The 221220-nt window shown below is 66.1% G+C and carries 225 protein-coding genes, 5 tRNA genes, 2 other RNA genes, 1 pseudogene and 1 riboswitch (2 of these 234 cut by a window edge); of the genes and pseudogenes, 97 read left to right on the top strand and 136 right to left on the bottom strand.

Annotated features, from left to right (window positions below; all coding sequences use genetic code 11):
• A protein-coding gene (locus AC1RT8_RS02645) for a DUF924 family protein (protein WP_493074044.1) crosses the window boundary here: on the bottom strand, positions 1-506 show its 5' portion. The gene continues 76 nt to the left of window position 1, outside the view; 506 of the gene's 582 nt are visible here — the first part of the coding sequence; the start codon lies at positions 504-506; its stop codon lies beyond the left edge, outside the window.
• 23 nt (positions 507-529) lie between these two features.
• Here AC1RT8_RS02645 and mtaB point away from each other — a divergent pair, with 23 nt between their 5' ends.
• The 3 genes from mtaB to AC1RT8_RS02660 are packed head-to-tail and all read left to right on the top strand — an operon-like array spanning position 530 to position 3307.
• Positions 530-1762 (top strand): tRNA (N(6)-L-threonylcarbamoyladenosine(37)-C(2))-methylthiotransferase MtaB, encoded by a 1233-nt coding sequence (mtaB, locus tag AC1RT8_RS02650; RefSeq protein ID WP_493074045.1) that lies wholly within the window; start codon positions 530-532, stop codon positions 1760-1762.
• Positions 1759-2700, top strand: coding sequence for a signal recognition particle-docking protein FtsY (ftsY, locus tag AC1RT8_RS02655; RefSeq protein ID WP_493074046.1), 942 nt, complete (start codon positions 1759-1761; stop codon positions 2698-2700). Before mtaB ends, ftsY begins: the two co-directional genes overlap by 4 nt.
• The gene (locus AC1RT8_RS02660) at positions 2690-3307 is read left to right on the top strand and encodes a septation protein A (RefSeq protein WP_493074047.1); all 618 of its coding nucleotides are present in this window, start codon (positions 2690-2692) and stop codon (positions 3305-3307) included. Before ftsY ends, AC1RT8_RS02660 begins: the two co-directional genes overlap by 11 nt.
• A 40-nt stretch (positions 3308-3347) precedes the next feature.
• Here the strand turns inward: AC1RT8_RS02660 and AC1RT8_RS02665 are convergent, their stop codons facing one another.
• Positions 3348-3956 (bottom strand): superoxide dismutase, encoded by a 609-nt coding sequence (locus AC1RT8_RS02665; protein ID WP_493074048.1) that lies wholly within the window; start codon positions 3954-3956, stop codon positions 3348-3350.
• A 179-nt stretch (positions 3957-4135) separates the two neighbouring features.
• Here AC1RT8_RS02665 and AC1RT8_RS02670 point away from each other — a divergent pair, with 179 nt between their 5' ends.
• Positions 4136-4696, top strand: coding sequence for a urate hydroxylase PuuD (locus AC1RT8_RS02670; RefSeq protein ID WP_493074049.1), 561 nt, complete (start codon positions 4136-4138; stop codon positions 4694-4696).
• A 6-nt stretch (positions 4697-4702) separates the two neighbouring features.
• On the opposite strand, the gene pspF is transcribed toward AC1RT8_RS02670, so the two are convergent.
• Positions 4703-5743 carry a phage shock protein operon transcriptional activator gene (pspF, locus tag AC1RT8_RS02675; RefSeq protein WP_493074050.1) on the bottom strand — a complete coding sequence of 347 codons (1041 nt, stop codon included), beginning with the start codon at positions 5741-5743 and terminating at the stop codon, positions 4703-4705.
• 175 nt (positions 5744-5918) lie between these two features.
• Between pspF and AC1RT8_RS02680 the strand changes: the two genes are divergently transcribed.
• The 10 genes from AC1RT8_RS02680 (at position 5919) to AC1RT8_RS02725 (ending at position 9824) form a co-directional block, all read left to right on the top strand.
• Positions 5919-6065, top strand: coding sequence for a hypothetical protein (locus AC1RT8_RS02680; RefSeq protein WP_493074051.1), 147 nt, complete (start codon positions 5919-5921; stop codon positions 6063-6065).
• Between the two features lie 101 nt (positions 6066-6166).
• On the top strand, positions 6167-6838 hold the full coding sequence (gene pspA / locus AC1RT8_RS02685) for a phage shock protein PspA (protein WP_493074052.1): 672 nt from the start codon (positions 6167-6169) through the stop codon (positions 6836-6838).
• A gap of 1 nt (position 6839) precedes the next feature.
• Positions 6840-7109 carry an envelope stress response membrane protein PspB gene (gene pspB / locus AC1RT8_RS02690; protein WP_493074053.1) on the top strand — a complete coding sequence of 90 codons (270 nt, stop codon included), beginning with the start codon at positions 6840-6842 and terminating at the stop codon, positions 7107-7109.
• A gap of 1 nt (position 7110) precedes the next feature.
• A complete protein-coding gene (pspC, locus tag AC1RT8_RS02695) occupies positions 7111-7491 on the top strand; it encodes an envelope stress response membrane protein PspC (protein WP_493074054.1) in 381 nt (126 codons plus the stop codon).
• A gap of 28 nt (positions 7492-7519) precedes the next feature.
• Positions 7520-7810, top strand: a complete 291-nt coding sequence (locus AC1RT8_RS02700) for a hypothetical protein (protein WP_372854774.1) — start codon at positions 7520-7522, stop codon at positions 7808-7810.
• A gap of 26 nt (positions 7811-7836) precedes the next feature.
• Positions 7837-8145, top strand: coding sequence for a hypothetical protein (locus AC1RT8_RS02705; RefSeq protein WP_493074055.1), 309 nt, complete (start codon positions 7837-7839; stop codon positions 8143-8145).
• Positions 8146-8156: 11 nt separating this feature from the next.
• Complete coding sequence (locus tag AC1RT8_RS02710; protein WP_493074056.1) at positions 8157-8432, top strand: hypothetical protein; 276 nt, start codon at positions 8157-8159, stop codon at positions 8430-8432.
• A gap of 168 nt (positions 8433-8600) precedes the next feature.
• Positions 8601-8870: a hypothetical protein gene (locus AC1RT8_RS02715; RefSeq protein ID WP_493074057.1), complete on the top strand. Its 270-nt coding sequence runs from the start codon at positions 8601-8603 to the stop codon at positions 8868-8870.
• 17 nt (positions 8871-8887) lie between these two features.
• Complete coding sequence (locus AC1RT8_RS02720; protein ID WP_493074058.1) at positions 8888-9130, top strand: hypothetical protein; 243 nt, start codon at positions 8888-8890, stop codon at positions 9128-9130.
• 286 nt (positions 9131-9416) lie between these two features.
• Entirely contained in the window at positions 9417-9824 is a 408-nt protein-coding gene (locus AC1RT8_RS02725) for a SufE family protein (RefSeq protein WP_493074059.1), read from the top strand.
• 5 nt (positions 9825-9829) lie between these two features.
• On the opposite strand, the gene AC1RT8_RS02730 is transcribed toward AC1RT8_RS02725, so the two are convergent.
• The 13 genes from AC1RT8_RS02730 to AC1RT8_RS02790 all read right to left on the bottom strand — a co-directional run bounded on the left by AC1RT8_RS02730 (position 9830) and on the right by AC1RT8_RS02790 (position 21994).
• A complete protein-coding gene (locus AC1RT8_RS02730) occupies positions 9830-11083 on the bottom strand; it encodes an aminotransferase class V-fold PLP-dependent enzyme (protein ID WP_493074060.1) in 1254 nt (417 codons plus the stop codon).
• A gap of 47 nt (positions 11084-11130) precedes the next feature.
• Positions 11131-11439: a hypothetical protein gene (locus tag AC1RT8_RS02735; protein WP_493074061.1), complete on the bottom strand. Its 309-nt coding sequence runs from the start codon at positions 11437-11439 to the stop codon at positions 11131-11133.
• Entirely contained in the window at positions 11436-11978 is a 543-nt protein-coding gene (locus AC1RT8_RS02740; RefSeq protein ID WP_493074062.1) for a J domain-containing protein, read from the bottom strand. Before AC1RT8_RS02740 ends, AC1RT8_RS02735 begins: the two co-directional genes overlap by 4 nt.
• An 83-nt stretch (positions 11979-12061) precedes the next feature.
• On the bottom strand, positions 12062-14038 hold the full coding sequence (locus AC1RT8_RS02745) for a hypothetical protein (protein WP_493074063.1): 1977 nt from the start codon (positions 14036-14038) through the stop codon (positions 12062-12064).
• A gap of 63 nt (positions 14039-14101) precedes the next feature.
• An RNA gene (gene rnpB, locus AC1RT8_RS02750) (RNase P RNA component class A) lies at positions 14102-14466 on the bottom strand.
• A gap of 10 nt (positions 14467-14476) precedes the next feature.
• On the bottom strand, positions 14477-15166 hold the full coding sequence (locus AC1RT8_RS02755; RefSeq protein ID WP_493074064.1) for an N-acetylmuramoyl-L-alanine amidase: 690 nt from the start codon (positions 15164-15166) through the stop codon (positions 14477-14479).
• Positions 15163-16068 (bottom strand): DMT family transporter, encoded by a 906-nt coding sequence (locus AC1RT8_RS02760; protein WP_493074065.1) that lies wholly within the window; start codon positions 16066-16068, stop codon positions 15163-15165. The genes AC1RT8_RS02755 and AC1RT8_RS02760 overlap by 4 nt, the downstream gene beginning before the upstream one ends.
• Positions 16069-16111: 43 nt before the next feature.
• Positions 16112-16969, bottom strand: coding sequence for a CheR family methyltransferase (locus tag AC1RT8_RS02765; RefSeq protein WP_493074066.1), 858 nt, complete (start codon positions 16967-16969; stop codon positions 16112-16114).
• Positions 16966-18027, bottom strand: coding sequence for a chemotaxis protein CheB (locus tag AC1RT8_RS02770; protein WP_493074664.1), 1062 nt, complete (start codon positions 18025-18027; stop codon positions 16966-16968). The genes AC1RT8_RS02765 and AC1RT8_RS02770 overlap by 4 nt, the downstream gene beginning before the upstream one ends.
• 20 nt (positions 18028-18047) lie before the next feature.
• Positions 18048-18413 carry a response regulator gene (locus tag AC1RT8_RS02775; RefSeq protein WP_493074067.1) on the bottom strand — a complete coding sequence of 122 codons (366 nt, stop codon included), beginning with the start codon at positions 18411-18413 and terminating at the stop codon, positions 18048-18050.
• Positions 18414-18486: 73 nt separating this feature from the next.
• The gene (locus AC1RT8_RS02780) at positions 18487-18918 is read right to left on the bottom strand and encodes a chemotaxis protein CheW (protein ID WP_493074068.1); all 432 of its coding nucleotides are present in this window, start codon (positions 18916-18918) and stop codon (positions 18487-18489) included.
• Positions 18918-21221, bottom strand: a complete 2304-nt coding sequence (locus tag AC1RT8_RS02785) for a chemotaxis protein CheA (protein ID WP_493074069.1) — start codon at positions 21219-21221, stop codon at positions 18918-18920. The genes AC1RT8_RS02780 and AC1RT8_RS02785 overlap by 1 nt, the downstream gene beginning before the upstream one ends.
• Positions 21222-21349: 128 nt before the next feature.
• Positions 21350-21994, bottom strand: coding sequence for a histidine phosphotransferase family protein (locus AC1RT8_RS02790; protein WP_493074070.1), 645 nt, complete (start codon positions 21992-21994; stop codon positions 21350-21352).
• A gap of 335 nt (positions 21995-22329) precedes the next feature.
• Here AC1RT8_RS02790 and AC1RT8_RS02795 point away from each other — a divergent pair, with 335 nt between their 5' ends.
• The 4 genes from AC1RT8_RS02795 to AC1RT8_RS02810 all read left to right on the top strand — a co-directional run bounded on the left by AC1RT8_RS02795 (position 22330) and on the right by AC1RT8_RS02810 (position 25518).
• Positions 22330-22764: a CBS domain-containing protein gene (locus AC1RT8_RS02795; protein WP_493074071.1), complete on the top strand. Its 435-nt coding sequence runs from the start codon at positions 22330-22332 to the stop codon at positions 22762-22764.
• Between the two features lie 36 nt (positions 22765-22800).
• Entirely contained in the window at positions 22801-23277 is a 477-nt protein-coding gene (locus AC1RT8_RS02800) for an aminoacyl-tRNA deacylase (protein WP_493074072.1), read from the top strand.
• Positions 23278-23282: 5 nt separating this feature from the next.
• A complete protein-coding gene (locus AC1RT8_RS02805; protein ID WP_493074073.1) occupies positions 23283-23414 on the top strand; it encodes a hypothetical protein in 132 nt (43 codons plus the stop codon).
• Positions 23415-23493: 79 nt separating this feature from the next.
• Positions 23494-25518, top strand: coding sequence for an acyltransferase family protein (locus tag AC1RT8_RS02810; protein WP_493074074.1), 2025 nt, complete (start codon positions 23494-23496; stop codon positions 25516-25518).
• Between the two features lie 12 nt (positions 25519-25530).
• Here the strand turns inward: AC1RT8_RS02810 and AC1RT8_RS02815 are convergent, their stop codons facing one another.
• A complete protein-coding gene (locus tag AC1RT8_RS02815) occupies positions 25531-26313 on the bottom strand; it encodes a bestrophin-like domain (protein ID WP_493074075.1) in 783 nt (260 codons plus the stop codon).
• A 62-nt stretch (positions 26314-26375) separates the two neighbouring features.
• On the opposite strand from AC1RT8_RS02815, the gene AC1RT8_RS02820 reads away from it, so the two are divergent.
• Both AC1RT8_RS02820 and AC1RT8_RS02825 read left to right on the top strand, forming a co-directional pair.
• A complete protein-coding gene (locus AC1RT8_RS02820) occupies positions 26376-26843 on the top strand; it encodes an MEKHLA domain-containing protein (protein WP_493074076.1) in 468 nt (155 codons plus the stop codon).
• 71 nt (positions 26844-26914) lie between these two features.
• Positions 26915-27316: a helix-turn-helix domain-containing protein gene (locus AC1RT8_RS02825; protein ID WP_493074077.1), complete on the top strand. Its 402-nt coding sequence runs from the start codon at positions 26915-26917 to the stop codon at positions 27314-27316.
• 340 nt (positions 27317-27656) lie between these two features.
• Here the strand turns inward: AC1RT8_RS02825 and AC1RT8_RS02830 are convergent, their stop codons facing one another.
• Positions 27657-28055: a M67 family metallopeptidase gene (locus AC1RT8_RS02830; protein ID WP_493074078.1), complete on the bottom strand. Its 399-nt coding sequence runs from the start codon at positions 28053-28055 to the stop codon at positions 27657-27659.
• 17 nt (positions 28056-28072) lie between these two features.
• Here AC1RT8_RS02830 and AC1RT8_RS02835 point away from each other — a divergent pair, with 17 nt between their 5' ends.
• The 4 genes from AC1RT8_RS02835 (at position 28073) to mtgA (ending at position 32124) form a co-directional block, all read left to right on the top strand.
• Complete coding sequence (locus AC1RT8_RS02835) at positions 28073-29023, top strand: RluA family pseudouridine synthase (protein WP_493074079.1); 951 nt, start codon at positions 28073-28075, stop codon at positions 29021-29023.
• A 57-nt stretch (positions 29024-29080) separates the two neighbouring features.
• Positions 29081-29986 carry an RNA polymerase sigma factor RpoH gene (gene rpoH, locus AC1RT8_RS02840; protein ID WP_493074080.1) on the top strand — a complete coding sequence of 302 codons (906 nt, stop codon included), beginning with the start codon at positions 29081-29083 and terminating at the stop codon, positions 29984-29986.
• Between the two features lie 3 nt (positions 29987-29989).
• A complete protein-coding gene (locus AC1RT8_RS02845; protein WP_493074081.1) occupies positions 29990-31276 on the top strand; it encodes a flavin monoamine oxidase family protein in 1287 nt (428 codons plus the stop codon).
• Between the two features lie 152 nt (positions 31277-31428).
• Positions 31429-32124, top strand: a complete 696-nt coding sequence (gene mtgA, locus AC1RT8_RS02850; protein WP_493074082.1) for a monofunctional biosynthetic peptidoglycan transglycosylase — start codon at positions 31429-31431, stop codon at positions 32122-32124.
• 122 nt (positions 32125-32246) lie between these two features.
• On the opposite strand, the gene AC1RT8_RS02855 is transcribed toward mtgA, so the two are convergent.
• The 8 genes from AC1RT8_RS02855 to AC1RT8_RS02890 form a co-directional block, all read right to left on the bottom strand.
• Positions 32247-32486, bottom strand: a complete 240-nt coding sequence (locus AC1RT8_RS02855) for a hypothetical protein (RefSeq protein WP_493074083.1) — start codon at positions 32484-32486, stop codon at positions 32247-32249.
• A 54-nt stretch (positions 32487-32540) separates the two neighbouring features.
• A complete protein-coding gene (locus AC1RT8_RS02860; RefSeq protein WP_493074084.1) occupies positions 32541-32864 on the bottom strand; it encodes a YbaB/EbfC family nucleoid-associated protein in 324 nt (107 codons plus the stop codon).
• Positions 32861-34510, bottom strand: coding sequence for a DNA polymerase III subunit gamma/tau (locus AC1RT8_RS02865; protein ID WP_493074085.1), 1650 nt, complete (start codon positions 34508-34510; stop codon positions 32861-32863). The genes AC1RT8_RS02860 and AC1RT8_RS02865 overlap by 4 nt, the downstream gene beginning before the upstream one ends.
• A 63-nt stretch (positions 34511-34573) precedes the next feature.
• Positions 34574-34671, bottom strand: an RNA gene (gene ffs, locus AC1RT8_RS02870) — signal recognition particle sRNA small type.
• A gap of 39 nt (positions 34672-34710) precedes the next feature.
• Positions 34711-34881 (bottom strand): hypothetical protein, encoded by a 171-nt coding sequence (locus tag AC1RT8_RS02875; protein WP_493074086.1) that lies wholly within the window; start codon positions 34879-34881, stop codon positions 34711-34713.
• A 311-nt stretch (positions 34882-35192) separates the two neighbouring features.
• Positions 35193-35525 carry a 2Fe-2S iron-sulfur cluster-binding protein gene (locus AC1RT8_RS02880; protein ID WP_493074665.1) on the bottom strand — a complete coding sequence of 111 codons (333 nt, stop codon included), beginning with the start codon at positions 35523-35525 and terminating at the stop codon, positions 35193-35195.
• A complete protein-coding gene (locus tag AC1RT8_RS02885; protein WP_493074666.1) occupies positions 35522-36616 on the bottom strand; it encodes a cysteine desulfurase family protein in 1095 nt (364 codons plus the stop codon). The genes AC1RT8_RS02880 and AC1RT8_RS02885 overlap by 4 nt, the downstream gene beginning before the upstream one ends.
• Positions 36613-37683 (bottom strand): cysteine desulfurase family protein, encoded by a 1071-nt coding sequence (locus AC1RT8_RS02890; RefSeq protein WP_493074087.1) that lies wholly within the window; start codon positions 37681-37683, stop codon positions 36613-36615. The genes AC1RT8_RS02885 and AC1RT8_RS02890 overlap by 4 nt, the downstream gene beginning before the upstream one ends.
• Positions 37684-37792: 109 nt before the next feature.
• Between AC1RT8_RS02890 and AC1RT8_RS02895 the strand changes: the two genes are divergently transcribed.
• Positions 37793-38449, top strand: coding sequence for an alpha/beta hydrolase (locus AC1RT8_RS02895; protein ID WP_272628148.1), 657 nt, complete (start codon positions 37793-37795; stop codon positions 38447-38449).
• 120 nt (positions 38450-38569) lie between these two features.
• Here AC1RT8_RS02895 and AC1RT8_RS02900 read toward each other — a convergent pair whose 3' ends face one another.
• Together AC1RT8_RS02900 and AC1RT8_RS02905 are read right to left on the bottom strand one after the other, a co-directional pair.
• On the bottom strand, positions 38570-38770 hold the full coding sequence (locus tag AC1RT8_RS02900; protein WP_493074088.1) for a hypothetical protein: 201 nt from the start codon (positions 38768-38770) through the stop codon (positions 38570-38572).
• The gene (locus AC1RT8_RS02905) at positions 38763-39740 is read right to left on the bottom strand and encodes a threonine ammonia-lyase (protein ID WP_493074089.1); all 978 of its coding nucleotides are present in this window, start codon (positions 39738-39740) and stop codon (positions 38763-38765) included. Before AC1RT8_RS02905 ends, AC1RT8_RS02900 begins: the two co-directional genes overlap by 8 nt.
• A 134-nt stretch (positions 39741-39874) precedes the next feature.
• Between AC1RT8_RS02905 and AC1RT8_RS02910 the strand changes: the two genes are divergently transcribed.
• From AC1RT8_RS02910 to AC1RT8_RS02920, 3 genes are all read left to right on the top strand, one after another.
• Entirely contained in the window at positions 39875-41095 is a 1221-nt protein-coding gene (locus AC1RT8_RS02910) for a type III PLP-dependent enzyme (protein WP_493074090.1), read from the top strand.
• Between the two features lie 122 nt (positions 41096-41217).
• Positions 41218-42270 carry a 1,9-bis(guanidino)-5-aza-nonane synthase gene (locus AC1RT8_RS02915; protein WP_493074091.1) on the top strand — a complete coding sequence of 351 codons (1053 nt, stop codon included), beginning with the start codon at positions 41218-41220 and terminating at the stop codon, positions 42268-42270.
• A 254-nt stretch (positions 42271-42524) separates the two neighbouring features.
• Complete coding sequence (locus AC1RT8_RS02920; protein ID WP_493074092.1) at positions 42525-42956, top strand: MAPEG family protein; 432 nt, start codon at positions 42525-42527, stop codon at positions 42954-42956.
• Positions 42957-42965: 9 nt separating this feature from the next.
• Here the strand turns inward: AC1RT8_RS02920 and AC1RT8_RS02925 are convergent, their stop codons facing one another.
• The 12 genes from AC1RT8_RS02925 to AC1RT8_RS02980 all read right to left on the bottom strand — a co-directional run bounded on the left by AC1RT8_RS02925 (position 42966) and on the right by AC1RT8_RS02980 (position 58334).
• Complete coding sequence (locus AC1RT8_RS02925) at positions 42966-44858, bottom strand: XrtA/PEP-CTERM system amidotransferase (RefSeq protein WP_493074093.1); 1893 nt, start codon at positions 44856-44858, stop codon at positions 42966-42968.
• Positions 44859-44948: 90 nt separating this feature from the next.
• Positions 44949-46487, bottom strand: a complete 1539-nt coding sequence (gene xrtA / locus AC1RT8_RS02930; RefSeq protein WP_493074094.1) for an exosortase A — start codon at positions 46485-46487, stop codon at positions 44949-44951.
• Entirely contained in the window at positions 46484-47695 is a 1212-nt protein-coding gene (locus AC1RT8_RS02935; protein WP_493074095.1) for a TIGR03087 family PEP-CTERM/XrtA system glycosyltransferase, read from the bottom strand. The genes xrtA and AC1RT8_RS02935 overlap by 4 nt, the downstream gene beginning before the upstream one ends.
• On the bottom strand, positions 47695-48762 hold the full coding sequence (locus AC1RT8_RS02940) for a FemAB family XrtA/PEP-CTERM system-associated protein (RefSeq protein WP_493074667.1): 1068 nt from the start codon (positions 48760-48762) through the stop codon (positions 47695-47697). Before AC1RT8_RS02940 ends, AC1RT8_RS02935 begins: the two co-directional genes overlap by 1 nt.
• A gap of 2 nt (positions 48763-48764) precedes the next feature.
• A complete protein-coding gene (locus AC1RT8_RS02945) occupies positions 48765-49604 on the bottom strand; it encodes an XrtA system polysaccharide deacetylase (protein ID WP_493074096.1) in 840 nt (279 codons plus the stop codon).
• Between the two features lie 6 nt (positions 49605-49610).
• Positions 49611-50687: an XrtA/PEP-CTERM system-associated ATPase gene (locus AC1RT8_RS02950; RefSeq protein ID WP_493074097.1), complete on the bottom strand. Its 1077-nt coding sequence runs from the start codon at positions 50685-50687 to the stop codon at positions 49611-49613.
• A gap of 40 nt (positions 50688-50727) precedes the next feature.
• The gene (locus AC1RT8_RS02955) at positions 50728-52332 is read right to left on the bottom strand and encodes a hypothetical protein (protein WP_493074098.1); all 1605 of its coding nucleotides are present in this window, start codon (positions 52330-52332) and stop codon (positions 50728-50730) included.
• Positions 52329-53324, bottom strand: coding sequence for an AAA family ATPase (locus AC1RT8_RS02960; protein ID WP_493074099.1), 996 nt, complete (start codon positions 53322-53324; stop codon positions 52329-52331). The genes AC1RT8_RS02955 and AC1RT8_RS02960 overlap by 4 nt, the downstream gene beginning before the upstream one ends.
• Entirely contained in the window at positions 53321-54826 is a 1506-nt protein-coding gene (locus tag AC1RT8_RS02965) for an XrtA system polysaccharide chain length determinant (protein ID WP_493074100.1), read from the bottom strand. The genes AC1RT8_RS02960 and AC1RT8_RS02965 overlap by 4 nt, the downstream gene beginning before the upstream one ends.
• 13 nt (positions 54827-54839) lie before the next feature.
• Positions 54840-55457: an XrtA/PEP-CTERM system exopolysaccharide export protein gene (locus tag AC1RT8_RS02970; RefSeq protein ID WP_493074101.1), complete on the bottom strand. Its 618-nt coding sequence runs from the start codon at positions 55455-55457 to the stop codon at positions 54840-54842.
• Positions 55458-55605: 148 nt separating this feature from the next.
• Positions 55606-56829 carry a pyridoxal-dependent decarboxylase, exosortase A system-associated gene (locus AC1RT8_RS02975; RefSeq protein ID WP_493074102.1) on the bottom strand — a complete coding sequence of 408 codons (1224 nt, stop codon included), beginning with the start codon at positions 56827-56829 and terminating at the stop codon, positions 55606-55608.
• On the bottom strand, positions 56826-58334 hold the full coding sequence (locus AC1RT8_RS02980) for an AMP-binding protein (RefSeq protein WP_493074103.1): 1509 nt from the start codon (positions 58332-58334) through the stop codon (positions 56826-56828). Before AC1RT8_RS02980 ends, AC1RT8_RS02975 begins: the two co-directional genes overlap by 4 nt.
• Positions 58335-58441: 107 nt before the next feature.
• On the opposite strand from AC1RT8_RS02980, the gene AC1RT8_RS02985 reads away from it, so the two are divergent.
• The 3 genes from AC1RT8_RS02985 to AC1RT8_RS02995 are packed head-to-tail and all read left to right on the top strand — an operon-like array spanning position 58442 to position 60184.
• Entirely contained in the window at positions 58442-58714 is a 273-nt protein-coding gene (locus AC1RT8_RS02985) for an acyl carrier protein (RefSeq protein ID WP_372854882.1), read from the top strand.
• A gap of 10 nt (positions 58715-58724) precedes the next feature.
• Complete coding sequence (locus AC1RT8_RS02990; RefSeq protein ID WP_493074104.1) at positions 58725-59414, top strand: alpha/beta hydrolase family protein; 690 nt, start codon at positions 58725-58727, stop codon at positions 59412-59414.
• Entirely contained in the window at positions 59402-60184 is a 783-nt protein-coding gene (locus AC1RT8_RS02995) for a hydrolase 1, exosortase A system-associated (RefSeq protein WP_493074105.1), read from the top strand. The genes AC1RT8_RS02990 and AC1RT8_RS02995 overlap by 13 nt, the downstream gene beginning before the upstream one ends.
• 437 nt (positions 60185-60621) lie before the next feature.
• Here AC1RT8_RS02995 and trxB read toward each other — a convergent pair whose 3' ends face one another.
• From trxB to AC1RT8_RS03010, 3 genes are all read right to left on the bottom strand, one after another.
• Positions 60622-61587 carry a thioredoxin-disulfide reductase gene (trxB, locus tag AC1RT8_RS03000; protein ID WP_493074106.1) on the bottom strand — a complete coding sequence of 322 codons (966 nt, stop codon included), beginning with the start codon at positions 61585-61587 and terminating at the stop codon, positions 60622-60624.
• A 106-nt stretch (positions 61588-61693) separates the two neighbouring features.
• The gene (gene fghA, locus AC1RT8_RS03005; RefSeq protein ID WP_493074107.1) at positions 61694-62530 is read right to left on the bottom strand and encodes an S-formylglutathione hydrolase; all 837 of its coding nucleotides are present in this window, start codon (positions 62528-62530) and stop codon (positions 61694-61696) included.
• Positions 62530-63636 (bottom strand): S-(hydroxymethyl)glutathione dehydrogenase/class III alcohol dehydrogenase, encoded by a 1107-nt coding sequence (locus AC1RT8_RS03010; protein ID WP_493074108.1) that lies wholly within the window; start codon positions 63634-63636, stop codon positions 62530-62532. The genes fghA and AC1RT8_RS03010 overlap by 1 nt, the downstream gene beginning before the upstream one ends.
• A gap of 103 nt (positions 63637-63739) precedes the next feature.
• Between AC1RT8_RS03010 and AC1RT8_RS03015 the strand changes: the two genes are divergently transcribed.
• On the top strand, positions 63740-64207 hold the full coding sequence (locus AC1RT8_RS03015; protein ID WP_493074109.1) for an NUDIX domain-containing protein: 468 nt from the start codon (positions 63740-63742) through the stop codon (positions 64205-64207).
• A 33-nt stretch (positions 64208-64240) separates the two neighbouring features.
• Here the strand turns inward: AC1RT8_RS03015 and AC1RT8_RS03020 are convergent.
• The 4 genes from AC1RT8_RS03020 to AC1RT8_RS03035 all read right to left on the bottom strand — a co-directional run bounded on the left by AC1RT8_RS03020 (position 64241) and on the right by AC1RT8_RS03035 (position 67377).
• Positions 64241-64317 (bottom strand) — tRNA-Met (locus tag AC1RT8_RS03020).
• A gap of 46 nt (positions 64318-64363) precedes the next feature.
• Complete coding sequence (locus AC1RT8_RS03025; protein ID WP_493074110.1) at positions 64364-64873, bottom strand: 2'-5' RNA ligase family protein; 510 nt, start codon at positions 64871-64873, stop codon at positions 64364-64366.
• Positions 64870-66798, bottom strand: coding sequence for a potassium transporter Kup (locus AC1RT8_RS03030; RefSeq protein ID WP_493074111.1), 1929 nt, complete (start codon positions 66796-66798; stop codon positions 64870-64872). The genes AC1RT8_RS03025 and AC1RT8_RS03030 overlap by 4 nt, the downstream gene beginning before the upstream one ends.
• A 138-nt stretch (positions 66799-66936) precedes the next feature.
• Complete coding sequence (locus tag AC1RT8_RS03035; RefSeq protein WP_493074112.1) at positions 66937-67377, bottom strand: Lrp/AsnC family transcriptional regulator; 441 nt, start codon at positions 67375-67377, stop codon at positions 66937-66939.
• Between the two features lie 129 nt (positions 67378-67506).
• Here AC1RT8_RS03035 and ald point away from each other — a divergent pair, with 129 nt between their 5' ends.
• Positions 67507-68613, top strand: coding sequence for an alanine dehydrogenase (gene ald, locus AC1RT8_RS03040; RefSeq protein WP_493074113.1), 1107 nt, complete (start codon positions 67507-67509; stop codon positions 68611-68613).
• Positions 68614-68655: 42 nt separating this feature from the next.
• Here the strand turns inward: ald and AC1RT8_RS03045 are convergent, their stop codons facing one another.
• The 8 genes from AC1RT8_RS03045 to AC1RT8_RS03080 all read right to left on the bottom strand — a co-directional run bounded on the left by AC1RT8_RS03045 (position 68656) and on the right by AC1RT8_RS03080 (position 75009).
• Positions 68656-69303, bottom strand: coding sequence for a tetratricopeptide repeat protein (locus tag AC1RT8_RS03045; protein ID WP_493074114.1), 648 nt, complete (start codon positions 69301-69303; stop codon positions 68656-68658).
• Positions 69303-69707, bottom strand: coding sequence for a cytochrome c-type biogenesis protein (locus AC1RT8_RS03050; protein WP_493074115.1), 405 nt, complete (start codon positions 69705-69707; stop codon positions 69303-69305). The genes AC1RT8_RS03045 and AC1RT8_RS03050 overlap by 1 nt, the downstream gene beginning before the upstream one ends.
• The gene (locus AC1RT8_RS03055; protein WP_493074116.1) at positions 69704-70231 is read right to left on the bottom strand and encodes a redoxin family protein; all 528 of its coding nucleotides are present in this window, start codon (positions 70229-70231) and stop codon (positions 69704-69706) included. The genes AC1RT8_RS03050 and AC1RT8_RS03055 overlap by 4 nt, the downstream gene beginning before the upstream one ends.
• Positions 70228-72195, bottom strand: coding sequence for a heme lyase CcmF/NrfE family subunit (locus AC1RT8_RS03060; RefSeq protein WP_493074117.1), 1968 nt, complete (start codon positions 72193-72195; stop codon positions 70228-70230). The genes AC1RT8_RS03055 and AC1RT8_RS03060 overlap by 4 nt, the downstream gene beginning before the upstream one ends.
• Complete coding sequence (gene ccmE, locus AC1RT8_RS03065) at positions 72192-72626, bottom strand: cytochrome c maturation protein CcmE (protein ID WP_465173594.1); 435 nt, start codon at positions 72624-72626, stop codon at positions 72192-72194. The genes AC1RT8_RS03060 and ccmE overlap by 4 nt, the downstream gene beginning before the upstream one ends.
• Positions 72623-72730 carry a heme exporter protein CcmD gene (ccmD, locus tag AC1RT8_RS03070; RefSeq protein WP_372854912.1) on the bottom strand — a complete coding sequence of 36 codons (108 nt, stop codon included), beginning with the start codon at positions 72728-72730 and terminating at the stop codon, positions 72623-72625. Before ccmD ends, ccmE begins: the two co-directional genes overlap by 4 nt.
• Positions 72727-73449, bottom strand: coding sequence for a heme ABC transporter permease CcmC (gene ccmC, locus AC1RT8_RS03075; protein WP_493074118.1), 723 nt, complete (start codon positions 73447-73449; stop codon positions 72727-72729). Before ccmC ends, ccmD begins: the two co-directional genes overlap by 4 nt.
• Positions 73450-73884: 435 nt before the next feature.
• A complete protein-coding gene (locus AC1RT8_RS03080; protein WP_493074119.1) occupies positions 73885-75009 on the bottom strand; it encodes an FAD-dependent oxidoreductase in 1125 nt (374 codons plus the stop codon).
• A gap of 79 nt (positions 75010-75088) precedes the next feature.
• Here AC1RT8_RS03080 and AC1RT8_RS03085 point away from each other — a divergent pair, with 79 nt between their 5' ends.
• Positions 75089-75511: a MarR family winged helix-turn-helix transcriptional regulator gene (locus AC1RT8_RS03085; RefSeq protein ID WP_493074120.1), complete on the top strand. Its 423-nt coding sequence runs from the start codon at positions 75089-75091 to the stop codon at positions 75509-75511.
• Positions 75512-75663: 152 nt separating this feature from the next.
• On the top strand, positions 75664-76617 hold the full coding sequence (locus tag AC1RT8_RS03090; protein WP_493074121.1) for an amidohydrolase family protein: 954 nt from the start codon (positions 75664-75666) through the stop codon (positions 76615-76617).
• Positions 76618-76759: 142 nt separating this feature from the next.
• Here AC1RT8_RS03090 and AC1RT8_RS03095 read toward each other — a convergent pair whose 3' ends face one another.
• The 14 genes from AC1RT8_RS03095 to AC1RT8_RS03160 all read right to left on the bottom strand — a co-directional run bounded on the left by AC1RT8_RS03095 (position 76760) and on the right by AC1RT8_RS03160 (position 89376).
• Entirely contained in the window at positions 76760-77812 is a 1053-nt protein-coding gene (locus AC1RT8_RS03095) for a Leu/Phe/Val dehydrogenase (protein WP_493074122.1), read from the bottom strand.
• Positions 77813-77837: 25 nt separating this feature from the next.
• Positions 77838-77914, bottom strand: a tRNA-His gene (locus tag AC1RT8_RS03100).
• A 96-nt stretch (positions 77915-78010) separates the two neighbouring features.
• Positions 78011-78736 carry a type II secretion system protein N gene (locus AC1RT8_RS03105; RefSeq protein ID WP_493074123.1) on the bottom strand — a complete coding sequence of 242 codons (726 nt, stop codon included), beginning with the start codon at positions 78734-78736 and terminating at the stop codon, positions 78011-78013.
• A complete protein-coding gene (gspM, locus tag AC1RT8_RS03110) occupies positions 78733-79212 on the bottom strand; it encodes a type II secretion system protein GspM (protein ID WP_493074124.1) in 480 nt (159 codons plus the stop codon). The genes AC1RT8_RS03105 and gspM overlap by 4 nt, the downstream gene beginning before the upstream one ends.
• Positions 79209-80303: a type II secretion system protein GspL gene (gene gspL, locus AC1RT8_RS03115; protein WP_493074125.1), complete on the bottom strand. Its 1095-nt coding sequence runs from the start codon at positions 80301-80303 to the stop codon at positions 79209-79211. Before gspL ends, gspM begins: the two co-directional genes overlap by 4 nt.
• Positions 80300-81286, bottom strand: coding sequence for a type II secretion system minor pseudopilin GspK (gene gspK / locus AC1RT8_RS03120; protein ID WP_493074126.1), 987 nt, complete (start codon positions 81284-81286; stop codon positions 80300-80302). The genes gspL and gspK overlap by 4 nt, the downstream gene beginning before the upstream one ends.
• Positions 81276-81965, bottom strand: coding sequence for a type II secretion system minor pseudopilin GspJ (gene gspJ / locus AC1RT8_RS03125; RefSeq protein ID WP_493074127.1), 690 nt, complete (start codon positions 81963-81965; stop codon positions 81276-81278). Before gspJ ends, gspK begins: the two co-directional genes overlap by 11 nt.
• The gene (gene gspI / locus AC1RT8_RS03130; protein WP_493074128.1) at positions 81962-82369 is read right to left on the bottom strand and encodes a type II secretion system minor pseudopilin GspI; all 408 of its coding nucleotides are present in this window, start codon (positions 82367-82369) and stop codon (positions 81962-81964) included. The genes gspJ and gspI overlap by 4 nt, the downstream gene beginning before the upstream one ends.
• A complete protein-coding gene (locus AC1RT8_RS03135; RefSeq protein ID WP_493074129.1) occupies positions 82369-82779 on the bottom strand; it encodes a GspH/FimT family pseudopilin in 411 nt (136 codons plus the stop codon). Before AC1RT8_RS03135 ends, gspI begins: the two co-directional genes overlap by 1 nt.
• 168 nt (positions 82780-82947) lie before the next feature.
• Positions 82948-83496 (bottom strand): type II secretion system major pseudopilin GspG, encoded by a 549-nt coding sequence (gene gspG, locus AC1RT8_RS03140; RefSeq protein ID WP_493074130.1) that lies wholly within the window; start codon positions 83494-83496, stop codon positions 82948-82950.
• A gap of 19 nt (positions 83497-83515) precedes the next feature.
• A complete protein-coding gene (gspF, locus tag AC1RT8_RS03145) occupies positions 83516-84742 on the bottom strand; it encodes a type II secretion system inner membrane protein GspF (protein ID WP_493074131.1) in 1227 nt (408 codons plus the stop codon).
• Positions 84735-86321, bottom strand: a complete 1587-nt coding sequence (locus AC1RT8_RS03150; protein ID WP_493074132.1) for a GspE/PulE family protein — start codon at positions 86319-86321, stop codon at positions 84735-84737. Before AC1RT8_RS03150 ends, gspF begins: the two co-directional genes overlap by 8 nt.
• Positions 86321-88516 (bottom strand): type II secretion system secretin GspD, encoded by a 2196-nt coding sequence (gene gspD, locus AC1RT8_RS03155; protein ID WP_493074133.1) that lies wholly within the window; start codon positions 88514-88516, stop codon positions 86321-86323. Before gspD ends, AC1RT8_RS03150 begins: the two co-directional genes overlap by 1 nt.
• A complete protein-coding gene (locus tag AC1RT8_RS03160) occupies positions 88513-89376 on the bottom strand; it encodes a type II secretion system protein N (RefSeq protein ID WP_493074134.1) in 864 nt (287 codons plus the stop codon). The genes gspD and AC1RT8_RS03160 overlap by 4 nt, the downstream gene beginning before the upstream one ends.
• Before the next feature lie 137 nt (positions 89377-89513).
• On the opposite strand from AC1RT8_RS03160, the gene AC1RT8_RS03165 reads away from it, so the two are divergent.
• From AC1RT8_RS03165 to AC1RT8_RS03175, 3 genes are read left to right on the top strand one after another with little or no spacing between them, the layout of a single operon-like run.
• Entirely contained in the window at positions 89514-90197 is a 684-nt protein-coding gene (locus AC1RT8_RS03165; protein ID WP_493074135.1) for a prolyl hydroxylase family protein, read from the top strand.
• Between the two features lie 60 nt (positions 90198-90257).
• Positions 90258-91388, top strand: coding sequence for a hypothetical protein (locus AC1RT8_RS03170; protein WP_493074136.1), 1131 nt, complete (start codon positions 90258-90260; stop codon positions 91386-91388).
• Positions 91388-92278: a hypothetical protein gene (locus AC1RT8_RS03175; RefSeq protein ID WP_493074137.1), complete on the top strand. Its 891-nt coding sequence runs from the start codon at positions 91388-91390 to the stop codon at positions 92276-92278. The genes AC1RT8_RS03170 and AC1RT8_RS03175 overlap by 1 nt, the downstream gene beginning before the upstream one ends.
• A 2-nt stretch (positions 92279-92280) precedes the next feature.
• Here AC1RT8_RS03175 and AC1RT8_RS03180 read toward each other — a convergent pair whose 3' ends face one another.
• Both AC1RT8_RS03180 and AC1RT8_RS03185 read right to left on the bottom strand, forming a co-directional pair.
• On the bottom strand, positions 92281-92910 hold the full coding sequence (locus tag AC1RT8_RS03180) for a Vgb family protein (protein WP_493074138.1): 630 nt from the start codon (positions 92908-92910) through the stop codon (positions 92281-92283).
• Positions 92911-92939: 29 nt separating this feature from the next.
• Positions 92940-94160, bottom strand: coding sequence for a helix-turn-helix domain-containing protein (locus AC1RT8_RS03185; protein ID WP_493074139.1), 1221 nt, complete (start codon positions 94158-94160; stop codon positions 92940-92942).
• 96 nt (positions 94161-94256) lie between these two features.
• Between AC1RT8_RS03185 and AC1RT8_RS03190 the strand changes: the two genes are divergently transcribed.
• Together AC1RT8_RS03190 and AC1RT8_RS03195 are read left to right on the top strand one after the other, a co-directional pair.
• The gene (locus AC1RT8_RS03190) at positions 94257-94706 is read left to right on the top strand and encodes an SRPBCC family protein (protein ID WP_493074140.1); all 450 of its coding nucleotides are present in this window, start codon (positions 94257-94259) and stop codon (positions 94704-94706) included.
• A gap of 60 nt (positions 94707-94766) precedes the next feature.
• Positions 94767-95258 (top strand): SRPBCC family protein, encoded by a 492-nt coding sequence (locus AC1RT8_RS03195; protein ID WP_493074141.1) that lies wholly within the window; start codon positions 94767-94769, stop codon positions 95256-95258.
• 74 nt (positions 95259-95332) lie between these two features.
• Here the strand turns inward: AC1RT8_RS03195 and AC1RT8_RS03200 are convergent, their stop codons facing one another.
• The 5 genes from AC1RT8_RS03200 to lon all read right to left on the bottom strand — a co-directional run bounded on the left by AC1RT8_RS03200 (position 95333) and on the right by lon (position 102987).
• The gene (locus tag AC1RT8_RS03200) at positions 95333-98050 is read right to left on the bottom strand and encodes a TonB-dependent receptor domain-containing protein (protein WP_493074142.1); all 2718 of its coding nucleotides are present in this window, start codon (positions 98048-98050) and stop codon (positions 95333-95335) included.
• Between the two features lie 76 nt (positions 98051-98126).
• Entirely contained in the window at positions 98127-99695 is a 1569-nt protein-coding gene (locus tag AC1RT8_RS03205) for a beta-helix domain-containing protein (RefSeq protein ID WP_493074143.1), read from the bottom strand.
• Positions 99696-99942: 247 nt separating this feature from the next.
• Positions 99943-100017: transfer RNA gene (locus AC1RT8_RS03210), tRNA-Val, on the bottom strand.
• Positions 100018-100158: 141 nt separating this feature from the next.
• Positions 100159-100431: an HU family DNA-binding protein gene (locus tag AC1RT8_RS03215; RefSeq protein ID WP_272627303.1), complete on the bottom strand. Its 273-nt coding sequence runs from the start codon at positions 100429-100431 to the stop codon at positions 100159-100161.
• A 159-nt stretch (positions 100432-100590) separates the two neighbouring features.
• Positions 100591-102987 carry an endopeptidase La gene (lon, locus tag AC1RT8_RS03220; RefSeq protein ID WP_493074144.1) on the bottom strand — a complete coding sequence of 799 codons (2397 nt, stop codon included), beginning with the start codon at positions 102985-102987 and terminating at the stop codon, positions 100591-100593.
• 85 nt (positions 102988-103072) lie between these two features.
• Between lon and AC1RT8_RS03225 the strand changes: the two genes are divergently transcribed.
• The 9 genes from AC1RT8_RS03225 to AC1RT8_RS03265 all read left to right on the top strand — a co-directional run bounded on the left by AC1RT8_RS03225 (position 103073) and on the right by AC1RT8_RS03265 (position 112045).
• Positions 103073-103729 (top strand): hypothetical protein, encoded by a 657-nt coding sequence (locus AC1RT8_RS03225; protein WP_493074145.1) that lies wholly within the window; start codon positions 103073-103075, stop codon positions 103727-103729.
• Between the two features lie 7 nt (positions 103730-103736).
• A complete protein-coding gene (locus AC1RT8_RS03230; RefSeq protein WP_493074146.1) occupies positions 103737-105461 on the top strand; it encodes a M1 family metallopeptidase in 1725 nt (574 codons plus the stop codon).
• A gap of 10 nt (positions 105462-105471) precedes the next feature.
• Positions 105472-106074, top strand: a complete 603-nt coding sequence (locus AC1RT8_RS03235) for a methyltransferase family protein (protein ID WP_493074147.1) — start codon at positions 105472-105474, stop codon at positions 106072-106074.
• A 255-nt stretch (positions 106075-106329) separates the two neighbouring features.
• On the top strand, positions 106330-106812 hold the full coding sequence (locus tag AC1RT8_RS03240; protein WP_493074148.1) for a DUF5681 domain-containing protein: 483 nt from the start codon (positions 106330-106332) through the stop codon (positions 106810-106812).
• Between the two features lie 25 nt (positions 106813-106837).
• Positions 106838-107509: a phytanoyl-CoA dioxygenase family protein gene (locus AC1RT8_RS03245; protein ID WP_493074149.1), complete on the top strand. Its 672-nt coding sequence runs from the start codon at positions 106838-106840 to the stop codon at positions 107507-107509.
• Positions 107510-107623: 114 nt separating this feature from the next.
• Complete coding sequence (locus AC1RT8_RS03250; RefSeq protein ID WP_493074150.1) at positions 107624-109654, top strand: elongation factor G; 2031 nt, start codon at positions 107624-107626, stop codon at positions 109652-109654.
• Between the two features lie 63 nt (positions 109655-109717).
• Positions 109718-111184, top strand: a complete 1467-nt coding sequence (locus tag AC1RT8_RS03255; protein ID WP_493074151.1) for an NCS1 family nucleobase:cation symporter-1 — start codon at positions 109718-109720, stop codon at positions 111182-111184.
• A gap of 58 nt (positions 111185-111242) precedes the next feature.
• Positions 111243-111710, top strand: a complete 468-nt coding sequence (locus AC1RT8_RS03260) for an SRPBCC family protein (RefSeq protein ID WP_493074152.1) — start codon at positions 111243-111245, stop codon at positions 111708-111710.
• Complete coding sequence (locus AC1RT8_RS03265; RefSeq protein WP_478037475.1) at positions 111707-112045, top strand: ArsR/SmtB family transcription factor; 339 nt, start codon at positions 111707-111709, stop codon at positions 112043-112045. Before AC1RT8_RS03260 ends, AC1RT8_RS03265 begins: the two co-directional genes overlap by 4 nt.
• Positions 112046-112318: 273 nt before the next feature.
• Here the strand turns inward: AC1RT8_RS03265 and AC1RT8_RS03270 are convergent, their stop codons facing one another.
• From AC1RT8_RS03270 to AC1RT8_RS03300, 7 genes are all read right to left on the bottom strand, one after another.
• Positions 112319-112936, bottom strand: coding sequence for a DUF4240 domain-containing protein (locus AC1RT8_RS03270; protein ID WP_493074153.1), 618 nt, complete (start codon positions 112934-112936; stop codon positions 112319-112321).
• 19 nt (positions 112937-112955) lie between these two features.
• The gene (locus AC1RT8_RS03275; RefSeq protein WP_493074154.1) at positions 112956-113555 is read right to left on the bottom strand and encodes a GNAT family N-acetyltransferase; all 600 of its coding nucleotides are present in this window, start codon (positions 113553-113555) and stop codon (positions 112956-112958) included.
• 240 nt (positions 113556-113795) lie between these two features.
• Positions 113796-115064 (bottom strand): ATP-dependent Clp protease ATP-binding subunit ClpX, encoded by a 1269-nt coding sequence (gene clpX, locus AC1RT8_RS03280; protein WP_493074155.1) that lies wholly within the window; start codon positions 115062-115064, stop codon positions 113796-113798.
• Positions 115065-115179: 115 nt separating this feature from the next.
• Positions 115180-115881 carry an ATP-dependent Clp protease proteolytic subunit gene (locus AC1RT8_RS03285; protein ID WP_372854987.1) on the bottom strand — a complete coding sequence of 234 codons (702 nt, stop codon included), beginning with the start codon at positions 115879-115881 and terminating at the stop codon, positions 115180-115182.
• 90 nt (positions 115882-115971) lie between these two features.
• Positions 115972-116898 carry a glycosyltransferase family 2 protein gene (locus tag AC1RT8_RS03290; RefSeq protein WP_493074668.1) on the bottom strand — a complete coding sequence of 309 codons (927 nt, stop codon included), beginning with the start codon at positions 116896-116898 and terminating at the stop codon, positions 115972-115974.
• 60 nt (positions 116899-116958) lie between these two features.
• Positions 116959-118596, bottom strand: a complete 1638-nt coding sequence (tig, locus tag AC1RT8_RS03295; protein WP_493074156.1) for a trigger factor — start codon at positions 118594-118596, stop codon at positions 116959-116961.
• 78 nt (positions 118597-118674) lie between these two features.
• Positions 118675-118759: transfer RNA gene (locus tag AC1RT8_RS03300), tRNA-Leu, on the bottom strand.
• Positions 118760-118854: 95 nt separating this feature from the next.
• On the opposite strand from AC1RT8_RS03300, the gene AC1RT8_RS03305 reads away from it, so the two are divergent.
• Positions 118855-119040, top strand: a complete 186-nt coding sequence (locus tag AC1RT8_RS03305) for a hypothetical protein (protein WP_493074157.1) — start codon at positions 118855-118857, stop codon at positions 119038-119040.
• Positions 119041-119051: 11 nt separating this feature from the next.
• Positions 119052-119261 (top strand): hypothetical protein, encoded by a 210-nt coding sequence (locus tag AC1RT8_RS03310; protein ID WP_493074158.1) that lies wholly within the window; start codon positions 119052-119054, stop codon positions 119259-119261.
• Between the two features lie 32 nt (positions 119262-119293).
• Here the strand turns inward: AC1RT8_RS03310 and AC1RT8_RS03315 are convergent, their stop codons facing one another.
• The 7 genes from AC1RT8_RS03315 to AC1RT8_RS03345 form a co-directional block, all read right to left on the bottom strand.
• Complete coding sequence (locus AC1RT8_RS03315; protein WP_493074159.1) at positions 119294-120190, bottom strand: hypothetical protein; 897 nt, start codon at positions 120188-120190, stop codon at positions 119294-119296.
• Positions 120191-120261: 71 nt separating this feature from the next.
• Entirely contained in the window at positions 120262-120990 is a 729-nt protein-coding gene (locus AC1RT8_RS03320; protein ID WP_493074160.1) for a hypothetical protein, read from the bottom strand.
• Positions 120962-121489, bottom strand: coding sequence for a hypothetical protein (locus AC1RT8_RS03325; protein ID WP_493074161.1), 528 nt, complete (start codon positions 121487-121489; stop codon positions 120962-120964). Before AC1RT8_RS03325 ends, AC1RT8_RS03320 begins: the two co-directional genes overlap by 29 nt.
• Before the next feature lie 369 nt (positions 121490-121858).
• Positions 121859-123331, bottom strand: a complete 1473-nt coding sequence (gene gatB / locus AC1RT8_RS03330) for an Asp-tRNA(Asn)/Glu-tRNA(Gln) amidotransferase subunit GatB (protein ID WP_493074162.1) — start codon at positions 123329-123331, stop codon at positions 121859-121861.
• Positions 123332-123459: 128 nt separating this feature from the next.
• On the bottom strand, positions 123460-124944 hold the full coding sequence (gene gatA / locus AC1RT8_RS03335) for an Asp-tRNA(Asn)/Glu-tRNA(Gln) amidotransferase subunit GatA (RefSeq protein WP_493074163.1): 1485 nt from the start codon (positions 124942-124944) through the stop codon (positions 123460-123462).
• 58 nt (positions 124945-125002) lie between these two features.
• The gene (gatC, locus tag AC1RT8_RS03340; RefSeq protein ID WP_493074164.1) at positions 125003-125290 is read right to left on the bottom strand and encodes an Asp-tRNA(Asn)/Glu-tRNA(Gln) amidotransferase subunit GatC; all 288 of its coding nucleotides are present in this window, start codon (positions 125288-125290) and stop codon (positions 125003-125005) included.
• 61 nt (positions 125291-125351) lie between these two features.
• Positions 125352-127145 carry a DUF4153 domain-containing protein gene (locus AC1RT8_RS03345; RefSeq protein WP_493074165.1) on the bottom strand — a complete coding sequence of 598 codons (1794 nt, stop codon included), beginning with the start codon at positions 127143-127145 and terminating at the stop codon, positions 125352-125354.
• A 128-nt stretch (positions 127146-127273) separates the two neighbouring features.
• Between AC1RT8_RS03345 and AC1RT8_RS03350 the strand changes: the two genes are divergently transcribed.
• Both AC1RT8_RS03350 and ruvX read left to right on the top strand, forming a co-directional pair.
• Positions 127274-128398: a DUF3089 domain-containing protein gene (locus AC1RT8_RS03350; RefSeq protein ID WP_493074166.1), complete on the top strand. Its 1125-nt coding sequence runs from the start codon at positions 127274-127276 to the stop codon at positions 128396-128398.
• Entirely contained in the window at positions 128395-128859 is a 465-nt protein-coding gene (ruvX, locus tag AC1RT8_RS03355; RefSeq protein ID WP_478014710.1) for a Holliday junction resolvase RuvX, read from the top strand. Before AC1RT8_RS03350 ends, ruvX begins: the two co-directional genes overlap by 4 nt.
• On the opposite strand, the gene AC1RT8_RS03360 is transcribed toward ruvX, so the two are convergent.
• Entirely contained in the window at positions 128856-129740 is an 885-nt protein-coding gene (locus AC1RT8_RS03360) for a helix-turn-helix domain-containing protein (RefSeq protein ID WP_493074167.1), read from the bottom strand. The genes ruvX and AC1RT8_RS03360 overlap by 4 nt on opposite strands.
• Positions 129741-129951: 211 nt before the next feature.
• Between AC1RT8_RS03360 and AC1RT8_RS03365 the strand changes: the two genes are divergently transcribed.
• From AC1RT8_RS03365 to AC1RT8_RS03375, 3 genes are all read left to right on the top strand, one after another.
• Positions 129952-130545, top strand: coding sequence for a hypothetical protein (locus AC1RT8_RS03365; RefSeq protein WP_493074168.1), 594 nt, complete (start codon positions 129952-129954; stop codon positions 130543-130545).
• 288 nt (positions 130546-130833) lie between these two features.
• Positions 130834-131823 (top strand): aspartate carbamoyltransferase catalytic subunit, encoded by a 990-nt coding sequence (locus AC1RT8_RS03370; protein ID WP_493074169.1) that lies wholly within the window; start codon positions 130834-130836, stop codon positions 131821-131823.
• Between the two features lie 56 nt (positions 131824-131879).
• Complete coding sequence (locus AC1RT8_RS03375) at positions 131880-133049, top strand: dihydroorotase (RefSeq protein WP_493074669.1); 1170 nt, start codon at positions 131880-131882, stop codon at positions 133047-133049.
• Positions 133050-133110: 61 nt separating this feature from the next.
• Here the strand turns inward: AC1RT8_RS03375 and AC1RT8_RS03380 are convergent, their stop codons facing one another.
• From AC1RT8_RS03380 to AC1RT8_RS03390, 3 genes are read right to left on the bottom strand one after another with little or no spacing between them, the layout of a single operon-like run.
• Positions 133111-134478 carry an SPOR domain-containing protein gene (locus AC1RT8_RS03380; RefSeq protein WP_493074170.1) on the bottom strand — a complete coding sequence of 456 codons (1368 nt, stop codon included), beginning with the start codon at positions 134476-134478 and terminating at the stop codon, positions 133111-133113.
• 19 nt (positions 134479-134497) lie between these two features.
• Complete coding sequence (locus AC1RT8_RS03385; RefSeq protein WP_493074171.1) at positions 134498-135286, bottom strand: hypothetical protein; 789 nt, start codon at positions 135284-135286, stop codon at positions 134498-134500.
• Between the two features lie 4 nt (positions 135287-135290).
• On the bottom strand, positions 135291-136007 hold the full coding sequence (locus tag AC1RT8_RS03390) for an AAA family ATPase (protein WP_493074172.1): 717 nt from the start codon (positions 136005-136007) through the stop codon (positions 135291-135293).
• Between the two features lie 183 nt (positions 136008-136190).
• Here AC1RT8_RS03390 and AC1RT8_RS03395 point away from each other — a divergent pair, with 183 nt between their 5' ends.
• Together AC1RT8_RS03395 and AC1RT8_RS03400 are read left to right on the top strand one after the other, a co-directional pair.
• Positions 136191-137234 (top strand): SPOR domain-containing protein, encoded by a 1044-nt coding sequence (locus tag AC1RT8_RS03395; protein ID WP_493074173.1) that lies wholly within the window; start codon positions 136191-136193, stop codon positions 137232-137234.
• Between the two features lie 75 nt (positions 137235-137309).
• Positions 137310-138686, top strand: a complete 1377-nt coding sequence (locus AC1RT8_RS03400; protein WP_493074174.1) for a hypothetical protein — start codon at positions 137310-137312, stop codon at positions 138684-138686.
• A 77-nt stretch (positions 138687-138763) separates the two neighbouring features.
• On the opposite strand, the gene serB is transcribed toward AC1RT8_RS03400, so the two are convergent.
• Positions 138764-139642 carry a phosphoserine phosphatase SerB gene (serB, locus tag AC1RT8_RS03405; protein ID WP_493074175.1) on the bottom strand — a complete coding sequence of 293 codons (879 nt, stop codon included), beginning with the start codon at positions 139640-139642 and terminating at the stop codon, positions 138764-138766.
• Here serB and miaA point away from each other — a divergent pair.
• The 8 genes from miaA (at position 139641) to AC1RT8_RS03445 (ending at position 147747) form a co-directional block, all read left to right on the top strand.
• Positions 139641-140585 carry a tRNA (adenosine(37)-N6)-dimethylallyltransferase MiaA gene (miaA, locus tag AC1RT8_RS03410; protein WP_493074176.1) on the top strand — a complete coding sequence of 315 codons (945 nt, stop codon included), beginning with the start codon at positions 139641-139643 and terminating at the stop codon, positions 140583-140585. The two genes, serB and miaA, sit on opposite strands and share 2 nt — an antisense overlap.
• Positions 140586-140664: 79 nt before the next feature.
• Positions 140665-142413, top strand: a complete 1749-nt coding sequence (locus tag AC1RT8_RS03415) for an acetolactate synthase 3 large subunit (RefSeq protein WP_493074177.1) — start codon at positions 140665-140667, stop codon at positions 142411-142413.
• Positions 142413-142928, top strand: coding sequence for an acetolactate synthase small subunit (ilvN, locus tag AC1RT8_RS03420; protein WP_272627349.1), 516 nt, complete (start codon positions 142413-142415; stop codon positions 142926-142928). Before AC1RT8_RS03415 ends, ilvN begins: the two co-directional genes overlap by 1 nt.
• A gap of 174 nt (positions 142929-143102) precedes the next feature.
• Positions 143103-144122: a ketol-acid reductoisomerase gene (gene ilvC / locus AC1RT8_RS03425; protein WP_493074178.1), complete on the top strand. Its 1020-nt coding sequence runs from the start codon at positions 143103-143105 to the stop codon at positions 144120-144122.
• 133 nt (positions 144123-144255) lie between these two features.
• Positions 144256-144867: a YceI family protein gene (locus AC1RT8_RS03430; protein ID WP_493074179.1), complete on the top strand. Its 612-nt coding sequence runs from the start codon at positions 144256-144258 to the stop codon at positions 144865-144867.
• Entirely contained in the window at positions 144864-145499 is a 636-nt protein-coding gene (locus AC1RT8_RS03435; RefSeq protein ID WP_493074180.1) for a TMEM175 family protein, read from the top strand. Before AC1RT8_RS03430 ends, AC1RT8_RS03435 begins: the two co-directional genes overlap by 4 nt.
• Positions 145500-145657: 158 nt before the next feature.
• A complete protein-coding gene (gene leuA, locus AC1RT8_RS03440; protein ID WP_493074181.1) occupies positions 145658-147316 on the top strand; it encodes a 2-isopropylmalate synthase in 1659 nt (552 codons plus the stop codon).
• Positions 147317-147408: 92 nt separating this feature from the next.
• On the top strand, positions 147409-147747 hold the full coding sequence (locus AC1RT8_RS03445) for a hypothetical protein (RefSeq protein ID WP_493074182.1): 339 nt from the start codon (positions 147409-147411) through the stop codon (positions 147745-147747).
• A gap of 94 nt (positions 147748-147841) precedes the next feature.
• Here AC1RT8_RS03445 and AC1RT8_RS03450 read toward each other — a convergent pair whose 3' ends face one another.
• The 4 genes and pseudogenes from AC1RT8_RS03450 to AC1RT8_RS03465 form a co-directional block, all read right to left on the bottom strand.
• Positions 147842-148552 (bottom strand): hypothetical protein, encoded by a 711-nt coding sequence (locus tag AC1RT8_RS03450; RefSeq protein WP_493074183.1) that lies wholly within the window; start codon positions 148550-148552, stop codon positions 147842-147844.
• Positions 148549-149064, bottom strand: coding sequence for a hypothetical protein (locus tag AC1RT8_RS03455; RefSeq protein WP_493074184.1), 516 nt, complete (start codon positions 149062-149064; stop codon positions 148549-148551). The genes AC1RT8_RS03450 and AC1RT8_RS03455 overlap by 4 nt, the downstream gene beginning before the upstream one ends.
• A gap of 90 nt (positions 149065-149154) precedes the next feature.
• Positions 149155-149379 (bottom strand): annotated as a pseudogene (locus tag AC1RT8_RS03460) (DUF3237 domain-containing protein); the annotation flags it as partial.
• A 76-nt stretch (positions 149380-149455) separates the two neighbouring features.
• A complete protein-coding gene (locus tag AC1RT8_RS03465) occupies positions 149456-151102 on the bottom strand; it encodes a tetratricopeptide repeat protein (protein WP_493074185.1) in 1647 nt (548 codons plus the stop codon).
• Positions 151103-151492: 390 nt separating this feature from the next.
• Here AC1RT8_RS03465 and AC1RT8_RS03470 point away from each other — a divergent pair, with 390 nt between their 5' ends.
• The 5 genes from AC1RT8_RS03470 to AC1RT8_RS03490 all read left to right on the top strand — a co-directional run bounded on the left by AC1RT8_RS03470 (position 151493) and on the right by AC1RT8_RS03490 (position 154672).
• Positions 151493-151837: an alpha/beta hydrolase gene (locus tag AC1RT8_RS03470; RefSeq protein WP_493074670.1), complete on the top strand. Its 345-nt coding sequence runs from the start codon at positions 151493-151495 to the stop codon at positions 151835-151837.
• 163 nt (positions 151838-152000) lie between these two features.
• Positions 152001-152153: a hypothetical protein gene (locus AC1RT8_RS03475; protein ID WP_493074186.1), complete on the top strand. Its 153-nt coding sequence runs from the start codon at positions 152001-152003 to the stop codon at positions 152151-152153.
• Positions 152154-152375: 222 nt separating this feature from the next.
• Positions 152376-153854: a ComEC/Rec2 family competence protein gene (locus tag AC1RT8_RS03480; protein WP_493074187.1), complete on the top strand. Its 1479-nt coding sequence runs from the start codon at positions 152376-152378 to the stop codon at positions 153852-153854.
• A gap of 152 nt (positions 153855-154006) precedes the next feature.
• Positions 154007-154258: a type II toxin-antitoxin system RelE family toxin gene (locus AC1RT8_RS03485; RefSeq protein ID WP_493074188.1), complete on the top strand. Its 252-nt coding sequence runs from the start codon at positions 154007-154009 to the stop codon at positions 154256-154258.
• 66 nt (positions 154259-154324) lie between these two features.
• Complete coding sequence (locus tag AC1RT8_RS03490; protein WP_493074189.1) at positions 154325-154672, top strand: helix-turn-helix transcriptional regulator; 348 nt, start codon at positions 154325-154327, stop codon at positions 154670-154672.
• Between the two features lie 367 nt (positions 154673-155039).
• Here AC1RT8_RS03490 and AC1RT8_RS03495 read toward each other — a convergent pair whose 3' ends face one another.
• Together AC1RT8_RS03495 and AC1RT8_RS03500 are read right to left on the bottom strand one after the other, a co-directional pair.
• Complete coding sequence (locus AC1RT8_RS03495; protein WP_493074190.1) at positions 155040-155837, bottom strand: phytanoyl-CoA dioxygenase family protein; 798 nt, start codon at positions 155835-155837, stop codon at positions 155040-155042.
• An 83-nt stretch (positions 155838-155920) separates the two neighbouring features.
• Positions 155921-156091 (bottom strand): hypothetical protein, encoded by a 171-nt coding sequence (locus AC1RT8_RS03500; protein ID WP_493074191.1) that lies wholly within the window; start codon positions 156089-156091, stop codon positions 155921-155923.
• A 25-nt stretch (positions 156092-156116) separates the two neighbouring features.
• Here AC1RT8_RS03500 and AC1RT8_RS03505 point away from each other — a divergent pair, with 25 nt between their 5' ends.
• Positions 156117-156539, top strand: a complete 423-nt coding sequence (locus tag AC1RT8_RS03505; protein ID WP_493074192.1) for a VOC family protein — start codon at positions 156117-156119, stop codon at positions 156537-156539.
• A gap of 407 nt (positions 156540-156946) precedes the next feature.
• On the opposite strand, the gene AC1RT8_RS03510 is transcribed toward AC1RT8_RS03505, so the two are convergent.
• From AC1RT8_RS03510 to folE, 3 genes are read right to left on the bottom strand one after another with little or no spacing between them, the layout of a single operon-like run.
• On the bottom strand, positions 156947-157324 hold the full coding sequence (locus AC1RT8_RS03510) for a dihydroneopterin aldolase (protein WP_493074193.1): 378 nt from the start codon (positions 157322-157324) through the stop codon (positions 156947-156949).
• Complete coding sequence (locus tag AC1RT8_RS03515) at positions 157317-158078, bottom strand: SDR family oxidoreductase (protein WP_493074194.1); 762 nt, start codon at positions 158076-158078, stop codon at positions 157317-157319. The genes AC1RT8_RS03510 and AC1RT8_RS03515 overlap by 8 nt, the downstream gene beginning before the upstream one ends.
• A 6-nt stretch (positions 158079-158084) precedes the next feature.
• Positions 158085-158705 (bottom strand): GTP cyclohydrolase I FolE, encoded by a 621-nt coding sequence (gene folE / locus AC1RT8_RS03520; RefSeq protein ID WP_493074672.1) that lies wholly within the window; start codon positions 158703-158705, stop codon positions 158085-158087.
• A gap of 231 nt (positions 158706-158936) precedes the next feature.
• On the opposite strand from folE, the gene AC1RT8_RS03525 reads away from it, so the two are divergent.
• A complete protein-coding gene (locus AC1RT8_RS03525) occupies positions 158937-161552 on the top strand; it encodes a TonB-dependent receptor (protein WP_493074195.1) in 2616 nt (871 codons plus the stop codon).
• A gap of 246 nt (positions 161553-161798) precedes the next feature.
• Positions 161799-162071, top strand: coding sequence for an SWIB/MDM2 domain-containing protein (locus AC1RT8_RS03530; RefSeq protein WP_493074196.1), 273 nt, complete (start codon positions 161799-161801; stop codon positions 162069-162071).
• A gap of 45 nt (positions 162072-162116) precedes the next feature.
• Here AC1RT8_RS03530 and AC1RT8_RS03535 read toward each other — a convergent pair.
• The 5 genes from AC1RT8_RS03535 to AC1RT8_RS03555 all read right to left on the bottom strand — a co-directional run bounded on the left by AC1RT8_RS03535 (position 162117) and on the right by AC1RT8_RS03555 (position 164742).
• A tRNA-Arg gene (locus AC1RT8_RS03535) sits at positions 162117-162193 on the bottom strand.
• A gap of 243 nt (positions 162194-162436) precedes the next feature.
• Positions 162437-162886 carry a DUF1178 family protein gene (locus AC1RT8_RS03540; RefSeq protein WP_493074197.1) on the bottom strand — a complete coding sequence of 150 codons (450 nt, stop codon included), beginning with the start codon at positions 162884-162886 and terminating at the stop codon, positions 162437-162439.
• Entirely contained in the window at positions 162883-163707 is an 825-nt protein-coding gene (locus AC1RT8_RS03545; protein WP_493074198.1) for a carbon-nitrogen hydrolase family protein, read from the bottom strand. The genes AC1RT8_RS03540 and AC1RT8_RS03545 overlap by 4 nt, the downstream gene beginning before the upstream one ends.
• Entirely contained in the window at positions 163704-163961 is a 258-nt protein-coding gene (grxC, locus tag AC1RT8_RS03550; protein ID WP_493074199.1) for a glutaredoxin 3, read from the bottom strand. Before grxC ends, AC1RT8_RS03545 begins: the two co-directional genes overlap by 4 nt.
• A gap of 46 nt (positions 163962-164007) precedes the next feature.
• Positions 164008-164742, bottom strand: a complete 735-nt coding sequence (locus AC1RT8_RS03555; RefSeq protein ID WP_493074200.1) for a ComFC family protein — start codon at positions 164740-164742, stop codon at positions 164008-164010.
• A gap of 43 nt (positions 164743-164785) precedes the next feature.
• Here AC1RT8_RS03555 and AC1RT8_RS03560 point away from each other — a divergent pair, with 43 nt between their 5' ends.
• Positions 164786-165625 (top strand): class I SAM-dependent methyltransferase, encoded by an 840-nt coding sequence (locus tag AC1RT8_RS03560; RefSeq protein ID WP_493074201.1) that lies wholly within the window; start codon positions 164786-164788, stop codon positions 165623-165625.
• Here AC1RT8_RS03560 and AC1RT8_RS03565 read toward each other — a convergent pair whose 3' ends face one another.
• The 6 genes from AC1RT8_RS03565 to AC1RT8_RS03590 form a co-directional block, all read right to left on the bottom strand.
• Entirely contained in the window at positions 165626-166015 is a 390-nt protein-coding gene (locus AC1RT8_RS03565) for a response regulator (protein WP_493074202.1), read from the bottom strand.
• Positions 166016-166081: 66 nt separating this feature from the next.
• A complete protein-coding gene (locus AC1RT8_RS03570) occupies positions 166082-168559 on the bottom strand; it encodes an ATP-binding protein (protein WP_493074203.1) in 2478 nt (825 codons plus the stop codon).
• Positions 168560-168621: 62 nt separating this feature from the next.
• A complete protein-coding gene (locus tag AC1RT8_RS03575) occupies positions 168622-170037 on the bottom strand; it encodes an EAL domain-containing protein (protein WP_493074204.1) in 1416 nt (471 codons plus the stop codon).
• A gap of 518 nt (positions 170038-170555) precedes the next feature.
• Positions 170556-172052: a flavin-containing monooxygenase gene (locus AC1RT8_RS03580; RefSeq protein ID WP_493074205.1), complete on the bottom strand. Its 1497-nt coding sequence runs from the start codon at positions 172050-172052 to the stop codon at positions 170556-170558.
• A gap of 84 nt (positions 172053-172136) precedes the next feature.
• Positions 172137-174221: a malate synthase G gene (locus AC1RT8_RS03585; RefSeq protein ID WP_493074206.1), complete on the bottom strand. Its 2085-nt coding sequence runs from the start codon at positions 174219-174221 to the stop codon at positions 172137-172139.
• A gap of 71 nt (positions 174222-174292) precedes the next feature.
• Positions 174293-174745, bottom strand: coding sequence for a MarR family winged helix-turn-helix transcriptional regulator (locus AC1RT8_RS03590; protein WP_493074207.1), 453 nt, complete (start codon positions 174743-174745; stop codon positions 174293-174295).
• 82 nt (positions 174746-174827) lie between these two features.
• On the opposite strand from AC1RT8_RS03590, the gene AC1RT8_RS03595 reads away from it, so the two are divergent.
• Positions 174828-175406, top strand: a complete 579-nt coding sequence (locus AC1RT8_RS03595) for a TetR/AcrR family transcriptional regulator (RefSeq protein WP_493074208.1) — start codon at positions 174828-174830, stop codon at positions 175404-175406.
• A gap of 158 nt (positions 175407-175564) precedes the next feature.
• A complete protein-coding gene (locus AC1RT8_RS03600) occupies positions 175565-176314 on the top strand; it encodes an SDR family NAD(P)-dependent oxidoreductase (protein WP_493074209.1) in 750 nt (249 codons plus the stop codon).
• A gap of 43 nt (positions 176315-176357) precedes the next feature.
• On the opposite strand, the gene AC1RT8_RS03605 is transcribed toward AC1RT8_RS03600, so the two are convergent.
• From AC1RT8_RS03605 to AC1RT8_RS03615, 3 genes are read right to left on the bottom strand one after another with little or no spacing between them, the layout of a single operon-like run.
• On the bottom strand, positions 176358-176795 hold the full coding sequence (locus AC1RT8_RS03605; protein WP_493074210.1) for a hypothetical protein: 438 nt from the start codon (positions 176793-176795) through the stop codon (positions 176358-176360).
• A gap of 46 nt (positions 176796-176841) precedes the next feature.
• Entirely contained in the window at positions 176842-178497 is a 1656-nt protein-coding gene (locus AC1RT8_RS03610) for a TadG family pilus assembly protein (protein ID WP_493074211.1), read from the bottom strand.
• Position 178498: 1 nt separating this feature from the next.
• On the bottom strand, positions 178499-178858 hold the full coding sequence (locus tag AC1RT8_RS03615) for a TadE family protein (protein WP_493074212.1): 360 nt from the start codon (positions 178856-178858) through the stop codon (positions 178499-178501).
• Between the two features lie 249 nt (positions 178859-179107).
• On the opposite strand from AC1RT8_RS03615, the gene AC1RT8_RS03620 reads away from it, so the two are divergent.
• Positions 179108-180073 (top strand): PAS domain-containing protein, encoded by a 966-nt coding sequence (locus AC1RT8_RS03620; protein WP_493074213.1) that lies wholly within the window; start codon positions 179108-179110, stop codon positions 180071-180073.
• A gap of 32 nt (positions 180074-180105) precedes the next feature.
• Here the strand turns inward: AC1RT8_RS03620 and AC1RT8_RS03625 are convergent, their stop codons facing one another.
• On the bottom strand, positions 180106-180930 hold the full coding sequence (locus AC1RT8_RS03625) for a hypothetical protein (protein ID WP_493074214.1): 825 nt from the start codon (positions 180928-180930) through the stop codon (positions 180106-180108).
• 22 nt (positions 180931-180952) lie between these two features.
• Between AC1RT8_RS03625 and hppD the strand changes: the two genes are divergently transcribed.
• From hppD to AC1RT8_RS03650, 5 genes are all read left to right on the top strand, one after another.
• The gene (gene hppD / locus AC1RT8_RS03630) at positions 180953-182026 is read left to right on the top strand and encodes a 4-hydroxyphenylpyruvate dioxygenase (RefSeq protein WP_493074215.1); all 1074 of its coding nucleotides are present in this window, start codon (positions 180953-180955) and stop codon (positions 182024-182026) included.
• A gap of 217 nt (positions 182027-182243) precedes the next feature.
• A complete protein-coding gene (gene hmgA, locus AC1RT8_RS03635; protein ID WP_493074216.1) occupies positions 182244-183527 on the top strand; it encodes a homogentisate 1,2-dioxygenase in 1284 nt (427 codons plus the stop codon).
• A 211-nt stretch (positions 183528-183738) separates the two neighbouring features.
• On the top strand, positions 183739-183903 hold the full coding sequence (locus AC1RT8_RS03640) for a hypothetical protein (protein ID WP_493074217.1): 165 nt from the start codon (positions 183739-183741) through the stop codon (positions 183901-183903).
• Between the two features lie 8 nt (positions 183904-183911).
• The gene (locus AC1RT8_RS03645) at positions 183912-185012 is read left to right on the top strand and encodes a hypothetical protein (protein ID WP_493074218.1); all 1101 of its coding nucleotides are present in this window, start codon (positions 183912-183914) and stop codon (positions 185010-185012) included.
• 154 nt (positions 185013-185166) lie between these two features.
• Complete coding sequence (locus AC1RT8_RS03650; RefSeq protein WP_493074219.1) at positions 185167-186114, top strand: hypothetical protein; 948 nt, start codon at positions 185167-185169, stop codon at positions 186112-186114.
• A gap of 17 nt (positions 186115-186131) precedes the next feature.
• On the opposite strand, the gene AC1RT8_RS03655 is transcribed toward AC1RT8_RS03650, so the two are convergent.
• Entirely contained in the window at positions 186132-187757 is a 1626-nt protein-coding gene (locus AC1RT8_RS03655) for a hypothetical protein (RefSeq protein WP_493074220.1), read from the bottom strand.
• A 919-nt stretch (positions 187758-188676) separates the two neighbouring features.
• Positions 188677-190212 (bottom strand): aminoacyl--tRNA ligase-related protein, encoded by a 1536-nt coding sequence (locus tag AC1RT8_RS03660; RefSeq protein ID WP_493074221.1) that lies wholly within the window; start codon positions 190210-190212, stop codon positions 188677-188679.
• Between the two features lie 83 nt (positions 190213-190295).
• On the opposite strand from AC1RT8_RS03660, the gene AC1RT8_RS03665 reads away from it, so the two are divergent.
• On the top strand, positions 190296-191189 hold the full coding sequence (locus AC1RT8_RS03665) for a DMT family transporter (protein ID WP_493074222.1): 894 nt from the start codon (positions 190296-190298) through the stop codon (positions 191187-191189).
• A gap of 54 nt (positions 191190-191243) precedes the next feature.
• Positions 191244-191711, top strand: a complete 468-nt coding sequence (locus AC1RT8_RS03670; RefSeq protein WP_493074223.1) for a methyltransferase family protein — start codon at positions 191244-191246, stop codon at positions 191709-191711.
• On the opposite strand, the gene AC1RT8_RS03675 is transcribed toward AC1RT8_RS03670, so the two are convergent.
• The 7 genes from AC1RT8_RS03675 to AC1RT8_RS03705 form a co-directional block, all read right to left on the bottom strand.
• A complete protein-coding gene (locus AC1RT8_RS03675; RefSeq protein ID WP_493074224.1) occupies positions 191708-192223 on the bottom strand; it encodes a CcdC protein domain-containing protein in 516 nt (171 codons plus the stop codon). The genes AC1RT8_RS03670 and AC1RT8_RS03675 overlap by 4 nt on opposite strands.
• Before the next feature lie 86 nt (positions 192224-192309).
• Positions 192310-193878 carry an aminomethyl-transferring glycine dehydrogenase subunit GcvPB gene (gene gcvPB, locus AC1RT8_RS03680; protein ID WP_493074225.1) on the bottom strand — a complete coding sequence of 523 codons (1569 nt, stop codon included), beginning with the start codon at positions 193876-193878 and terminating at the stop codon, positions 192310-192312.
• A complete protein-coding gene (gene gcvPA / locus AC1RT8_RS03685) occupies positions 193875-195233 on the bottom strand; it encodes an aminomethyl-transferring glycine dehydrogenase subunit GcvPA (protein ID WP_493074226.1) in 1359 nt (452 codons plus the stop codon). The genes gcvPB and gcvPA overlap by 4 nt, the downstream gene beginning before the upstream one ends.
• 45 nt (positions 195234-195278) lie before the next feature.
• Positions 195279-195650: a glycine cleavage system protein GcvH gene (gcvH, locus tag AC1RT8_RS03690; RefSeq protein WP_493074227.1), complete on the bottom strand. Its 372-nt coding sequence runs from the start codon at positions 195648-195650 to the stop codon at positions 195279-195281.
• Between the two features lies 1 nt (position 195651).
• Positions 195652-196779, bottom strand: coding sequence for a glycine cleavage system aminomethyltransferase GcvT (gcvT, locus tag AC1RT8_RS03695; protein ID WP_493074228.1), 1128 nt, complete (start codon positions 196777-196779; stop codon positions 195652-195654).
• A gap of 170 nt (positions 196780-196949) precedes the next feature.
• Positions 196950-197082: riboswitch (glycine riboswitch) on the bottom strand.
• A gap of 77 nt (positions 197083-197159) precedes the next feature.
• Entirely contained in the window at positions 197160-197807 is a 648-nt protein-coding gene (locus AC1RT8_RS03700; protein WP_493074229.1) for an MOSC domain-containing protein, read from the bottom strand.
• Positions 197804-198409 (bottom strand): hypothetical protein, encoded by a 606-nt coding sequence (locus tag AC1RT8_RS03705; RefSeq protein WP_493074673.1) that lies wholly within the window; start codon positions 198407-198409, stop codon positions 197804-197806. Before AC1RT8_RS03705 ends, AC1RT8_RS03700 begins: the two co-directional genes overlap by 4 nt.
• Before the next feature lie 156 nt (positions 198410-198565).
• Between AC1RT8_RS03705 and ispH the strand changes: the two genes are divergently transcribed.
• From ispH to rnhA, 3 genes are read left to right on the top strand one after another with little or no spacing between them, the layout of a single operon-like run.
• Complete coding sequence (gene ispH, locus AC1RT8_RS03710; RefSeq protein WP_493074230.1) at positions 198566-199525, top strand: 4-hydroxy-3-methylbut-2-enyl diphosphate reductase; 960 nt, start codon at positions 198566-198568, stop codon at positions 199523-199525.
• 5 nt (positions 199526-199530) lie between these two features.
• Entirely contained in the window at positions 199531-200490 is a 960-nt protein-coding gene (gene thrB / locus AC1RT8_RS03715) for a homoserine kinase (protein ID WP_493074231.1), read from the top strand.
• Entirely contained in the window at positions 200487-200936 is a 450-nt protein-coding gene (rnhA, locus tag AC1RT8_RS03720) for a ribonuclease HI (RefSeq protein ID WP_493074232.1), read from the top strand. The genes thrB and rnhA overlap by 4 nt, the downstream gene beginning before the upstream one ends.
• Before the next feature lie 478 nt (positions 200937-201414).
• Here the strand turns inward: rnhA and AC1RT8_RS03725 are convergent, their stop codons facing one another.
• From AC1RT8_RS03725 to AC1RT8_RS03735, 3 genes are read right to left on the bottom strand one after another with little or no spacing between them, the layout of a single operon-like run.
• A complete protein-coding gene (locus AC1RT8_RS03725; protein WP_465173707.1) occupies positions 201415-201588 on the bottom strand; it encodes a YegP family protein in 174 nt (57 codons plus the stop codon).
• A gap of 50 nt (positions 201589-201638) precedes the next feature.
• Positions 201639-202733: an NAD(P)/FAD-dependent oxidoreductase gene (locus AC1RT8_RS03730; protein WP_493074233.1), complete on the bottom strand. Its 1095-nt coding sequence runs from the start codon at positions 202731-202733 to the stop codon at positions 201639-201641.
• A 19-nt stretch (positions 202734-202752) separates the two neighbouring features.
• Positions 202753-203694 (bottom strand): alpha/beta fold hydrolase, encoded by a 942-nt coding sequence (locus AC1RT8_RS03735; RefSeq protein WP_493074234.1) that lies wholly within the window; start codon positions 203692-203694, stop codon positions 202753-202755.
• 48 nt (positions 203695-203742) lie between these two features.
• Between AC1RT8_RS03735 and AC1RT8_RS03740 the strand changes: the two genes are divergently transcribed.
• The 8 genes from AC1RT8_RS03740 to AC1RT8_RS03775 all read left to right on the top strand — a co-directional run bounded on the left by AC1RT8_RS03740 (position 203743) and on the right by AC1RT8_RS03775 (position 212128).
• Positions 203743-204216 carry an A24 family peptidase gene (locus tag AC1RT8_RS03740; RefSeq protein WP_493074235.1) on the top strand — a complete coding sequence of 158 codons (474 nt, stop codon included), beginning with the start codon at positions 203743-203745 and terminating at the stop codon, positions 204214-204216.
• 49 nt (positions 204217-204265) lie between these two features.
• Positions 204266-205291: a Flp pilus assembly protein CpaB gene (gene cpaB / locus AC1RT8_RS03745; protein ID WP_493074236.1), complete on the top strand. Its 1026-nt coding sequence runs from the start codon at positions 204266-204268 to the stop codon at positions 205289-205291.
• 1 nt (position 205292) lies between these two features.
• Positions 205293-206972, top strand: a complete 1680-nt coding sequence (locus AC1RT8_RS03750) for a type II and III secretion system protein family protein (RefSeq protein ID WP_493074237.1) — start codon at positions 205293-205295, stop codon at positions 206970-206972.
• A gap of 22 nt (positions 206973-206994) precedes the next feature.
• Complete coding sequence (locus tag AC1RT8_RS03755) at positions 206995-207624, top strand: CpaD family pilus assembly protein (RefSeq protein WP_493074238.1); 630 nt, start codon at positions 206995-206997, stop codon at positions 207622-207624.
• Between the two features lies 1 nt (position 207625).
• Positions 207626-208918 (top strand): pilus assembly protein CpaE, encoded by a 1293-nt coding sequence (locus AC1RT8_RS03760; RefSeq protein WP_493074239.1) that lies wholly within the window; start codon positions 207626-207628, stop codon positions 208916-208918.
• Between the two features lie 75 nt (positions 208919-208993).
• Positions 208994-209968, top strand: coding sequence for a type II secretion system F family protein (locus tag AC1RT8_RS03765; RefSeq protein WP_493074240.1), 975 nt, complete (start codon positions 208994-208996; stop codon positions 209966-209968).
• 22 nt (positions 209969-209990) lie between these two features.
• Entirely contained in the window at positions 209991-210986 is a 996-nt protein-coding gene (locus tag AC1RT8_RS03770; RefSeq protein ID WP_493074241.1) for a type II secretion system F family protein, read from the top strand.
• A 98-nt stretch (positions 210987-211084) separates the two neighbouring features.
• Positions 211085-212128, top strand: a complete 1044-nt coding sequence (locus AC1RT8_RS03775; protein WP_493074242.1) for a helix-hairpin-helix domain-containing protein — start codon at positions 211085-211087, stop codon at positions 212126-212128.
• A gap of 352 nt (positions 212129-212480) precedes the next feature.
• Here the strand turns inward: AC1RT8_RS03775 and AC1RT8_RS03780 are convergent, their stop codons facing one another.
• The 5 genes from AC1RT8_RS03780 to AC1RT8_RS03800 form a co-directional block, all read right to left on the bottom strand.
• Positions 212481-213005: a DUF1254 domain-containing protein gene (locus AC1RT8_RS03780; RefSeq protein ID WP_493074243.1), complete on the bottom strand. Its 525-nt coding sequence runs from the start codon at positions 213003-213005 to the stop codon at positions 212481-212483.
• Entirely contained in the window at positions 213002-213577 is a 576-nt protein-coding gene (locus AC1RT8_RS03785) for a DUF1214 domain-containing protein (RefSeq protein ID WP_493074244.1), read from the bottom strand. Before AC1RT8_RS03785 ends, AC1RT8_RS03780 begins: the two co-directional genes overlap by 4 nt.
• A 228-nt stretch (positions 213578-213805) precedes the next feature.
• Complete coding sequence (gene ppdK, locus AC1RT8_RS03790) at positions 213806-216472, bottom strand: pyruvate, phosphate dikinase (RefSeq protein ID WP_493074245.1); 2667 nt, start codon at positions 216470-216472, stop codon at positions 213806-213808.
• Between the two features lie 79 nt (positions 216473-216551).
• On the bottom strand, positions 216552-218933 hold the full coding sequence (gene glyS, locus AC1RT8_RS03795) for a glycine--tRNA ligase subunit beta (RefSeq protein WP_493074246.1): 2382 nt from the start codon (positions 218931-218933) through the stop codon (positions 216552-216554).
• Between the two features lie 199 nt (positions 218934-219132).
• Positions 219133-219972, bottom strand: coding sequence for a glycine--tRNA ligase subunit alpha (locus AC1RT8_RS03800; protein WP_493074674.1), 840 nt, complete (start codon positions 219970-219972; stop codon positions 219133-219135).
• Positions 219973-220117: 145 nt separating this feature from the next.
• On the opposite strand from AC1RT8_RS03800, the gene AC1RT8_RS03805 reads away from it, so the two are divergent.
• Positions 220118-221220: the 5' portion of a TraB/GumN family protein gene (locus tag AC1RT8_RS03805; protein WP_493074247.1), read on the top strand. The gene runs 43 nt beyond the window's last position; only the first 1103 of its 1146 coding nucleotides appear in the window; it begins with the start codon at positions 220118-220120; its stop codon lies off the right edge, out of view.

Consider the following 221220-nt stretch of genomic DNA (forward strand, 5'->3'; position numbering starts at 1 on the left):
GACGGGAACCGCCCGAAGCGGGCGATCACATCGGCATGATCGAGGGCGTAGAAGAGGTTCTCCTCGTTGCCGAGCTGCTCGAAGCAGCCGACCGACAGGGTCTGTGCCTCCCGGCTTTCGGCATGCATCAACGGCATATAGAGGAATGGCCGCCGCTCGTCGGGGTCGAGCCGCTCGTCCCACCCCTGCTCGATCCCCTCGCGCGCCAGGTCGAGCGCCAGCGCGTCGCCGGCGAACGCCTCCGCCTGGTTGCGGTGGATGTTGCGGGAGAATTGGTCGAGCAGGATGATCGCCGCGAGCAAGGTCTCCGGATCGTCCCGCCAGCCGCGCGCATCGTTCGCCAGCACCGCGTCGCGCAGCGCACCGAACCGTTCCGTGATCTCCCGGTCGAGCGCCGCGTCCCGAACGAAACGCTTCTTTGCCGGCACCTCATCGAACCAGAAGCATAGCACCGCACGGGCCTTTTCATGGACTTCGTCCGAACCCGCCCCTAGATCACCGCGCATGTACCACCGTTCCGGCCTCCCTGATGGCTGAGCCCGATATTATCAGCCTGGGCTGCCGCCTCAACATCGCTGAAAGCGAGACGATCCGTACGCTCGTCGGCGGGCGCGACATGGTCGTCGTCAACAGCTGCGCGGTGACCAACAGCGCCGTGCGCGAGACGCGCAGCGTGATCCGCCGCGCCCGCCGCGACCGGCCGGGCGCGCAGATCGTTGTGACGGGCTGTGCCGCGCAGATCGATCCGCAGGGCTTTGCCGCCATGCCCGAGGTCGACCGGGTGATCGGCAATGCCGAGAAGCTTCTGCCCGCATCCTGGGCCGCGCCCGAGGCGATGCTGGTGGGCGATATCATGCAGGTTCGCGAAACCGCGCCGCATCTCGCCGCCGCCTTCGCGTCGCATGCCCGCGCATTCGTCGAGGTACAGAATGGCTGCGACCATCGCTGCACCTTCTGCGCCATCCCGTTCGGGCGCGGCAACAGCCGCTCGGTTCCGGCGGGCGGCGTGATCGACCGGATTCGGACACTGGTCGATACCGGACACCGCGAGATCGTGCTGACCGGGGTCGACCTCACCAGCTACGGCCCGGACCTTCCCGGCACGCCCTCGCTCGGCCAGCTGGTCGAACGAATCCTCCGGCTTGTCCCGAATCTCGAGCGGCTGCGTTTGTCGTCGCTCGATTCAATCGAGATCGACGACCGCCTCTTCGAGTTGCTGACGGGCGAACCGCGCATGATGCCGCACGTCCATCTCTCGCTCCAGGCGGGCGACGACATGATCCTGAAGCGCATGAAGCGCCGCCACAGCCGCACGGAGAGCGTCCGTGTGGTCGAGCGCCTCAAGACCGCCCGCCCCGACATCGCGATCGGCGCCGATCTGATCGCCGGCTTCCCGACCGAAACCGACGCGATGTTCCGCAACAGCCTGGCGCTGATCGACGATTGCGACATCGTCCACCCGCATATCTTCCCCTATTCGCCACGCGAGGGCACCCCTGCCGCACGGATGCCGCAGGTCGAACCCGAGGTGCGCAAGCGCCGCGCCGCGCTGCTGCGCGAAGCGGGGGCGACAAGGCGGGCGGCCTGGCTGCAGAGCCTGATCGGCACCGTCCAGCCTATCCTGGTCGAGCGCCCCGGCGATCGTGGCCATGCGCCGGCCTTCGCGGAAGTGCGCTGGAACGCGACAATCGCTACAGGCGCCGTCCAACCCATCCTCATCACCGGCGCCAGCGCCGCCACCCTCACCGGAACCCCTGCATGAGCACCACTCCAAGCTGGCACGACAAACTGCTCGGCGGCTTCAAGCGTACCTCCGACCGCCTGCTCGGCAATCTCGCCGGGCTTGGCACCGCGCGGCTCGATGAGGCGACGCTCGATGAGATCGAGGAAGCGCTGATCGCCTCCGATCTCGGCCCCGAAACGGCGGCGCGCATTCGCGCCCGCCTTGCCGAGGGCAGCTTCGAGCGCAACATGGAGGAACTCGGCATCCGCCTGGTCGTCGCCGAGGAGATCGAGAAGGTGCTGGCCAAGGTCGCCAGGCCGCTCGAGATCGAGGCTTTTCCCCGTCCTCAGGTCATCCTGGTCATCGGCGTCAACGGATCCGGCAAGACCACCACCATCGCCAAGCTGGCGCATTACCTGACCGAGCAGGATTACGGCGTGATGCTCGCCGCCGGAGACACCTTCCGGGCCGCTGCAATCGGCCAGCTTGCGACCTGGGCCGGTCGGGTCGGCGTGCCGATCGTCTCAGGCAACGAAGGCGGCGACGCCGCCGGTATCGTCTATGAGGCAGTCAAGCAGGCGACCGCCACCGGCATCGATGCGCTGATCGTCGACACAGCCGGACGCCTGCAGAACAAGCGCGAGCTGATGGACGAGCTGTCCAAGATCCGCCGCGTGCTTGGCCGCATCAATCCGGAGTCGCCGCACGACATCCTGCTCGTGCTCGACGCGACCACCGGCCAGAACGCGCTCAACCAGATCGAGGTGTTCAAGGAATTCGCCGGCGTCACCGGCCTGATCATGACCAAGCTCGACGGTACCGCGCGGGGCGGCGTGCTGGTCGCCGCGGCGGAGAAATACGGCCTGCCGATCCACGCCATCGGTGTCGGCGAAGGCATGGGCGATCTTCGGCCGTTCGATGCGAACGAGGTTGCGCGGATCATCGCTGGTGTGGAAGGGGTCCGCAATGGCAAGTGAACCCAAGCGCCCTCCGGTCAGCCCCGGCCTCCGTCTCGCGATCGACATCGCGCCGCTCGCGGTGTTCTTTATCGTGAATTTCATCAGCAGCGGCCCGCAGATCGCCCGCCTGCTTGCGGCGACCGCAGCGTTCATGGTGGCAAGCGCGATCGCCATGGTCGTCTCGCGCTGGAAGACTGGGCGCATCTCGCCGATGCTATGGATGACGGGAACGCTGGTGCTCGTGTTCGGCGGCGCGACGCTCTATTTCCACAACGAGACCTTCATCAAGATCAAGCCGACCTTCGTCTATGCCAGCTTCGCGGCGATTCTGGCGTTCGGCCTGGCGACCGGAAGGCCCCTGCTCCAGCTATTGCTCGAGGCAGCCTATCCCGGCCTGACCGAGCAGGGCTGGCGCAAGCTGACGGTCAACTGGACGGTCTTCTTCGCCTGCATGGCGGTGCTGAACGAGGTAGTGTGGCGCAATACGACTACCGATTTCTGGGTGGCCTTCAAACTGTGGGGCGCGATCCCGCTGACCATGGTCTTCGCCATCGCCAATGTGCCGATGCTGATGAAGCATGGGCTGAAGACGGGCCAGGAACCGCCGATCCCACCTGAGGGGTAACTAAAAAGCCCCTTCCCGTCAGGGAAGGGGCTTTAGAAGGTCAGCCTACGACGCTGTCGTAGATACGGCCGGCTTCGTCCCAGTTCACCACGTCCCACCAGGCCTTGAGATAGCCGGGGCGGTCGTTGCGGTACGTCAGATAATAAGCGTGCTCCCACACGTCGTTGCCCAGGATCGGCGTGCCCTTCACTGCGACGTCGTCCATCAACGGATTGTCCTGGTTGGGCGTGCTGGTAACCTGCAGCTTGCCGTCGGCATCGGCGATCACCCAGGCCCAGCCTGAGCCGAACTGGCCCGCGCCCTTGGTGTTGAAATCTTCCTTGAGCTTGTCGAGCCCGCCATAGGCAGTGATCGCCTCGGCCAGCTTGCCCGATGGCGTGCCGCCGCCCGGCGTCATGATCTTCCAGAAGAAGTCGTGATTCCAGTAACCGCCGCCATTGTTGCGGACCAGCGGCGGCTGCGATGAGATGACGCCGAGGATCTCCTCGATCGTCTTGCCCGCCAGCGACGGGTCCTTCTCGACACCCTCGTTGAGCTTGTCGGTATAGGCCTTGTGATGCTTGTCGTGATGGAACTTCATCGTCTCTTCGTTGATGGTCGGTTCCAGCGCGTCATAGGCATAGGGCAGCGGCGGTAGTTCGAAAGCCATTGGGAGGAGCTCCATCGTCTGGTGTTGCAACGGTCCAACGAGCGTACGCCCTCGTTGTTCACCGTCCGACGCGCATTTATCGGTGTCGTTACGTGTGACAAACGAAATCGGACCGCCTACCATTCGCGCCGGGCAAGAAGGGGCGCTTCAGGCACCCCTAAAATGGGAGGGAAACCCTGATGGACAAGATACTCACTGATCTGCGGATCACGATTGCGGTCGGCGTGCTGCTGGCGGTCGGCTTGATGTTCGCACCCTATTATGCGCCGCCGTCCGCAGCGCTCGGCGTGTTCCAGTGGCTTCACGTGTTCTTCGGGGTCACCTGGATCGGCCTGCTCTATTATTTCAACTTCGTGCAGATCCCGACCATGCCGTCGATCCCGGCCGAGCTGAAACCCGGCGTCTCTAAATATATCGCGCCCAAGGCATTGTTCTATTTCCGCTGGGCAGCCGCCTTCACCGTGCTGACCGGTCTGATCCTCGCCTATCTCTATCATGAGCTGCACGAGGCGCTGACCCTGCAGGAGCCGGCACGGCTGATCGGCATCGGCATGTATCTGGCGCTGATCATGGCGTTCAACGTGTGGTTCATCATCTGGCCGAACCAGAAGCGCGCGCTCGGTCTGGTCGCGGCGGACGATGCGTCCAAGGCGAAGTCGGCCCGCGTCGCGATGCTGGCCTCGCGTACCAATGTGCTGCTGTCGATCCCGATGCTGCTGGCGATGACCGCGGCCCGATAAGCCGCCCTACCCCGCTGCAATCAGCCCGTGGCGCTTCAGCGCGTGGCGGAGCTGGTCGTAGCTCAATCCCAGGGCCTCGGCGGTCGCCCGCTGGTTGAACCGGTGCTCGCCGAGCGCCCGGGTGAGCAGGTCGCGCTCGAACCGGGCGGTGCGCGTCTTGAAGTCGGCCGGTTCCTCATCCGCTTCCTCGACCGGCGCCGCGATGGGCGGCGCGCTTTCGGCGACCGCCACCGGTGCCGGCGCTGAGACCAATGGCGCGCCGGCGGGCGCCGGGCGATAGGGCGAATGGAACGGATCGAACTCGATCGCGTCGATCGGCCCGGCCTGCTCCCAGCGATAGACGGCGCGCTCCACCACGTTGCGCAGCTCGCGCACATTGCCAGGCCATTGATAGTCGACCATCGCCGCCATGGCGTTCGGGCCGAAGCCCGGCCAATCGTCGAAGCCCATTTCGGAGGCCATGCGCCGTCCGAAATGCTCGGCCAGCACCAGCACGTCGCCCGGGCGGGCGCGGAGCGGCGGCAGGGTCACTACTTCGAACGACAACCGGTCGAGCAGGTCGGCGCGGAACTGGTGCCGGGCAACCTTGTCGGGCAGATTCTCGTTGGTCGCCGCCACGATGCGCACATCGACCTGCAACGGCCGCGACGACCCGATCCGGGTGATCTCGCCATATTCGACCGCGCGCAGCAGCCGCTCCTGCGCGCCCATCGACAGCGTGCCGAGTTCATCGAGGAACAAGGTGCCGCCATGCGCCTCCTCGAAGCGCCCGACCCGCGATTTGGTCGCACCGGTAAAGGCCCCTGCCTCATGCCCGAACAGCTCCGCCTCGATCAGCGTCTCGGGCAGCGCCGCACAGTTCATCACCACCAGTGGCTGGTCCCAGCGCGGCGACAGGCGGTGGAGACGCTCGGCGACCAGCTCCTTGCCGGTGCCGCGCTCGCCGATCACCAGCACCGGACGGTCGAGCGCGGCGGCACGGCTGGCGCGCTCCAGCGTCTCGAGAAAGACGTTCGACTGGCCGATGACCTGGGTAGTACGATCCATGCCCAAGCCTTGGCGTAATTTCCCAAGGCTTGGCAAGATATTTTGAATCGGTTCATATGGCGTTCAGCCGAAAATGGCGGAAAACCGCGCTTTTCGAAACTGGCACGCTCCCTGCAATGCTTCTGGCATCAGCCCCACGGGGCGCCACGAACAGCCAGTTTCAGGGAATAGAATGATGAACAGCACCTACAAAGCCGGCGACCTCCGCCACACCGTCGCAGCCATCGCTTGTGCGATCGTGCTCGGCTCCACCTTCCTGCTTGGCGCCGTCGCGCCGGCCCAGGCTGCTCCGGCAGCCCTCTACACCCAGACCGCCGCCTGATCCTCAGGCGGCGCTGCCGGGGCGGCCACCCCTTGCACCGCCCCGGCACCCCTTCAACCCTTCACCCAGTATCCTGCGTACCTAATAGGAGAGTTTTCGAGATGGGCATTTTTTCCCGAACCCGCGACATCATCGCCGCCAACTTCACCGATCTGCTCGACAAGGCGGAAGACCCCGCCAAGATGATCCGCATGATCATCCTCGAGATGGAGGAGACCCTGGTCGAGGTTCGCGCCTCCGCCGCGCGCACCATCGCGGACCAGAAGGAGATGCGCCGCCATATCTCGAAGCTCGAGAATCTGCAGGAAAGCTGGACCGAAAAGGCCGAGCTGGCCCTGTCCAAGGGCCGCGAGGACCTGGCCAAGGCCGCCCTGGTCGAGAAGCAGAAGGCAGCCGACATGGCCGTCCAGCTGACCGGCGAGATCTCGGTGCTCGACGAAGCGCTCAAGGCTTCCGAAGAGGACATCAACAAGCTGCAGACCAAGCTTCGCGAGGCCCGCACCCGCCAGAACTCGATCGTCACCCGGCTCGAGACCGCGCACAACCGCTACAAGCTGCGCGAGATGTATGCCGGCCCGAAGATCCAGGACGCCTTCTCGCGCTTCGAGATCATGGAGCGCCGAGTCGACATGGCCGAGGGCCGCGCCGAAGTCGCCGGCATGGGCGCCCCGAAGAGCCTCGAAGAGGAGATCGCGGAGCTGAAGGCAAGCGAGAAGGTCGAGGCGGAACTCGCCGCGATGAAGGCACGCGCCGCCGGCTCGAAGGACGCCTGAGATGGAAGATGTGCTTATCCCCCTCGTCGTCTGCAGCATCCTGTTCATCGGAATGCCGTGGGTGATCCTCCACTATGTCACCAAGTGGAAACAGGCCCCCAAGATCACGACCGAGGACGAGAATCTGCTCGATGAGCTGCACTATCTCGCCCGCCGGCTCGAAGACCGCCTGAATACCGTCGAGCGGATCGTCGCCGCCGACCATCCCGACTGGAGGCCCGGCATGCCGTCCGTCCAGTCCACCGACACCGACCTTTCGAGGAGCAACTGAGATGTCCGCAAGCCGCACCAAATTCTACCTCGACAAGCAGAACCGCAAATGGCTGGGCGTCTGCTCCGGGATCGCCGATTATACCGGTGTCGATGTCACCTGGGTCCGCGTCGGTGCCGTGATCCTCACCATCGCCGGCGGCTTCCCCTGGACACTGCTCGCCTACTGGCTGGTCGCCTGGATGGCCGAGAGCAAGCCCTACGGCCTGTACGACAGCCCCGAGGATGCGAAGTTCTGGCAGGGTGTCCGTTCGAACCCGAAGCGCTCGACCGCCGAGGTCCGCTCCAAGTTCCGCGACATCGACCGCCGGCTCGCCGACATCGAGATGATGTACACCAGCCGCAACAGCCGCCTCGCCGACGAGATCGACAGCCTGCGCTGAAACACCCGGCCGAACAGGGAGAAACAAGATGACTTGGGGTGGACCGGGCTTCGTGATTGCGATCATCGCAATCTCCTACGCCGGCTGGATCATCAACAACTGGGTCCGCGCCCGCCACGGCTATCCTCTCGAGGATGAGTGGTCAGGCAAGACCGCGAAGGGAGACCCCGACGCGGAGCGCAAGATCCAGCTGCTTACGACGGAAAATGAGCGCCAGGCCGGGCAGATCAGCCGGCTGGAGGAACGGATCGCAGTGCTGGAACGCATCGCAACCGATCCCGCCGAGCGCACTGCCCGCCAAATCGACGAGCTGCGCTGAAGCGCACAGGCTCAGGAGTTACAACGATGCATAACGGTCAAGTTTTCGTCCTCGCGATCATCGCTCTCGCCATGCTTGGCGGTGTCGCGAAGATGTGGATCCGGGCCCGGCACGGCCTGCCGATCGAAAGCCGCCGGAGCCGCCGGTACCGCGATCGCTACGCCGATGACGGTCCCGATGCCGAACGCAAGATCCACCTGCTCTCGACCGAAAACGAGCGGCTGGTGGGTCAGGTTTCCCGCCTCGAGGAGCGGATTGCCGTCCTCGAACGCATCGCCACCGATCCCGCCGAGCGCACCGCTCGCGAGATCGAGGCGCTCCGCACCCGCGATTAAGGAGTGACATGATGGGATTCAATTTCGTTTTCCTGATCCCGATCCTCGGCATTTCGGTCGGACTTGTGGCGGTGATCGGCGGCGTGATCGTCAAGCCGTGGCTCGCCCATCGCGAGAAGCAGATGGAACTGGAAGCCAAGATGATCGCCGAGAAGGCCGCGCAATATGCGTCCCAGACCGGCGGCCTCGAACAACGGGTGCGCGTGCTGGAACGGATCGTCACCGATCGCGGCATCGATGTCGCGGACGAGATCGAGAAGCTCCGCGATCAGCCCCCGCTCAACTGAATTTCGAATAGAAGGATTGCACGATGATTATCTTCCTGGCCGTGATGGCCGCCATTGCCGGTGTCGCCGTCTACCTCTGCGAGAGGGTCGATGCCCCCCGCCGCCGCCTCGAGCGCGAGGCCGGCAAGGCTCTCTGAAGAAGCTCTTTCGAATACAGGGAGTTAGCATATGAACCCCTTTGAAATGGTCGCCGTGATCGTTGTGGTCGTGACGATCGGCAGGGTCCTTCAGGCCCGCTACGGCGTCGGCCGCGACCGCAAGGGCAACGAGTTCAGCCTTCGCGACGATGGCGCCGCCCAGGCCGAGAATCAGCGGCTGCGCGACGAACTCCGGGCCATGAAGGAACGCCTGGCGGTCCTCGAACGGCTCGCCACCGAAAACGACACCAGCGGCGCACGCCTCGATCGCGAGATCGAAAAGCTGCGCGACCGCACTTGACCGAAGGAGCAGGGATCATGACCGATCCGAACTTCTACATCACCATTGCCATGGCGACGCTCGCCGGCCTCGGCATGCTGACCTACGCCACCCTCACCGGCTGGCGCGGCTGGCTGGCCCTGAAGCACCAGGAACTGCACGTTCAGGGCGACCTGCACGCCGCCCCGGCCATGCCCAATGCCAGCGCCCGCATCGAGATCGCCGACCTCAAGGAACGCATCCGCAAGCTCGAGGCGATCGCTGCCGGGGTGGATCTCTGACCTCACCGCGCCGCCTAAGCCCCAGGTGCGAAGCGGCGCGGTAATCTCAGAGGCAGCGTTAATTTCATACGCCCTTCCCCGGCGAAGAGTGCTGGTCGGATCGTCCCCCGGACGATCCTTGAACATGCGGGGCATGTTCAACCCTGCACTGGGCTCAGTTGGGGGACGCTTGTAGACTGACGTTGCGCTCCATCACTGGAGCCTTCCCGACTGGCCTCGGCTTTCACCGGGGGAAGGACAATCTCCCGGTTTGATTTTGATCGGCACAGGCCCTAGCGCCCACCCCATGCAAAGCCTCGCCGACCTGCAAGACGAATACAGTTTCCTCGACGCCGACGACCGCTATCGTCTGCTGATCGATCTGGGCAAGGACCTGGAGCCGATGCCCGGGGCGTTGAAGACCGATACCACCCTGGTCCGCGGCTGCTCCGCCTCGGTATGGGTCTATCCCACGGTCCGCGACGACGGCAGACTCCATTTCCTCGCCGATTCCAACGCCGCGATCACCAAGGGCATCATCGCGCTGGTGCTGCTGACGGTACAGGACCAGCCACCCGCCGCCATCCTCGCCACCGATATCGAAGCAGCGCTCGCGCCCTTCGACCTGAAGAACCAGCTCAGCTCGAACCGCACCCAGGGCATCCCCAACATGATCGCCCTGATCCGCCAGACCGCGGCGCGCTACGAGACATGACCCCCTCAGCTTTCCGCGAGAATCCGGCCTAGCGCCGCGACCAGGCGATCGGGATCTTCCGCGCGGCTCGCCAGTGACGGCGTCACCCGAATACAAGAGCCGGAGGCGACGCCATCACGGTGCACGGTGAAGATGCGGTACCGGTCGAGCAGCCGTTTCGCCAACGCCACATTCTCGTCGTGCGAGGTGCGACCGCGGAGGCGGAACGAGGTGATGCCGCAATGCAACCGCTGGTCGTCGGGCGTCAGTATCTCGATCCTGTTGTCCGCGCGCAGCGGCATCACCCAACGATCGCGCAGCGCGCGGAGCCGACGCTCCCGGTTCGCCCCACCGATCGCCTGCTGGAAATCGAGCGCCGCAGGCACCGTCAATTGCGCCGCGTAGTCGACCGTGCCGGTATGGATGCGCGCACGGATATCGTCCGGCTCGTCCGCCCGAACCGCCAGGTCACGGTCGATATCCGCCAGCCTTCCGCGCCGGACATAGAGCGCGCCGACACCGAGCGGCGCGCCCATCCATTTATGGAGGTTGAGCCCGACGAAATCGGCGCCGAGATCGGGCAAGGCGATATCGAGCTGGCCGATACCATGCGCCGCATCCACGATCGCATCGGCGCCGCGCGACCGGGCCAGCGCGGCGATCTCGCGCACCGGCAGCACCAGGCCGGTGCGGTGGCTGACATGGGTGAGCAGCACCATCCGGATTGCCGGGTTCCGGTCGAACGCGGCGGCATAGGCATCAATCAGCGACTGATGCGTGGCCGGCTCGGGCAGCGCGATCCGCACGATCTTCACACCGCGCCGCAGCGCCAGCGTCTCGCAGCAAGCCTGCATGCTGTCATAGTCGAGATCGGCGTAGAGGACCGCGTCGCCGGCGCGCAGCCGGTTATACCCGCCGATCAAGGTCTTCATCGCCTCCGTCGCGTTGCGGGTGAAGGCGATCTCGTCCGTGCCGACGCCAAGCGCCTCCGCCAACCGCTTCCGCACCGCCAGCAGGTCGCCCACCATGTCGCGCCGGGCATAGAAGCTGGTGTCGCGGTTCACCCGTTCGACCAGCGCGCGATACGTCGCGAGGACCGGCCGCGCCATCATGCCCCAATTGCCGTGCTCGAGCTGGATCACGGCGCGCGTCACGTCATATTGGCCGGCGATTTCGTTCCAATAGGTCTCGTCGGGGACAGGTGGCGCCAGCGTGGCGCCCGCTCTTGCCGCCAGCGGCAATGCCGCCGCGCCCAACACCGTCCTGCGATCGATCGTCATGCCGGGGCCCTTTCGCGTCGCCGTGTAGCAGCGCCGGCATGGGCGCGTCAGCCATGATCGTCGGTCAGGCCCAAAGCTTCGGCAATCGCATCGAGATCCGCGCCGGATTTCACCAGCATCCATTCACCCGGCGCCGCGCCATCGACGACGGTCACCGCGCCACGCGGGCAGACGCCCAGGCATTTGACCTCGATGATGCCCGCCCTGCCCTTGCGCCCCTTCTTCAGCCCGAGATGCTTGCGCAATGCCTTGGCGAGCGGCGTCCGGCCCTTCGAGCCGAAGCCGCCGTCCAGCTTCTTCGAGCATTTCTTGCAAACCAGCAGCGTGCTCGACCAGTCCGACCGGACAGTCTTCAAACGGCGGGTTTCCACTGCCGCGCGTCCTCGGCGGCGCGCAGCACGTCATACGCCGCCTGGATCGCCTGGAACCGCGTCGCGGCTTCCTTGTCGCCGGGGCGAAGATCGGGGTGATTGGATTTGGCAAGCCGCCGCCACGCCACGCGCACCGCCTCGAAATCGGCATCCGGTTCGAGTTCGAGCAGTTCGAGCGCGCGCATCTCGTCGCGCGACCGGCTGCCGTCGCCCGGCCCGGCCCAGCCATAATGCCTGGACTCGGCATAGCCGTCCGCCGTGCGGGTCTCGTCGGCCTCGCGCTGGGCCGCCTCCTCGGCGGTCAGGCCCTCGAAGTAATTCCAGCCCCGATTATATTCGGCGGCATGATCCTGGCAGAAATACCAGCGATCCGGGCTGTTGGGTGATTTCGGCGCTGGGCAGTTGCCGGGCGCGTCGCAGCCATGCCGGTCGCACAGCCGCACCGTCGTCGCCTCACGCCCGGCGCCATAGCCGCGCCAGCGGGGAAAACCCCAATCGACCGAACGGGAGGAGGAACGCGCCATTCGCCCGACATAGGGGAAGCGGACGCGAGCGCAACCGGGAGATTGGCGATTATCGCGCCCGAGCCCCGGTCACAGCCAGGATTCTAGAAACCAAGTGTGAATCGGACTCGCTGGCTGCTCGCACCGCATCCGAGCGACCCGTCGGGGCGATAGGACTTGGCATAGCGCGCTCCCGCCATGGTGCGCACGCCCGCCTTGGTGAAGACGAAGGGCGGATAGCTGAGAATGGCCCGCTCGTTCACCACCCGCCCCTCCGCCGACACGTCGAACTGGGTCTGGGTCCATCCTTCGAAGCCCCATTGCATCGCCTCCTGCGGGAAGCTGCCGCCGGCGCTGAGGAACTTGGGCGGGGAATCGACGATGCCGCACTGGTTGGCGGCGAGCCCGGAGCGCTCGAATGCAGCCCGCGCCGCCTGCGCATTGCCGGACTGTTGCTCGATCGAGGCAATGCGGACCAGAGCGCCGACACGCATCGGATCGTTCGCGGCCAGCCCGGAATCGTCCGCCACCTGGCGCAGCAACTCGCGGGTCCGCGAACCCTTGGACCGTTCGTCAGCATCGGCGATCAGCAATTTGATGACGGACCGGGCCTGCGGATCGTCGGCATAAAGCGGACGCGACAGCAGCGGCATCGCGTCACGTGCGAAGTCGCTGCCGCGCTTGCCGGCCGACTTGGCGGAACCGAGCTCGGAAAGGTCGAGCGCCAGCCGCGGCAGCGCGGGCACGCCGTTCGCATCGGCGATGGCGAGCGCGCGGTGCGCCAGCACATTGCCTTCCTCGCGTGGGAGGACGCCATTGGTCAGCAGGCGGTATTGCGCCGCCAGCAGGTCGAGCGAGTCCCTGCCCTTCGCTTCGGCCGCCGCGACCGCGGCGCGCTGCAGCGGCAGCGCCTGAGCATCCGACATCTCCCCCTTGGGCGCGATCGTCACCTGTTTCGCAACAAGCCAGGTTTCGAGGTTGGCGGTGAGGAAATCGCCGATCGAGGGCCGCTCGAACTCAGTCGAGCAGCGCATCTCCAGCCGGATATTGTAGCGGAAGAAGCGCGGCAGCGCCTTCACCTGGTCCGGCGTCCAGGACCAGCCAAGCGCGGCTCGGGCGAATTCGAGCGCAACCGCACCGCCGCCAGCCGCGTAGATCGGTGTGCTGTCGGTCACCACGCCGGTGTCGCCGATGCTGAATTCGATCACCGCCATGTCGTTGGGCTTCAGCCCACCTTCGCCGCCGCACGCGGGCGCCTTCATCTGCACCGCCGGGTCGAACGTCCCCTGCGGGATGCGCCCGGCGCCGGTATAGGCCATATACTCCCGGGCGGCGTCGTAATTGCCGGCCAGCATCGCGGCGATCGCCGTGTCTGAGCGGGCCGACACATCACGCAGGTCGAGCTTGGTGGTAAGGCCGCCCAGCAGCTTGACCGCCTCGGCGGATTTGACGCGAGCACCGGCAAAATTGCCGGTGTTGAGCAGCAACAGCCCCTCGGCCCGGTCGAACTCGGCGGTGACGACGGGATCGGCCTTGGCGGTCGCCAGGATGCCCTTGGCCTGTTGCACGGCCCCCGCCGCCACCGCTGGATCAACGAAGGTCGCGGTGCGGATCAGCCCGAGCAGCGCGACGAAGCGATCCGCCACGGCATCGCTCGCCTCAGCGACCGCACTACGATAGGCAGCGACCGCGCTGGCATAGTCGAGCGAGGCCTGGGCGATCCGCGCGAGGTTCAGATAGGCACGGTAGCGATCGCTGCTCAGCGTCTCGTCCTTCGCCGGCAGCCCGGCCAGTCCGGCGCGCGCCGCCGCCACCGCATCATCGTTGCGATAGAGCGCGAACAGCGTGGAGCTCTTGCGCACCAGTACGATGGCGTGGCTACGCGGATTGGTCGCCGTGCGTCGTTCCAGCGCTTCCCATGCGGCGAGCGCCGCCGGCTTATCGCTGGTCTGGTCCAGCGCGGTCGCCTTGTCGAAATCCTGCTGGATGGAGGCCGGCTTTTGCGCAGCGACCGGAGCAATGCCCGGCGCGACGGCCGCCGCCAATGAGAACGCCGCGATTCCCGCCTTGAATATGTGCATGATCCCTCGCCTTCGCATCATCATGCGGCGGAAACATTGCAGCGTAAAGAAGGGGTTCGGAAAAATGCCAGAGGGTCTGTAAGCCGGGTTCTGTCCACCCTTTTCAGGGATGGGCGACCATTCCTCTAGGCCCGCATTCGCATGCGGGCTCAAGCAACCAACCCGGGCGACGAGCTGAAACGAAGCCCATATGCCGCCCCTATTCGGTCTTGCTCCCGGTGGGGTTTGCCGTGCCGCTCCTGTTACCAGTCGCGCGGTGCGCTCTTGCCGCACCCTTTCACCGTGGCGGGGCCGAAGCCTTCGCCGTCTGCTCTCTGTGGCACTTTCCCTGGGGTCGCCCCCGCCGGGCGTTACCCGGCACCGTCGTTTCGCGGAGCCCGGACTTTCCTCGGCGTGCTTGCACACGACGCGGCCGCCCGACCCTCTGGCGGGATCGCCTTAGTCGTCTCCGGCGGGCTTTGGCAACAACAGCGCCAAAAGGATCGAGCGGCACTCGCCGTCGATCTCGCCGTCGATCAGCTCGGGGCGGAAGCGGCGCTGAAACGCGACGACCGCCGCCAGCTTGTCCGCGACGTCATAACCGAACCGCTCGAGCGCGATCAGGAAGCCCGCGTCGGTCCACAACGGGTCCATCAGGTTCCTGGTCGGTCGCGGCAAGGCGAGGCGCAGCCGGGCAAGACGGTTCCACGGAAACAACTCGCCCGGGTCCTGTTTGCGGGTCGGTGCGATATCCGAATGGCCGACGACATTGCCGCGCGTGATGCCGTGGCGTTCCTTGATCGTCGCGACCAGCGGGATCAGCGCGTCGATCTGCTGTTCGGGGAAGGGCGGATAGCCGAATTCGTGGCCCGGATTGACGATCTCGATGCCGATACTGGCGCTGTTGACGTCCTCGATCCCGCGCCAGCGCGCCTTGCCGGCATGCCAGGCGCGCTTGTCCTCGGCCACCATGCGCAGGACCGTGCCGTCCTCGGCCACGAGATAATGCGCGGAAACCTTGGCGGCTGGATCGCGCAGCCGGTCGATCGCGGCCTGGGCATCCTGCATGCCGGTATAATGCAGGACGATCATCGAGACCCCCAGGCTGCGTTCGTCGAAATTGGGCGAGGGCGTGTCGATGATCGTCATGGCATGTCCCCTGCGCGCGCGGTCCTGATGGTGACGATGGCGACACCCACCATCGCGATAGCACCGCCCGTCAGCATAAGCATGGTCGGCGGCGTGTCGAAATACCATCCCGTCGCAAACACGGCCACGACCGGCGCCGCGAGCGTCAGCGGCGTGACGACGCTGACCGGATGGCGCTGGAGCAGCCAGGACATCGCCCCCTGCCCCATCACGGTCGATCCTACGGCGGAGAAGACCACCCAGCCGAAAGTCCGGAGCGGGATGTGCGGGATCGCCCACATCGCCTCGGTCTCGACGACAAGCGCGATCGTGCCGAGGATGATCGAGCCCCACAGCCCGATCCAGGCATAGATGGTCAGCACCGGCACGCCGATCAGGTTGCGCTGGATGAGCGAGCAGATCGCCCAGATGAAACTCGCCAGCGCGGTCAGCGCGAGCCCCGGTATCTCGTCGACCATGGTCGGATCGAATACCAGCAGGCCGACGCCGGCGACCGACAACACGATGCCCGCGACCCGCGGCAGGCGAATCCTTTCGCGGAACACGAAGATCGCCAGCAGCAGCGAGAAGGGCACGCCGAGCTGCCCGGCAATGGCCAGCGCACCGACGTTATGGGTGATCGCGAGCGACAGGTTGGTCGCGACATAAAAGGCGCCGCCCGACAAGATGCCCAGCGCGGTCAGGGCCTTCATCCGGCCGGGCATGATCCTGAGCGAGCCGATGCAGACGAGCAGGACGAGCGCTTGCCGAAGGAAGCCGGCGGTCAGCGGGGCGATCTCGCTCACCGCCATCTTCACCGCGATGATGTTGAAGCCCCACAAGATGTTCATCGCCGCCACGACGATCAGGTCGCGCGCGCCAAAGCCCCGGGTCTGCCCCTCGCCGGATATCGCCTGCGTCATTGCAGGCCGCTTGCGGCCTGTTCCGGCGAATGTAAACCGCCGATCAGACCGCGATGGCACGCTCGCAGGGCACCGCGCCAGTGGGCTCGTACAGGCCGCGATAACGCGGGCTCGGACGGAACGCCTCGGTCTGGCCGATCACCGTCTCGCCCGCGCCAAGCACCAGCAGCGCGCCTGGCCGGGCAACCTCGGCCAGCCGGTCGAACACCCGGGTCCTGAGCGACGCCGACAGATACAGCAGCACGTTACGGCACAGGATGATGTCGAACCGGCCGATCGGCAGCGGATCGGCGACCAGGTTGAGCTTGCGGAACGAAATCTGGCGGACAAGCTCGGGCTTCGCGACCCAATCGCCGCCGACCGGATCGAACCATTGCATCATGCGGCGGATCGGCAGGCCGCGCTGGATCTCGAACTGCGAATAGCGCCCGGAACGCGCCCGGGAGAGGGCGGCTTCGGAAACGTCGGTCGCCACGATCTCGGGGGAAAGCGCGCCGCTTGCCTCGTCGCGCTCGGAGAACAGCATGGCGAGCGACAGCGGCTCCTGGCCAAGCGAGCAGCCGGCCGACCAGATCCGCACGCGACGCGTCAATCCTTCGGCGCGCATCGCATCGACCGCCTCCGCGACCATGTCGAGCACCGCGGAATCGCGGAAGAAGGAGCTTTCCTGGTTGAGCAGCGCGTCGACCACCTGGTCGCCGACCATCGGCGAGCGGAGCACTTCGCCGACCAGCTCGTCGAGCGTCTCGTGCCCGCGATCGCGCATCAGCGGCTTGAGCGCGGTTTCGATCCGCCATTCGCGATTGGCGGCGATCTGCTGCCCGGTGCGGGATTCGAGCAGGGCGGCGAGCACGTTGAGCGCGCCGGCGGGCCGGGTACGGGGTGCGGGGGTCAGCATCATCCGGGCCTCCGGCGTGACGCCACCATTTTTCCGATTTCCGTGGGCGGCATGATCGCACAGGCGGTGCCGCCCGTCGCCACCGCGCCCGGCATGCCCCACACGACTGAGCTTGCCTGGTCCTGTACCACGACGCTGCCCCCGCGATCGATGATCCGCTGCGCGCCGTCGGCGCCGTCGCGGCCCATGCCGCTCAGCACGATGCCGAGCGCTCGCGAGCCGAACACCTCGGCCAGGCTTTCGAACATCGGGTCGACCGACGGCGTACAGCCGCTTTTCGACGGCTCGGTCGAGAGGCGCAACGCCGCGCCGTCACTCGTACCCACCAGGCGGATATGCGCGGTGCCGGGGGCCACGATGACCCGGCCGGGCCGGATGCGCATCAGGTCGGTCGCGACGTCGCAGGGCCGCCCGGCAAGAACCGCCACCTGGGCGGCGAAATACACCATGAAGCTGTCCGGAAGATGCTGGGTGATCAGGATCGGCAACTGGAAGCTCGCCGGGATTTCGCGCAACAACAGGCTGAGCGCATGGATTCCGCCGGTCGAGGCGCCGATCGCCACGATGTCGAATCCGCCGCCGGCGCGGTCGGTCGCCAGCGGCATGTCGCCCATCGCGGTGTGAGTCGCCTCGAACAGGCGCGACAGCTTCTCGTCTAGCACGGCGGAGAAGCGCCCGGCGAAATCGCCGATATCGGGCTTCACCAGCGTGTCGGCCGCGCCGAGCGACAGGGCCTCGATCGTCGCCGCGGCGCCATCGCCACAGGAAGACGAGACAACCAGTATCTTGGCCCCGTCGCTCGCCGCGATCAGTTCGGGCAAGGCGGTCAGGCCGCTCATGCCGGGCATCTCGATATCGAGCAGGATGCCGTCGACCCGCTGCCCTTGCAGGAAGGCGAGCGCCGCCTTGGCGTGCGGCACCGCGCCTGCGACCGAGAATTTGCCGCTCAGGTCGATCGCACGCGCGATCACCGCCCGCGCCACCACTGAATCGTCAACGATCAGGATGCGCGGCCGGTCCCGGCTCTCGACGGTGCGGCCGGTCTTCAGGGTTGATCCCAGGGGCACTGCAAACGGGCCTTTCAGGCCATGCCGACGATCTGAAGCTTGCTCTCCAGCGTCTCGCGATCGAACGGCTTCATCACATATTCGTCGGCGCCGGCTTCGATCGCGGCGCGAATATGCGCCATGCCGTTCTCGGTGGTGCAGAAGACGACCTTGGGGCGGTGCGACAACGTGCTGTCCCGCAGCGCGCGCAGGAAATCCATGCCGCTCATCACCGGCATGTTCCAGTCGAGCAGCACGACATCGGGCGTGGAGGCCAGGCAGCTATCGAGCGCCTCGCGCCCGTCGCCGGCCTCGGAAACCTGGAAGTTCAGAGTCTCCAGGATGTGACGCGCCACCTTCCGGATCACTTTCGAATCGTCCACCACGAGACACGTCTTCATTGATTTACACCCTGTTTCCGCCCGTTGGAGCGGCTTGTTTGCCCGAAACACATGAGTTTCGGGTTAATCGGCGTCATGCGGCGATCGCCGTCAGCCCGGGCACCAGCGCGCGCAGGTCGATCGCCAGGATCGGCTCGCCCGCCCGTTCGACGATGCCGCAGCCGGTCGTGTGCCAGCCCCGGTCGAGCACGATGCCCGCCGAGAGCGGCGCCAGATCGAACGGCGCCACATCCTCGAGCGAATCGACCAGGATCGCATAGTGATGCCCCTCGACATGCGTGATGACTGCGCGCGTCGCCTCGATCTCCGGCGCCGGCAGGCCGAGCGCGGCATGGGTGTCGATCACCGTCACCACCCGGCTGCGCAGCGCGGCAAGGCCCCGCACCTGCCGGTCGGTTCCGGGAACCGGCACGATCGCCCCGATGTCCACGACCGATTCGACCTGGCGGGATTCGATGGCGACCGCGCGGCCGGCGATATGAGCGATAAGGAACAGTTCGGACATCAGCGGCCTCCCGCCGACTGGGCGAGAGCGGCGAGCAGGCCATCCCGGTCGTAACGATAGATGCTGGTGTCGGCGGGGTCGCCGACGGCACGGTCACGGCGCAGACGCACCACCGGCACACCGCCCTTCGCCGGCGCTTCCGACGCGCCCATGGTCAGCACCACGGCAGCGGTTTCACCCGCCTTCAATTTGGTCGCGACACGGTAACCCGCGCCTTCGAGCACCGGCTTGAGGAAGGTCTTCATCCAGGCGGATTCGGCGCCGTCGATCAGGCAGACCGGCGGCGCGGAAGCACCGAGCTCGGCACCATGAGTGGCGAACAGCCAATGAAGATCGAGCAGCTCGATCTGCTCGTCGTCGATCGAGACGACACCGGCCACCGGTCCCGCTTCCTTCGCCGGTACGACCGTGTCGGGCAGGACGACGATGTCGAGCGCCTCGCCGATCGCATAGCCGATCTCGGCATCGCCATCGCGCAGGCGCAGCACCGAGATCGTGGAGTGCATGTCCCATTCGCCCTGCACCGCGAGCGGGATGATCCGGCCCTCGACCGACAACCGCAGGCGCCCGCCGGAGAAGCGGATCGCCTCGACCGGCACCGGCTCGATCCGGTCGATGATGGTCAGCGGCACCAGCCGCCGCACGCCGTCCAGATCGTCGAACAGCAAGGCGGAGACGCTCGGCGCCTGCGCTTCCTCGGCCACGTCGTCGACCGCGACCTCGCTCCCGAACTGCAGCCCGGCAGCGCTCGCGATGCCTGCACAGTCGAGCAGCAGCATCGGCAGCCCGCTGTCAGGCAGGGTCTGCCCGGCATAGACGCCTGTCGCCATCACGGCGGGCGCGGCCGGCTTGATCACCAGCTCCTCATGATCGAGCACCGATTCGACGGCGAGTGCGAAGCTGCCGCCGGGCACGCCGACGATCACCAGCATGGTCGAAGCATTGTCGCCCGAAAGATCGAGCAGCCCCCCCAGGTCGACCAGCGGCATGCGGCGATCGCGCACCGTGGCGGCGGGCGTACCGCCCAGCATGTCGACGCGGATCGCATCGCCGCCCACCCGGACGATCTCCTCGATCGCCTGGCGCGAGATCGCGAAACGCTGGTTGCCGACACCCACGCCGATCGTCGCGATGATCGACAGGGTCAGTGGCACATGGATGGCAAGGCGCAGGCCCTTGCCCGGCGCGTTGGACAGCTCGATGCGGCCACCGATCTGCTCGACATTGGCGCGCACCACATCCATGCCGACACCGCGCCCGGAAATCGCGGTGACAGCCTCCTTGGTCGAAACGCCTGGCTCGAACACCAGGGCGAGCTTCGCCTTGTCGCTCAGGGCGTCGAGTTCCTTGGCGCTGCGCCCGCCAGTCCCGGCGATCTTCGCGATCAGCCGGTCGGTGTCGATGCCGCGCCCGTCATCGGCGATCTCGATGATGATCTGGTTGCCCGATTGCCGGGCGGAAACGGTCAGCCGGCCGCTCTCGCGCTTGCCCAGCGCGCGGCGCTCCAGCGGCGCCTCGAGCCCATGGTCGATCGCATTGCGCACGATATGGACGAGCGGATCGCGCATCATCTCGATCATCTCGCGATCGAGCTCGACGTCGCTGCCCTCGACATGAAGCGTCACTGACTTGCCGAGTTCGGCCGCGGTATCGCGCACCATGCGCGGCAGGGCGGAAAACAAGGCGTCGATCTTCTGCATGCGCGTGCGCGTGACGGTATCGCGCATCTCGGCGACGGTCAGCGACAGGCGTTCGAGCGCCGCCTCAACGGTCGGGTCGGCCCCGTCGTCGCGCAACCGCCGGGCCAGCTCGTTGCGGGCGAGCACCATGTCGGACATGCCGCTCATCATCCGGTCGAGCAGATCGACGTTCAGGCGAACGCTGCGGGTCGGGTTGCGAGAGGCGACCGGCGCATGCGCCTGAGTCGGGACCGACGATCCCTCCTCGAGCGCGGAAACCAGCATGTCTTCGCCCGTATCGTCGAGCGGCACACCGGCATCGATCGCCTCGACGATCTCGCCGATCCGGTCGACGATCGCGAGCACGGCATTGACCAGCTGCGTATCGGGGAGACGTTGGCCCGAGCGGACCGCGGCGAGCACGTCCTCGGCGGCGTGGCTCAATCGGGCGAGGCGCGGCAGATCGAGAAAGCCGCAGCTTCCCTTCACCGTGTGCACGAAGCGGAAAATGGCATCGAGCCGGTCGCGATCGTCGGGGGAAGCCTCCCACGCAACGATCTCGCCCGAGAGCGCCTCAAGCGTCTCGCGCGTCTCGGCGATGAATTCCTGAAGAAGATCGTCCATGGGCCCCCGGGGATGCACGGCGACCATGGCAAGGATTGGTTAAAGGGGCGTTTAACCGAGGATAGGTTTAAGCGCGTTTCGGTCGCTTCTCCACAAGCCCCTCCGTGAAAGAGAGGCTCATGGGAAACTCACCCCTTGAATGCCGCCCCGAACAACAGCACCGCCTCGTCGGGATCGGAAACCTGCACCGCGCCCCCGCCCTCGGCGACCAGCGAATGCACCAGAAACGCAGCCGCCGCGCGCGGGGTGATCAGCGTGTCGCCCTGCTGGCCGCTCTGCAGCGTGGTGCGCAATTCGTTGTCGAGCACGATGCGCGGTCCGTCCGCCCGGACCACGATCTCGACATTGCCGTCCACCGCCTCGGCCCCGACGTCGAGCTGGCCGCCGCGGATCAGCGCGTCGCCGCCGATCAGCGCCAGGTTGAGCAGCACCTTGATCGCCGCCTTGGGCAGGGTCGCGTCCTCGACCAGCCAGCCGAGATTGACCCGATGATTGTCGCCGAACAGCCCCTCGATCGCCGCGCGCGCCTCGCGCGAATCGACCGTCTCGCCGAATCCTCCCGCCGCGCCGAAGGCGAGCCGGAAGAATTTCAGCTTGTTGGCCGACGCCTTGGCGCTCTCGGCGAGCAGTTCCAGGCAGCGGGCGCGCATTTCCGGGTCATGCTCGTCGGCAAGCAATTCCAGTCCGTTGTTGAGCGCGCCCACCGGGCTGAGCAGGTCGTGGCACAGGCGGGAGCATAACAGGCTGGCGAAATCGACCGGGCTGATGGTCATGGAAAGGCTATGCTCCGGGCAAAATGACTGTCGCTTCTTCTGGCGATGCTGGCGCGACTGCGCAAGTCGCATGGACTGGACAGGGAACACCGGCCTTGCCGCCGTCCCGCGCGCGCCGGAACCTGCCCGCCGGCACCGTAATATTTCCGGGCGATATTTCCGGCGCGACGCAGCACCGCTTAACCTTGTTCGGGAGGAACTGCCGCTCGACCGGTACGTTTTTCTCCTGATCGCGCGTGCCGCCGGACGTGGCAGCCGCGGGTGGGTTCAGCACATCGGAAATGCCGGCCGCGCCGAACCGCCAGGACGATCGCGACAACGCCAAGGAGGTCGCCATGAAGATCAAGGAATGCATGACGCGCGAGGTCCGGATCGTCGATCCCGACGAGACGGTGCAGGATGCAGCGCGGGTGATGGCGGATATCGATGCCGGCGTGCTTCCGGTCGGCGAGAACGACCGGCTGGTCGGCATCGTCACCGACCGCGACATCGCGATCCGCGCCGTGGCGCTCGGCCGGAGGCCCTCCGCCAGGATCCGCGACGTGATGAGCGGCACGGTCAGCTATTGCTTCGAGGACGACGAAGCGGAGGAGGTTCTGGAAACCATGGCGAACTTCCAGATCCGCCGCATGCCGGTGCTCGATCGCACCAAGCGCCTGGTCGGCATCGTCTCGATCACGGATCTCGCGCACAATGGCGAGGCGGCACGCGCCGGCCGGACGCTGGGGGACATCGCCCGGCCCAGCGGCCTGCACTCCCAATCGCTCTGAGACACTTTCGGCCCTGACGACGAAGGAGGGATTCCCATGACCGTCGCCCCCAAATTGCAGCATTATCTCGACCGGCGCGGTGTGGTGTACGAGGTCGTGCCGCATGCGCCGACCACCACCGCGCTCCAGAATGCCCGGGCCTGCCACATCCCGGCCGAGCGGCTGGCCAAGGCGGTCCTGCTCGACACCGAAGACGATTATCTGCTCGCCGTGCTCCCGTCGGACCGGCGGGTGGAACTCGACGAGCTGGAGGAAGAGCTGGGCGCACGCCCGCGCCTCGCCGAAGAGCGGGCGCTTGCCTCGGTCTTCGACGATTGCGCCCCGGGCGCGGTGCCCGCGCTCGGCGTCGGATACGGCGTGGCGACGATCGTCGATGACAGCCTGGAGGCCCAGCCGGACGTCTATTTCGAGGGCGGCGATCACGTGACCCTGGTCCATATGGACCAGTCCGAATTCGCCCGCCTGACCGAACAGGCGCGTCACGGCCGCTTCAGCGAGCCCTTCAGGGACTGACCGTCATGAATCGTCGAATGGGCAGGATCACGCCCCGGAAGCGGCGGCGGATCGCCCCCGTCATCGGTCTTGCCGGTATGCCGACGACGATCTTCACGTTGCAGGTCGCGCCGTATCTGCTCAGCCTCGGTCGATAGCCGAAAACCGCGCCGCTGAGCCTTGCGGCGCAGCGGCCCGATCCCCTAAGGCTGCGACACGGATCGAGGGGGAAGGCGATTGGGCAAGGCGCCTTTCAGTGTAGCGGGCGGCTACCGTCCCGATATCGACGGCCTGCGCGCCGTCGCGGTGCTTTCCGTCATCGCCTTCCATACGGGATCGAGCATCGCCACCGGCGGCTTTGTCGGCGTCGACGTCTTCTTCGTCATCTCGGGCTATCTCATCACCGCGCTGATCGTGAACGCGCTGGAGGGCGACGGCTTTTCCTTCCTGCGCTTCTACGATCGCCGGGTGCGCCGCATCGTACCGGCCATGGCGCTGGTGATCCTCGCCACCCTGGCCGCCGGGCTGATCATCCTGCTTCCCTCGGATCTCGCCCGCCTCGGCAAGCATGCGGTCGCCGCCGCAGGTTTCATCGCGAACATCGTCCTCTACCGCGACGCCGGCTATTTCGGCCCGACCTCGGGCCAGCTCCCCCTGCTGCATCTCTGGTCGCTGGCGATCGAGGAGCAGCTCTATCTGCTCCATCCGCTCCTGCTCTGGGCTGCATGGCGCTGGGGCGGCATGCGCCTCGCGCGGATCGCGCTGATGTCGGTGCTGCTGCTCTCGCTGGCAATTGCGATCTGGTCGGTGCGCTTGCATCCCGTCGCCGCCTTCTATCTCCTGCCCTCACGCGCCTGGGAGTTCGAGATCGGCGCCCTGCTGGCCCTGCGCCTGATCCCGGCGCCCTCGCCGCGCATTGCCCAGGGCCTCGCAGCGGCGGGGCTCGCCGCGATCCTGGCAGCGGTCTTCCTGTACTCGTCCGCCACGCCCTTTCCCGGGCTCGCCGCTTTACTGCCCTGCCTCGGCGCGGTGGCGATCGTCCTTGCCGTGCAGCAGGAGCGCCCGACCGCTGCCTCGCGCCTCCTGTCGGCGCGTCCCATGGTGGGGATCGGGCTGATCTCCTACTCGCTCTATCTCTGGCACTGGCCGATCTTCGCGCTCTGGGCCTATTATCTCGATCGCCCGCTCGCGCCGCTGGAAACCGCCATCGCGATTGCCGCCGCGCTTGGCCTGTCGATCCTGTCATGGCGCTTCGTCGAGCAGCCTTTCCGCCGCGCGCGTATCGGCCGCCTTTCGCCCGGCCAATCGGTGCTGGCCGCGGGCGGTGTCCTTGTGGCCGTCGCGGCCGCCGGCTTCGTCGTCCACCGCCTGCACGGCCTGCCGAACCGGGTTGCCCCGATCGTGCGGGCAGCCGATGCAGCGGGCGCCGATTTCGACAATCTGGGCCGATGCGATCCGTCGAACGGCGACAATCTGTTCAAGACTCCCTGTCCCGCCGCCACCAACGTGTTCGTCTGGGGGGATTCGCACGCGGGCCATCTCGTCCCGGCGCTGCGCGAGATTTACGGCAAGCAAGCCGTCGGCCAGGTCTGGGTCGGCGGCTGCCTGCCCCTGCCCGGTGTGGCGCCACCCATCGGGACCTCGCCCGATACCGTCGTTCCGGTATTGGCGGGTCTCAGAAGCGCGAAGTGCCGGGAGCGCAACAAGAGCCTGTTGCGCGCGCTGCTCGTGCGACCCAATGTCCGCCTGGTCGTGCTCGGCGGCGCCTGGTCGCTGTTCACCGAAGAGAATGACGGCAAGATGAAGAAGGGCCGTTTCAGCGTCGATGGCGATCCCAACGCGCCCATCGAGAAATCGCGCCGCCTCATCGCCACCTCGCTCGAACGCACCGTCCGTCAATTCTCGGCCCGCGGCATCGAGGTGCTGCTGCTGGGTGACGTGCCCTCCTATCCCAAAGCGCCGTCGCGCTGTCTCGCGGTATCCGCGATGTGGGGCCGCGCCGGAAATTGCGGCGTCGAGGCCGCGATCGCGCGCAGGCACATGGCCTTTTCGGACGCTCTGCTCACACGATTGGCGACCCTGCCGCATGTCCACGCCTTCTTCCCGTCGCACAGGCTGTGCGCGGGGCCCCAATGCGCCGTGCGGCTGGGCGATATCCCGGTGTACCGCGATACCGACCATCTCACCGCCAGCGCCGCGCGGGCACTGGCGCCCGAGATGAAACGGGCGCTGTCCGGAACCGCTGCCATGCCGGCGCCCTGAGGGCGACGGTAATCACCCCATCGACTTGCGCACATCCACCAGCAGGTTGTCGAAATTGTCGACCCGCATGCTGCCCATGCGCGGATGCTCGAAATCGACGATGACATAGAGGGTGACGGTCAGGATCGCCGCGAAGATGCCGCTGTGCAGCCAGTGCCGGGCATGCGCCTCGCCCACGCCATAGCCGGCCAGCATCGCGCTCGCGAAGGCAAGGCCGAGCAGCAGCACATAGACGATCCCCGGCGGATGCATCTGGGTCGCCATCGCCCGGGTCGTGGTGATGTCGATCATGTCGTTGATCGCCGGCAGCAACTGGGTGCCGATCGCCGGCGCCGACCCCGCCTCCTGCGTGGCGGCGACCGCCCGCTTCCAGATGCGGTTCTGGAGGACGGCCGATCGCTCCAGCGCCGCCTTGAACGCCACCGGATCGGACACCTCCCGATAGGCCGCGAGCCGGGAATCGACATAGCGGCGGAAATCGTCGCGCATCGCCGGCTGGTCCGCGCCGGGCATCAGGTCGACGCGCAGATGGGCGGTGCCGATCGCATTGGCCTCCTGCACGATCAGGTCGCGCCGCGCATCGAACCGCGACGCCGCGCCGGAAAAGGTGAAGGCGATCAGCAGCCCGAACAGGGCGAACACCGCGCTGTCGAGCGCGGCCGTCCCGCCATGCGAACTGCCGTCGCGCGGCGCCCAGCGCAGGCCGAGCCGGCGGCCGGCTTCGATGCAGAGCAGGAGCGCGGCGAACAGGAGCGCGCCGAACGCCAGGGGCGAACTCAGGAATATGGAAGTCATTCCGGATGAGTAACTCTGGAGCGCTATTGGTCAAGGCGGCCGGACCGGCAATAACAGCCGACATGAATAGGGAAACACGCCATCCCGCCGATCTGTCCACGGGCCCCGCCTTCTTCGAGCTGATCGTCGGCAGCTATTCCCGGCTCGTCGGCTTGCCGTTGGTCGTCGGAGCGCGGGGCGCCGACTGGCTCTACGACCATGCGCCCTTTGTGGTGCTCGCCCACAATAGCGACCCTGATCCCCGCTTCGTCTACGCCAACCGCACCGCCCAGGCCTGTTTCGAATACTCCTGGGATGAGTTCGTCACCCTGCCCTCGCGCCTCTCGGCCGAGGCCCCCGATCGGGCGGAGCGGCAGCGATTGCTGGACGAGGTCGCGCGCAACGGCTTCGTCGCCGATTATACCGGCATACGCGTCGCGAAATCCGGCCGACGCTTCCGCATCGAGAAGGGCCTCGTCTGGCAGCTGATCGACGAGGCCGGCACCCTGCACGGCCAGGCCGCGACTTTCTCCGCGTGGCACGACATCTGAGGCGAACGGTCCCCGCCGCGTAACGCCCGGCATCGATTCAAACCTCAGCGAAACCACATCATCCTCGTCCCATGAAAAGAGGACGCCCCACCCGCTACGACCCAGCCTTCGCCCGGCAAGCGCGCCTGCTCTGCCGGCTCGGCACCGACAATGCCGGCCTGGCCAAGGTATTTTCTGTCAGTATCGCCACCCTGTATCGCTGGCTCGATCGGTATCCCGAGTTCGGCCTCGCGGTCGCGATGGGCCGCGGCGACTATGCCGGACTGGTGGAACCGAGCATGTTCAAACGCGCGATCGGCTATGCTTATCAGGCCGAGCACGTCTTCGACCGCAACAGCGACACGCCGCGCCATGCCGATTGCCGGCACCGGGTCCTCGCCGATCCCAAGGTCGCATTGCGCTGGCTGCGCAATCGCCGGCCCGAGGAATGGCGCCTCAAGCCACGGCGGCGCCCCCATCGCAAGCCCGATTGACCGGCCCTCTTCCTCATCCGCACGAGCCGGTCAGCCCGGGGGCAGGTCGAACCGCGCCGACAAGAAAACCGCTCAATTCGTGCCGGCACGCTCGCGGCATCCATGAAGACGACGAGTCCCCATGATCGGTTCTCATAAATCGGGGAATAGTCGATGAATATTGTGCCACGCTTGCAGCGAATGATGACTGGCGAATCCGGCGCACCGGATACGGTCGCACCGTTTTGTCAGCTCCATTACTCGATACATCGCAAGGCACAGCCGAAAAAACGGGGTCGACGTTGGCTGGCAAAAATCCTCTTTTACTGTCCGATTTTCACGCGCCCCGATGCGTTTTACTTCACGCGTCTTCAACCGCCAGCGGTACCGCCTCGAACGCCCCGACCCGATCCGTCCGCCACAGCCGCGCCTCGCGCGCCGTCAGGATCAGCCACAGCGCCCCGTCCCCCATCGCCTGCGCGGCATCGCGCGCCGACGGCACCGCCTCCCCGGAAGGGTGCGAATGATAATGGCCGATCGGCCGCGGCCCGCCGCCGCGCATCCGCCGATAGGCAGCGAACAGCGCCGCCGGGTCGATCTCGAACGCCCGCGCCGGCTCAGCCGCCACATTCGCGCACGCTTCAGCCGCCTCGATCCGCCCGTCCGCGCCGAACAGCAGCCCGCAAACCTCCGCGTCCGGGGAATTTTTCGCGTCGGTTAGCAGTCTACCCAGGAGAGTGCTTGAAATTCCGTACCCCATTCCCACATCGCTACGGCATGGATCGGGGGGTTACAAATATCGAAGCACGCATCTCGGACGAGGCCGGTGGCTGGCGTCTGGATCGCGCTTTGGCAGATGCCGTGCCGACCATGTCGCGCGAGCGGCTGAAAGCCCTGATCTCCTCCGGCGCGGTGATGGACGAAGGCGGCACGCTCGCCCGCGATCCTTCGCGCAAGGCCATCGCCGGCAGCCTCTTTACCGTCGCCGTCCCGCTGCCGACACCCGCGCATAACGAGGCGCAGGATATCGCGCTGAACATCGTGTTCGAGGACGATCACCTGATCGTGATCGACAAGCAGGCCGGCCTCGTCGTCCATCCAGCCGCCGGCAATTTCGACGGCACTCTGGTCAACGCGCTGCTCCATCACTGCGCCGGGCGCCTGTCCGGCATCGGCGGCGTGGCGCGGCCCGGCATCGTCCACCGCATCGACAAGGACACGTCGGGCCTGATGGTCGCGGCCAAGACCGACCGGGCCCATGAAGGCCTGGCGAAGCAGTTCCACGACCACAGCATCGATCGCCGCTACAAGGCGATCGTCACCGGCCGGCCCCTTCCCTCGGAAGGTACCGTCGATGCCCCGCTCGCCCGGTCGCCCGCGAACCGCAAGAAGATCGCGATCGTGGCGAACGGCAAGCGCGCGGTGACTCACTACAAGACACTGGCGCGGCTGAAGGAAGCCGCCCTTGTCGAGTGCCGGCTGGAGACCGGCCGCACCCACCAGGTGCGTGTTCACATGGCCTCGATCGGAAACCCCTTGCTTGGGGACCCGGTTTATGGTAGAACAAAACCAGTCCACCGGTCCATTTTGGAAACCTTGGATTTCCACCGACAGGCATTGCACGCGGCCCGGCTCGGGTTCATTCACCCCGTCGAAAGCACAGCTTTGGCATTCGATAGCGATATGCCGTCCGACATGCAGGAACTGTTCGATAGACTCTACGTATAGGTTCACGCGCGCGTCGCCTCATTATAGGGACCGTGCGACAGTAAGGGAGATTTGATCATGGCAAGCGGCAGCAACGTCCCGGCGACGATCCCCGCTCTCGGTGGAGAGGCGAGCCTCAACCGCTACCTGTCCGAGATCAAGAAGTTTCCGATCCTCGCGCCCGAGCAGGAATATATGCTCGCCAAGCGCTTCGAGGAGCATGGCGACACCGACGCGGCGGCGCAGCTCGTCACGTCGCACCTCCGCCTCGTCGCGAAAATCGCGATGGGCTATCGCGGCTATGGCCTGCCCGTGTCCGAGCTGATCTCGGAAGGGAATATCGGCCTGATGCAGGGCGTGAAGAAGTTCGAGGCCGATCGCGGCTTCCGGCTCGCGACCTATGCGATGTGGTGGATCCGCGCCTCGATTCAGGAATTCATCCTGCGCTCGTGGAGCCTGGTGAAGATGGGCACCACCGCTGCGCAGAAGAAGCTGTTCTTCAACCTGCGCCGGATGAAGTCGAAGCTCGACGCGTTCGAGGACGGCGATCTCAGCCCTGAGCATCTCGCCAAGATCGCCAAGGATCTGGGGGTGACCGAGGACGAGGTCACCAGCATGAACCGCCGCATGTCGATGGGCGGCGATACCTCGCTCAACGTGCCCATGCGTGAAGATGGGGAAGGCCAGTGGCAGGATTGGCTGCAGGATGACGCCCCGTTGCAGGATGCCGTCGTCGCCGACGCCCAGGAAGCGGACGTTCGCCACGACATGCTCGTCTCGGCGATGGATGACCTCAACGAGCGCGAGAAGCACATCCTGACCGAGCGTCGCCTGACCGACGATCCCAAGACCCTCGAGGAACTGAGCCAGGTATACGGCGTCAGCCGCGAGCGTGTCCGCCAGATCGAGGTTCGCGCCTTCGAGAAGCTGCAAAAGGCGATGATGCGCCTTGCCGGCGACAAGCGGATGCTGGTCGCAGCCTGATCCATGGCCGGCGCTGACGCGATCGTCGTCGGCGCCGGCGCCGCAGGCATCGCCGCCGCAAGGCGGCTCCACGATTCAGGTCTGGACGTTCTGCTGGTCGAGGCGGGCAAGCGCCTCGGCGGCCGGGCGCATAGCGTGCAACTTCCCTCTTCGTCGGGGAAGGTTTCTGGCACGATGGTCGTGGACCTCGGCTGCGCCTGGCTTCACTCCGCCAAACGCAATCCCTGGACCAGACTCGCCGAAACCTACGGCTTCACCATCGACCGCTCGTCGGCCAACTGGCGCGGACAGTGGCGCGACCTCGGCTTCTCCCCGGGCGAGCGCCAGGCCTATCAGCAGGCCTGGATCCGCTGGCAAAAAGCGGCCCATGCCGCGCTCGCAGGCCCCGACCAGCCGCTCTCCGCCTTCATCGTTCCGGACGATCCCTGGCGCCCGCTGATCGACGCGATCTCGGGCTATGCCAATGGCGCGCCGCTCTCCGAGGTCTCGCTGCACGACTGGGCTGCCTATGAGGATGCCGCGACCGATGACAATTGGGCCGTGCGCGAGGGCTATGGCACGCTCGTCACCCGCCACGCGGAAGGCCTTCCGGTTCAGCTCGACACGATCGTCAGCCGCATCGACCATCGCGGCCCGGCCCTGCGGATCGAGACCAATCGCGGCACCATCGAAACGCAGCGCGCGATCGTCTGCGTGCCGACGACGATGCTCGCCGAGGAACGGATCGTCTTTGATCCGCCGCTCCCCGCAAAGCACGAAGCCGCCACCGCCCTCCCGCTCGGCCTCGCCGACAAGGTCTATCTGCGTGTCGACGGCATCGAACTCCCCAATAACGGCCATCTCATCGGCAACCCGCACAGCAACTGCACCGCGAGCTACCGGCTCGGCCCGCTCGGTCTGCCGCTGATCGAATGTTTCTTCGGCGGCGACTGCGCCGAGGCGCTGGAGACCGAAGGCGACGGCGCCGCCGCCGATTTCGCCATCCGCGAACTGGTCGCATTGCTCGGCAGCGACTGGCGTGCCCGGATGACGCCCCTCGTCACCACCCGCTGGCGCGCCGAGCCGTTTATCCACGGCTCCTATTCGCACGCCCATATCGGCGGCGCCCCGCAGCGCGCCGTGCTGGCCGCGCCGGTCAACAACCGTATGTTCTTCGCCGGCGAGGCCTGCTCGCGCACCGACTTCTCGACCGCACACGGCGCCTATGAAACGGGCGTCGAGGCGGCCCAGGCCTTGATCGGGACATTGCCCGCCGCAAGCCGGTTTACCGCGCCCGCGTCCCTCGCCTAGAAAGCAGCATGAGCGACGAGCGGGGGCCGCCATCGGAATTCGGGACAGACCCGCTGCGGCCGCGCCCCGCCACGCGGGCGGCGTCGATTCAAACCATCAGCCAGAGGGCGCAGTACGATGCGCCAGTCGACGATCCGGAACCTGCCGCACCCATGAAACCCCGCCGTTCGCTTCTACGTCGCCTGATCGGCTGGTTCTTCAAGGCGATCGGCGCCTTCATTTTCCTGTCCGTGTTCATGGTAGTGCTCTACCGCTTCGTGCCGCCGCCGGTGACGCTCACCATGCTCGGCGATGCGGTCAGCGGGCACGGTATCACCAAATCCTGGATGCCGCTGTCGCGTATCGATCCGGACATGGCGCGCGCCGCCATCGCCGGCGAGGACGGGAATTTCTGCACGCATCACGGCTTCGATTTTGCCGCCTTGGCCAAGGCCTACGCCCGCAACGCGCAAGGCGGCCGGATTCGCGGCGGCTCGACGATCAGCCAGCAGACCGCGAAGAATGTCTTCCTGATCCAGGGCGGCGGCTATCCACGCAAGGCGCTGGAAGCCTATTTCACCGTCCTGATCGAGACGATCTGGGGCAAGAGGCGGATCATGGAGGTCTATCTCAACGTCGCCGAGACGGGGATCGGTACCTACGGTGTGAACGCCGGTTCGATCCGCTATTTCAACCACGACGCGTCGAACATGACGCCTGCAGAAGCCGGCCGCCTCGCAGCCGTCTTCCCGCTTCCCAAGAAGCGCGCCGTGATCGGCGCCAAGGGCTTCACCCGCCGCCACGGCAATGCCCTCACGCGCCGTGTCGGCGTGGTGCGGAATGACGGGCTCGATGGGTGTCTGCAGTAACTTCTGGCGGAAGAGGGACACCCTTTCCCGTTCGCCCTGAGCTTGTCGAAGGGCTGCTCTTCTTCTCGACCGTCGAAAGAAAGAACGGTGCTTCGACACGCTCAGCACGAACGGTGGGAGTCCTACTCCGCAGCTTTCTCGGCCGCGTCGCCGGCCTTCTTGGCGCTGTCACCGACGTCCTTCGCCGCGCTGGTGACTGCGTCGGTCTTCAGATTGTCGTTCTTGCTCTGGTTCATGAGATAGAAGCCGCCAATCGCCACGGCGATCAGCAGAATAATACCGATGAATATTCCGGCACCACCGCCCCCGCTCTTCTCGATCACGGTGGTATGCGGCGTTTCGGTCACACGATCTTCAGCCATCTCATCCTCCTGTTTAGCTAGTCACCCAACGGGAGGATGCGGCCGAATGTTCCCTTAAAAAGGCAGCTTGAATCCCGGCGGCAGCGGAATACCGCTGGTCATCTTGGACATTTCAGCGCTCGACGCCGCGTCAGCCTTCGCCTTGGCGTCGTTGAACGCCGCGACGATCAGATCCTCCAGCATCTGCTTCTCGCTCGCCGCGAGCAGCGATTCGTCGATGTCCACGCCGATGATACGGCCCTTGGCCGACGCCTTGACCTTGACCAGCCCGCCGCCGGCCGCGCCTTCGACCTCGATCGCGTCGAGACCGGCCTGCGCCTTGGTCAGTTCGGCCTGGACGTTCTGCGCCATCGCCATGATGTCTTCGATACTCTTCATGATACGCTCCGTTGGGCCGCCATCAGGCGGTCGAGTTCACTTTCGGGAAATTCGGCATCGGGAAACGCCTCGAACGCTGCTTTCACCACCGGCGTCTCGAGGATGGCTGCACGCATCTCGTCGCGCCTCGCCTCTTCCTCATCCTTGATGGTCGGCGCGCCCTGCGCATCCTCCGAGGTAACCTTCCACGGCTTGCCCGTCAGCCGCTTCAGCTCGACATTCAGATCGCGGATCAGGTCAGCCGGCAGCGGTCGGGAAGAACTCAGCACCAGTTCGGGCGCCTCGAGGCGAATGACGCTGGCACTGCGCGTCATCTTGACCGCCAGCGCATGCTCACCCTTGTCCTCGAGCAGCGCGACCAGATCGCGGATCGTGTTGGGCAAGTTCGCCTCGACCGGCTGGCTCGACGCGCGCGCCGCCGCGGCGGGCGCCGCGCCGCCCATCGGCGCACCGTTCGCGATCATCCGTGCCAGCTCGCCCGGATCGGGCAGGGTCGAGGCATGGATCAGCCGCAGCAGCGCCATCTCGCATGCCTCGATCGGCAGCGCCGCGCGTGCGACCTCGTCATGCCCCTTGAGCAGCAGCTGCCACAGCCGATGGAGCGAGGCGAAGCTAAGCTTGCCCGCCCACTCAGCCAACGCCTCGCGCTCTTCCACGGCCTGCCCTGCCTCCGGCGCAGTGCCCAGCTTCACGAGCGTGGCGGCATGAACCGTCTCCAGCATCGCGCGCAACACACCGAGCGGATCGACCCCGAAATCATATTGCCGCCTGAGCGCGGCGAGCGCACCCTGCCCGTCCCCGCTCAGCACCAGGCCGAACAGGTCGCGGATCGCGCCGCGGTCGGACAGGCCGAGCATCTCGCGCACCGCGCCGGCCTTCACACCCTCGCCCTCGATGCCGGCATGAGCGATCGCCTGGTCGAGGATCGACAGCCCGTCGCGCGCGCTACCCTCCGCAGCCCGCGCGATCAGCGCCAAAGCCTCGGGCTCGGCCTCGACGCCTTCCGCCTCGCAGACCCGCCCGAAATGATCGGCCAGCTTCTCCGCCGGAATCCGCCGCAGATCGAACCGCTGGCAGCGCGACAGCACCGTCACCGGTACCTTGTTCACCTCGGTCGTGGCGAACAGGAACTTCACATGCGCCGGCGGCTCCTCCAGCGTCTTCAGCAGCGCGTTGAACGCGTTCTTCGACAGCATGTGCACTTCGTCGACGATATAGATCTTGAACCGCGCCGACACCGCCGAATAGCGCGAGGCGTCGATGATCTCGCGCACGTCATCAACACCGGTATGGCTGGCGGCATCCATCTCGATCACGTCGATATGCCGCCCTTCGGCGATCGCGCGGCACGGCTCGCACACGCCGCACGGGTCGATCGTCGGCCCGCCATTGCCGTCTGGCCCGATGCAGTTGAGCGCCTTGGCGATCAGCCGCGCGGTCGAGGTCTTGCCCACCCCGCGCACGCCGGTCAGCAGAAAGGCATGCGCCAGCCGACTGCGCTTGATCGCATTGGCGAGCGTGGTGACCATCGCGTCCTGGCCGATCAGCTCGGCAAAGGTCTGCGGCCGGTATTTGCGCGCCAGGACGCGGTAGACCTCAGCCTTGGCAGGCTGGGGCGGTTCGCCAAGATCGAAGGAGTCGGACATTGCCATCCATCTAGGCGGTCGCGCTCCGCGACGCCAGAGATCGGCAGGTTTTTAGATAATACGCGGGGTGGGAGCCGGAACGACCCGCGGCGAAATCGTTGCGGCTGCTTCCTTCCGGATCTGACCGGGTTGGCGACGACCACGTCCGCCCGACTCCCGCCGCGCATATGGGGGAGACGGACGGAGTGATCAAGCCCGCTTTACCAGCGGGTACGGACCTTGTGGCACTCGCGCGTCTTGTGGCCGTGATGCCATGCGGTCTTGCAGACCGTCTTCCATTTCCAGCCATGATGCGGTGCGGCCGTTGCCGTCATCGGAGCCATGGCAATTGCGGCGATTGCCGCGGCGGACATGAGAGCGATCGTTTTCATGGGTCGTCCTTTCCTTGGATGATCTCCCGGAAAGTTGGTTTACCAGCGAGTGCGAACCTTTCTGCAGACCCGCGTCCGATGATGGTTGCGCCATTTGGTGCGGCACACCGTCTTCCAACGCCAGCGATTGTGGCGGTTTGTGCTGACGTGGCGGACCGTGGTCCGCTCATGCACCACCGTCTGTCCACTGCCGGCAGCGGCCGCCGGCAAGGGGGTCAGGGCAGCGGCGCCAATCAGGCCTGCAGCCATCAAAGCCAAGATCTTCATGGGTTTCTTCTCCTGCGTGCCATGAAGGCACGGAGGCGTAATGATCAACGGCCCTGCATGTTCCGAACTTCGCCCGGAATCCGTACGGTTAATCCGTCCAGCGTCTCGTCGAGCCAGATCTGGCAGGACAGCCGGCTGGTCCGCGTGGCGCCCGCCGCGAGATCGAGCATATCCTCCTCATCCTCACTCGGGCGCGGCAGCCGGTCGAAATCCGCGGCATCGAGAATGACGTGGCAGGTCGAACAGGCCATCTGGCCCTCGCAGGTGCCTTCCAGCGGCTGGCCGTCGGCCTGCGCCACCTCGAGCAGCCGGTCGCCCGCCTTCGCCTCGACATCGCTGATCGATCCGTCGATCCGGATGAAGCGCACCCGCATCAGGCGGCGATCCGCTGCGCCGCCGCGGCGGCATTGATCCGGTCGATGGCGATCGCCAGTTCCTCTTCCGTCGTATACCGCCCGAAGCCGAGCCGGACGCTCGACCGCGCCTGCGCCTCGCTCAGGCCGATCGCGCGCAATACATGGCTCGACCGCCCCGACCCGCTCGCACAGGCCGATCCTGCCGAAAAGGCGATATCGCGCAATGCCGACATGAGTCGATTCACATCGAGCCCGTCGCGGCGGATATTGAGGTTGCCATGATAGCGTTGCTCGACCGATCCGTTGATGTACCAACCATCTCCCAGCCGTTCGCGCGCCAGCGCCCAGAGTCCGGCGACATGGGCCGCATCGTCGTCGCCATAATCCGCCGCCAACCGCGCAGCGGCACCGAAGCCGGCGCACAAAGCGGGCGACAGGGTGCCCGACCGGCCAGAAGCCTCCTGCCCTCCGCCATGCAGCAACGGCTCGATCGACACCCCATCGCGGATCCAGAGCGCGCCGATACCCTTGGGTCCATGAATCTTGTGTCCCGAGATGGCGATCAGATCGCACCTGTCCGGAATCGACACCCGGCCATAACCCTGCACCGCATCGCACAGGAACAGCGCGCCAGCCTCATGTGCGATCCCTGCAAGCTCGGCGATCGGCTGAATCACCCCGATCTCGTTATTGACCAGCATCGCCGCAACCAACGCCGTCCCCGGCGCGATCGCTGCCCGGGCCGCGTCCAGATCGATGAGCCCGTCTGCGTTCACCGGCAGCACGGTCACCGCCCTGCCTGCCCGTGCCAGCGCCTCGATCGTGTCGAGCGTCGCCGCATGCTCGGTCGCGAGGGTCACAATACCGCCCGGCGCCACACCCTTGATCGCCCAGTTGATCGCCTCGGTCGCGCCGCTGGTGAAGCTCAGCGACCCACCCGCCGGCAGCAAGGCAGCGACAGACTCCCGCGCCACCTCGACTGCCGCCTTCGCCGCCCGCCCCGGCGCGTGGGCGGAGTGCGGATTGGCATGCTGGTTCTGCAGCCAGGGCAGCATCGCGGCCAGCGCCTCGGGCGCGAGCGGCGTAGTCGCCTGATAATCGAGATAGATCATGCCGCGAACGCCCGCGCCGCGCGCGAGACGCTGCGCCATTCGGCAATGAACGCATCGACATCCGCCTCGGCCGTCGACCGCCCGAAACTCACCCGCACAACTTCGCGCGATGCGTCGACGCTCCAGCCCATCGCGCCCAGCACGTGACTGGGTTTCATGCTGCCCGAGGAACAGGCACTGCCCGCCGACACCGCAATGCCCGCCATGTCGAACCGGATCAGTTGAGTCGTCGCGGCGAGCCCGCGCATGCGATAGGCGCCGATCATCGGGTGCTGGCCCCGCGCCACCACCTCGCCGCCCGATCGCGCGATGGCGTCGTCCAGCTTGAGCCGCAGCGTAGTGAGCCGCTCGACATCCTCCGCCACGCCAAGCGCCGCCGCAAAGCCCAGCGCACCGGGCAAATTCTCGGTTCCCGCACGATAACCGCGCTCCTGCCCGCCGGTCGGGATCAGGGTGGCGACATCGCGCACCAGCAGTCCGCCGACACCCGGCGGCCCGCCCCGCTTGTGCGCCGAGATCGCCACGAAATCAGCATGTACCGCCACATCGCCATCAGCCCCGGACGGCATCTGCGCCGCGTCGACCAGCAGCAAGCCGTCGGCAGCATGCACAGCCTCGGCAATCGCCGCGACCGGCTGGCGCACCCCCGTCTCGCTGTTTGCCCATTGCACCGCGACCAACGTTCGCCCGGGTCCCGCCAGCACCTCCGCCAGCGCCGCCATCTCGATCGCGCCCGCCGCATCGACCGGCAATACCGCCGCATCCAGCGCCACCCGCATCACCGAATCATGCTCCACTGCGGAGATCGCTCGCCGTGCCGCCACCGACCTGTTCAGCGCGATCCCCAGCGATTCGCTCGCCCCGCTGGTCAGGATCGTCTCGCCCGTCCAGCCATAGGCAGCGGCGATCCGCGCACGCGCCTCTTCCAGCGCGGCCCGAGCCGCGCGCCCCTCGGCATGCGGAGACGACGGATTGGCCCAGCGCGCCATGCCGTCGGCCATCGCCGCCACCGCTTCGGGCAGCATCGGCGTCGTCGCGGCATGATCGAGATAGATGCGGTCGGGCAAGCGCCAGCGGTCCTCATGGGCAGAATGATTGCGCCGGGGCGCGTCATGCCTATATAGCGCCCAATTCCGCGCGGCCCACGCGCTCACCGAATTTTTGTCAGCAGGTCATATGCCAGAAGTCATTTTCCCCGGTCCCGACGGCCGTCTCGAAGGCCGTTTCGCTCCCGCTCCGCGTCCGCGCGCGCCGGTCGCGATGATCCTGCATCCACACCCGTCCTCGGGCGGCACGATGAACAACCGCATCGTGCAGGAACTCTACAAGACCTTCCAGCGCCGCGGTTTCGCGACCCTGCGCTTCAACTTCCGCGGCGTCGGCAAGAGCCAGGGCACGTTCGATAATGGCGTCGGCGAACTCTCGGATGCGGCCAGCGCGCTCGACTGGGTGCAGAGCTTTCACCCGGAGGCTTCGACCACCTGGATCGCCGGCGTCAGCTTCGGCGCGTGGATCGGCATGCAGCTGCTGATGCGCCGCCCGGAAATCCGCGGCTTCATCTCGATCGCGCCGCCCGCGAACATGTACGACTTCACCTTCCTCGCGCCCTGCCCGGCCTCGGGCATCATCATCCAGGGCGAAGCGGACGAGGTCGTGACCCCGCTCGCGACGCAGAAGCTGGTCGACAAGCTGCGCACGCAGAAGCACATCACGATCCATCACGACACCATCCCGAAGGCGAACCACTTCTTCGAGCATGAAATGCCCGAGCTGATGGGCTCGGTGGATCATTATCTCGACATGCGCCTCGACCCCAACTCGCCGATCCGGTGACTTCTAAAGCCCCTCTCCTTCAGGGGAGGGGTCGGGGGTGGGGGATAACTTGGCGGCTAGCTGCACCGCTGGCTTTGGCTGCACTGCCCCACCCCAACCCCTCCCCTGAAGGGGAGGGGCTTACATCGTCCAGATCACGACATTGCCGAAGATCACCACCGCCAGCACCAGCATCAGCAAACCCTTTTGCCGCTCGCGCTTCTTCACCAGCAGATAGAGTCCGCCGAAGATCAGCGCGAACACCGCCAGCATGCTGATCGCCGGCGCCGTCGCCGACATGGCCTGCGCCACCCCGCCCAGCGCACCGAGATAGCTATCCAACCTGATCGCTCCCGGCCAGCACGGCGCCGTACGCCGCCAGATCGACATTGCCGCCGGACAGGATGACCAACGTCCCCTGAGTCAGTTCGACCTTGCCCGCGAGCACCGCCGCCAGCGCCACCGCGCCGCCCGGCTCGACCACCAGCCGCAATTTCTCCGCCGCCCAGCGCTGGGCATTGCGAATCTCCGCCTCGCTCACCGCCACGCCCTGCACGCCGCGCCGCGCCAACACGTCGAAGGTCAGCGATGAGACGAGCGTCGTCTGCAAGGCATCGCACGCCGTCGGTGGGGGATTCGGCCCGACCGGTTCGATCCACCCGGCCTCGAGCGACCGGCGCATATCGTCCCAGCCCTCGGGCTCGACCACCGTCACAAAGGCATCGCGCAGCCCCAGCGCGGTCCCGGCCGCCAGTCCGCCGCCGCCGCATGGTACGATCGCCTGCACCGGCTCGCCGAGCCCGCGCTCGACCATCTGGGCCGAGGCCTCGATGCCCGCGCTGCCCTGCCCTTCGATGATCCAGGGATCGTCGAAGCTCGGCACCAGTACAGCGCCGCGTGCCTCGGCGAGCTGGGCCGCGATCGATTCGCGACTCTGCGTCGCGCGGTCGTAACCGACCACTTCGGCGCCCAGCGCCAGGGTCCCCTCGCGCTTCGATTTCGGCGCATCGGCCGGCATCACGATCACCGCCGGCATGCCGAGGCGCTTCGCCGCCCAGGCGACCCCCTGAGCATGATTGCCCGACGAGAAAGCCACCACCCCTTTTCCGCGCGATTCTTCATCGATTGCGGTGAGCCGATGCCACGCGCCGCGCAATTTGAACGCGCCCACCGGCTGCAGTGCCTCGGCTTTGAAAGCGACTGGAATTCCACGAATTTCCGCAACGAACAGCGGCGATGGCGGCAGAATTGCCGCAATCTTTGCTGCAGCGTCACGCACGCCGGCACGGGTAGGCTGTCGCACAAATGTCACTTCACGTCTCCGTGGGTCCAATTCCACTTTACATTGGAGAAAGTCGACCCTATTTCGCGCTTCCCGCTGCCCCATGGGACTTCCAACCGCAAGGCAGCTTTCGTCCGCCATTAGGCACTTGGAGGTCCCTTGAGTTGCACAAGCATCATAGCGCGCTGGGGTTAGCGACCACCCTTTCGACCGCGACCCGCGGTTTCGAGATCGCTAAGCACGGACCGGTTCAGCCGGTAACGCTCATTCGCCCGCACGCCGCATCGCGTGCCGCCCGCTTCTTTGTCGAGAAGTTTCCGGGTCGCTCGATGTATGCCGTGAAGGCCAATCCCTCGCCGGACCTGCTGAAGGTTCTGTGGGAGAGCGGAATCACGCATTACGACGTCGCCTCGATTGCCGAGGTACGGCTCGTCGCCCGCACCGTTCCCGGCGCGACCCTGTGCTTCATGCACCCGGTCAAGGCCGAGGAAGCGATCGAAGAGGCGTATTTCACGCATGGCGTCCGCGTCTTCTCGCTCGATTCGATCGAGGAGCTGGACAAGATCGTCCGCGCCACCCGCGGCGCGCAGGATCTGACGCTCTGCGTCCGCCTGCGTGTGTCGTCCGAGCATTCGAAGCTCAGCCTCGCGTCGAAGTTCGGCGCGGCACCGGGCGAGACCAGGGCGCTGCTGTTCGCGGCCCGCCAGGCGGCCGATGCCCTGGGCATCTGCTTCCATGTCGGTTCGCAGGCGATGACGCCGGAAGCCTATGCCCAGGCGATGGAGCGCGTCCGCGCCGCGATCGTCGATGCGGCGGTCACGGTCGACGTCATCGACGTCGGCGGCGGCTTCCCCTCGACCTATCCGGGCATGGAGCCTCCCCCGCTCGAGCGCTATTTCGAGACGATCCACCGTGCGTTCGAAAGCCTGCCGGTCAGCTATTCGTCCGAGTTGTGGTGCGAGCCCGGCCGTGCGCTATGCGCCGAATACAGCTCGCTGATCGTTCGGGTGGAACGTCGCCGCGGCGACGAACTCTACATCAACGACGGCGCGTACGGCGCGCTGTTCGATGCGGCGCATATCGGCTGGCGTTTCCCGGTCGAGCTGCTCCGCGAGCCGGACAGCCGGGCGAAGCTGATGGAGTTCAGCTTTTACGGCCCGACGTGTGACGACATGGATCACATGGCCGGCCCGTTCCTGCTGCCTGCCGACGCGCGCGCCGGCGATTATATCGAAATCGGCATGCTCGGCGCCTATGGCTGTGCGATGCGCACGGCGTTCAACGGCTTCGGGTCGGACGAGACGGTGATCGTCGAGGACGAACCGATGGCATCGCTCTACGTCGGCGACGAGCGCGAGGTCGCTTCGAACGTCGTCACGCTGTAAGAGTTGAATGATATCGGTCTTCGGGCCGCTTAGGGACACGGAGCGCGGTGCGCACCGTGTCCTCACGGGTTTCCGCGTCCCCTATAACGACGGCGGTTCTTGTGAATGATCTGGAGTTCCCAATGAACGACGTATCCGTCAATGACACCCGCAAGGCAGAGCTGCTTTCGACTCAGGTCGAGCATATCGACATCACCAAGTTCGACGCGCGCCCGATCGTCGACGCGATGAAGAAGATGAGCTTCACCAGCCGCGACCTCGGCCGCGCGACCGACATCTACAATCAGATGCTCGCCGATCCCGATTGCTCGATCTTCCTGGTGATCGCCGGCTCGACCTCGGCCGGCGGCTGCATGGACCTGTACGCCGAGCTGCTGCGCAACAACATGATCGACGGCGTGGTCGCGACCGGCGCGTCGATCGTCGACATGGATTTCTTCGAGGGCCTCGGCCACAAGCATTATCAGGCGCTCGAAGTGCCGGACGACGACACGCTGCGCTCGCTGCTGATCGACCGCATCTACGACACCTATATCGACGAAGAGCAGCTTCAGGATTGCGACCACACGATCTACGAGATCGCCAATGGCCTCGAGCCGCGCCCCTATTCGAGCCGCGAGTTCATCCGCGCGATGGGCAAGTATCTCGTCGAGAACGGCAAGAAGGACAACAGCCTGGTCAAGCTCGCCTATGAGCATGACGTGCCGATCTTCTGCCCGGCGTTCGTCGACAGCTCCGCCGGCTTCGGCCTGGTCAAGCACCAGGTCGACCGCGCCAAGGAGGGCAAGCCCTACATGGTGCTCGATGCCATCGCCGATTTCCGCGAGCTGACCGACATCAAGATCAAGGCCGGCACCACCGGCCTGCTGATGATCGGCGGCGGCGTGCCGAAGAACTTCATCCAGGATACCGTGGTCTGTGCCGAGATTCTCGGCCATGACGACGTCCAGGTGCACAAGTACGCGGTCCAGATCACCGTCGCCGACGTGCGCGACGGCGCCTGCTCGTCCTCGACGCTGCAGGAGGCCGCGAGCTGGGGCAAGGTCAACACCGGCATCGAGCAGATGGTGTTCGCGGAAGCGGGTTCGGTCATGCCGCTGCTGGCGTCGGACGCCTATCACCGCGGCCTGTGGAAGACCCGCACCAAGCGCCGCTGGGGCGCCAGCTTCGACTGACCTTAGCTCCTTCCCGGAACGGGGAGGGCGTTCGAGCTTTGGCCTACCCCCGGCAGGCCAAGATTGTGTCCGGGGGACACAATCTCGCGCGAACGCATTTGCTTCTTCAGCAAATGGTGGAGGGGCTTGGAGCGCGGCACGCAGCCGCGCTCCAAGCCCTTTCCATTTTTGACGGCTTTGTGCCCAGCACCCAAACATTGCGCGCCCGTCACGATTGAGGCAGCCTCTCCCCAATTACAAAGGGGGATGCCAAAATGACCGAACACAGCCCGATCCTTGCGCCCATCGTCGCGCTGATCGCCTGGAGCCTCGTGATGTGGCTCTGGATGTACGCGAAACGCATTCCGGCGATGAGCGCGGCCAAGATCGACACGAAGAATCTGGTCGGCGGCAACGGCGCTGATCTCAGGGCGCGCATCCCCGCCCAGGCGCAATGGCCGGCCGACAATTACAACCATTTGATGGAACAGCCGACGCTGTTCTACGCGATCGCGCTGACCCTGGCGCTGCTCGGCGCGGGCGGCGGCGTCAACCTGACGATCGCCTGGGCCTATGTCGGCCTGCGCGTGGTCCACAGCATCGTGCAGGTGACGGTGAACCGGGTGATCGTCCGCTTCTCGATCTTCACCCTCGCCACGCTCTGCCTGATCGCCCTGACCCTGCATGCGGCGATGATGGTGTTCTGACCGGAGGAGTCAGCCGAACAGTCGTACCATCGATCGTTCGAGCATCACCAGCTGCCACAGCGTCCGGCCATACTCCGCACGGCCGGCACGGTGGTCGGCTGCAATGCGCTCGATCGCGCGCGGATCGAACCAGCCGCTGCCGATCAGCACGCGCGACTTGGCCAGCGCCGCTGCCTCATCGGCCAGCGCCCCGCGAAACCAGGCGCTGATCGGCGTGACGAAGCCCATTTTCGGCCGATAGAGGATGTCGCGCGGCAGATAGCGCTCCATCGCCTTTTTCATCAGCCACTTGCCCTGCCCGCCCCTCAGCCGCATCGATACAGGCAAGGTGGCCGCGAATTCGACCAGCCGGTAATCGAGCAGCGGCTCGCGTGCCTCAAGGCTCACCGCCATGCTGGTGCGATCCGCCTTGGTCAGGATGTCGCCGGGCAGCCAATGCTGGAAGTCGGCATATTGCGCCCGGTCGATCGCATCGCGCGCTGGCGCGTCACGCATGCTGCGCACATAACGATCCTCGGCGCGGTGCCCCGCCAGTGCCCGCTTGGCCTCGTCGGAGAAGAGCAATCCGCGCAGTGTCGGGGTCGTCACGCCGACCGATCGCGCATAGGCCTCGGCGCCATCCTCGGCGAGCGCAAGCAAGGTGGTCTTCGCCCGCAGCCGCTGCGGCGCCCAGTCTGCCTTGGGGTAGAAGCGTCCAAGCGCACCGAATGCGCCCGCACGGATCGAGGGTGGCAGCAACGCCCGCACCCGCTCTTCCGCTGCCTGGAACTTGTAGCGCCGATACCCGGCAAACGCCTCGTCCGCGCCGTCACCGGAAAGGGCGACCGTCACATTCTCCCGCGCCAGTTCGCACACGCGGTAGGTCGCCAGCGCCGACGCATCAGCAAAGGGCTCGTCGAAACTCGCGACCAGCGTGTCGATCAGCGCGAAATCGTCCGCTCCCACCACGCGCTCGCGATGTTCGGTGGCAAAGCGTTTCGCGATCTGGTCGGCATAGGCGCGTTCGTCATGCCCGGCCTCGTTGAACCCGATCGTGCAGGTCTTCACCGCGCGCTTCGACGCCTCGGCCATCAGCGCGACTACTGCCGAGCTGTCGACTCCGCCCGACAGGAACGCGCCGAGCGGCACGTCCGACACCATGCGCGAAGTGACCGCATCGCGCAGCCGCGCAACCAGTTCTTCCTCGAGCGCCTTCTGCTTGCCGGTCGCCCGCCGCGAGAAATCGACATCCCACCAGCGCGACGGCGCGGGGACTGGTCTGCCGCGTTCCAGCAACAGCGAATGGCCGGCCGGCAGCTTCTTAACGCCCGCGATCAGACACGCATCGTCCGGCACATAGCCGAACGCCATATAATCCTCGACCGAACGGATATCGGGCGAGCGCCGCAGCAACGGATGCGCGAGCAGCCCCTTCAGTTCCGAAGCGAAGGCGACACCGCCATCCGACAGTTCGACATAATGGAGCGGCTTCACCCCGAGCCGATCGCGCGCCAGGAACAGACTCTGCCGCCGCGCATCGTGCAGCGCGAAGGCGAACATGCCGTTCAGCCGGTCGAGCATCGCCGGGCCCCAGATCGCCCAGCCATGGAGCAGCACCTCGGTATCGCCCTTGGTGACGAACACCGCGCCCAGCGCCGTCAGTTCGGTGCGCAGCTCGGCGAAATTATAGATCTCGCCATTATAGGTGACGGTCAGCGATCCGTCAGCGCTCGCCATGGGCTGCGGGCTGCCCGCGACGTCGATGATCGACAGGCGGCGATGCCCCAGGCCGACCCCCGGCCCGGTCCACACGCCCGACCCGTCGGGCCCACGATGCGCCTGTGCATCCGCCATCGCGGCGATGCGCGCCGGATCGACCGGCTTGGGCGTGGCGGGATAGAAGATCCCGGCGATGCCGCACATCAGTTAAGTCCCCACCCGATCGTCAAGCCCCCCGATAGACAGGAAGCGGAGTCCTTCGACAAGCTCGACCCGGCCGAAATCACGGCGGGTTCAGCGCGTCATGCCGGCGCTGCGGTCGGCCAGCACGTCGATCGGGCCGAGCGCCGCGACGAACGCCCCGATCGCCGCGCGTGGATCGCGGCCCGGCATCGCCTCGGCCGAAACATGCACCGCGACCGCCCGCTGCGGCCCGCCGAGCATCTTCGCCTTGAGCGTCTCCAGCTTCACCGTCCGGTCGCTGTTGGTCACCACATCGCCGACCCGGTACCAGGTGGTGATCTGGCGCTCGACCGGCCCCGGCGCGGTCGCCCGGATCACCGACCCACCGGCGATATCGGGCAGATCCTGGATCCGCACCCACACATCATCCTCGCGGATCGCACCGATGCCGAACGAGACCAGTTCCTTGCCCTCGCGCTGGCTGCCATAAACCGCGACGGCCAGGTCGACCGCATCGCCCTGCCCGTTCACATAGCGACCGATCAGATAATGGTCGGCGCCAGGATAATAAGGCGACCAGGGCGCCTTGATGCTCATCGGCGCGCGGTGCCAGCCAGGCACCTCGGGCAGCGCGATCGCGTTGGGCAGCGCCTGCGCGCGGCCAGCAATCGCCGCCGACCAGGCCGGAAAGATGCCCGCGACCGTCAGCACCAGGGCAGCCGCGACCAAGGCATCAATCCGGCGCTTCGGCGCCGCCTGCAACGTCGCCGGATCGAACACCGGCGCATCGGGCGCGCGGTCGAACCAGCGCCAGCCGATCGCCAGCACTGCCGCCATCACCACGCCGAAGAACACCCAGCCATAGACGATATGGTCCATGCCGGTGGCCTGCTCGACCGAGGTCAGATGCGCGGCGTAGATGGTCCCGAACGCCCGCAGCCCGTTGGCGATCACCGGCACGACCAGCGCCACGACCATGAAGATCGCCCGCCGCGTCCAGGAGCTGAAGCAGACATTCGCGACCAGAGCGCCATAGGCGATCATCGCGATGACGAACTTCGCGCCCGAGCACGCTTCAGCGACCTCGAAATAGCCGTTGGGAATGGTGATCAGCACACCGTCGACCTGCGCCGGTACGCCGAACAGGTGAAGCAGCGGCATGGTCATCTCGACCGTGACGGTCTGGAGCGGCCCCTCCATCCCCTCGCCGAACGGCACCATGAAAAAGGCATAGCAAAGCGGGAACAGCAGCCCGCGGGCGACATTGGGCCCGAGGATCGTAACCACCGCGCCCTGCAGCATCATCACCAGCCCGAGATGCCGCGCCAGCGCCACGCTCGCCGCGTCGCCGAGCAGCCAGCCGAACCCGCCGACGGCGACCAGCGCGAGCCCGGGCCACCACGCCGTCGGCGTCAGCTGGGCCAGCTCCGCCCGCCGCTGCCAGACCAGCCAGCCGATCACCGGCGCAATGAACAGGCAATGCCCGAAGGTCGTGCTGGTCCACCAGATCCGCGCGAGATCGGCGGTGTCGGCCCGGAACAGCAGCAACAGCGCGACAGCGACCCCGGCCAGGATCGCCGCCTGCCGTCGCCAGATCGCACCGGCCTTCGTCCCGGCCGCGAAGTCAGCCGCCGGGACCGCGATGGTCACGCGGCGGATCGCCGCGGCGGCGCCTTCACCCTGATTCCCAGGATCGAGTCGAGCGGCGCGAGGCAGGCATTCCAGCTATAACGCTTCTGCACCTGCGCCCGCGCCTCGCGGCCCATCGCCGCGCCACCGGCCGCATCGTCGAGCACGGCGATCACTTCCTCGGCAATCTCGCCCACCGTCGCACCGATGCGGATCGTCCCGCCATGGTCGATGCCCTCGGCCGCCGCGGCCGAGGCCACGACCGGGCGGGCCATCGCCATCGCCTCGAGCACCTTGTTCTGCACGCCGCGCGCCAGCTTCAGTGGCGCGACGACGACCGACGCCGCCGCCAGCCAGCCGCGCACATCGGCGACTTCGCCCGTGACGATCACGCCCGGCTGCTTGGCCAGCGCCTTGACCGCTTCGGTCGGGTTGCGCCCGACGATCACGAAGCGGGCCTGGGGATGACGGATGCGGACATGCGGCAGGATCGTCTCGACGAACCAGGTCACCGCCTCGATGTTCGGGCGATAGTCCATCTGGCCGGTGAAGACGATCAACTCGCCGGTCGTATCGATCCGTTTGAACTGCGCGACGGGATCGAAGAATTCAGTGTCGATCCCGTTCTCGACGACATGCACGCGCTCGGCACCCGTCTTCGACCGGAACAGCTCCGCCTCGGCCTCGCTGACGAACAGGCTGGCATCGGCACGCTGGGCGACGGCGCGTTCATGGCTGAACAGCAGCTTTGCCTCGCGCTTCAGGAACCAGGCCATCGGGCCGGTCGCGGTCTTCGCGTAGGCGGCGAACTTCGCCGAATCCATGTCGCAGAAATCCATGATCACGCGCTGCCGTGGCCGGGCCGGCAGATACTGCGCCATCTGGCTGGAAAAGACGTAGATCGTGTCGATCGAATGCGCCGACAGGATTCGCTCGACCTGTTCGCGCAGCGGCCGGTTCTCGAAGGCGGTCAGCGACACGGGCTTGCGCGAGAAGATCGCCTCCAGCGCGGCGACGGCACGCGGCTTGGAACGCCAGATGATCGAGCGGTTGCCGGTGAATTTCGCCAGCCCGCTCTTCTGCTTCATGTCGCGCGTATCGTCGGCGAAGGCGATCAGATGGACCCGCTTCCGCTCCGACAGGAATTTCAGGATATTGAAGCCGCGAATCTTGTCGCCCCGATCCGGCGGATAGGGGACGCGGTGCGCCAGGAAGAGAATGTCGCCCATCAGCCGAGTCCCTTGGAAATATGCGGCCCAATCCGATTTGCGACCCAAAGCGGCAGTTTTTTCCACATCTCGACCTGAAGCCGATAGCGTGGGTTCAATGGATTGATTTCGCGCGGCGTCTCCCCAGCTGCCGCCCGCTTAGCATACATCAGGGGGACGCCCTGGAAACCCCAGTTCTTCTTGAACGCCGCCGGGCCGGTGCCGGCCTTGGAGCGCCCGAAATCGAAGCGGGTGCAGCCCTTCGCACGGGCATGCGCCATCAGCGCGAAATACATCCGGTCATTGGCCCGCAGCGCCCGCGCGTCATGAGTCCCGCCACCCCAATAGGGATAGACGGTGCCGTTCATGTACAGGCTCAGCACGCTCGCCACCGGCTTTCCTCCCGATCGAATCGTCAGGATATCCGCAGAGTCCCCAAATTCCCTTAAGACCGAGCGGAACAGCGCCGCCGGAAACACCGGGGTACCCAGATTGCGCACCGACTCGGCATAGACGGCGTAATGCGCGCTCAGGTCGCTATCATGACGGCCGACCGAGACCTCCAGGTCGATATCGAGGCTCTTGCGCACCTCGGCGCGCTGCTTGCGCGGGATGGCGGTCAGCTCCGCCTCGTCGGACTCGGCGAGCAGGCGGACGAAACCGAGATAGGTCGTCTCGTCGCGAATCCATTCCGGCCCCTCGACTGGTCCGCCGCGAATCTCCAGCGTTGGGCAGCCGAGCCTCTCCGCCAGCGCCCAGGCCGCCTCGCCAAGCGGCCGCACCGCATCCTGGCTCTCGGTCAGGATCCCGCCATCGACCGCAAACCCGTTCGAGACGAGCGCCTTGCCGAACAAGGGCGAGCGCACCTCGGTCAACGGCAGCATCGCCGCCAGCGACCCGTCGGCGCGCTCGGCGACCAGCGTGTGGCTGCGCTGCCCGCAACCATTGGCCACCGCAGCGCTCCACGCCGGCAGATGGAACGGCGTGCCCTCGGGATGCGCCCGCACGAACGCATCGAGCCGCGCCAGTTCCCCCGCATCGCGCAGATCGACCGCGCGAAGCCCCAGCGGCACCGAGACCAACGGCATGTTCACGCCATCCCCGCCCGCGCCTCGGCGACGACCGCATCCATCCGCCCCCAGTCGTGCCGCCGTATCAGCCCGCGCAGCTTGCCCGCCATCGCGCCCAAACGGCTATAATGCCGGATCTTCGACTTGAGCGGCGCCCCGGCCACACGCGGCTGGCCGGGATCGATCTCCCAGGGATGGAAATAGAACACTGCCGGATGCCCCTCGCCCGCGACCTGCCGGATCGCATAATGGGTCAGCGCCGCCGGAAACAGCCGGAAGAACCCGCCACCCGTCGCGAGCTTGCGCCCGCCGACATCGGCGATCGTCACTGGCACTTCGATCAGCTCTGCGCCCGCAACGGGCCGAAACGCGAATCGCGGCGCCTCGGGCCAGCCATAGTGATCGTGCCGCACCGGCGCGACGCTCGACGAATAGGCATAGCCCTCCTCGGCCAGCACCGCGTGCGCCCAGGGCGTGCGCTTGTCGATCGAGAAGCTCGGCGCTCGATAGCCCGTCACCGCGACTCCGCCGGCATCCTCCAGCGTCTTGCGCGACCGTGCGAGATCAGCCCGGAACTGCGCCGCATCCATGGTGAAGACGCGCTGATGGTCCCAGCCATGGCTCGCCAGCTCATGCCCCTGCTCGACGATCCGCCGGATCAGCGCCGGATAGCGATGCGCCACCCAGCCGAGCGTGAAGAAGGTGCCCTTCACCCCGCTCTCGCCGAACAGCGCGAGCACGGCATCGGTGTTCCGCTCGACGCGCGGCGCGAGCGAATCCCAGTCGGCCTTGTCGATCACCTTCTCGAAGGCGCCGACCTGGAACCAGTCCTCGACATCGACGGAAAGGGCGTTGCGCATGATGCGCTACCGGCTGACCGCATGCACTGACGCGACATCGGGACGCTGCTCGCCCTCGACCCAGTCGACCAGCAGGGTCAGCACCCGGCGCATCACCGCATCCTGGTCCTGCACGCGCGCTTCCAGCGCCGCGAGGCGCGCCATCAGCGCATCGTCGCGCACCGGTACCGGCTCGGGAGCGATCTCCTCGCGCACCGCCCGGATCGGCCGCGGCTCGTCGGCGACCGGCACGGGCGTCGGCTGAACAAAAGCCGCAGGCCTCGCTACCGGCGAATCGCCCGCGATATCGGCGATCACCGCCGTCACCGCGCGCCCGTCGATCGTATCGAGCTGCTCGATCGCGCCGAACAGCAGCACGCGCCCCGCAAGCTGGTTCAGCCGCCGCGGCACGCCGTCCGATCCCTTGTAGAGCGCTTCGAACGCATCGGGCGTGAAGCGCGGCCGCCCGTTCCAGCCCACCACCTTGAGCCGGTGGACCATATAGGGCTCGACCTCTTCAGGCCCCATCGGATCCAGATGATGCATCGCGATCACGCGCTGGCGCAGCTGCTCGAGCCGTTCCGACCCATGCAGCCGCTCGCGGAACTCGGGCTGGCCGAGCAGGAAGATCTGCAGCAGCGCATGGCCGCCCGCCTGGAAGTTGGAGAGCATGCGCAGCTCTTCCAGCGCCGAGACCGGCAGCGCCTGCGCTTCGTCGACGATCAGCAGGGTCCGCCGGCCGCTGCGCGCCATGGCATGCAGGCCGCGCTCGATCGCGGTCAGCAGCTGCGCCTTGGTCATGCCGGCACTGTCGAGTTCGAGCCCGCCCGCCACCATGCGCAGCAGGTCCTCGGCCTCGATCTGGGTCGAGACGATCTTGATGACATGCAGCCGCTCGCGATCCACCGTCGCCATCAGATGGCCGACCAACGTGGTCTTGCCCGCGCCGACATCGCCGGTGATGACGATGAACCCCTCGCCCTGGGCAAGTCCATAGCCGAGATAGGCCATCGCCTTGCGGTGCGTGGCCGTATCGAACCAGAAGCGCGGATCTGGCGTCAGCTGGAACGGCCGCCCGCTCAATCCGTAATGGTCGTCGTACATTCTCACCATCCCAACGCGCGGCAATAAGCCGCCACGTGTTTCAGAATTGATAGCGCATCCCGAGCTGGGCCGATCCGGAAACCTGATCGTCCTCACCCTTCTGGCTGAACTGATAGACCCCGACCGACGCGGTCGTCCCGACCCGGCCGAAATTGTGATAATAGAGCCCGGTCGCCCCGGTTCCGAGCACGCCCGGCGTGTTGCCGATCCCGCTCTGGAAATAATTGGCGAACACATTGCCCGATACGCCCGAATTGCGGTCGATCGCCGCCGAGACGAAGGCCTGGCCGTAATAGCTCTCGTCGGTCACCCCGTTGATGGTGAAGCCAGTGCCGCCCGGCGCATAGAAGCGCCGATTGGCATAGCCCGCGCCGACACCGAACTGCAGCGGGCCGCGATTGGCGGTCATCACCGCGTCCACACCACGCGCGCGATAGCTTGAGCTGGTGATCGACTGGAAGATGCCGTTCAGGCATCCGCCCGGCGCCCCGCTCGACGCGCCATAGGTGCAGCCGCTGAATTGCTGGCCGAACGCATCGCGCTGCTCGAGGAAGCTGGTCGGCAGGCTGGCGATGCCGTTGCGCAGCTGGCGCCCAAAGGTATCGACGCTGTCGTACACGCCGACCTGGAAGCCGATCGAGCGGCTCGCCGCATAGCTGAACGAGCCCGTATAGGTCATGCCGCCATAACGCTTGCCCACGCGCGCCTGAAGCGTGGTGCGCGGCGACGGCCGCCAGATCACGCCGGCGTCATAAATCAGCCCGTCGGTCTCATAAGCGATGCGGCGCGGCGAGGCAGGGTCGGTCTTGAACCGCCCTGCCCCGTCCACGACCGGCTGGCCGGTGCCGTCGAGCAGCGCGTCCTTCTGGCTGACCGTGATCTTCTCATACCCCGCACCCGCGGTCAGCGCGACCGTGGGCAGCACCGGCAAGACCACATCGCCCCGCGCGAACTTGCCTTCATAGCGCTGGTCGAGCTGGCTCGCATCGTCGCGCTCATAGGCGCCGCTGACGGTAACGCCGACCGGCAGCACGGTGCCCGCCTTCACCCCGATGCTCGCCTGCGCGACATGGCTGGTGGCGCTGTCGAACACGTCGAGCTTCTGGCTGCCCGGCGCAACGCCCGTCGCGCCCGGCGATTCCACCTTGGTATAGCCGAAGGTGTAGCTGGCATTGACGCTCGCCGGCCCGACATGAGTCGACAGGCTCGGCCCGGCATAGGCCGAATAGACCTGCGAGATATTGTCGACATTGCCGGCCAGCACGCCCGGCGCCGCCCCGCGAATGTCGGAACGCGCCCGGGTGGCGAGAGCGCCGCCCTCCAGGCTGAACCCCGGCGCAACGCTCACCGAGGCGCGCGCGAGGCCGCTATGGATATCGTCGTCACCGACCTTCTTGTTCCAGGAAATGCGCCGCTCGTACCGATAGCTCACCTGAACCTGGGTGCGCTGGGTCTGGATCGAGGCATCCACCCCGGCCGCAACGGTCGAGTAGGTCAGCACGTCGCCCGATTGCAGATCGGCGGTCAGCACCTGGCCGAGTTCGATATAGGGCGCGATCGACTTGCTGCGCTGGCGGTCCTGCGCGGCGGCGGGCGTAACGAGCACGGCGGTCAGCGCCGCGCCGAGGATGATCGGGCGCATCATTTTGCGTCCTCCTGATCGTAATAGCTGCCGAAACGGCGGCCACCGGGGACGAACGACACGGCGTTCAGCACAAGCTGGATATGCTCGCAGCCATCGAGCTGGGCGACCGCATCGCGCAAGTCGTTCTCGCTGGTGCGATCGGCCCGGACGACGAGCATCACCTGCCCGGCATGACTGGCCAGCACAGAGGCGGGCGATGCAGCGAGCGCCGGCGGCGAATCGAAGATCACCAGCCGCTTCGGGTCGGCGGCGAGCAGATCGGCGACGATCTCCGCCGTGCGCCGGCTCGCGAGCAATTCGGTATCGGTGATCGATTTGGTCCCGGCCGGCAACAGGCTGAGCTGCGGGATGTCGGTGCGGATCACGCACGCCTCGACATCGACCCGCGGGTCGGCCAGCGCATCGAGCAGGCCCGGGCCGTCCTTCAGCCCCAGCCGGTTCATCACGTCCGGCTTGGCGAAATCGGCGTCGACAAGCAGCACCTCGACATCGCGTTCGGCCGCCATCGAGATGGCGAGGTTGATCGCGCAGAAGGTCTTGCCGTCATTGGGTTTGGCCGAGCAGACCAGCATGGTCCGCGACCGGTCCCCGTCGGTCTTCTTCACGATCCGCGCGGTCTGGAGCAGCTGGCGCTTCACCTGGCGGAATTCCTCGACCAGCGCGCCGATCGGTGCGCCGGGGACCAGCAGGCCCTTCTCGGCGAGCATCACCCGGTCGATGGCCACACCCCGTCCGGGCGCGACCTGCACGGCGCGCGCGCGGGGAGCCGGTGCTTCTTCGAATATTTCCTCGCTGACCGGTGGAAGCGGCGCTTCCTCACCCAGAGTCAGGGCCGGCGCTTGCTCGGCCACGGGCGCGGGAGCCGGCTGCGGCTGAACCGCCTCGCGCGTCTCTTCCTGCTGTACCGGGCGCAGATGTGTGCCGAAGTCATAGACCTGGGCGGCACGCTCGAGCAGCGATCCGGCCGGTTTGCGGGGTGTCAGGTCGTTCATGCCGCCAGTCCCCGTTGCAACATCTCGACGCCGAGCAGCGCGACATAGGCGACCGCCAGCGCCCCGGCGCCGCCGCCGAAATAGACCAGCTTGCGCCGCCGCGACGCGATCTGCGCCCGGGTCACCATCTCGCCGATCGATCCGATCACCGGCATGCCGGTGGCACGCTCGAGCCGTCCGGCCGTGGCAAAGGTCGTCTGCAACTGCCCCATGGCGAAGGCAGCGCCGATGCCGCCGAAGATGCCGGCCAGCAGCGCGCCGGTCAGCAACAGTGGACGGTTCGGCGACGTCGGCACGCGCGGTGCGGACGGCGGGTCGATCACGCTGAACTTGATCGCGTCGGTCTGGGTCTGGGCCTGGCCACGCAGCTTGATCGACTCGCGGTCGGCCAGCAGCTTGGAATATTGGTCCTTGAGCACCTGATAATTATTCTCGATCTCGGATTGCTCGGCGGCCACCGCCGGATCGCCCGCCAGCTTCGAATTGATCTGCTCGAGATCGGACTGGAGCTGGGTCTTGCGCATGGTCAGCGCGGCGACGGTCGCCTGCTTGTCCGCCTGCATCGACTTCAGCGAGAGATAGAGCGGGTTGTTCGCCCCGCCGCCCGCACCGAGCGGTTCGTTGCGCGCGGCTGCCTGCGCCGCGGCGAGCTGATTGCGCAGCGCGACCACGTCGGGATGGTTCTCGGTATAGCCGCGCGCCCGTGCCTCGCCAAGCTGGCCCTGGATCGCGGCAAGCCGTGCCCGTGCCGGCCCGCTGGTCGGCCCCGCGCCCGCGACGGTCTGCGGCGTGCCCGCCATCTGGCCGGTCAGCGCCGCCAGGCTCGATTGTGCCGCGGCGAGGTCGCTGTCGACCTGCGCCATCTGGGTGCGCGCCGCGCCCATGCGGTCGGTCAGCGATCCGGTACCGGGCAGCGAGCCCAGATAGCGGTTCTGGAAATCGGCGCGCTTGGCTTCGGCCTCCTGGAGCTGCTTCTGGCGCTGCTCGAGCTGGGAATCGAGGAAACCCAGCGACTGGGTCGTCTCGTCGCGGTCGCCCGCGAGATTCTGCTCGACGAACAGGTCGATCAGCTTCTGGACGATCTGGCGCGCCACCTTGGGGCTCGACCCGGTCACGACGACCTCGAACAGATTATCCTGTTGCGCCGTGATCTTGATCGCCTTTTGCAGGCCCGCTGCGCGGTCGGCGACCTCGCGGTCGCTCGACACGGTGTTGGCCAGGTCGGTGCCGCGCACCACCTTTTCCAAATTCACCGCCGACGTCAGCGTCTGGCGGATCGTGTCGACATCCTTCTGCTGGTCGGCGGCCGTGATGCCGACCGCGCTCGGCAGGATACGCTGCATCTGCACGAAGACGCGGGCTCGCGATTCATAGCTGTTCGGAATCTGCGACACGAGCAGCCAGCCGACCACCGCGATCGCCCAGGCGACCGCAAGCGCCAGCCAGCGTCGCGTCCAGATCGCGTGGAGCGCGACCCTGATCTCGTCGTAAAGGCCGTTCATCCCCCCGGCCCCCTCAGAACATGCTCTCGGGGATGATGATCACGTCGCCCGGCTCCAGCCGCACGTTCGCGCTCGAATCGCCGTTCTTGAGCAGGCTCGAAAGCTTGATGTTGTATTCGACCTGCTTGCCGGTGTTGCGGTCGTAGCGGACCAGCTTGGCGCGGTTGCCCGCTGCGTACTGGCTGAGGCCGCCGACCGAGATCATCGCATCGAGCAGGGTCATGTTGGCGCGATAAGGGATCGACGCCGGCTTCTCGGTCGCACCGACGATGCGGACCTGCTGGCTGAACGTGCCCGAGAAATTCTCGACGATGACCGAGACGATCGGGTCCTTGATATATTCGCCCAGCGCGATCTTCATGTCGTCGGCGAGCATCGCCGGCGTCTTGCCGACCGCGGGCATGTCGCTGACCAGCGGCGTAGTGATCCGGCCGTCGGGGCGCACCTGCACCTTTGCTGACAGTTCGGGGTTGCGCCACACGAAGATGTTGAGCTGGTCGAGCGGGCCGATGATATATTCTTCGCCCGGCTGTTCCTGCGACGCCACGAAGCTCGCCGGCGGCAGATCGGAACGCCCGCCACCACCCATGCAGCCGTTAAGCATAAGGGCGGCGGAGGCTGCCAGAGCCATACCATTGAAACGAGACGAAAAACCCATCGCGAGAACCTCCCGCCGTCTGTCTCCACCGGTGACGTCAGTCCGGCAGAGTTCGCGGCAATGGTCCCGCTATGGGGCGGAAGAGGTGAAGATTGCGTTAGTAATGGGCCCGGACCCCGGCCTAACCGGCGAGAATCTGGGCCGGAAGCGCGTGTCCGAGGAAGGCCGCCGGGCTCGCCGACAGGCCATAGGCTCCGGCCATGAAGACGGCGATAACGTCTCCCGGATGGGCCACGGGCAGCGAGACGCGGTCGGCCAGCCGGTCGAGCGGGGTGCACAGGCATCCGACCACGCTAACCGTCTCGACGGGCGCGTCTTTCCCGGCGGTGGCGACCGAGACCGGATAATTCCGTTTCACTACCGTTCCAAAGTTTCCGGAGGCGGCGAGCTGGTGGTGAAGCCCGCCATCGACCACGAGGAACGCTTCGCCCCGGCTCTCCTTCCGGTCGATCACGCGCGTCAAATACACGCCCGCCTCGCCGACCAGCCAGCGCCCCAGCTCGATCGCGAAGCGCGCGCCTTTCAGCGAGTCCGGCAGTGACGTCATACGCTCGCTCAGGGCCGCGCCGATCGCTTCCACGTCGATCGGCTCCTCGCCCGGGAAATAGGGAATACCGAAGCCGCCGCCGAGATTGACCAGTGGCGGCGTGACGCCAACCTCGTCCGCCAGCCGGCCGGCCAGCGCCAGTGTCTCGGTCTGGGTCTCGATGATCGCCTGGGGGTCAAGTGCCTGGGATCCGGCGAAGATATGGAACCCACGCCAATCCACCCCGGCCGCGATCACCTGTTTCGCCAGTGCCGCCGCCCGCTCGGCATCGATGCCGAAGGGAGAGGCCCTGCCCCCCATGCGCATGCCCGATCCGCGCAGCTCGATCTCGGGATTGACCCGCACGGCAAGCCGCGGCGTGACGCCAAGCCGCTCCGCCGCCACCAGCGCACGCTTCGCCTCGCCCTCGGATTCCAGATTGACCGTCACCCCCGCCTCGATCGCCGCGGCGATCTCGTCGTCGCGCTTGCCCGGCCCGGCAAAGCTGATCGCGCTGGCCGGTTTCGCCGCCAGCGCCAGCGCCATTTCGCCCTTCGACGCGATATCCAGCCCGTCGACCAGCGGCGCCATGGCGGCAATCAGCGGCGCGAACGGGTTGGCCTTGATCGCGTAATGAATGTCGAGCCCCGCCGGCATCGCCGCCCGCAGCCGCGCGATGCGAGCCGAAACCATGCCGGCATCATAGACGAACAGCGGCGTGTCGCCGGCCTCCTCGATCCAGGCTTCGGCGCTCTTGCCGGCGATGACCAGCGGTTCCTCCCCGCGGAATTCCGCGGGAATCGCGCCCATCGGCTTCATGACGTCACCTCCGCCTTCAGCGCCGCACGGTCGAGCTTGCCATTGGCATTACGCGGTATCGCCCCACGCCATTCATACCGCGCGGGCTGCATGAAGCTCGGCAGCTCGCGCCGCAACCGCTCGCGAAGTCTCGCCTCCGCCTCGACCGGATCGCCGCTCGGCCGCGCCACCACGACGATCGCCTGGCCGAGCCGCGCATCGGGCACCCCGATCGCCACCGCCTCGACCGCTTCGCCGCCGGACACCACCGCCTCCTCGACTTCGGTCGGGCTGATGCGGTTGCCCGCACTCTTGATCATCTCGTCGTTACGCCCGACGAAACGGAACAGCCCGTCCTCATCCTCGATCGCGATATCGCCCGAATAGACCGCGACGCCGCCCAATTCGGAAAAGGCGGGCGCCGGGCGGAAACGCTCCGGCATCCGCGCAGGATCGCGCCAATAGCCTTTGGAGACGAGCGGCCCGGCATGGACCAGTTCTCCCGCTTCCCCCGGCGCGGCGCGCGTACCGTCGGGGCGGACGATCATCACCTCGGCAAAGGGGATCGCCTTGCCCATGGAGTCAGGATGAGCGTCGACCAGTTCCGGCAGCAGATAGGTCGACCGGAACGCCTCGGTGATGCCGTACATCGGATAGAGATCGGCCTGCCGAAAGCGCGCGCGCAGCCCACGGATCATGCCCGGCGTCAGCGCCCCGCCCGAATTGGTCAGCCTTTTCAGCCGCGTGGCCGTCTCGACCGGCCATTCCGCCTCGAGCAGCTGCACCCAGAGCGGCGGCACGCCGGCGAGCGTCGTCGCCCCGACCCGATCGACCGCCTTGATGACGTCACGCGCCGCCAGATAGTCGAGCGGCGCCACCGACGCGCCGGCTGCCCAGGTCGAGAAAAGCTGGTTCTGGCCATAGTCGAAGCTCAGCGGCAGCACGCCGAGCACGCGGTCGGCCGGCAGGAGCTTCAGATAATGCCCCACGGAGATCGCACCGAGCCACAGATTGGCATGGCTGAGCATCACGCCCTTGGGTCGCCCGGTGGAACCCGAGGTGTAGAGGATCGCCGCCAGGGTATCCGCCTCGGCCGAGGACGGCGGCATGACGTCATCGCTGACCGCCTCGTCTTCCAGTGCCATCCTGCACCCGGCCGGCACGTCTCCCATCTCAAGCGAGGAAGCGCGCGCCGCCTGGGTCACCAGCAGGTCGGCGCCGCTGTCGCCCAGGATATGCGCCACCTGCGCCCGCTTCAGCACTGGATTGATCGGCACATGGATCAGGCCGGCCCGCGGCGCGGCCATCGGCAGCACACAGGCGAGGCGTGTCTTGGGCAACCAGGAGGCGACCCGAGCGCCCGGCGCCAGCCCCTGTCCGGCAAGCCATGCCGCCACGGCGCCCGTCAACACCTCAAGCTCGGCAAAATCCAGGCTTCCCTCCCGATCGACCAGCGCGACGTTACCCGGGCTCCCACGCAACGGCAGGGCATCGATTGGCTGCGGCGCGGGATCGAGCGGGATCATGCCTCCTGATACGCACCCCGCAGGCACGCTGCCAAGGCCCGCACTTGGCATCCTTCCGCCCATTCTCTAACGGCGGAAGCCAACAGGGGATGAAACCGGGGTCCATAGTGCTTCCTGACGACAATGCCGAAATAGATGCCGCGGTCCGCGCGGTGCTTCGCGACGTGCTTGGCCTTAGCGAGGAGCGCGTCGGCGCCTTCCGCAGCGAGACGCCGCTGTTCGGCGCGCTGCCGGAGCTTGATTCCATGGCCGTGGCCGGCATGCTGACCGAGCTGGAGGAGCGTCTCGGCATCCTGATCGAGGATGACGAGGTCGATGGCGAGATGCTTGAGACCTTCGGCGCGCTGGTCCGCTTCGCCGCCGCCAAGGCAAACCAGTGAAGGTCACGCCTTGAACGACCATTACGACTGGCCCGGCGGGCGCGAGGCGATGTTGCGCTTCGGCCCCGCCACCGGCCCGGTCGTTATCGCGGCGATGCCGCTGTTCGAGGAAGCCAACCGCACCCGCGCCTTCGTCGTCACCATCCTGCGGGCGCTGGCCGAGCGCGGGATCGCCAGCGTGCTGCCGGATTTGCCGGGCACGGGCGAAAGTCTCATTGAAACTGAAAATACTACCTTAAGCGATTGGACAAGCGCTCTTTCGACACTCGTCGAGAGCATCGGAGCGGAGCGAAGTGCAGTCCATAGCGTCGCCATCCGGGGCGGTGCGCTCATCGATGCGCCCTTCGCCAGCCGCTGGCACTTCGCGCCGGTTTCGGGCGAAAGCCTGATCAGGGACCTTCTGCGCACCCGTCTCGCCACCGGCAAGGACGGGGCCGACGACGCGATCGAACTATCCGGCCCGCCCGTGGAGCTCGCCGGCAATCGCCTGTCGCGCGCCCTTCTCACCCAGCTCAAGGCCAGCGTACCGGTCGGCACCGTCCCCTTGCGCACCGTCCGCCTGGAGAGCGACACCCAGCCGGCCGATCGCCACCTGCCCGGCGCGCCTCTCTGGCGCCGCAGCGAGCCGGACAACGACCCCATCCTCGCCCGGCTGCTCGCCGACGACATCGCCGCCTGGATCGCGACATGCGGCGCCTGATCACCTTCCCCTGTGCCGGCGACCGGCTGGCGGGTACCCTTGACGAGGGCAGCGCCGTCACCGGCCTGCTGATTGTCTCCGGCGGCAACGAAATCCGCATCGGCGCGCACCGCGGCATGGCGATGCTCGCCGCACGGCTGGCCGCCTCAGGTACCCCGGTCTTGCGCTACGACCGCCGCGGCATCGGTGATTCCACCGGTCAGAACTATGGCTTCCTCGACTCCGCCCCCGACATTGCCGCCGCCGCTGCGACCTTCGTCGCCGAAACCGGCATCAGACGCCTGGTCGCCTTCGGCAATTGCGACGCCGCGACCGCGCTCGCCCTGTTCCACGGTGTCGCCGGCATCGACGCGCTGATCCTCGCCAACCCCTGGGTGATCGAGGACCAGGACGACCTCCCCCCCGCCGCAGCGATCCGCGCGCGCTACATCGAAAAGCTCCGGAGTCCGAAAGAGGTACTGCGCCTGCTGCGCGGTGGCGTGAATATCGGAAATGTTTTCGGTGGTTTACGAAAGATATCTGCCACCAAGCCTGCGGCCTCGGACAGTCTCGCTACCCGCCTGTTCGACGCGCTGGCGGCAAGCACCATCCCGGTCACGATCCTGCTCGCCCGGCGCGACAACACCGCCATTGCCTTCCGCAAGCATTGGGAAGCAGCGCCGCTCGCCAATGTCACGCTGTCGGAATACGACACCGACAGCCACAGCTTCGCCACCCAGGCCGACAAGCAATGGCTGTTCGAGCAGATAGAGGCTGCATTGGCCGGTTAGAGCTGTACTTCTCCTCCCGTCACCCCGGACTTGTTCCGGGATCCACCGTGCCGCGAACCAGTTGGCCGATGAATGCCGGGAACGGTGGATGCCGGAACAAGTCCGGTACGACGTCTTGAAAGCCCAACGCCTGCTTGATTCAATACTCGCAAGCTTACGCTAGCGTCCCCGGAAGCCGGACCGCCGACCGCGCCCGGCAACGCTCTTTGACATGACTGGAATGTTGGACGCTCGAAGCGCGCTTTTTCAGCGATAACAGCGGTATTTTCCCGCTGTTATCGACGCATTTTACCGCTGTTATGCATAACAGGGAAAAACCCGCCCAAGCCACTGAAACGGAACAGGATTTTCGACCGCAAAATCCAACATAACAGCGGAAGAAAAAATAAACCGACGAAACAGCGGTAAAGTTGGAGAATTGTGCGCGCCTTGGGACGTTACTCAGCCGCTTCGGCAACCTCGAAATCGGCCTCGGCAAGGAAGCGCTCGGCATCCAGCGCCGCCATGCACCCCGTCCCCGCTGCCGTCACTGCCTGGCGATAGACCTTGTCCATCACGTCGCCGCACGCGAACACGCCCGGCACGCTCGTCCTGGTCGAGCCGGTCTGGACCTTGATATAATGGTCGTTGTCGAGCTCCAGATGCCCGCGGAACAGCTCGGTCGCGGGATGATGCCCGATCGCGACGAAGCCGCCCTCGACATCGAGCCGCGACTTCTCGCCCGTGACGGTGTCGACTAGGTCGAGCGCGACGAGCCCGGCATTGCCGCCGCCGTCGACAAAGGTCTCGACTTCCTTGTTCCACAATACCGTGACGTTCTTGTGCGCGAACAGCCGGTCCTGGAGGATCTTCTCGGCGCGGAACGAGTCCCGGCGGTGGATCAGCGTCACATCGTCGCTGTGGTTGGTCAGGTACAGCGCTTCCTCGACTGCGGTATTGCCGCCGCCGATCACCGCGATCTTCTTGCCGCGGAAGAAAAAGCCGTCGCACGTCGCGCAGGCGCTCACGCCCTTGCCCTTCAGCGCTTCCTCGCTGTCGAGCCCGAGCCATTTGGCCTGCGCGCCCGTCGCGATGACCAGCACGTCGCCCTGATAGACATCGCCGCTGTCGCCGATCAGCCGGAACGGCCGGCGCGACAGGTCGATCTCGACGATCGTGTCCCACATCATGCGCGTGCCGACATGCTCGGCCTGGGCCTGCATCTGCTCCATCAGCCACGGCCCCTGGATCACGTCCTTGAAGCCCGGGTAATTCTCCACATCGGTCGTGGTCATCAGCTGCCCGCCGGGCTGGATGCCCTGAACGACGATCGGCGCAAGGCCGGCGCGCGCGCCGTAGATGGCGGCGGAAAGGCCGGCCGGGCCGGAGCCGAGGATGAGCATGCGGGTCGAATGGGTGGTCATGGAGTCGTCCGTGATGAGGTGAGCGCATCTAGGGGCGATGCGGGCTGGCTGGCAACATGGCGTCGGCGCCCCGCCGGCGGAATGGCCGGAGGGCGCAGTTTTGCTTTCAGGCCTTCAACCGCGCGGCATGCCAGGCGACATGATCGGCCATGAAGGTCGAGATGAAATAATAGCTGTGATCATACCCCGGCTGCATCCGCAGGGTCAGGTCGATCCCGGCCTTGGCGCACGCCTCGCGCAGCAACTCGGGCTTGAGTTGCTCTGCGAGGAAACTGTCAACATCCCCCTGATCTACAAGGATTTCTGGCACGCTAAAACCATCGGCGATCAAGGCGCAGGCGTCATAGGTTCGCCAGTCCTCGCGGTCGGCGCCGACATAGCCGGTCAGCGCCTTCTCGCCCCAGGGGCAATGCAGCGGCGACACGATCGGGGCGAAGGCGGAGACGCTCCTGAAGCGCCCCTGGTTACGCAGCGCGATGGTCAGCGCGCCGTGCCCGCCCATCGAATGGCCCGTGATCCCCTGCCGCGCCATGTCGGCCATCGGGAATTGCCCCGCGATCAGCGCGGGCAGCTCGTCCTCGATATAGCTGCGCATGCGGAAGTTCGTCGACCAGGGCTCCTCGGTCGCGTCGACATAGAAGCCGGCGCCCTTGCCGAAGTCATAGGCCTCGTCATCGGGCACTTCGTCCCCGCGCGGGGAGGTGTCGGGCGCGATGAAGATCACGCCCCGCTCCGCGCAGGCGGCGCGATACTCGCCCTTCTCGGTGACATTGGCATGGGTGCAGGTCAGCCCCGACAGATACCAGAGCACCGGCAGCCGCGCGCCGTCCGCATGCTCCGGCACGAACACCGAGAAGGTCATCGGCGTGCCGGTCACGGTCGACTGGTGCCGATAGACGCCCTGCACGCCACCATGGGTCTTGTTGGTGCTGATCGTCTCCATCAGTAGACGACGACGCTGCGGATGCTCTCGCCGGCATGCATCAGGTCGAAGCCCTTGTTGATCTCCTCCAGGCTGAGGACATGGGTGATCATCGGGTCGATCTCGATCTTGCCGTTCATGTACCAGTCGACGATCTTCGGCACATCGGTCCGGCCCCTGGCGCCGCCGAACGCGGTCCCGCGCCAGTTGCGGCCGGTGACGAGCTGGAACGGCCGCGTGCTGATCTCCTTGCCCGCTTCCGCCACGCCGATGACGATGCTGGTGCCCCAGCCGCGATGGCACGCCTCGAGCGCCTGGCGCATGACGGTCGTATTGCCGGTGCAGTCGAAGGTGAAGTCGGCCCCGCCATCGGTCAGCGCGACGAGGTGGGCGACGATGTCGTCGACCTGTTTCGGATTGACGAAGTGCGTCATGCCGAACCTCCGGCCCCATTCCTCGCGGTCCGGGTTGATGTCGACGCCGATGATCATGTTCGCACCGGCCATCTTCGCGCCCTGAAGCACATTGAGGCCGATGCCGCCCAGCCCGAACACCACGACATTGTCGCCCACCTGCACCTTGGCGGTGTTGACCACCGCGCCCACGCCGGTGGTGACGCCGCAGCCGATATAGCAGCTCGTCTTGAACGGCGCGTCCTCACGGATCTTGGCGACGGCGATCTCGGGCAGTACGGTGAAATTGGAGAAGGTCGAACAGCCCATATAATGGAAGATCGTCTGCCCCTTGTAGCTGAAGCGGCTGGTGCCGTCGGGCATCAGCCCCTTGCCTTGGGTCGCGCGGATCGCGGTGCAGAGGTTGGTCTTGCCGCTGAGGCACGACTTACACTGGCGGCATTCGGGCGTGTAGAGCGGGATGACATGATCGCCCGGCTTCACGCTGGTCACGCCCGGTCCGACCTCGCGCACGATGCCGGCGCCTTCATGGCCGAGCACGCTCGGAAACAGCCCTTCCGAATCGAGGCCGTCGAGCGTGTAGGCATCGGTATGGCAGATGCCCGTCGCCATGATCTCGACCAGCACTTCGCCCGCTTTGGGGCCTTCCAGGTCCAGCTCGACGATCTCGAGCGGCTTCTTGGCTTCGAATGCTACGGCGGCGCGGGTCTTCATGGGCATCTCCTTGTGAGGCCCCGCTAGCCGAATTGGTTGACGCGGAAAAGGCGCAGGATGAACCAAGATTGCTTCCGCTGCGCCAAGGCACCATGCCCTGCCCATGGCGATCCACACCCTCTACCGGAAGACGATGCGGATACTGATCGGCGGGTTCCAGTTCGGCAGGCACCACCTCTGGTCGCTCACCCGGCCGGACGTCGAGGGCGCCCACGCGATCGCCCTCACGCCCGTGGGGCGAATCGTCCTGGTGAAGCTCAGCTATGCGCGCGGCTGGCACCTCCCCGGCGGCGGTCGCAAGCCCGGCGAGAGCGCCGAGCAGAATGTGCTGCGCGAACTGCGGGAGGAGATCGGCATGGTCGCGCACGATGCCCCGGGGCTCGCCTTCGAGGTCGACGAGCAACTCGACAATCGCCGCGACCGCGCCTCGGTCTTCCTAGTGCGCAACGTGGTCTATCGGCCGAACCGTTGGTCGATCGAGATCGAACGGGTCATCGAGGCCGATCCGGACAATCTGCCGGCCGACATCTCCCGGCGCGCGCGGCGGTGGATCGACTCCGTCAGTCTGTGAGGATCGCGAATGGCAGGTGGGCCCACTACGATTTGGTAGCGGAGGAGGGACTTGAACCCCCGACCCCAGGATTATGATTCCCGTGCTCTAACCAGCTGAGCTACTCCGCCCCAGCCATTCGAGAGCGGCGCCTATAGGAGCGCACGCCCGCTCCGGTCAAGCGAACATGTGACGCGACAGCGGCGCCCATGGCCCGCCGCGATACCGCCAGCTCGCCAACCCGGCGATCGCGATCGGGCGCGGCCGGAAATCGGCCTCCAGCGTCCGCAGCAGCGCCTTGGCTTCCTGCGGCGGGACCTTGTTCTGAATCGTCACATGCGGCCGCCATCCCGCCCGGTCCTGCGGCATCAGCATCGGCGCGAACGCCTCGGCCAGCCGGTCCCGGATATCGGCCAGTTCCGGACTCTCGATCCGAAACGCGACTCCCGCCCCGAGCGAGATGAGGTTCGCCGCCCATGCCTGGGGCGGTTTCACCCCGCGAGTCTCGCCGACCAGCCGATGCTTCAACTCGGTCTCGAGCGAGGGTGCGAGGTGGTGGAACATTGTCAGATGCGCCTCGAGCTGGTTGCGCTCCGGCGGGAAGTGCGCCCGGCGCAGGGCATCGAACCACACCGCATCGGCCTTGCCGAGCAGCGCCGTCACGATGATCGGTGCTGCGTCGCTCAAATCTCGAGCTGGCTGCCGAGTTCGACCACGCGGTTGGTCGGCAGGCGGAAGAACTCCATCGCGCTTTCCGCGTTGCGGAGCATCCAGGCGAACAGCTTCTCGCGCCAGATCATCATGCCCGGCCGCGCCGAGGGCAACAACGTCTGCCGCGCGAGGAAGAAGCTGGTGTCCATCATGCGGAAATCAGCGCCGCATTGATGTACCCGCGAGAGCGCCACAGGCACGTCGGGTTCCTCGATGAAACCGTAGCGCAGGATCATGCGGTGGAAGCCGTCGCCCAGATTCTCCAGCATGAAACGCTCCGATTCGGGGAGATAGGGCGCATCCATGATCTTCACGGTGAGCAGGATCACGCGCTCGTGCAGCACCTTGTTGTGCTTGAGGTTGTGAAGCAGCGCGTGCGGCACACCCTCGGGCGAGGAGGTCATGAACACCGCGGTACCGGGCACCCTCGTGGCCGAGGTGGCGGCGGACGAGATGAACACCTTGATCGGCATCGCCGCCTCGCGCATCCGGTCGATCATCAGCTGCCGCCCCTTCGACCAGGTCGTCAGGAAAGTGAAAATGATCAGCCCGATCAGCAGCGGGAACCAGCCGCCCGATGGCACTTTGGTCAGGTTCGCGGCGAAATAGGCCCCGTCGACCAGGAAGAAGACCCCCAGCAGTGGGATCGCGTAATATTTCGGCCAATGCCACAGCCGGAACAGCACGACCGAGAGCAGGCAGGTGTCGATCAGCATCGCCCCCGTCACCGCGATGCCATAGGCCGAGGTGAGGTTGGACGAGGTGCGGAAGAACATCACCAGCAGCAGCACCATCACCAGCAACGCCCAGTTGACCAGCGGGATGTAGATCTGCCCCGCTGTCGCTGCGTTGGTGTGCTCGATGCGAAGGCGCGGGATGAAGCCGAGCTGGATCGCTTGTTGAGTCACCGAGAACGCACCCGAGATCACCGCCTGGCTGGCGATGACCGCGGCGGCGGTGGCCAGCACGACCAGCGGCAACTGCAGGCTCTCCGGCGCGAGCATGTAGAAGGGGCTGCGCAGCGCATGATCGCCCTCGCGGAACAGCAGGGCGCCCTGTCCCATATAGTTCAGCATCAGCGCCGGCAGCACGAAGAACAGCCAGGACACGCGGATCGGGTTGCGCCCGAAATGCCCCATGTCCGCATAGAGCGCCTCGGCACCCGTCACCGCCAGCACGACCGAACCCAGCGCGAGAAAGGCGCGGATCGGGTCGAGCATGAAGAATTCGACCGCATAATGTGGCGAGAAGGCCCAGAGAATCTCCGGCGTGTGGACGATGCTGAGCAGGCCGAGCGTCGCGATCACCGCGAAATAGGTCAGCATGATCGGGCCGAAGAACAGCCCGACGCGCGACGTGCCGCTGCGCTGGATCATGAACAGGCCGATGATGATCACTACCGCAATCGGGATGACCAGGCTGCCGAATGCGGGCGCGGCGACGGCAAGGCCTTCGACCGCCGACAGCACCGACACCGCCGGGGTGATCATGGAATCACCGTAGAACAGGGCCGTCGCGAACACGCCGAGCAGGATGATGCCGTTGGACCAGCGCCGCGTCTTGGTCTGCCCATTGATCAGCGCAAGCAGCGCCAGGCTGCCGCCCTCGCCCTTGTTGTCCGCGCGCATGATGATCGAGACATATTTGAACGTCACCACGACCATCATCGACCAGAACATCAGGCTGACGACGCCCCAGATATGCGCCGGATCGAGCGCCAGCTTGTGGTGGCCGGCAAAGGTCTCGCGAAAGGCATAGAGCGGACTGGTGCCGATATCACCGAAAACGACGCCGATCGCGCCGAGCGCGAGCTTGGCGAGACCATCCTTGTGATGATGAATGGCGGACGCCGTGGCCTCCGCGGGCGTGGACTCGTCCACGCTTGGCGAATCGCTGCTCACGGGCGGGTCAATCTTGCCCGATTTTCAAGTGCATAGGTCATGGGTGAAACGAACTGCGCCCCTGCGTTCGAAGAGGCGGCGCAGTAGCACGCGTCCAATCCCCCGGCAACGTCACCCGGATTGGGGCAGGAATGCACCCTATTCCTCCGTCGCCAGCGTGCGGATGGTGAACTGGGTGACGAGCCGGTGCACGCCCGGCAGAACCGACAGGACCTCGCGGTGGATCCTCTCATAGCTGTCGTCCTCGCGGACGAGCACCTTGAGCAGATAATCGGATTCGCCGCTCATCAGATGCGCCTCGCTCACCTGGGCGGTCGAGGCGAGCGCCTTCTCGAACGCCATCATCGTCGCCTGGCGCTGGTCGGTCAGCGTGACCGAGACGAACACGGTCGACGGATTGCCGCGGGCAGCTGGCGACAGCCGGGCCCGGTAGCCGCGGATCAGCCCCTGCTGCTCCAGCGTCTTGACCCGGCGATGGGCGGCCGAGGGCGAAAGCCCCACCCGCTCACCCAGTTCCTCGCTGGTGATGCCGGACTCATTGCCAAGCTGTGCGATGATCTTGCGATCAATACTATCCATGCGGGAATCCATTGCGCCAATCGCGATATAAGCGCAATCCGATTGCAATTCGGGCGCAGCCGACCGGCAGATTGCAAGCACTTCCCGGCCCCGCTGGTGTATATGCACGCGAAATCCAGGAGAGCTTCCATGCGCATCGGTGTCCCCAAGGAAATCAAGAATCACGAGTACCGTGTCGGCCTGACCCCACCGTCGGTCGCCGAGTTGACCGCGGCCGGACACGAGCTGTTCGTCCAGACCGGTGCTGGCCTCGGCATCGATTTCGAGGATTCGGACTATGTCGCGGCGGGCGCGAAGATCCTGCCCGACGCCGCGAGCGTTTTTGCGCAGTCCGACATGATCGTGAAGGTCAAGGAGCCCCAGCCGGGCGAGGTGGCCATGCTCGAGCCGCGTCATCTGCTCTTCACCTACCTCCACCTCGCCGCCGACAAGCCGCAGGCCGAAGGACTGATGAAGTCCGGCGCGACCTGCATCGCCTATGAAACGGTGACGGCGAACGACCGTTCCCTCCCGCTGCTCAAGCCGATGTCCGAAGTGGCCGGCCGCATGTCGATCCAGGTCGGCGCGCATTATCTCGAAAAGGAACAGGGCGGCCGCGGCGTGCTGCTCGGCGGCGTGCCCGGCGTGGCGCCGGCGCGGGTCGCGATCCTGGGCGGCGGCGTCTCGGGCGTGAACGCAGCGCAAATGGCGGTCGGCATGCGCGCCGATGTGACGATCTACGACATCTCGAACGCGCGGCTGGCCGAACTCGACATGTTCTTCGGCAGCCAGATCAAGACCGCCTATGCCTCCAAGGCGGCGATCGCCGCGGCGGTGAAGAACGCCCATCTCGTCATCGGCGCCGTCTTGGTGCCCGGCGCCGCCGCGCCGAAGCTGGTGACGCGCGAGATGCTCAAGACGATGAAGCGCGGATCGGTGCTGGTCGACATCGCGATCGACCAGGGCGGCTGCTTCGAGACGTCGCATGCGACCACGCATGAGGACCCGGTGTTCGAGGTCGACGGCGTGATCCATTATTGCGTGGCCAACATGCCCGGCGCAGTCGCCCGTACTTCCGCCTTCGCGCTCAACAACGCCACCCTGCCCTTCGTGATGAAGCTGGCCAAGCTTGGCGCAGAGCAGGCAATGAAGGCCGATCCGCATCTCGCCAACGGCCTGAACGTATCGGGCGGCAAGATCCGCCATCAGGCCGTCGCCGAAGCGCTCGATCTGCCGTTCGAGGCCTGGCAGGGCTAAGTCCATGCGGGCCGGTCTAGCGGCCGGCCCGCACGATTTGAATCAATTTGCCGCGCCGACTCCCTGCGCCTGTGCCGCCATGGCGAGGAAGGCGTCGAGCCGGGCGAGCTGCGCCGCGATGTCCTTGCGATAAGGCTGCTCGGGCGGCGACAGCTCGAGCGCCTTCGCCCAATAGGGCCTCGCGACTGCATATTCACCAGCGCGAATATAGGCCATGCCGAGGAAATAGGGCGGCGCGGGGTGCTTCGGATTGAGTTCGGCTGCATGCCTGAAGGCATAGAGCGCAGCCGGCGACACCACATTGTCATGCATCGACAGCGCGGAGCCCAGCCCCGTCCACAGCGCCAGGCTGCGGGGATATTTGTTGATCCCGCCCAGCACGGCCTGGACTGCGCTCCTGGTATCGCCCGCGCGAGTCACGCCGTCGGCGGCGATCAGATAGGCGCCCTCGGCGGTATAGCGCCCGAGCATCGAATCGCGCAGTTCGGTCAGGGCGGGATCGAGCTCGATCGGCTCGGCATTGGCGGCGACCGGATGGCCTGGCAGCACCGGATCGCCTTGCAGCGCGTAACCCGCCGCGCCCAGCATCATCGCCGCACCGACGAAGCTCCACAGCGGGCGCGCAACGCCTGCGAGCCACAGCACGGCAGCCGAGCCCAAACCGATCAGGGCAAGCATGATCCAGCCCATCAGCGCCGCTTCCTTTTGAAACTGCCGCGCGCCAGCCACGCGCCGACGATCAGCATTGCCAGCGGCGCGAGCCACAGCGCCGCCGTCGAGCCGTTGAACGGCGGGTCATAGGTCACATAGTCGCCGTACCGTTCGATCAGCCAGCGTCGCACCGCATCCGGGCTCTCGCCGGCCTGAATGCGCTGGCGCACCAGCGCGCGCATGTCGCCCGCCATATCGGCGTCGCTGTCGGCGATCGATTGGCCCTGGCAGACGAGACAGCGCAGCGTGACCATCAGCGCCTGGGCCCTGGCCTCCTTCGCCGGATCACGGAGCTGCGTGTTGGCGAGCGCAGCGGGCGGCAGGCCGCTATCGGCCTGGAGCGGGGTGGCGAGAAGCAGCAACAGGAGCGCCAGGCGCTTCATTTCGCCGCCTGCAGGGCTTCGAGAATCGCGGGAATATCCTCGGCGCGGATATCGCCGATATGCTGCTTCACGATCCGCCCCTGGCCGTCGATCACGAAGGTCTCGGGCACGCCCGACGAGCCGAGCGAGAGCTGCACCGCGCTGACCTTGTCGTCGCCGATCCGCTCATAGGGATCGCCGTTGCGCTTCAGGAAACCCTGGATCGCCGGGCCGGTATCGCGGATCGCGATCGCATCGATCGGCACGCCCATCGCTTTCAGCCGCATCAGGTTCGGCGCCTCGGCGATGCAGGGTATGCACCAGCTGGCGAAGACGTTGAGCAGCCGTGGCTTGCCCTGCCGGAAGGTCTCGGTGCCAAGGCCCGGCTTGGTCTCGATGATCGCCGGCAGCGTGAATTTCGGCAGGGGCTTGCCCACCATCGCCGATTTCACCGTGCGGTCGGCCGGCGCGATCAGCCCGCTTGCCACCACCGCGAACAACAGGGCGAACGCTCCGAATGGCGCCCAGAGCAGCATCCGTCTCATGCCTCCACCTCCCTCGCAGCGGCGCGGCGCTCGCGACGCACGCGCCCGAGTAGCGACAGCACCCCGCCAAGCGCGATCAGCGCGCCGCCCAGCCAGATCAAGGTAACGAAGGGCTTCCACCACAAGCGAAGCTGCCAGCGTCCCTGGTCGTCCTCCTGGCCCAGCACGGTATAGAGTTGGCCGTCGATCTTCGTCGCAATGGCGGATTCGCTGGTGACGGTCGGCGGCGAGGCGAAGAAGCGTGACTGGGGGCGCAGAGTAAAGGGCTTGCCGTCGCCGCGCCGCACCGTCAGCGTCGCTTCGAGCGCCGACCAGTTCGGACCGATCACCGGCCGAATATGATCGAGCGTGACCATGAACGGGCCGACGCGTTGCGGCTCGCCGATGCGCGCCGCGACCAGCGTCTGCTTGGTGAAGGCACTGTCCGAGGCCATGCCGGCGAGGCTTACCGCGATGCCGAGATGCGCGATCACCATACCCCAGGTGAACAAGGGCGTGCGGCGCAGGTCGCGCTTCCACAAGGGCGCGATGCTGGCGGTCCCGGCCCCGACCGCGATCGACAGCCCAAGCAGCGGCAGGATGCCGATCCCGCCGCCAAGCGCCGCGAACCCGGCCAGGGTGATGCCCGTGGCGGCGACCGGCACCGTCAGGCGACCGAGCACTGCATTGGCCTCATCGCGGCGCCAGCGCAGCAGCGGCCCCGCCCCCATGATCGCGACCAGGATCAGCGCGATCGGACCGGCGGTCTTGTCGAAGAAGGGCGGGCCGACCGAGAGTTGAACGCCCATGCCCGCCGCGACGATCGGATAGAGCGTGCCGATCAGTACGATGCCCAGCACAACGCTGAGCAACAGGTTGTTCGCGACCAGCGCGCCTTCACGGCTGACCGGCTCGAAGGTGTTGCCCTGGCGCACCGTGCCGACCCGCGCCGCGAACAGCAGCAACGCGCCGCCGATATAGAGCGCAAGCAGCACGAGGATGAACGCCCCCCGCTTGGGATCGACCGCAAAGGCGTGGACGCTCGTCAGGATGCCCGACCGCACCAGGAAGGTGCCGATCATCGACATCGAGAAAGCGACGACCGCGAGCATCACCGTCCAGGCGCGCAGACCGTCGCGGGTGGCCAGCACCGTCACTGAATGAAGCAACGCCGTGGCGGCGAGCCAGGGCATCAGCGAAGCATTCTCGACTGGATCCCAGAACCACCAGCCGCCCCAGCCGAGCTCGTAATAGGCCCAATAGCTGCCGGCGGTGATGCCGAGCGTCAGGAAGATCCAGGCGCCGAGCACCCAGGGCCGCATCGCGCGGGCAAAGGCCGGCCCGACGTCTCGAGTGACCAGTGCGCCGACGGCGAAGGAGAAGGCGACCGAGATGCCGACATAGCCGATGTAGAGCGTTGGCGGATGGAAGGCCAAGCCTGGGTCCTGCAGCAGCGGATTGAGCCCGTTGCCGTCGACTGGTGCCGGGTTCAGCCGTGCGAACGGATTGGAGGAAAACAGCAGAAAGGCATAAAAACCCAGCGCAATCATCGCCTGCGCGCCGAGCGTCGCGATCAGGGTCGCGCGCTGCAGCCGATGCTCCAGGATCGCCACCGCGCCACCCGCCAGCCCGAGGATGGTGACCCAGAGCAGCATCGAGCCCTCATGGTTCCCCCAGGCGCCGGCGATCTTGTAGAGCAGCGGCTTGTCCGAATGGCTGTTGGTGGCGACCAGCAGCACCGACATGTCCGAGCGGACGAACACGATGATCAACAGCAGCAGCGACAGGCCGGCGAGCAGGCCCTGCACCACTGCGACTGGCCGCACGGCCGACAGGATCTGGTCGGTCAGGGCGACATCGTCAGCGCCAGCCTTGACGGAGCCGGAGAACATCGCCCGACGGACACCCACCGCCGCCAGCGCAAGCTGCAGCGCCGCGAGAGCGGCAGCGAACCAGAGCGCGGCCAGGCCTGCTTCAGCGATCATTGTTCGAGCGACTTTGTCTCGTGCATCTTGCCCGCGATTTCCGGCGGCATGTATTTCTCATCATGCTTGGCGAGCAGGTTGGTCGCGGTGAAACTGCCGTCGGGGTTGAAGCTGCCTTCGGCCACCACGCCTGATTTCTCGCGGAACAGGTCGGGCACGATGCCCTTGAATGCGACCGGCACCTTGGCGATGCCGTCCGTGACGACGAAACGGATCGAGACGCCGTCGGGAAGTTTGGCGATCGATCCCGCCTCGACCATGCCGCCGAGCCGTACCGCGCGGCCGAGTGGCATCTCGCCCTTCTTCACATCACCCGGCGCGTAGAAAAACGCCGCCTGATCCTTCAGCGCCGACAAAGCGAGCAGCGCCGCGCCGATCACCGCCGCGACCGCGAGCAGGGCCAGGGTCAGCCGTTGATGCTTGGCCTTCATTTAGTTTCACTCCGGCGCATCGCGAGCCAGCTCCACAGGACCAGGGCCGTGATCGCGGCGAAGGTGATGCCGTAAGCACCGATGACGAAGGGCCAGGGGTTCATGCCGCCATCCGCCGCATGCGCGCCTCGGCCTTGGCCGTGGCGAGAAGGGTCCGCATGCGCATCAGCACCACCGCGCCGAAGATCAGCGAGAAACCGATCAGGGTGAAGGGCAACGGCCAAAGGATGGAATTGTCGATGGTCGATTTGGTCAGGCTGATGCTCTGGCCCTGGTGCAGCGTGTTCCACCACACGACCGAATAGCGGATGATCGGCAGCAGCACCGATCCGGCGATGCCGTAGATCGCCGGGATGCGCCCGTCCCCGCCCCGTTCCGCATCGGCACGGGTCAGCGCCATGAAGCCGAGATAGACGAAGAACAGCAGCAGCATCGAGGTCAACCGGCCATCCCATTGCCACCAGGTGCCCCAGGTGGGCCGGCCCCAGATCGATCCGGTGACGAGGCACAGGCCGCAGAACACCGCACCCGGCAGCGCGATCGCGCGCGCCGCGACCATCGCCAGCGGATGGCGCCAGACGAGATAGACGATCGACGACAGCGCGATCCCGGCCCAGGCGCCCATACCGAGCGACGCGGTCGGGATATGGATGTGCATGATCCGCACCGTCTCGCCCTGGAGATAGTCGGGCGGGATGCGGAACAGCGCGCCCCACAGGCCGATCGCCAGCAGCACCAGCCCCGGCCAGAACAGGATCGGCGTTAGCGGCCGCGCAAGCTTGAGGAAGCGGGCGGGATTGGCGAGGGCATGAAGGCTGGGCACGTCGGTTCCGCGTCTAGAGCGAGTTGGGGTGCTACTCAACCGCGCGTTATGAGATGCCACCACCTTGACCACCATCGGACGGCGCAGGATCGCCGGTAATATGTATGCGAAGTATTCGTGCCTGAACGAGGGGAAAATCGACCAGTAAAAATCGGAATGTGAGAGTCGATCAACGTATCTCTTGCATCGGACGTTATTTTCGCCTTGCGCCGGCTTAGAGGAATTCTGTTGGATAGCCAGGAAGAGCGAGCCGAACAGATTCGGAAACCCGTCTGCACGAAACCTTGCATAATGTGAGAGTCGGTTAAGTAATGCTTCCGCTGTACTGAACAATAGATGCGGTCCGTCGTGCTGTAGTGTCACGTCCAATGCTCCGGATTCGCCGGCATACACCGACGGGGAGAGCATCTTACGCCGCTGTGGCGGGCGGTTGAATCAGGCCATGGGTTGGACTCGCGATCGATAATGATCGAGCACCGTCGCGACGCCACCAGTCGAAACCGTGGCGTGCAATCCTTCCGCCGCGCCTTCCGCCGCCGGGATTGCGCGTTCCGTCATGGCCGCCTCGTATCGCTCCACCACCGGCCAGCCTTCGGTCGACAGGAGCGCGTCAGCGAGATCCAGGGCGTCGGTGAGCGCCAGATTGACTCCTTCGCCTCCGAACGGGGACATCAGATGCGCGGCGTCGCCGAGGAGGGTGAGGCCCTGTCGCGTCGCCCAGCGATGGCCGATCGGCAGCGCATGCAGCGGCCGGACCGCGAGCACATCGCCGGTCTCGATCAGGGCCAGGAGCGAGGGGGCCCAACCTGCAAAGACACGCAGCATCTCGGCCCGAACCTGCTCCACTGGCAGGGCCGCCAGGGCCAAAGCCGCGATTTCGGACATGCGCGCGCCGACATAGCCGCGAATGTGGCCGTGACCGTTGCGCTGCCCGATCAGGATCCGATCGTCGCCGACCGCGAACATCTTGCCGCTGCCGACCAGCGCATCAACCCTGGGGTGGCGCTGCGTATCGAAACCCAGTTCCACCAAGGTCACCCCTTCATATTCGGGGCGGGCCGAGGACAATAAAGATCGCACCCGCGACCAGGCACCATCCGCCCCGATGACGATGTCGAACGACTCCACGAAACCGCCGGTGTCGACCTCGTACCGGCCGTCCGCGCCTGGGCGGACCGCCTCGACGCCGCTCCCCCACCGCACGGTGCCAGGCGGCAGCGACCCGAGCAGGATTCGGCGCAGCGCCGTGCGATCGATTTCCGGCCTGTCGTCGCCGGTGCCGTCGCGATCGAACAGGAGGGTGCCATCGGCATCATAGAGCCGGTCGCCCTGATCCTCGGGCCGCGCCTCGGCGGAGAATTCGCGCTCCAGCCCCGCCGCGCGCATCGCCCGCTGCCCGGTTTCGGCGTGGAGATCGAGCGAGCCACCTTGCGGCCGTTCACCGGCATGAGCGTCGCGCTCGAACACCGTGGCGGCGACGCCGCGGATGTGGAGCAGCCGGGCCAGCATGAGCCCGCCGGGTCCTCCCCCGATGATGGCAATTCGCGGATTGGTTGTCATATCGAGTCCCTTCAGATACATAGGCACCTATATATTAAATATAGGCTCCTATGCAATGCCTGACGGCGTCTGGAATCCAATGAGAACCCCGGGTCATTATTTCAGCCGGATTGCGCGCGGCCTGGCGCGCGTGGGCGATGCAAGGCTCCGCGAGCTTGGCTTCGCGACCGCGCAATTGCCGGTGCTGACGGCGCTCAAGGACGGGGCGAGGCGATCGCAGACCGAGCTGGCCCAATGGGCGAAAGTCGAACAGCCGACCATGGCGCAGCTCCTTGCCCGAATGGAGCGCGCTGGCATTATCCATCGCGAGCCCGATCCGGGCGATCGGCGCAGCAGCCTCGTCTCGCTGACCGAGGAGGCGATCGGCAAATTGCCGGCGGGTCGTGCCATTCTCGAGCAGGGGAACAGGGACGCGACGCGCGGCCTCTCGGAAGAAGAGGTCGAGATGCTGCTCGACCTGCTGCGCCGGGTCCTCGCCAATGTGGAAGCAATGGAGTCCTGATCGTCGGCCGAGAGGCCTGGCGCGCGCCGCGATCCCAGTCGGTCCTCACGACCATGACCTCCAAGGTCATTTCCCACCGCCAAGTGCCCGGATAGGTCTCGATCGCCGGCGGCACCAGGCCACCGGTTGCTGGAATCGGGAGTGAGCTTAAAATGCAGATCGGACGCAGGGGCTTTCTGAAATTGACCGCGGCCACCGTCGCCACGGTCGCGCTACCCGATGCACTGACCGCCGCCGACGCCCCCGCGGGCCCGCCGATCATCGACGTGCATATGCACGCCTATCCGGCAGGGACACCGTTCCCCAACCCGATCGTCAATCCGATCACCGGCGCAAAGAGCCCGATCCGGAACGGGGCGGATCATCTGTCGGCCTGCATCGCCGAGATGAAGCGGCACAATGTGGTCAGGGGAATCGTCAGCGGCGGCGATGGCGACCGACTGAAGGCGGCGACCGACTGGCATGATCGCGACCCCGATCGCTTCGTCGCGGGCGCAGGTATACGCGGGTCGGCAGATACGCCGCTGCCGCCGCTCGACACGCTGCGGACAGCCTTTTCCACAGGCAAGCTGCGTGTGCTCGGCGAAGTAACATCCCAATATGCCGGGCTGCCGCTCAGCGACGCGAGTTACGAGCCCTATCTCGCGCTGGCCGAGGAGTTCGACATTCCCGTGGCGCTCCACACCGGGACGATGCCTGAAGGGACGCCCTTCGACCCCTGCTGCCGGACGGCACGCGCGCGCCTCGGCAATCCCGAACTGGTCGAGGAGGTGCTCAACAGGCATCCGAAGCTGCGGATCAACCTGATGCATGGCGGCTGGCCCTATCTCGACGATACGCTGGCGATGCTGATGCTGTATCCGAATGTGAACATCGACACCGGGGCGCTCGACTGGCTGATGCCCCGCGCGCACTTCCACGATTATCTGCACAAGTTCGTCGATGCGGGCTTCGGCAAGCGCATCATGTTCGGGTCGGACCATATGTACTGGCCCGATGCGATCGGCCTCGCCATCGAGGGAGTGGAGTCAGCCGCTTTCCTGAGCGAGGAGCAGAAGCGGGATATTTTCTACAACAACGCGGTGCGGTTTTACGGATTGACGTGAGGCGAGCCACGCCGCGATCGCCCCTTATGCTCCCGCAAAGGCATGCTCCCGCGAAGGCGGGAGCCCAGACTGGGTCCCCGCCTTCGCGGGGCACAAGCTCGGTATCAAGCCGCCTGAACGAAGAATTGCGGCGGTGGCGGATTTAGCCTCGCCCGATCAGCCGCCGGGCGATCATGTCCGCCACGTCGGACGCGGGTGCGCCGGTGCGGTCGCTTTCGTCCCACACTTCGACAAGGCGATCGGGGATGCGCGCGATCCGCGCCTCGACCTCTGCCTGGTCGCCCTGGCCGAGATATTCGAGGCCGACATTGATGATGCCGCCCGCGTTGATGACATAATCCGGCGCATAGAGGATGCCGCGTTCGGCCAGGCGAGCGCCGTCGCCTTTGGTCGCAAGCTGATTGTTCGCCCCACCAGCCACGACACTGGTGCGCAACGCCGCGATCGATTCAGCTGTGAAGATCGCGCCGAGCGCGTTGGGGCTGACCACATCCGCCTCGATCCCGAGGATGGCGTCCGCCGCCGCGGTCTCGGCGCCGAGCTCGGCCGCGAGCGCCGCTGCCTTCTCGGCATTCACGTCGGCAAGGGTCAGCCGCGCGCTGTCCCTGGCGAGCAAACGGGCAAGCCCGCCGCCGACGCTGCCGACACCCTGGATCGCGACATGCACGCCCTTCATCGAGTCGGCCGAAAGGCCGCGCTTCGCCGCCGCCTTCACGCCGAGATAGACGCCCATCGCGGTGAACGGCCCGGGGTCGCCGCCCGCGCTGCCTGCCGCGACCGGCAGGCCGGAGACGTGCCGAGTCATGGTGGCGATGGTCTTCATGCTTGCTTCGGACATGCCGACATCCTCGGCCGTAACATAGCGACCGCCGAGCGACTCGACCGCGCGGCCGAACGCCTCGAGCTGCGGCACGGTGATCGAATCACCCGGATTCGCCGCAAGGACGACGCCCTTGCCGCCGCCCATCGGCAGGCCGGCCATCGCGTTCTTGAAACTCATGCCCCGCGACAGGCGCAGCGCGTCGGTGATCGCGCCGTCGCTGTCGGCATAGTGCCAGAAGCGCACGCCGCCCGCCGCCGGGCCAAGCGCCGTGGAGTGGATCGCGATGACCGCCTGAAGGCCGGAAGCCGGATCGGTGAAGAGGTGCACGCCCTCATGGTCGTCGAAATCGGGGAAGCCCCAGCCGCTGGTCACGCGATTTTCCTGGCTGATGAAAGAATGGGGCGACCGACGGGACTTGAACCCGCAACATCCGGCATCACAAGCCGACGCTCTAACCAATTGAACTACGATCGCCGCAGAGCCAGCGCCCCTAGCGGGCGAAACATGGCAGCGTCAAGATTAGCGTTTTCCCTATCGCGGCACCACCCTCCCGCGATTGCATCAACCGCGTCAGAAGCGACCCTCGATCGAAAGCGTGTAACCGGCGGGCGTCGCCTGGAAGCCGGTGAGCACGAGCTTCTCCACCGAGGCGGGGTCGCCCGGCTGTACCGTCAGTTCGCCGCGGAACCGGCCAGTGCCCCACAACCGGAGCGCGACCGTCTCGGTCCCGGCTTGGCTGGCGAGCGGCAGCAGCAGCGCGCCCGCATCGCACCGGGCGGTACCGGTCATGCCCTGGCCGAGACTGACGCCCGCCAGATCGCCCGAGATGGTCGCGCGCACGCGCCCTTCGGCCTTCTGACAATTGCCGTCCTGGAAACGGACGCTGACATCGTCGAAGTCGAGCGCCGAGACCGGCACCGGCGCGAAGACATCGCCCGCCGGGAGAGTCGCGGTGAGATCGTCGATGCCGAAGCTGTGACGGTTGACCCCGATCGCGCCGCGGAACGGCCGTGCCGCCCCCCTGCCGGGGCCCGCCAGATCGATTCGCGCCCGCCCGACGAGTAGCTGGATCGGCGACAGCCGGGCGCGCAGATCGCCCAGCGCGACGCCACCGAAGCTCGCCTCCCGCAAGGTGCCGAACCAGAGGCTCCCGCTGACCTGGCGCGCGGTGAGCCCGGTATTGCCGAGATCGAACCAGCCCATGGCAAGGCGCAGCGGCAGGAAGGCGATCAGCGCGAGCACGAAGGCAGCGCCGAAAAAGGCCCGTGGGCCGGTCGTCAGACGGATCCGCCTCATTGTCCGCGCACCTTCAGCGACACCTGCGCCGACACCGTCTTGTCGCCATTGTCGGCGGTGGACAGCGAATCGACCAGGATGCCCGCGGCCTCGAGGCCGGCGATCCAGCCGAACAACGGCCCCGGCCGCGCGGTGGCGATGGTGATCTGCACCCGATTCGGCCCATCCGGGGTGACGCTGGCCAGGGCGAAGCCGGCCTCGTTCGCGCGGTCGCGGATGACGGTTTCCAGCGCTGCTTCGAGCGGCGCGGGGCGCTGGTGCTGGATCGCGTCGACCTCCTTCACGCGGGCCTGGGTTTCCCCGAGGCGAATCAGCGCGTCGGTGTGGCGCTCCCGAGCGGAGGACAGGCCGTCGGTCACCGGGCGGATGATGCCAACCCAGAAGATCGTCAGCGCCAGCAAGGCGAACATGACCAGCAATAACCGTCGCTCGCGCAAGGAGCGCTCGGCGAACCAGAGGCGGAAACGCTCGATCATCGCGCACTCACCGTCATCTCGCCGGTCAGCCGGCCCGCGGTGGACGCGAACACGCCAGCCTTCACAACAAAGCCATAGGATTCGATCCGCGATTTGAGGTCATTCACTTGCCCCTCATTCTCGGTCGCGACCGAGACGCGCAGATCGCCATTGGCCTCGAACGAGAGCCCGCGCAGCTCGGCGCCCGCTACCGAGCGGATAGCGGCGTAGACGGCCGCAGTGGTGCGGCTGAAACCCGCCCCGCCGCCGCGCAGCCCCGACAGGCGCGCATCGAGCTGGCGATCGGCATTGTTGATCGTCTCGCCGCGCGGCAGGCCCTGGCGCGCGACCAGATCGGCCTGGCGTTCGAGCGAGTCGGCAGCGAAGCTGTATTTCATGATCTGCGCCAGGCCGATCAGCAGCGAGACGCCGAGGATCGCGACCGACAGCCAGGCGAGCCGGCGGATCAGGCCCCAGTCGATCGCGAAACGGCGGCGCCGTGCGAACGGCCCCTGCCGGAGATCGAGCGCGGGCGAGGCCAGCGCGGTGGCGATCGCGACTTCCAGCTCGTCGCGCCCGAGCACCGTCGGCGCGACCCCGCCGGTGACCAGTTCGGTAAGCCGCGCCTCATCGGCGAAACCGCTGGTCGGGCCGCGCACCACGCCCTCCCCGCCCAGATCGGCGCGGAGATAACCCTGTTCGGGCCGGGGCAGCAGCATCGGCGACGGCACCAGCATCGCCGGATCGACGCCGTGTATGGCGAGCGTATCCAACCAGGCCCGCATCTGCGCGGCGGAGACGACCGCGATCGGGCGCTCGGCAAAATCGCCTTCGCGCCCCACCGCGACGTGCAGCTCGCCGATCGGCGCGGCGCTGGCATCACCGACCAGCATCCGGGCGGCGGTCACCGCCTGGGCAGTCGAGCGATCGGGCAGTTCGGCCCAGTGAAGCGTTACCGCTTCCGCCGGGACGATGACGATCGGTGGCTCTCCCTCGGCGCCGGAAAGATCGGGCAGCCCCTCGCCGCGCGCCGCGACCGCGCCGTCGGCGATGCGCAGCCAGCGCCAGGGCGCGGTGCCCGCAGGCAGGAAGAGGGTGAGCGAATCGGTCATGACGGCTCGCCCCAGTGCCGTGAGACGAGCCGCGCGGGAAGCTCCGTCGCGTCGATCAGCGCATGTTGTTCGAGTTCGGCGCTGCCCAGCGCCACATCGACCCGCAGCTTGAACCAGCCGGTGGTGACGGCGGTCTGCGCAAAGGCGTCGGGCGGCGGGGTGATCGCGCTGAGCGACGGCAGCTTCCAGAAAGCGGAGGGGCTTTCAAAGCCATTGGGCGGGCGGCGCAGCAGCACCTGGCGGGCCGCCTCGACGGTCATGGTGTCGGGCATCAGCATCGCGAGCAAGGGTGCCTGTTCCGGGAGCAAGGTGTTGACGTTGATCTTCGAGGGCTTGGCGAGCGGTAGCGCGCAGAGCCAAGGCTGGAGCTTCGCATAGATTTGCGGTGTGACACCTGCCACCGCGCGCAGCTCGCTCGGGTCGGTCATCAGCGTGTTGGCGGTGCGATAAGGTGTCGACTGGCCGCTATAACGCGCATCCTCGGCGCCGAGATCGATCGGGCTGGTGTCGCTGTCGATCCAGTCCGAGGCAGCGGCGGCGATCGATTCGGCCGAGGCGCTGGGTCCGCCGACCAGCCGGATCAGCCGGGCGAACTGGATGCGCGACGGGGTGTAGGACGAATAGGTGTTGGGCGTGGTCTCGACCACCAGGCTGTTGAGATTGAAGCAGTTGCCGCCATCCACAACCCTGGCCGTGGCGAGGCCGCCCGGCACTGGCAGCGGGATCGCACGGCCGCTCCAGCCGCCGGCGAGCGTCACGCGGCTGTTGTCGCGCGCGAGCAGGTCGCTGACCTTGGTCAGCGCAAGCGTCTCGGCGGCGAAGCCATAGGCTCGGGCCTGGTCCATCGCGACGGCATTGCCGCCCAGCTTGGTCGCGAGGCGCAGCTTTTCCAGCGCTGTGCCGGCCAGCACCGCGATCAGGGCGACAAGCAGCAGCACCGTGAGCAGCGCCGCGCCGCGTTCGGAGGTGCGCTCAGCTCCCATCGGGCGCCTTCCGCTTGCCGTACCCCGCGCCGACCAGGAACATCTGGCGGAACTCCACACCGTCCTCGCGCAGGACGCGCATCTCCATCGCCTGGGGCAGCGCGTAGATCGGCGTACCCTGCCAGGTGTCGCTCCAGGCGCCGTTGATGCGGTAGCGCAGCGAGACCTGGCGGACATGCGTGAGCATCACCGCCGGCGCCAGAGGCTGGGCGCCGTCGAGCATCGGATAGGCGACGCGCTCGAGCGCGCCGTTGGCAACGCGGTATTCCACCTTCTGCTCGCCGGGGCGCGGGGCAGCGTCGAGATTGCTCCAGCCCGCGCGGACAAGGCGTAACATCGGCGTGGTGCCCGAGCCGGATTCGCCGGAAAAGGCGGGCATCAGATCACCGGCTTCGTTGCGGGTCTGGCGTTCAGTCGCCTGGGCGAGATCGCCCGCCAGTGCCGAGGAGAGGCGGTTGAGCGCCTGGACGTCGTCGAGCTTCCTGTCGGTCGCTGCCTGGGCCCGCACGCTGAACGACAGCAGCGACACGCCCGCAGCCGCGAGCAGGCCGAAGATCATCAGCGAGATCATGACCTCTACCAGCGTGAAGCCGTGTTCGGCGGAACGCCGAACGGGCGTGAAGCCGTGTTCGGCGGAACGCTTCACGGGGGTAAACCCTTGTTCGGTGGCGCGCTTCATGATGCAGCCCCCCCGATCGTCGCGACGCGCACCACGGTGAGATGGCCCTGGCGGCTGCCCGCGGCATCGGCGACCTGCACGTCGATGCGCAGGATGCGCGCATCGGCGGTCGGGCGGGTTTCGCGCGTCCAGCTCCAGGTCTCGCCGCCATTCTGCTCGACGCCCTTTGCGATACCGACCGGGGGCGGCTTGGCATCGGTCATCGCCTCGATCGCCACGTTGCGGGCGACCATCTGTGCGGTCAGGGTCGAATCGAGGATCGAGGTACCGCGGATCGTCGCGCCCTCCAGCCGGATCAGGGCGAGCGCGGCCAGGCTAAACACTGCCAGCGCGACCATCATCTCGATGAGCGTGAAGCCGTGTTCGGCGGAACGCCAATGAAGAATGAAGCCCCGGGCCTTCATCAGCCGCCGACCTTCACGGAGCCGTCGGGGGCAATTCTCACCGAGACCTCTTCCGCATCGCGCTTCAGCCGCACATCGAGCGGGCGATCGGCCAAGCCGGTCGTGTCGAACATGATGCGCTGACGCCCGCCGGCATCACTCACCACAGCGCGCGTGCCCCTGCCCCAGCTCGTCACGCGGAGCGGCTTCTCGGCGATCGGCGCCCAGGCGCCGCGCAGGCGCTCGTCGAAGCCGTAACCCCCGCCGGTCACCCACACGCTGACCGGCCGCGCGCCGACGATGGCAGATTGCTGCGCCGCCCGAGTCCGCGCCGCGAAGCGCGTCGCCTCGTCGAGCAGCCGCCCGCGCGGATCGGGCAGCGCCCAGACGACCGCCGCCGAGGCCAGCCCGATGATCGTGATGACGATCATCAGCTCGACAAGCGTGAAGCCGTGTTCGGCGGAACGCCGAACGGGCGTGAAGCCGTGTTCGGCGGAACGCCGAACGGGCGTGAAGCCGTGTTCGGCGGAACGCCGAACGGGCGTGAAACCGCGATCGTTGCGGCATGGCCGCGTCTCAAGGGCGAGCGCTTGGCGCAATTACTGCCAGCTGCCGATATCGGCGTCGGCGCCCTCGCCGCCTTCCTTGTTGTCGGCGCCGAGCGTCCAGATGTCGGCGTCGCCATGCTGGCCGGGCGAGGCATAGAGATAGGGTCGGCCCCAGGGATCGTCCGGCAGGCGCTTGATATAGCCGCCGCGCTGATATTTCGACGGATCGGCGCCGGCGGGCGCGGAGACCAGCGCCTGCAGGCCCTGAGACGTCGACGGATAGACGTCGTTCTGCAGCTTGTAGGTGTCGAGCGCGCCCTCGATCGTCGAGATATCGGTCTTGGCCTTGATGACCTTGGCCTTTTCGCCGCTGGGAATGACGTTGACCGCGACGATCGTCGCGAGCAGGCCGAGAATGACGATCACGACCATCAGTTCCACGAGCGTGAAGCCGTGTTCGGCGGAACGCCGAACGGGCGTGAAGCCGTGTTCGGCGGAACGCCGATCGGGCGTGAAGCCGTATTCGGCGGAACGCCGAACGGGAGTGAAACCCTCTTCGCGGTGGCGCTTGCGGGTGGCGGGTTTGCGGGGGGTGTTCATGGCAGTCCTCATCATGGCCTCATTGGCCGGCGAGCGTGTTGAGCTGCAGGATCGGCAGCAGGATGGAGAGAACGATGGTCGCGACGATTCCGCCCATCAGCACGATGATCGCCGGCTCGAGCAGCGACAGCGCAGTGGCGGTGAAGCGGTCGAACTCGCGCTCGAGATAGTCGGCGGCGCGTTCGAGCATGTCGTCGAGCTGCCCCGCCGTCTCGCCCGAAGCGGCGAGATAGGTCAGCAAGGGCGGGAACACCCCGGCGCGGCGCATCGCGGCCGAGAGGCTGCCCCCACCGCGGATCGATTCGACGATCTCGTCCGAGGCGAGCCGGAGGCGTCGGTTGTGGATCGTGCCGGCGGTGAGTGTCAGCCCTTCGAGCAAGGGCAAGCGGCTGGCGACCATCGTCGCGAGCGTCCGCGCCATGCGGGCGGCGTGGAGATCGCGGATCAGGCGGCCGAGCAGCGGCAGCTTCAGGATCCAGCTGTCGAAGGCGAGCCTGATGCCCGGGTCCTTCAGCGCGCGCCATATGCCCAGACCGATCACCGCGAAGCCCATCAGGATCGCCCACCAATAGCCGACGAGCACCGCGGAGATGCCGATCACGATCCTGGTCAGCAGCGGCAGTTCCTGCCCGACCGTGTCGAACTGCTCGACCACCTGCGGCACGACGAACATCATCAGCGCCGTCACCACGCCCATCGCGACCACGGCGAGCACGGCGGGATAGGCGAGCGTGGTGATGATCTTGCTGTTGATCTCGGCCTGGCGCTCGAGCAGAACCGACAGGCGTTCCAGGATGATCGGGAGCGAGCCGGAGCGCTCGCCGGCCGAGACCATCGCGCGGTAGAGCGGCGGGAAGCTTTTTGGCTCGCGGCCCATTGCCTCGGCGAGGCGGCGGCCTTCGACCACACCGGCATGGACCGCCGAGACGATGGTGCGCACCGTCTCCTGCTCGGTCTGGCGGGTGATGGTGCGGAGCGATTCCTCCAGCGGCGAAACGCGGTTGAGCGTGGCGAGCTGACGAGTGAACAGGGCGAGCTGTTTCGAGCTCATCTTCTTCGAGCCGAAGCGCAGATCGGCAAGCAAGGGCTTGCCGCGCGGAGCCGGGCCCGACCCGGCCTCGACCTTCACGACATAGAGGCGTTTCCGATCCAGCAGGACGCGCGCGTCGTCGATCGACTCGGCAGCGATATGCCCCCGCGTCTCACGACCGCGCGTGTCGATTGCCAGATAGTCGAAATCAGCCATTCGTCGGCGCGTCCACCACCAGCGGCGCTTCGACATCGGCCATGTCGCGGCGCGAGACGCGCACGGCTTCCTCGGGCGTGGTCAGGCCTTCGCGCACCAGCTGGCGTGCGGCGGAGCCGAGATTGGGCGAATGCAGGAAGGCATGACGGGCGATGATCGCCTCATCGCCGCCGTCATTGATCAGGCGGCGGATCGTCTCGTCGACGCGGATCGCCTCGAACACGCCGATCCGACCCTTGAAGCCCGAGCCCTGGCACTGCTCGCACCCGACAGGCTCATAAACCACGGCGCCGACATCGAAGCCGAGCAGTGCCGAGACCGAGCCGCTGGCCTGGACCGGGCGGCGGCAATGCTCGCACAGCTTGCGGACGAGGCGCTGCGCGATCACCGCGCGGAGCGTGGATGCGAGCAGGAACGGCTCGACCTTCATGTCGCGCATGCGGGTGATCGCACCGACCGCGTCATTGGTGTGGACGGTCGAGAGCACGAGATGGCCGGTCAGCGACGCCTGGACCGCGATCTCGGCGGTCTCGCGGTCGCGGATTTCGCCGACCATCACCACATCGGGATCCTGGCGCAGGATCGCGCGCAGGCCAGCGGCGAAGGTCAGGCCGACCTTGGGGTTCACCTGGGTCTGGCCGATGCCGTCCATGGCGTATTCGACCGGATCCTCGACCGTCAGGATGTTGCGGCTGCCGTCGTTGAGCAAACGAAGTGCCGCGTAAAGCGTGGTGGTCTTACCCGAGCCGGTGGGGCCGGTGACGAGGATGATGCCATTGGGTTCGGACAGCGCACCCTTCAGCATCGTGTTGATCGCATTGGTCATGCCGAGCACATCGAGGGTGATTCCGGCATTCTCCTTGTCGAGGATACGCAACACCACGCGTTCGCCCGCGCGGCTCGGCAGAGTCGAGACACGAACGTCGAGCAGCTTGCCACCCAGGGTCAGACCGATACGACCGTCCTGCGGGATGCGCCGCTCCGCGATGTCGAGGCGCGCCATGACCTTGACGCGGCTGACCACCACGGGCGCGACATGCGGCGGCATGCGCAATGTCTCGCGCAGCACGCCGTCGATGCGCATGCGCACGACCAGGCCGGTCTCATAGGGTTCGATATGGATGTCCGACACGCCGTTGCGCGCGGCATCGGCGATGATGCCGTTGATCAGGCGGATCGCCGGCGCATCGTCCGCGGTGTCGAGCAGGTCGTCCGCAGTCGGCAGATCACCGGCGAGCAGGTCCAGCTCGTCGCCCAGCCCCAGCGTGCCGGCGGCCACCGCCGCGGCCTGGCCGTCCATCGCGTAGCGATCGGACAGGAGGCGGTCGAAATCCTCGGGGGTCACGAAGCTGACGTCGAACGGCCGGGCAAGATGGCGGCGTAGCTCGAGCAGGACCTTCGGGTCCGACCCTTCGCGCATCGCGATCGACAAATGGCTGCCCTCGCCGATCTCCAGCGCGACGCCGAAGCGCCGGGCGAAACCATAGGGGATCGCGATCATGCGATCGGGCAGTGCGCTGCCCTCAGCCAGGACCAAGGGCTCCACTGCATCCTCCGGATTGCCTGGGGCGATCTGCATCACTTGTCCCTCGGCCGTATGACTTTGGTCGAATTGCGCATCACTGGAACCGCGACACGCGGATCCTCGATCCCGCCCGGCGTCCCCGCCGCCGGCAGCGGTGCGGCGGCCCCCATATAGTCGCGCACCAGCTGATCGATGCTAGGCTCGGAATCGGGATTCTGCCCCGCCTGCTGGAGGCGCAGATAGCCATAGCGCCGCTCCGCCACCTTGCGGCTGTCCTCGGGGGTGCGCAGCACGGTCGGGCGGATGAAGATCATCAAATTGGTCTTGGTCCGCTGCTTCGCCTTGGAGCGGAATAGCTGGCCGAGGCCAGGAATATCGCCGAGCAGCGGCACCTTTTCGATCGTGCGCCGCTCGTCGTCGCTGAGCAGGCCGCCGATGATCGCGATCTGGCCGTCGTCGACGGTGAGCGTGGTCTCGACCTCGCGCTTGTTGAGGATCAGGTCGCTATTGTCGCTCGAGACCGGCCCCGCGATGCTGCTGACCTGCTGGTGCAGGAACAGCTTGATCGCGCCGGAGGAATTGACCTGCGGCCGCACCTCGAGCTGGATGCCGACATTCTCGCGCTGCACGGTGCGGAAGGCATTGTCGAAATTGGTCGAGAGCGCCTGGCCGGTGGTGATCGGGATCTCCTGGCCGACGAGGATGCGCGCCGGCTGGTTGTCGAGCGTGGTCAGCGACGGCGCCTGGAGCAGGTTCGACGTGGTGTCGGACTTCACCGCGCTGATGATCGCGCCGAAGATCGCATCCTTGCCGATGTTGAACGCGCCGCCGCCAAAGCCGCCAGATGCGCCCAGGATCGAATTGAGCGCCGATTGCGCGAGCGAGTCGCCGACGGCGCTGCCACTCGTCGTCACCGTCGTGGTGCCGTTCACCGTGGTGGTGGTGGTCGCAAGCTCGCGTGCGCCGATCGCGCCGGCGATGGTCAACAGGTTCGGCGCTGAATTGCTGTAGGAGGTGGCGAAGGTCGGCACCCCGCTGCCCGGCAGGCCGGCGAGCAGGAACTGGACGCCGAGCTTGCTCGCCGTCGCATCGGAAACCTCGGCGACGATCGCTTCGACCAGCACCTGCTCGCGCCGCGTGTCGAGCTGGCGGACCACCTCGGCAAGCTGACGCTGCACTTCGGCGGGCGCCGCGATGACGATGGCGTTGGCGCCGGTGAAGCGAGTCACCACCGCAGCGGTGCGGCCACCCTCGGCGACGATCGCCGGCTGGCCGGTGCCGCCGCTGACCGCGGCGGGCGCGGCCTGCTGCATGGGCGCGGGCGTGCTCGATGTCTGGCTGTCGTTATTGCCGGTGCCGCCGAAATTGGAGCGCGAGAGGGTGTTGCTCTGAGTCGGCTGGCTTGGCGTCTGGCCGACGAGCTGCTGCAGCACGGGCAAGAGCTGCTCGGCATCGGCATTTTCGAGGAACACGACCTTGATCTCGGTGCCGTTCTTGGCGCGCCGGTCGAGATCCTCCGCGACCGAGGCGAGACGCGCCACCGACGCCGGATCGCCGCGCAGCGCGACCGAGTTCGAGCCGACGATGGCGACGACGCTGACGCTCTGGCCGCCTCCAGGCGCAGCGCCCTGCCCGCCCGCACCGACCAGCGCCTGAAGCGCGGTCGCGATCTCGCGCGCGCCGGCATTCTTCAGCGCGATGACCCGGGTCGAATTATTGTCGGTATCGATCCGGCGCAGCACCTCGCGGACGCGCCGCACATTGTCGGCGAAATCGACGATCACGACCGAATTGCCGCCGCGATTGGCGGTGACCGACCCCTGGGCGCTGACCAGCGCCCGGACGGTGTCGACGGCGGACGCAGCATCGATCGCCCGCAGCCGGACGATTTCGGTGACCAGGCTGTTGCGTGCCGCGCCGGCCGATCCGATCCGGCTCGGCTGGGACGCGGAATTGTCGCTCGGCTGGATGCGGAACGCGCCGTTCGAGGTCGGCACCGCGACCAGGCCGTTGGCGCGCAAGGTCGACAGGAACACCTCAAAATATTCGGAGCGCGACAGCGGCCGGTCGGTGACGACGGTCACCTTGCCCTGGACCCGGGCGTCGATGATGAAGGTCCGCCCCGTGACTCGCGCGGCATCGGCGATGAAGGCGCGGATATCGGCATCGCGCACGTTCATCGTCGTCTGCGCGGAAACCGTGCCGACCAGCACGGCCGCGAGGACGGGAGCAAGAATCAGCTTTTTCATTGGCCCGCGATCGTGATGGTGAGGGAAAGGGTGTCGTTGCCGCGCTCGACCGTGACGGGGACGCTGCCGCCCCTGCCGATCTGCGCGCCGAGTTGTTCCATATCGCCCTGGCCCGTCACCGCGCGACCGTTGATCGCGGTGATGACATCGCCTTCGCGCAGGCCGGCCTGGCGGAAGGCGGCGCCCGAACCCTGCGGGCGCACGACCAGGCCGCTGATCTTGCCGCCGTCGACGCGGGGAATGAAGCCGATATCGGCGCGAAGCTGGGCCGGCGACAAGCCGGCTTTAGGGCCGGGTGCATTGGGGGGAGCGTTGGGCGGTGCCGGCAAACCCGGAATGAGCGACGGCGTGGTGCCGGATGGCGGCGGCGCGACAGGCTCGACCGCGCCGCTCTGGTCGAGGAACAAATCCTCGGCGGCGCCACCGCGATCGATCGTGACATGGTCGAACGCCACGGCCTTGAGCCGTACGCCCGGGCTGATCTCGTCGCCCACGGCAAAGCTCTGCTGGACACCGTCGGGGCCGGCGATGATCGCCGAGCCGCCGCCCATCGCCTCGTTCACCCGCGTGCCGAACAGGCTGAGCTGGAGCGAGGTCACCACGACCGTCTTGTTGTCGCCTCCGCTCAGCCGGAAGAAGGGATCGAAGCCCTGCAAGACCGCGGTCGGCGAACCGGAAAAGCCCGGCCGCACCGGCTGCCACGGGCCGAGCGCGCCGACGGGCGTGACCAGCACCCAGAACAGCCGGGCACACTGCACCGCAAGCGCCACAAGCAGCACCAGCTCGAGCGCCGTATAGACGTTGGTACGGGGCAGCCGCCGCAACAGCGCGCGTGCCCGCGCATCCAGAACCAAACGCATGCGGAAAAATCCCCGATCGCGAACCTGCTAGGCGGCGATTGTTACAGTCGTAGGTCGCTCCTGTGAACCTTCCGAGACACGACATGTATAGGTTGTCATGCTGGAAAAGCCCCGCGGTTTTTGGCATCAGCGCCGCCATGGCCGATACCCCCGAAACGACCACCCTGCCCCACCCATTCGGGTCGGGCCTTCCGTCGGAAGGACTGACCGCGCATCTCACCGGCAAGCCGGGCGTGCAGCGCGTGCCGAGCCCGAAGCTGATCCTGTTCCTGCGCCGCGCCTTCCTCGATCCCGAAACCTGCGCGGCGGTGATCGCGCGGATCGATTCGACCCGGCGGCCATCGACCATTTCCGATGACAATGGCGACGCCGCCTTCCGGACCAGCGAGACCTGCGATCTCGACCCGCTCGATGCAGTGGTGGCCGAGGTCGAGGCGAAGATCATGGCCTTTACCGGCCTTGACCCGGTCTTCGGCGAGCCGATGCAGGGTCAGCGCTATGCGGTTGGCCAGGAGTTCAAGGGCCATACCGATTATTTCGAACCGTCGGGTGTGGACTATGAGCGCTATTGCGGCGTGGCCGGCAACCGCACCTGGACGGTGATGATCTATCTCAACGAGCCCGAGGCAGGCGGTGCGACCCGATTCAAGACCATCGACAAGATCGTCCAGCCGGAGACGGGCAAGCTGCTGGCGTGGAACAACCGGCGGCCCGACGGCAGCCTGAACCCCGCTACGATCCACCAGGGGATGAAGGTGCGCAGCGGCGTGAAATATGTGATCACCAAGTGGTTCCGGGAAAAGCCCTGGGCTTGGGCGTAGGAGAGCGTTCAGACCGGAGCGATTTACGCAATGCGAACCTCCGCCATCTAGGACGCTCCCATGAACGACGCGCTTCCCGCCTATACCCAGGCCGCCATCAAGGCCGAGCTGTTGGCCGCCGGAGTCTCGGGCACGATCTATGCGCTCGTAATGCCCGAATCGGAGGCTGCGCTCGCGCGGGTCGTCGATGGTTGCGACCGGGCGGATTTGCTCGGCGATCCTGCCGCCCTCGACTCGGCTCGGCGCAAACACTGGCTCGACCTGTATCGCGAGCCGTGGACTCAGAAGCAGGACGCGATGCACGAGGAGTATTTCGACCGCTGGCTCGCCTGGTCGGCACCAGTCGTGAGCGTCGACGCCGCAGCGTTTCCGAGCCGTTATCCTACTGCGGGGGCAAGCGAGGGCATCTACAAGCTGATGGCCGAGCATGCCGCCACCGTGCGGGCATCCGGTGGTACGCCCAGCCTGCACGTCTTCGATGGCGAATATGAGGGCTTCACAGCATTCGCGGCGGCGCTCGCCCTGCCCTTGGTGCGGCACCGACGTGATGAATGGCGAACGGTACCCGGCAACGTTCCCGCCGATGCGCAGTTCTGGATCAGCCAGCCTTCGGCGATCGATGGACAGGTCTGGGCGCATTTTCCGGACTTCGTGGCCCAGATGGCAATCGACGCGCCCGACGCCCTGGTCATTCCCGATCTCACTTATGTCGGCAGCGTCGCGCGGGACTATCTCGTGCCGCTCGATTTCCCCAATGTCCCCGCGTTCGTGATCAGCCATTCGAAACCGTTCGGCGGCTATTATCACCGCGTGGGAGGGGTCTTCTCGCGACGCGAAAGCGCATCGCTGTTCGGCAACAAATGGTTCAAGAATCTCCAGTCGCTTGCCTGGGGCGTCGAGATGATGGCGCGTCACCATGTCTTCGACCTGCCGAGGCGATATCAGGCGGTACAGGCTGCGGCTTGTGCCAGGGTCGCTGAGCGGATTGCCATTCCCGGCCTGCGTCCGGCCGATGTCCTTCTGCTGGCGACGGCGCCCCCACCCCTGTCCCCGTCGCCGCTGGTGGCCAGCGTCCTTCGAGGCGAAGGCAGCGACCGTGTCGTACGGCTGTGCCTGACTCCTACCATGACGGTCATGATCGACCCGGCGATGGCGCCGCGGATGGCGGCAACGCTCGCCGGAGGCGACTGATGCGTCGCGACAGCCTGCGCCTTCTGGTCGAAGCGGACGAAATCCACGCGTTCGTCGACAGTTTGTGGAGCGATGGTCCGATCCGCCGCTCGCACCGCGACGGCGGGTTGATCCACCGGCTGGTCGATCGCTTCGCCCGGGTGCCACGCCTGTTCTATGAAGCGTCCGACCAATATCATGAATGGACGCATTTCTCGCCGTGGTGGGGCGCGATCCTGTTGTGCGACTACGACAATCCGGCGATCCGCGATCTGCGCTATCTGCACGAGATCTATCACGCCGCGACAATCCCGCATGTCGCGGGGTTGAACCAGGCGGCGATGGCGCAGCGCAGTTTCCAGAACGAGCGCGAGGCGAGCACCTTTACCGAGATCGCGATTTACCTCGAATTTCCCGAACTCCGCCTGACGAGCTTCCCCCATCCGATCTTCGCCGACCGGTTGATCTTCCCAACGGGTGACCTGGCCACGCCGGACGCGACGCTGGTCGATCGGTGGCGCACCGAGCGAAGCCAAGTGTTCCAGGAATTGATGTACAAGCGGCTTCAGGTCGTTCTTGCCGCGCCGGACGAGATCGACCGGAAGGACCCCCAATTGGTGTGGCTGCGCCGCTATGCCGAGCAGGGTGCGGCATGGAGCGATGTCTGGGCGGAACGGCACGGGCAGGTCGATGCTGCGATGATCCGCCTGCGCGATGCGTCGCGTACGAACGGCCGTCACGATGCAGCCCAACGCCATCTCGACTGGTTGCTGTCGGCCGACATCGCCCAAGGCAGCGACATTCCCTTTCCCCGCGAAGCGCTGCGCTTCCGAACCAAGTTCGACGAACTGCTGCGGAGCTATGACCAAGCCATGGAGCGGGCAGACTACACCGCCATCCGGCATCTCTAACTTTATCCGGGCCGGCGAACCGCGCGCACCGTGCCGCTGTCGCCCCCTCCGCAGAAGAACCGGTCGCTACCATATTCGAGGCCGGAAACCATCGTTCCCGAGGGCATCTCGATCCGTTCCAGAACCTCACCCGTTTCAGGGTCGATACGCCGCAGGTCGCTGTCGTCGCCTTCCCAGGTGCCATGCCAGAGATCGCCATCGGCCCAGGTCACGCCGGTGACGAAGCGATCGGATTCGATGCTGCGCAGGACCTTGCCGCTTTCCGGATCGACCTGATGGATCTTCCGGGCGCGATACTCGCCGACCCACAGGATTCCTTCGGCAAAGGCGAGCCCCGAATCGCCACCGGCGCCAGGCGCGGGGATCGTCGCGAGCACCCTGCCCGTCTTCGGATCGATCTTCTGGATGCGGTCTTCGGCGATCTGGAAGAGGTTCTCGCCGTCAAAAGCGGTTCCGGCATGCGCGGCGACATCGAGCGTCCGGACGATCTCCCCGCTCGCCGGATCAAGCGCGTTCAGCCTGTCGCTGGCCGCAAACCAGACATTCTTGCCATCATAGGAAACGCCGTTCACGGCCTCCACGCCCGGAAAAGGGCCATATTCGCGAACGATTTCAGCTGCCGACTGTCTCATCTGCTTTTCCTTTGCCGTACCCGAGCGGATTAGCTGCCCGGCAGCGGACCTGGGAGCAACAAACTTGTCGTGAAACCGGTGGGCGGCGGGGCGACCCAGCGGCAGGCCCGTCCGCCACCATAGGGCTGCGCCTTGCCAGCCGCCGCGAGCCCGTCGAGCGCCCGCTGAACCGTGCGCTGGCTCATATCCAGTGCCATCGCCAACGCCGAACTCGACCATGACTCGCCGTCGGCCAGGAGCGCGAGCACGGCGGCATGTTCCTCGTCGACCGGCGGCGCCAACACCATCGTCTCGCGCCCGCGATGCGGCACGAGTGTGAAGCCCTGCCGAGTCGCGACGATATCCGCGAACGCGCCGATCTCCTGACGCAACCGGCCGATCTCTACGCGCAATCGGGCGCGATGCGATTCGTCGGCCTCCTTCGCGCGAAAGGCCTCGCGAACCAGGGCATCCCGGGTGACGTCGCCCGGCCATGCTTCCGCGAGCGCGCGGGCGAGCGCGAACAGGACCGGGCGCGTCGCAAGCGAGACCTTGGCTTCGCCCTGCCGCACGACATAGCGGCAGGCATCGACGACAAGCATGTCCGTCGCGAACAGCGCTTCGACATCCTCGAGCAGCAGCAACCGCTCCTCTCCCTGCGCGATGCGCCGCGCCGCCGGCGTGTCGAGCAGGCGGGAAGCCTTCTCGACTTCGGCCCTCAGCGCGGGAATGAGCGCGTAGCGCGCGGCCTGCCGGGCCCTGGCCAGCGCGGCACGCGCCGTGGCGGTATGGAGCCGGCGCATCGCGATTCCCGCGATCACCAGCTCGTGCGCCGCGCGCGAGGCTGGCGGGAAAGGCCGCGGATCGAGATCGGCCAGCGCCTGCTCGGCCTCACCGAGGCGACCGATCAGGACGAGCCGACGAATCTGGAGATGTCCCGCATGCGCGGCGTTCAGCATGTCGCCGCGCGCTGCCAGCGTGGCGCGCGCGGCCGCGAGAGTCTTTGCGGGCCAGCCGAGATCGCGCGATACCAGGGCGATCTCGGCCTGCGCCACGATGCACCTTGCGCGCGATACGGCTTCCTTCGGGCCGAAGGCGCGTTCCGCCCGCTTCAGCAATATCTTCGCCCGGTCGAGTTCGCCAAGCTGCGCCATGGCGATGCCGCGAAGCGCGAGGGCCGGCGCGTCCTCGCGCAACGCCACCCGCTTCAGCGCCCCGAGGAGATCGCCGGTCGCCAGCGCGCGCGCCGCCGCGGTGATCAGCGAGTCCATTCAAATCCCGCCACGATTGTAACTCTCACCCATCGCGCATCTCGCCCTACTCGATCGGTCAGCCGCATGACGGCCCGAACCCGAAGGAGATTTGAAATGCCCGATATTCTGCACAAGGTCGCGATCAAAGCGTCGCCGGCCGAAACCTACAAGGCGCTTGCCACCCTGGACGGCCTGGCCGGCTGGTGGACCGATGACACCAAGGGCGACAGCGGTGCCGTCGGCGGCGTCATCCACTTCCGCTTCGCCGATCGCGGCTTCATCGACATGAAGATACTCGAGCTCGATCCGGGCAAACGCGTCCTGTGGGAAGTGGTCGCCGGGCCGGACGCGTGGATCGGCACCAGGGTGAGCTTCGACCTTGCCCAGGACGACGACTTCACCATCGTCCTGTTCAAGCATGAGGGCTGGAGAGAGCCGAGCGAGTTCATGCATCATTGCACCACCAAATGGGCGATGTTCCTGATGAGCCTCAAGGCATCGGTCGAGACGGGAACCGGCGCGCCTTTCCCCAACGACGTCCATATTTCGAACAAGGGCGACTGACCTGGGGCCGGCGATGCCGGCCCCCTTTTCACCAACATCATTCAGCAATGGAGACACATCATGACCGATCGCAATTTCACCACCCGCTTCACGGTGGACCAGAGCCCCGACGCCGTCGTCACGGCGATCAACAATGTACGCGGATGGTGGTCCGAGGGCATCACCGGCCAGGCCGACACGGTGGGCGACAGGTTCACCCACAGCGTGCTCGACCTGCACCGGTGCGACCTGATGGTGACCGAGATGGTCCCGGGCAAGAAGGTGGCCTGGACCGTGCTCGACAATCATTTCAGCTTCACCCGGGACTCGACCGAGTGGAAGGGCACCGACATCGTCTTCGACATCGCGCGCACGGACGACGGGACCGAAGTCCGCTTCACCCATGTCGGGCTCGTTCCCGAATATGAATGCTACGATATCTGCATGGACGGCTGGACGACCTATATCGCCAGCCTTCGCGATCTGATCGCGACCGGCAAGGGTGAGCCCAATGTCGGCGAGGCCAAAACCGGGAGCGAGGTGGCGCTCGCCGAGGCGCAAGCCGCTGGCTAGGCATCGACCAGCACAAAAAGAGCCCCGGCCGCGCCGTAACGCGACCGGGGCCAGCTTCCCCCTTTATCCCGTGATCAGAAGTTCACGCCGATCCCCAGCGAGAACTTCGTACCGACATCGTAGCGGTTGTAATAGATTCGGTTGTCACCCAGCTCCTGGAACTCCTGATACTTGGTCCCCAGGATATTGCGCGCGGTGAATTTCAGTTCGGTATCGAGCCCGAACAGCTTCACGCCCTGACGCGCGACGAAGTCGAAATCGACGCCCGGCTGCTCGTAGATATCCGGCTGGCCCGAGGGACCGCGGCTGGTCACGCGCTTGCTGGCATAGTTCACTAGGAAGGTGAATTGCGACAGCTTGTCCTTGTCCTCGATGCCCAGCTGGAAGTTGATCAGATGCTCCGACTGGCCGGTCATCGGCGCGCCGTCGCGAAAGAAATTGGCGGCGGCGAGCGGCACGCCGTTCACGACCGTGAGGTCGCCTGCCTCGACCTTCAGCTTCGATTTCGACCAGGTGTAGTTCGCGATCGCCACGAGGCGGCGGCCGGAGAAGAAATTGCCGCCGAACCAGTCCGCCAGCTCGAAATGCTTCTGCGCCTCGAACTCGGCACCGTACAAGGTCGCCTCAGGCGCATTGGCGAAGCTGGTGTTGACCGACCCGTCCGAGTTGAAGGACGAGAAGGCCTCGATCGGGCGATCGATCTTCTTGTAGAAGCCGCCCAGCATCAGGCGCTGGTCGCGCCCGAAGAACCATTCGTAGCGTGCCTCCGCATTGGTCAGCTTGCTGTCCACCAGCGAGGGGTTACCGCGGAACTGGCGGTTCGAGTCGGTGTCGAGATAGATTTGCGACACGAGTTCGCGGAACTGTGGCCGGGCGATGGTCTTCGACGCGCTCGCCCGCACCTGCATGTTGTTGGCGACTTCCCAGGTCACCGTCCCGGCCGGCAGCCAGTAATCATTCTTCAGATTGGTCTCGACGATCGCCGTGCTGACCGTGCCGAACAGGTTGATCGGCAGCACCGTCTGCTTGGCCTTCTCGTAGCGCACGCCGATGTCGAACTTCAGTCCGGGGATGACCTCAGCCTTGAGCTGGCCGTAGCCGGCATGGGTGAGAAGCTTGGCCTCGAACGCCGCGGTACCCGCCGAGCCGGAGGTTTCGAGCAGGACGATGTCATATGCCTGGATCGTATAGTCGGACAGCAGATAGTCGGGGCGCAACTGGCGCACGCTGATCGGCAGGTTCGAACCACGATAGGTGAAGTCGCGACGGGTCGAGGTGCGATCGGTATTCGAATAGGCATAGCCGACCGTGGCCGTGATACCCGGCGTGATCTTGTAGGACACATCGGCGCCACCCGAGTAGAGATTCTCGTTCAGGTCGCTGAACGATACCGAGGCGGTACCTTCCTGGTTGTTGCCGCCCAGATCGTTGACGAACTTGTTGCCCGTCGGATCTGAGGTCAGCGGCTGGTTGGTGCGGACATAGGTGAAGCTGCGCTCATAGGGTGCCTCGCGCTGCGTGTTCGCGTAACCGCCGCGCAGGTCGATGCTGAGCTTGTCGAAGCGGAACTCGCCGGTGAGCTGGGTGTCGATCAGCTGCCGCTCGTACCAGCCCGTGTCCTGGACCATCAGGTCGCGATTGGCCGAGATGAAGCGGTTGCCGACGCCGAGCCGCGCCTGTTTGAGGGTGTCGCGAATATAGAGGTTGGTCCAGCGGATCTTGTTCTCGTCGAATTCGAGGCCAAGACCGAGCAGGCCGCTGGCGACGACGCGATTGTCGGTGATCACGCGATTGAAATTATTGTCCGGCACCGACAGGTCGGCCGCACCGGCGGTCTGCTGCAGCGACTGGCGGGTGCGCCAGGTGTTGCTGAGGCTGGCCGAGGCGATCACACCGAGCAGCGTGTCGCCGAGATTGATCGAGGCGCCGCCCGACACGTCCCCCGAGAAATTGACCGGGATATCGTCGTTGCGCTGCAGGACGGTCGTGCGCGCATTCGCCAGGCTGGAGGCGAGCAGGCCGATCTGCTCGACCGAATAGTCCGAGCCGACGGTGATCAGCTTCCCGCTGTTCAGCGCGTCCTTGAAGTTGGTCGGGAGCGTGCGCGTCCCGTTGTCGAAACCGGTCCAGTCAAGGCGGCTGCCGGCATAGGTATAGCCGAGCTGCATGGTGGTGACGGTATCGCCGCTGACCGACGTGCCGATCGACAGGAAGGCATCGCGCGGGATCGCCTTGGTCGTCAGGTTGACGACGCCGCCGCCGAACTCGCCGGGGAAATTGACCGAATAGCTCTTCTGCACATAGGAGGAGGCGATCACGCTGGTCGGGAAGATGTCCAGCGGTACGACGCGCTTGAGCGGCTCCGGGCTGGGCAGCGGGGAGCCGTTGAGCAATGCCAGCGAATAACGGTCACCGAGGCCGCGAACATAGACATAGCCGTTGCCGACGACGCTGAGGCCGGTGACGCGGGTCAGCGCGCCGGCGATATCGCCCTCGCCCGTCCGCGCGATGTCGGCGGTCGACAGCACCGAGGCGACCTGCGGCGTGGCGCGCACGACATTGGGCACGTTGCGGCCCACCACGACGATGTCGGGGCCGGCATCATCGCCGCCGCCCGGGATGGAGACGTCGGCTTGCTCTTCCTGCTGCGGCGTCGGATCTGCGGCGGTCGCGGGGTCGGCCGCGGGCGTGGAACTCTGCGTCGCGCCTGGGACCGTCTGAGCGAAAGCCGCCGGGGACACGAGAGCGGTGGAAACGAGGAGCAAGCTCGCCAGGCTGAGCGGCTTCGACATGTATTATCCCCCGGGGTAGATTACTTGGAAACGACGGGGCGGCGCACCGGCGCCGCCCCGTTTGAACCGATCGGGATCAGCCAGTCGGCAGGGTGGTGCAGGCACTGCTCGTCGCGCCGAAGTTCAGCGTCGCCGAATTGCAGGTCCAGCTGGCATACCAGGTGTCGGTCGCATCCTTGACCGCGCCGACATAGCCCGGCGAGACGAAGAAGCTGCCGAGCGTCGCCGCGGCGAAGGCCGGACGGGCGGTTTCGGTCGCCCCGTTGATGAAGCCGCTGGTCAGGCTCGGCGTATAGGTCGAGCTGTTGTTGGTACCGGCCTCGAACGCGGCCTGCACCTGGGCATTGGTAACACCGCTATTGCCCAGGAACGGGGTGGCAGCGCACTGCATATTGATCGAGTTGAACACCGGCGGGCCGGCCTCGTCCAGCGCCGCATCGGCAGCGCGGAGCGTGTTGGCGCGGCTGATGCGCAGGCAGGCCAGGTTCGGGCTGACGACGACGCCGTTGACCATCGTATAGTCGGTGCTGCCGCGCAGCAGGATCGCTGCGAGATCGGCGCCGGTGGTCGAGCGCTGGATGAAGGTGAAGTTCGCAAGCCGCGTGTTCTGGCGCGGCGTGTTCTCTTCGAGCGTATTGTCCGAGTCGGCCTCGATCATCGCGTCGCCGAGACCGGTGCGCTGCGCCGCGATCACGAACTGGATGAAGCCCTTGTAACCGACATCGGTATCGAGATTGTCGTCCTCGTTGCCGGTCAGCACCAGATATTTCAGGTTCGGACGGCCGCCGAATATCTCGATACCGTCGTCCGAGCTGTTATGGACCTGGATATGGTCGAGCACGGTGTCGCTGCCGACGCCCGAGGGGGTCAGGCCCTGAAGCTCCGAAGCGGCCGAGAGGATGAAGCCCGAATAGCGGATCTGGACATATTGCATGCGGCCGCTGTTGTCGGCCGGCTGAGCGCCGCCATAGAGCGCGTTGCTGGTGCCTTCGGTGTCGCGCTCGCAAGCGACCGTGCCCGGAGTGGCCAGCGGTGCAAGGCAATCGGTGATCGGTGCGCGGCCGAGCAGGACGACGCCGCCCCAGAGCTGCGAGGTGTCGTCGGTCGCCGCGCCGGTCACGTTGCCGCGGCCAGTGAAGATGATCGGGCGCGCCGGGGTGCCGACTGCGTCGATGCGATTGCCGCGGTTGACCGCCAGGAACGACACGCCGGTCGCGCCGAAGATCACCACGCCCGGATCGATCGTCAGCGTGACATTGTTGCCGGTGCTCGCCGCACCCATATCAGTGCCGACATCGACGCGGCCCGGCAGCGAATAGATCACGCCCGTGGTGCGGGCGATCTGCGTGTTGGCGGTGAAGCGCGCCGGGAAGGCGCAGTTGCGATATTCGCCGGTCGGACCGGAGATGGTGCCGGCGTTGATCAACTGATCCGGGCCCGGGATGGTCGGGCACGCGGCGGCCGGGGTCACCAGCACGGGCGACGTCGGGGTCGGCGTTGGGGTCGGCGCTGGAGCCGGGGTGGGAGCCGGAACGACGATCACGCCTTCGCCGGGCGAAGCGATGTCGCTCGCGCCACAGCCCGAAAGGGCTGCCGCCGCGCAGCTGGTCAACAGAATGAGGCTAACGCGCTTGAAGCTGGCCATGAAGGTCTCCGTTCGATCTGTGGGTGGGAGCGGACGCGCTCCCCGGATCGACTCGGTGTTCCCCCTGCCGACCACGAGCCTCCGCTAGGGACGGCCCGTGACTCCTCGGTGCGGATTCAGAGACTCTACGATGACTGTCATATGTCAGATTGGTGACCAATGTTGCAGATCGATGACCATGCCCCAAGCGCCGGGTACAAAATGCGAAAACCCGCCGGTCGCTGGGCGAACGGCGGGTTCGAAAAACTGGTGGGCGCGACAGGGATTGAACCTGTGACCCCACCCGTGTGAAGGGTGTGCTCTACCGCTGAGCTACGCGCCCATCGCGGTTCCCGGGAAAGGGGCCGCAATGTCTTCGCCGGCGTTGCCGCCAACGGAATAGGGCGGCGTTGCCGCCGCCCTGATGTCATCGCCTTAGAAAAGGGGCCGCGGCTTGTCCAGCCCCGGCGCCCTCATTCGTCGATCAGTTGACCGAATCCTTCAGGCCCTTGCCCGCCTTGAACTTCGGCTGCGACGACGCCTTGATCGTCATCGGCTCGCCGGTGCGCGGGTTGCGGCCCGTCGACGCCTTGCGCTTGCTGACCGAGAAAGTGCCGAAGCCGACCAGGCGGACTTCATCACCCTTTTTCAGCGCAGCCGAAATCGCATCGAACACGGCCTCGACCGCCTTGCTGGCATCGCCCTTGCCCAGTCCGGACGCATCGGCGACCGACCCGATCAGTTCCTGCTTGTTCATGCCGAAAGAACCCCCGTCTTGAAAATGATAGATTGAGAATGAGTCGCGGCGCATAGCCGGTGGTACAGTAAGGCGGCTCTAATCGGGGCTGTCAAAGCAAAACGACCTGAAATTTCGCCTAAAGGGGCGAAATTCAAGCCGCTTTGCTTGACAACTTGATTAATGATGGAGTTCGCCGCCGATCGGCGCCACGCCAGCGGGCGGCTGGGCGGCGAGATCGTCGGCTTCGGTCCAGTCGATCGCCGTCAGCGGGCCGGTCAGGGCAAGCCGCAACACCTCGTCGACATGCGCCACGGGGATGATGGTCAACCCCTCGCGGATGTTCGCCGGGATCTCGGCCAGATCCTTCTCATTCTCCTGCGGAATCAGCACGGTGGTGATGCCGCCGCGCAACGCCGCGAGCAGCTTTTCCTTGAGGCCGCCGATCGGCAGCACCCGGCCGCGCAGGGTCACCTCGCCGGTCATCGCCACGTCGCGCCGCACGGGCACGCCGGTCAGCGTGGAGATGATCGCGGTGACGATGCCGATGCCCGCCGACGGGCCGTCCTTGGGAACGGCACCCTCGGGCAGATGGATGTGCACGTCCTTGCGGGCGAACACGCTCGGCTTGATGCCGTAGCTGGGCGAGCGCGCCTTGATGAAGCTGAACGCGGTCTCGATCGACTCCTTCATCACGTCGCCAAGCTTGCCGGTCACCTTGGCCGACCCCTTGCCGGGCACGGTCACGCTCTCGATCGTCAGCAGCTCGCCGCCGACCTCGGTCCAGGCCAGGCCGGTGACGGCACCGACCTGATTCTCTTCCTCGCCGAGACCGTGGCGATATTTCTTCACCCCGGCGAAGTCAGCGAGGTTGTCGGGCGTGATCGTCACGCCCGACACCTTGCCTTCGAGGATCTGGCGCAGCGCCTTGCGGGCGAGCTTCGCGATCTCGCGCTCCAGCGTGCGGACGCCGGCCTCACGGGTATAGTATTGGATCAGCGCGCGCAGGCCCTCGGTGGTGAGCGTGAACTCGCCGTCCTTCAGGCCATGCGCCTCGATCTGCTTCGCGACCAGGTGACGCTCGGCGATCTCGACCTTCTCGTCCTCGGTGTACCCTTCGAGCCGGATGATCTCCATGCGATCGAGCAAAGGCTGGGGCAGGTTGAGCGTGTTCGCGGTAGTCACGAACATGACGTCCGACAGATCGATGTCGATCTCGAGATAATGATCCTGGAACTTCGAATTCTGCTCCGGATCGAGCACTTCGAGCAGGGCCGAGGCCGGATCGCCGCGGAAATCCTGACCGAGCTTGTCGATCTCGTCGAGCAGGAACAGCGGGTTCGACGTGCCGGCCTTTTTCAGGTTGGTCACGATCTTGCCCGGCAGCGAGCCGATATAGGTCCGCCTGTGGCCGCGGATCTCAGCTTCGTCGCGCACGCCGCCGAGCGACTGGCGGATGAATTCGCGGCCGGTCGCCTTGGCGATCGACTTGCCAAGGCTGGTCTTGCCCACGCCGGGAGGACCGACGAGGCAAAGGATCGGCCCCTTCAGCTTGTTGGTACGCGCCTGGACCGCGAGATATTCGATGATCCGGTCCTTGACCTTCTCCAGCGCGTAATGATCCTCGTCGAGGATCGCCTGGGCGGCCGAGATGTCCTTCTTGATCTTCGACTTCTTGCCCCAGGGCAGGCCGAGCAGCACGTCGAGATAGTTACGCACGACGGTCGCTTCCGCGGACATCGGCGCCATCGTCTTCATCTTCTTCAGCTCGGCGGTCGCCTTGGTGCGGGCTTCCTTGGAGAGCTTCAGGGTCGCGATCTTCTGGGTCAACTCGGCGATCTCGTCGCCTTCGCCTTCCTCGCCCTCGTTACCGAGCTCGCGCTGGATCGCCTTCAACTGCTCGTTGAGATAATATTCGCGCTGGGTCTTCTCCATCTGGCGCTTGACCCGGCTCTTGATCTTCTTCTCGACCTGCAGGACGCCGAGTTCGCCTTCCATGAAGGCGAACGCCATCTCCAGGCGCTTGGACGGATCCGATTCGACCAGCAGCGACTGTTTGTCCGACACTTTGACCGAGATGTTCGCGGCGACGGCATCGGCCAGGCGCGACGCATCCTCGATCTCGCCGAGCTGGACGGCGGTCTCGGCCGGGAGCTTGCGGTTGAGCTTCGCATAATTCTCGAACTGGTCGACGACCGAGCGCATCAGCGCGGAAACCTCATTGCCCTCGGCAACGGGCTCTTCGACCGACAGGACGGTGGCAGTCAGATAGGTGTCGGCCGGCGACAGCGTGTCCAGCGACGCGCGGACCTTGCCCTCGACGAGCACGCGCACGGTGCCGTCCGGCAGCTTGAGCAGCTGCAGCACGGTGGCGGTGACGCCGATGTCGTAGAGATCCTCGCGATCGGGATCGTCCTCGGCGGGATCAAGCTGGGCAACGAGGAAGATTTCCTTGTCGGCAGCCATGGCGGCTTCGAGCGCGGCGACCGACTTGTCGCGGCCGACGAACAGCGGCACGATCATGTGCGGGAAGACGACGATATCGCGAAGCGGCAGGACGGGGTAGGATTGGGTCATGAATACTCCGGCAGCGCCTGAACGAGGCGCCAGTTCTTCCTTATATGGTGCTGGTGACCAATCCATCAATCGTCGAACGTTTTTAGTGGGAACATCGGCTGCGTTCCTCCTGCCGGCGGCCACCCTGCCGGCCGATCCGGTCGAGCGCGCGATGGCAGCGATGGGCGGCCCCGCGCTGCTCGAACGGGTGCGCTCGATCCGATGGGCCGGCACGGCCAAGGTCTTTGCCGGCGACAGGACGATCGACCTGGGCATCGAGACCTATGTCGAGCCGTTCGTGCGGGGGCGATCCGACAGCTGGCTGGTCAACGAGGGCCGCAGCGCGATGCGCACGCTGATGATCGAGGGCGAGCGCGGCTTCAAGGTGATCGAGGGAATCCAGTCCGACCTCTCCCCGGCGGTCGCGATCAACGAACGCCAGCAATTCGGCGCCTATGGCTATATGCTGATGGCCGGCGCGCGCTGGGAGGCGACGCCGCGCGGCGTGTTGCATGGCAGTCGCACGGGATTTCCGCCGATCGACATACGCCTGGGCAAGGACGGCAGGATGCTGTCGGCCGATTATGCCGTGCTGGCGCCCGGCGAACCGGATGCCGACGGCAAGCAGATTCGCGAATATCTCCGCTTTGCCGGATCGGTGATCGACAAGGGCGTGCGCTGGCCGCAACGGCTGGCGATCGCCCAGGACAACCGCCCCTTTTTCGCCCTTTCGATCGACCATTTCTCGGTAGACCTGCGCTGAGGTACGAATGCCCATGTTCCTGAAACCCACCCTGGCGCTCGCCGCATTGTCGCTCACCGCCGCGATCGACCTCCCGAAAAAGGGTGAACCGGCGATCACCGAGCAGACCCAACGATCGGGCGGCGTCATCGACCCGGACCAGGCGAAACTGAAGTTCGACCATGCCGACCTGAAATTCGAGGTGCTCCCGGTAACGCAGGAACTGCGCGGGCTCGCCACGCTGACCTTCACCGCAAAGGCGCCGCTGACCCGGCTGGTGATCGACCTCGACAAGAATATCGCGCCCAGCGCCATCGCGATCGACGGCAAGCCGATCCCCAAGGGCGATTTTGCCGACCCCGACGGCCGGCTGACGATCAAGCTGCCCAAGACCGTCGCGGCCGGCGAGCGAGTCGTCGCCACCATCACCTATGGCGGCCAGCCGCACGTCGCGGTGAAGGCGCCGTGGGACGACGGCATGGTCTGGGCAAAGACTCCGGACGGCCGCACCTGGTTCGCGACCACGGCGGAAGGCTATGGCTGCGACCTGTTCTGGCCCTGTCTCGATTTCCCGACGGGCGAGCCCGAGAATGTCACCTTGCACATCACCGTGCCCAAGGGGCTGAAGGCGCCCTCCAACGGCAAGCTGATCGGCGTGGACACGCTGCCGGACGGCCGCACCATTTGGAACTGGAGCGTCCGCCAGCCCAATACCTATGGCATCGCGCTCAATGTCGGGCCCTATGAGGAGATTTCGGGCGTCTACAAGAGCCGCTTCGGCAACGAGATCCCGATGTTCTATTGGTACCTGCCGGGCGAGGAAGCGAAGGCGAAAGCGCTGTTCGCCGAATTCGCCCCGACCCTCGACTTCTTCGAGAGCGAGGTCGGCCCCTACCCGTTCGGTGACGAAAAGCTTGGCGTGGTGGAGACACCGCACAAGGGCATGGAGCACCAGACGATCAATGCGTACGGCAATGAGTACGCCAAGGCGCCCGAGGGGTTCGACTGGCTGTTCCACCATGAATTCGCGCATGAATATTTCGGCAATCAACTGACCGCGGCGAACTGGGACGACTATTGGCTGCATGAAGGCTATGGCTCGTACATGCAGCCTTATTACGGGCTGTGGCGCGAGGGCACTGCGCGCTATGCGACCATGCTCGACGACCAACGCAACAAGATCGCCAACCTGCACCCTCTCATCTCGGGCAAGATCCGCACCGAGGAGGAAGTCTACGAACTCACCAAGGGAGGGCCCGCGCAGGACATTTATTACAAGGGATCGTGGATGCTTCACACCCTGCGCAACCTGATCGGCGACACCGCCTTTCGCGACGTGACCCGACTCGCCGTCTATGGCCGGCTCGATCCGAAACCGGGCAATTTCTCCCCGCGATTCGGCTCGACCAGCGAATATGAGGGCTTCGTAAAGCAGGTGACGGGCAAGGATTATGGCTGGTTCTTCGACGTTTATCTGAGCAAGGCAGCCCTCCCCGAACTGGTCGAGACGCGTAACGGCGGCACGCTGACCCTTGCCTGGAAGGCACCCGATGGCCTCCCCTTCCCCATGCCGGTCGAGGTGCAGATCGACGGCAAGGTCGAGCGGCTGGCGATGACCGGCGGCAAGGACATCATCGCGGTCGCGCCCGGCGCGCATGTCGTGGTCGATCCCGCCGCCCGCATCCTCAAGCGCTCGAGGGCGCTGGAGGAATATACTGCGTGGAAGACAGCACCGGGGAAGCCGAAATACTAGGACAAGCGCCATGACCCTGTTTCCTATCGACCCCGTCGGACTGCCGGGTCTCGCGGCTCTTGCCCTGGGCTTCCTGGCCTTTTTCACGGCGCTGATGGCGGCCCGGTACCGGGCGACCAAGGTGCCCAAGGTGGCCGATGCGAGCAGCAATCGAGCATCCTGGATCTGGATCGGCGTACAGGGATTTGCCATCGCCATCGCCGGCTATGGCCGGATCGACGTCCTGCTCGACCCCATGTCGCCAAAGGCGATCGTCGAGGGGCTCGCGGTGTTTGTCCTGATGCTCGGCGCGGTGGGGCTGTTCGATGCGTCGTCGCGGACGATGGGCAAGAACTGGAGCCTGGTCGCGCGCACCCGTGAGGATCATCAACTCGTGCAGACCGGCCCCTTCGCGGTGGTGCGCCACCCCATCTACGTCGCCTTGTTCCTGTTCATGATCGCGATGGCCGTCGCCTATGGCCATAGCCGCAACCTGATCGTCGCGGCGCCGATCTATGCCCTCGCGACCTGGCTGCGGGTGCGACATGAGGAGCGGCTGCTGCGTGGGCAGTTCGGCGCCGACTATGACGCCTATGCCGCGCGGGTGAAGCGATTCGTACCGGGGGTCTTCTGAGGCCGGGGAATGCCGGAAGCTCCCGTTCTTCGCTGTTATTTCCAATTTATTTTTTTGCTGGCTGTTATGTTGGAAATGCCAGCCGGATTTCCAGTTTCGGATCAGTGCGTTATCGCTCCGCTGGCTGTTCCGCGATAACAGCCAGGGAACAGCCAGCATAACAGCCAACCCCATGCTCGAAACAGCCGGCGCTTGATTCAAATGCGCAGCAGAATCTGGTTTGAGGGCCGGACTATCCATGGCTGGAGTATTGGCATGAGCGGGCGGAACGTTGAATCAAGGGCGCGCAATCGCGGCGCCGGGCGGCCCTTTGGCAAGGGCATTTCCGGTAATCCCGCCGGGCGGCCGCCAGGCCGACGGGCCACAGGCGCGCCGGGCGACCGCTTGCTCGGATCGGACCGGCCGACACGCGCGATGATCCTGGCCGAGGCCTATCGCACGGTGACCGTGACAGAAGGCGATAGCTCGATCGAGTTGCCGGCCAACCAGGCCGTGTTGCGATCGCTGACCAAAGCGGCGCTGAACGGAAACCAGGCGGCGCTGCGCCGCTGGACCGCGATCGTGCAGGAGGCCGAAGACGCGCAAATGCGCGACCAGTTCGCAATCTATAATCTGATGGAGCGGGCGCCTTATGGATGCGAAAAAGAAGCATCCTATAGCGATGAGATCCTGGTCGATTCGCAATCGGGGCGAGTCATCATCCGGGACATTGCCGGCGGCAGAGACAGCGAAGAATGACGGTACGAGCGATCGAGGGTCGATCTTGCACGAGGGGCTGAGTTTCGACCGGGACGGCGCGGAACGGTTCGCAACGGCAGCCGGCGAATGCCTGGCCGAGATCGAGACGATCCTGTCGCGCGTCGATCCCGACAAGGCCGGGGTTCGCCTGCGTGGCATTGACGGGCTGAGCGCGGTGATCGAGCCCGGAAGCGCGATAGGCGACATCGCCACCGGCGCGATAGGCGCGCAGGCTCGTCCGGTTCGCGCGATCCTGTTCGACAAGACCGCGACCACGAACTGGTCGCTCGGCTGGCATCAGGATCGGACGATCGTCGTGGCCGAGCGGCGCGAGGTCGCCGGTTTTGGGCCCTGGACGGTCAAGGCGGGGCTGCTCCATGTCGCGCCGCCGTTCGAGCTGCTGTCGAACATGGTGACGCTGCGGATTCACCTCGACCCTGTCGGGCCGGGCAATGCGCCGCTGCTTGTCGCGCCGGGATCGCACCGTTTCGGGCGGGTCGCGGAAGCGGAGATCGACTCGGTCGTGTCGCGGTGCGGGGTCGCCACCTGCCTGGCGGAACTGGGCGATGTCTGGCTGTACGCCACGCCGATCCTCCACGCCTCGGACGCAGCCGCCGAACCCAGGCGTCGGCGGGTGCTGCAGGTCGACTATGCCGCAGACGACCTGCCCGGCGGCCTGGAATGGCTTGGTGTCTGACTGGTGACCCCACCGGTCCGGCACGTCGGTCTTGCGTTCCTGCCGCGATAGGCAGACCCTCACGAATAGCGACGACCAGCCTTCGACACGAAAGGCCGTACGAGGAGAGCGTGAGTGGACGAGATCCGCAGAGGCGCGAGAGCGATCGCGCTGGTTGGCCCCGCCGGTGCGGGCAAGACCAGCCTTGGAGAAGCCCTGTTGCACGCCGCCGGTGCCGTTCCGCGGCTGGGCGCGGTGGATGCAGGCAGTTGCGTGGGCGACGCCAGCCCCGAAGCGCGGGCGCGTGGCGGATCGACCGAGCTCAACCTGCTGCGCTTCGACTGGATGGGCGACCGCTATCTGATCGCCGATGCGCCCGGCTCCCCCGCTTTCGCGACCGACATGGAGATGGCGCTGGCCGCGGCCGACCTCGCCCTTGTCGTGATCGATCCCGATCCGGCGCGCGCGCCCTTGGTCGAACCGACCTTGCGACGGCTCGAGGCGATCGGCCTGCCGCATGCGCTGTTCGTCAACAAGATCGACCAGGCGCGCGGCAGCATCCAGGATCTGCTCGCCGCGCTGCAGCCGATGAGCGCCGCGGCGCTGGTCGCGCGCCAGATCCCGATCCGCGCCGGCGAACGGACCGCCGGCTTCGTCGATCTCGCGCTGGAGCGCGCCTATCATTACCAGGTCGGCAAACGCTCCGAGCAGGTCCCCCTCGCCGCCCATCTCAGGGAGGATGAGGCGGCGGCGCGTTTCCATATGCTCGAGCAGCTCGCCGACCATGACGACACGCTGCTCGAACAGCTCCTGTCGGACGAGGTGCCCAGCCTCGAGACGATCTTCGGCGACCTGGCGCGGGAGACGGCGGCCGGGCTGGTCGTGCCGGTGCTGTTCGGATCAGCGCTCAACGGCTTCGGCGTCCGGCGCCTGCTCAAGATGCTACGCCACGACACGCCCACCGCCGCGCAGACGGCCGAGCGGATCGGCATCGCCGGCCCGGCGGTGCAGGTGCTCAAGATATCTCATGGCAGCACCATCGGCCGGCTGGCGATCGCACGGGTGTTCGGCGGGCCGTTGACCGAAGGCGCGGAACTGGTCGGCGGCGATGGCGAGGCGATGCGCGCGGGCGCGCTGTTCGCGCTCCAGGGTGGCACCGCGACTCGGATCCAGCGCGCCGAACCCGGCGAGATCGTCGGCATCGCCAAGGCCGAAGCGACGCGGGCCGGCGACCTGATCGGCATCGCCGCCCGCCCCGAGGCCGCGGCGGCCACGCCCTTGTTGCCGGCGGCGAACCATGCGCTGGCCATTTCGGTCAAGGACCACAAGGACGAGGTCCGCCTGTCGACCTCGCTCAACAAGCTGGCCGAGGAGGACCCGGGGCTGCGCTGGGGGCAGGACGAGGGATCGCGCGAGACCTTGCTTCGCGGGATCAACGACGAGCATCTGGCCGTCGCGCTCGACCGGCTGAAGCGGCGCTACGGCGTCGCGATCTCGGCCCGGCCGCCTTCGGTCGCCTATCGCGAGACGATCCGCAAAGCCGCCAGCCAGCGCGGCCGCCACAAGAAACAGTCGGGCGGGCACGGCCAATATGGCGATGTGGTGATCGAGATCGCGCCACTCGAGCGCGGACAGGGTTTCCGCTTCGACGACCGCATCACCGGCGGCGCGATCCCGCGGCAATGGATTCCAGCGGTGGAACAGGGCGTGCGCGATGCGATGGCGAAAGGGCCCCTCGGCGTCGAAGTGGTCGATGTCGCGGTCGCGCTGGTCGACGGATCGTTCCATGCGGTCGACAGCTCCGAACTGGCGTTCCGTACCGCGGGGCGGATCGCGATGGCCGAGGCGCTGGCCGCCGCAGCGCCTTATCTGCTCGAGCCGATCGCGCATGTGACGATCCATGCGCCGGGCAGCGCCACGTCGCGCATCACCTCGGCGGTCGCGAGCCGGCGGGGACAGATGCTCGGCATGACGCCGCTGGCGGGATGGTCGCGCTGGGATGTGATCGAGGTGTTGTTGCCCGATGCCGAGCTGCACGATCTCGATGCCGAACTCAGATCGCTGAGCCAGGGCATGGCGCGGTACGCGGCGCATTTCGACCATCTCGCCCCGGTCGCCGGCAAGGTCGCCGACGATATCGTGCAACGGATCCAGCAACCGGCCTGATCCGCCCTGATCGCGCTTGCGCCGCCGCGCGAATTGCGGCCAACTCCCAACCGGGGGACGCGCATGACCGATCAGACCACGGATTCGCTCTGGAATCGCGATCTCGCGCCGACCGACGCGACTCAGCGGACGTGGCGCTGGTATCATTTCGCGGCCCTGTGGATCGGCATGATCGTCGCCGTGCCGAGCTGGATGCTCGCCTCCGGCCTGATCGAGCAGGGCATGTCGGCCGGGCAAGCGGCGCTGACCGTGCTGCTCGGCAATCTGGTCGTGCTCGCCCCGCTCCTGCTGATCGGCCATGCCGGCACGCGGTACGGCATCCCCTATGCCGTGCTGGCGCGGGCCTCGTTCGGAACGCGCGGCGCCCGCCTGCCCGCGGTGGCACGGGCGCTGGTCGCCTGTGGCTGGTTCGGCATCCAGACCTGGATCGGCGGCGAGGCGCTACTCACCCTGCTCGGCGTGTTCCTCGGGCAGAGCCTGAAAGGGCCGGTCGTGCCGGTGCTCGACATCGGCGTCGGGCAAATGCTGTCCTTCGCCACCTTCTGGGCGCTTCAACTCTTCTTCGTGCGCAAGGGGTTGACGACGATCCGGCGGCTGGAAACCTGGACGGCGCCGGTCAAGATCCTGGTCTGCATCGCGTTGGTGTGGTGGGCAGTGGACAAGGCCGGCGGGCTCGGGCCGATATTCGCCAGCCCTTCTGCCTTCGTGCCCGGCGGCGCGCGCGAGGGACAGTTCTGGCTGGTGTTCTGGCCGTCGCTGACCGCGATGGTCGGCTTCTGGGGTACGCTCGCGCTCAACATCCCGGACTTCACACGCTTCGCCAGGAGCCAGCGCGACCAGATCATCGGCCAGTCGATCGGACTGCCGCCGGGCATGGGGCTGATCGCACTGGCGAGCGTCATCACCACCTCGGCGACGGTGGTGATCTACGGCCATGCGATCTGGGATCCGGTGGCATTGTCGGGCACGCTTTCGGGACCACTGGTATTGCTCGGGCTGATCGTCATCGCGGTCGACACCATCTCGTGCAACATCGCCGCGAATCTGGTGTGCGCCGCCTATGACTTCTCGTCGCTCGCGCCGGGGAAGATCTCCTATCGCACCGGCGGGCTGATCACGGCGGTGATTGGCGTGCTGATCATGCCGTGGAAACTGCTGGCGACGACCGGCGGCTACATCTTCGTCTGGCTGACCGGGTACAGCGCGCTGCTCGGCCCGATCGCCGGCATCCTGATCGCAGATTACTGGCTGATCCGGCGTGCCAGGCTCGACGTCGACGACCTGTACCGCGAGGGCGGGCGCTATGCCTATGCCGGCGGATGGAACGGCCGCGCCCTCATCGCTTTTGCAGCCGGCGTGCTCCCCAATCTGCCCGGCTTCCTCGCGACCGTGGCGCCGGGCGCGTTCGGCTGGGTCGGCGGCTTCTGGACCGGGCTTTATGCCTATGCCTGGTTCACCGGGCTGTTCCTTGCGCTGGCTGTCTATGCGGGCCTGATGCGCAACGCGCGCAATAGTGAAGTGACCACTTGACAATTGAACGTCATCGACAATAGTGAAGCCATCACTTCACCAATGGAGTCGTGGCATCATGGAATCGCAACCCGTCCTTCCCAGCACCTTCGTGATCGAGCGCAGCTATCCCACCCCCCGCGAGCGTGTGTTCGCCGCGCTCAGCCAGGAAGATCAGAAACGCCGCTGGTATGTAGGCGGCGACAGCGCCGTGTTCGAGATGGACTTCCGCGTCGGCGGCCAGTCCGTCTCCCGCTCCCGCATGGGCCCCGATACGCCGTTCGAGGGCGTCGAACTCGCGAGCGTGGAATATTTCCACAACATCGTGCCCGACCATCGCATCGTCAGCGCCGCCACCATGACGATCGGCGGCAGGCCCATCTCGGTCGCGCTGATGACGATCGAGCTGATCGCGACCGACAGCGGCACCGACCTGATCTGCACGCATCAGGCAGTGTTCCTCGAAGGCGCCGACGGCCCCGAGATGCGCGAGCATGGGTGGAACGCCTTGTTCGACCGGCTGGGGGCGATATTGCCGGCGGCGTGACGATTCCCGAAACCAGCAAGCCGGCGGCAAGTGTCGAGCGCGTGTTGCGCGCGCTCGCCGACCCATCGCGGCTGGCGATCGTCGAGCGGCTGACCGCGGGGCCGCTGTCCGTCTCCACCCTGGCCGCGCCGCTCGGCATCACGCTGACCGCAGTCGCGCAGCATCTGCAGGTGCTTGAGGAATGCGGGCTGGTGCGCACCGAGAAGGTCGGGCGGGTGCGGAGCTGCCAGTTGCTGCCCGGCGGCTTCTCGATCCTGGAGCAGTGGATCCGCGACCGGCGTTCGCCGGTGGAGCGGCGGCTGGACCGGCTCGGCGATTTCCTGGCGGAGTCCTGATTCGCTCCAACAAATACCCCTGTTCGGGCGGTCTTTTTTTCTTCCGCTGTTATGTTGGATTTTCGGGTGTATTTTCCGTAGTGAAATCAGTGATTTGTGCCGCGTTTTCCCTGTTACGCATTAACAGCGGAAAACAGCGGCTAAAATACGCTGTTTTTCCGCTGATCGGCGGCTGGAATCGTCCAACAGTTCACCATGTGAAAGAGCGGGGCGGATGCCAGTGACATTCCGCCCGGTCCGTTGCTGCAATGGTTGGGGGCCAGGTTGAATCGATCAATCCGAGCCGAACCGCGCCCATAATCTCGGATAGCGTTTTTTGAGGGCTGCAGGATCTTCGGTGAACGGCGTGCCGAACGGGTCCGAGCTGTATGGCTGAGCCTTGCGCGACATCGTCTCGGGGCCGCGACCGGTCTTCTTCGCCCAGGCCTCGCCGGCGACATAGCCGAATTCCTCGAATTCGAACTCGCCGTCATGATCGTCCGGGATGATGTCGACGAGGGAGTCCGGGTCGGCGCTCACCTTTTCGAACGCTGCCTCGCCTCGTGAAAGCAGCCAGCGGCGGAAATATTCGAATCCGTCGTCGGACATGCCGCCTTCCACGACGAAGCCGGCGCCCCATAAATCCCAGCGATAGGACCGGCGCATCAGCTCGTCGAAAATGTCAGCGAAAGCCTCGATCTCCTGCGGCGTCAGGCGATCGAGCGCGGCGCGCAGGGCCGCCGCCTGGCTCTGCTGATCCGTCCCGTTGCCTGCCGATTCGCCGACGATCTGCCAGAACCGCGCTTCGTTCATCTCGCCCGACTTTCTTTCTTCCACGGCTGAAGCGGCGGGGGCGCACGCCGTCAGGGTGACCGGGATGGCCGCACAGGCAAGGATACCCCAGGCGCGCATAGCGGCTTCTCCCAATCCGTCAGGCCGGCCGCATCATCGACCAGAAGCGCGGGCCGCCTTTGGGCACCGTCCATTCGCCGATCACCTCGAAGCCGAGCCCGCGATAGAAGCCGATATATTTCTCGCTGGGCGTCTCGAGATAGGTCGGCAACCCACTGCCCGCGACGCGTTCCAGCCCCGATCGAATCGTCGCGCCGCCAAGGCCCTTGCCTTGCGATGGGGGATCGCAACCGGCGATGTGGAGATACCAATAGTCGCCGGCCGGGAAATGGGCGTCGATCGCGTTCGACACCGCCAGCGCCCGACCCAATGCGGTGCCGAACAAGGTCACCAGCGGCAGGGCGTGGAGGAGCAGATCGAGCCAACTCGTCCGATTGCGGCCAGGGCCGCGCCACAAGGTCGCCGCCTCGCCGCTCTCCGTCATCAGCCGCATGCCGTGCGCGTCCTCGTCGAACAGCAGGGCGAACATGCGCGGGAGGCGCTTGGCGCGCTCCGCCGGGTCTGGGAATATGAAGCTGGTGGCAGGGTCTTCGGCGAAGGCCCGGGCGAGCATTGCCGCTATGGCAGTGCGGTCGCTGGCGTCGGCGACGCGGATGGTGGGGATGTCGCGTTCAGTCATGCTGCGACAAGGGGCGCAAATCTTCTCCCCTTGTGGGAGTTTTGCCCATCACCGGGCCGAAATGCCCCCCGGGCATTTCCAAACCATGCCGGGGGCATGGTTTACCGGCGATGGTCAAAACCGGTGGCGCGGAGCGCCGGATGAGGGGGAGTGAGGTTCGGAACGTCAACGAGTGTCCCCCTCACCCTTCCGCCGCTTCGCGGCTCCCTCCCTCTCCCACAAGGGGAGAGGGAAAGAAGGTTACGCGGCGCCGGTGCCGGTCTTGTCTTTCTTGGCATAAACGCGGATCGGTTCCTTGCGGCCCTCGATCACGTCCTTGTCGATCATCACTTCGTCGACCGAATCCATGCCCGGCAGATCGAACATGGTGTCGAGCAAGATGCCTTCGAGGATCGAACGCAGCCCACGCGCGCCGGTCTTGCGGTCGATCGCCTTCTTGGCGACCTGGACCAGCGCGTCGTCCGTGAAGCCCAGCTTCACTTCCTCCATGTCGAACAGCTTCTGATATTGTTTGACCAGGGCGTTCTTCGGCTCGGTCAGGATCGTCACCAGCGCCGGCACATCGAGATCCTCGAGCGTGGCGATCACCGGCAGACGGCCGACGAATTCGGGGATCAGGCCGAACTTCAGCAGATCTTCGGGCTCGACCGACTTGAGCGTCTCGCCGGTGCGGCGTTCCTCCGGGCTGGCGACATAGGCGCCGAAGCCGATCGACTTGCCCTGGAGGCGATCGCCGATGATCTTTTCGAGGCCCGAGAACGCGCCGCCGCAGATGAACAGGATGTTCGTCGTGTCGACCTGCAGGAATTCCTGCTGCGGATGCTTGCGGCCACCCTGCGGCGGAACGGAGGCGGTGGTGCCCTCCATCAGCTTCAGCAGCGCCTGCTGGACGCCCTCACCCGACACGTCGCGCGTGATCGAGGGATTCTCGGCCTTGCGGCTGATCTTGTCGATCTCGTCGATGTAGACGATGCCGCGCTGCGCCCGCTCGACATTGTAATCCGAGGCCTGGAGCAGCTTCAGGATGATGTTCTCGACATCCTCGCCGACATAGCCCGCCTCGGTCAGCGTGGTCGCATCGGCCATGGTGAAGGGCACATCGAGGATTCGCGCCAGCGTCTGGGCCAGCAAGGTCTTGCCGCAGCCGGTCGGCCCGACGAGCAGGATGTTCGACTTGGCAAGCTCGACATCCGCGCCCTTCTGGCCGTGGTTGAGGCGCTTGTAGTGATTGTGCACGGCGACCGAGAGGACGCGCTTGGCGCGCTTCTGCCCGATCACATAATCGTCGAGCACGTCGCAGATTTCCTGCGGCGTCGGCACGCCCCCGTCCTTTTTCGAGACGAGCGCGGACTTGGTTTCCTCGCGGATGATGTCGTTGCAGAGCTCCACGCATTCATCGCAGATGAACACGGTCGGCCCGGCGATGAGCTTCCGCACCTCGTGCTGCGACTTGCCGCAGAACGAGCAATAGAGCGTGCTCTTCGAGTCGCCGCCGCTGAGCTTCGTCATTCAATCCATCCTTCGCGCCATACAGGGCGCGTTCGTGCGGGTGGCCATGTTAGACCGGCCACCTCCAACTCTACAATCACCAAATCGCCTTACGACCAAAGGCAACAAAATCCGGTTACGATGCCGGCAGGATCGGCGTCGACCCGGAATCGTCGGCAATCGCCGGGCGTTTGTCGAATACCTCGTCGATCAGGCCGAATTCCTTGGCCTCGTCGGCCGACAGGAACTTGTCGCGATCCATCGCGACTTCGATCTCGCCGATCGGCTTGCCGGTATAGTGAGCATAGAGCTCGTTCATCCGGTGCCGGATACGCAGGATCTCGCGCGCCTGGATCTCAATGTCGCTGGCCATGCCCTGTGCACCGCCTGAAGGCTGGTGGATCATGATCCGCGCATTGGTGAGCGCGACGCGCATGCCGGGCTCGCCCGCCGCGAGCAGGAAGCTGCCCATCGAGGCAGCCTGGCCCATGCAGACCGTGCCGACGCGCGGACGGATATACTGCATGGTATCGTGGATTGCCATGCCCGCCGTGACGACTCCGCCCGGCGAGTTGATGTACATGAAGATATCCTTTTTGGGATTCTCCGACTCCAGGAAGAGCAGCTGGGCGCTGATCACCGAGGCCATATGGTCCTCGACGCCGCCCGTTACGAAGATGATCCGCTCGCGCAGCAGCCGCGAATAGATGTCGAAGCTGCGCTCGCCACGGTTGGACTGCTCGATGACGATGGGGACGAGGCCGCCCTGGGGCGACTGAGTGAAGCCATTTTGGATGAGCGGCCGCGTGAAGTCGCCGGTCTCGAATGGGTTATGCATGATGTGCCTTTGAATCCTTATGCCCCAGTAGATGCCTTACATCGGCGCTGGCGGAAACGAGTTCAACCCCCGAGCCGCTCCCCCTTGCCGCTAGCTTCGCCGATCCTCGCCGCCCGGCGCGCGGTGCGCCAGATAGGCGAGACGCCGCACCTCGCGCCGGCCGCGCACCACCGTATCGAGGATAATCCCTGCGAAGAGGTTGAGCGAGGCGAGGATCACCAGCCCCGTCACCAGGACCGCGGTGGGGAAACGCGGCACGAGATGCGTGTGCATATAGGTGATGACCAGCGGGATCGCGAGGATCACCGCCAGGCCCGCCAGCACCGCGCCGATGCTGCCGAAGAACAGCACGGGCCGCTCGATCCGGTAGAGCTGGACGATGGTGCGCAGGATACGGAAGCCATCGCCATAGGTGCTGAGCTTCGATTCGGAGCCTTCGGGCCGGGCGAAATAGGGCGTCTCGATCTCCGCTACCGGCATCTTCAGCTCGAGCGCGTGCACGCTGATCTCGGTCTCGATCTCGAAACCGGCGGACAGCACCGGGAAGCTCTTCACGAAGCGACGCGAAAAGACCCGGTAGCCCGAAAGGATATCCGTGAAGCTGCGCCCGAACAGCCGCGCCAGCATGCCGGTGAGCAGCGCATTGCCCATCTTGTGGCCGCGGCGATAGGCGGTGTCGGCCTGGGTGACGCGGGCACCGACGACCATGTCGAGCTGCTCGTCGAGCAGGCGCGCCACCAGCGCCGGGGCAGAGGCGGCGTCATAGGTCGCATCGCCATCGGCCATGACATAGATGTCGGCGTCGATATCCGCGAACATGCGGCGGACGACATTGCCCTTGCCCTGAATACGTTCGGTCCGGACGATCGCCCCGGCGGCGCGCGCCACCTCGATCGTGCGATCGCGGCTGTTGTTGTCATAGACGTAGATGGTCGCGTCGGGCAGCGCCGCGCGGAACCCCGCCACCGTCTGCGCGATGGCGGTTTCCTCGTTGTAGCAGGGCAGCAGGACTGCGATTTTCGTCAAAGCCGTTACCGCCCCCACGTCCCTCTCCCCCGAGGGGAGAGGGGTTTACGATCAGCCCTCGGTCTTCTTTGCCGGGGCCTTTTTCGCTGCCGGCTTCTTGGCAGGCGCGGCTTCCTCGGCAGCCGGAGCTTCCTCGGCCGCGGGCTTCGCCTTCTTGGCAGCGGGCTTCTTCACCGGCTCTTCAGCCGCTTCCGGAGCTGGCTCGGCCTTTTTGGCAGCAGCCTTCTTCGCCGGCTTGGCTTCCCCTGCGGGAGCCTCCTCGGCAGGCGCGGCCTTCTTGGCTGCGGCCTTCTTCTTCGGCTTGTGGTCATGGTCATGATCGTCGTCATGATCGTGATGATGCGTGCCGCTGGCGAAACCGTCCTCGGACTCGATCGCCTCTTCCAGCGCTTCCCGGGTCACTTCGCGATCGGTGATATCGGCCTTGTCGAACAGCCAGTCGACCACCTTGTCCTCATAGAGCGGGGCGCGCAGTTGGGCTGCGGCCATCGGCTCCGAGCGGACATATTCGATGAACCGGGTGCGATCCTCGGGGCCGTATTGCGACGCGGCCTGCGCGATCAGGCGGTTCATTTCCTGCTGGCTGACCTCGACGCCGTTTGCCTGGCCGATCTCCGACAGGAGCAGGCCCAGGCGCACGCGGCGCTCGGCGATGGCGTGGTAATCGGCGCGCTCGGATTCCATCTCGGCGATGGCGGCTTCCGGATCGGCCTCGTGCGTGGCTTCATGCTCGAGCTGCTGCCAGATCTGGGCGAACTCGGCCTCGACCATCGACGGCGGGACCGGGAAGTCATGGCCCTCGGCGAGCTGGTCGAGCAGCTTGCGCTTCATGTGCGTGCGGGTGAGCCCGTTCAGCTCCTGCTCGATCTGGCCCTTGAGCAGTTCCTTGAGCTGATCCAGGTCCTTGAGGCCGAGCGACGTGGCGAGCTCGTCGTCGATCTTCGTTTCGCCCGCGGTCTTCACGGCGGTGATCTTGAGGTCGAAGGTCGCTGCCTTGTCGGCCAGGTCCTTCGCCTGATAATCGGCGGGGAAAGTCACGTTGATCTGGCGCTCTTCGCCGGTCTTCACGCCGACGACCTGATCCTCGAAGCCCGGGATCAGACGGCCCGAACCCAGCTCGACCGACATGTCGGTGCCGGTGCCGCCGTCGAACGCAATGCCGTCGACCTTGCCGGTGAAGTCCATGACGACGAGGTCGCCCATCTTCGCCTTGTAGGTCGGCTTGGCATCGTCCCAGCGCTTCTGCTGGTCGGCGAACTTCTGGAGCTGCGCCTGGAGCGCGGCCTCGTCGGCCGGCACGGTCAGGCGCTCGAGCTTCAGATGGTCGATCGACGGGGTGGGCACGTCGGGCAGCACTTCGAGCTCGACCTTGACCTCGGCGTCCTGGCCAAGCTCATAGCCCTCATCGAGGCTGACCGAAGGCTGGATCGCCGGGCGCAGCTTCTGCTCGGCGAGGAGCGTCTGGACGCCTTCCTGGATCGAGGTGTTCAGCGCGTCCTGCATCAGCGCCGGGCCGTGCATCTTGCGGACCAGATTGGCAGGCACCTTGCCGGGGCGGAAGCCGGGCATGCGGACCTGCGGCGCAACGCGCTTCAGTTCGGCATCGACCTTCGAATCGATGTCCTTCGCCGTGATCTTCAGCGTGTAGGCGCGCTTCAGGCCCTCGTTCAACGTCTCGACAGTCTGCATTTCAACAATTGCCTTTTTTAGCTCTGGGCCTTTTCAGGGAATCAGGGTTGCGGCACCCCTCGCCCAGCGCGACGAGACTGGTGCGGGCGAAGGGACTCGAACCCCCACATCTTGCGATACCTGGACCTAAACCAGGCGCGTCTACCAGTTCCGCCACGCCCGCAGGGGACACCGTCGGTCGGCGGCGTCTATAGCAACTCGCACGGGCGTAGCAACCCGGCGCGGTACAAGCGCGTTGGGTCATCGAGGAGAAACCCGATGGCCACGCCCCCACCACCCGAATTGCCGCCCCAACCGAGCCAGCCGGCACGACCCGACGCGCCGCCGCCCGAAGTCTTTCCGACCACGCCCGATGTCGACGTGCCGTCGCCGCAGCCGGGCGGCGATCCGGCGCCGCCCACCCCTGCCCCCGGCCAGCCGGTCGGCGGCACTGATTTTTATTGAGAGGAATGCCCGTGACCGATCGAAATCCGCATCCCGACAGTCCGCCAGAGGCCGACAACGACAACCGAAGCGACATCGAGCAGGTCGTCGATGCCCGCAAGGACGCGGTCGAACGCGGTGAAGGTGGGCAGGAACCCGACGGCTTCACCTCGGCCGGTCTTCCCGACGGGGTCGGCGGCACCGGCGGCGTGACCAGGAACCAGGACGACGACGCGCAATAGGCGTCACCGACCCGGTTCACCTCCAGCTTTTCTCAGGTCGCGGGCGCTGGCTGCACATAGATGAGCCCGTTCGACCAGAGAAGTGTTCCGGCTTGAGCGCCCTCCCCGACGTCGATCCGCGGGCCGTAAAAGCCGGCGGCGAATGCCTTCGGCCGATTCTTCGCGGTATAGAGCTTGATGTCCGCCGAGCCGAGACCAAGGGCGAAGGGGATCAGCCGCTCAATCTGGCCAAAGGCCGCGGTCAGCGAAGCCCTGGCCAGCTTGCCGTCGCTCGCCGCCCAGCTCGCGACGTTTTCACCATGCTCGTAAGACCGAGTCCGCAGCTGCACGATGCTCGATATCGACTGCGCGTAGAATGGCTCCGGCAGCGAGGTCGACCGGGCGCCGTCGGCGGGTTTGCGGACGAGCGCGATGTCGGCGATCACGCGGAGATAGGTGAAGTCCGGCGCGAGATCGTAGCGATAGGTGACGAATGCGACCTGTGGCGTCGCGCTGGCATTCAGGAATGCAGCGCGCGATCGCGGGGATGGATCGTCGGTGACGATGATGTCCTGCGCCTGGAACCACTCGGTTTTCGCCACGGCCCCACGCGTCGTCGCGAAGGCCAGTTCGGCGACGTCGAAGGTCTTCAACGCCTCCCGCAGCGGCTTCACGGTCACCTCGGCCCGCTCGTGCAGAGACTGGCTCATGGTCTCTTTCTTGTCGTCCATCGATTCGATGATCAGCGCGCCGAGCAGGCCGCCGCCATAGGAATCCGAGGCGACGCGGCCCACTTCGATATTCGTTTCGATCGCGTCCTGAGGGATGGCAAGCTGCAGCGACCGCGCAACAGCGCGATCGCCCGAGGCGATAACGCCGGGCACGTCCTTTGCCGCAACTGCCGCCGGAGCCAGCAAAAGCGCGATGCACAGCCCGGCCGCAATCCGCATGGCGGTCTCCAAGGGTGGGTGAGGAAGGAAAGCGGGGCTGCCGGACGATTCCAACGCAGCCCCGCTGCAACTCAGGACTTCTTGGCTCCACCGACGCCCGCTGCAAACTCCTTGAAATTCTTGGAGAAAGCTTCACGCAGATCGGTTTCGGCCGCTTCGGTTTCGTCCGTGGTCTTGGGCGGGAATTGCGACAGGCCATTGCCGCCGCGTCCCTTGACCAGCTTGGCCGCGGACTTCCCGTCGCGGAAATCCTTGAAAATGAAACGGTTGTTCAAGGACCGACCGTAGATCGCTTTCTTCTGGTACAAATTCTGCGTGATGATCAGTTCATAATAGCATGATGCGGTCGACGAGCTGAGGCGGTTGGTTGCCTTGGTGGTGATATTGCGGTCGGCGATCGGCGTCTCGTAGACGATCTGCGATGGCGGCAGGCGAAGCTCCTGCAGGATGTCGAGCGACTTGAGCGCCTCGATCTGCAGGCGCGGGCCCAGCGCTTCCTTGAGATATTCGGCTTCGCTTACGTTGCGGTCCTTGTTCGCCGCAGCATCGGCAATGGCCCCGATAATGCCGAAACCGGATAGCATCGTCGTGGTCTGCGCCTGGCCTTCCAGCGTCGGGAAGATGTGCAGCTCGCAGGTCGGCGCAGCAGGTGCGGCCGCTGTTTGCGGCGCGTCCGTCGTCTGCGACGATGCGACCGTCGCATAGCAAAGAAGTGCCGCCGCAGCGACGGATGTCGTCAAGATTTTCATATTCGCTCCCCTGTTGCCAAGTCTATCTGGATCCCGATTGCGGAATTTCATCACTACCGCCCGGCTGCCGGTCGCCGGCCGCCGCCATGGTCGTTTGTGCCCCCGCTCCTGTTACAACTACCGATTGAGCCGCCTCCACGGCCGGGACGGCCGGAGGCGAGACGCCAGGGTCGAAAAGGATATCTTCTCCGGTCCGCGCGCGAAGCTCGCGGCCTTTCGGGATGACCCCCGCTTTGCCCTTGATGAATCCCGAAAAAATACCGACTGCGAACCAGGTCGCGGCGGTGGCGCCGTTATTGTTGCGGCCTTCCTCCCGATAGCGCCCGTCGAGCAGGACGTTTTTGCCGTTCAATTCCAGTGTGCGGAGCGCAATCCCCAAAATGCCCGGTTTGCCGAACCCGCCCTTGTTCGTGCAAAAGGTGATCTCGCCGCTGCCGATCGCGCCTGCGGGAACCACGACGGCGCCCTGACTGACGACCTCGCGCACCACGGTGACGCCGAAGCGCCTGCCCACCGCGCAGGACATTGTCGATATTTCATCGTTCGTCATGACCGTGACGGGCGTGCCGGCGGCGAGTGTTGCGAGCGTTACTTGCGGAGTCGCGACGGGCGGCGTGGCTGATATTGCCGGAGAAGATTCCCCCGCGACGGGCGTCGTTTGCGCCCCAACGCTTGCGCCCGCAGACGCAAGGCCGACTATAGCCCAAGCCCAGATCTTCACGTGCGCCCCCCGGCAGGGGCTACAGCGACCGCCCCGTTAGCGCTGTACTATCAGATATTTGGCGGTCGAAAAGCCGATTCGTTGCAGGATCGGATCAGATCATCCTTTTTGATGAGACGGAAGGTTCCCGACGACGCGTTGTGCCTCGACCGTCATTCATCAAGGCAAAGCCGGCCCCATGCCCGTGACAAGAGCCGCTCAGCCCAGCGCCTTCTTCAGCAGATCATTGACCACGCCGGGATTGGCCTTGCCACCCATCGCCTTCATCGTCTGGCCGACGAAGAAACCGAACAATTTGTCCTTGCCCGAGCGGTACTCGGCGACCTTGTCCTCGTTCGCGGCCATCACCTCGGCGATCACCTTCTCGATCGCGCCGGTGTCGCTGGTCTGCTTGAGCCCGCGCTCCTCGACGATCGCGCCCGCGCCCTGGCCGGTTTCGAGCATGATCTCGAAGACCTGCTTGGCGAGCGTGCCCGACAAAGTGCCGTCGGCGACGAGGCCAAGCAGCTCGCCGGCCTGGGCGGGGCTGACCGGCGAGTGCTCGATATCCTTGCCGATGCGGTTGAGCGCGCCGAACAGCTCCGACGTCACCCAGTTCGCCGCCGCGACCGGCTTCGCCCCCGTCTCGAGCAACGCATCGAACCAGCGCGCCGCCTCGACCTCGGCCGTCAGCACGGCGGCGGCATAGGGCGTGATGCCGAGCGCTTCGTAGCGGCGGCGCTTCGCGTCGGGCAGTTCGGGCAGGCTCGCGCGGCATTCCTCGAGGAACGCGTCGTCGAGTTCGAGCGGCAGCAGGTCGGGATCGGGGAAGTAACGATAATCGTGCGCATCCTCCTTGGAGCGCATCGACCGGGTCACGTTCTTGTCGGGATCGTAAAGCCGCGTTTCCTGGACGATGCGTTCGCCGGCTTCGAGCGCCGTGACCTGGCGGAGCGCTTCCTGCTCGACCACCGCCATGACGAAGCGGACCGAGTTGACGTTCTTCGTCTCGGTCCGCGTGCCGAGCGGATCGCCGGGCTTGCGCACGCTGACATTGACGTCGGCGCGCATCGAGCCTTCTTCCATATTGCCGTCACACGAGCCGACATAGCGCAGAATCGATCTGAGCTTGCGCAGATAAGCCCCTGCTTCGGCAGGCGATGTCATGTCCGGGCGGCTGACGATCTCCATCAGCGCCACGCCCGACCGGTTGAGATCGACATAGCTCTGCGTCGGATGCTGGTCGTGCATCAGCTTGCCAGCATCCTGCTCGACATGGATTCGCTCGACCCCGATGCGCTTGGTCGCGTCGTCGGGGTTCTTGTCGTCGAGGCTGATGTCGATCGCGCCTTCGCCCACCAGCGGATGGTAGAGCTGGCTGATCTGATAACCCTGCGGCAGATCGGCGTAGAAATAATTCTTGCGGTCGAAGCGCGACCATTTGTTGATCTGCGCGTCGATCGCCATGCCGGTACGCACCGCCTGGCGGATGCACTCGCGGTTGGGCACGGGCAGCATGCCCGGCATCGCGGCATCGACCAGCGAGACCTGGGTGTTGGGCTCGGCGCCGAACGCGGTCGCCGCGCCCGAGAAGAGCTTGGCATTGGAGGTCACCTGGGCATGGACTTCGAGGCCGACCACGACCTCCCAATCGCCGGTGGCGCCACGGATGCGATAGGCTGCTTCAGTCATTTCATTCGCTTTCGTCCTGATCGGGCCATCGCCGCCGTCGCGGCTCGGGCTCCCGACAAAGAAACTTGATCAATCGCCCGCCAAAATGGAGTGCCGGTTCGAACAGGAATTCGAACAGCAGCCCCATCTCACCACCACGCCTCGGGCCGCGCGACGAAGCCAGCGCGCTCTTCGAGCGCCAGCCCGGCATTCAGCACGCCTTGCTCGTCGAGCGGCTTGCCGATGATCTGCAGGCCGAGCGGCAATCCGGCCTTGTCGAGGCCGCCAGGCACCGACATCGCCGGCAGGCCGGCAAGCGAGCTGGGCACGGTGAACACGTCGTTCAAGTACATCGCGATCGGATCGGCGCTCTTCTCGCCCAGCGCGAACGCCGCGGACGGCGCCGTCGGGGTCAGCAGCAGGTCGCAGCTTTCCCAGGCCCGCTCGAAATCGCGCGCGATCAGGGTGCGGACCTTCTGCGCCTGAGTGTAATAGGCGTCGTAGAAACCGGCCGAGAGCACATAGGTGCCGATCATGATCCGGCGCTTCACCTCGTCGCCGAAACCGGCCGCGCGGGTCGCGGCGTACATGTCCTGCAGGTTCGCGCCCTCGGGCAGGTCGCGCAGGCCGTAGCGGACGCCGTCATAACGGGCGAGGTTCGACGAGGCCTCGGCCGGCGCGATGATGTAATAGGCCGGCAGTGCGTATTTGGTGTGCGGCAGCGAGACCTCGACGATCTCCGCGCCCGCATCCCGTGCCCAGTCGATGCCCTGCTGCCAGAGCGCTTCGATCTCGGCCGGCATGTTGTCGACGCGATATTCCTTGGGGATGCCAATGCGCTTGCCCGCGAGGCTGGACGACAGGCCGGCCTCCCATTTCGGCACGTCGAGGTCGAGCGAGGTCGAATCCTTCGGATCGAACCCGGTCATCGCCTCGAGCATGATCGCGCAGTCGCGCACGTCGCGCGCCATCGGCCCGGCCTGGTCGAGCGACGAGGCGAACGCCACCACGCCCCAGCGCGAGCAGCGGCCATAGGTCGGCTTGATGCCGGCAATGCCGGTAAAGGCAGCGGGCTGGCGGATCGAACCGCCGGTATCGGTACCGGTCGCCGCCGGGCAGAGCCGCGCCGCGATCGCCGCCGAGCTGCCGCCCGAGGAGCCGCCGGGCGCGAGCGGCGCATTGCCGCCGTCGGCACGCCGCCAGGGCGAGATGACGTTGCCGAAATAGCTGGTCTCGTTGGACGAGCCCATGGCGAACTGGTCCATGTTGAGCTTGCCCAGCATGCCCGCGCCCGCATCCCACAGCTTGCCGGAGACGGTGGATTCATAGGGCGGCGTGAAGCCTTCAAGGATATGGCTCGCCGCGGTGGAGGCCACGCCCTTGGTGCAGAACAGGTCCTTCATGCCGATCGGCACGCCGGCCAGCGGCTTCAGCGTCTCGCCCGCCGCGCGCGCCGCGTCGGCCGCGTCGGCGGCAGCGAGGGCGTGATCGGGAGTCTCGACCAGAAAGGCGTTGAGAGCCTTGGCCTTGCTCACCTTCACGATGAACGCGTCGGCCACTTCGCGCGCGGAAAAGCCGCCGGTGCGCACCCCGTCGCGGATCGCGGCAACGCCCAGATCGGTAAGCTCGGTCATGCTTTTGATTCCTGGATCCCGGCCTGCGCCGGGATGATCGAAGGCTGATCTGCGATCATCATTCGATCACCTTCGGCACGGCGAAGAAGCCGTGCTCCGCCGCCGGGGCGTTGGAGAGCACCTTGTCGCGCACATTGCCGTCAGTGACGACATCGTCGCGCAGGCGCAGATGGTTGGGGATGACGGCAGTCATCGGCTCGACCGACGAGGTGTCGACCTCGCCGAGCTGCTCGATCCAGCCCATGATGTTGTCGAGTTCCGGTGCGATGCGCGCGGCCTCTTCCTCGGTGATCGCGATGCGGGCAAGGCTCGCGATCTTCTTCACGGTTGCGATATCTACGGACATGGCCGCGCGGCTAGCAGAGCGCGGCCAAGGCGCGCAACCAAAAGGCGCCGTGAACGGATGCTTATTCGAATGGCTCGCCCACCGGCACGTCGCCGACAAAGACCTGGCGGCGCGGCACGGTGCGGATCTCGATCCTGCCGGCAGCCAGAGCGGCCTTGAGCGCGGCGCGTGTCGCCGCCTCCGGCCGCACGACATCGCCTTCGTCCACCGCTGCCCATACAGTGCCGGTCAGCCGGTACCGGATCACGCATGACGTACCCAGCGACACGACCGGCGAATTGGATGCCTGGGTCGGCGGCTCACCGGCAAGGCGCTCGACGCAATTGTCCTTGAGCAGCACTGCGCTCGTATCGCCCGGCTTGTAGAGCAAGGTGCAGGTGCCGATACGGGCGGTATCGCACCCCCGCCAGCCGGTCAGCTGCGGCTTCAGGCCTTCGGGCACGGCACCGCCCGCCGGCAGCACGCGCAGGCTCTTGTCGAGTATCTCGGTTTCCTTCGCGGTCCGGTCGATGTCGGCCGCCTGGTACCGGCTGTTCACGCCCGCCGCGCGTTTGGCGCGATCCGCGATGGCGACGTTCTTCGATACCGCCAGCCGCTTGAGCGCTGACTTGCCCGGATCGCCGAAATCGAAGGCGAGCGCCGCCCAGTCGAACCGGTCGGGTGCGATCCTGCCCGATTCCAGCCGGGCGACCTGATCCCTGGTGGAGATCGCGTTGAAGCTGAGCAGCGGCGTCGCGAGGAAAAGCGCCACGCCTGACACGATGAAGGCCAGATGCAGGTTCGCCGGCCGCACCTTCGCCGACCAGCCCTGCCGCCCGCGCAGCAACGCGACGAAATAAGCCACGCCGTACGCAGTCGCGAGGATCACGAAGACGAGCGCCCAGAGCCGGTCGGGGCTGAAGCCATATTGGCCGATCCTGAGCCCCGTCGCGATCGCGGCGATCACGCAAAGCGGCAGGATGGCGAAGCCGAGCGCCATCGCGCCCCAGCGCAGAACGGGATTGGTCGCCTCCTCGTCCTCGCCATTGCCGATCACGGCATTGGCGAGGATCAGCGCGCCGATCGCACAGCACAGCAGGATCGGCGTCGTCGCCTTGGTCGCCTGCCAGAGCGCGCCGAGCCCGGTAAAGGGCAGCGCGAGCAGGAACAGCAACAGTCCGGCACCCAGCACCGGCGCGAGCACGGCGAGCACCGCCGTCACCACGCGCTGGAGCAGGCGAACGACCCGGTCGCGCTCGCGGAACAGCCCGAGCGCGCCGCCGAACGCGGCACCCGCCAGCCCCGCCGCGAACCAGTGCCGTTCCAGCATCTCGCGCACCAGATGCAGGCCGATCAGGTCGAACAATGCCGCCAGCAGCCAGGCCAGCGCAAAGACCACGCCGACGAACGCCCAGCAGGCAAACCACAGCACCACATTGGTCCAGGCATGGCCGTGCACGTCGCGATAGGGGAAGCGCCACGCCCCTTCGTCGCGCGCCGTCTGGAATAGCGGCACCGCGATCGCGACCGCCAGGAAAAGGCTCGCATAGCGCCAGTCGCCGATATCGGCCCAGCCGTCATTGCCGCCGTTCCAGTAATAGATCAGGCCCGCCACCGCACCCGCCAGCAGCGCAAAGCCGGCGGCCCAGGGCAGCCGCACGCGCTCCATGCCGAAGCCGAACGCCATCGCCCCGGTGCCGATCGCGATCGAGACGGCGATTCGCCAGATTTCCAGCGGCGGACGGGAATAACCATAAGGGCGATCGATCAGTTGCTGGACGAGGATCGCCGCGACCGCACCGATCGCCGCCAGAATCACCGGCCGCAGGCGCCAGGCCCCGGCTGGTTCGCCGCTCTCCACATCCCAGTCCGACATTGCGCGATCCCCTTTGCGGGCAATGAGCGCAGGACCGAAGCCGATTGCAAGCGCCGCCTTCCTGCTGCACGGAATCTCCATGGCCGCGACACATCTCGTGCCGCGCCGCCGTTCGGAGATCGCAGGCCTTGGCCCGGAAATTCCTCTATCTCATCGTCGTCCTGATCATGCTCGCGGTCGCCGGCCTGTTCGTTTTCCGGCTGTACGGCATCGAAATGACGCGCTGGACCTTCGTGCCCAAGGCGGTGTTCGAGGCTCAGCCGGCGGTTGCGCCGAACGCCTATGCCGATGCGCGAATGTGGTTCGCCCGGCCCGACAAGCGCGGCAATCCGGCATTGTGGACTCCGGCCGGATATCAGCCGGCCGCGGCGCCCGAGGCGGCGGTGTTCTTCATCCACCCGACCTCCTTCCTCAACGGCCAGCGCTGGAACGCCCCGCTCGACGACGCGGATGCCAATGCCCGTGCCGAGCTGTTCCTGCGGGCCCAGGCGAGCGCCTTCAACGAAACCGGCGCGATCTGGGCACCGCGCTATCGCCAGGCGACCTTCGGGGCGTTCCTGACGACCAAGGCGGAGGCGCAAAAGGCGCTTGACCTCGCTTATGGCGACGTCGCCACCGCGTTCGACCAGTTCCTGAAGGAGGCGGGCGACCGCCCGATCATCCTGGCCGGCCACAGCCAGGGTGCGCTCCATCTGACCCGGCTGCTGCACGAGAGGATCGCGGGCACGCCGCTCGCGAAGCGGATCGTGGCGGCCTATGTCGTCGGCTGGCCCGTTTCCAGGATCGCCGACCTTCCGCGCATGGGCCTGCCGGAATGCACCATGGCCGATCAGGCCGGCTGCATCCTCTCCTGGCAGAGCTTCGCCGAACCCGCCGATCCGGCGCTGCTGCTCGAGGCGTTCGACGCGACGTCCGGCTTCACCGGCGCACCGCGCGGCGGCACGCCGATGGTCTGCACCAACCCGATCACCAGCACCGCCGATGCGGCGGCACCTGCGACCGCCAATCTCGGCACGCTGGTGCCAGAAAAGGATCTGGGCGACGCGACGATCCAGGCGGGCCAGGTCCCCGCGCGGTGCGAGGGGCGCGGGCTGCTGATGATCGGCACGCCGCCCGATCTCGGCAGCTATGTGCTGCCGGGCAACAATTATCACGTCTACGACTACAGCCTGTTCTGGGCGAATGTCCGCGCCGACGCGGCGCGGCGGCTCGCGGCGTTCAAGGCGAAGACGGGCAAGGCGAAAGCGGGATGATCACCACCGACCGCGCCGTCTTCCGCGAGGCCCTGCCGACCGGCGGGCGCCTGATCGGGCTGGACGTCGGCACCAAGACGATCGGCACCGCGCTGTGCGACGCCGGATGGAGCTTCGCCAGCCCTGCCCTGCTGATCCGCCGCACCAAGTTCCAGAAGGACAAGACGGCGCTCGCCGCGCTGATCGTCGAGCAGCAGGTCAAGGGCATCGTCATCGGCCTGCCGCTCAACCTGACCGACGGCAGCGAAAGCCCGCGCAGCCAGTCGAGCCGTGCCTTTGCCCGCAACATGGAGGATCTGGGCCTGCCGATCTTCCTTCAGGACGAGCGCTGGTCGACCCAGGCCGTGACGCGCACCCTGATCGAACAGGATGCCAGCCGGGCAAAACGCGCCGAACTGGTCGACAAGATGGCGGCGGCGTACATCCTGCAAGGCGCGATCGACGCCCTGGTGAGCGGCTAGTCGCTCTTCGACGGGTGCAGCCCCTGGACGGGGGCGCCGACCACCCGCAGCCTTTCCTCCACCGCCCGGCGCAGCACCTCGCGCGGCGAGCTGAAATAGGCGCGCGGGGTCATGCCCATGAACGCCTTGAAGTCGCGGTTGAAATGGGCCTGATCATAATAGGCCGGGTCGATCAGGTCGGTCAGCGGCCGATCGAGCGAATCGCGTACCGCCCCCAGGGTCCGAAGGAACCGCTGGCGGCGCAGCAGGCGCTTCGGTGTGAAACCGAACACACGCAGGCATAGCCGGTTGAGCTTGGCCTGTTGCACCCCAAGCTGTTCGGCGAACTCGGCGACATCGGCGGCCGAGCCGGAGACGAGCACCTCATGCGCCTTCAGCGCGAGCGGACTGCGTTTGCCACCATGCCGCGCGCGGCGGGTCAGGACCGTATCGAGCAGTGCCACCCGGCCGGCATCGTCGGCGCAAGCCAATAGCGACCGCGCCAGATCTTCGCCGTTCGTGCCGAAGGCGTCGCCGAGCGGCACCATCTTGTTCGCGACCGCGCCCGCATTGCCGCCGATCAGCCTGACCCATCCCATCGGTGTCAGCCCGACACCGAGCAGCCCGCCGGCGGGGCTCGAAAACTGGCGGGTGCGGTCGGTCGGGCCGAACAGGGCGGGCGCGAACGCGGGGATCATCGCACCGGTGGCGAGGTCCTGAATCTCCCATTCGCCCCACAGGATGAACCGGACATTCGCCCATTCGGGATGGAGGAAATCGCTGAGCGGCAATGTCGATTCGACGATGACATAGGCGGTGATCAGATCACGCAGCTCTGGGGCCGGCAGATGGAACCGCACATCGGGCACAGGCCGGCCAATGGCCGTCCTCGCATCATCCATTGTCACTCGCTTCCCCGCCAAACCCGCGACCCGGATCCGCCACGATCCTACACGGCAAGGCCGTAAGGTCGAGGCCAATTCCACCTACGCACCTGAACGCGCAACGAAACAGCCATAGTGGAAATTGTTGCGGTGGCCGCGCCGCCCATTGGGACTATCGTCGCTGCGAACTGCCGGGGGGCTTCAAACCATGCTGCCGATCATCGAAAATATGCCACGGCGCCCTTTCGCGACCGTGGTGGCGCTCGCGCTACTGGGCGGCTGCACCGCCGCCGGCGGCGCGGATCGCCCGGCAAGCGCCTCGACCGCGCAATGCGACACCCAGTCGATCGACTCCCGCCCCGGCCGCATCTGGTGGAAGGAACAAAGCTGGCGCTATGCGAGCGATGCGGAGGCCACCGCCGCCTATCAAGCCATCGCGACCGGCAGCGACCCCTGGCCCAACTGGTTCACGCCGTCGCAGCAGGACCTGCCGGTGGGCACGCGGTTCCAGATGGCGCTCGGCAAGGGCCAGCCCGAGACCAGCCCGGGCGGTTTCGGCACCTTCGACAATATCGAGAGCGTCCGTGACGTGCGTGTCCATCTGGCAGTGGAATATGCCTGGAAGCCCGAGATCGACCGGGTCGTCACCTATGAAGTGATCAAGACGCTCCCGGTGAAGATCGGCCCGATCGGCCCGCAGGCCGATCCGCATGGCTGCGCCTGGCTGCCCGGCCGCTGGTCGCAACTGCAGATGATGGTGCCACCGGCAAACCGCATCGACTATCTCAAGGTCGTGGCGGTACGCCCGATCGAGCAACGATAAGACTATCAGGCGTTTGAGGAGAAAATCCCGCTGGAACAGGGTCATCGAAACCTCACTTGGAGTCTTTCGCGATCACTTAACCGTCATGCCGGACTTGTTCCGGCATCCACCGTTCCACTCGCTCAGCGGCCTGTTGGTTTGCGGCATGGTGGACCCCGGAACGAGTCCGGGGTGACGATAGATTTCAGCTTGGGCGCATCTGGTTCCAGTTGGTCCAGCCGCTCTCCGCCTCGGTTCCGCCCGCGCCACCTTGCGCCCTGCCCCGCCCCTCGCTACCGAACCCCTTTAATGCCAGCCTCAGATCACCGCCCCGCGACCCTCATCCAGGGCAGCGCCGTTTTCCCGCACCGGCACCTGACCGGAATCGATGGATTGCAGCCGCACGAGATCATGTTCCTGCTCGACGAATCGGAGCAGTGGATCGAGGCGAACCGCAGCCGCGCGAAGAGCGACAAAAGGCTGGAAGGCCTTACCCAGATCAACGCCTTCTTCGAGAACAGCACACGCACGCTCCTCTCGTTCGAGATCGCGGGCAAGCGGCTCGGCGCCGACGTGGTCAACATGCACGCCGCCCAGTCCTCGGTGAAGAAGGGCGAGACGCTGATCGACACCGCGATGACGCTCAACGCGATGCGCGCCGACGTGATCGTCATCCGCCATATGAGTTCGGGCGCGGTGCGGCTGATCGCCGACAAGGTCGATTGCCCGGTGCTCAATGCCGGCGACGGCAGCCATGAACATCCGACTCAGGCTCTGCTCGACGCGCTGACCATCCGCCGCCGTCGCGGATCGGTGGCGGGGCAGCGCGTGGTGATCTGCGGCGACCTGCTGCACAGCCGCGTCGCGCGCTCCAACATCCTCTCGCTGACCGCGCTCGCCGCCGAGGTGCGCGTCTGCGCCCCGTCCACCCTGATGCCCGCGGCGATCGAGCGGATGGGCGTGACGCCCTTCACCGATTTCGACGCGGCGCTCGACGGTGCCGATGTGGTGATGATGCTGCGCCTGCAGACCGAGCGCATGTCGGGCGGCTTCGTGCCTTCCACCCGCGAATATCATATGCGCTACGGCCTCACGCTCGAACGGCTCGCCCGGGCCAAAGCCGACGCGCTGATCATGCATCCCGGCCCGATGAACCGCGGCGTCGAGATCGACTCGAACGTCGCCGACCATGTCGAGCGATCGGCCATCACCGAGCAGGTCGAGATGGGCGTGGCCGTGCGCATGGCCTGCCTGGATGTGCTGACGCGGCGAGCGCGGAAGGTGGAGGGCTGGGCATGATCCGCGCCTTCAGCAATGCGTCGCTGGTTTCCGGCGGGGGAGAAGACTTCGGCGTAATGGTGATCGATGCCGAGAAGATTGTCTCGGTCGGCGGCAACGACGCGCCGGAGGGCGCCGAACTGACCGACTGCAGCACGCTCGGCCGGTCGGTGCTGATCGCGCCCGCCATCATCGATCTCGGTGTGTTCGCGGTCGACAAGGCGGCGTGCCGTGCCGGCGGCATCGTCCGGGTCGGGCTGATGCCCGATCAGTCGCCGGTGCTCGACGATCCGGGCATCATCCAGCGCGCCGCCGACATGGGCAAGCCCGATATCTGGGTCCATCCGATCGCCGCCGCGACACGCGGCCTGGCCGGCACCGATCTCGCCGAGATGGCGATCGCCCGCGATGCCGGCGCCCGCGCGGTCGCGACCGGCCGGCGCTGGATCGCGGATTCCGGCGTGATGCGCCGCGTGCTCGCCTATGCGCATGATTGCGACCTGACGGTGATCACCCATGCCGAGGATGCCGGGCTGGTCGGTCACGCGGTCGCGACCGAAGGCGAGACCGCCACAAGGCTCGGCCTGCCCTCGGCACCCGCGACGGCCGAGGCGCTGGCGATCGCGCGCGACCTGCTGCTCGCCGAGGAAACCGGCGCGCGGCTCCATTTCCGCCAGGTGACGACGGCGGCCGGGTTCGACCTGGTCCGCCGCGCCAAGGCGCGCGGCCTGCCGGTGACCTGCGGCATCACGCCCGCGCATCTGTTCCTGTCCGACAATGCGATGAGCGATTTCCGCACCTTCGCGCATCTCTCTCCGGCGCTCCGCTGCGAAAGCGACCGGCAGGCGGCGCTGGCGGCAGTGGCGGACGGGACGATCGACGTGCTCTGTTCGGGTCACGATCCACGCGGGCCCGAAGAGAAGCGCCTGCCCTTCGCCGATTCATCGGCGGGCATGGCGGGTGCCGAAACCTTGCTGGCGCTATCGCTCGGACTGGTGCGCGACGACGTGATCGGGATCGACCGGCTGTTCGCGCTGCTCGCGGCCAATCCGGCGAAGATCCTGGGGCTCGAGGCGGGCGCGCTGGCGCCTGGCGCGCCCGCCGATTTCATGCTGCTCGACTGGGAAGCGCCATGGCAGATCGACACCGATCGCATGGTCGCCAAGGCGGGCAACACGCCGTTCGACAAGCTGCCCGTGCAGGGCAAGGTGCTGCGCCTGTTCAAGGGCGGCACCGAGCTTCCCTAAAACGACATCAGCCGCGCGGGCCTGAACCCACGCGGCTGACGCGATCCTCTCGACGAATGTCTTAGCGCGAGGCCATCTGCCGGCCGGCGGGGCGCGCCCACAAAGCGACCTGGTCGCCGGCATGGGCGCGGACGAAGCAGGTGCCACCCTTCGCCTTGTAGCTCTGGCACAGCGCATCCGCTTCGGAACGGGCGAAACCGCCGACCGAGAGACGGTAGAAACTACCCGCCTTGGAGGTGATGCTCATGCCCGACGGCGTCTGGCCGGCGAAGCTCGCATTGCTGCGGACGGCCCGGCCCCAGGCGTCCTTGGCGACGGCGGCGTTCTGATACGCACCGAGCTGGACGAAATAACTGCCCTTGGCGGGAGCGCGAGTGACCGGGGCCACGGCTGGCGCCACCTTGGCGCTGGCCACGCGTACCGATGCGCGCGGCGCAACGATGGTGGAATTGTTGGACGGAAGCCGCTGCACGACTTCCTCGCGAGGGCCGAACACCACGCTGGCAAAGGCTGGCGCTGGTCCCGGGGCAGCCTCGACCGGTGCGGCGGCGACGGCGACTTCAGCGACTGGAGCGGCGGGGACGGGTGTGCCCATGTCCTGCGCGACCTGAGCGGCATTTTCCGCCTGGCCGGGCATGAAGGCATCGACCGCCGCGGCGGCCAGCGCCGTGCCCGTCGAAGGAGCGTTGAGGGCGAGCGCGACCGGCTGGCCCGAATCCCGCACCGGCGTGACGCCGAGCAGCGAGGCGACCTGGTCATAGGCCGATTTCGGGCGGGCGAATTCCGCCCAATGCAGGATGCGCTGGTCGACTTCGTCAGGCGCCAGATCGAACGAGGCCATTGTCCGGGCTTCCTGCCAGCGGCCGGCCAGCGCGAGGCTGAGCGCGAAATTCTGGCGGGTCTTGGCGTCGGCCTCGGGTGCGCGGACCGCTGCGTTGAGCAGTTCGACCGCGCTGGCGGGATCGCCGGCCAGCGCCATCGCCAGGCCGCGGTCGCTGATCGGGATGATGTCCTTGTGCGTGTCGAGCGTCTGGCGCGCGCCGGCCCAGTCGCCGGTGGCGATCTGTGCGAGAGCGAGGTTGAGCGGCAGCTTGCCGTTGCCCGGATCGAGCGTCATCGCGTCGGTGAAGGCCTGGCGGGCGGAGTCGAACCGGCCGGCGCGCAGATAGCTGTTGGCCAGCAGCACGCGGAAGCTTGCGACCTGCGGGCGCAGCCCGACGGCGACCTCGGCATGGAATACTGCCTGTTCGCCCTTGCCCTTGGCAAGCGCGGCACGCGCCTTGCCCGCTTCGGATGCCGCCTTGCGCTCGGCACGCGATTCGTCGCGCGCGCTGGCGAAGGCGATGCCGCCATGCGAGGTGATGCCGGCCAGTGCCCCGCAGGCAACGAGTGCGGTAAGCCCTAGAGTGACGATCGCCCGGGTCTTCATCGGAATTCCCCTATTCGATTCAACGTGTCGCGCGAGAAGGCAGCTGGCGCGCCAGCTCTTCCACCTCGGGCAGGGATTGCAGGAACGAGTCGAGTGCCTGGGTCACCAGGACCTGGGCGGAGCAATTGTGCAGCGCGCTCGCGAGACGGAGGCGCAGATGGCGGTCCTGGTCGAGCCGCAGGGTGAAGGCGGCCTTGCCGAGCTTGGCATGAGCCTCGCGCCCGATCCGCTCGGCGGTGGCCGGCGAGACGGCAACAGGAGCCACCGGTGCGAGCGCCGCGGGTGCGGGCACCGGCACCGGAGTCAGCTTCGGGGTCCGGACGGCGAGCAGCGACGCCGGTTCATATTCAGGCTCGGGCTCCGGTTCGTCCTCGGGCTCCGGCTCATAAGCGGTCTCGGGCTCATAAGCAGGCTCGGGGGCGCCCTCCGGCTCATAAGCTTCGGGCACAGGTGCCAGGGACCCATAGGCCTCGGCCTCATCAGCCTCATCGGCCGGCTCGGAATCATAGGAACCGCCAAGCTCGATCGCCCGCGGCCGGATGACCGGCTGCGGTGTCTCGAATTCCTCGTGCAGGGCCTCGCGCTGGCGCAGCACCGGCGGCACGGCCGGCTGGGGCGCGAAGGCCGCTTCGACGCCATGGTCATCCGGGTGCCCCATGTCGTTCCAGCCGAGATCGTCCTGCGCGCCGGGGATCGCGCCGAAGCCGCCGAAACCCTGGGGACGCATGGCCGGACGTGCCTGCCCCTTGCGGGCGAGCAATGTGGAGGAGAGCGAAGCGAGCGGCTTGGGCTGTCCGAACGTCGTCATCGGATCACCCCACCACACGGCGGCCGAAGCCGCCTGCTGCAGGACGCTGCGCCGCGTAGCCGTTCTGGGCCGTCGGAGCGGCAAAGACGGTGCGGCGGAAATTCTTTTCGAGGCGGTCGGAGATATAGGTCCAGAGCGCCTGGATCTCCTGGCTCGACCGGCCATTGCCGTCGACTTCCATGACCGTGCGGCCGTCGATCATCGAGGCAGCGAAATCGGTGCGATGATGGACGGTGATCGGGGCGACCGTGCCGTGCTGCGAGAGCGCGACGGCGGCTTCGGAGGTGATCTTGGCCTTGGGCGTGGCGCCGTTGACCACGAACAGCAGCGGCTTGCCGGCGCGTTCGCAAAGATCGACGGTAGCGCCGACGGCACGCAGATCGTGCGGCGACGGACGGGTCGGGATGACGATCAGTTCGGCGACCGCGATCACGCTCTGGATCGCCATGGTGATGGCGGGCGGCGTGTCGATCATTGCCAGGCGGAAGCCCTGCTGACGCAGCACCTCCAGATCGGCGGCGAGCCGCGCGACCGTGGTCTGGGCAAAGGCGGGATATTCGCTGTGCCGTTCGTTCCACCAATCCGACAGCGACCCCTGGGGATCGATATCGATCAGCACGACCGGGCCGGCGCCGGCCAGCTGAGCCTGAACGGCCAGATGCCCTGACAAGGTAGTCTTGCCGGATCCGCCTTTTTGCGATGCCATCGCGAGAACGCGCATGTGCCCCTTCAACTCCCGCTATTCGAGGGGGTTGAATGCCACCACAGACGTCAAGAAGCGGTTAACGGGCCGTGAGATGATCGGATCCATCCCGTGGCGGCACATCGTCCCTAACGAAATCTTTGCCAAATGCCGGCTAGAAGGCATTATCACCCGGGTAGAGTAGCGGGGATGGGAGACATCATGCGCAAGGCGTTTCGGCCGGCGGCTCTTGGCCTTGCCGGTATCTTCATCGCGATGACGTCACCGGCATGGGGCGACGTCAAGGCGGGCGTCGATGCCTGGAGCCGCGGCGAATATCGCAAGGCAGTCGAGGAATGGCGCCCAGCGGCGATCGCGGGCGATGCCGATGCCCAGTTCAACCTCGGCCAGGCGTACAAGCTCGGGCGCGGCGTGCCGGTCGACATGGCGATGGCCGAAAGCTGGTACCGCAAGGCCGCACTGCAGGGGCAGATCGAGGCCGAGGCCAATTACGGGCTGATCCTGTTCCAGAACAACAAGCGCACCGACGCCCTGCCCTGGCTGGAGAAGTCGGTCGCGCGCGGCGAGCCGCGGTCGCAGCTCGTGCTCGGCACCATGCTCTATAATGGCGACGGCGTCGCGCGAGACTGGCCGCGCGCCTATGCCCTGCTGGTCCGCTCGGCCGCGCAGGGCCAGCCTCGCGCCTCCGAGGTCCAGGCGCAAATGGACCAATATATTCCCGTCGCCGAGCGCCAGAAGGGCCTCGCGCTCGCCCGGCAATATGAGGCCGAGGCGCAGCGCCCGATGCTGCCGCCGGAGATCACCGGCCAAGGCAGCCAGGTCGCGATGCGCGGCACCGACCTGCCGCCCTCGACCTATGACCAGAATCGCGGCGCGCAGCCCAATGTCGATGCGCCGCAGCCGTTCACGCCGCCGCCGCCGGTCGTGACCCGCGTACCGACCCGCCGCGCGCCGCCGCAACAGGTGGCGGTTGCGCCACCTACGCCGGCGCGCACCACTCCTGCCGTCTCGGGCCGCGGCTGGCGCCTGCAGTTCGGCGCCTTCCGTGACGAGGGCAATGCGACAGCCCTGTGGAACAAGCTCAAGGGCCAGGTCGGCGCGCTGAGCGGGCTCCAGCCCTATCTCGTCCGCACGGGCACGTTGACCAAGTTGCAGGCCGGGCCGCTTGCCTCCTCCGCCGAGGCCGCGCGGGTCTGCGCTTCGGTCAGGCCGACCAACACCCCTTGCGTGCCCATCGCGCCCTGACCCGAGGTCCGGACGCGACGCATTCACCATCTACCGGGATTTCCAGCAGAGCCGGGTCGGCGTAGCTAGACGGGTGTGCCTCTGAACCCCCGCCTTTGGCTTGCCGCCCTGGCAGCACATGCGGCGCTCCTCGCCCCGGCAGTCGCGAGTGCCCAGACCACCGGCGCGCAGCCTGACGCCGAAGAGGATATCTGCCTGCCCGTCCTGCGCCTGTGGAACGGCGCGCTCGACGATATCCGCCGGATCGAGACAGACCCCGTGCCGGCGAGCTATCGCAGCGGCGCGCAGAGTTGCGGCGGCCCGTTGCGGGCGATCGATCTGATCGGCTGGCACGATCGCTTCGGGACCGAAGCAAGCGCCGCCGCCGCGCTCGCCTTCGTCGAGCGGCGCGACGCGCGGGACCGCGACGATGCCGAACGTGACGCCCGCACCCATATCGCCGGCGCGCTGGCCGCGATTTCGGCTGAATACCGCGCCGCGACCGTCCGGCCATCCGAGGGATCGGAAGCCTATCGCGCCTGGCTGGAGCAGAGCGAGGCCGTCTCCACCTTGACCCGCCTACTCGAGCATCTCGATATCCTGCTGACGCCGGCCGAGCTGAATCTCGCCGCCGCCGAGGCTTTCGCATCGCCGCGTTTCCGCGACGCGGCCAGGACCCGGCTCGATGCCTTCGACCGCAGGTTCGCCACCCTTGCGCCATCCACAGGCGATCCGCTGCGCCGCGCCGCCTTCGATTTCGCCCTGTATGAGAGCCGGATCACCCGCACCTCAGCCATGCTTCACCTGCGTCTTGCCGTGCTCGATGCGTGGGCGAGCGGCGGCGAGGCAGACATCGCGCGCGCCGAGGCGCTGCTCAAGGCCGCGCGAGAGCCCGGATATGACGAGATCTTCCGCGATGCCTTCGAAGGCGGGCGGGATTTCTGCGACCTGCCCGACGGTCGCGAAAATGACCTGACCGACAAGTGCGAGGAGCATGAACGCGACATCAAGGTCTTCAAATATCAGGAAGCCATGACGGCGCTGCTGCGCGACAGGACCGAACCAGCGGAGGAGTATCTGCGGATGTACGATCGGGACCGGAAGGACGGTGGCGATTGGGACGCGCTCTGGACTGGCGTCGATACCCGCATCGTCGCGCTTCAGGCCGCGATCGGCGACGCGAAGGCGCGCCCTGCCCCACCCCGCCGGAACGCTGCCGCAGGCTCCTATGATCGGACGGTGAAACTGAGCGAAGCGCTCGATGCCTATCTTGCAGCGATCAAGCTGGTCGACCCCGCGCGCAATCCGGTCCAGTTCCGCAGCATCGCCACACGTGCCCTGGCGGCCTATGCGGCCTTCGACCAGCTCAATCGGGCCGGCGATCTCAAGCTCAACGACCTGTATGCGGGCAGCATAGTCTATCTCAGGGTTGTGCTGGCGCGCCTGGACGATATCGTCCAGGCGCGCGCCTGACGGCTCGGCGCGCCGGCGCGTCCGCCCCGACGATCAGCCCGTCCGCAAGCCAATGACCGGGCATGGCGGTAACCGGTTCAGGCCGCCCAGTGCTTCCGCGCGATCCCCTGCGCATACAACAATGCCGTCAGGTCGTTATGGTCGATCCGTGCCGCCGCAGCGGCTGCGACGATCGGCTTGGCGTGATAGGCGACGCCGAGCCCCGCCCGCCTGATCATCGCCAGGTCGTTGGCCCCATCGCCCACCGCAAGCGTCGCCTCGGGGGGCAGGCCAAGCTCGGCGGTCGCCTCCAGCAGGGTCCGCTCCTTGGTATCGGAGCCGACGATCGGCTTGGCCACCAGGCCCGACAGCGCCCCGTCCACAATCTCAAGCCGGTTGGCGATGGCGCGGTCGAAGCCGATCATCTCGGCGACAGGCTCGGCGAAACGGGTGAAGCCGCCCGATACCAGGATGGTCGTCGCGCCGCGTGCCTTCATCGTGCGGATCAGCGTCACCGCGCCGGGCATGATCGTCACGCGCTCGGCGAGACACCGCGCGATGACGCCCTCGTCCAACCCCTTGAGCAGCGCCACGCGCGCGTCGAGCGCTGACTCGAAATCCAGCTCGCCGCGCATCGCCGCCTCGGTGACCGCGGCGATCTGCGGCTTGATCCCGGCGTAGTCGGCAAGTTCGTCGATACATTCGACGGTGATCATCGTCGAATCCATGTCGGCGACGAGCAGCTTCTTCTCGCGGCCCTCGGCCAGTTGCACGACCACGTCGGTATCCGGGAACACGCCCTCCAGCGCGGTGCGCGCCGCCTCGGGATCGAGCCCGAACATGATGTCGGCGGCGAATCCCTCGTCCAGCCAGGCATGCGCCGCGGGCAGGCAGCCCGCCGCGTTGAGCCGGTCCTGCGCGGCGGAAATATCGTCCCCGCCGAGTTTTCCCGCTGCTATCAGCGTTGCGATGAACATGACGTCTCCCCTGCCTCGTAACGGGCCGCGCGTGGCGCTCATTGCAGGGCCAACCGCCAGCGGCAAGTCCGCGCTCGCCATGGCGATCGCAGAAAAGCACGGCGGCGTCGTGATCAACGCCGATTCAGCGCAGGTCTATACCGATCTGCGCGTGCTCTCGGCGCGGCCGAGCGTCGAGGACGAGGCCCGCGTGCCGCACCGGCTGTTCGGCCATGTCGACGGCGCCGACATCTATTCCGCCGCACGCTGGGCGATCGAGGCGAAGGCGGAGATCGACCGGGCGCATGCGGCGCGCCTGTTGCCGGTGCTGGCCGGCGGGACCGGGCTGTACATGCGCACCCTGCTCGACGGCATCGCGCCGGTGCCGTCGATCGACCCGGCGATCCGCGAGGAAGTCCGCGCCCTGCCCGTCGCCCAGGCCTATGCGCAGCTTGGGGAGCTCGATCCGCCCGCCGCTGCCCGGCTCGCGCCCGCCGATACCACCCGCGTCGCCCGCGCACTGGAGGTCGTGCGCTCCACCGGCAGGACGCTGGCGACATGGCAGCAGGAAAAGACCGGCGGGATCGGCCATGCGATCGAGCTGATGCCGATAGTCATGCTGCCCGATCGCGACTGGCTGCTCGCACGCTGCGACCTGCGGCTTGAGACGATGTTCGGAGAAGGCGGGATCGAGGAGGCACGCGCCGTGCTCGCCCGGACTGATATCCTGCCCTCCGCGCCCGTCCGCCTCGCGATCGGCGTGCCCGAGATCGGCGCCATGCTGGCCGGCGCCATGACGTCGGGTCAGGCGCTCGCGGCGGCGCAACTGGCGACCCGCCAATATGCCAAGCGACAATTTACGTGGTTTCGGAACCAACCTCCCGCTATGTGGCCCCGCGTAACAGCGACAGAAACATGCGCGCTGCTACACGATTTTGAAACTAGATTCCCACAAGAAGCTTGACGCGCAAATTTTCGATCATTAACGGCGCCCTTCGCGAAGCAATATTGCGTCGCAACGGGCCATAAGAGGCAGATACGATATGACGACCGAGAAGAGCGGAGCCGATATCCTCGTCGAGGCGCTGTGCGATCTCGGGGTGGAAGTCGTGTTCGGCTATCCCGGCGGTGCCGTGCTGCCGATCTACGACGCGCTGTTCCGCAGCAACCGGATCAAGCACATCCTGGTCCGCCACGAACAGGCCGCGACGCATGCTGCGGAGGGCTATGCCCGCTCGACCGGCAAGCCCGGCGTCGTGCTCGTGACGTCGGGCCCCGGCGCGACCAATGCCGTCACCGGCATCACCGACGCGCTGATGGATTCGATCCCGATGGTCGTCATCACCGGCCAGGTCCCGACCGCGCTGATCGGCACGGACGCGTTCCAGGAGGCCGATACCGTCGGCATCACGCGCCACTGCTCCAAGCATAATTATCTGGTGAAGGACCCGGCACGGCTCGGCGACATCATCCATGAGGCATTCCACATCGCCACCTCGGGCCGCCCCGGCCCGGTCGTCGTGGACATCCCCAAGGACGTGCAGGTCGCCAGCGCGCGCTACGTCAAGCCAGGCCCGATCAAGCACAAGACCTATCGCCCACAGGTGAAGGCCGACCAGGCGCTGATCGAGCAGGCGGTCGACATGCTCGCCGCGGCGGAACGGCCGATCCTCTACACCGGCGGCGGCATCATCAATGCAGGCCCGGCGGCGAGCCAGCTGCTGCGCGAGCTCGCCCGGATCACCGGCGCGCCGGTCACCTCGACCCTGATGGGCCTGGGCGCCTTCCCGGCGACGTCCGACCAGTGGCTCGGCATGCTCGGCATGCACGGCACCTATGAAGCGAACTGGGCGATGAACCAGGCGGACCTGATCCTCTGCCTCGGCGCGCGCTTCGACGACCGGGTCACCGGCCGGCTCGACGCGTTCAGCCCTAACAGCCGCAAAGTGCATATCGATATCGACCGCTCGTCGGTGAACAAGAATGTCCGCGTCGACTTGGCCGTAATCGCTGATGTCGGCCATGCGCTGGAGGACATGGTCCGCGTCTACAAGGCGCGGCGCCATCCCAAGCCCGATCTGTCCGACTGGTGGCGCCGGATCGCCGGCTGGCGTGCGGTCAAGAGTCTCGACTTCACCGACAGTCCGACCGAGATCATGCCGCAGCGCGCGATCAAGGCGCTGTGGGAGGCGACGCACAAACAATCGCCGATCATCACCACTGAGGTCGGCCAGCACCAGATGTGGGCCGCGCAGCATTTCGATTTCGAGGCGCCGAACAAATGGCTGACCTCGGGCGGCCTCGGCACCATGGGCTATGGTCTGCCCGCCGCGATCGGCGCGCAGCTCGGCAATCCCAATGCGCTGGTCATCGATATCGCGGGCGAAGCGTCGATCCAGATGAACATCCAGGAGCTCGGCACCGCCACGCAATACCGGCTGCCGGTCAAGGTGTTCATCCTCAACAACCAATATATGGGCATGGTCCGCCAGTGGCAGGAACTGACTTATTCCAGCCGCTATGCAGAGAGTTATAGCGATTCCCTGCCGGACTTCGTGAAGCTGGCCGAAGCCTATGGCTGGAAGGGCATCCGCATCGAGCATCCCGACCAGCTCGAGGCCGGCATTGCCGAGATGCTTGCTCATGACGGGCCGGTGATGGTCGACTGCATGGTGGCGAAGCTCGCCAACTGCTTCCCGATGATCCCCTCGGGCGCCGCTCATACCGACATGATTCTCCAGGCCGCCGAAGTCTCGGGCGAGATGGACGACGAGGCGAAGGCACTGGTCTGATGCATATCAAGGAAGAAACCGCGAAGCGCCACACGCTGGCGATCATGGTCGATAACGAGCCGGGCATTCTCGCCCGGATCGCCGGCCTGTTCACCGCGCGCGGCTATAATATCGAGAGCCTGACCGTGTCCGACGTGACCTCCGACAAGGCGGTCAGCCGGATCACCATCGTCACTTCGGCCTCGGACCATGTGATGGAGCAGATCCTGGCGCAGCTCGACCGGCTGATCCCGGTGCATTCGGTGACCGATCTCACCGCGCTTGGGCCCCATGTCGAGCGCGAGCTGGCGCTGGTGAAGGTGCGCGGCACGGGCGACCACCGGATCGAGGCGCTGCGCCTCGCCGATGTCTACCGCGCCCGCGTGGTCGATGCGACCACGTCGAGCTTCGTGTTCGAAGTGACCGGTGGGCCCGAGAAGATCGACACCTTCATCACGCTGATGCGCGAAGTCGGCCTGATCGAGGTCGCCCGCACCGGCATCGTCGCCATCGCGCGGGGGAAAGAAGCGGCCTGAGCCATCAAACCCCTCTCCCGGCGGGAGAGGGAGGGGCCCGCCCGCATAGCGGGTGGGAGGGTGAGGGCGAACGGCCTTCGCATCTCGTCGCCCTCACCAATTCCGACTAGGCAGCAAGCTGCCAAGTCTCCGTATCCTCTCCCGCTGGGAGAGGGATAAGAAAGGGAACTATCAATGCGTGTCTATTATGATCGCGATGCCGATCTGAACCTGATCACCAACAAGAAGATCGCGATCGTCGGCTATGGCAGCCAGGGCCATGCCCATGCGCAGAACCTGCGCGATTCCGGCGTGAAGGAGATCGCGATCGCGCTCCGCCTCGGTTCGGCGACCGCGAAGAAGGCCGAAGGCGCCGGCTTCAAGGTGATGACCAATGCCGAGGCAGCCGCCTGGGCCGACATCACCATGATCCTCGCCCCCGACGAGCATCAGGCGGCGATCTATGCCGACGATCTCCACGCCAACCTGAAACAGGGTTCGGCGATCGCCTTCGCCCACGGCCTCAACGTGCATTTCGCGCTGATCGAGCCGCGCGCCGATCTCGACGTGATCATGATCGCGCCCAAGGGCCCCGGCCACACCGTGCGCAGCGAATATGTTCGCGGCGGCGGCGTGCCCTGCCTGATCGCGATCGACAAGGATGTCAGCGGCAACGCCCACGACATCGCGCTTGCTTATGCCTCGGGCGTCGGCGGCGGCCGGTCGGGCATCATCGAGACCAATTTCCGCGAGGAATGCGAGACCGACCTGTTCGGCGAGCAGGCCGTGCTGTGCGGCGGCCTGACCCATCTGATCCAGGCCGGGTTCGAGACCCTGGTCGAGGCGGGCTACGCCCCGGAAATGGCCTATTTCGAGTGCCTTCACGAAGTTAAACTGATCGTCGACCTGATGTATGAGGGCGGCATCGCCAATATGCGCTATTCGATCTCCAACACCGCCGAATATGGCGACATCACCACCGGCCCGCGCATCATCACCGCCGAGACCAAGGCCGAGATGAAGCGCGTGCTCGCCGACATCCAGGGCGGGCGTTTCGTGAAGAACTTCGTGCTCGACAACCGCGCCGGCCAGCCCGAGCTGAAGGCGGCCCGCAAGGCGGCCGCCGCCCACCCGATCGAGAAGGTCGGCGCCGAGCTGCGCGCGATGATGCCGTGGATCGGCGCGAACAAGCTGGTGGACAAGGACAAGAACTGACGCGGGACGCGATCCGCCGTCCGTCAAGGGATTTCGGGCCGCCCCCGGACAACGGATCGTTTCCGCTTCGGCCCTTGCATTAGAATGGAGCCGCGTCATCTTGGCGCGGCCCTTTTCTTGTTGGAGTCTCCCGATGCGTATTGCCATGATCGCCGTGCTCGCCCTCGCCGCGGCACCGCTCCTTGCCCAGACCCCCGGCGGCCAGCCCGGGGCGCCCGATCCCGCCCGCGTCGTCGCCGGCACCTATGCGATCGATCCCGGCCACACCCAGGTGTTGTTCACGGTCAACCATCTGGGCTTCACCGAATATACCGGCCAGTTCACCCAGCCGACCGGCAGCCTGACGCTCGATCCGGCGGATCCGGCCAAGGACAAGGTCGAGGTCACCTTCCCGATCGACAAGGTGTCCACCACCGTCGCCGCGCTCGATACCCATCTCAAGACGCCCGACTTCTTCGACGCGGCGAAATTCCCCGAGGCGAAGTTCGTGTCGACCGCGGTGTCGGTGAACGGCACGACGGCGACGATCGCCGGCAACCTGACCCTCCACGGCGTGACCAAGCCGGTGACCTTGAACGCCCGCTTCGTCGGCGCCGGCAACGCCCCGATGGGCGCCAAGAAGCTCAATGTCGGCTTCGCTGCGACCGCCACCATCAAGCGCAGCGATTTCGGGATCGCCTTCGGCATTCCGATGGTGTCGGACAAGGTCGACCTGACCATCAACGCCGGCTTCGTCGCCCCATGAACGACGCGGCGCCGTCCGGGGAAGAAGGCCGGCCCGGCATCGGCCGGGTCGAGGCGTTCTCGGACGGCGTCGTCGCCATCATCGTCACCATCATGGTGCTCGAACTCCATCCCCCGGTCTCCGAGGGGATGGACAAGCTCTGGACGCTCTGGCCGGTGTTCCTCGCCTATATGCTGAGCTACGCCTATGTCGCGATCTACTGGGTCAACCATCACCGGCTGTTCACCCATGCGATTCACGTCACCAACGGGCTGATCTGGTCGAACATCCTGCTGCTGTTCGCGCTGTCGCTGGTGCCTTTCTCCACCGCCTATCTCGGCGAGCATCATTTCAGCCGCGACGCGACCCTGCTCTACCTCGCGACCATGCTGCTGCCGGCCGGCGCCTATGTCTGGCTCCAGTCGATCATCCGTCGCACCGGCAAACAGGGGCCGGCATCGCAGGCCTATCACCGGCAATATTCCCGCAAGGGCCTGTTCGCCGGCTCGCTGTATCTGGCGGGCATCCCTCTCAGCTTCCTCTCGCCCTGGCTCGGCATTGCCTGCGCCGCCCTGGTCGCGATCCTCTGGTTCCTGCCCGATGGCCCGCTCGATCGTTTGTTCGACGGACGGGCTGGACAGGAGGCGCCGTGACACGGTAACGCAGGTTCACATGACGTTCGCACTGCGCCTTTCGCTGCTTCGACTTACGCGCCCTTAGGCGCGAACTCCGCCGTGCGCCTTTGGCGCGCGCGACCCGCCTAAGGGCCTCATCCGACCCGAACGACGACCGCGAGCAGCGAGAACCCACCATGTTGCGTGACCCTTCGACCAAATACCGCCCTTTCCCGCAGATCGACCTGCCCAACCGCGCATGGCCGTCGCGAACCATCGTGGCGCCGCCGCGCTGGCTCTCGACCGATCTGCGCGACGGCAACCAGGCGCTGATCGATCCGATGGACGGCGAGAAGAAAACCCGTTTCTTCGACCTGATCTGCAAGGTCGGCATCAAGGAGATCGAGGTCGGTTTCCCCAGCGCCGGCGCGACCGAGTTCGACTTCATCTCCGGCCTGGTGAAATCGGGCCGCGTGCCCGACGACGTGACCATCCAGGTCCTCACCCAGTCCCGCCGCGACCTGATCGAGACCAGCTTCGAATCCTTGCGCGGCGCCCCGAAGGCGATCGTCCATCTCTACAACGCGGTCAGCCCGGCCTGGCGCAAGATCGTGTTCGGCATGAGCCGCGACGAGGTCCGCCAGATCGCGGTCGACGGCGCGAAGATCCTGCGCGATTGCGCCGCGGCCCAGCCGGACACCGACTGGCATTTCGAATACAGCCCGGAAACCTTCTCCACCGCCGAACTCGATTTCTCGGTCGAGGTCTGCGAGGCGGTGATGGAGATACTGCGCCCCACCCCCGATCACCCGTTGATCCTCAACCTGCCCGCCACGGTCGAGTGCGCCACGCCGAACATCTATGCCGATCAGATCGAATGGTTCGGCAGGAACATCCGCAACCGCGACAGCGTGGTGATCAGCCTGCATCCGCATAACGACCGCGGCACCGGCGTGGCGGCCGCCGAGCTTGGCCTGATGGCCGGCGCCGACCGGGTCGAGGGCTGTTTGCTCGGCAATGGCGAGCGCACCGGCAATTGCGACCTGGTGACAGTCGCGCTCAACATGTACACGCAAGGCATTGATCCGAAGCTGGACTTCTCGGATATCGACGAGATCATCAATACCGTCACCTATTGCAACCAGCTCCCCGTTCACCCGCGCCATCCCTATGCCGGCGAACTGGTGTTCACGGCGTTTTCGGGCAGCCATCAGGATGCGATCAAGAAGGGTTTCGCGGCCCAGGCAGCGCGCAACGACGAATTCTGGGAAGTCCCCTATCTGCCGATCGACCCGGCCGATCTCGGCCGCAGTTACGAGGCGGTGATCCGCGTCAATTCGCAATCGGGCAAGGGCGGCGTCGCCTGGGTGATCGAGCAGGACAAGGGCCTCAAGCTCCCGAAGCGCCTCCAGGCCGATCTCAGCCGCCACGTCCAGGCCATGGCCGACGAGACGAGCCGCGAGCTGAACGCCGAGGACATCTGGAACGCGTTCCAGAAAGCCTATCTGGCCAAGCCCGGGGATCGCTTCACCCTGCTCGACTATCATGAGAGCGGCGCATCGGGCGACCGCCTGTTCGTCGGCCGCGTCGCGATCGGCGGCGAGGAACGCTCGATCTCGGGCCGCGGCAACGGCCTGATCTCGGGCATCATCGCCGCCCTCGGCGAGACCACCGGTCCGCAACTCGACGTGGTCGATTACAGCGAGCACGCGATCGGCCACGGGGCGGATGCACAAGCCGCCGCCTATGTGGAGTGCCGCACGGCTGACGGCCGCACGGTATTCGGGGTCGGCATCGATGCGGATATCGCCACGGCATCGGTACGAGCCGTGCTCAGCGCGGCAAACGCAGTCTAGCCTGTCTCCGGCGCGCCATTGCGCCCCGTGAAGCGTCGCCATAGGTTGCCTGCCGTGGCGCCGATGCCGCGGGCAATGGGGGCTCGAACGGGATGACTCGGATAGGGGTTTCGGCGCTGCTGGCTGGGAGCGCGCTGGCGCTGAGCGGTTGCGTCGCCGGCCTCGCGGTCGGCGCCGCCGGCATGGCGGCCCGCGGCGTGGCAGGCACACCGAAGAACAACGAACAGGCGCATTCCGCCGCAGCGACCGACTGCAGCACCCGCGCGTCGCAATATGGCAATGTGCGCCTCATCGATATCGAGCAGCGCAGCCCGAGCAAGATCGTCGTCTGGGGGACGGTGGACGACGGCAAGCAACGACGCTCGTTCGAGTGTCATTACGGGACGAAGGTCACCGGCTTCAAGCTGCGGCCGATCGCATCGTACAAATAGCAGCGAGGCTATATCTACGGCGCGAAGCGCATCATGTTGCGCTGAAGGCGCGCGCCTTCCCGGAACAAAGACCACCGCCACGATCGCGGTACAGCTACCGCAGCCGCTGCCCCGTCTTCGCATCGACGATCGCGTCGCGCTCGTAACGGAGGATGCCGGGCATGACGCTGATCCGGTCGATCATCGTGCCGTCGAGGTTCGGCAGCGTGCCCGCCGCGCGATAGTCGGCCGGCACCCGCGTCAGCGCCGCGAGCGAAGCCGGCACCGGATCCTTGTCCGATACCGGCTCGACCAGGATGGCGCGCTCGGCCGCATTGCCCAGCAGCTGATGCGTCACGCCGCGAGCGTCGGCGCGTTTGCCGTTGCCCGTCTCCTTGGCCAGGTCGCGGATCGTGCCGAGGTCGGTGATCACGCCGGGCTTTGCATCGAACCGGATCGTGCCCATGCACAGGCAGTTCAGGAAGGGTCCCTCCAGATGGAAACCCGTCTTCTCGCCATAGAGCCAATAGGTGCCGGGGCGCACCGCCAGCATATGAGTCCGCACCGGCAGGCTCTTGTCGAAGCTGCGATAGCCCGGGAACTCCGCGAACGCGCCGCGGTCGGCAACCGAGCCGTCATCGCCGGCGATCCGGACGAAGCGGAATCCCCACAGGTCGATCGAGCGGACCAGCAGATAGGCGGTATCCGGCGCGAGTATGACAGGCTCCCCAGCCTTGTACTCGTGATACGGCAGTTCCTTGTCCTTGCCCGAAGCGGGCGTGGCCAGCGCCAGCGCGGCGAGCGCGAGAGTCGATCCCGTCTTCATTCGCCCAGTGCCTCCCCTGCCGGGCGCGAGCCCGACGCGATCTTCGCCTGCTGGAGCAGGAACGGCATGCGCTCGCTTTCGGCCAACGGCTTGCTGCCTTCCTCGAAATTGAAGTGCGCCCAGACGGCTTTCGGCGCGCCGAACCGCTGATATCCCTTGAAGAACATGCATCGCCTCAGGTTCAAGCGCCGAAGCGCCCGCCGGTTCCCCGATGCGATGGCGCCCGACACGCCCGCCAGCGCCAGGCCGCCCATCATGGGATTGCCCGTCCCTGGCGTCAGCCCCGAGGCCAGGCCGTCGCAATAGCGAATGTCGGCAAGCGCGGTCGGGAAGTCCGTGCCGTCCCTGTGGAAGTAGAAATATTTGTCGAAATCGGCGCGATCCGCGGCGGTGATCGCGCCATCGAGCGCGGGAATCGCGATGGTCGCGGGATCGACGACGGCCTGCGCTTCCGCAGCGCACTGTACCGCCAGTGTGGCGGCAATCCCTGCAATGGTGCCGATTATTCTCATCCGATTCTCCGCCACCTCATTCTCCACGCCCGGCGCGGGTGGGCAAGACCGCCTCGCAGCACATCCCGGCCCTTCCGCTGCCTGGCGGGCTCAAAGCACCTCGAACAAACTATAGATCGGCCCCGTCGCAACCCGGTGCCCGATCCCCACCGCAAGCACCCGATTGAGCCACTCATACCGCGCATCCGACGTGGTGAAGCTCGCGCTGGTCCGGAAATAATAGCTCCCCGGGTCGACCGCCTCCCCCTTCGCGATCCGCGCCATCACATCCGGCGGCCCGTGGCGGATGCCGGTATAGGTCATCCCGATCAGCGCGCCGTCTTCGGTCTAGGAGAGATTCGGGACGCTATACTTAATTGACTCAAGTATATTGTCCCATCTTTACCCGGCCTCAGCAGGGCGTGCGTATCGAGGAATCCCATGCCAGCCCGTTGATCATGCCACCGCCATAGGTCGGCACGGCGCCGCCGACGACCACACACGGGGGAGACGATGACTGAGCGGTCGCGCGCTGCTGAGCAGCCGCCCGCGCCTGTGCCTGTGCAAAGGCAATGTTGTCGGTATCGACCTGGTGGGAGGTCCAGCCGCCACCCTTCGCCTTGGTAAAGACGTTCGTCCAATGATTGGTGCCGTTCTGACCCATCATGGCATTCCCCAGCGCGACCATCTGCCCCCAGAAGCTGTCGCTGGCGCCGACCTGCTGCTTCGTCAGGTCATAGCTGCACCGGTACGAGCCCACTGCAAGCTTGACGCATGCCAGGTTGGAGAGGGCGCGGCGGTCATAATGCTGGATGCCCCCGAAGGGCGACGGGAACGCGACCTCGCCGGGTGTGCCCGTGGTCGATCCGCCGACATAGCGCGCCGACGAGCGCGCCAGCACGGTCAGGACGTCGCTTGTCGCAGGCGCGCCGGGGCCGCCCGAACGCGCCAGTTGAGCGATGGCAGCGGCACGATCGGCCGCCGCCGCGCGCTGTTCGGCCACGGCCCGGCGCTGCTCCGCCAGACGCTGCTCCTCGGCGAGTTGCCGTTGCTGCGCGAAATACTGATCGAGCGTGGCGATGGCCGCGGCTGCTTCGCCCATGCCGCGCCGCTGCGCCTCGACATATAGCCCCCGCGCGAGCGCATGATCCCCCGCATTCTGCGCGACGACGCCCATATTGAACCAGGCGCTCGGCACCAGATCGGGCGGCGCGTTCGGATCGTCGGTGATTTTCTTGTAGAGCATGCTGGCGCGGCCTGGATCCTGCGGGATGCCCGATGTCGGATCGGACAGCATGATGGCAAGCTGGAACGACGCACGCTGATCGCCGGCGGCCGCGCCGCGGGAAAACCACGCCGCCGCACCCGATGGATCCGCGGCGATCCCCCATCCGCGCCGAAGGCGCAATCCGTAATAATAAACGCCGTCCTGCAATCCCGTCCCGGCCGCTTTGCCGATCCAGGCGGTGGAGGCGGCTCGATCCGACGTCCCCATCGTCGCATCGTCGAGCCAGGCGCCGTACCAGAACATGCCGTTGGGGTCGCCGGCTTCAGCGGCTTGCTTCATGAACGCAAAGGCGGTGGCGGGATTTTTCTCGACCCCCGTTCCGTTCCAATAAGCGGACGCGATCACAAATTCGGCCATCGGCATGCCCCGATCGGCCGCCCGGGAGGCCCAGGCAAAGCCGAGCTTCGGGTCGGCTTTCGTTCCAACGCCCGAATTCAGCAGGTTTGCCAGGATGACCATCGCCCTGGGCGACCCGCCCTCCGCTGCCCTGGACGCAAGTGCAAAGGCGCGCGCATGATCGGGCGCCCCCCAGCTCGTGTCGTTCAGGGCGCCCGCCGCGATAGTCATCGCGTCGATATCCCCCGCCGCCGCCGCCTGCTCGATCTCGGCGCGGCGCGCGACGACATCGATCCGCTTGCGTAATACGGGGCCTTCGAGCTCCAGCCAGTCCCGGCCTGACAACCCCCATTTATCCAGCGCGGGGCGCTCCTGGGGCTGCGCGGCAACAGGGGTCGCCAGGCACATGGCAACGACAGCTAAACGCCCGATCATAGTGATTCCCCCTGAAATCGCCGCTGGAGCATGACTGATCCGGCAAACCCGTACAAGCAATCGAATCCCGGTGAGAATCTCGATGATCCACTCTAATTCAGGGACGCTATACTTAAAAGAACCAGCAGCCGGGAACAGGTGTGAAGCCGCCTTGTGCTACCCCTGTCGGATCCGGGACCACAATCACGCGCGCGCTTCCCTATCAGGCGCGATCCATGGCATGCCCGGCCACCTCCATTTCGGGTGATCGTTGCAATCGCGCCGGGCGCGCTGCCCGACTATTCATGGTCCGCGGCAGGCCCTCAGACCGCCGGTCGATCCTTGAGCACAACGGCTATCTGATCCGTCACACAAGAGGAGCAAGGGAATGACAGACAAACCACCATCGTCCTGGTCCATGGCTTCTGGGGAGGCGCCGCGCACTGGAGCAAGGTGATCGTCCAACTGTCCCGCAAGGGATACGGGTCCGTCCACGCCGTGGAGATACCGCTTACCTCGCTTGTCGATGATGCCGAGCGCACCCGCAAGATGGTTGCGCAGCAGGACGGGCCGGTTCTGCTCGTGGGGCATTCCTACGGAGGCGCCGTCATCACCCAGGCCGGCGATCTGCCCAATGTGATCGGCCTCGTCTATATCGCGGCCTTCGCGCCCGATGCCGGAGAAAGCCCGGGCGGAATCATCTGCCCGTCGGCGCCCCCAATCTCGCGCCCGACAGCGACGGATATCTGTGGATAAAACCCGAAAAATTCCACGAAAGCTTCTGCCAGGACCTGCCCCCGGACGAAGGGCTGGCGATGGCCGTGACTCAAAAGGCACCGCTCGCCACCACCTTTGGCGATACGATTACGGCGCCGGCCTGGAAGAAGAAGCCTGGTATCAGATTTCCAGCGAGGACCGGATGATCGCACCGGAGAACGAGGCGCGGATGGCGGCGCGGCTCGGCGTGCGCAAGATCATCACGCTGGCGGCAAGTCACGCATCGCTCGCCTCGAAACCCGCCGAGGTCTCGGCGCTGATCGATGAGGCGGCAAGGGAAACTATGCCGGGCTGACGCTCGGCGCGGCACCTCCGTAAGCAATATCCGAAAAAGGAGGTGCCGCCGGGGTTTTGTGCCCATTCCGGCTCTTTCCCGGCTACGGCAAACCACGGCATCGCGATATACCCCCGACACGCCACCTGCGACGAGACACTCGCGACTCAGGGGCGCGACTCAGGGACGCGACACCGATCCGTCACGCCGCCACGATATCAGATGCGCGCCGGGAGGCCGATCATGTTCAAATATCTCGACGACGACATCGTCAATCTGCGCCGCGCCAATGGCACCGAGGGCCAATATTATTGGGGCGATCAGTGCGAGATCCTCTCATCGACGCCCGCCGGCATGCGTGTCGCGATCCACGGTGTGCGCGGCAAGATCGATGAAGGCATGATCGACCCCGGCACCAACCTCCGCGATACCGGCATCCTGCGGCTGTCGATGGTCGATGTGCAGCAGGGCGACGGCCTCATCCTCGAGACGCCGAAGGGCAAGGTGATGTTCATCGACGGCGGCGACAATCAATTGTTCGCCCGCCATGCCAATGCCCGTTTCCGCAACACCACCGAGGCCGATCCGCTGGTCGTGGACCTGATGCTCATCACGCATGGCGACGCCGATCATTTCGAAGGGCTGAGCGAGTTCCGCAAGTCGGAGACCGACACCCGCCCCGACAAGCGCATCTTCGTTGCGCCGAAACGGGTCTATCACAACGGCATCGTCAAGCGTCCGGGCAAGGACGCCGCCAAAAAGGCTCGCAAGGAAAGCGAGATGTTCGGCGCCACCGTCAAGGTCGGCACGGAGACCTTCATCACCGGGCTGGTCGACGATCCGGCGTCAGTGCCCCAGGCCGAACGCAACGAGCCCTTTGACGAATGGGTTGCGACCCTCGCGGCATGGGAACCGCGCGTGCAGGCGGCTACCGGCCACCCCATCGAGCGGCGCCGACTCGATCATCTCAGCACGGGCGCCTTCGATTTCCTGGCGGACGAAGCGATCAGCGTCGAGCTGCTCGGCCCGATCAGTGAAACCGTCGCCGGAAAGCCGGCGCTCCGCTTCCTGCGCGCGCCGAAGGACGACGCGAACCTGATGCTGGGGACTCAGCCCGCGGCGAAGAAGGGGAGCCTGTCGGCGTCCCACACGATCAACGGGCATTCGATCAACTTCCGGCTGCGCTTCGGCAATGTGCGCTTCTTCTTCACCGGCGACATGAACCAGGAAGCCAGCCAGCGCATGCGCGAGGCGATGCCGGCCGCGGCCCTGCGGTCGGAGATCCTCAAGGCGCCGCATCACGGCTCCGCCGATTTCGACATGGAGTTCCTGAAGGAAGTCGGCGCGGTCGTGTCGCTGATCTCCTCCGGGGACGAGAGCGAGGCCAAGGAATATATCCATCCGCGCGCGACCTTGATGGCGGCGCTCGGCAAGGCATCGCGCACCACCCCGGCGATCATTTTCTGCACGGAGCTGGCGGCCTTTTTCAAGACGCTCGGCTATGTCCCCCGCCCGAAAAAGGCGACGGAAAAGGTCTTCGCGTTCGAACGCACCAATTTCGGCATCGCTCATGTCCGCACCGATGGCGAGCGCGTCCTGGCCTTCACCCATTCGGGCAAGAAGTTCATGAACGAGGCGTATCGATTCACCGTCTCGCCAACCGGCGACGTGGCCTTCGCGCCCGCGGTCGTGAAACGAAGCGCCCCGAAGGCCGCCGGATAGGCGGGTCGCCCGCTTCATCGGAGCCCCCGTCGACCGGCTTTGACGGCGGCGCTGCGACCTCAGCCGAATCTGCATCGGCGTGTCGTGCCGACCCAGGGTCAATCATTGTTATTTGTTGTTGATACTTTGTTGTTATTCGTTATACCTAGGGCGTGAAGACGATCCGCTACAGCATCAAAGCCGATGCCGTCCTTGCAAAGATGGGTGCAAAGCAGGCCGCGCTCATCGAAGCGAAGATCGAGCAGTACGCAGCGGATCCGGCCAGCCTCGGCAATAACGTGAAGCAGCTTCGCGGTACCCCGGTCCTGCGCCTGCGTGTAGGCGACTACCGGGTCATCTTCGATGAGGACATGAACGTCCTCGATATCCTCGCCATAGGCCACCGCCGCGAGATCTATGATTGATGCCAAGGAGGGCATGATATGAAACTGGATCCACAGTTCATCACCGCGCCGGGAGGCGAGCGCCTCGTGATCATCACCGAGGCGGAATACAACGCTCTACTCGAGGCGCAGGAGGATGCCGACGATCTGGCGGCCGCGATCAATGGGCGGGCGAGCATCGATGCTGAGGGGGCAATTCCCAAAGAGGTTTCTATCCGGGTCCGGAGTGGGGTCCGGCCGATCGTGGCTTGGCGCGGCTATCGCAACATGAGTCAGGCGCAGCTTGCCGAGAAGGTCGGGGTGACTCAGGCGGCGATCGCGCGGATCGAAAAGGTTGGCTCGGATGCAGGGCGGCCTGAGACGCGGCGGAAGATCGCGGAAGCGCTTGGCGCACCATTGCGGTCTATCGGCGGCGATATCTTGGATCCATGGTAGGCGTTCGTCCGTGCAAAGGAACTCTCCGAGATGCTGGAAGAGGCGGCTGGGGTGAATTGTCGAACGACTAAGGGTCACCGGCCATCTTCGCGCCAAGGCCAGCCGCCGACGCCAGGGCGAGCACGGAGGTGCTGCTCTGTCTTTCGCGCGACAGCCGCGCGGAGGTCGACGCCCTTGCTGCGACAGAGACCGGCGGCGCGGCCGATCTGCGCGATCCGATGGGAATCTCGGTGGAATCTCGATGACACCAGGGGCGCACTTCACTCCACGTAATTAAACAGAAGCCAACCTGGAATCGGCACGCCGCCGGCAGGCTTTCGACAGCACTGTCAGCCGACGGCCCGCCCCCTTGCAAGCTGGTCGGCAATCAGGGAAGCGCGGTTGCCTCCCGTATCGCGATTTCGACCGGGCTGTAGTCGCCATCCTCCCGCCGCAGCGACAATGGCTCGGCCGGGAGCAGCGGCGGTTGCGCCATGAAGCGCGGACGGGTCCCATGATGCGGCTGTGCCGAGTGGACGAGGAACGGATGGCAGAGATACACCGTTCCCGCCTCGCCGGTCGCCACCGCCTCGGGCCGCCCGGCCGATCCGGCGAAGCCGTCCGCCGCCAGCTCCCGCAAGGTCAGCCCCGCCTCGCCCGCCGGCGCCAATTGCCGTGCGATGTCGCGGTGCGACCCCACCCGGATCCGCGTCGGCGCATCCTTCTCGCCGACATCGGAGAACAGGAACAGCATCAGCAGCGCCCGCCCCCTGCTCGCCACATTGGCGCGCCACTCCATGAAATCGGGATGCTCGGTTCCGAAGCTGACATCGATGTGCCAGCCCGCATCCCCGGGGTCGTCCGGTGACGGAAAGCGCACCGGGAAAGTGCCGAGCGCCCCTTGCGGCAGCCAGCGGCCCGGCCCGACGAGCTGGTCGAACGCGCGGTGCAGGACGGGCGTGTTGGCGGCCGCGCGGAACGGGGGCTGGCCATAATGGCCGAGCCGGATCACCGGCCGGGTCCAGGTCGACGGGTCGTCCGGATCGCAGCCTGTGTCGCGCCACAGAAGCGCGCGCGCTTCCTCCGCCAGTTCCATGGGGAAAGCATGGTCGATGCGGACGAAGCCGTCGGCGATGAAGGCACGGATGGTGTCGGCGCTCAGCGAGCGCATGGGATCATCGGTCATGGAAAACTCTCGAACAAAGCATCGCGCCCGCGCCTCGGCACGGAACGTCGATCAGGGCGACAAAGGTCGGTTCGGCTGGCCGGTCAGGCCAACGGGAACGCCGTCGCGAGATGGAGAGCGAAGATCGTCATGCCGCCGCCATGATATGGCGGCGCCCGGCCGATCGCAAATCGAAGTCCAGAACCGCGCTTGAAAATAATTTTCACCCGCTTGTCGAAATCGCCCGCCCCCGTTCGACGCAGGATCAGAGGCACCCTGCCTCATGAAAGGAAAGCACCAATGCGCGACATGATTTTCGTGAACCTGCCGGTGACCGATCTCGCCGCCGCTACCCGTTTCTACGAGGCGATCGGTTGCGTGAAGAACGAGCAGTTCAGCGGCGAGACCGCCTCCAGCATGGTCTGGTCCGACACCATCACCTTCATGCTGCTGGCCCGCGATTATTTCGCGACCTTCACGCCCAGACCCGTCGCCGATGCCAGGGCGAGCACCGAGGTACTGCTCTGCCTGTCACGCGATAGCCGCGAGGATGTCGATGCGCTCGCCGGGACGGCGGCGAAGGCTGGCGGCGCCGCCGATCTCCGCGATCCGATGGACCTTGGTTTCATGTACAATCGCACCATCGAGGATCCCGACGGCCATATCTTCGAACTGGTCTGGATGAACCCGGCGGGCATGCCCACAGGCGACCAGGCGGGCTGACCGGCCATATTCGACACCCGCCGGATCAGCGCGATCCGGCGGGAAGACTCGTCCGGACCCCGCCGCGATTCAACCAGGCCTCCGTCCGTGCTGAACTATCGCCCCCGCGTTCAGCGGGGATCGACAGGAGCAGCACACCATGAGAGCCCAAGTAAAGCCGCGAGAAAATCCGATACCCCTTGCTGAAATATTCAAAAACTCGCGCAGTAGCCGCGCAATGCCAATCCACCGGCGCATCTGCGTCAGCACGGTATTGGGCTAGATCCGCAATGCCGCCCTTCAATAATAGCCGCGCAGCCGCCAAGAACCGCTCGGATTCGCCCCTCTCGCAAGTGGGTCGCATAAATCGGCGAATGCTTGGCGGTCTCGCGCACTCCACGACATTTCCCAACACCGTTTCGTGGGCGTTACTGGGCCGCTGCGCCCCTGCTCCGCACGATTTCGCACCCGACCGCCGCATCCGGATAGATATCCGGCTTCATCGACCGCACCGTTACGCACACGACGCGGGCATCCGCGAGACACAAGCCCGCAATCGCCTCGCACAGCGTCTCCTGCAAGTGGAAATGCCGCCCCGCGACCAGTGCGCGGATATCCTCGCGGACGAAGTCGTAATCGAGCACTTGTTCGATCCGGTCGTCGGAGGGCGGTGCGGGATAGTCGACCTCCATCCGCACGTTCACGATCACCCGCTGCGGCCCGGCCAGTTCCTCGGCATGGATGCCAAGGCCCATGACCAGTTCCAGCCCCTCCAGGATGGTGGTGAAGCGCACGCCCTCAGCCATGTCGACGCGTCTCGAACATCACGTCGCTGTCGCGCGGCAGGAAATGCTGGCCATTGTCCACGAACAGGTTCTGCCCGGTGATGCCGCGTGCCGTCAGCAGGAAATCGACCGCCTCGGCGATCGCCGTCACCTCCACCGGCCGCCGCAGCAGATTCTCGGCTGCCACCGCGCGGAATTCGGCGTCGCTCTGGTCCAGGCTCGGCAGCGACAGCCCCGGCGACACGGCATTGACCCGGATGCGCGGCCCAAGCGCCTGGGCGAGCATCCTGGTCGCGCCGGCCAGCGCGATCTTGCCGCAGCTGTACGAGAAGAAATCCGGGTTCAGGTTCGCGATCTTCTGGTCGAGGATATTGACCACCGCGCCGTGCGCCAGGTCCTCCTGCGCCGCCAGCGCCGAAGCGAGCAGCGCCGGCGCGTCGAGGTTCACCGCCATATGATCGCGCAGCATCCCCGGCTCGGCGAGCGGCGGCCGGTCAAAGGCGAACAGCGAGGCGTTGTTGACCAGCGCCACGAGCGGCCCGCCGAACGCCTCGCGCGCCTGCCGCACCAGCAGCGCGGGCGTTTCCGGCAAGGCGAGGTCGCCGGTCAGCGCACACGCCCCGGGCAGCTCGGCGGCCAGCGCCTCGGCCACCTCGGGCGAATGATGATGGTGGATCGCGACCCGCCAGCCCCGCGCGCCGAGATGCCGCGCGATCGCCGCGCCGATCCGCCGCGGCGCGCCGGTGACCAATACGGTGCGGTCAGCCTCGCTCACGGCGCCTCAATAGCCCATCAGCGCGAGCACTTCCTTGCGGCTGCGATCGTCCTCTCGGAACACGCCCATCATCCGGCTGGTCACCATCGAGACGCCCGGGGTGCGCACGCCCCGCGCGGTCATGCAGGCATGGCTCGCCTCGATCACCACCGCGACGCCGACCGGCTTGAGATTCTCCCAGATGCAGTCGGCGACCTCGGCGGTCAGCCTTTCCTGCACCTGAAGGCGGCGGGCGAACGCATGGAGCACGCGCGCCAGCTTGGAGATGCCGACGACATAATTGCCCGGCAGGTACGCGATGTGCGCCTTGCCGATGATCGGCGCCATGTGATGCTCGCAATGCGACTGGAACGGGATGTCCTTGAGCAGCACGATCTCGTCGTAACCGCCAACCTCCTCGAAGATGCGCGACAGATGATGGGCAGGATTGTCGGCGTACCCCGAGCAATATTCCTTCCACGCGCGCGCGACGCGCTGCGGCGTATCGCGCAATCCTTCGCGGCTCGGATCGTCGCCGGACCAGCGGATCAGCGTCCGCACGGCCTCCGCTACTTCGTCCGGCACCGGGATTTTCGGTGTTTCGGCGACGAGGTCGCCATTTTCTGGCCCGCCAGGCCGATCTTCCATACTCATTTCATTAGGCCTTATTCGAACCTGACGTTACGGCAACCTCGCATTGGGACAGTTCAGTTCGATTTCGAAACTGTCTCATTTGGGCAACAACTGTGCAACCCCGCTGTTTTCCTACGATTCCGGCATTGACGGGTGATTCAGGTGGACGCAGAATTAGCATACCTGGATTACGAACGATGCTCAGTTGGCATAAGACCCACGAGCTGGCCAAGAGGGGATATCATCATGAAGAAATTCGAATTGCTCGCAGCATCGGCTATCGCGCTGCTCTACGCCGCGCCAGCGCTGGCGCAAGAGACTCCCGCCCCGGCCACCACCGCTCAGGATGAGGCCGACGCCACCGACAGCGATGACATCATCGTCACCGCTACCAAGCGCGAACAGACTCTGCAGGACGTGCCGATCTCGGTGTCGGTCACCAGCGTGGCGACGATCGAGAAGGCGCAGATCCGCGACCTGATCGATCTCCAGTCGGTCGTGCCGTCGCTCAAGGTCGCGCAGTTCAACGCGGCCGGCCAGACCAACTTCATCATCCGCGGCTTCGGCAACGGCAACGGCAATGACGGTATCGAAAGCTCGGTCGGCGTGTTCATCGACGGCGTGTACCGCTCGCGATCGGCATCGGCCCTGGACGATCTTCCCGAGGTCGAGCGTGTCGAAGTGCTGCGCGGGCCCCAATCGACCCTGTTCGGCAAGAACGTGTCGGCGGGCGCGATCAGCATCGTCACCAAGCGTCCGTCGTTCGACTGGGGCGGCAAGGCCGAGATCAGCGTCGGCAATTACAGCCTGATGCAGACCAAGGCGACGATCACCGGCCCGCTCACCGACACCCTCGCCTTCCGCCTGTCCGGCAGCCTCAACGAGCGCGACGGCTATTTCAAGAACCTGACCACCGGCAGCGGCGTCAACGATCGCCACCGCTGGTCGGTGCGCGGCGACGTGCTGTTCGAGCCGTCGTCGGACTTCTCGATCCGGGTCATCGCCGATTACAATCTGATCAAGGAAGTGTGCTGCGGCGTCACCTCGGTGTTCAACGGTCCGGCGACCCAGGCGATCAAGGCTATCGGCTTTGCCGTTTCGGACACCACCAAGATCTTCGACCGCAACGTCATCTTCAACACCGATCCGTACAACCGCGTGCTCGGCAAGGGCATATCCGGTCAGGTCGACTGGAATTTCGGCTTCGCGAAGCTGACCTCGATCACCGCCTATCGCAACCAGATCAACCAGTCCAACCAGGACATCGACTTCACCGCCGCCGATATCGCCAACAACGTGACGTCGAACAACGCCAAGACCTTCACCCAGGAATTCCGCCTGGCCTCGACCGGCGACGGACCGTTCAGCTGGCTGGTCGGCGGCTTCTACCAGGACGAGAAGCTCGATACCGGCCGCGACATCCGCTTCGGCAAGGATGCGCGGGCCTTCGTCAACGCCCTTACGGGTGGATCACAGGGACTGCTCTTCGCGCTGGAATCGCTCCAGGCAGCAGTCGGCACTCCCGGCGTCGTTCCGGGTAGCACCTATTTCGGCGCCGGTCAGGGCATCGCCGACAATTACAAGATGAAACAACGCTCCTACTCGCTGTTCGGGCAGGCGGATTTCAAGGTCACCGATCGCCTGACGATCACGGGCGGCCTCGCCTATCTGAACGATCGCAAGAAAGTGGTGTCGAACGTCGTGATGAACGACAAATTCGCGGCGCTGAACCTGTCGAACCAGGCCGCTTTCGCTGCCATCCCGTTTGCCGCCCTTCCAGCCTCGATCTCCGGCTGCCTCCTGCAAAAGGGCTTCAATCCGGCATCGACCGGCGGGCGCGTGCCGGTCAATCTGTTCAGCGGTACCCTCGGACCATCGCTGCCAGGGGCTGGTTCGGCACCCTGCCCGGTGTCGCCGGCGGGGACGAACCCGTTCGCCCTCAACGCGCTCCAGTTCTTCTACGCCAACACGCCGAACCATGGCCCGGTCAATTACCCGAATGCCAATGAATCAGGCATCTTCGAGGGCGACAAGGTCACCTATGCGGCGCGCATCGCTTACGACCTGGATTTCGTGAACGTCTATGCCAGCTATTCGACCGGCTGGAAGGCGAGCGCGGTCAACCTGTCGTCGGACAGCCGCCCGCCACTGAACGGCGTCGGCCGCTCGGCCAATCCGGAAGAAGTCACCGTCTATGAAGCTGGCGCCAAGGCCAAGTTCCGCGGCGGCTATTTCAACCTCGCGGTGTTCAAGCAGTCGATCAAGGGCTTCCAGTCCAACGCCTTTACCGGCCTCGGCTACAGCCTGGTCAATGCCGGCAAGGAATCGGTCCGCGGCTTCGAGGTTGATGCGGCCTACAGCCCGGTTTCGGCGCTCGCGCTGACCGGCGCGGTCACCTATCTCGATCCGAAATATGATTCCTTCACCGGCGCGGCCTGCGTGAACTATGATACGGTACGCTGCCCGGTGAACCCGGCAACAGGCCTGCGCCCCGCGTTCCGCGATCTTTCCGGCCAGAAGCCGGCGGGCATTCCGGAATGGAGCTTCTCCACCTCGGCGACCCTGTCGCATGATTTCGGCGGCATCGGCGCCTATCTGCGCGGCGAGTTCAACTATATGAGCGATTTCCAGCTCACCGAGACGACCCCGCCGAACCTGTCGACCTATGGCTCGCAGCAGGTCAATGCCAGCCTCGGCTTCACCAGCAGCGCGTCGCAGCTCGAGCTGATGTTCTGGGTCCGCAACCTGACCAAGGACAATTCGCTGATCTCGACCTTCCCGACAGTGGCACAGGACGGCAGCTATAGCGGCTATCCGAACCAGCCCCGCATGTACGGCGCGACGCTGCGCAAGAGCTTCTGAGCCGCGCTGCACGTCGAAAGAATCACCCCCTCTTCCATCTGGAAGAGGGGGTTTTTCCTTGTCTCCCCTCCGGAAACGGCACCGATCGTCGCATCTCCGTCGAAAACCACCCGATATCCGCCACTACGGAGGGGGATTGGCCACTGTAAGGCGTGACAATCCCAAAAAGGCGGCGCACAAGCGTGGCACGCTGAAACAGGCGTGAAACCGATGTCGACATGAACGACACATCAGGAAGGACAATTTATGGCGAAGACACCCACGGCAGCTCCCAAGACCGGCGGCATCCATGCGCCGGTGCAGCCGTCTCCCGAGCTGGGCGCGATCGTCGGCAACGACAAGCTGCCGCGCAGCCAGGTCATCAGCAAGGTGTGGGATTACATCAAGTCGAACAACCTCCAGAACCCCGCGAACAAGCGCGAGATCCTCGCCGACGCGAAGCTGGAAAAGGTGTTCGGCCGCAAATCCTGCACCATGTTCGAAATGAACAAGTACATCGCGGCGCACGTCAAGGCGTAAGCGACCTACGGGCCACTCCGGTGGCACCACCCGCGCAGGCGGTGCTGGTGCCCCCGAGTGGACTCGAACCACCGGCCTGCGGTTTAGGAAACCGTCGCTCTATCCTGCTGAGCTACGGGGGCGCGAGCCGGGTCGTAGAGATTGGCCCTTCGACGGTCAATCGGGCGCAGGGGTCCAATCATCATCCAGATCAATTGCCGGAATAGAATGGGGCGCCATTCAGCAATGGGCGTCGCGCATCGATTCAACGTGACGGCCGTCTGTGGCAGGGTGAAATCGGACGGAGCTCTCTGGACACCGCCCCGCTTTTTCTCAGCCTTGAATATGCCGGACGCTCAGCGCCAGCGATCGAATGTCGATGCGATTTAGTTGATCACTTCGGGCGGCACCACCGGAAACGGCAACGGCGCGACCGCCACGCCTTCATCGGCCAGTGCCTTGGCCTCTCCCGCCGTCGCCTCGCCGTGGATCGGTGCGTGATCGGTTTCGCCGGCATGCATCGCACGGGCGCGGTCGGCAAAGGCCCTGCCCACCCATTCGGATTTCTCGAGCGCCCTGGCCTGGGCCTCGGCAAGCGCGCGGATCGCAGCCTTCATCACCTCGGGTGACAGCGTCTCGTTGGGGACGGTCGGAGCGCTCTGCCGGTTGCCCTTGGCCGGAATGTTCGGTGCCATCACCGCCTTGCCGACATCGCTATCCCCGCAGAATGGGCAGGACAGCAGCCCGCGTGCACGCTGATCCTCGAACGCGCCGCTCGAGCCGAACCATGCCTCGAATACATGAGCGCGCGAGCAGCGCAGGTCGAACACGATCATGACGCGGTCTCGACCGCCGGGATCGCGCGGCGATGCGCCAGCACCGGGATTCGCGCGCGGACATCGGCGGTACGCGCGGGATCGATCTCGGCGAAACCGAGGCCGGCTTCCTCGCCCATGTCGAGCAACACCTCGCCCCAGGGATCGATCACCAGCGAATGGCCATAAGTTGCACGGCCGTCCTCGTGAACGCCCGTCTGCGCCGCCGCGACGACGAAGGCCGCCGCCTCGATTGCCCGGGCGCGCAGCAATATGTGCCAGTGCGCCGCCCCGGTCGGCCGGGTGAAGGCAGCCGGTACCGCAAGGATGGTCGCCCCGGCATCGCTCAGCGCCCGGAACAGGTCCGGGAAGCGCATGTCGTAGCAGATCGCGAGCCCGACCTGCCCGACCGGCGTATCGACCACCACGGCACCGCTGCCGGGCGTATAGGAGGCCGATTCCCGCCAGCTCTCGCCGGTGGGCAGGTCGACGTCGAACAAATGCAGCTTGTCGTAGCGCGCCCGGATATTGCCCGCAGGGTCGATCACATAAGCGCGATTGGCCAGCTTGCCGTCGTCGCCGCGCACCGCAAGCGAGCCGAGATGAACCCAGATACCCTGTTCGACCGCCGCCGCGCGCACGGCCGCCAGGACCGGATCATCAGCCTCGGGATGGAGATTGACCGCCGCCCGCTTGCGGTCGCTGTCGAGCAGGCCGGACATTTCTGGCGTGAACAGCATCGCCGCCCCGCCCTTCGCCGCATCGCCGATCGCATCGGTAAGGGCGCGGGCATTGGCGGCAGGGTCGATCCCCGTCGTCATCTGGAGAACCGCGATCCTCATGCGGCGAGCAGGGCGTCGAGCTTGCCCTCGCATTCGAGCGCGGCGAGGTCGTCCGATCCGCCGACATGCTTTCCGTCGATGAAGATCTGCGGGACGGTGCTGCGACCGTTCGCCCGCTGCAGCATCTCGGCGCGCTTCGGCCCGCCCATGGTGATGTCGAACTCCTCGACCTCGACGCCCTTGCTGCCGAGCAACCGCATCGCCCGCGTGCAATAGGGGCAGAAGGCCTTGGTGTAGATTTCGATCTTTGCCATGATTCTGAAATGTGGGCGCCCCCGCCGCTTGTCAATCGTCGCCCACTCAATCGTCGGCTGCCGGATCGAGCACCCGCGCCCAGCAGAGAATGGTGACGCTGGCCACACCTGCCTGGAGCAGCACGCGCGTGCAGGCGTCACTGGTCGCGCCGCTGGTGTGGATATCGTCGATCAGCACCACCGCCTTGCCCTTCAGCGCCGCGCGTGCGGCCGGGCCGACGCGGAAGGCACCCGCAACCACCTTCGCCCTGCCCCGCGCACCTATCCCGCGCAGCGGCGGCGTAGCGCGCGTGCGGCGAAGCAGCAGGGGATCGTTCGCCACGCCGGTGGCGCGGGTCAGCGCGCGGGCGATCAGCGCCGCCTGGTTGAAGCCCCTCGACCAGATGCGCCAGCGATGGAGCGGAACGGGCACGAGCAGATCGGCGCCGTCCGGCATCAGCCGCGCCATTTGCCGCGCGACCGTCTCGGCAAAGGCGGTGCGCCCGCCATATTTGAGGCGAAGCGCGACGGTGCGGGCGACATCGCCATATGCGACGGCGGCGCGCACGCCGGCATGGCGCGGCGGCTGCTGATGGCAGGCGCCGCACAAGGCCCCCGCTCCACGATCATAGGAGAAGGGCGCATGGCAGGCAGCGCACCAGGGCGGACCCAGAAAGCGCAATTCGCCCCAGCAGGCGGCGCAAAAGCGATGATCCTCCCCGGTCACCGCACCACAGCCGGGGCATCGCGGCGGCAGCGCGAGATTGGCGGCGACACGAAGGGGAGCGAGAAACCGCTGCACGTCCCCCTTGTCGCGCCACCCGTCCGGCGGCACAAGCCGCTCCGTGAACGCACCCGACATCTTCGACCGTGCCGCCCGACGCACCCGGCGCGACCGCGCCGTCGCCGCTTTCGCCGAACATGATTTCCTGCGCGCGGCGATGCTCGATGGCATCCAGGAGCGGCTGGGGGCGGTCACGCGCGGGTTCGAGGATGTGCTCGACCTCGGCTGCTTCAACGGCGCGTTCCTGCCGCCGCCCGGTGCGCGCATCCTCCGCTGCGACGCGGGCCTCGCTTTTGCGGGCGATATTCAAGCCGACGAGGATCGCTTGCCCTTCGCGGATGCATCGTTCGACCTGGTCGTCTCCGCCGGCGTGCTCGACAGCGTCAATGACCTGCCCGGCGCGCTCAGCCTGATCCGTCGCACGCTGAGGCCCGACGGCCTGTTCCTCGCCGCCTTCACCGGCGCGGGCACCCTCTCGACCCTGCGCGCCGCCCTGCGCGAGGCCGAGCGGGACCGCCCGGCCGCCCGCATCCATCCGCAGATCGACGTGCGCTCAGCCGGCGACCTGCTCGTCCGGGCCGGATTCGCGCTGCCTGTCGCCGATGTGGAATCGCTGAACGTGCGCTACGCCAGCCTCGGACGCCTGTTGGGAGACCTGCGCGGCATGGCCGCTACCAATCTACTGATCGGACGCACCCCGCTCCGCCGCGACACGCTCGCCCGCGCCGCTGACGCCTTCGCGGCGCAGGCCGACGCGGATGGCCGCATGACGGAACGTTTCGAGATCGTCTTTCTGACGGGGTGGGCCCCCGCCCCATCCCAGCCTCGGCCGGCCCGGCGCGGCAGTGCCACGGCATCGCTGGCGGATGCGCTAAAACGCATGCCGCCTGCGCAAGGCTGATTAGCCGATCATGCCTTCGCCCGAACCGCGGGCGAGCATCCGCCCGATCGCATCGAACAAGGAATCCATCGCGACCGGCTTGAACAGCACTTCGTCAGCGCCGTCGCTGAGGCAGCGCTCGCGCAGGTCGATCGCGGTATCGGCGGTCACGACGATGATCGGCAGCTTGCCCTTTGCATCCGAGCGGCCGCGGATGTGCCGAATCGCCTCCAGCCCATCCATGCCGGGCATGCGGAGGTCGACCAGAATCAAATCGAAATCCTGCTCTTCGATCAGTTGCAGACCGATCTCGCCGCTCTCGGCGCCAACCATGGACGCACCGGCCACGTCGAGCATGTCCTTCACGACCCGCCGATTCATCGGATCATCCTCGATGAAGAGGATGTTCATGGCCTGAATGCCGGGGCGCTAGCCGCTTGGTGGTGAAATGGAACCATATCGGATGTCTCTATCTGATCATGCCGCGCGCGTTACAAGATGGCTGTCGTTGTCCGTGTCGCTTTTATCCAACGGGAAAAGCAATTCGGCCAACGCCGCGCCGGCGATCGGCTTGGCGATTACGATATCGAGCCCCGCCGCAAGGAATTCCACCCGCTGGTCGTCGCTCGGTGCCGGCCAGAGCAGGGCCGAGACGACGCGCGCTTCCTTCGCCGCCGCCGCCAGCGCCTGCACCGCACCCGACATATCCTCGCTCGCCTTCAGCGTCGCGTCGTCGATGAGCAATCGGGATATGCCGCCCGCGGCCATCAGTCCGATCGCTTCGTCGACCGCCCCGGCGAACAGCACGCCGCCCGCCCGCGCCTCGAGCACGGCGCGCAGCATGCTTCGCGAGATCGGGTTGCGATCGAGGATGATCAGCGCGCGGGCTTCGGGTTGCTCTTCGGCCGCTTCCACAGCGGCGGCGCGCACCAGCGGCAATGTGAGAGTGAAGACCGCGCCCTCGCCCATCTGGCTGCGCACCGTCACGTCGCCGTCCATCGCTCGGGCGAGGTTGCGGCAGATGGCGAGCCCAAGCCCGGTGCCGCCGAACTTGCGGGTCGTCCCGGCGTCCACCTGACGGAAGGATTCGAAGATGAGCTCGTGCTTGTCCGCCGGGATGCCGATGCCGGTGTCGGTCACCTCGATCATCAGCCTCGGCTGATCGCCCTCGTCACGGGCGGAGGCGCGCACGCGGACAGAGCCGCTCTCGGTGAACTTCAGCGCGTTGGACAGCAGGTTGAAGGTGATCTGCCGCAACCGCGCCGCATCGCCTTCGATTCGCTCCGGGCAGTCGACGAGATCCAGCGTGAAGTCGATTCCCTTGCCCCGCGCCTGCTCTTCCCACATGCGCGAAACCTCGTGCAGTGTGCCCTTCAGGTCGAACGCCTCGCGCTCGATCGTCATGTTGCCGGTTTCCATCTTGGCGACGTCGAGAATGTCGTCGACCAGCGCGCGCATGCTGAGCCCCGCGCCGTGCACCACCTCGATCCGGTCGCGCATCGGCTCACCGAGCTTCTTGTCCGCCAGCATGACCTGAGTCATGCCGAGGATGCCGTTGAGCGGCGTGCGGATCTCGTGGCTGGTGGTCGCGAGGAACTCGGTCTTCGCCGCCAGCGCCTTGGCGAGCGCGCTGTTGGTCGCGGCAAGATCGATGTTCGCGGCGCGCACCTCGTTGCGGCTGCGCCGGATGGTGACGAGGCCGAAGCCGAGCATCGAAACGATGATCGCCGTGGCGACCGCGGCACCGATGAAGATGATCCGCTGGGTCTGAGCACGAGCCTGTTCGGCCTCATATTTGCGCTGCGCTTCCGCCGCCTGAAGCCGCGTGATCTTCAATTCCTGATTGGCGAAATCGAAGCGCGCGGCGGCAAGCGCGGTGTTGGTCGACGCGGCAAGCGTCGAGGTCTGGTCGTCGAGCCGCTTCAGCGCCTCTAGATGGAGCAGCGCCTGCTTCTCGTCGCCCGTTTTCTTGAACAGGTCGTAAGCGGTCTGATGACCTTCACGGAACGCCAGCGTGGTGGTACGCAGGTCGATGCCTGCGAAGCTGCGATTGATCAGCGCGGTCGCCCGGCCGAGATCGCCATGCTGAAACGCGGCCTGCGCCGCCAAACCCAGATCCTGGCTGTCGGTCGGCATGCCGGCGCCGCTGGAAACCCGCGCCACGTCGGCAATGGTGCGATCCGCGGCAGCGAGATTGTCGGTGGCGAGCTGCGCACGCACGATGTTGCGCAGGATCTGCACCTCGCGGCCCGGGCTCTTCATCGTCCGCGCGAGCGACAGGGCCTCGGTGAACTGTTTCTCGGCCTCGGCGAAGCGGCCAAGCTCCTTCAGGCAGACGCCGCGATTATTGTAGATCGCCAGCAGCAGCGACGGATCGCCGCGATAGACCTCCATCGCCTGGCTCGAATAGCGCAGGCCGTTCTCGTAATCCTTGGCCTCCTGATAGAGCAACGCGATGCTCAGCAGCGCGACCGCGCGGCTGCGCGTCTCGCCCAGGTCGCGGAACACCGCATGCGCCGCCTGATAGTCGGCAAGCGCCGCCGCGACATCGGCCTTGGCGGTGTGCAGGCCGCCACGTGACAACAGGATATCGCCATTGAGCTTGGTCGGCGTCCCGCCGCCGGCGACCGCCGCATAAGCGCGGTCGATCAAGGGCTGGGCATGGTCGAGATCGTTGAGGCGGAGATAGGCTTCGCCCTGGAGCCATTGCGCGGTCGCGACGGCGATGGTGCGCTGGCGGCCCTGCAATGACTGGGCCTCGGCTTCGGCCGCCTTGGCCTTGTCGATCGTCTTGCCGGGATCGACCAGCATCATTGCCTTGGCATCGGCCACCATGGAGTCGAAGCGGGAACCGGCCTCCGCCGCCTGCGGCGCGGCCTGCGCCGCACCCGGCACGCCAAGACCCGTCAGCGCGATCAGCGCCGCTGCCATCAAGGTGCGAAGAGTGTGCCCCATCATTCGGGCCGTTGTGGACGGGACATGTTAAATACGCGCTAAGGAGCAGCGACGGCGCCGTTTCAGGCGCTTTTCCAGAAGCTGGCGGGGCGACGGAACATCGCATGGCCCGGGTCTTCCGGCGTGCGCGCCTTGTCGTCGCGCAGGAACTGGCGGAACGCGTCGATCGAGACCGGGCGGCTGATCAGATAGCCCTGCACCATGTCGCAGCCCATCACGCTCAGCAGCGCCATCGCCGCCTGGGTTTCGACACCCTCGGCGGTGACCTCCATCTCGAGCGCGTGCGCCAGATCGATGGTGGAGCGCACGATCAGCGGATCGCGATTGCTGCTGGTCAGCTGAAGCACGAACATCTTGTCGATCTTCAGCTCCTTGGCCGGAAGCTGCTTCAGATAGGCCAGCGAGGACAGGCCGGCGCCATAATCGTCGATCGCGATGGTGATGCCGACATCGGCAAAGGCCTGGAGGTTGAAGATCGCGCTCTGCGGATCGCGGATCACGGATGTTTCGGTGATCTCGAAGCCGATCCGCGCGCCGCTCTCGCGCACCTTGGCGCAGGCGAGCTTCACGAAGCGCACATCGGCGAGCAACTGGCCCGAGATGTTGATGAAGATGGTCAGATCGTTGCCGTCCGCCGCGAGCAGCCGCTGGTCGGAGATCACCTGGTCGAGCGTCCACAAGGTCAGTGCGGAAATTTCCCGCGCTTCTTCAGCGACGGTGATGAAGTCTCCCGGCAGGATCAGTCCGCGGGTCGGATGCTGCCAGCGGACCAGCGCTTCGGCGCTGGCGATCTCCTGGCGGCGGACATGGACCTTGGGCTGATATTGCAGGAACATCTCGCCATTCTTGATCGCGCCCGGCAGCTCACGGGTCAGCGTCAGCCGGTCGAAAGCCGGCGTCCCCGCGGAAAGGTCGCGAATGACGGCATGCGCCTCGCTCCGTGCCTGCTCCAGCGCGCTTTCGGCTTCTTCGGCGAGGCGCACATCCTCGGCATTGCCGAGCGGCGCGGCGGCGGCGCCGAAATGCATCTCAAGCCGGTGCTGCTCGCCATCCAGATCGAGCGGCAGGTCGAAATCGGCGGTCAGGCAGCCGAGCGCGGCGGCGAGATCGGTCAGCGAATCTCCTTCAAAGGCGACCTCGACGATATTGCGCCCGACTACCGAGATACGGGCATCGGCCAGGCTGGCGTCGATCCGGTCGCTGACGTCGATGGGCAACCGGTCGGCGCGCGACCGGCCGAGATGGCGGCGCAGCGCCGCGAAATTGGATATCTCGGCAAGGCACAGGAATTGCCACGCCTTGGGCAAGGGCGGCACGATGCCGTCGATATCGTCGAGCGGCATGCCCGCGCGTTCAAGCAGCTGCCGTTGGTGTTTCTCGAACCCGCTGATGCCGGCTGGCGGCGCTTCGGCAAGCGGTACGGCAACGCCGCCTTCGCCTTCGGCACGGTGGCGAAGCGTGGTCGACAGGGGCAGCAACGCACCGCGCCCCCTGGGGCCCCTTGCCGGGATGTATGAACGTGAAGCGCGCGCCATCACTGTGAGCGGTAGCAGTCCACCGCTGAAGGAACTCTTAAACGTCCCGCTATGGGTCGCGAAAGTCCCGGGAATCCGATTGCTTTATCCCTAATTTTCCGTTAATAAATCCCCGCGCTCGCCTGAGTGCACAAGGGAGAAAGCAAGTGCTTAAGTTCATTATTGCGCTGATCTACGGCGAGGGCATCCGTCCCTGGTAATCCAGTCAATCGACCCGATCTCCGACTGAAATAGCCTGTCTTTAATGAAGGTTAGTCGGAGATTGGGTCGATACGCCCGTTCCCCCTTTCGCTGCTCGCAGTGCGGATCGCCGGACAAGGCGACGCCTGTCGGTAGCGGTTCGGTCCCGATTCGGGACTCGCGCGAAACCGGCAACCATTAACTCCAAATCGGTGGTTTTTCCGTCCGGATCGGTTCCGGATGTCAGCCTTGGGTGCCCCATTTTGGGCACCTGGTGCGGCTCAGGCGTGCGCTGGCTCGCGCACTGACTCGGCCGGTTCCTTGCGCGGCATGGGGTTGGAGAATTCCATCCCGTCATCCACCGAGCCGAAGCGCAGCGAAACCACGTCCTTCGCGTAGTTCTGATAGAGCTTCCAGGGCTTCTTGCTGCCCTGCTTCGGGAACTTCTCCATCGCCCGCGTGACATAGCCCGAGGTGAAGCTGAGGAACGGTTCGGGCGTCAGCACGTCGTCGCCGATCCGCGGCGTCGCCTGGCGCAGCCCGCGCTTCTTCATCGTGTTGAGCAGCCGGCAGACATAGGCGCAGGTGAGATCGGCCTTCAGCGTCCAGGACGCGTTGGTATAGCCGAAGGACGAGGCCAGGTTCGGCACGTCGCTGTACATCATACCTTTGTAGTTGAAGGTCTGGGACAGATCGACGGCTGCGCCGTCGACACTGAACGCGACATCGCTCAGCAATTGAAGCTCGAGCCCGGTCGCGGTGACGATCACATCGGCGGGAAGCTCTGCGCCGGAGGTCAGCTTGATCCCCGTAGGCGTGAAACGTTCGATCGTATCGGTGACGACCGAGGCCTCGCCCTTCTTGAGCGAGGCGAACAGGTCGCCGTCGGGCACCAGGCACAGGCGCTGGTCCCACGGATTGTAGCGCGGGGTGAAATGCGTCGCGACGTCATAATCCGGCCCAAGCTCGGTGCGGACCATCTCGAGCAGCCGCGCCTTGGTCTTTTCCGGACGCTTGCGCGCGAGATTATAGAAGAACATCTGGAACAGCACGTTGCGCCAGCGGGTGATGTCATAGGCGAGCATCGCCGGCAGCCTGCGCCGCAACCAGTTGGCGAAGCCGTCTTCGGCCGGGCGCGACACGACATAGGTCGGCGATCGCTGCAGCATCGTCACATGCGCGGCCGTGTCGGCCATCGCCGGCACCAGCGTCACCGCGGTCGCGCCGCTGCCGATCACCACGACCTTCTTGCCGCTGTAATCAAGATCCTCGGGCCAGAACTGCGGGTGGACGATGCGCCCGGCGAAGCTCTCCGCCTCGGGGAAATCGGGCGTGTGGCCGCGGGCGTAATTATAATAGCCGCTGCACATGAAGAGGAAATTGCAGGTGAAGGCGACAGGGCCGTCCGGCCCCTCCGCCTCGACCGTCCAGCGCGCGTCGGGTGTCGACCAGGCGGCCTGCTTCACATGGTGGCGATAGCGGATGTGCCGGTCGATTCCGGCCTCGAGCGCGGTATCGTTGACATACTTCAGGATCGACGGGCCGTCAGCGATCGCCTTGGCCTCGGTCCAGGGACGGAAGGAATAGCCGAGCGTGTACATGTCGGAATCGGAGCGGATGCCGGGATAGCGGAACAGGTCCCAGGTCCCGCCCATCGCCGCGCGGCCTTCGAGGATCACATAGCTGCGATCGCGGCACAGCTTCTGCAGGTGATAACCGGCACCGATGCCGGAAATACCGGCGCCGACAACGACGACGTCGAAATGCTCAAGGCCCATGTATCGCTCTCCCACGATACCCGATATTCGATTTTTCGCAGGGACGCAAAGATCAGTTTCGATCCGCAATGCTTTTTGCGCGGGTTACGCCTCCGCCTTGGCCCGCGCGCGATAGGCGTGGAGCAGCGGCTCGGTATAGCCGTTGGGCTGAGTCAGCCCTTCGAACACCAGCGCCCGCGCCGCCTGATAGGCCAGGCTCGTCGCCTCGTTCCCGGACATCGGCTGGTACAGCGGGTCGCCCGCATTCTGGACGTCCACCTTGGCCGCCATGCGCGCAAAGGCCGCGTCGATATCCGCCTCGGTCGCGACGCCGTGGAGCAGCCAGTTGGCCATATGCTGCGAGGAGATGCGCAGGGTCGCGCGGTCCTCCATCAGCCCGATATCGTGGATATCGGGCACCTTGGAACAGCCCACGCCCTGATCGATCCAGCGCACCACATAGCCGAGGATGCCCTGGGCATTGTTGTCGAGCTCGGCGCGCACCTCGTCCGGCGTCCAGTTGCGGCCCTTGGCTACCGGCACGGTCAGCAGCGGCGTCAGGCCCGGGATTGCCTCGCGCGCAATCTCCTCGCGGCGCGCAAACACATCGACCTGATGGTAGTGCATCGCATGGAGCGTCGCTGCGGTCGGGCTCGGCACCCAGGCCGTGTTGGCGCCCGATTTCGGATGGCCGATCTTCTGCTCCATCATATCGGCCATCCGATCGGGCGCCGCCCACATGCCCTTGCCGATCTGCGCCCTGCCCGAAAAGCCGTGCGCCAGCCCGATCCGGACGTTGCGGTCCTCATAGGCCTTGATCCAGTCGCTCGACTTCATCTCGGCCTTGGGGATCATCGGGCCGGCGCGCATCGCGGTGTGCATCTCGTCGCCGGTGCGATCGAGGAAGCCCGTGTTGATGAAGACGATCCGGTCCTTCACCGCTTCGATGCAAGCGGCGAGATTGGCCGAGGTGCGGCGCTCCTCGTCCATCACGCCGACCTTGATGGTGTGGCGCTCCAGATCGAGCAGGTCCTCGACCGCATCGAACAACCGGTTGGTGAAGCCGGCCTCTTCCGGCCCGTGCATCTTGGGCTTCACGACATAGAAGGATCCGGCGCGGCTGTTGCGATACGCGCCGAGCCCGCGCAGATCGTAAAGCGCGATCGTCGCGGTCATGATCGCGTCGAGAATGCCTTCGGGCGCCTCGCTGCCGCCGGCGAGCGCCACCGCGGGCGTGGTCATCAGATGACCGACATTGCGCACGAACAACAGGCTGCGCCCCGGCAGGGTCAGCGTCCCGCCATCTACCGCCTCATAGCGGCGATCGTCATTGAGCTTGCGTGTGACCGTCCTGCCGCCCTTGTCGAAGCTCTCGACCAGGTCGCCGCGCATCAGCCCGAGCCAGTTGGCGTAAGCGGCGACCTTGTCCTCCGCATCGACCGCGGCGATCGAATCCTCGAGATCGACGATGGTGGTGATGGCGGATTCGAGGATGACGTCGGCAATGCCGCCCGGATCCCCGCCGCCGATCACCGAGTCCCGGTCGACCACCACCTCGATGTGCAAGCCATTGTGGCGCAGCAGCAGCGAATCGCCCTTGCGGCCGACCAGCTGCGCCGGATCGACCAGGTCGGGCGTACCGCCGCGATAGGCTGCCCAGCTCTCGCCGACCAGCGGCACCGCGGAATCGAGGAATGCCTTGGCATAGTCGATCACCTGAGCGCCACGCACCGGATCATAGCCACCGGGCACCGCCATGCCGGGCAACGCATCGGTGCCGTAGAGCGCGTCGTACAGGCTGCCCCAGCGCGCATTGGCGGCGTTCAGGACGAAACGGGCGTTGAGCACCGGGACGACCAGTTGCGGCCCCGCCATGGTCGCGATCTCGGGATCGACATTGGTCGTGCCGATCGCGAAGGGCGCAGGCTCGGGCACGAGATAGCCGATCTGGCGCAGGAACGCTTCGTCGGCCGTACCGCCTGCGGCATAGCGCGAATCGATCCGCTCCTGCAGCTCATCGCGTTTGGCCAGCAACGCGCGATTTTCCGGCGCGAACAGCCCGAATATATCAGCCACACCCTGCCACCAGATTCCGGGATCGATGCCAAGCGGCAGGAGCACCTGCTCCTCGACGAACGATGCAAGCTGCGGAGCAACGGACAAACCGGCACGATCGAGCATTTCGGGCATTGGGCCTCCTGAAAAAGTCGCGACTGCCTGGGGAGGGCGGGCCAGCGCTTAGGACAGGCCGGGGCTGCTCATCAAGCCTGTTCGGGGTCGAGCGGCGCGGCCGATGCCTCGATCCGGTCGAGCATCGCCCGAAACGTCGCGATCTCCTCAACGGAAAAACCGGCAAAGACCTGCGCTTCCATTTCCAGCGCCTTGGGCGCGACACTCTCGTACAGCGCCTTCCCGGCCCTGGTCAGCGACAGCAGATGCGATCTTTGGTCGTCGGGATTGGGCCGCCGCTGCACCAGCCCGCGATCGACCAGCGCAATGGCCGCGCGGCTGACCGTCACCTTGTCCATCCGCGTTGCCGCGCCAAGCGCTTGCTGGGTCAGTCCCTCGCCTTCGGCGATCACCGCGATCAGCCGCCATTCGGGGATGCGCAGGCCGAACAGCGACTGATACGCCGTCGCGATCGCCGACGATACGCGGTTGGACGCGATCGACAGGCGATACGGCAGAAACTGGTCGAGCTTCAGGCTTGGCATGTGCCTTCGCTAGCGCGGCCCGGCCGCCCCGTCACCCCATTGTAACAGTTGACATCAAAATATGGACGGCCATATTATTTTCATGGCAAAGGTTTCGAACCGCGACAAGATCCTCTCCGCTGGCGTTCGGGTCGTGCATGAGCGTGGCTTCGGCGGTGCCAGCGTGCGCGATATCGTCCAGGCGGCTGGCGTGCCGCAGGGCTCCTTCACCAATCATTTCGTCTCGAAAGAGGCGTTCGGCCTCGAAGTGCTGGATATGTATTTCCAGCAGGGCCTCGTCCTGATCACCGAAACGCTGCGCAACGACGCCCTTCCCCCGCTCGAACGCTTCGAGGCCTTTCTCGACGCCAATATCGCGCGCGCTTCCGGCGAGACCGGGTGCAACGGCTGCATGATGGGCAATTTCGCCATCGAAACCGGCGGCAACGACACGATCCGGCCCCATCTCGTCGAGAATTTCGGCGAAGTGGCGGAGGCGATTTCCTATTGCCTCAAGGCGGCGGTGGCGGCGGGCGAACTTCATGCCGATCTCGATTGCGACGACATCGCCGCTTTCCTGGTGTCGGCGCTGCAGGGATCGAACCTGCTCGCCAAGGTCGAGCGCAGCGCAGAGCCGATGAAACGGCTCAAACGGGTCACCCTTAACAGCCTGCTGCGCTGAACCAGCCTGCCCCACGGGATTTGAAATCCCTCTCGACCAGCCCTTCATGAAATAAAATACGTACGGACATAGTTCCACCTCTTGTAGACAATACGTACGTACATATTTGGTGGTCCGCAGCGCATTCCGCCTGCCAGCATTCATCAGGGATCACCACAATGTCAGCACCCGTCGTCCTCGTCACCGGCGCCCTTAGCGGCATCGGCCGCGCCACCGCCGAGGCTTTTGCCCGTGAGGGCGCGAAGGTCGTCATCTCCGGCCGCAATGACGAAACCGGCGAAGCGGTCGCCGCCGACCTGCGCAATCTCGGCGCCGAGGTCCAATTCATCCGCGCCGATGTACGTCATGAGGAGGATCTGCGGGCGCTGGTCGACGGCACCATCGCCAGGTTCGGCCGCCTCGACGTCGCGGTCAACAATGCCGGCACCGAAGGCCAGTTCGGGCCGGTGACCGAGCAGACCCCGGAAAGCTATGCCGCGATGTTCGACACCAACGTGCTCGGCGTACTGCTCAGCATGAAGCACGAATTGCGCGTGCTGCAGGCCCAGGGCTCGGGGTCGATCATCAACATCTCGTCGGTGCTCGGCCAGGCCGCCTTCGCCAATGCCGCGCTCTACACGGCGAGCAAGCATGCCGTGGAGGGCCTGACCAAGGCTGCCGCGTTGGAAGCCGCCGCATTCGGTGTGCGTGTCAATGCCGTGGCACCGGGGCCGATCGATACGCCGATGCTCGATCGCTTCACCGGTGGCGAAGAGGGCAAGGCCGGCCTCGCCTCGACCATCCCGATGAGCCGTACCGGCGCACCGGACGAGATCGCCCAGGCGGTGGTCTTTCTCGGCTCCGACAAGGCCTCGTTCATCACCGGCCATGTCGTCAATGTCGATGGCGGCAAGCGCGCCGCCCTTTGATACCCGGCAGGGCGGCCCCCGCGGGCCGCCCTCCCCCCTCCAGTCACTCCTCGCGCTGCGCCGCCAGCGAGCGGACTTTCCAGATCGCGAAGTCGAGCGACATTTCCCAATGGACCTGGTTCAGCTCGACCGAATGGCGCGGATTGAGGCTGAGGATATGATCGACGACGGCGGGATGCAGCTCCTTGTGCAGCCTTATGCCCGCCAATTCCCTCTCCGCCCATGCGGTGACCCCGACAAAGGTCTCGAACCCGGGAATGGTGATGAAGATCCGGATATCCCGATCGAGCGTGAAACCGGTGGCGAGCTTGCATCCGGCCCGCGATATCTCGATCATCCTGCCGCTGAAGGCGCGGGACCCGTCGCGCCGGAAAGAGATATTGAGATCGGTACGCCATCGCCGCGTCATGCGACGATCGATCCGCCCTTCTAGATCCATGGGATCAGCGGATTTACCGGTCATCACATCAGTCTGTTTCATCGATACTCGCCCTCCCCGTTACCCGATTTCGATTACCCGATCCCGATTACCCCACCAGCGCCGGCGTTCCGCAGCGGACCCCGTCGATCCGCGTGTCGGCCTGCCCGACATGGACGCCCAGCAGGTTGGTGACCTGATCCACCACCCCGTCCAGCGCCGGCGCCACGACGTTCAGGGCGCCGCCCACCGTCGCGGTCACCGACGACAGGTTCAACCCCAGGCCAAGCGCGGTCGCGCGCAGATCGATCCCGCCGACCAGGGAGGTGGCGACCCCCTGGGCGATATCGTTCGTCGATACGGTAAGCGCCCGGTGCGCCGCGATATCGTCGGACGAGAAGGTGACGCTCTGCCAATTCACGCCGCCCAGCGCGACGGTTGACTGGCCGGTCACGTCGATCAGCAACGCATGCGCGATTAGGGCGCGCCGTTTGGTGACGGGGGCGGTGAAATCGCCGAGCGTGCTGGTGTCGATATCGGCGATGGCGATCTCCCCGACCGCCGGCATGACGTCGAGCGTGACTCGCGCGCGCGACGCGCCATTGGGGCAGGAGATGGCCGACAGCTTCGCCTGCGCCTGAGCCAGTTCGACATAGACCGGCAATCGCACCGAAACGAGACCAAGGGTAGCCGCGCCCGCCAGATTGGTATCGAGGTACAAGCGGCTTTGCGCCGTCCTGACGATGGTCGATCCGTCGGTCTCGACGGCCATCCAGGGCGAATGGGAGGGCCGCTGCCCGATTGCCAGGGTCAACCTCGTCGACGCGAGGCCCGGCACGGCGAGGCCAAGATCAAGCGCAAGCTGCCTCTGCCCGTTCGCGAGTTCGAGCAACTCGCGCGCGACCGCATAGGAATCGATCGACACCGGCTTTGACGGATCGACCCTGTTCTGCCCTGCGAGCGGCCCGAGATCGATCAGGTCGGAAAGCCGGATCGTCGTCGCCGGCACCTTCAGCGCCATCGATCGCAAGGCCGCCGCGGCCGTCGGGTCTCCCGTGACCGCGGCCAGCGCGGAGAGTGCCTGGGGAAGCGTGACCTGGCTGTTCAGCGTCTCCCCGAATGTCGCCGCGCTCAGATGCGCCTGGGTGCGCAACGCATCGGAGAACGCGAGGATGTCCACATTCGCCCCGACCAGCGCATTATAGTCCATCACCGACACGTTCAGATTGGTGCCGGCCAGGCCCGAAAGCAGGGCATTGGGCAAGCCGCCCTGCACGGCGGCCAATCTCGACCCGATGGAAAAGGCCGCCATGTCCATCTTGGCGGCGGTGGCCTTGGCTGAAATCTCCATCGTCGCACGGCCGGTCAGAAGTCGCCCGAAGAAGAGCGGCGCGTCCTTCACCACGACGACCTGAACCGCGTTTGGAGACGAACCGCCAGCAGTGAAGCGCTGCGCCACGGCGATGGAAGCATTGGCCGAATAGGTGCCCGGCGTGAGGGTCCGGACCCGGGCACTCCCGTCCGAATTCGCCAGGATCGCGGCATTGGCCCCCGGTCCGGGATCGTCGACCGAGGTCGCCGACGCGAGCGCCGCCGCATCGGCTACACCCTGGAGCTTTCGCTTGTCGAGATACAGGGAGCCGACATCCACCGCCAACGCCGTGGCGCTGATCATCATCAGCAACCCGCCGGCCGTCAGGATCGTGACGCTGGCCTTTTCGTCGCTGATCAGGGAGCGTTCCGGGCGAGGAGGAAACCACCGCATCCTAGAGCCCCGCGAGCCGGATCGCGGCGCTGCGCCGGATCATCTTGTCCTGCACCGGCAACACGCCGAGATTGAGCAGCGGATCGTTCGATGCGTCATAGGTCAGCCGCACCACAAGAGTGCTGCCGTCATCTTCGATCACGATGCTGGACCGGTTCGGATCGAGCGTCCCGGTCCGCCTGAAGCTGGTTCGCACACTCTCTTGCGCGATGGTCGCACGCTCCGCGGCATTCAGCCCCGAAATGGTGGCGCGGGCGGCGTCGTTCGCAGCCCCCTGGACGTCATGGGCGCGGAAAAACAGGCCCCCATAGGTTATGATACCCATTATGAGCATCATAAGCAGCGGCAAGACCAGCGCCATTTCGATAACAGCAGTTCCGGTGGCGTCTACTACAAAATTGCGGATTTTTCCAGCCGAGATAGATCGACTTCGCGTTGCTTCTAAGCAATTTGTCGCTTTGTGCCCCATGCCGCAATCATATATGACCTGTGATAACATGTGTTAACGGCCAGCGAATGGCATTTTGAGGATTCTACGTAATTGCCATGGCTGTCACGGTACCGTTATCATATTGCACTGCGGTAACACTGGTTCATTATTTGGAACGATTTGCTTGATAGTATTGAAGAGAGGCAGCCCCCCTGCGAAGCCGGCAACATTCAACGGGTGAAGGTCATTATGCACAGCGTCGAACAGAAAGATTCGGTAACTTCTGCGGAAATTACGCGAAATTTCGGATACTGGCAGGAGCGCGCCCAGGACCGACCTCTGACGATCACCCATCACGGCAGGCCCCGTTACGTGCTGGTCAGCAACGACAGATGGCGGGAGGTGAGCCAGGCGGACCATGGCGAACGGCCCATGCCGGACCGGGGTACGCTCGAATTCGCCCTGCTGATGAAGCATATGGATGGCGGCCTCGTCATCATCGACAACGACCTGAAGGTCGTCCAGTCATCCAGTGAGGCGACCCTGCTGCTGGGCCACCCGCGCGGAGACGTTGTCGGCAAACGGATCGACGAAATCCTGCCGCAGGTCGGTTGCGGCCCGGCCATCGCCTGCATCCGGCACGTCTCCCGCACCGGCGAGGAAACCCATTTCGAATTGCCCGGCGAGACGCCGCAGCATCCCCCTCTGCGCATCAAGGCCTTTCTCTGGCCGAATGGCGTGGCGCTGATCATTCGTGTCTTCCACGATCGCACGTCCGACAAGATCGCCGTCGACAGCGAGGCGCTGGAGCGCGCATGCGCGGCCCATGGCTATATCGCCACGGTCAGGCTGACCGTGCGGGGAACGATCGCGTTGCTCGACGCGAGTTTCGCCGCGCTGACGGGATTGGCGCCCGATCATTTGAAGGGAACGCGCTTCGCCGACCTGACCGTACCCACGAGCAGGGCAGCAGTTCGGGACGCGATCGAAGCGGTTCTGGAAGGGAGCGCCGCCTCGCGCGCCTTTGACAGCAGGATATTGACCAATGCCGGCATCGAGGTGCCGGTGCGCATCTCGATCGCGCCGATCGCCAGCGGCTTTGCCATCAGCGGCGCGACCATGCTGATCACGACCACCCCGGGTTAGGGATTTCGGCCCACCGCGCCGGCACGCGGGCTTCAGAAACAGGTCGGCTGCCCGCGTTTGACCGATTCGTCGATCGCCCTGCCGAAGACCTGCTTGATCTGATCGAGGATCAGCCCCTCATTGGGGCTCATCGCGATGGTGCTGCCGCAACTGGTCCATTTGTCACCGGATTGAAGCGACCAGACGATCGCGACCCGCTCGCCGTCCTCGCTGCTGGAGCTCGCCACCGAGCCTTCGATCCGGAAGTCGGAAGCCCCTGGCTTGGCAATGGACTTGACCACCTCGCCATTGATCCTGGCGGCCCAGCCGCGATCCCCGGCGGGGTCCGGATTCAGGGCTATTGTGGGATGCGATCGCGCCTCGCCGGCCGTCTCCGTCCGGGCTTCCGGCGCGTTCTGCGGCAGCGCCTTCTCGGCGGAGCCGGCGGCATCCTGCCGAACGATGCGGGGCGTACCCGACGCATCGTCGCGCGCGGTGGAGATCCCGAAAGGATCGCTTCGCAGGCCCATCACCAGAAGCGCGACGATGAGCAAGGCCGTCATGGGAAGGCGGACAAAGTCCGGCATCTGAAACCGGAACAGGGTGAAGATCGATGCGAGCGAAAAAAACAGGAGCATCAACAGGGTAGCGATGCCGAGCGGAGTCCGTACCGACACGAAAAGGGCCATTTCGGTGCCCAGCGTGGCCAGCGCGAACAGGAGTGCGAGGAACCCGGCGCGGTCGAACCCGGGCTCGCTTGATTTGAATCCTGCCATATCGTCCAGAGCCCGTAGTCGGCGGCTGGAGTGATGGCAAGGCGACCTGCCACCGAAGTGGACGGACCGAAAAAACTGCGATATAGTTACATCTGTTACCACTTCTACTCCTCGGAGATTCACGATGACCGACCCGCATGACAACCCCATGGGCCTGGACGGCTTCGAGTTCGTCGAGTTCACCGGGCCAGATCCCGATGCGCTGGCCGATCTGTTCGTGAGGATGGGTTTCACCCATGTCGGCACGCATCGCTCGAAGAATGTCCGCCGCTATGCCCAGGGCGACATCAACTTCCTGCTCAACATGGATTCGAACGGCCAGGTCGCGAATTTCCGCGAGCAGCACGGCCCCTCGGCCAATGCGATGGCCTTCCGCGTCGCCGATGCGGCCAAGGCGTTGAAGCTCGCGGTCGAGCGCGGCGCGACCCCGGTCGAGGGCAAGGTCGGTCCTGCCGAACTCAACATCCCGGCGATCGAGGGAATCGGCGGCGCGAACCTCTATCTGGTCGATCGCCGCGGTGCCGCGACGATCTACGATATCGATTTCGAGCCGGTCGAAGGCGCCTCGCCCGACCAGCATTCGGTCGGCCTGCACACGCTCGACCACCTCACCCACAACCTGCAGCGCGGGCGGATGGATTATTGGGCGGACTATTATTCGCGCATCTTCAACTTCCGTCAGATCCGCTATTTCGACATCGAAGGCCAGGCGACCGGCCTCTTCTCCAAGGCGATGACCGCGCCCGACGACAAGATCCGCATCCCGCTCAACGAGAGCCAGGACGAGCATTCGCAGATCGAGGAGTTCATCAAGGACTATAAGGGCGAAGGCATCCAGCATCTCGCGCTGGCGACCGACGATATCTTCGGCACCGTCGACAAGCTGCGCGCCAACGGCATCCGCTTCCAGGTCACGCCGCAAACCTATTTCGACCTGATCGACAAGCGCCTGCCGGGCCACGGGCATGACGTCGAGGAGATGCGCAAGCGCGACATCCTGATCGACGGCGCGCCCGAGACCGGCGGCGGCCTGCTGCTGCAGATCTTCACCGAGAACATGGTCGGCCCGATCTTCTTCGAGATCATCCAGCGCAAGGGCAATGACGGCTTCGGCGAGGGGAACTTCAAGGCCCTGTTCGAGAGCATCGAGCTGGACCAGATTCGCAGGGGTGTCGTGCCTGGGGCGGTCGAGGCGTGACCCAAAACGCCCTCTCCCCGGATGGGGAGAGGGTACCGAAGCTTGGCAGCTTGCTGCCTTAGCGTAGGTAGGGAGAGGGGCGATGCGGCGCCTTGCGCCGCGCGGTCGCAAAGCGACGCTTAACCCCTCTCCCAGCTTCGACTAAGCCCGCGTGAAGAACGCGGACTAAGTCTGCGCAACCCTCTCCCCTTTCAGGGGCGAGGGCGAAGGAGGCAAAATGACCGACTACCAAACCGGCTTCGGCAACCATTTCGCGACCGAGGCAGTCCCCGGCGCCCTGCCCATCGGCCGCAATTCGCCCCAGAAGCCCCCTTTCGGCCTCTACACCGAGCAGCTCTCGGGCAGCGCGTTCACCGCGCCGCGCCACGAGAATCGTCGCTCCTGGCTCTACCGCCTGCGCCCCTCCGCCGCGCATCCCGCCTTCACGCGCTACACCGGCGCCAGGCGCTTCGCCCCCGGCATCAGCAAGCAACCGCTCGCCCCCAACCGCCTGCGCTGGGCCCCGCTCGATCTCGAAGACACCGACTGGCTCGACAGCCTGACGACGATGGTCGTCGCCGGCGACGGCCCCGCCGCCCAGGCCGGCGTCGCGATGCACCTCTACCGGGCGTCGAGGGACATGATCGACCGCGCCTTCGTCTCCGCTGACGGCGAGCTGCTGATCCTGCCGGAAATGGGCGCCCTCACCCTGTTCACCGAACTCGGCCGGATCGACGTGAAGCCCGGCGAGATCGCGCTGATCCCGCGGGGCGTGCGCTTCCGCGTCGTGCTGCCCGAGGGCAAGGCGCGTGGCTATGTCGCGGAGAATCACGGCATGCCGTTCCGCCTGCCCGATCTCGGCCCGATCGGGTCGAACGGTCTCGCCAATCCCCGCGATTTCGAAACGCCGGTCGCCTGGTTCGAGGATCGCGAGGGCGATTTCGAGCTGGTCCAGAAATTCCTCGGCAAGCTGTGGACGACCAATCTCGGCCGCTCACCGATGGATGTCGTCGCCTGGCACGGCAATTACGCGCCGTGGAAATATGATCTCGCGCGCTTCAACACGATCGGCACGGTCAGCTTCGACCATCCCGACCCTTCGATCTTCACCGTTCTCACCTCGCCCAGCGACGTGCCCGGCACGGCGAATGTCGATTTCGTGATCTTCCCGCCGCGCTGGATGGTGGCGGAAGACACGTTCCGCCCGCCCTGGTTCCACCGCAACGTGATGAGCGAATGCATGGGCCTGATCTCGGGCGCCTATGATGCCAAGGCCGACGGCTTCAATCCGGGTGCGCTGTCGCTGCACAACCAGATGAGCGGCCACGGCCCCGATGTCGCGAGCTGGAAAGGCGCGAGCGAGGCGGAACTGAAGCCGCACAAGATCGACGGCACCATGGCCTTCATGATCGAGAGCCGCTGGGTGTTCCACCCGACCGACCATGCGCTGGAGACCGGCGCGCTGGACGAGGATTACGACCAGGTGTGGACCGGGTTTCCGAAGGCGGAGCTGCCGGGATAGGCGCGCCTGCGGGGGAAGGAGGGATCCTCTCAGAACGAACGACTGTTTTGCGCCCCAATATCCGTCGTTCGCGTTAACATCCTTCGATCCCGAAAGCGGCCATTCGTTCATCGAGCTCGAAGGTCAGTTTTTTTGGGGCCTCGCATACGTGGCTTTGACGTGCCTCCTGTCGAAAGCCTACTTGTAGTAGTGGTTTGGTGAGGGGTTCGCGATGCTGACAATGGAACCAGAGCCCGACATCGCAACCTATTGCAACCGCCAGATCGAGCTGCTCGAACGGAACCGATGGGCCAACTGGCTGGATCCGGCCGTAACCGCTGCCGACATCCTGCGCACGCTGCCGGGCAGCATCCTCGACGTTCTCCAGGTCGGCTAGGCCTCGGCATGGACAGTCCGAACCCCGTCGAGCTGATTGGCCTACTCGCATCCGGCGAGCGGCTTTGCCTGCTGCCGCTCTCCCGGGTGCTGGTCGAGGACGCGGCCTGGATCTCGCGGGACGTGGCGATCTTCCCGCCCGGCGCGCTCGACGGCGAGACGCTCAGAACGGTCGGCTGGCCCGAACAAGAATATCAGCAATCGCTGGGCAAGGGCGGCCTAATCATGCTCGAGGGCGATGCGCTCCATTGGGTCAAGAGCGGCGCGACCCGGATCGACCGGCCGGACTTTTTCGGCAGCGCGCTGCTCGCGCTTCCGGTCGCGATCGATTGGGACGCCTTCCTGATGCCGTCGAGCCACGAAGCGCATCTCGAGATGCTGGCGGCGGCAATGGACCGGGCCGAGCGGACGATGGACCTGATCCGGTTCGAGCATTGCCGCATGGGTCTCGCCGACCATATTCCCGGCCGCGCCGGGCTGCTCGGCGATACCGGTTTCTGCGCGGGGCTTTTCTACGCGCCCGAGGATCACGAAAGCTACATCGTCGCGGGCAAAGTGCTGACGCATCAGGTCATCGCCGGTATTGGGCTCGACCTGACGGGCGCGCCGATTGTGCGGCCGATCGGGGAGGGCGAGGTCGGGTCGGTCGCGCGCCACGCATTACGGCTCTATTCCGAAGCGCTCGAGGCGGCGACCGACACGAGCCGGTTCGTGCAGCTCCTCTCGCTGATCGAATTCCTTGCCGCGCCCGCTGACTATATCGCGATGAAGCGAGCGAAGCGGGCCATCGCGCGGCAAATCGCGCGCGACCAGGCCGACTATCGCGCGATCCTCGACGACTTCCTCTATCTGACGAGCGAAAGCGGTGCGGCGACCGGCTCCAATCGCGGGCTGCGTCACAATATCGTGCATCTCGGCAAGCGCTTGGAAGACCTGACGACCCGCGAAGAGAAGGAGGCCATCTTCCGCCGCCTCGCGCGCTATATCGGCGCGACGCTCGCGCAGCTGCTCGCGCAAGACGAGGAGGACTGGTCGGTGATCGAGGCGCTGCGCGCCGCCGGTGTCGCCCGGCTCGGCCTGACCGGCGAAGAGGCGGCCTATCAACTATAGCAGCTGCAACTTCAACGACGGCCTGCCGGTCACGGTTCGCTTCGCGCGCATGGTCGGCGATGTTCTGACGATGGGCTCGGCGAAGGGCTAGGAAAAGCAGCCGTTCAAATTTTACGTCAAGTGTCGATTGGCGAGAGGAAACGGGAGGGATTGCATGGATCTGTCGGCCGCCAATACGGAAGCCAACTTGCGGTTCCACCGCTTCCATGAGCGCTTCAACCGGTCGATCAAGGTCCAGGCGATCGGACTTGGTCTGCTCGCCGATGAGATTGATGCGGGGACGCCGCCAGAAACCATCAAGGAGCGGCTCTACGCCCGGCCCGGCTGGCTTTGGGGCGGGATGCCCGACTGGACCGGTCCACGGGACGAGATCGATCTCGCCTTGCGCGACATCGGTCAGGCTGGAGTCGTCCGGGCCTTTTCAGCCTTTGATCTCTTCCTCGACGATATCCTCGCCGAGCTGACCAGCTGGAGCGATTTTTCCGGCGAGATTGTACTCGAGCCTACCGACGCCAGCTCGACCGGCAGCGATACGGCGGACAGCGATCGGGTCGAGAAAATCTACGCCCGCCTGGGCGCGTCGCGCGCCCGCCAATCGGACGTCTGGGCGGTCTATGTCTATTTCCGGCGCGCGCGTAATTGCATCGCCCACCGCGAAGGCGTCGCGTCGCGCGGTCTTGTCGAGGCCCATGCCGCGCCAGAGTTGCAGCTCACGCTCGATCGGTGGATCGAATGCACGGGCGAGCTGACCGCGCCTGCGCTGGTCGCCGTCCGCGAAGGGGAACAGATCGATTTCAGCCACCGCCAGGCTATCGCTGCCTCGTCGACGCTGCGGCTGATGACGATCGATCTCGGTCGCCTTGCTATCGAACGCCTGGGTGAGCGGGGATTCGTCTTTCTGGCAGCGCGGCGGACGTTTTTCGACGATCCGCCCTTGCCGGCGACGCTTCAGATGACCTCGATGGTGAAGGCGTTCAACAACGCCCTGGCCAACCGGTATCGCGTGCGGAACTATGATTCCCGGGAAGCGCTCGGAATTCTGCGATCGCTCGATTTGACCAAGCGATGCAGCGTGCGGTTCGCGGAACTACGCCGGACGTGACGGCTGCGACAAGGCATTCACGTCAATCGTACCTGCAACGCAGCGGCATAATCCTCGACATCGTACCGTAGCATGTCGTCGGTGTCGGCGAACAGATCGGCGAGCCGGTTATGGTAGCGATCGCGATCGGCGCCATCGCCCCGATCGAGCAGCGCCTCGATCAGGCAGGCCCGCATGCGGGACAATTCGGCACCATCGTCGTGAAAGCTGCGTACAGTGCGCAAAATCACGGTGTTGAGGGTAAGCGCCACGCCGCGGTCGATGCGGTCCGAGGTCGCGACCGTCCTCAGAATGTCCGCCAGCGTCAGCACGGCCGCGAAGGGGATGGCGCCGGGTGACTCGCGCCGTTCCGGGAATTGTCGGTGGATCGAGCCTTCGGGAAGGTGCTGGAACAGCTCGACCCAGCCGGTCACAATCTGGGTCAGCTCATACAGAAGGCGCGCGGCGCGGACCGGAAATTCGTCTTCCCGATCGATCCCTTCGCCACTGGAATCGTACCCAGTCTCCAGGCGGCGCGCAAAATGGCGCAGGAAGTAGAGCCACATGTGACCGCGCACGCCTTGCTCGGCGGCCGATCGCACCATGATGTCGAAGAACAGGATCGCGACATAGACGGGGTCGCGGAACTGCTCCTGTTCGAACCAGCCCTGATCGCCGTTGAGCCAAGTCCAATAGCCCGGACGCTCCTCGCCATCGAGGAGGCGCTCGACATAGCGTCCGATCCCGTTCCAAGTCGACAGTTGTTCGGCGCGTTGCGCGTCGGCGAACAGGAATCGCAGTAGTCGGTTACGCGCCGGGAGCGCATAGGCGAGCCCTTCGGAAACCTGGTTCGTTTCGATTTCGTGGTACAACGCGCTACCCGGCGTCGCGAGTAGCTTCGAAAGATAGCGCTCGCAAAAGTCGGCCGCGCCATAGGTCTCGCAGCCGATCAGCGCGATCCCGAAATAGGGGCGGCGCTCGGCGACGTAGTTGAGCAGTTTTGGCGCATTGAACAATATCTGCAGTATGTCGCTGGCGGCGGTCTCCGCGCGCCGGTGATCGGGCACGATATGCGCGAGCCACCGAATCGGTCGTGCCGCCAAGTCCGGCCAGTTCTCGCCGGAATATCGCCGCTCGCCGGGACGCCGCGTAAACCTCGCGAACGAATTGGGGTCGGTCGGGCCGAACTCCTCGAGCCAGTCGTGGAGTCGTTGCTGCCAGCAGCGCCGACGGCTCGCCTTGGCGAGCAACCTCATCCGCGGTTCGAGCAACTTGAGCGCGTCGCCGAACAGCTCTTCGTCGATCAGCTCGACCGCGAGCCGGGAGATTGCCGGCACGGTGCCCAGCGATGGCCGCCAGCGATTGTGGATGATCACCGACAGGACAAGCCAGGCGAACGCGATAACGAAGGCGAACTTGCGCGGCGCGCCGACCTCGCCCTCTGGCAGGATCAGCCAGCTGCACGCGGCCTCGCCCAGCCATCGCGGACAGGTTGGCGGCTGCACGTCGTAGAGCTCGATGCCGAGGATGACGCCGATCGCCATAAGGCCGAGCAGCCCCTGCGCCCGCCAGGCGAGCTCGAGCCGGAATCGCTGGACGGGCGGCAGTACGGCATAGATTGCGGCGAGCAATGCCAGCACTGTGAGGAAGCCGTCCAACGTCATGCCGAATTGCCTGTCGAACCATTCAATCGTTTCAAGACGTCAACTGTCGCCGTTTGCCGACGCCACATCAAGTGGGTGACACGGCGGCGGCGATCGAGACCGACGTTGCGTTCAACGGAGATCGCCTATCTGCGCGAGGAGGATTGGCTGCTTTCCGCCCGCGGTGATGTAAGAGCGGCCATTCCGCAACCGGCCCACTTCCAGCCATAACCGGAAGCGAACTCCAACAGGGTCGCTAGCAGCTTGCCGCGACCCAATGCCGCCGCAATCGTCCCATGACAGACATCACCGCCCCACCAACACCGATTCAAACTCCCGCCCCTTCGTGCTGGAATCTCCCGAACCATCAGGCCAGGCCGATCCGGAGCAGGCCGCCAAGTATCCGATACCCGCACAAAGAAAAGCGCGATGAAAAACCGATACCCCCTGCAAAATTCTGCAAGTAAAATGACAATAGTGTTGCAATACGCTGCGCCCGCCGAGTTCCACCATTCTCAGTCCCCACGCACCTCGCAACCTGCAATGTGCAATAATTCTCGCGCAGCCGCCAAGAACCGCTCGATTCTGCCCTGCTCGCAAGTGTCTCGCATAAATCGCCGGTTATTTGCCGGAATCGAACGCCCCCGCGCAAAGTCCGATAGATGTTCTGCCGCGATACTGCGCCACGGCTCCAACAGCCGGCACGATGACTATCGCACCGGCTGCCCGCCAATCGGCTGCATCCCGGATCGCCTGATGAATCGCGAAAATCGTGATCCAACCGTTTCGGCCACCGATCGATTCAACGGTGCCGCCAGATATGCGAAGGCGAGGCAGGATGGCGCGTGAGCATCATCCCCGCTCTTTCTCATGACCGATCCATTACCGCATCACCCGCGGCGCGACGGAGTGCCGGCGGTGCGACAGGAGAAAATGGGCCCTAGTAGGACCGCCCCACCAAAACCCGTTCCACCGCCGGCTCGCCGGTGAACAGGCACGCGCCATCGACCGCCGCCGCGTCCATCGGCGCGTTGCGGATCGTGAGCTTGAGCGCCTTCAGCCGCTCCACGACCTTGTCGAGCGCAACGCCGGTCGGCTTCGACCATTGCACCTCGACCCAGCCCGGGTTCTTCGCGCTCTCGACAAAGGCCCGCTCAAGCCCCGCAAAATCGGTCACGTCGCGGGCAATGCCCGCCTCGAGCCGCCCACGCGCCTCGGCATGCAGGCTCGCCTGGATGCTCTCCAGCATGCCGGCTGCCTCGGCGAGGAAATCGCCCTGCGGCACGACCTGGCTGTCGAGCTTGCCGTCCTCGCGATAAAGCCGGTCGCGCCGGACCACCGAGACATTCGCCCCGGCGACATCGCGCCCGCCGACCTCGACGATGATCGGCGCGCCCTTCTTCACCCAGCCCCAGCGCTTGGTCGCCGCCTTGGCCGGCTTGAGATCGAACAGCGCCCGCACCGGCTCGCCAAACGCCGATTTCTTCGCCAGCTCAGCCTGCAGAGCCTTGCAATAATCGACGATCGCCGCGTCCTCCGGCTGATCGCGCAGCATCGGCACGATCACGATCTGCCACGGCGCGATCCGCGGCGGCGCGCGCAGGCCGTCATCGTCGCCATGCACCATGATGATCGCGCCGATCAGCCGGGTCGTGACGCCCCAGCTCGTCGTATTGGCCAGTTCGAGTTCGCCAGCCGCATTCTGGAAGCGGATATCCTGCGCGCTGGCGAAATTGGTACCGAGGAAATGCGAGGTGCCCGCCTGGAGCGCCTTGCCGTCCTGCATCATCGCCTCGATCGAATAGGTCGCGACCGCGCCGGGGAAACGCTCATTCTCGGGCTTCTCGCCGGCGATGACGGGCAGCGCGAGGCAATCCTCCGCCAGGCTGCGATACACTTCGAGCATCTTCAGCGTTTCCTCGCGCGCCTCCTCGGCGGAGGCGTGGGCGGTGTGCCCCTCCTGCCAGAGGAACTCGGCGGTGCGCAGGAACATCCGCGTGCGCATCTCCCAGCGCACGACGTTCGCCCATTGGTTGACCAGCACCGGCAGGTCGCGCCACGACTGGATCCAGCGCGAGAAGGCGGCCCCGATGATCGTCTCGGATGTCGGCCGGACGACCAAAGGCTCTTCCAGCTTCGCGGTCGGATCGGGCATCAGCCCGCCCTTGCCGTCGCTCACCAGCCGATGATGCGTGACGACCGCCATTTCCTTGGCAAAGCCTTCGACATGCTCCGCCTCCTTCTCGAAATAGGAGAGCGGGATGAACAGCGGGAAATAGCAATTCTCATGGCCGGTCGCCTTGATCCGGTCGTCGAGCAGGCGCTGAATGCGTTCCCATATGCCGTACCCCCATGGCCGGATGACCATGCAGCCGCGCACGCCGGATTCCTCGGCGAGATCGGCTTCCGTGATGACGGACTGATACCATTCGGCGAAGTTCGCTTCGCGGGTGACGGGGAGTGCGCGCTTGATCATGCGAGGCCGGATAGCGGCTCCGGATTAATCCGTCACCCCGGACTTGTTCCGCGGCGCACTCTTCCGCAAGAGCGAGCGGCCTGATGAACGCCGACCGCATCCTTCCCGCCATCGCGCTGCGCCTCCTGTCGGTCGTGTGCCTCGCAACCATGGCGGCGCTGATCAAGCTGGTGGAGGCCCGCGGCGCGCGCCTGTCCGAAATCCTGTTCTTCCGCCAGCTGGTCGGCATCCCGCTGGTCGCGACGGTGATCGCGCTCGGCCCCGGCCTCGCCACGATCCGGACCGGCCAGTTCTCCGCCCATATCCTGCGCGCGGTGGTCGGGCTGATCAGCATGACCTGCCTGTTCAGCGCCGTGACCCTGCTGCCGCTTGCCGAATCGACGACGTTGCAATTCACCGTGCCGATCTTCGCCACGATCCTGGGCGCGCTGGTGCTGGGCGAGCCGACCGGCTGGCACCGCTGGCTCGCGGTCGCGGCCGGTTTCATCGGCGTGCTGATCGTCGCACGGCCGGGCACCGGGCATTTCGCCCTGTGGGGCACGGTGGCGGGCCTCGCCGCCGGGTTCCTGACCGCTGTCGTCTCGATCCAGCTCCGCCGGATCGGGCGGACGGAGAGCCCCACCACCACGGTCTTCTGGTTCGCGACGCTCTCGATGGTGCCGCTCAGCATCGTCTATGCCTTCGATCACCGGGCGCATTCGCCCGAGGTCTGGCTGTTGCTGATCGGCGTGGGCGTGGTCGGCAATCTCGGCCAGATCGCGCTGACCACCGCGCTCAAGCTTGGGCCTGTCTCGATCGTCGTCCCCATGGACTATTCGTCTTTGCTCTGGGCGACGCTCTACGGCTGGCTGCTGTTCGGCACTCTGCCTGGCCTCCCCACCTGGGTTGGCGCGCCGATCATCATCGGCAGCGGCCTCTATATCGTCTGGCGCGAACATGTCAGGCGACGGACCGAAACCGAACAGGCGATCGTTTAGGTTGCCTTCGCTACGCCCATCCCCGCATGATGGGCGCATAGTCGGGAGAGAAAGATGCAGGTTCATCCGGACAGCGCGAAGATCGGGTTTCCGCCGCCGCTCATCTATCTCGGCATATTGCTTCTGGGTTTCGCCTGGACCGGCCTGACCGGCCGGCTGGGCCCTGCGGGCACGCTCTCGATCTGGACGGGCGGCGCCTTCCTGCTGATGGGCGCGGGCGTTATCATCGCCGGCTCCGAACGATTCCGCAGCATGGGGACCGAGGTGAAACCCTGGCTTCCGGCAACGCGCCTGGTCACGACCGGCATCTACCGCTTCACCCGCAACCCGATGTATCTCGGCATGGCGATTCTCTATGTCGGGCTCGCCATCTTCTTCGACAGCTTCACGGCGCTGCTGTTGCTGCCTGTCGTGATCCTGCTGATCCGCACCCAGGTGATCGCCCGCGAGGAACGCTATCTGCTCGGCAAGTTCGGCGCGGATTATGTCGCCTACAAGAAAAGCGTTCCGCGCTGGTTCTAGGCCTTCGCGGCCCGCGCCTCGTCGAGCAGCCGCTTCGCACGCAGATACATCTCGACACGCTGCACGGCGAACAGGCCGAGCGCGAGGACGACGAGAATGTCGGTCAGCATCGCGACGTTGAGGTGCAACGCGCTGCTCCCCGCCTTCGCGGCGGCACGCAGCCCCACGATCACGAACAGGAAGGCGATGCCGGCCAGCGACGCCTTCTGATTGAGCTGGTGCGTCTCCGGATCGACGGTGATCCGCATCGTCTTGCCCCGCTGCCAGCCGAGCGCCGCACCGACCGCCAGCGCTAGGCCACACAACAGCCACCCGATCGGGCTCGGCGGATTCTGGACCAGCATCCAGGCGCAGACCAGCAGGTAGATCGCCGGGAAGATCCACAGCCGCTCGATCCTGAGCGGCCGAAGTTGACTCAGGCGCCGTGCGCGGAACGCGAAGACCAGGACGAAGATCGCCGTCGGGACTGCATATTGGATCCAGCCCTGTGGCTGGCCGGTATGAACCTGCATCCCTGTCCCCGCTCCGCGTCCCGTCAACCCGAGGCCGACAGCGATGCCCCGTGAGTGTGACGGGTTCGTGACCGCGATCGACCGCCCTATTCCGCCGCTTGCGCGAGTTCCTGGTCCTTCCACACCAGCACGGGCTTGCGCGCGGCCAGCGTCTCGTCGAGCCGGCTGCGCGGGGCGAAGTGCGGCGCGGACTTGAGCGCCACATCGCCCGCCTTGGCCCGTTCCGCCACCGATCGCAGCGCACCGATGAACTGGTCGAGCGCCGCCTTGCTCTCGGTCTCGGTCGGCTCGACCAGCATCGCGCCGTGCACCACCAGCGGGAAATACATGGTCATCGGATGATAACCCTCGTCGATCAGCCCCTTGGCGACGTCGATTGTCGAGAAGCCCTCGGCCAGGTTCGAATCCGAGAACAACGCCTCATGCATGCACGGCCCCGAGGCCCCGAACGGCGCGTCGAGCGTGCCGTCGAGCGAACGCAGGATATAGTTGGCGTTGAGCACCGCATCCTCGGCGACCTGGCGCAGGCCGTCCGCACCATGGCTGAGGATATAGGTCAGCGCCCGGGTGAACATGCCCATCTGGCCCTGGAACGCGACCATGCGGCCGAAGCTGCCGGCATGATGCTCCTCCGCGGTCTCCTCCTCGACGAGGTGGAAGCCGTCCGCCGTCTGCTCGACAAAGGGGAGCGGCGCATAGGGCGCCAGCGCTTCCGAGAACACCACCGGCCCCGAACCGGGCCCGCCGCCGCCATGCGGCGTGGAGAAGGTCTTGTGCAGGTTGATGTGCATCGCGTCGATACCGAGATCGCCCGGCCGGACTCGCCCGACGATCGCGTTGAAGTTGGCGCCGTCGCAATAGACCAGCCCGCCCGCTTCATGCACCGCGTCGGAGATCTTGCGCATGTCGCGCTCGAACAGGCCGCAGGTGTTGGGATTGGTGATCATCACGCCCGCCACGTCCGGCCCGAGCCGCGCGGTCAGCGCCGCCAGATCGACCCGGCCTTCGCCGGTCGCGGGGATATCCTCGACCGAATAGCCGGCGAAAGCCGCGGTCGCCGGATTGGTGCCATGCGCGCTCTCGGGCACCAGGATCACCTTGCGGTGCCCCTCGCCCCGCGCTTCCAGCGCGGCGCGGATCGCCAGGATGCCGCACAGCTCGCCATGAGCGCCCGCCTTGGGGCTCATCGCCACCGAATGCATGCCGGTCAGAGTCACCAGCCAATGGGCAAGCTGGTGGATCACCTCGAGCGCGCCCTGCACCGTATCGACCGGCGCCAGCGGGTGGATGTCGGCGAAACCGGGCAGCCGCGCCATCTTCTCGTTGAGCCGCGGGTTATGCTTCATCGTGCACGAGCCCAGCGGGAACAGGCCGAGATCGATCGCATAATTCTGCCGCGACAGGCGAGTGTAATGGCGCACCGCCTCGGGCTCGGACAGGCCGGGCAACCCGATCGGCGCTGTGCGTCCGAGAGTGCCGAGCCGTGACTCGACCTTGGCCGGGGCCGCAACCTCCACGCCGGTCGTCTCGGTCGAGCCGATCTCGAAGATCAGCGCTTCTTCCAGCATCAGTGCCTTGTTGCCGGTGAAGGTCGGCGCGGTGGCGGAACCGGCTTCGGGGCGCTCCGGGCGCCAGCCGCTTGCGTTGATCGTCATGCCAGCACCTCCTGGAGCGCGGAGGCAAATGTCTCGACATCCTCCATGGTGGTCGTTTCGGTCACCGCGACGACCAGGCCGTTCGCAAGATCGCCCTCGCCTGGATAGAGTCGTCCGAGCGACACGCCGGCCAGGATACCGCGATCCGCCAATGTGCGGACCACGGGCCGCGCCTCGACCGGCAGCTTCAGGGTGAATTCGTTGAAGAAGGCGGTGTTGACCAGTTCGACGCCCGGCACCTGCACCAGCCGCTCGGCAGCGGCCACGGCGCCGGCATGGTTGGTCTCGGCCAGCGCGCGCAGTCCGGCCTCGCCGAGCAGGGTCATGTGGATCGAGAAAGCCAGCGCACAGAGGCCCGAGTTGGTGCAGATGTTCGACGTCGCCTTTTCGCGGCGGATATGCTGCTCGCGGGTGGAAAGCGTCAGCACGAAGCCGCGGCGCCCGTCCGCGTCCTGCGTCTCGCCACAGAGCCGGCCCGGCATCTGGCGGACATATTTTTCCTTGCAGCCGAACAGCCCGACATAAGGGCCGCCGAACTGAAGCCCGACGCCGATCGACTGGCCCTCACCCACGACGATGTCGGCATCCATCTCGCCCGGCGCCTTGATCGCGCCCAGCGCCACCGGCTCCGTGACGACCGCGACCAGCAGCGCCTTCTTCGCGTGGCAGGCGGCGGCCAGCTCGGACAGGTCGGCGATGCGGCCAAGGATGTCCGGATACTGGACGACGACGCAGGAGGTGTCGTTGTCGATTCTCCCGATCAGGTCCGCGATGTCCGTCTCTGCCGACAGCGATGGCGTACCGGTTTCCAGCACGTCGCCGGTGAACTTCGCCATGGTCTTCGCGACCGAGACATAATGCGGATGAAGCCCGGTCGACAGGATTGCCTTGGCCCGCTTGGTCACCCGGCGCGCCATGCCGATCGCTTCCCAGCAGGCAGTCGAGCCATCGTACATCGAGGCGTTCGCCACATCGGTGCCGAGCAACCGCGCGACCTGGGTCTGGAACTCGAACAGCATCTGCAGCGTGCCCTGCGCGATCTCGGGCTGGTACGGCGTGTACGCCGTCAGATATTCGCCGCGCTGGATCAGGTGATCGACGCTCGCCGGCACATGATGCTTGTAGGCGCCGCAACCGAGGAAGAAGGGCGCGTCGCCCGCCGCCAAATTCTTGCGCGCCAGCGCCGACATATGGCGCTCGACCGCCAGCTCGCTGGCATGGCCGGGAAGGCCGTGGATCGGGCCGTCGAGCTGGGCGATGGCGGGCACATCGACAAACAGGTCATCGATCGACTTGGCACCGATCGTGGCGAGCATCGCCTGACGATCATTGTCGGTAAGGGGCAGGTAACGCATTCGCAGTCCTTCTCCCCTCCCCTGCAGGGGAGGGGCTTCGTTAGTTCAAAGCTTCGCGACGAAAGCGGCGTAGGCAGCCTCGTCCATCAGGCCGCTGAGTTCTTCCGGATCGCTGAGCGTCAGCTTGAAGAACCAGCCCTCGGCCTCGGGATCCTCGTTGACGAGCCCCGGATTGTCGCCCAGCGCCGCATTGCCCTCGAGCACCGTACCCGAAACCGGCGAATAGACGTCCGACGCGGCCTTGACCGATTCGACCACCGCGGCCTCGTCGCCCTTGCTCAGTTCCTTGCCCTCTGCGGGCACGTCGACGAACACGATGTCGCCGAGCTGGCTCTGCGCATAGTCGCTGATGCCGACCGTGCCGATGTCGCCGTCGACATCGACCCATTCATGATCTTCGGTGAAGTAACGGCTCATCTTACTTGCCTCCTGCTCGAACATAGCGGTGTGGAATTAGCGGCATCGCGGTGACGGTCGCCTGATGGACCTTGCCGCGCTGGGTTAGCTGGATGACGGTGCCAAGCGCGCTCATCGCGACAGGCACATAGGCCATGGCGATCGGCGCGCCGAAGCTCGGGGCGAAGCCGCCGCTGGTGACCTTGCCGACATCGGACCCGTCCGCGTCGACCACCGCCGCGCCTTCGCGCACCGGCTGGCGGCCTTCGACGACCAGGCCGACGCGCTTGACCACCGGGCCCTGCTCGCGCTCAAGCAGGATGCGCTCGGCGCCCATGAAATTGCCTTCCTCGCGCCGCCGCTTCGACAGGGCAAAGCCGAGATCGGCCATCACCGGCGTCGTCTCGGGGTCAAGGTCATGACCATAGAGCGGCAGGCCGGCCTCGAGCCGCAGCGAATCGCGCGCGCCGAGCCCGATCGGCTTCACTTCGGCTTCAGCGGTCAGCGCATTGGCCAGCGCCTCCGCTGCCTCGGCCGGCACCGATATCTCGAAGCCGTCCTCGCCGGTATAGCCCGAGCGGCTGATCCACAGCGGCGTGCCGTTCCACTCGAACGCGCCCGCGGTCATGAACACCAAAGCCTCGACGCCCGGCACCAGACGCGACAGCACATCGACTGCCTTGGGCCCCTGCAACGCGAGCAGCGCCTGCTCGTCCATGATGTTGATCGTGATGTCCTCGGGCAGGTGATCGAGGAGATAGGAGATGTCGTCATATTTGGTCGCGCCGTTGACGACCATGTAGATGCCGTCCTCGCGGCGCGTGACCATCAGGTCGTCGAGAATGCCGCCATTCTCGGCGAGCAGCAGCGAATAGCGCATCTTCGTAGGGGCAAGCCCCTTGATGTCGCCCGGCAGCAGCGCCTCGAGCGCGACGTCGGCGCCTTCTCCGGTGAAGAGGAGCTGGCCCATATGGCTGACGTCGAACAGGCCGGCGGACTCGCGGGTCCACAGATGCTCGGCCATGATGCCTTCATACTGGACGGGCATGTGATAGCCGGCGAATTCGACCATCCGGCCTTCCCGCGCACGGTGCCACGCATCGAGCGGCAGCGTCTGGATCTCGATTTCGGGGCCTTCGTTGTCGCTCAATGCCGATCTCCGTCACAAGGTGTCACGGCGTTACGCAGCGCATCGCACGCCGAGTATCGCCGCCCCCTCTGTCACGGGAACCTGAGAGCTTTCACCGCCCGCACGCGCAGGACAGCTTACCCCTTCGGTGGGCCGCGCGAACGTCGCTGCAGCCGCTTTCCAGAGTGTCGATAGCCCGCGCGGTCCGGTGTGCCTGAGAGATTCCGGGGCGGTTGCTCCTTCGGCGCCTCGGATCAGGGATTCCATGCCAAGCCATTGCTTTGACAAGGGTCCCACGTCCGGGGTCTCTCCCGCGCGTGCCTATGGAGGTTGCCCCCCATCGACACCCCGGTGTGACGCGGCGCAGCATGCGAGTCAATTGGGCTTGGCGGTGCTTTTACCTAAAGCATCAATTTGGCGGCGCGGCGCCGCCAACCGTCATACAGCAGCTCCATACCGGCGAGTTCGGCGAGTGCCCCCGGGTCCTTGCGATGGTCGCCGGCGATGAGCAGGCCGAATACCCGGCGCACCGTCCAGTCGGGCAGGGGCCGCTCGACCATCGACAGCAGATCGCCCGGCTCGGCCGCCCCCTCTTCGATCACGCGGTAATACCAGCCACTACGGCGCTCCTTGACCATCAGCGCAGGAAGCGCCGGCCAGTGCAGTCTTTCGCCCTGCTTCCAGCAGGGCTGCCGCCCCTGGCTGATCTCGATCAGCGCGCTGCCCAGGCGGAAACGGTCGCCGATGCAGACCTGCTCCTCGATCAGCCCGCGCGTCGCAATATTCTCGCCAAAGGCGCCCGGGCCGACGAGCACCGAATCGTCCGCCCTGCCCTCGCCCCAGCGTGCATAATGGTCGTGCGGATAATGGTGCAGCGCCTTGTCCGGCCCGCCATGCACGCTGGGATCGGCCTGCTCGTCGCCTTCCAGCCCGAGAAAACCGATCTTCACCGGCCCTTTCACCGGCGACTTGGCAATGGCGCTGTTTTCACCCCGCGCGAGATACCGGGCCTTGCCTGCAAGCAGGGCAAAGGCCCGCACCTCGGTCATCGGGTCGCGTTGTACTTGAGCTGATCGTCGGTCAGCTGGAAACCGACCAGCGCCTCGAAGGTCGCGCGCAGCACCGCCTGGCGAATCTCGGGCCGGGTCAGCGGGTCGACCGCGGCGTCGCTGCCGCCGGCCTTGCGCTTCTCGGTCAGCTTCTTGCGGACATCGTCCGACAGGCTGGCCGCGGCGCGCGAAATGGTGCTGCTCGCCTGGCCGCTGGCCGTCGCGCGGTCCTGCCCGGCATTGAAGTGTACCGAGACATGGCCGACGCGCTTGGCGATCACGGCGGTGCCGCCGCGTACGACGGTGATGAAATAGGGCAGGTTCACATCGCGCGCCGTGTCGGTGCGGGCGCGGCGGGCCTGGATATCGAAGGTGACGGTAGTGACGATGTCGTCGGTCGCATCGGCGCAGGTGGAGCGCACATTGGTCATCACCGCGGCCACGTCGATCGCCGTCGCGGCGGTGCTGGTCGGCGGATCGAACAGGGTGATGTCACCGGTCGCCGCGGGGACGCCGACGCTGGGGCACGCCGAGCGGATCGCCGTGATGCCGCCGGTTTCGTCGATGTCTCCGGTGGTGGAGCAGCCGCCTGCCAGCAGCATCAGGATGGCGGGAACGGCAATTTTCCGGGCTGTCACGGGCACACGCACCTTATCACATAGGAAGGGGCCTCGCGCTCGCGCGCACCGGCCCCGGAACGATGCGCACCATAGGAACCGGCTTTCGCGCACGCAAGCAATCGCGTAGAGCGCTCCGTAATGACCGATCTCCGCAAACCGCCGCTCGAACTGCTCATCGCCGCTCCACGCGGCTTCTGTGCAGGTGTCGATCGCGCGATCCAGATCGTCGAGCTGGCGATCGAGAAATATGGCGCGCCGGTCTATGTCCGGCATGAGATCGTCCACAACAAATTCGTCGTCGATGCGCTGCGCGCCAAGGGCGCGGTGTTCGTCGAGGGGCTTGACGAGGTGCCGGACGGCGTGCCCGTGGTATTCTCCGCGCACGGCGTGCCCAAGGCGGTGCCGACCAAGGCGGCCAAGCGTGGCCTTGCCTATCTCGATGCCACCTGCCCGCTCGTCTCGAAGGTGCACCGCCAGGCCGAGCGGCTGGTCGCGGCCGGCCGCCACATCGTCTTCATCGGACACAAGGGCCATCCCGAGGTGATCGGCACCTTCGGCCAGGTCCCAGAAGGATCAATGTCGCTGGTCGAAACCATCGCCGATGTCGAGACGATGCAGCCAGGCGACCCCGACAACCTCGCTTTCCTGACTCAGACGACCCTGTCGGTCGACGATACCGCCGCCATCGTCGAGGCGCTGCAGCGCCGCTTCCCTGCGATCCAGGCGCCGCGTGGCGAGGATATCTGCTATGCCACGTCGAACCGTCAGGCAGCGGTCAAGAAGATCGCCGGTGCCTGTGACGCGATGCTGGTGATCGGCGCGCCCAACTCCTCCAACTCGGTTCGGCTGGTCGAGGTGGCGCTACGCGAAGGGACCCCGGCCGTCCTGGTCCAGCGCGCGGGCGATCTGGATTTCGACTTTCTCGAAGGCGTCCGGACGCTCGGCATCACGGCCGGAGCGTCGGCCCCGGAAGTCCTGGTCCGCGAACTCGTCGATCGGCTTTCGGAACGTTTCGAGATCAGCGAGTACGAAGTCGAGACGACGCGCGAGACGATCTCTTTCAAGCTGCCCCGCGGCCTCGAAGTCGTCGCAGCCTAGATCGAATGGCTGTCTATACGCAGGTTTCGGCGGAGGCGCTTGGCGCCTTCCTGTCGGGTTTCGACCATGGCGAGCTGGTCTCCGCCAAGGGCATCGCGGAGGGCGTCGAGAACAGCAATTACCTGGTCGACACGACCTGGGGCCGGTTCATCCTGACGCTTTACGAGAAGCGCGTGCATCTGGACGACCTGCCCTTCTTCTTCTCGATGATCGATCATCTCGGAAAGCACGACTTGCCGGTGCCGCGCGCGCTGCCCGATCGTGACGGTACGGTGATCCACCAGCTCGAAGGCCGGCCGGCCTGCCTGATCGAGTTCCTGACCGGCGTCTCGGTCTCGCACCCGACCATCGCCCAGGCGTTTGCCGCCGGGACCGCCATGGGCCGGATGCACGAGGCGCTGACGGATTTCCCCCTGACTCGCACGAATTCGATGGGTGTCGACACCTGGCGCCCGCTGTTCGAACGCTGCGGCCGCGATCTCGACGGCATCGCGCCCGGCCTGTACGACGATGTCGGCTTCGCGCTCGACGCCGTCCTCGATGCCTGGCCGGCCCATCTTCCGGTCGGGGCGATCCATGCGGACCTGTTCCCCGACAATGTCCTGATGCGCGGCGATGCCGTGACCGGGCTGATCGACTTCTATTTCGCCTGCACCGACATCCGCGCCTATGACCTCGCCGTGATGCATACCGCTTGGTCGTTCGACACGACGGGCAGCAGGGCCGACTGGGCGGTCGGGCGGGCGCTGATCGAGGGATATGGCCAGTCGATCGATCTCACGCCCGACGAACGGGCCGCGCTGATCCATCTCGCCAAGGGCGCCTGCATCCGTTTCCTGCTGTCGCGCGCCTGGGATTGGCTCAACACCCCGGCTGACGCCCTGGTGACGCGCAAGGACCCCCTCGCCTATCTACGCCGCCTGAAGGCCTATGCGGCGCGCACGACCCCGCTGGATATTGCATGACCGAGCTGACCAAAGTCGAAATCGCCACCGATGGCGCCTGCAAGGGCAATCCGGGCCCGGGCGGTTGGGGCGCGATCATCCGCTCCGGCACCAGCGAGCGCGAGCTGGCGGGCGGCGAGAAGCTGACCACCAACAACCGCATGGAGCTGACCGCGGCGATCGAGGGGCTGAACGCGCTCAAGCGGCCGTGCCATGTCACGCTGTCGACCGACAGCCGCTACGTCATGGACGGCCTGACCAAATGGATCAAAGGCTGGCAGAAGAATGGCTGGAAGACCGCCGCGAAGCAGCCGGTCAAGAACGCCGACCTCTGGCAGGCGCTGCTCGCCGCCGCCAAGCCGCACCGCATCGAATGGGTGTGGGTAAAGGGCCATGCCGGCCACCCGGACAATGAGCGGGCCGACAAGCTGGCCAGCGACGCCGCGGTGGCGGCGGGACGGGGTTAGCCCCTCCGCAGCCCCACCGTCACCTCGGACCAGTTCCGGGGTCCATCGGGCCTCAAAACAAAACGGCAACGGGCTGGCGCAGCATCCGCAAACGTCCCGCCTTGATTCAACATACCGCCCGATCATGCCATTACCCGGCAATGACCGCCCTCGCCCACATCCCCAATCCCGTCATTCGATCGAAGCCGCACGCCCCAGCACCGACGCGTCGATTCCCTGTTCCGCGCCCGGCATTTCCCTGTTCCGTGTCGTTGATTTCCCTGTTCCACAGGAACAGGGAATTGCCATTCAACACCTTGATTTCGCTACAAGGTTCGCGCGAAAATCAACCATAAACAGGCCTGAAAATAAAAAAATTCCCTGTTCCGCCCTCGGAACAGGGAATTTCGGTCTTCCTGTCATCGATCCTAGCGCGCCGGAACCACCATGGCCCGGCAACGGCTGCCGGCAAGCGCAGCGCGCGATCCTCAGGCGAGGCTCACCCCTCCTCGATCGGCGCGCCCGGCCCATTCTTCAGCACTGATTCGATCGCGTTCTTCGCGCCGGCCTTGCTCGAATAGCCCTCGGTCCAGAAGATGATTTCGCTGTTGTACTTGAATTTGGCGACATACTCGCCCGCCTTGTTCTGCTCGATCACGAATTTATGTGCCATGTCGTCTCTCCCATAGGCTGGACCGAGGCAGGTTAGCTTCGCCCGAACCGTTACGCCAGCGTCTGGAATCGCCCGGGCGCATATGGCGCCGGATCGATCGCAGCGACGAAGGGATCGGGGCTCTTCCCCAGCAGCAGCGCCGCCGCGAGCGCGGCGCCGGCGGGGGCGGTCTGGATGCCGAAACCACCCTGCCCGGCGCACCAGAACAAGCCAGTGACATTCGGGTCGAAGCCATAGACGGGCAGCCGGTCGGGGGCGAAGCTCCTGAGCCCAGCCCAGCGCCGCTCGACCGCGGTCACACGCCAGTCGACGACCTGTTCGAACCGGTCGATCGCGATCGCCACGTCGAGTTCCTCGGGCTGGACGTCGCACGCGTCGACCGGGGTCTCGTCATGCGGGCTCAGCCACAGCCGCCCGCCCGCCTCCGGCTTGAAATAGAGCTTGCCCGAGATGTCGGAGACGAGGGGCAGTCCCCCGGGCGCGGCGGGGTCGGTCCGCAACTGGGTCATGGTGCGGCGATAAGGCTGGATCCCGATCGGCCCGGCACCCGCAAGGCGCGCCACGCCATCGGCCCATGCACCGGCGGCGTTGGCGAGGATCGTCGCCGCGAAGTCCCCGGCGGCGGTTCCGAGCCGCCACTGCCCGCCTTCGCGCCTGGCCGCCGTGAGCGGCGCGTTCAGGACCATCTCCGCCCCCGCCCGGCGCGCGCGCGCGATGCAATCGGCGTGGAGCGCGGCGACGTCGATATAGGCGCTGCTCGCCTCCATTACGCCGAGCGTCCAGTCGTCGCGCAGGCCGGGCACGACCGTCGCCGGATCGACCCGTTCGAGCGCGACTTGAGTGGCGTCGAATTCGGCGAGAAAGGCGTCGATCGCGGCCGCGTCCTTCGCCCGGCCGATATGAAGCGACCCCAAAGGCGCCAGGAAACCGCCCGTCTCGAGCACCGGGCCGGAGGCGCTGGTGAGCGGCTGGACCCCGGGACCGCCATAGCTTTCCGACCAGAAGGCCGCCGACCGGCCGGTGGCGTGATAGCCGGCCGCGTCCTCGCCCTCGATCAGCAGCACCGATGCATGGGGCGCCAGCGCGGCGGCGAGGCTCGCGCCGGCAATCCCCGCCCCGACGATCGCGATATCGTACCGCTTCAAGATCGCGCCCCCGAAGGCCTCAGCGCTGCGCGCGCGCGGCGAGGAAGATGTCGATCTCGCCGATCGCGCGGTTGCGCACGCCATCCGCTTCGCGCAGCACCTCGTGCGCCGATTCCTGGCCGAACCGCACCACGCGCACATCGGGCAATTTGCCGGCGACCTGCAACGCCGCCTTGGCGCTCACCAGCTTGTCCGCCCCCGCGACGATCATCAGCACCGGTATCGTCATCGTCTTGAGCCGCGGATCCTCGCGCAGGCGCCGGGTCGATTCGAACGCCTTCATCACCCATTTCCAGCTCGGCGGACCAAGCAGCAGCTCGGGCTTGGTCGATTGCCAATAGAGTTCGTCCTCATAGCGGGCAGGATCATGGGTCAGCAGGGCCTGGCGCGTGGCCGTGGTCGCCGGGCGCTCATTGACCTTCCAGGCTGCGCGCGCCGAGTTGCCGACGCCGCCGAGGAACCTGGCGAGCCGCTCGCCCATCCGCGCGCCCAGCGGGCTGTGCAGGCCGAGCATCGGCGCGATCAGTACCGCCGCCGCGGGCCGCGCAAGCCCTTCGGTCATCGCGCGCAGCACCAGATGCCCGCCCATTGAATGGCCCATCACGACCTGCGGGCCCACCGCTTCGGGCGACCATTCGGCCCAGAAGGCGCCAAAGTCGTCGATGAAGCTGTCGAAGCTCTCGACATGGCCGACATGCGGATCGGGCGACAGCCGCCCCGATCCGCCCTGCCCCCGCCAGTCGAACGCGGTGATCGACCAGCCCTGGCCGTGCCAGTGCGCGAACGCCTCCAGATATTTCTCGAAGATGTCGCCACGCCCGCCCTGGAACAGGATGCTGCCGCGCGGATGGCCCTCCGCCGGCCAATCGAAACGCCGCAGCTTCCAGCCGTCGGGCGCGATCCAGAACGAGATCCGGGCGGTAGCCGGAATCGCGCGGCGATAAAGCTGCGGGGAAACCATGGACGCTGGTTACTTTTTAGAAAGCCATGTCGTCTAGGGGTATTGCTGATGGGTGGGGGTACACCAAACGCTTTACTGCTCGGCGCGCTGGCGCTGCTCCTTGTTTCGGCAGGGATCCAGGACGCGCGCACCCGTGAGATCGCCAATTGGAAGAACGCCGCGATCGTCGCGCTCGCACCCTTGTGGTGGTGGGCGAACGGCTGGGCGGTCTGGCCCGATATCGCGATCCAGCTCGGCGTGGCAGCGGTCGTCTTCGCTTTTTTCCTCGGCGCCTTCGCCATGGGGTGGATGGGCGGCGGCGACACCAAGATGATCGGCGCGCTGGCCTTGTGGTTCCCGTTCGACGCGCTCGCCTGGATGCTGATCGTGATGTCGCTGCTCGGCGGCGCGCTGACGCTGCTGCTCATGATCGAGCGCGCGATACGCAAAAAACCGGAGAAACCGGAGATTCCCTACGGCGTGGCGATTGCGATCGCCGCTCTTCTTACACTTCGCGAACCGATTCTTAACCAGTTCCTGTGAATGCTTAACGCGGGTTCAATCGTCCCGCGCCCGAAAGGCCTGAAACGTCATGGATAGTCGCAAGATCATTCTTCTAGTGGGCGCTCTGATCGTCGCGGCGATCACGGCCTTCATGGCGCGCAGCCTGCTCGTCGGCGGGTCCGCCCCGCAAGCCGGTGCCGCCACTGCGGTCGCAGCGCCCGTCGATGGCCCCGAGGTGCTCGTCGCCACGCGTGCGCTGCCGGTCGGGACGATCCTGGATGCCACCGCGCTGAAGTTCCAGCCCTGGCCCAAGGAACTGGTCGACAACGCCTATTTCATCAAGAAGGACACCGATCTGAAGTCGCTTCAGGGCACGGTCGTCCGCAACGCGATCACCGCTGGCCAGCCGGTCACGCAGGGCGCGCTGGTGAAGCCCGGCGACCGCGGCTTCCTGGCGGCGGCACTCGGCCCGGGCATGCGCGCCGTGACCTTCCCCGTTTCAGCGCAGACCGGAGTCGCCGGCTTCGTCTTCCCGGGCGACCGGATCGATCTGGTCCTGACCCAGACCGTCCCCGGCGGCGGCGACGGGCCGCCGCTCAAGGTCGCCGAGACGGTCATGCGCAACCTGCGCGTGCTGGCGACCGACCAGCGCACCGACAATACCGTGGGCGAGGACGGCAAGACCGTCGTGCGCACCTTCTCCAACGTGACGATCGAGGCGACGCCGAAGATCGCGGAGAAGATCGCGGTCGCCCAGACGCTTGGCTCGCTTTCGCTGTCGTTGCGCTCGATCGCCGACAACAACAGCGAACTCGAGGAAGCGATCGCCAATGGCGACATCAAGGTGCCCGAGGGCAATGACCCCAAGGCCGAAAAGGCGATGCTGTTGCAGGTCGCGACCCAGCCCCAGGCGGGCAGCTCGACGATCGCCACGGGTGCCGACGTGTCGCGCTTCCAGCGCAGCACCGTGCCCGGCAAGCCGCCATCGTCGCTGCCCGGCGCGCCCGGTGCCGGTGCCGGGGGCTATCCGGGTGCCGCAGTGCCGGTCGGCCCGGTGGTGCGCGTCGCGCGAGGAAATTCGGTGACCGATGTTCCGGTCGGGGGGAAGAAGTAGGATGCGCATCAGGAACCTCTTGAACCGCTCGGTCGCGGTTACGGCAGCGGCGGCGATGGTCGCCAGCATGCCCGCGACCGCGGTCGCCGGTGCCGCCAAGGCCCGCCCGGCAGCCAAGCCACGCTCGATCGCCGGGCGTCCCGCCCGGATCGGCACGCCCCCGGTCGGCTCGCAACGGCCGACCCGCGAGGTGCTGCTCTCGATCGGCCAGGGTGAGTTGATCACCCTGCCGGCGGACGTCGCCGATGTGTGGGTGTCCAACTCGGGTGTCGCCGACGTCTATGTCAGCAACCCGCGCCAGATCCACCTCTTCGGCAAGGAATTCGGCGAAGCCACCCTGTTCGCGACCAATGCGTCGGGCGGCGTGATCTATTCGGCGAACGTCCGGGTCAGCCAGAACATCACGTCGATCGATCGCATGCTGAAGCTTGCGATGCCGGATGCCGATATCCGGGTGACCACGACCGGCCAGATCGCCGTGCTGACGGGAACCGTCGGGTCGCCTGACGACAGCGCCCAGGCCGAACGGCTCGTGCTTGCGCTGCTCAATCCGGGGGTCGACGCCTCGGCCCCAGGCGCGAGCTTGAAGATCGGCGTCTTCAACCGCCTTCGCACCGCGACGCCGCTGCAAGTCAATCTGCAGGTACGCTTCGCCGAGGTCAGCCGCAGCTTCATCAAGAATGTCGGCGTCAACCTGAAGTCGCTCGATACGACCGGCGGTTTCCTGTTCGGCATCGGCTCCGGCCGCGACGCCGGCACGATCACGCCCCCCGTACCGCCCACGGCTACTACGCCGGGCACAGGCACCTCCTTCACCTTCCTGAACGGTTCGCAGCGCACGACCCTGGGCCTGGCCGGCAAGCTGTTCGGGCTTGACCTGCTGAGTGCGATCGATCTCGGCGAGACGATCGGCCAGGTGTCGACTCTCGCCAACCCGAACCTCACCGCGCTGTCGGGCGAGACCGGCACCTTCCTGGCCGGCGGCGAAGTGCCCATCCCGGTGTCGCAGGGCCTCGGCTCGGTCACGGTCGAATACAAGCAGTACGGCGTCAGCCTGGCCTATACGCCCACCGTGCTGGCCGATGGACGGATCTCGCTCCGCGTGCGGCCGGAAGTGTCGCAGCTCGACTATTCGAACGCCGTGGCGATCGGCAGCTCGCGCGTGCCGGGCCTGACCACCCGCCGCGCCGAGACGACCGTCGAGCTCGGCTCGGGCCAGAGCTTCATGATCGGCGGCCTGCTGCAGAACAGCCACAACAACTCGTTCGAAAAGACGCCCGGTGCGGGCGACGTGCCGATCCTCGGCGCGCTGTTCCGCTCGAACGCCTTCCAGCGTAACGAGACCGAACTGGTGATCATCATCACCCCGTATCTGGTGAAGCCGGTCAACGCGAACGAGATCGTCCTGCCGACCGACGGCTACAAGGCACCGACCGATCTGGACCGCGTCCTGCTGGGCCAGCTTGGCGGCGGCACCAATGGCGGCGACCGGCCCAAGCCGAGCATGGCCCCGCCGGTTGGCGCCGAACCCGCCTTTGGCGCGGCAGCCCCGGTTCCCGTCCTGCCCACGCCTGCCCCGCAGCAGCGCCGCGAGGACCAGGTCACCAAGAATGCACCGCCTGAAGCCAAGTCGAAGTCGAAAAAGGGTGCGAGCGCCGCGCCCGGTTTCAGCTTCAATTGACGCCGTCTCGAGGGATAGACCCATGATCAAGCGTACGATCCTCCTCGCCTCCGCCCTCGCCCCGGCCCTGTTGCTGGGCGCGTGCAGCGGCACGCAGAACCGCGGCCTCGAATCGGTGCACCAGCCGGTGGTCAGCCGGACCGACTATGTGTTCGACGTCAACACCAGCGGCAACACGCTGGCCCCGGGCGAATCCCAGCGCCTGGCCGGCTGGATGGCGTCGCTCCGCCTCGGTTACGGTGACCGGGTCGCGATCGACGATCCCAATCCCTATGGCGGCGGCATTCGCGACGCGGTCTCGACCGAGATCGCGCATTACGGCCTGCTCCTGTCGGACGACACGCCCGTGACCGGTGCGACCATTGCACCCGGCACGGCACGGATCATCGTCAGCCGGATGAAGGCGACGGTGCCCGGATGTCCCGACTACAGCCGAAGCGCCCAGCCCGAGTTCGAGAGCAATACCTCGTCGAACCAGGGCTGCGCGATCAATTCCAACCTGGCGGCGATGGTCGCCAATCCGGCCGATCTCGTGCGCGGCCAGCCCGGCGCCGACACCACCGACACCGCGGTCTCGACCCGCGCCATCGGAACCTATCGCAAGGCCACGCCGACCGGCGCAGGCGGCCTGAAAGACGCGGGGAGCAAGTAACATGAACGCCCCCTTCAGCAGCTCCGGCCGGGTCGGCCACCGCGAACCCTTCGTCGCCTTCGTTTGTGACGAGACCACCGCCGAGATCGTCCGCCCCGTCGCGGTCGAGATGGGCTGGGTGCCCGAAAAGGTGAACAAGGGCGGGCTGCGCAACGCGGTCCAGTCCCTGTCGGTCTCGGCCAGCCCGCAGATCCTGTTCGTCGACCTCTCCGAGTCCGGCGATCCACTCAACGACATCAACGCGCTCGCCGAGGTCTGCGAGCCCGGTACGGTCGTGATCGCGGCCGGCCAGGTCAACGATGTGCGCCTGTACCGCGACCTCGTCGTCAGCGGCATCCAGGACTATCTGCTCAAGCCGCTGAGCCCCGACATGCTGCGCGAGGCGTTCACCCATGCGCAGACCATCCTCAACGCGCCCAAGCTGATCGATGTCGGCGCCGAGCGTCCGCATTGCTCCACCGCCTTTATCGGCGCGCGGGGCGGCGTCGGCGCTTCGACGCTCGCGACCTCGGTCGCCTGGATCCTCAGCGAGAAGGGCGGGCGGACCACCGCGCTGCTCGATCTCGACGTGCATTTCGGCACCGGCGCGCTGGCGCTCGACCTCGAACCGGGCCGCGGCCTTACCGATGCGATCGAGAACCCCAGCCGCATCGACGGGCTGTTCATCGAACGCGCCATGGTCAAGGCAAGCGAGACGCTGTCGGTGCTCTCCGCCGAGGCCCCGATCAATTCGCCGGTCCTGACCGACGGTGCCGCCTTCTACCAGCTGCAGGAGGAGATGCGCGCCGCGTTCGAGTGCACCATCGTCGATCTGCCGCGCAACATGCTGGTCCAGCATCCGCACCTCATCACCGATGTGCAGGTCGCCGTGGTGGTGACCGAGCTGACCCTGGCCGCCGCGCGCGATTCGATCCGGATCCTGTCCTGGCTCAAGTCCAACGCGCCGCAGACCCAGGTCTTCGTCGTCGCCAACAAGATGCACCTGAACGGTCAGCTCGAGATCAGCCGCAAGGACTTCGAGGGCTCGATCGAGCGCAAGATCGATTTCGTCGTCCCGTTCGACCAGAAGCTGGCCGCGCAGGCAGCCAAGCTGGGCAAGCCGGTCGCCGAGGCCGGCAAGGGATCGAAGACGACTCAGCCGATGGTCGAGCTCGCGACCAAGCTGATGGGCGTCGGCGACGCCGCCGACAGCGACGACGGCCGCAAGAAGAAGTCGGGCGACAAGGGCGGATCGCTGATGGGCAAGTTCGCCGATCTCAAGTCGATGATGCCGAAGCGTTCGGCGAAGAAGTGACCCGGCCTATGCGCGGGTGCGAAAAATTCGCGGGCGTAAACCGTCCGTCAACGAAGCGGGGCGCTTGATACCGCGATGGAACTGATGCCGTTCATCATGCTGTTCGCAGGCGCGGCCACCGTGCTGGTACTGATGGTGTTCGCCTTGGCGGGCCCGTCGCCGGAGCGGGCGCGCGAGCGCCGGCTGGGCGCGGTCAGGGCGCGGCACAGCGAATCGTCCAACGCGCTGGTCGAGGCGCAGATGCGCCGCATCACTGCAAGCCGCGCAACGAGGATGGACGCGGCGGCGATGCGGTTCCTGCCCCGCCCCGCACTGCTCAAGAAGCGGCTGGCGATGACGGGCAAGACCTGGACGGTCGGCCAGTATGGCATGGTCACGCTGGGCATCACCGTGGTCGTGGCCCTGCTGCTCTGGCTCCAGGGCATGCCGATCGCGCTATCGCTGCTGCTCGGCATCATGCTGGGCGCCGGCATCCCGCATTTCGGCGTCGGCTTCTTCATCAAGCGCCGGATCGCCAAATTCACCTCGAAATTCCCCGACGCGATCGAGCTGCTCGTCCGCGGCCTGCGCTCGGGCCTGCCGATCACCGAGACGATCGGCGTGGTCGGCCAGGAGGTCGAGGGTCCGGTCGGCGTCGAGTTCCGCTCGATCACCGACAAGATGAAGATCGGCCGGACGATGGACGCCGCGCTGCAGGAGACCGCCGACCGGCTCGGCACGCCCGAATTCCAGTTCTTCGTGATCACCATCGCGATCCAGCGCGAGACCGGCGGCAATCTCGCCGAGACGCTCGCCAACCTGGCGAACGTGCTGCGCATGCGCGGCCAGATGAAGCTGAAGATCAAGGCGATGTCGTCCGAATCCAAGGCCTCGGCCTATATCATCGGCGCCCTGCCCTTCATCGTGTTCGGCATGATCTGGATGATCAACGGCAGCTATATGCAGAACTTCTTCGTCGACCAGCGGCTGATGGTCGCCGGCGGCGGCGGCATGATCTGGATGGCGATCGGCGCCGCGATCATGGCCAAGATGATCAACTTCGAAATCTAGACTGGGGCAACGCGGAACTTTCATGGGCGAGACGGCTGGACCAACGATCCTCGGGGTCGACGTGATGTGGGTGGCGACATTGCTCTCCGGCATCGCCGCGTTCGCGGTGCTGCTGGCGATCTATGCCGCGACCACCGCGCGCGACCCGATGGCCAAGCGAGTCAAGGCCCTGAACGACCGCCGCGAGCAGCTCAAGGCCGGCATCACCGCCTCGACCAAGCGCCGCGCGAAGCTCGTCACCAAGAACGAGACGACCGACCGGATCAAATCGATCCTGTCCGGCCTCAAGGTGCTGCAGGACAGCCAGGTCAAGGCAGCACAGATCAAGCTGATGCAGGCCGGCATCCGGTCCAAGGAATATGCCGTCGCGGTCATCTTCGGCCGCCTCGTCCTGCCGATCGTGTTCGGCGGGCTGATGCTCTATCTGGTCTACGGCACCGACATGTTCGCGGATTACACGCCGCTGAAGCGCTACGGCATTGTCGCCATCAGCTTCATCCTGAGCTACAAGGCGCCGGACATCTTCCTGAAGAACAAGATCGACAAGCGCTCCAACGCGATCCGCAAGGGCCTGCCCGACGCGCTCGATCTGCTCGTCATCTGTGCCGAAGCGGGACTGACCGTCGACGCCGCCTTCAACCGAGTCGCCCGCGAACTCGGCCGCGCCTATCCCGAGCTGGGCGACGAATTCACCCTGACCGCGATCGAGCTGGGCTTCCTGTCGGAGCGCCGTCAGGCGTTCGAGAACCTGGCGATGCGGGTGAAGCTCGACGCGCTGAAGGGCGTGGTCACCACGATGGTCCAGACAGAAAAATACGGTACGCCGCTGGCTTCGGCGTTGCGCGTGCTCTCCGCCGAGTTCCGCAACGAGCGCATGATGCGCGCCGAGGAAAAGGCCGCGCGCCTGCCGGCGATCATGACCGTGCCGCTGATCCTGTTCATTCTGCCGGTGCTGTTCATCGTCATTCTCGGCCCGGCCGCCTGCTCGATCTCCGACGCTTTCAAGGGCGGGATCTAACTTCAGCAGGATCACCCTGGGTCCGAATCGGATGCTTGCTACGACGCGCCGTTGACGGCAGGATCGTTAACGAATCCTATACCGGATAAGGGCGCGTCATGCTGTTCAGCACTCCCTCGCATTTCCTCGTCCTGGGGCTGCTCGCCTTCGGCTTCTGGCTGGTCGGTTTCGCGTCTCATCCGGGCGGCCGCAAATGGCGGGAAATGTACGAACAGGAAGCCGACGACTTTTCCTCCTATCGCACCGATTCCGACGACAAGGTCCGCGCCGCGACCCGCCGGGTCACCGAGATCGAGCGCGAGACCGCCGGGTTCGAGCGCGAACGGCACGAATCGGCCGCCGCGATCGCCGAACTCAAGGCGAGCCTGGAGCAGGAACGGACCGAGTCGGCGGCTGCGATCGCCGATCTCGAGGCCCGGCTGCAGGCGGCCAGGGCGCCAGCGCCGCCCCTGCCGGTGCCGGTGCCGGTCGAGCCTGCAGCCCCTGCCCCTTTCACGCCGACCATCGTCGCGCCCGAGCCGGCCGTCGCGCCGCCCGCCGTGGTACCATCCTATGCGACGCTGGCGAGCGCGCCTGCGCCGGCCGAGGTAGAGGAACCGGCCCAAGTCGAGCCCGTCGACGAGCCTGTCACGCCGGTTGCCGAGACGATCGATCATCCGGTAGCCGAAGCGGAGACAGAGGCCCCGGAGCTGGCAGGCGAACCGCCGGCACCGCCCGAAGCGGAATCACCCGTGGACGTGGTGGAGGAGCGGCCTTCCGAAACCCGCGCGATCGAGCCGCCTGCGGCGGAGGTCGCCGCCGCGGCACCGCTGCCGATCGGCGCCCCGGCACCCACCCCGGCCTTCGCGCCGGCCGTGCCCGACGAGAACAAAAAAGCCTGGTTCGGCGCCGCAGGCTATAACGACCTGACCCAGATCCGCGGGATCGACGGGGTGCTGAGCACGCGCCTGTTCGGCCTGGGTGTGACCCGCTTCGCCGACCTCGAAAAACTGTCCGCCGTGGACGAGATGGCGCTCGAGCAGCGGCTGAACGTTCCCGCCGGCTTCATCGCGCGCGAGCAGTGGCGCGAGCAGGCGGCCTTGCTGCGGGCGGGCAATTTCGCCGAACACAGCAACCGGTTCGGCGCGCCGGTCAACGCCTGAGGCCGATGGATTTCCAACAGCGACTCGGGTTTTCCGCTGTTCGGTCGCCCGCATTTTTTCTTTCCGCTGTTATGTTGGAAAATGGCGGAAGTTTTCGGCAAGCTTTTCAAAGCCTTGCCATGCCTTTTCCCTGTTAACGGATAACAGCGGAAAAACAGGCCGGAACAGCGGCAAAATGCGCACTCTTTTCCGCTGATCAGCCGCTGATCTGCGACTTTCATTTGTCCAACGATGAGAATGAGCGGGGCGGGAATCGAAGGGGATTCTCACCGCGCCTCGCTGTCATGATCTGGCACCATGTTGAATCGACGTTCGCCTGACCCTTCCCTGCACAAGACGCTTCAGGGCAGCGCTATCCCGCCGACCGACAGGTCGTCGCGCGCCGCTCCCGGTCGATTGCCGGGAAGCGGGCGCGGTCGTCGATCAGGATGCGGATCAGAGCGATGCCGTGCGTGCCGTCGACATGGACTGGCTCATAACCGGCGGGCGCGGACTGGCCCGATGCCAGGACGGCGATGCGGAAGGGCTTGCCCGCTGCCTTGATGCCGTTGCGGACCAGCGCGACGTCGGTGTGCATGTCGAAGATCGACAGCGACCAATAGGGCGACGGCACCGGCACGGCGTCGATCAGCAGCGGCCCCTTCGACAGATCGAACGGACAGGAGGAATAAGCGAGATCCGGGCTTGGCCGGACGATCGCGCGCGAGGCCGCGGTGGCGAGCGGCGCATGGGTGAAGCGGTTGGGGCCGCCGACCTTCGACACGCGATCGAGCGCTACCCGCATCAGCATGTCGGGCGTCATCGCCAGCACCAGATGCCACGCGGCCGTGCCGAGCAGCGCCGCGACGATCAGCGGGCCGAGCCAGCGGCGGATCATGTGCACGCCTCCCGCACGATGCCGGGTAGTTGCGCCTGAGTGAAATTGCCCTTGCCCCCGTCATCGGGGAGATAGGCGCGCAGGGTCAGCTCGAACCGGTCGATCCCGCCGGTCGGGAGCCAATGGCCAAGCTGTTTTTCGGGCGACGCGATGACGGTCCAGTGCGCCTGTTCGGACGAGGGCAGCCCCGCGCTGCCGATCGAATAGATGCCGGGCTGGTTGGGGACGAGATAGCCGGCACGGTCGTAGAGCGTCAGGCTCCACCAGCGACCGGGGAGACTGCCGCCATTGACGGCATAGGTGCAGCGGCCTTCGAGCGGGCGGCCGGCGTCATCGACGGCTGCGGTGTAATAGCGGGCTTCGGTGGCGGGGAGCGCGAGCAGGCCGCGCAGGGCGACGACCGCGCGGGTATGGGCGCCGGCCTGGGCAGTGCCGAAGTCGCGGCCGGTGGTCCAGGGGCCGATCTTCTCGGCGGAACCGAGCGCGCCGGCGCGGACGCTCCACACGGCGGCGGCGGTGCCGAGCAGGATACCGGCGAATCCGCAGGTGACGTAGCGTGCCCAGGGTTTCATGGCGCCCCTCTCCCCTTTTGTCGGGCTTTCTGGAGGCCCGTTGGGCGAGGTTATGCGGCTGATAAACGGTGACGCCAAACCTTTTCAGCCCCTCCCCTTCAGGGGAGGGGTTGGGGGTGGGGCAGCGGCGAATGGGGCTCGATGCCCCGGTCGGCGCTTTGCCCAAAGCGTTGCGTTCTCGACTCCCCCACCCCAACCCCTCCCCTGAAGGGGAGGGGCTTTTGTAGATCAGCCCTTCGCCGCGAGCGCCGCCTGCGCCGCCGCCAGTCGCGCGATCGGCACGCGGTACGGGGACGCGCTCACATAATCGAGGCCGATCTTCTCGCAGAAAGCGATGCTCGCCGGATCGCCGCCATGTTCGCCGCAGATGCCGAGCTTGATGTCGGGGCGGGTCGCCTTGCCTCGCTCCGCCGCCATTTCGATCAATTCGCCGACACCCTCGATATCGAGGCTGACGAACGGATCCTTGGGATAGATGCCGCGCTCGACATAAGTGGTCAGGAAGCGCGCGGCATCGTCTCGGCTGACGCCGAGCGTAGTCTGGGTCAGATCGTTGGTGCCGAAGGAGAAGAAGGCGCCGACCTCGGCGATCTCTCCTGCCTTGAGGCACGCGCGCGGCAATTCGATCATGGTTCCAACAAGATACTCGATCGTCCTGCCCTTGTCAGCGAACACGGCAGCAGCAGCCTTTTCGACCACCGCCTTCATCAGCTCGAGCTCACGACGCGTCCCGACAAGCGGGATCATTACCTCGGGGATGGGCGCGGCGCCGGATTTCTCCGCCACCTCGATCGCCGCCTCGAAGATCGCGCGGGCCTGCATCTCGTAGATCTCGGGATAGGTCACGCCGAGGCGGCAGCCGCGATGGCCGAGCATCGGGTTGAACTCGTGCAGCTCGGCCGCGCGGCGCTTGAGCACTTCGACCGCGACGCCGGCCGCGCTGGCAACCTCGGCGAATTCGGTTTCCTCATGCGGCAGGAATTCATGCAGCGGCGGATCGAGCAGGCGGATGGTGACGGGCAGGCCCGCCATCACCTCGAACAGCTGGACGAAGTCGCCGCGCTGCTCGGGCAGCAGCCGGTCGAGCGCGACACGGCGCCCCTTCTCGTCCTCGGCCAGGATCATCTGGCGCACCGCGGTGATGCGCGCCGCATCGAAGAACATGTGCTCGGTCCGGCACAGCCCGATGCCCTCGGCGCCGAATTCGCGCGCGACCTTCGCGTCGAGCGGCGTCTCGGCATTGGCGCGGACCTTCAGGCGGCGCACGCCGTCAGCCCAGACCATCAGGGTGCCGAAATCGCCGGCCAGCTCGGGCTGGACGGTCGGCACTGCGCCCATCATCACTTCGCCGGTCGAGCCGTCGATGGTGACGATGTCGCCTTCCTTCACTTCGCGCCCGCCGACGCGCATGATCCCCGCCTTGGCGTCGATCGCGATCGTGCCGGCACCGGAGACACAAGGGCGCCCCATGCCGCGCGCGACCACTGCCGCATGGCTGGTCATGCCGCCCCGCGCCGTCAGGATGCCGCGGGCGGCGTGCATGCCGTGAATGTCTTCCGGCGAAGTCTCGACGCGGATCAGTATGACGCTGTCGCCGGCATTGGAGCGCTTCTCTGCCGTATCGCTGTCGAACACCGCCGCACCCGAAGCGGCACCGGGGCTCGCCGGCAGGCCCTTGGCGATAACGTCGCGCGTCGCGGCGGGATCGAGCGTCGGGTGGAGCAGCTGGTCGAGCGCCGCGGGATCGACCCGGGCAACGGCTTCCTCGCGCGTGATCAGGCCTTCCTCGGCCATGTCGACCGCGATCTTCAGCGCGGCCTTGGCGGTGCGCTTGCCCGACCGGGTCTGGAGCATCCAGAGCTTGCCCTGCTGCACCGTGAATTCGATGTCCTGCATGTCGCGGTAGTGAAGCTCGAGCAGGTCGAACACCTTGGCGAGTTCAGTGAAGGTCTCGGGCATCGCCTCTTCCATCGAGGCAGGCTTGGCGCCGGCGGTCTCGCGCGCGGCCTTGGTCAGATATTGCGGGGTGCGGATGCCGGCGACGACGTCCTCGCCCTGCGCGTTGATCAGGAACTCGCCATAATAGGCCCGGTCGCCCTTGGCGGGATCGCGCGTGAAGGCGACGCCCGTCGCCGACGTCTCGCCCATGTTGCCGAACACCATCGCCTGGACGTTGACCGCCGTGCCCCAGGCAGCGGGAATGTCGTTAAGCCGGCGATAGACCTTGGCGCGCTCCGACTGCCACGATCCGAACACTGCGCCGACCGCGCCCCAGAGCTGGTCGTGCACGTCCTGCGGGAAGGGCCTGTTCCACTGTGCCTCGACCAGCGCCTTATACTCGACGACCAGCGCCTGGAGGTCCTCGGCGGTCATGTCGGTGTCGAGGAAGTATCCCTTGTCTTCCTTCGCGATTTCAAGCGCTTCCTCGAAGCTGTGATGATCCAGTTCGAGCACGACGTCGGAATACATCTGGATGAAGCGGCGATAGCTGTCCCAGGCGAAACGCGCATCGCCCGAGGTTTCGGCCAGCCCCTGCACCGTCTCGTCGTTGAGGCCGAGGTTGAGCACCGTATCCATCATGCCCGGCATCGAGGCGCGGGCGCCGGAACGGACCGAGACGAGCAAAGGATCGGCCGCATCGCCGAATTTCTTGCCCGTCACGCCCTCGATATGCGCAATGCCGGTCGCGACTTCGGCGCGCAGCGCTTCGGGGAATTGCCCGCCCTCGTCATAATAGACGGCGCAGAATTCCGTCGAGATGGTGAAGCCGGGAGGCACCGGCAGCCCGATCGAGGCCATCTCCGCCAAATTGGCGCCCTTGCCGCCGAGCAGATTCCGGTCGCCCTTGCCGCCATCGGAAACACCCCCGCCGAAGCGGTAAACGTACTGCGTCATTGCTCAGTCCTCTGTGTGCCTGTTTTTTCGCTGGGGAGGCGAGGCAATCTTGTGTCGGTCGGGGCGAAGATGCGTGTCGTCAGCCCTCGATTTTGGAGAAGTCGGCGACCGAATGGACCGCGTCGCGGACCCGGGCGAGCAGCGCGAGGCGCGCTTCGCGCTTCGCAGGGTCGGGATCGTTGACGGTCACGTCGTCGAAGAACCGGTCGATCGGTGCCCTCAGGCTCGCCAATGCCGCCATCGCCCCCTCGAAATCCTCCGCCCCAACGGCGTCGCGCGCGCGTGGCTCGGCGGAATCGAGCGCTGCGACGAGCGCGCTTTCGGCGGGTTCGGGTTCGTAGGACAGCTTTTTATCCTCGGCGGCGGTAAAGCCCTCCTTCTTGAGGATGTTCGCCGCGCGCTTGTAGCCGGCGAGGAGGTTGGTGCCGTCCTCAGTGGTGACGAACGCCTGGAGCGCGTGCACGCGGGCGAGCAGGCGGACGAGATCGTCCTCGCCGCCCAGGGCGAAGACGGCGTCGATCAGGTCGTGGCGGACTCCGGCTTCGCGTTGCTGGACTTTAAGGCGGTCGATGAAGAACTCTAAAACACCGCTCTTGTCAAAAAACAAATCCCACATGGCGTTATCATGTGCCGCGCTCTCCGCACGTGTTCCTAGCTCAACGGCCTCTTCGTTATCGAGTTGAAGCGTGTCCGTTGCCACCGCAATTTTTGTATATTCTTTCTCAACGCGAGCAGAAACGGCCTGGCGCCCATGACCAGTCTCAGCAATGGCAACTGTATTAGAAAGTGAATCTCTGATCCCATTTTCTGTAATTAGTCTAATAATTGCAATTGCTGCGCGACGTAGCGCATACGGATCTTTCGATCCGGTTGGTTTCTCATTCCTCATAAAGAACCCAACTAACGTATCCAGCTTGTCCGCCAGAGAAACCACCACTGTCACCGGCGCGGTCGGCACCTCATCACCCTGCCCCGCTGGCTTGTAATGATCACGTACCGCATCGGCTACCTCAGTCGACTCGCCCTGCGCCCGCGCATAATACCCGCCCATCAAGCCCTGAAGCTCGGGGAATTCGCCGACCATGCCGGTGACGAGATCAGCCTTGGCCAGACGCGCGGCGCGTTCGGCCATGTCGGCGAGCGCCGCAACATCATCCCCCTCCCGCTTGCGGGAGGGGTTAGGGGTGGGCTCGCGCTCTCCCTCTGCGGTACCGTCTGAGGAAGCCGGGAGCCCACCCCCGGCCCCTCCCGCGAGCGGGAGGGGGGAAGAAGTGACGATGCCTTCCTCGACCAGCCATCTTGCCAGCTTCGCGACGCGCTCGACCTTGTCGGCGAGCGTTCCCAGCTTCTCGTGAAACACGATCTTCTCGAGTTTCTTGGCCTGCTCGTCGAGCGGGACCTTGAGGTCGGTTTCGTAGAAGAATTTCGCATCCGACAGCCGCGCCGCGAGGACCTTGCGGTTGCCCTCGACGATCTTCGCGCCGCCATCGACCGCATCGATATTGGCGGTGCAGATGAAAGCGTTCGCGAGCGTTCCACCCAGCGGCGAGCCCCCTCCACCATGCTGCGCATGGTCCCCCTCCCCGTTCCGGGGAGGAATTCGGCAGACGAAGTATTTCTGGTTCACCCGCGCCGTCAGCTGGATCACCTCGGGCGGAACGCTCAGGAATTCCGGATCGAAGCGGCCGAGCAGCGGCACCGGCCATTCGGTGAGGCCGGCATTCTCGGCAACGAGACCCTCGTCCTCGATCAGGTCGAGCCCGGCCTCGGCGGCCAGCGCCTTGGCGCGGTCGCGGATGATCGTGCGGCGCTCGTCCTGGTCGACCAGGACGTGGCAGGCGCGCAGCTTGTCGGCATAATCGCCGGCATTGCCGATGGTGATCACGCCTGGATGATGGAAACGGTGGCCGACCGTCGCCGCGCCGCTGGCGACGCCGGCGATCTCGAACGGCACCACATCGTCGCCGAGCAGCGCGACGATGCCCTGTAGTGGACGGACCCAGCGCAGGCTCTCGGTCGAGCTGGAGGCGTCGCCCCAGCGCATCGACTTGGGCCAGGGAAAGGCGCGGATGATCGCCGGGATCGCCTCGGCCAGCACATCGGCGGTGGCGCGGCCGGGCTTTTGCGTGACGGCGAACAGCACCTTGTTGCCCTTGCCGTCGTCGCGTTCCTCGAGCTGATCGCGGGTCAGGCCGGTCGAGCGCAGGAAGCCCTCCAGCGCCTGGGCGGGCGCGTCGGCGCGGGGGCCCTTGCGTTCCTCGGCTGTAGCCTCGGTTTCGGTCGGCAGGTCGCGGGCGATCAGGGTCAGGCGGCGCGGCGTCGCGAAGGTGGTGATCGCGTCGGCGCGGAGGCCCGCCTTGTCGAGTTCGGCGGCGAACAGGCGGGCGAGATCGTCGCGCGCCTTGTCCTGCATGCGCGCGGGGATTTCTTCCGAGCGGAGTTCGAGGAGGAAATCGGTCATTATCGTTCCTCCCCGGAACGGGGAGGGGGACCATGCATAGCATGGTGGAGGGGCTTGGAGCGCGGGCGGCTGCCTACCGAGTGTCGTCGCGAATTGAGATGGAAGCTCCGGAGCAAGCCTATCGCGCTCCAAGCCCCTCCACCGCCTTCGGCGGTCCCCCTCCCCGTTCCGGGGAGGAACTGAGATGTCGCACGCCACATCACGCCGCCCACCCGTTCTTGTCCATCCACGCCTGGCAGCTGCCCTTCGCCAGATCGCGCACCCGGCCCATATAGGCCTGGCGTTCCGCGACCGAGATAACGCCGCGCGCCTGGAGCAGGTTGAACACATGGCTCGCCTTGATCGCCTGCTCATAGGCGGGGATCGGGAGCTTCGCTTCCAGGCAATTCTCGCATTCGGCGGTCGCCTTGCGGAACAGGTCGAACAGCCGATCGGTATCGGCGATCTCGAAATTCCAGGCCGACATCTCCTTCTCGTTCTCCAGGAAGACGTCGCCGTACGTCACGCCGTGATCGTTGAACGCGAGATCGAACATCGAATCCTTGTTCTGCAGATACATGGCCAGGCGTTCGAGCCCATAGGTGAGCTCACCCGCGACAGGCTTGCAGTCGAAGCCGCCCATCTGCTGGAAATAGGTGAACTGAGTCACTTCCATGCCGTCGCACCAGACTTCCCAGCCCAGCCCCCAGGCGCCGAGCGTCGGGCTTTCCCAATCATCTTCGACGAACCGGATGTCGTGGCGGGTGAAATCGATGCCGATCGCGGCGAGCGATCCGAGGTAGAGTTCCTGCAGATCGGGCGGGCTCGGCTTCAAAATCACCTGATATTGATAATAATGCTGTCCCCGATTGGGATTCTCGCCATAGCGGCCATCGGTCGGGCGGCGGCAGGGCTGGACGAAGGCTGCGTTCCATGGATCGGGGCCGAGCGCGCGCAGGGTCGTCGCCGGGTGGAAGGTGCCGGCCCCCATCTCCATGTCATAGGGCTGCAGGATCAGGCAGCCGCGCTCGCTCCAGTATTCGTGGAGCTTGAGGATCATGCGCTGGAAGCTCAGCGGCTCGGTCACGGTGCGGAAAAACCCTTCGCAGATGCGGCAAGAAGATGCGCGTCGCTTTGGCGCATGCCCCGAAAAGGGTCAACCGCCACCGATTGACAGCCGTCACGGTTTGAGGCGTGTTAACCATATGAGACGGAGGGCGCGCTCGCCGGGAGACGGCCTGGGGGCACGGCGTATCATCGCGGGCCTCGTCGGACTCCTGACTCTGGCAAGCGCCACGCCCGCCGAGGCGCAGCGGCGGATCGCCCGTCCCCTCATCGCCTATCCCCCGATCAGCGAGCCGGGCATGGTGATATGGCGCGGCCGCCGGTTCGGGCCACCGCGCATCGCCTATCCTCGCCTTCCGGTGGACGACCGGGTCGCGCCGATGGAGTATGCGCTCGACAGCATGGATGGGGGCGATATCCCCTCCCCCGCGGAGATCCGCGCGGCGGAGGCGCGGATCGCGCTGATGCAGCTGTCGCAGAATTACCGGCCGCGCCCGGCGATCTGGCGGATCGGCGACCGCGACACGACGATCTATCTGTTCGGCACGATCCATATCCTGCCGCCCGGCTTCCAGTGGCGCAGCCCAACGCTCGACCGCGTGGTGCGCGAGGCCGGGTCGCTGATCGTCGAATCGGTGGAGGAGAGAAGGGCCGACCCGGCGGCGAGCCCATCCGTCCGGGCGCTGCCGCCGCTCAGGACCCGGGTCTCGCCCGATCACCGTGCCGCGCTGAGGCGCTTCACTGACGGGCTGGCGCCCGAAGCGGCGGCCGCGCTCGACGGCATGCCCACCTGGATCGCCGCGGTCGCGATCGGCTATGTCCGCGATTTCCGCGCGGGCGAGATACCCGGGCCGGGCGCGGACGACTGGCTGACCGGGCAGTTCCATGCGGCGGGCAAGCCAGTGGTGCCGATCGAGGACGGCAGCCGCGTCTATGCGACGGTCAACGCGATCCCCGAGGCGGAGCAGCGCCGCATGCTCGACCTGGCGCTCGACGCGCCGCAGCGCAGCCGGGCCGAGTTGCGCGCGCCGATCCATGCCTGGGCCAAGGGCGAGATCGGCCCTGAATCGGCGCTGACGGTGGATATGGTCGGGTCGAGCGGCACCGAGGCGCTGGCCGGGCCGCTGCTCACCAGCCGCAACCGCGCCTGGGCCGACAGCCTGGTGCAGCGCCTGCGCCTGCCGGGCACCGCGCTGTTCGCGGCGGGCGCCGGACATTTTGTCGGGCCGGGATCGGTGATCGA

The organism is Sphingomonas sp. GW821-FHT10F11 (assembly GCF_058809095.1).

What these genes read in the sequence shown, in the direction of transcription:
- AC1RT8_RS03570 (WP_493074203.1), bottom strand. Translation starts at nt 168,559, where the DNA reads ATGGGGCACACTCTTCGCACCTTGATGGCAGCGGCGCTGATCGCGCTG.
- AC1RT8_RS03650 (WP_493074219.1), top strand. Translation starts at nt 185,167, where the DNA reads ATGGATCTGTCGGCCGCCAATACGGAAGCCAACTTGCGGTTCCACCGC.
- AC1RT8_RS03655 (WP_493074220.1), bottom strand. Translation starts at nt 187,757, where the DNA reads ATGACGTTGGACGGCTTCCTCACAGTGCTGGCATTGCTCGCCGCAATC.
- AC1RT8_RS03775 (WP_493074242.1), top strand. Translation starts at nt 211,085, where the DNA reads ATGCTGTTCAGCACTCCCTCGCATTTCCTCGTCCTGGGGCTGCTCGCC.
- AC1RT8_RS02935 (WP_493074095.1), bottom strand. Translation starts at nt 47,695, where the DNA reads ATGGGCGACATTCTCTTCCTGGCGCACCGCGTCCCCTATCCGCCGGAT.
- AC1RT8_RS02720 (WP_493074058.1), top strand. Translation starts at nt 8,888, where the DNA reads ATGACCGATCCGAACTTCTACATCACCATTGCCATGGCGACGCTCGCC.
- AC1RT8_RS03475 (WP_493074186.1), top strand. Translation starts at nt 152,001, where the DNA reads ATGATCGCACCGGAGAACGAGGCGCGGATGGCGGCGCGGCTCGGCGTG.
- mtaB (WP_493074045.1), top strand. Translation starts at nt 530, where the DNA reads ATGGCTGAGCCCGATATTATCAGCCTGGGCTGCCGCCTCAACATCGCT.
- gatC (WP_493074164.1), bottom strand. Translation starts at nt 125,290, where the DNA reads ATGTCCGTAGATATCGCAACCGTGAAGAAGATCGCGAGCCTTGCCCGC.
- glyS (WP_493074246.1), bottom strand. Translation starts at nt 218,933, where the DNA reads ATGACCGATTTCCTCCTCGAACTCCGCTCGGAAGAAATCCCCGCGCGC.
- AC1RT8_RS02860 (WP_493074084.1), bottom strand. Translation starts at nt 32,864, where the DNA reads ATGAAGAGTATCGAAGACATCATGGCGATGGCGCAGAACGTCCAGGCC.
- AC1RT8_RS02725 (WP_493074059.1), top strand. Translation starts at nt 9,417, where the DNA reads ATGCAAAGCCTCGCCGACCTGCAAGACGAATACAGTTTCCTCGACGCC.
- AC1RT8_RS03270 (WP_493074153.1), bottom strand. Translation starts at nt 112,936, where the DNA reads ATGCGCGCCTGGGGTATCCTTGCCTGTGCGGCCATCCCGGTCACCCTG.
- AC1RT8_RS03195 (WP_493074141.1), top strand. Translation starts at nt 94,767, where the DNA reads ATGACCGATCGCAATTTCACCACCCGCTTCACGGTGGACCAGAGCCCC.
- AC1RT8_RS03135 (WP_493074129.1), bottom strand. Translation starts at nt 82,779, where the DNA reads ATGATCGTCATCACGATCATCGGGCTGGCCTCGGCGGCGGTCGTCTGG.
- AC1RT8_RS03255 (WP_493074151.1), top strand. Translation starts at nt 109,718, where the DNA reads ATGACCGATCAGACCACGGATTCGCTCTGGAATCGCGATCTCGCGCCG.
- AC1RT8_RS03505 (WP_493074192.1), top strand. Translation starts at nt 156,117, where the DNA reads ATGCGCGACATGATTTTCGTGAACCTGCCGGTGACCGATCTCGCCGCC.
- AC1RT8_RS03705 (WP_493074673.1), bottom strand. Translation starts at nt 198,409, where the DNA reads ATGCTGCTGGCAGGCGGCTGCTCCACCACCGGAGACATCGACGAAACC.
- AC1RT8_RS03285 (WP_372854987.1), bottom strand. Translation starts at nt 115,881, where the DNA reads ATGCATAACCCATTCGAGACCGGCGACTTCACGCGGCCGCTCATCCAA.
- ald (WP_493074113.1), top strand. Translation starts at nt 67,507, where the DNA reads ATGCGCATCGGTGTCCCCAAGGAAATCAAGAATCACGAGTACCGTGTC.
- trxB (WP_493074106.1), bottom strand. Translation starts at nt 61,587, where the DNA reads ATGACCACCCATTCGACCCGCATGCTCATCCTCGGCTCCGGCCCGGCC.
- AC1RT8_RS03240 (WP_493074148.1), top strand. Translation starts at nt 106,330, where the DNA reads ATGAGCGGGCGGAACGTTGAATCAAGGGCGCGCAATCGCGGCGCCGGG.
- AC1RT8_RS03325 (WP_493074161.1), bottom strand. Translation starts at nt 121,489, where the DNA reads ATGACGAACGATGAAATATCGACAATGTCCTGCGCGGTGGGCAGGCGC.
- AC1RT8_RS03660 (WP_493074221.1), bottom strand. Translation starts at nt 190,212, where the DNA reads ATGATCAAGCGCGCACTCCCCGTCACCCGCGAAGCGAACTTCGCCGAA.
- gcvPB (WP_493074225.1), bottom strand. Translation starts at nt 193,878, where the DNA reads ATGACGATCAACGCAAGCGGCTGGCGCCCGGAGCGCCCCGAAGCCGGT.
- AC1RT8_RS02680 (WP_493074051.1), top strand. Translation starts at nt 5,919, where the DNA reads ATGAACAGCACCTACAAAGCCGGCGACCTCCGCCACACCGTCGCAGCC.
- AC1RT8_RS03360 (WP_493074167.1), bottom strand. Translation starts at nt 129,740, where the DNA reads ATGGATGATGCGAGGACGGCCATTGGCCGGCCTGTGCCCGATGTGCGG.
- AC1RT8_RS02780 (WP_493074068.1), bottom strand. Translation starts at nt 18,918, where the DNA reads ATGTCCGAACTGTTCCTTATCGCTCATATCGCCGGCCGCGCGGTCGCC.
- AC1RT8_RS02855 (WP_493074083.1), bottom strand. Translation starts at nt 32,486, where the DNA reads ATGGCTGAAGATCGTGTGACCGAAACGCCGCATACCACCGTGATCGAG.
- AC1RT8_RS03700 (WP_493074229.1), bottom strand. Translation starts at nt 197,807, where the DNA reads ATGACCGAGGTGCGGGCCTTTGCCCTGCTTGCAGGCAAGGCCCGGTAT.
- AC1RT8_RS03615 (WP_493074212.1), bottom strand. Translation starts at nt 178,858, where the DNA reads ATGGCGCTGGTCTTGCCGCTGCTTATGATGCTCATAATGGGTATCATA.
- AC1RT8_RS03445 (WP_493074182.1), top strand. Translation starts at nt 147,409, where the DNA reads ATGACTCGGATAGGGGTTTCGGCGCTGCTGGCTGGGAGCGCGCTGGCG.
- AC1RT8_RS03080 (WP_493074119.1), bottom strand. Translation starts at nt 75,009, where the DNA reads ATGACAACCAATCCGCGAATTGCCATCATCGGGGGAGGACCCGGCGGG.
- clpX (WP_493074155.1), bottom strand. Translation starts at nt 115,064, where the DNA reads ATGACGAAGCTCAGCGGCGGCGACTCGAAGAGCACGCTCTATTGCTCG.
- AC1RT8_RS03260 (WP_493074152.1), top strand. Translation starts at nt 111,243, where the DNA reads ATGGAATCGCAACCCGTCCTTCCCAGCACCTTCGTGATCGAGCGCAGC.
- AC1RT8_RS02775 (WP_493074067.1), bottom strand. Translation starts at nt 18,413, where the DNA reads ATGAAGACGTGTCTCGTGGTGGACGATTCGAAAGTGATCCGGAAGGTG.
- AC1RT8_RS03670 (WP_493074223.1), top strand. Translation starts at nt 191,244, where the DNA reads ATGCAGGTTCATCCGGACAGCGCGAAGATCGGGTTTCCGCCGCCGCTC.
- AC1RT8_RS03060 (WP_493074117.1), bottom strand. Translation starts at nt 72,195, where the DNA reads ATGATCGCTGAAGCAGGCCTGGCCGCGCTCTGGTTCGCTGCCGCTCTC.
- AC1RT8_RS03495 (WP_493074190.1), bottom strand. Translation starts at nt 155,837, where the DNA reads ATGACCGATGATCCCATGCGCTCGCTGAGCGCCGACACCATCCGTGCC.
- AC1RT8_RS02980 (WP_493074103.1), bottom strand. Translation starts at nt 58,334, where the DNA reads ATGATCCCGCTCGATCCCGCGCCGCAGCCAATCGATGCCCTGCCGTTG.
- AC1RT8_RS02715 (WP_493074057.1), top strand. Translation starts at nt 8,601, where the DNA reads ATGAACCCCTTTGAAATGGTCGCCGTGATCGTTGTGGTCGTGACGATC.
- AC1RT8_RS03085 (WP_493074120.1), top strand. Translation starts at nt 75,089, where the DNA reads ATGAGAACCCCGGGTCATTATTTCAGCCGGATTGCGCGCGGCCTGGCG.
- AC1RT8_RS02915 (WP_493074091.1), top strand. Translation starts at nt 41,218, where the DNA reads ATGAACGACGTATCCGTCAATGACACCCGCAAGGCAGAGCTGCTTTCG.
- AC1RT8_RS02845 (WP_493074081.1), top strand. Translation starts at nt 29,990, where the DNA reads ATGGCCGGCGCTGACGCGATCGTCGTCGGCGCCGGCGCCGCAGGCATC.
- AC1RT8_RS02995 (WP_493074105.1), top strand. Translation starts at nt 59,402, where the DNA reads ATGCGGCGCCTGATCACCTTCCCCTGTGCCGGCGACCGGCTGGCGGGT.
- gspL (WP_493074125.1), bottom strand. Translation starts at nt 80,303, where the DNA reads ATGACCGATTCGCTCACCCTCTTCCTGCCTGCGGGCACCGCGCCCTGG.
- AC1RT8_RS03050 (WP_493074115.1), bottom strand. Translation starts at nt 69,707, where the DNA reads ATGAAGCGCCTGGCGCTCCTGTTGCTGCTTCTCGCCACCCCGCTCCAG.
- AC1RT8_RS02960 (WP_493074099.1), bottom strand. Translation starts at nt 53,324, where the DNA reads ATGAACGACCTGACACCCCGCAAACCGGCCGGATCGCTGCTCGAGCGT.
- pspA (WP_493074052.1), top strand. Translation starts at nt 6,167, where the DNA reads ATGGGCATTTTTTCCCGAACCCGCGACATCATCGCCGCCAACTTCACC.
- AC1RT8_RS03600 (WP_493074209.1), top strand. Translation starts at nt 175,565, where the DNA reads ATGTCAGCACCCGTCGTCCTCGTCACCGGCGCCCTTAGCGGCATCGGC.
- AC1RT8_RS03800 (WP_493074674.1), bottom strand. Translation starts at nt 219,972, where the DNA reads ATGATCCTCAAGCTCCACGAATACTGGAGCGAGCGCGGCTGCCTGATC.
- AC1RT8_RS03640 (WP_493074217.1), top strand. Translation starts at nt 183,739, where the DNA reads ATGCTGACAATGGAACCAGAGCCCGACATCGCAACCTATTGCAACCGC.
- ccmD (WP_372854912.1), bottom strand. Translation starts at nt 72,730, where the DNA reads ATGAACCCCTGGCCCTTCGTCATCGGTGCTTACGGCATCACCTTCGCC.
- rnhA (WP_493074232.1), top strand. Translation starts at nt 200,487, where the DNA reads ATGACCGAGCTGACCAAAGTCGAAATCGCCACCGATGGCGCCTGCAAG.
- AC1RT8_RS02760 (WP_493074065.1), bottom strand. Translation starts at nt 16,068, where the DNA reads ATGACGCAGGCGATATCCGGCGAGGGGCAGACCCGGGGCTTTGGCGCG.
- AC1RT8_RS02805 (WP_493074073.1), top strand. Translation starts at nt 23,283, where the DNA reads ATGAATCGTCGAATGGGCAGGATCACGCCCCGGAAGCGGCGGCGGATC.
- AC1RT8_RS02925 (WP_493074093.1), bottom strand. Translation starts at nt 44,858, where the DNA reads ATGTGCGGCATCGCCGGGATCTTCTATCCCGCCACGCCCAAGCCGGTC.
- cpaB (WP_493074236.1), top strand. Translation starts at nt 204,266, where the DNA reads ATGGATAGTCGCAAGATCATTCTTCTAGTGGGCGCTCTGATCGTCGCG.
- AC1RT8_RS03665 (WP_493074222.1), top strand. Translation starts at nt 190,296, where the DNA reads ATGAACGCCGACCGCATCCTTCCCGCCATCGCGCTGCGCCTCCTGTCG.
- AC1RT8_RS03780 (WP_493074243.1), bottom strand. Translation starts at nt 213,005, where the DNA reads ATGATCCGCCGCTGGCTCGGCCCGCTGATCGTCGCGGCGCTGCTCGGC.
- AC1RT8_RS02970 (WP_493074101.1), bottom strand. Translation starts at nt 55,457, where the DNA reads ATGGCTCTGGCAGCCTCCGCCGCCCTTATGCTTAACGGCTGCATGGGT.
- AC1RT8_RS03390 (WP_493074172.1), bottom strand. Translation starts at nt 136,007, where the DNA reads ATGCGCGTTCTCGCGATGGCATCGCAAAAAGGCGGATCCGGCAAGACT.
- gspK (WP_493074126.1), bottom strand. Translation starts at nt 81,286, where the DNA reads ATGGGAGCTGAGCGCACCTCCGAACGCGGCGCGGCGCTGCTCACGGTG.
- gspF (WP_493074131.1), bottom strand. Translation starts at nt 84,742, where the DNA reads ATGGCTGATTTCGACTATCTGGCAATCGACACGCGCGGTCGTGAGACG.
- AC1RT8_RS03585 (WP_493074206.1), bottom strand. Translation starts at nt 174,221, where the DNA reads ATGCCCGAAATGCTCGATCGTGCCGGTTTGTCCGTTGCTCCGCAGCTT.
- AC1RT8_RS02815 (WP_493074075.1), bottom strand. Translation starts at nt 26,313, where the DNA reads ATGACTTCCATATTCCTGAGTTCGCCCCTGGCGTTCGGCGCGCTCCTG.
- AC1RT8_RS02745 (WP_493074063.1), bottom strand. Translation starts at nt 14,038, where the DNA reads ATGCACATATTCAAGGCGGGAATCGCGGCGTTCTCATTGGCGGCGGCC.
- AC1RT8_RS03165 (WP_493074135.1), top strand. Translation starts at nt 89,514, where the DNA reads ATGGCCGATACCCCCGAAACGACCACCCTGCCCCACCCATTCGGGTCG.
- grxC (WP_493074199.1), bottom strand. Translation starts at nt 163,961, where the DNA reads ATGGCAAAGATCGAAATCTACACCAAGGCCTTCTGCCCCTATTGCACG.
- AC1RT8_RS03530 (WP_493074196.1), top strand. Translation starts at nt 161,799, where the DNA reads ATGGCGAAGACACCCACGGCAGCTCCCAAGACCGGCGGCATCCATGCG.
- AC1RT8_RS03525 (WP_493074195.1), top strand. Translation starts at nt 158,937, where the DNA reads ATGAAGAAATTCGAATTGCTCGCAGCATCGGCTATCGCGCTGCTCTAC.
- serB (WP_493074175.1), bottom strand. Translation starts at nt 139,642, where the DNA reads ATGTTCATCGCAACGCTGATAGCAGCGGGAAAACTCGGCGGGGACGAT.
- AC1RT8_RS03150 (WP_493074132.1), bottom strand. Translation starts at nt 86,321, where the DNA reads ATGCAGATCGCCCCAGGCAATCCGGAGGATGCAGTGGAGCCCTTGGTC.
- AC1RT8_RS03605 (WP_493074210.1), bottom strand. Translation starts at nt 176,795, where the DNA reads ATGAAACAGACTGATGTGATGACCGGTAAATCCGCTGATCCCATGGAT.
- AC1RT8_RS03735 (WP_493074234.1), bottom strand. Translation starts at nt 203,694, where the DNA reads ATGGTTTCCCCGCAGCTTTATCGCCGCGCGATTCCGGCTACCGCCCGG.
- hmgA (WP_493074216.1), top strand. Translation starts at nt 182,244, where the DNA reads ATGACCGACTACCAAACCGGCTTCGGCAACCATTTCGCGACCGAGGCA.
- AC1RT8_RS02790 (WP_493074070.1), bottom strand. Translation starts at nt 21,994, where the DNA reads ATGACCATCAGCCCGGTCGATTTCGCCAGCCTGTTATGCTCCCGCCTG.
- AC1RT8_RS02965 (WP_493074100.1), bottom strand. Translation starts at nt 54,826, where the DNA reads ATGAACGGCCTTTACGACGAGATCAGGGTCGCGCTCCACGCGATCTGG.
- AC1RT8_RS02700 (WP_372854774.1), top strand. Translation starts at nt 7,520, where the DNA reads ATGACTTGGGGTGGACCGGGCTTCGTGATTGCGATCATCGCAATCTCC.
- AC1RT8_RS02795 (WP_493074071.1), top strand. Translation starts at nt 22,330, where the DNA reads ATGAAGATCAAGGAATGCATGACGCGCGAGGTCCGGATCGTCGATCCC.
- AC1RT8_RS02940 (WP_493074667.1), bottom strand. Translation starts at nt 48,762, where the DNA reads ATGCCGTTGGTCTCGGTGCCGCTGGGGCTTCGCGCGGTCGATCTGCGC.
- AC1RT8_RS03275 (WP_493074154.1), bottom strand. Translation starts at nt 113,555, where the DNA reads ATGACTGAACGCGACATCCCCACCATCCGCGTCGCCGACGCCAGCGAC.
- gspI (WP_493074128.1), bottom strand. Translation starts at nt 82,369, where the DNA reads ATGAAGGCCCGGGGCTTCATTCTTCATTGGCGTTCCGCCGAACACGGC.
- AC1RT8_RS02945 (WP_493074096.1), bottom strand. Translation starts at nt 49,604, where the DNA reads ATGCGCAACGCCCTTTCCGTCGATGTCGAGGACTGGTTCCAGGTCGGC.
- AC1RT8_RS02835 (WP_493074079.1), top strand. Translation starts at nt 28,073, where the DNA reads ATGGATCGGGGGGTTACAAATATCGAAGCACGCATCTCGGACGAGGCC.
- AC1RT8_RS02730 (WP_493074060.1), bottom strand. Translation starts at nt 11,083, where the DNA reads ATGACGATCGATCGCAGGACGGTGTTGGGCGCGGCGGCATTGCCGCTG.
- pspF (WP_493074050.1), bottom strand. Translation starts at nt 5,743, where the DNA reads ATGGATCGTACTACCCAGGTCATCGGCCAGTCGAACGTCTTTCTCGAG.
- AC1RT8_RS03755 (WP_493074238.1), top strand. Translation starts at nt 206,995, where the DNA reads ATGATCAAGCGTACGATCCTCCTCGCCTCCGCCCTCGCCCCGGCCCTG.
- AC1RT8_RS03320 (WP_493074160.1), bottom strand. Translation starts at nt 120,990, where the DNA reads ATGAAATTCCGCAATCGGGATCCAGATAGACTTGGCAACAGGGGAGCG.
- AC1RT8_RS03365 (WP_493074168.1), top strand. Translation starts at nt 129,952, where the DNA reads ATGCCACGGCGCCCTTTCGCGACCGTGGTGGCGCTCGCGCTACTGGGC.
- AC1RT8_RS03090 (WP_493074121.1), top strand. Translation starts at nt 75,664, where the DNA reads ATGCAGATCGGACGCAGGGGCTTTCTGAAATTGACCGCGGCCACCGTC.
- AC1RT8_RS03645 (WP_493074218.1), top strand. Translation starts at nt 183,912, where the DNA reads ATGGACAGTCCGAACCCCGTCGAGCTGATTGGCCTACTCGCATCCGGC.
- AC1RT8_RS03180 (WP_493074138.1), bottom strand. Translation starts at nt 92,910, where the DNA reads ATGAGACAGTCGGCAGCTGAAATCGTTCGCGAATATGGCCCTTTTCCG.
- AC1RT8_RS03785 (WP_493074244.1), bottom strand. Translation starts at nt 213,577, where the DNA reads ATGAAACCCTGGGCACGCTACGTCACCTGCGGATTCGCCGGTATCCTG.
- gspM (WP_493074124.1), bottom strand. Translation starts at nt 79,212, where the DNA reads ATGATCGAGCGTTTCCGCCTCTGGTTCGCCGAGCGCTCCTTGCGCGAG.
- gcvH (WP_493074227.1), bottom strand. Translation starts at nt 195,650, where the DNA reads ATGAGCCGTTACTTCACCGAAGATCATGAATGGGTCGATGTCGACGGC.
- AC1RT8_RS03190 (WP_493074140.1), top strand. Translation starts at nt 94,257, where the DNA reads ATGCCCGATATTCTGCACAAGGTCGCGATCAAAGCGTCGCCGGCCGAA.
- AC1RT8_RS02955 (WP_493074098.1), bottom strand. Translation starts at nt 52,332, where the DNA reads ATGATGCGCCCGATCATCCTCGGCGCGGCGCTGACCGCCGTGCTCGTT.
- AC1RT8_RS02830 (WP_493074078.1), bottom strand. Translation starts at nt 28,055, where the DNA reads ATGGGGTACGGAATTTCAAGCACTCTCCTGGGTAGACTGCTAACCGAC.
- AC1RT8_RS03375 (WP_493074669.1), top strand. Translation starts at nt 131,880, where the DNA reads ATGGTGATCGATGCCGAGAAGATTGTCTCGGTCGGCGGCAACGACGCG.
- pspC (WP_493074054.1), top strand. Translation starts at nt 7,111, where the DNA reads ATGTCCGCAAGCCGCACCAAATTCTACCTCGACAAGCAGAACCGCAAA.
- AC1RT8_RS02705 (WP_493074055.1), top strand. Translation starts at nt 7,837, where the DNA reads ATGCATAACGGTCAAGTTTTCGTCCTCGCGATCATCGCTCTCGCCATG.
- hppD (WP_493074215.1), top strand. Translation starts at nt 180,953, where the DNA reads ATGACCGACCCGCATGACAACCCCATGGGCCTGGACGGCTTCGAGTTC.
- AC1RT8_RS03105 (WP_493074123.1), bottom strand. Translation starts at nt 78,736, where the DNA reads ATGAGGCGGATCCGTCTGACGACCGGCCCACGGGCCTTTTTCGGCGCT.
- miaA (WP_493074176.1), top strand. Translation starts at nt 139,641, where the DNA reads ATGACGTCTCCCCTGCCTCGTAACGGGCCGCGCGTGGCGCTCATTGCA.
- AC1RT8_RS03215 (WP_272627303.1), bottom strand. Translation starts at nt 100,431, where the DNA reads ATGAACAAGCAGGAACTGATCGGGTCGGTCGCCGATGCGTCCGGACTG.
- AC1RT8_RS03765 (WP_493074240.1), top strand. Translation starts at nt 208,994, where the DNA reads ATGGAACTGATGCCGTTCATCATGCTGTTCGCAGGCGCGGCCACCGTG.
- AC1RT8_RS03675 (WP_493074224.1), bottom strand. Translation starts at nt 192,223, where the DNA reads ATGCAGGTTCATACCGGCCAGCCACAGGGCTGGATCCAATATGCAGTC.
- AC1RT8_RS02975 (WP_493074102.1), bottom strand. Translation starts at nt 56,829, where the DNA reads ATGAAGCCGATGGGCGCGATTCCCGCGGAATTCCGCGGGGAGGAACCG.
- AC1RT8_RS02710 (WP_493074056.1), top strand. Translation starts at nt 8,157, where the DNA reads ATGGGATTCAATTTCGTTTTCCTGATCCCGATCCTCGGCATTTCGGTC.
- AC1RT8_RS02865 (WP_493074085.1), bottom strand. Translation starts at nt 34,510, where the DNA reads ATGTCCGACTCCTTCGATCTTGGCGAACCGCCCCAGCCTGCCAAGGCT.
- leuA (WP_493074181.1), top strand. Translation starts at nt 145,658, where the DNA reads ATGTTGCGTGACCCTTCGACCAAATACCGCCCTTTCCCGCAGATCGAC.
- gspD (WP_493074133.1), bottom strand. Translation starts at nt 88,516, where the DNA reads ATGAAAAAGCTGATTCTTGCTCCCGTCCTCGCGGCCGTGCTGGTCGGC.
- AC1RT8_RS03540 (WP_493074197.1), bottom strand. Translation starts at nt 162,886, where the DNA reads ATGATCGTGTTCGACCTGCGCTGCTCGCGCGCTCATGTATTCGAGGCA.
- AC1RT8_RS03235 (WP_493074147.1), top strand. Translation starts at nt 105,472, where the DNA reads ATGACCCTGTTTCCTATCGACCCCGTCGGACTGCCGGGTCTCGCGGCT.
- AC1RT8_RS02920 (WP_493074092.1), top strand. Translation starts at nt 42,525, where the DNA reads ATGACCGAACACAGCCCGATCCTTGCGCCCATCGTCGCGCTGATCGCC.
- mtgA (WP_493074082.1), top strand. Translation starts at nt 31,429, where the DNA reads ATGAAACCCCGCCGTTCGCTTCTACGTCGCCTGATCGGCTGGTTCTTC.
- AC1RT8_RS03200 (WP_493074142.1), bottom strand. Translation starts at nt 98,050, where the DNA reads ATGTCGAAGCCGCTCAGCCTGGCGAGCTTGCTCCTCGTTTCCACCGCT.
- AC1RT8_RS03315 (WP_493074159.1), bottom strand. Translation starts at nt 120,190, where the DNA reads ATGCGGATTGCGGCCGGGCTGTGCATCGCGCTTTTGCTGGCTCCGGCG.
- AC1RT8_RS02800 (WP_493074072.1), top strand. Translation starts at nt 22,801, where the DNA reads ATGACCGTCGCCCCCAAATTGCAGCATTATCTCGACCGGCGCGGTGTG.
- AC1RT8_RS03185 (WP_493074139.1), bottom strand. Translation starts at nt 94,160, where the DNA reads ATGGACTCGCTGATCACCGCGGCGGCGCGCGCGCTGGCGACCGGCGAT.
- AC1RT8_RS02740 (WP_493074062.1), bottom strand. Translation starts at nt 11,978, where the DNA reads ATGGCGCGTTCCTCCTCCCGTTCGGTCGATTGGGGTTTTCCCCGCTGG.
- AC1RT8_RS03045 (WP_493074114.1), bottom strand. Translation starts at nt 69,303, where the DNA reads ATGGGCTGGATCATGCTTGCCCTGATCGGTTTGGGCTCGGCTGCCGTG.
- AC1RT8_RS02765 (WP_493074066.1), bottom strand. Translation starts at nt 16,969, where the DNA reads ATGATGCTGACCCCCGCACCCCGTACCCGGCCCGCCGGCGCGCTCAAC.
- AC1RT8_RS03770 (WP_493074241.1), top strand. Translation starts at nt 209,991, where the DNA reads ATGGGCGAGACGGCTGGACCAACGATCCTCGGGGTCGACGTGATGTGG.
- ilvC (WP_493074178.1), top strand. Translation starts at nt 143,103, where the DNA reads ATGCGTGTCTATTATGATCGCGATGCCGATCTGAACCTGATCACCAAC.
- AC1RT8_RS02755 (WP_493074064.1), bottom strand. Translation starts at nt 15,166, where the DNA reads ATGACGATCATCGACACGCCCTCGCCCAATTTCGACGAACGCAGCCTG.
- AC1RT8_RS03590 (WP_493074207.1), bottom strand. Translation starts at nt 174,745, where the DNA reads ATGCCAAGCCTGAAGCTCGACCAGTTTCTGCCGTATCGCCTGTCGATC.
- AC1RT8_RS03430 (WP_493074179.1), top strand. Translation starts at nt 144,256, where the DNA reads ATGCGTATTGCCATGATCGCCGTGCTCGCCCTCGCCGCGGCACCGCTC.
- AC1RT8_RS03305 (WP_493074157.1), top strand. Translation starts at nt 118,855, where the DNA reads ATGGCCACGCCCCCACCACCCGAATTGCCGCCCCAACCGAGCCAGCCG.
- AC1RT8_RS03055 (WP_493074116.1), bottom strand. Translation starts at nt 70,231, where the DNA reads ATGAGACGGATGCTGCTCTGGGCGCCATTCGGAGCGTTCGCCCTGTTG.
- AC1RT8_RS02820 (WP_493074076.1), top strand. Translation starts at nt 26,376, where the DNA reads ATGAATAGGGAAACACGCCATCCCGCCGATCTGTCCACGGGCCCCGCC.
- AC1RT8_RS03175 (WP_493074137.1), top strand. Translation starts at nt 91,388, where the DNA reads ATGCGTCGCGACAGCCTGCGCCTTCTGGTCGAAGCGGACGAAATCCAC.
- ppdK (WP_493074245.1), bottom strand. Translation starts at nt 216,472, where the DNA reads ATGACGCAGTACGTTTACCGCTTCGGCGGGGGTGTTTCCGATGGCGGC.
- AC1RT8_RS03015 (WP_493074109.1), top strand. Translation starts at nt 63,740, where the DNA reads ATGGCGATCCACACCCTCTACCGGAAGACGATGCGGATACTGATCGGC.
- gatA (WP_493074163.1), bottom strand. Translation starts at nt 124,944, where the DNA reads ATGACCGAGCTTACCGATCTGGGCGTTGCCGCGATCCGCGACGGGGTG.
- AC1RT8_RS03435 (WP_493074180.1), top strand. Translation starts at nt 144,864, where the DNA reads ATGAACGACGCGGCGCCGTCCGGGGAAGAAGGCCGGCCCGGCATCGGC.
- AC1RT8_RS03380 (WP_493074170.1), bottom strand. Translation starts at nt 134,478, where the DNA reads ATGAAGACCCGGGCGATCGTCACTCTAGGGCTTACCGCACTCGTTGCC.
- AC1RT8_RS03160 (WP_493074134.1), bottom strand. Translation starts at nt 89,376, where the DNA reads ATGCGTTTGGTTCTGGATGCGCGGGCACGCGCGCTGTTGCGGCGGCTG.
- AC1RT8_RS03010 (WP_493074108.1), bottom strand. Translation starts at nt 63,636, where the DNA reads ATGAAGACCCGCGCCGCCGTAGCATTCGAAGCCAAGAAGCCGCTCGAG.
- AC1RT8_RS03035 (WP_493074112.1), bottom strand. Translation starts at nt 67,377, where the DNA reads ATGGATAGTATTGATCGCAAGATCATCGCACAGCTTGGCAATGAGTCC.
- AC1RT8_RS03455 (WP_493074184.1), bottom strand. Translation starts at nt 149,064, where the DNA reads ATGAGAATAATCGGCACCATTGCAGGGATTGCCGCCACACTGGCGGTA.
- AC1RT8_RS03545 (WP_493074198.1), bottom strand. Translation starts at nt 163,707, where the DNA reads ATGAGGATCGCGGTTCTCCAGATGACGACGGGGATCGACCCTGCCGCC.
- AC1RT8_RS03345 (WP_493074165.1), bottom strand. Translation starts at nt 127,145, where the DNA reads ATGTCGGACTGGGATGTGGAGAGCGGCGAACCAGCCGGGGCCTGGCGC.
- AC1RT8_RS03595 (WP_493074208.1), top strand. Translation starts at nt 174,828, where the DNA reads ATGGCAAAGGTTTCGAACCGCGACAAGATCCTCTCCGCTGGCGTTCGG.
- AC1RT8_RS03370 (WP_493074169.1), top strand. Translation starts at nt 130,834, where the DNA reads ATGCCAGCCTCAGATCACCGCCCCGCGACCCTCATCCAGGGCAGCGCC.
- gatB (WP_493074162.1), bottom strand. Translation starts at nt 123,331, where the DNA reads ATGACTGAAGCAGCCTATCGCATCCGTGGCGCCACCGGCGATTGGGAG.
- AC1RT8_RS02950 (WP_493074097.1), bottom strand. Translation starts at nt 50,687, where the DNA reads ATGTACGACGACCATTACGGATTGAGCGGGCGGCCGTTCCAGCTGACG.
- AC1RT8_RS03580 (WP_493074205.1), bottom strand. Translation starts at nt 172,052, where the DNA reads ATGGGCCTTGAGCATTTCGACGTCGTCGTTGTCGGCGCCGGTATTTCC.
- AC1RT8_RS03610 (WP_493074211.1), bottom strand. Translation starts at nt 178,497, where the DNA reads ATGCGGTGGTTTCCTCCTCGCCCGGAACGCTCCCTGATCAGCGACGAA.
- AC1RT8_RS03395 (WP_493074173.1), top strand. Translation starts at nt 136,191, where the DNA reads ATGCGCAAGGCGTTTCGGCCGGCGGCTCTTGGCCTTGCCGGTATCTTC.
- ispH (WP_493074230.1), top strand. Translation starts at nt 198,566, where the DNA reads ATGACCGATCTCCGCAAACCGCCGCTCGAACTGCTCATCGCCGCTCCA.
- lon (WP_493074144.1), bottom strand. Translation starts at nt 102,987, where the DNA reads ATGACCCAATCCTACCCCGTCCTGCCGCTTCGCGATATCGTCGTCTTC.
- pspB (WP_493074053.1), top strand. Translation starts at nt 6,840, where the DNA reads ATGGAAGATGTGCTTATCCCCCTCGTCGTCTGCAGCATCCTGTTCATC.
- gcvPA (WP_493074226.1), bottom strand. Translation starts at nt 195,233, where the DNA reads ATGCGTTACCTGCCCCTTACCGACAATGATCGTCAGGCGATGCTCGCC.
- AC1RT8_RS03385 (WP_493074171.1), bottom strand. Translation starts at nt 135,286, where the DNA reads ATGACGACGTTCGGACAGCCCAAGCCGCTCGCTTCGCTCTCCTCCACA.
- AC1RT8_RS02875 (WP_493074086.1), bottom strand. Translation starts at nt 34,881, where the DNA reads ATGAAAACGATCGCTCTCATGTCCGCCGCGGCAATCGCCGCAATTGCC.
- AC1RT8_RS03230 (WP_493074146.1), top strand. Translation starts at nt 103,737, where the DNA reads ATGCCCATGTTCCTGAAACCCACCCTGGCGCTCGCCGCATTGTCGCTC.
- ftsY (WP_493074046.1), top strand. Translation starts at nt 1,759, where the DNA reads ATGAGCACCACTCCAAGCTGGCACGACAAACTGCTCGGCGGCTTCAAG.
- AC1RT8_RS02885 (WP_493074666.1), bottom strand. Translation starts at nt 36,616, where the DNA reads ATGATCTATCTCGATTATCAGGCGACTACGCCGCTCGCGCCCGAGGCG.
- AC1RT8_RS02660 (WP_493074047.1), top strand. Translation starts at nt 2,690, where the DNA reads ATGGCAAGTGAACCCAAGCGCCCTCCGGTCAGCCCCGGCCTCCGTCTC.
- AC1RT8_RS03740 (WP_493074235.1), top strand. Translation starts at nt 203,743, where the DNA reads ATGGGTGGGGGTACACCAAACGCTTTACTGCTCGGCGCGCTGGCGCTG.
- AC1RT8_RS03510 (WP_493074193.1), bottom strand. Translation starts at nt 157,324, where the DNA reads ATGGCTGAGGGCGTGCGCTTCACCACCATCCTGGAGGGGCTGGAACTG.
- AC1RT8_RS02670 (WP_493074049.1), top strand. Translation starts at nt 4,136, where the DNA reads ATGGACAAGATACTCACTGATCTGCGGATCACGATTGCGGTCGGCGTG.
- folE (WP_493074672.1), bottom strand. Translation starts at nt 158,705, where the DNA reads ATGGAAGATCGGCCTGGCGGGCCAGAAAATGGCGACCTCGTCGCCGAA.
- AC1RT8_RS03170 (WP_493074136.1), top strand. Translation starts at nt 90,258, where the DNA reads ATGAACGACGCGCTTCCCGCCTATACCCAGGCCGCCATCAAGGCCGAG.
- AC1RT8_RS03450 (WP_493074183.1), bottom strand. Translation starts at nt 148,552, where the DNA reads ATGAAGACGGGATCGACTCTCGCGCTCGCCGCGCTGGCGCTGGCCACG.
- ccmE (WP_465173594.1), bottom strand. Translation starts at nt 72,626, where the DNA reads ATGAAGGCCAAGCATCAACGGCTGACCCTGGCCCTGCTCGCGGTCGCG.
- AC1RT8_RS03750 (WP_493074237.1), top strand. Translation starts at nt 205,293, where the DNA reads ATGCGCATCAGGAACCTCTTGAACCGCTCGGTCGCGGTTACGGCAGCG.
- AC1RT8_RS03565 (WP_493074202.1), bottom strand. Translation starts at nt 166,015, where the DNA reads ATGAACATCCTCTTCATCGAGGATGATCCGATGAATCGGCGGGTCGTG.
- AC1RT8_RS02665 (WP_493074048.1), bottom strand. Translation starts at nt 3,956, where the DNA reads ATGGCTTTCGAACTACCGCCGCTGCCCTATGCCTATGACGCGCTGGAA.
- AC1RT8_RS03415 (WP_493074177.1), top strand. Translation starts at nt 140,665, where the DNA reads ATGACGACCGAGAAGAGCGGAGCCGATATCCTCGTCGAGGCGCTGTGC.
- thrB (WP_493074231.1), top strand. Translation starts at nt 199,531, where the DNA reads ATGGCTGTCTATACGCAGGTTTCGGCGGAGGCGCTTGGCGCCTTCCTG.
- AC1RT8_RS03725 (WP_465173707.1), bottom strand. Translation starts at nt 201,588, where the DNA reads ATGGCACATAAATTCGTGATCGAGCAGAACAAGGCGGGCGAGTATGTC.
- AC1RT8_RS02825 (WP_493074077.1), top strand. Translation starts at nt 26,915, where the DNA reads ATGAAAAGAGGACGCCCCACCCGCTACGACCCAGCCTTCGCCCGGCAA.
- AC1RT8_RS03205 (WP_493074143.1), bottom strand. Translation starts at nt 99,695, where the DNA reads ATGGCCAGCTTCAAGCGCGTTAGCCTCATTCTGTTGACCAGCTGCGCG.
- ilvN (WP_272627349.1), top strand. Translation starts at nt 142,413, where the DNA reads ATGCATATCAAGGAAGAAACCGCGAAGCGCCACACGCTGGCGATCATG.
- gspJ (WP_493074127.1), bottom strand. Translation starts at nt 81,965, where the DNA reads ATGAAGCGCGCCACCGAACAAGGGTTTACCCCCGTGAAGCGTTCCGCC.
- AC1RT8_RS03465 (WP_493074185.1), bottom strand. Translation starts at nt 151,102, where the DNA reads ATGATCGGGCGTTTAGCTGTCGTTGCCATGTGCCTGGCGACCCCTGTT.
- AC1RT8_RS03480 (WP_493074187.1), top strand. Translation starts at nt 152,376, where the DNA reads ATGTTCAAATATCTCGACGACGACATCGTCAATCTGCGCCGCGCCAAT.
- AC1RT8_RS02895 (WP_272628148.1), top strand. Translation starts at nt 37,793, where the DNA reads ATGCCAGAAGTCATTTTCCCCGGTCCCGACGGCCGTCTCGAAGGCCGT.
- tig (WP_493074156.1), bottom strand. Translation starts at nt 118,596, where the DNA reads ATGCAGACTGTCGAGACGTTGAACGAGGGCCTGAAGCGCGCCTACACG.
- gspG (WP_493074130.1), bottom strand. Translation starts at nt 83,496, where the DNA reads ATGAACACCCCCCGCAAACCCGCCACCCGCAAGCGCCACCGCGAAGAG.
- rpoH (WP_493074080.1), top strand. Translation starts at nt 29,081, where the DNA reads ATGGCAAGCGGCAGCAACGTCCCGGCGACGATCCCCGCTCTCGGTGGA.
- fghA (WP_493074107.1), bottom strand. Translation starts at nt 62,530, where the DNA reads ATGGAGACGATCAGCACCAACAAGACCCATGGTGGCGTGCAGGGCGTC.
- AC1RT8_RS02785 (WP_493074069.1), bottom strand. Translation starts at nt 21,221, where the DNA reads ATGGACGATCTTCTTCAGGAATTCATCGCCGAGACGCGCGAGACGCTT.
- AC1RT8_RS03760 (WP_493074239.1), top strand. Translation starts at nt 207,626, where the DNA reads ATGAACGCCCCCTTCAGCAGCTCCGGCCGGGTCGGCCACCGCGAACCC.
- ruvX (WP_478014710.1), top strand. Translation starts at nt 128,395, where the DNA reads ATGATCACCACCGACCGCGCCGTCTTCCGCGAGGCCCTGCCGACCGGC.